The 224,946-nt window shown below is 62.0% G+C and carries 210 protein-coding genes and 2 riboswitches (1 of these 212 only partly in view); of the genes, 119 read left to right on the forward strand and 91 right to left on the reverse strand.

Translation table 11 applies throughout. The features are described 5' to 3' along the window. Positions 1-84: IS3 family transposase (locus ACP7EG_RS13930; protein WP_426087111.1), on the forward strand; the 84-nt coding region annotated here is incomplete at its 5' end. Positions 85-162: 78 nt separating this feature from the next. On the opposite strand, the gene ACP7EG_RS13935 is transcribed toward ACP7EG_RS13930, so the two are convergent. Continuing rightward, a complete protein-coding gene (locus tag ACP7EG_RS13935) occupies positions 163-1,218 on the reverse strand; it encodes a sulfate ABC transporter substrate-binding protein (RefSeq protein WP_426088069.1) in 1,056 nt (351 codons plus the stop codon). Positions 1,219-1,520: 302 nt separating this feature from the next. On the opposite strand from ACP7EG_RS13935, the gene ACP7EG_RS13940 reads away from it, so the two are divergent. Next, entirely contained in the window at positions 1,521-2,051 is a 531-nt protein-coding gene (locus ACP7EG_RS13940; protein WP_426088070.1) for a GNAT family N-acetyltransferase, read from the forward strand. Positions 2,052-2,113: 62 nt separating this feature from the next. Here ACP7EG_RS13940 and ACP7EG_RS13945 read toward each other — a convergent pair whose 3' ends face one another. Further along, entirely contained in the window at positions 2,114-2,926 is an 813-nt protein-coding gene (locus ACP7EG_RS13945) for a class II glutamine amidotransferase (RefSeq protein WP_426088071.1), read from the reverse strand. Positions 2,927-3,158: 232 nt separating this feature from the next. Between ACP7EG_RS13945 and ACP7EG_RS13950 the strand changes: the two genes are divergently transcribed. From ACP7EG_RS13950 to ACP7EG_RS13960, 3 genes are all read left to right on the forward strand, one after another. Next, positions 3,159-3,995, forward strand: coding sequence for an EAL domain-containing protein (locus ACP7EG_RS13950; protein ID WP_426088072.1), 837 nt, complete (start codon positions 3,159-3,161; stop codon positions 3,993-3,995). A 99-nt stretch (positions 3,996-4,094) separates the two neighbouring features. Further along, positions 4,095-4,844, forward strand: coding sequence for a YcbK family protein (locus tag ACP7EG_RS13955; RefSeq protein WP_426088073.1), 750 nt, complete (start codon positions 4,095-4,097; stop codon positions 4,842-4,844). 121 nt (positions 4,845-4,965) lie between these two features. Further along, positions 4,966-5,847: a LysR family transcriptional regulator gene (locus ACP7EG_RS13960; RefSeq protein ID WP_096235021.1), complete on the forward strand. Its 882-nt coding sequence runs from the start codon at positions 4,966-4,968 to the stop codon at positions 5,845-5,847. Here the strand turns inward: ACP7EG_RS13960 and ACP7EG_RS13965 are convergent. Then, on the reverse strand, positions 5,823-6,290 hold the full coding sequence (locus ACP7EG_RS13965) for a PACE efflux transporter (RefSeq protein ID WP_426088074.1): 468 nt from the start codon (positions 6,288-6,290) through the stop codon (positions 5,823-5,825). The two genes, ACP7EG_RS13960 and ACP7EG_RS13965, sit on opposite strands and share 25 nt — an antisense overlap. Before the next feature lie 194 nt (positions 6,291-6,484). Here ACP7EG_RS13965 and ACP7EG_RS13970 point away from each other — a divergent pair, with 194 nt between their 5' ends. Both ACP7EG_RS13970 and ACP7EG_RS13975 read left to right on the forward strand, forming a co-directional pair. Further along, a complete protein-coding gene (locus ACP7EG_RS13970) occupies positions 6,485-6,943 on the forward strand; it encodes a hypothetical protein (protein WP_426088075.1) in 459 nt (152 codons plus the stop codon). A 117-nt stretch (positions 6,944-7,060) separates the two neighbouring features. Continuing rightward, complete coding sequence (locus ACP7EG_RS13975; protein ID WP_426088076.1) at positions 7,061-9,232, forward strand: putative bifunctional diguanylate cyclase/phosphodiesterase; 2,172 nt, start codon at positions 7,061-7,063, stop codon at positions 9,230-9,232. Here the strand turns inward: ACP7EG_RS13975 and ACP7EG_RS13980 are convergent. The 13 genes from ACP7EG_RS13980 to flgB all read right to left on the reverse strand — a co-directional run bounded on the left by ACP7EG_RS13980 (position 9,217) and on the right by flgB (position 20,334). Next, entirely contained in the window at positions 9,217-10,317 is a 1,101-nt protein-coding gene (locus ACP7EG_RS13980) for a glycosyltransferase family 9 protein (RefSeq protein ID WP_426088077.1), read from the reverse strand. The two genes, ACP7EG_RS13975 and ACP7EG_RS13980, sit on opposite strands and share 16 nt — an antisense overlap. A 148-nt stretch (positions 10,318-10,465) precedes the next feature. Then, a complete protein-coding gene (locus ACP7EG_RS13985; RefSeq protein WP_426088078.1) occupies positions 10,466-11,509 on the reverse strand; it encodes a hypothetical protein in 1,044 nt (347 codons plus the stop codon). 5 nt (positions 11,510-11,514) lie between these two features. After that, positions 11,515-12,426, reverse strand: coding sequence for a flagellar hook-associated protein FlgL (flgL, locus tag ACP7EG_RS13990; RefSeq protein WP_426088079.1), 912 nt, complete (start codon positions 12,424-12,426; stop codon positions 11,515-11,517). Between the two features lie 10 nt (positions 12,427-12,436). Then, the gene (gene flgK, locus ACP7EG_RS13995; protein WP_426088080.1) at positions 12,437-13,807 is read right to left on the reverse strand and encodes a flagellar hook-associated protein FlgK; all 1,371 of its coding nucleotides are present in this window, start codon (positions 13,805-13,807) and stop codon (positions 12,437-12,439) included. 81 nt (positions 13,808-13,888) lie between these two features. After that, positions 13,889-14,281 carry a rod-binding protein gene (locus ACP7EG_RS14000; RefSeq protein WP_426088081.1) on the reverse strand — a complete coding sequence of 131 codons (393 nt, stop codon included), beginning with the start codon at positions 14,279-14,281 and terminating at the stop codon, positions 13,889-13,891. Further along, positions 14,281-15,393 (reverse strand): flagellar basal body P-ring protein FlgI, encoded by a 1,113-nt coding sequence (locus ACP7EG_RS14005; RefSeq protein WP_289948699.1) that lies wholly within the window; start codon positions 15,391-15,393, stop codon positions 14,281-14,283. Before ACP7EG_RS14005 ends, ACP7EG_RS14000 begins: the two co-directional genes overlap by 1 nt. Positions 15,394-15,402: 9 nt before the next feature. Beyond that, positions 15,403-16,077 carry a flagellar basal body L-ring protein FlgH gene (gene flgH / locus ACP7EG_RS14010; RefSeq protein ID WP_242428450.1) on the reverse strand — a complete coding sequence of 225 codons (675 nt, stop codon included), beginning with the start codon at positions 16,075-16,077 and terminating at the stop codon, positions 15,403-15,405. Then, positions 16,077-16,865, reverse strand: coding sequence for a flagellar basal-body rod protein FlgG (gene flgG, locus ACP7EG_RS14015; protein WP_426088082.1), 789 nt, complete (start codon positions 16,863-16,865; stop codon positions 16,077-16,079). The genes flgH and flgG overlap by 1 nt, the downstream gene beginning before the upstream one ends. A gap of 32 nt (positions 16,866-16,897) precedes the next feature. Then, the gene (gene flgF / locus ACP7EG_RS14020) at positions 16,898-17,626 is read right to left on the reverse strand and encodes a flagellar basal-body rod protein FlgF (RefSeq protein ID WP_426088083.1); all 729 of its coding nucleotides are present in this window, start codon (positions 17,624-17,626) and stop codon (positions 16,898-16,900) included. 26 nt (positions 17,627-17,652) lie between these two features. Then, positions 17,653-18,831 carry a flagellar hook protein FlgE gene (locus ACP7EG_RS14025; RefSeq protein WP_426088084.1) on the reverse strand — a complete coding sequence of 393 codons (1,179 nt, stop codon included), beginning with the start codon at positions 18,829-18,831 and terminating at the stop codon, positions 17,653-17,655. 58 nt (positions 18,832-18,889) lie between these two features. Then, entirely contained in the window at positions 18,890-19,543 is a 654-nt protein-coding gene (locus ACP7EG_RS14030; RefSeq protein WP_426088085.1) for a flagellar hook capping FlgD N-terminal domain-containing protein, read from the reverse strand. Between the two features lie 3 nt (positions 19,544-19,546). Next, entirely contained in the window at positions 19,547-19,963 is a 417-nt protein-coding gene (flgC, locus tag ACP7EG_RS14035) for a flagellar basal body rod protein FlgC (protein WP_071077840.1), read from the reverse strand. Between the two features lie 8 nt (positions 19,964-19,971). Next, the gene (flgB, locus tag ACP7EG_RS14040; protein WP_034758109.1) at positions 19,972-20,334 is read right to left on the reverse strand and encodes a flagellar basal body rod protein FlgB; all 363 of its coding nucleotides are present in this window, start codon (positions 20,332-20,334) and stop codon (positions 19,972-19,974) included. Positions 20,335-20,657: 323 nt separating this feature from the next. Between flgB and flgA the strand changes: the two genes are divergently transcribed. After that, complete coding sequence (flgA, locus tag ACP7EG_RS14045; protein WP_426088086.1) at positions 20,658-21,236, forward strand: flagellar basal body P-ring formation chaperone FlgA; 579 nt, start codon at positions 20,658-20,660, stop codon at positions 21,234-21,236. A 6-nt stretch (positions 21,237-21,242) separates the two neighbouring features. Here flgA and ACP7EG_RS14050 read toward each other — a convergent pair whose 3' ends face one another. From ACP7EG_RS14050 to ACP7EG_RS14130, 17 genes are all read right to left on the reverse strand, one after another. Beyond that, complete coding sequence (locus ACP7EG_RS14050) at positions 21,243-21,995, reverse strand: glycoside hydrolase family 73 protein (RefSeq protein ID WP_426088087.1); 753 nt, start codon at positions 21,993-21,995, stop codon at positions 21,243-21,245. Further along, positions 21,982-22,422: a flagellar export chaperone FlgN gene (flgN, locus tag ACP7EG_RS14055; RefSeq protein WP_426088088.1), complete on the reverse strand. Its 441-nt coding sequence runs from the start codon at positions 22,420-22,422 to the stop codon at positions 21,982-21,984. Before flgN ends, ACP7EG_RS14050 begins: the two co-directional genes overlap by 14 nt. Then, positions 22,419-22,709 carry a flagellar biosynthesis anti-sigma factor FlgM gene (gene flgM, locus ACP7EG_RS14060; RefSeq protein ID WP_071077837.1) on the reverse strand — a complete coding sequence of 97 codons (291 nt, stop codon included), beginning with the start codon at positions 22,707-22,709 and terminating at the stop codon, positions 22,419-22,421. The genes flgN and flgM overlap by 4 nt, the downstream gene beginning before the upstream one ends. Before the next feature lie 16 nt (positions 22,710-22,725). Continuing rightward, complete coding sequence (locus ACP7EG_RS14065) at positions 22,726-23,730, reverse strand: flagellar motor protein MotB (RefSeq protein ID WP_242428449.1); 1,005 nt, start codon at positions 23,728-23,730, stop codon at positions 22,726-22,728. Continuing rightward, positions 23,714-24,628 (reverse strand): flagellar motor stator protein MotA, encoded by a 915-nt coding sequence (gene motA / locus ACP7EG_RS14070; RefSeq protein ID WP_096235033.1) that lies wholly within the window; start codon positions 24,626-24,628, stop codon positions 23,714-23,716. The genes ACP7EG_RS14065 and motA overlap by 17 nt, the downstream gene beginning before the upstream one ends. Before the next feature lie 80 nt (positions 24,629-24,708). Then, a complete protein-coding gene (locus ACP7EG_RS14075; RefSeq protein ID WP_141168783.1) occupies positions 24,709-25,452 on the reverse strand; it encodes a FliA/WhiG family RNA polymerase sigma factor in 744 nt (247 codons plus the stop codon). A 33-nt stretch (positions 25,453-25,485) separates the two neighbouring features. Beyond that, positions 25,486-25,962, reverse strand: a complete 477-nt coding sequence (locus ACP7EG_RS14080; protein WP_426088089.1) for a flagellar basal body-associated FliL family protein — start codon at positions 25,960-25,962, stop codon at positions 25,486-25,488. Then, positions 25,962-27,137 carry a flagellar hook-length control protein FliK gene (locus ACP7EG_RS14085; RefSeq protein WP_426088090.1) on the reverse strand — a complete coding sequence of 392 codons (1,176 nt, stop codon included), beginning with the start codon at positions 27,135-27,137 and terminating at the stop codon, positions 25,962-25,964. Before ACP7EG_RS14085 ends, ACP7EG_RS14080 begins: the two co-directional genes overlap by 1 nt. Further along, on the reverse strand, positions 27,134-27,442 hold the full coding sequence (locus ACP7EG_RS14090; RefSeq protein ID WP_332858828.1) for a hypothetical protein: 309 nt from the start codon (positions 27,440-27,442) through the stop codon (positions 27,134-27,136). Before ACP7EG_RS14090 ends, ACP7EG_RS14085 begins: the two co-directional genes overlap by 4 nt. Then, positions 27,435-27,821, reverse strand: a complete 387-nt coding sequence (gene fliS, locus ACP7EG_RS14095) for a flagellar export chaperone FliS (protein ID WP_071077833.1) — start codon at positions 27,819-27,821, stop codon at positions 27,435-27,437. Before fliS ends, ACP7EG_RS14090 begins: the two co-directional genes overlap by 8 nt. Positions 27,822-27,893: 72 nt before the next feature. After that, positions 27,894-29,309: a flagellar filament capping protein FliD gene (gene fliD, locus ACP7EG_RS14100; RefSeq protein ID WP_426088091.1), complete on the reverse strand. Its 1,416-nt coding sequence runs from the start codon at positions 29,307-29,309 to the stop codon at positions 27,894-27,896. An 86-nt stretch (positions 29,310-29,395) separates the two neighbouring features. Next, positions 29,396-29,833, reverse strand: coding sequence for a flagellar export protein FliJ (gene fliJ / locus ACP7EG_RS14105; protein ID WP_096235040.1), 438 nt, complete (start codon positions 29,831-29,833; stop codon positions 29,396-29,398). An 8-nt stretch (positions 29,834-29,841) separates the two neighbouring features. After that, positions 29,842-31,152: a flagellar protein export ATPase FliI gene (gene fliI / locus ACP7EG_RS14110; protein WP_096235041.1), complete on the reverse strand. Its 1,311-nt coding sequence runs from the start codon at positions 31,150-31,152 to the stop codon at positions 29,842-29,844. Then, positions 31,149-31,838: a flagellar assembly protein FliH gene (gene fliH, locus ACP7EG_RS14115; protein WP_034787861.1), complete on the reverse strand. Its 690-nt coding sequence runs from the start codon at positions 31,836-31,838 to the stop codon at positions 31,149-31,151. Before fliH ends, fliI begins: the two co-directional genes overlap by 4 nt. Then, positions 31,835-32,875, reverse strand: a complete 1,041-nt coding sequence (locus ACP7EG_RS14120; RefSeq protein WP_035818015.1) for a flagellar motor switch protein FliG — start codon at positions 32,873-32,875, stop codon at positions 31,835-31,837. The genes fliH and ACP7EG_RS14120 overlap by 4 nt, the downstream gene beginning before the upstream one ends. After that, a complete protein-coding gene (gene fliF, locus ACP7EG_RS14125) occupies positions 32,853-34,586 on the reverse strand; it encodes a flagellar basal-body MS-ring/collar protein FliF (protein WP_426088092.1) in 1,734 nt (577 codons plus the stop codon). The genes ACP7EG_RS14120 and fliF overlap by 23 nt, the downstream gene beginning before the upstream one ends. A gap of 60 nt (positions 34,587-34,646) precedes the next feature. Beyond that, on the reverse strand, positions 34,647-34,985 hold the full coding sequence (locus ACP7EG_RS14130) for a flagellar hook-basal body complex protein FliE (RefSeq protein WP_426088093.1): 339 nt from the start codon (positions 34,983-34,985) through the stop codon (positions 34,647-34,649). 551 nt (positions 34,986-35,536) lie between these two features. Here ACP7EG_RS14130 and ACP7EG_RS14135 point away from each other — a divergent pair. Genes ACP7EG_RS14135 through ACP7EG_RS14165 form a run of 7 tightly spaced genes read left to right on the forward strand, consistent with a single transcriptional unit; the run spans position 35,537 to position 41,848 of the window. Beyond that, the gene (locus tag ACP7EG_RS14135; RefSeq protein WP_426088094.1) at positions 35,537-36,412 is read left to right on the forward strand and encodes a FliM/FliN family flagellar motor switch protein; all 876 of its coding nucleotides are present in this window, start codon (positions 35,537-35,539) and stop codon (positions 36,410-36,412) included. A 1-nt stretch (position 36,413) separates the two neighbouring features. After that, a complete protein-coding gene (locus tag ACP7EG_RS14140) occupies positions 36,414-36,779 on the forward strand; it encodes a FliM/FliN family flagellar motor switch protein (protein WP_071077826.1) in 366 nt (121 codons plus the stop codon). Next, the gene (fliP, locus tag ACP7EG_RS14145) at positions 36,776-37,546 is read left to right on the forward strand and encodes a flagellar type III secretion system pore protein FliP (protein WP_426088095.1); all 771 of its coding nucleotides are present in this window, start codon (positions 36,776-36,778) and stop codon (positions 37,544-37,546) included. The genes ACP7EG_RS14140 and fliP overlap by 4 nt, the downstream gene beginning before the upstream one ends. Positions 37,547-37,549: 3 nt before the next feature. Beyond that, entirely contained in the window at positions 37,550-37,822 is a 273-nt protein-coding gene (locus ACP7EG_RS14150) for a flagellar biosynthetic protein FliQ (RefSeq protein WP_034757874.1), read from the forward strand. Positions 37,823-37,834: 12 nt separating this feature from the next. Next, positions 37,835-38,635: a flagellar biosynthetic protein FliR gene (locus tag ACP7EG_RS14155; protein WP_426088096.1), complete on the forward strand. Its 801-nt coding sequence runs from the start codon at positions 37,835-37,837 to the stop codon at positions 38,633-38,635. Then, positions 38,625-39,764: an EscU/YscU/HrcU family type III secretion system export apparatus switch protein gene (locus tag ACP7EG_RS14160; RefSeq protein WP_426088097.1), complete on the forward strand. Its 1,140-nt coding sequence runs from the start codon at positions 38,625-38,627 to the stop codon at positions 39,762-39,764. The genes ACP7EG_RS14155 and ACP7EG_RS14160 overlap by 11 nt, the downstream gene beginning before the upstream one ends. Next, entirely contained in the window at positions 39,761-41,848 is a 2,088-nt protein-coding gene (locus tag ACP7EG_RS14165; protein ID WP_426088098.1) for a flagellar biosynthesis protein FlhA, read from the forward strand. The genes ACP7EG_RS14160 and ACP7EG_RS14165 overlap by 4 nt, the downstream gene beginning before the upstream one ends. An 81-nt stretch (positions 41,849-41,929) precedes the next feature. On the opposite strand, the gene ACP7EG_RS14170 is transcribed toward ACP7EG_RS14165, so the two are convergent. From ACP7EG_RS14170 to ACP7EG_RS14180, 3 genes are all read right to left on the reverse strand, one after another. Beyond that, positions 41,930-43,030 (reverse strand): hypothetical protein, encoded by a 1,101-nt coding sequence (locus ACP7EG_RS14170; RefSeq protein ID WP_426088099.1) that lies wholly within the window; start codon positions 43,028-43,030, stop codon positions 41,930-41,932. 98 nt (positions 43,031-43,128) lie between these two features. Beyond that, a complete protein-coding gene (locus ACP7EG_RS14175; RefSeq protein ID WP_426088100.1) occupies positions 43,129-44,271 on the reverse strand; it encodes a flagellin in 1,143 nt (380 codons plus the stop codon). 106 nt (positions 44,272-44,377) lie between these two features. Then, the gene (locus ACP7EG_RS14180; protein ID WP_426088101.1) at positions 44,378-47,284 is read right to left on the reverse strand and encodes a tetratricopeptide repeat protein; all 2,907 of its coding nucleotides are present in this window, start codon (positions 47,282-47,284) and stop codon (positions 44,378-44,380) included. 642 nt (positions 47,285-47,926) lie between these two features. On the opposite strand from ACP7EG_RS14180, the gene ACP7EG_RS14185 reads away from it, so the two are divergent. From ACP7EG_RS14185 to ACP7EG_RS14200, 4 genes are read left to right on the forward strand one after another with little or no spacing between them, the layout of a single operon-like run. After that, complete coding sequence (locus ACP7EG_RS14185) at positions 47,927-48,526, forward strand: formyltransferase family protein (protein ID WP_426088102.1); 600 nt, start codon at positions 47,927-47,929, stop codon at positions 48,524-48,526. Next, complete coding sequence (locus ACP7EG_RS14190; protein WP_426088103.1) at positions 48,523-49,497, forward strand: hypothetical protein; 975 nt, start codon at positions 48,523-48,525, stop codon at positions 49,495-49,497. The genes ACP7EG_RS14185 and ACP7EG_RS14190 overlap by 4 nt, the downstream gene beginning before the upstream one ends. After that, the gene (locus ACP7EG_RS14195) at positions 49,497-50,450 is read left to right on the forward strand and encodes a hypothetical protein (protein WP_426088104.1); all 954 of its coding nucleotides are present in this window, start codon (positions 49,497-49,499) and stop codon (positions 50,448-50,450) included. The genes ACP7EG_RS14190 and ACP7EG_RS14195 overlap by 1 nt, the downstream gene beginning before the upstream one ends. 42 nt (positions 50,451-50,492) lie before the next feature. After that, positions 50,493-51,260 (forward strand): class I SAM-dependent methyltransferase, encoded by a 768-nt coding sequence (locus ACP7EG_RS14200; protein WP_426088105.1) that lies wholly within the window; start codon positions 50,493-50,495, stop codon positions 51,258-51,260. Between the two features lie 110 nt (positions 51,261-51,370). Here the strand turns inward: ACP7EG_RS14200 and ACP7EG_RS14205 are convergent, their stop codons facing one another. The 5 genes from ACP7EG_RS14205 to ACP7EG_RS14225 form a co-directional block, all read right to left on the reverse strand. After that, positions 51,371-52,489: a class I SAM-dependent methyltransferase gene (locus ACP7EG_RS14205; RefSeq protein WP_426088106.1), complete on the reverse strand. Its 1,119-nt coding sequence runs from the start codon at positions 52,487-52,489 to the stop codon at positions 51,371-51,373. A 65-nt stretch (positions 52,490-52,554) separates the two neighbouring features. Then, the gene (locus tag ACP7EG_RS14210) at positions 52,555-53,259 is read right to left on the reverse strand and encodes a WbqC family protein (protein WP_426088107.1); all 705 of its coding nucleotides are present in this window, start codon (positions 53,257-53,259) and stop codon (positions 52,555-52,557) included. After that, complete coding sequence (locus ACP7EG_RS14215) at positions 53,256-54,407, reverse strand: DegT/DnrJ/EryC1/StrS family aminotransferase (protein ID WP_426088108.1); 1,152 nt, start codon at positions 54,405-54,407, stop codon at positions 53,256-53,258. The genes ACP7EG_RS14210 and ACP7EG_RS14215 overlap by 4 nt, the downstream gene beginning before the upstream one ends. Positions 54,408-54,643: 236 nt before the next feature. Further along, the gene (locus tag ACP7EG_RS14220; RefSeq protein WP_426088109.1) at positions 54,644-57,301 is read right to left on the reverse strand and encodes a tetratricopeptide repeat protein; all 2,658 of its coding nucleotides are present in this window, start codon (positions 57,299-57,301) and stop codon (positions 54,644-54,646) included. Positions 57,302-57,454: 153 nt separating this feature from the next. Beyond that, positions 57,455-59,131, reverse strand: coding sequence for an electron transfer flavoprotein-ubiquinone oxidoreductase (locus tag ACP7EG_RS14225; RefSeq protein ID WP_426088110.1), 1,677 nt, complete (start codon positions 59,129-59,131; stop codon positions 57,455-57,457). Between the two features lie 251 nt (positions 59,132-59,382). On the opposite strand from ACP7EG_RS14225, the gene ACP7EG_RS14230 reads away from it, so the two are divergent. Beyond that, positions 59,383-60,159, forward strand: coding sequence for an SDR family oxidoreductase (locus tag ACP7EG_RS14230; RefSeq protein ID WP_034752351.1), 777 nt, complete (start codon positions 59,383-59,385; stop codon positions 60,157-60,159). An 8-nt stretch (positions 60,160-60,167) separates the two neighbouring features. Here the strand turns inward: ACP7EG_RS14230 and ACP7EG_RS14235 are convergent, their stop codons facing one another. After that, a complete protein-coding gene (locus ACP7EG_RS14235) occupies positions 60,168-60,734 on the reverse strand; it encodes a LuxR C-terminal-related transcriptional regulator (protein WP_099759549.1) in 567 nt (188 codons plus the stop codon). A gap of 147 nt (positions 60,735-60,881) precedes the next feature. Between ACP7EG_RS14235 and ACP7EG_RS14240 the strand changes: the two genes are divergently transcribed. Continuing rightward, positions 60,882-61,583 (forward strand): CoA transferase subunit A, encoded by a 702-nt coding sequence (locus ACP7EG_RS14240; RefSeq protein WP_101480844.1) that lies wholly within the window; start codon positions 60,882-60,884, stop codon positions 61,581-61,583. 20 nt (positions 61,584-61,603) lie between these two features. Continuing rightward, positions 61,604-62,254, forward strand: coding sequence for a CoA transferase subunit B (locus ACP7EG_RS14245; RefSeq protein WP_426088111.1), 651 nt, complete (start codon positions 61,604-61,606; stop codon positions 62,252-62,254). A 58-nt stretch (positions 62,255-62,312) separates the two neighbouring features. Here ACP7EG_RS14245 and ACP7EG_RS14250 read toward each other — a convergent pair whose 3' ends face one another. Together ACP7EG_RS14250 and ACP7EG_RS14255 are read right to left on the reverse strand one after the other, a co-directional pair. Then, complete coding sequence (locus ACP7EG_RS14250) at positions 62,313-62,723, reverse strand: DoxX family protein (RefSeq protein ID WP_426088112.1); 411 nt, start codon at positions 62,721-62,723, stop codon at positions 62,313-62,315. 236 nt (positions 62,724-62,959) lie between these two features. Continuing rightward, complete coding sequence (locus tag ACP7EG_RS14255; protein ID WP_426088113.1) at positions 62,960-64,261, reverse strand: dicarboxylate/amino acid:cation symporter; 1,302 nt, start codon at positions 64,259-64,261, stop codon at positions 62,960-62,962. Positions 64,262-64,512: 251 nt separating this feature from the next. Between ACP7EG_RS14255 and ACP7EG_RS14260 the strand changes: the two genes are divergently transcribed. The 3 genes from ACP7EG_RS14260 to ACP7EG_RS14270 are packed head-to-tail and all read left to right on the forward strand — an operon-like array spanning position 64,513 to position 68,076. Next, a complete protein-coding gene (locus tag ACP7EG_RS14260; RefSeq protein WP_071077799.1) occupies positions 64,513-65,394 on the forward strand; it encodes an alpha/beta fold hydrolase in 882 nt (293 codons plus the stop codon). A 46-nt stretch (positions 65,395-65,440) separates the two neighbouring features. Continuing rightward, positions 65,441-65,791: a RidA family protein gene (locus ACP7EG_RS14265; RefSeq protein ID WP_096235068.1), complete on the forward strand. Its 351-nt coding sequence runs from the start codon at positions 65,441-65,443 to the stop codon at positions 65,789-65,791. Between the two features lie 32 nt (positions 65,792-65,823). Continuing rightward, complete coding sequence (locus ACP7EG_RS14270; RefSeq protein ID WP_426088114.1) at positions 65,824-68,076, forward strand: RelA/SpoT family protein; 2,253 nt, start codon at positions 65,824-65,826, stop codon at positions 68,074-68,076. A gap of 61 nt (positions 68,077-68,137) precedes the next feature. On the opposite strand, the gene ACP7EG_RS14275 is transcribed toward ACP7EG_RS14270, so the two are convergent. The 3 genes from ACP7EG_RS14275 to ACP7EG_RS14285 form a co-directional block, all read right to left on the reverse strand. Then, positions 68,138-69,088, reverse strand: a complete 951-nt coding sequence (locus tag ACP7EG_RS14275; RefSeq protein ID WP_426088115.1) for a cation diffusion facilitator family transporter — start codon at positions 69,086-69,088, stop codon at positions 68,138-68,140. Positions 69,089-69,205: 117 nt separating this feature from the next. After that, complete coding sequence (locus ACP7EG_RS14280) at positions 69,206-70,081, reverse strand: pirin family protein (RefSeq protein ID WP_426088116.1); 876 nt, start codon at positions 70,079-70,081, stop codon at positions 69,206-69,208. A 57-nt stretch (positions 70,082-70,138) separates the two neighbouring features. Next, positions 70,139-70,738, reverse strand: coding sequence for an FMN-dependent NADH-azoreductase (locus ACP7EG_RS14285; protein ID WP_070311835.1), 600 nt, complete (start codon positions 70,736-70,738; stop codon positions 70,139-70,141). 112 nt (positions 70,739-70,850) lie between these two features. On the opposite strand from ACP7EG_RS14285, the gene ACP7EG_RS14290 reads away from it, so the two are divergent. After that, positions 70,851-71,756, forward strand: a complete 906-nt coding sequence (locus ACP7EG_RS14290) for a LysR family transcriptional regulator (RefSeq protein ID WP_289948606.1) — start codon at positions 70,851-70,853, stop codon at positions 71,754-71,756. A 17-nt stretch (positions 71,757-71,773) separates the two neighbouring features. Here ACP7EG_RS14290 and asd read toward each other — a convergent pair whose 3' ends face one another. After that, positions 71,774-72,622 carry an archaetidylserine decarboxylase gene (asd, locus tag ACP7EG_RS14295; RefSeq protein WP_426088117.1) on the reverse strand — a complete coding sequence of 283 codons (849 nt, stop codon included), beginning with the start codon at positions 72,620-72,622 and terminating at the stop codon, positions 71,774-71,776. Positions 72,623-72,996: 374 nt separating this feature from the next. Here asd and ACP7EG_RS14300 point away from each other — a divergent pair, with 374 nt between their 5' ends. From ACP7EG_RS14300 to ACP7EG_RS14320, 5 genes are all read left to right on the forward strand, one after another. Beyond that, entirely contained in the window at positions 72,997-75,084 is a 2,088-nt protein-coding gene (locus tag ACP7EG_RS14300) for a TonB-dependent receptor plug domain-containing protein (protein ID WP_426088118.1), read from the forward strand. A gap of 117 nt (positions 75,085-75,201) precedes the next feature. Next, positions 75,202-76,440, forward strand: coding sequence for a DEAD/DEAH box helicase (locus ACP7EG_RS14305; RefSeq protein WP_426088119.1), 1,239 nt, complete (start codon positions 75,202-75,204; stop codon positions 76,438-76,440). 66 nt (positions 76,441-76,506) lie between these two features. Continuing rightward, positions 76,507-77,124, forward strand: a complete 618-nt coding sequence (locus ACP7EG_RS14310; RefSeq protein WP_426088120.1) for an LON peptidase substrate-binding domain-containing protein — start codon at positions 76,507-76,509, stop codon at positions 77,122-77,124. A 277-nt stretch (positions 77,125-77,401) separates the two neighbouring features. Further along, entirely contained in the window at positions 77,402-78,145 is a 744-nt protein-coding gene (locus ACP7EG_RS14315; protein WP_096235078.1) for a DNA-binding protein, read from the forward strand. A 216-nt stretch (positions 78,146-78,361) separates the two neighbouring features. Further along, positions 78,362-79,309 carry a cupin-like domain-containing protein gene (locus ACP7EG_RS14320; protein WP_426088121.1) on the forward strand — a complete coding sequence of 316 codons (948 nt, stop codon included), beginning with the start codon at positions 78,362-78,364 and terminating at the stop codon, positions 79,307-79,309. Positions 79,310-79,444: 135 nt separating this feature from the next. Here ACP7EG_RS14320 and ACP7EG_RS14325 read toward each other — a convergent pair whose 3' ends face one another. Continuing rightward, positions 79,445-80,356 (reverse strand): DMT family transporter, encoded by a 912-nt coding sequence (locus ACP7EG_RS14325; protein WP_426088122.1) that lies wholly within the window; start codon positions 80,354-80,356, stop codon positions 79,445-79,447. A gap of 51 nt (positions 80,357-80,407) precedes the next feature. Between ACP7EG_RS14325 and ACP7EG_RS14330 the strand changes: the two genes are divergently transcribed. Together ACP7EG_RS14330 and ACP7EG_RS14335 are read left to right on the forward strand one after the other, a co-directional pair. Continuing rightward, complete coding sequence (locus tag ACP7EG_RS14330) at positions 80,408-80,965, forward strand: helix-turn-helix domain-containing protein (protein WP_426088123.1); 558 nt, start codon at positions 80,408-80,410, stop codon at positions 80,963-80,965. A 15-nt stretch (positions 80,966-80,980) separates the two neighbouring features. Next, positions 80,981-81,892, forward strand: coding sequence for an ADP-ribosylglycohydrolase family protein (locus ACP7EG_RS14335; protein ID WP_426088124.1), 912 nt, complete (start codon positions 80,981-80,983; stop codon positions 81,890-81,892). Here the strand turns inward: ACP7EG_RS14335 and ACP7EG_RS14340 are convergent. The 4 genes from ACP7EG_RS14340 to trpS form a co-directional block, all read right to left on the reverse strand. After that, positions 81,889-82,620 (reverse strand): class I SAM-dependent methyltransferase, encoded by a 732-nt coding sequence (locus ACP7EG_RS14340; RefSeq protein WP_426088125.1) that lies wholly within the window; start codon positions 82,618-82,620, stop codon positions 81,889-81,891. The two genes, ACP7EG_RS14335 and ACP7EG_RS14340, sit on opposite strands and share 4 nt — an antisense overlap. Continuing rightward, positions 82,617-83,858 carry a voltage-gated chloride channel family protein gene (locus ACP7EG_RS14345; RefSeq protein ID WP_426088126.1) on the reverse strand — a complete coding sequence of 414 codons (1,242 nt, stop codon included), beginning with the start codon at positions 83,856-83,858 and terminating at the stop codon, positions 82,617-82,619. The genes ACP7EG_RS14340 and ACP7EG_RS14345 overlap by 4 nt, the downstream gene beginning before the upstream one ends. 39 nt (positions 83,859-83,897) lie before the next feature. Further along, positions 83,898-85,487, reverse strand: coding sequence for a pyridoxal-dependent decarboxylase (locus ACP7EG_RS14350; RefSeq protein WP_426088127.1), 1,590 nt, complete (start codon positions 85,485-85,487; stop codon positions 83,898-83,900). A gap of 163 nt (positions 85,488-85,650) precedes the next feature. After that, positions 85,651-86,727: a tryptophan--tRNA ligase gene (gene trpS, locus ACP7EG_RS14355; RefSeq protein WP_426088128.1), complete on the reverse strand. Its 1,077-nt coding sequence runs from the start codon at positions 86,725-86,727 to the stop codon at positions 85,651-85,653. Between the two features lie 296 nt (positions 86,728-87,023). Here trpS and ACP7EG_RS14360 point away from each other — a divergent pair, with 296 nt between their 5' ends. After that, positions 87,024-88,970 carry a CocE/NonD family hydrolase gene (locus ACP7EG_RS14360; protein WP_426088129.1) on the forward strand — a complete coding sequence of 649 codons (1,947 nt, stop codon included), beginning with the start codon at positions 87,024-87,026 and terminating at the stop codon, positions 88,968-88,970. Here the strand turns inward: ACP7EG_RS14360 and ACP7EG_RS14365 are convergent. From ACP7EG_RS14365 to ACP7EG_RS14380, 4 genes are all read right to left on the reverse strand, one after another. Next, a complete protein-coding gene (locus ACP7EG_RS14365; RefSeq protein ID WP_426088130.1) occupies positions 88,967-89,824 on the reverse strand; it encodes an EamA family transporter in 858 nt (285 codons plus the stop codon). The genes ACP7EG_RS14360 and ACP7EG_RS14365 overlap by 4 nt on opposite strands. Positions 89,825-89,831: 7 nt before the next feature. Next, positions 89,832-90,653 carry a substrate-binding periplasmic protein gene (locus ACP7EG_RS14370; protein ID WP_426088131.1) on the reverse strand — a complete coding sequence of 274 codons (822 nt, stop codon included), beginning with the start codon at positions 90,651-90,653 and terminating at the stop codon, positions 89,832-89,834. 100 nt (positions 90,654-90,753) lie between these two features. Further along, positions 90,754-92,037, reverse strand: coding sequence for a TCR/Tet family MFS transporter (locus tag ACP7EG_RS14375; RefSeq protein WP_426088132.1), 1,284 nt, complete (start codon positions 92,035-92,037; stop codon positions 90,754-90,756). A 119-nt stretch (positions 92,038-92,156) separates the two neighbouring features. After that, complete coding sequence (locus tag ACP7EG_RS14380; RefSeq protein WP_426088133.1) at positions 92,157-92,807, reverse strand: HD domain-containing protein; 651 nt, start codon at positions 92,805-92,807, stop codon at positions 92,157-92,159. Positions 92,808-93,138: 331 nt separating this feature from the next. Here ACP7EG_RS14380 and ACP7EG_RS14385 point away from each other — a divergent pair, with 331 nt between their 5' ends. The 3 genes from ACP7EG_RS14385 to ACP7EG_RS14395 all read left to right on the forward strand — a co-directional run bounded on the left by ACP7EG_RS14385 (position 93,139) and on the right by ACP7EG_RS14395 (position 97,193). Then, positions 93,139-93,630 (forward strand): chemotaxis protein CheW, encoded by a 492-nt coding sequence (locus ACP7EG_RS14385; protein ID WP_101480865.1) that lies wholly within the window; start codon positions 93,139-93,141, stop codon positions 93,628-93,630. Positions 93,631-93,845: 215 nt separating this feature from the next. Beyond that, the gene (locus ACP7EG_RS14390) at positions 93,846-95,474 is read left to right on the forward strand and encodes a methyl-accepting chemotaxis protein (RefSeq protein WP_426088134.1); all 1,629 of its coding nucleotides are present in this window, start codon (positions 93,846-93,848) and stop codon (positions 95,472-95,474) included. Between the two features lie 81 nt (positions 95,475-95,555). Beyond that, positions 95,556-97,193, forward strand: a complete 1,638-nt coding sequence (locus ACP7EG_RS14395; protein ID WP_426088135.1) for a methyl-accepting chemotaxis protein — start codon at positions 95,556-95,558, stop codon at positions 97,191-97,193. A 53-nt stretch (positions 97,194-97,246) separates the two neighbouring features. Here the strand turns inward: ACP7EG_RS14395 and ACP7EG_RS14400 are convergent, their stop codons facing one another. Genes ACP7EG_RS14400 through mgtA form a run of 3 tightly spaced genes read right to left on the reverse strand, consistent with a single transcriptional unit; the run spans position 97,247 to position 100,818 of the window. Beyond that, entirely contained in the window at positions 97,247-97,774 is a 528-nt protein-coding gene (locus ACP7EG_RS14400) for a ribonuclease HI family protein (protein ID WP_426088136.1), read from the reverse strand. Beyond that, positions 97,756-98,097, reverse strand: a complete 342-nt coding sequence (locus ACP7EG_RS14405) for a hypothetical protein (RefSeq protein WP_426088137.1) — start codon at positions 98,095-98,097, stop codon at positions 97,756-97,758. The genes ACP7EG_RS14400 and ACP7EG_RS14405 overlap by 19 nt, the downstream gene beginning before the upstream one ends. A 36-nt stretch (positions 98,098-98,133) precedes the next feature. Further along, the gene (gene mgtA, locus ACP7EG_RS14410) at positions 98,134-100,818 is read right to left on the reverse strand and encodes a magnesium-translocating P-type ATPase (protein ID WP_426088138.1); all 2,685 of its coding nucleotides are present in this window, start codon (positions 100,816-100,818) and stop codon (positions 98,134-98,136) included. A 511-nt stretch (positions 100,819-101,329) separates the two neighbouring features. On the opposite strand from mgtA, the gene ACP7EG_RS14415 reads away from it, so the two are divergent. From ACP7EG_RS14415 to ACP7EG_RS14435, 5 genes are all read left to right on the forward strand, one after another. Continuing rightward, positions 101,330-101,671 carry a hypothetical protein gene (locus tag ACP7EG_RS14415; protein WP_426088139.1) on the forward strand — a complete coding sequence of 114 codons (342 nt, stop codon included), beginning with the start codon at positions 101,330-101,332 and terminating at the stop codon, positions 101,669-101,671. 235 nt (positions 101,672-101,906) lie between these two features. After that, positions 101,907-102,353 (forward strand): GFA family protein, encoded by a 447-nt coding sequence (locus ACP7EG_RS14420; protein WP_426088140.1) that lies wholly within the window; start codon positions 101,907-101,909, stop codon positions 102,351-102,353. A gap of 137 nt (positions 102,354-102,490) precedes the next feature. Continuing rightward, positions 102,491-102,796 (forward strand): hypothetical protein, encoded by a 306-nt coding sequence (locus ACP7EG_RS14425; protein ID WP_426088141.1) that lies wholly within the window; start codon positions 102,491-102,493, stop codon positions 102,794-102,796. Between the two features lie 83 nt (positions 102,797-102,879). Further along, entirely contained in the window at positions 102,880-103,215 is a 336-nt protein-coding gene (locus ACP7EG_RS14430) for a hypothetical protein (RefSeq protein ID WP_426088142.1), read from the forward strand. Positions 103,216-103,277: 62 nt separating this feature from the next. Continuing rightward, positions 103,278-103,670, forward strand: a complete 393-nt coding sequence (locus ACP7EG_RS14435) for a hypothetical protein (protein WP_426088143.1) — start codon at positions 103,278-103,280, stop codon at positions 103,668-103,670. Positions 103,671-103,834: 164 nt separating this feature from the next. Here ACP7EG_RS14435 and ACP7EG_RS14440 read toward each other — a convergent pair whose 3' ends face one another. Then, positions 103,835-104,443 carry a TetR/AcrR family transcriptional regulator gene (locus ACP7EG_RS14440; RefSeq protein WP_426088144.1) on the reverse strand — a complete coding sequence of 203 codons (609 nt, stop codon included), beginning with the start codon at positions 104,441-104,443 and terminating at the stop codon, positions 103,835-103,837. A gap of 25 nt (positions 104,444-104,468) precedes the next feature. Next, a complete protein-coding gene (locus ACP7EG_RS14445) occupies positions 104,469-105,686 on the reverse strand; it encodes a Bcr/CflA family efflux MFS transporter (RefSeq protein WP_426088145.1) in 1,218 nt (405 codons plus the stop codon). Between the two features lie 146 nt (positions 105,687-105,832). Here ACP7EG_RS14445 and ACP7EG_RS14450 point away from each other — a divergent pair, with 146 nt between their 5' ends. Beyond that, the gene (locus ACP7EG_RS14450; RefSeq protein ID WP_426088146.1) at positions 105,833-106,000 is read left to right on the forward strand and encodes a hypothetical protein; all 168 of its coding nucleotides are present in this window, start codon (positions 105,833-105,835) and stop codon (positions 105,998-106,000) included. 168 nt (positions 106,001-106,168) lie between these two features. Here the strand turns inward: ACP7EG_RS14450 and gcvP are convergent, their stop codons facing one another. The 3 genes from gcvP to gcvT form a co-directional block, all read right to left on the reverse strand. Next, positions 106,169-109,075, reverse strand: a complete 2,907-nt coding sequence (gcvP, locus tag ACP7EG_RS14455) for an aminomethyl-transferring glycine dehydrogenase (RefSeq protein WP_426088147.1) — start codon at positions 109,073-109,075, stop codon at positions 106,169-106,171. Between the two features lie 112 nt (positions 109,076-109,187). Then, on the reverse strand, positions 109,188-109,568 hold the full coding sequence (gene gcvH, locus ACP7EG_RS14460; protein ID WP_071077771.1) for a glycine cleavage system protein GcvH: 381 nt from the start codon (positions 109,566-109,568) through the stop codon (positions 109,188-109,190). Between the two features lie 80 nt (positions 109,569-109,648). Beyond that, positions 109,649-110,770: a glycine cleavage system aminomethyltransferase GcvT gene (gene gcvT, locus ACP7EG_RS14465; RefSeq protein ID WP_282409269.1), complete on the reverse strand. Its 1,122-nt coding sequence runs from the start codon at positions 110,768-110,770 to the stop codon at positions 109,649-109,651. 80 nt (positions 110,771-110,850) lie between these two features. Continuing rightward, positions 110,851-110,956: riboswitch (glycine riboswitch) on the reverse strand. Positions 110,957-110,983: 27 nt separating this feature from the next. Beyond that, positions 110,984-111,070, reverse strand: a riboswitch (glycine riboswitch). Between the two features lie 169 nt (positions 111,071-111,239). Here gcvT and ACP7EG_RS14470 point away from each other — a divergent pair. From ACP7EG_RS14470 to def, 7 genes are all read left to right on the forward strand, one after another. Further along, positions 111,240-111,812, forward strand: coding sequence for an ATP-dependent Clp protease proteolytic subunit (locus ACP7EG_RS14470; protein WP_426088148.1), 573 nt, complete (start codon positions 111,240-111,242; stop codon positions 111,810-111,812). Positions 111,813-111,960: 148 nt separating this feature from the next. Next, complete coding sequence (locus ACP7EG_RS14475) at positions 111,961-112,596, forward strand: phosphatase PAP2 family protein (RefSeq protein WP_426088149.1); 636 nt, start codon at positions 111,961-111,963, stop codon at positions 112,594-112,596. Positions 112,597-112,777: 181 nt separating this feature from the next. Then, entirely contained in the window at positions 112,778-116,305 is a 3,528-nt protein-coding gene (gene smc / locus ACP7EG_RS14480; protein WP_426088150.1) for a chromosome segregation protein SMC, read from the forward strand. Further along, positions 116,302-117,468, forward strand: a complete 1,167-nt coding sequence (locus tag ACP7EG_RS14485; protein WP_426088151.1) for a cell division protein ZipA C-terminal FtsZ-binding domain-containing protein — start codon at positions 116,302-116,304, stop codon at positions 117,466-117,468. Before smc ends, ACP7EG_RS14485 begins: the two co-directional genes overlap by 4 nt. Positions 117,469-117,482: 14 nt before the next feature. Then, entirely contained in the window at positions 117,483-119,834 is a 2,352-nt protein-coding gene (gene ligA, locus ACP7EG_RS14490) for an NAD-dependent DNA ligase LigA (RefSeq protein WP_426088152.1), read from the forward strand. A gap of 24 nt (positions 119,835-119,858) precedes the next feature. Beyond that, positions 119,859-120,752 (forward strand): UTP--glucose-1-phosphate uridylyltransferase GalU, encoded by an 894-nt coding sequence (gene galU / locus ACP7EG_RS14495; RefSeq protein WP_426088153.1) that lies wholly within the window; start codon positions 119,859-119,861, stop codon positions 120,750-120,752. Continuing rightward, entirely contained in the window at positions 120,749-121,285 is a 537-nt protein-coding gene (gene def, locus ACP7EG_RS14500) for a peptide deformylase (protein ID WP_426088154.1), read from the forward strand. Before galU ends, def begins: the two co-directional genes overlap by 4 nt. A 178-nt stretch (positions 121,286-121,463) precedes the next feature. Here def and ACP7EG_RS14505 read toward each other — a convergent pair whose 3' ends face one another. The 4 genes from ACP7EG_RS14505 to map form a co-directional block, all read right to left on the reverse strand. Continuing rightward, positions 121,464-122,228 carry a flagellar brake protein gene (locus ACP7EG_RS14505; protein ID WP_426088155.1) on the reverse strand — a complete coding sequence of 255 codons (765 nt, stop codon included), beginning with the start codon at positions 122,226-122,228 and terminating at the stop codon, positions 121,464-121,466. Positions 122,229-122,356: 128 nt separating this feature from the next. Then, positions 122,357-123,106 (reverse strand): pseudouridine synthase, encoded by a 750-nt coding sequence (locus tag ACP7EG_RS14510; protein ID WP_096235107.1) that lies wholly within the window; start codon positions 123,104-123,106, stop codon positions 122,357-122,359. A 41-nt stretch (positions 123,107-123,147) separates the two neighbouring features. Further along, positions 123,148-125,715: a [protein-PII] uridylyltransferase gene (locus tag ACP7EG_RS14515; RefSeq protein ID WP_426088156.1), complete on the reverse strand. Its 2,568-nt coding sequence runs from the start codon at positions 125,713-125,715 to the stop codon at positions 123,148-123,150. A gap of 36 nt (positions 125,716-125,751) precedes the next feature. Further along, positions 125,752-126,564, reverse strand: coding sequence for a type I methionyl aminopeptidase (map, locus tag ACP7EG_RS14520; protein WP_096238442.1), 813 nt, complete (start codon positions 126,562-126,564; stop codon positions 125,752-125,754). Between the two features lie 390 nt (positions 126,565-126,954). On the opposite strand from map, the gene rpsB reads away from it, so the two are divergent. The 17 genes from rpsB (at position 126,955) to ACP7EG_RS14605 (ending at position 143,956) form a co-directional block, all read left to right on the forward strand. Next, positions 126,955-127,707: a 30S ribosomal protein S2 gene (rpsB, locus tag ACP7EG_RS14525; RefSeq protein WP_071077760.1), complete on the forward strand. Its 753-nt coding sequence runs from the start codon at positions 126,955-126,957 to the stop codon at positions 127,705-127,707. A 158-nt stretch (positions 127,708-127,865) separates the two neighbouring features. After that, a complete protein-coding gene (tsf, locus tag ACP7EG_RS14530) occupies positions 127,866-128,777 on the forward strand; it encodes a translation elongation factor Ts (protein WP_010397617.1) in 912 nt (303 codons plus the stop codon). A 147-nt stretch (positions 128,778-128,924) separates the two neighbouring features. Beyond that, the gene (gene pyrH / locus ACP7EG_RS14535; protein ID WP_071077758.1) at positions 128,925-129,641 is read left to right on the forward strand and encodes a UMP kinase; all 717 of its coding nucleotides are present in this window, start codon (positions 128,925-128,927) and stop codon (positions 129,639-129,641) included. A gap of 178 nt (positions 129,642-129,819) precedes the next feature. Beyond that, positions 129,820-130,380 carry a ribosome recycling factor gene (frr, locus tag ACP7EG_RS14540; protein ID WP_071077757.1) on the forward strand — a complete coding sequence of 187 codons (561 nt, stop codon included), beginning with the start codon at positions 129,820-129,822 and terminating at the stop codon, positions 130,378-130,380. A 99-nt stretch (positions 130,381-130,479) separates the two neighbouring features. Continuing rightward, on the forward strand, positions 130,480-131,247 hold the full coding sequence (gene uppS / locus ACP7EG_RS14545) for a polyprenyl diphosphate synthase (protein ID WP_096235111.1): 768 nt from the start codon (positions 130,480-130,482) through the stop codon (positions 131,245-131,247). Next, the gene (locus ACP7EG_RS14550; RefSeq protein WP_426088157.1) at positions 131,247-132,080 is read left to right on the forward strand and encodes a phosphatidate cytidylyltransferase; all 834 of its coding nucleotides are present in this window, start codon (positions 131,247-131,249) and stop codon (positions 132,078-132,080) included. The genes uppS and ACP7EG_RS14550 overlap by 1 nt, the downstream gene beginning before the upstream one ends. A gap of 8 nt (positions 132,081-132,088) precedes the next feature. Further along, entirely contained in the window at positions 132,089-133,273 is a 1,185-nt protein-coding gene (gene ispC, locus ACP7EG_RS14555) for a 1-deoxy-D-xylulose-5-phosphate reductoisomerase (protein ID WP_426088158.1), read from the forward strand. Continuing rightward, positions 133,270-134,631 carry an RIP metalloprotease RseP gene (rseP, locus tag ACP7EG_RS14560; protein WP_426088159.1) on the forward strand — a complete coding sequence of 454 codons (1,362 nt, stop codon included), beginning with the start codon at positions 133,270-133,272 and terminating at the stop codon, positions 134,629-134,631. The genes ispC and rseP overlap by 4 nt, the downstream gene beginning before the upstream one ends. A gap of 83 nt (positions 134,632-134,714) precedes the next feature. Beyond that, the gene (gene bamA / locus ACP7EG_RS14565; RefSeq protein ID WP_426088160.1) at positions 134,715-137,051 is read left to right on the forward strand and encodes an outer membrane protein assembly factor BamA; all 2,337 of its coding nucleotides are present in this window, start codon (positions 134,715-134,717) and stop codon (positions 137,049-137,051) included. Positions 137,052-137,102: 51 nt separating this feature from the next. Further along, positions 137,103-137,621 (forward strand): OmpH family outer membrane protein, encoded by a 519-nt coding sequence (locus tag ACP7EG_RS14570; protein ID WP_071077751.1) that lies wholly within the window; start codon positions 137,103-137,105, stop codon positions 137,619-137,621. 149 nt (positions 137,622-137,770) lie between these two features. After that, a complete protein-coding gene (lpxD, locus tag ACP7EG_RS14575) occupies positions 137,771-138,826 on the forward strand; it encodes a UDP-3-O-(3-hydroxymyristoyl)glucosamine N-acyltransferase (RefSeq protein WP_426088161.1) in 1,056 nt (351 codons plus the stop codon). After that, on the forward strand, positions 138,823-139,317 hold the full coding sequence (fabZ, locus tag ACP7EG_RS14580; RefSeq protein WP_071077748.1) for a 3-hydroxyacyl-ACP dehydratase FabZ: 495 nt from the start codon (positions 138,823-138,825) through the stop codon (positions 139,315-139,317). Before lpxD ends, fabZ begins: the two co-directional genes overlap by 4 nt. 1 nt (position 139,318) lies before the next feature. Next, a complete protein-coding gene (lpxA, locus tag ACP7EG_RS14585; protein WP_096235117.1) occupies positions 139,319-140,110 on the forward strand; it encodes an acyl-ACP--UDP-N-acetylglucosamine O-acyltransferase in 792 nt (263 codons plus the stop codon). Continuing rightward, positions 140,094-141,278: a lipid-A-disaccharide synthase gene (gene lpxB / locus ACP7EG_RS14590; protein WP_426088162.1), complete on the forward strand. Its 1,185-nt coding sequence runs from the start codon at positions 140,094-140,096 to the stop codon at positions 141,276-141,278. Before lpxA ends, lpxB begins: the two co-directional genes overlap by 17 nt. Positions 141,279-141,321: 43 nt before the next feature. Continuing rightward, complete coding sequence (rnhB, locus tag ACP7EG_RS14595) at positions 141,322-141,960, forward strand: ribonuclease HII (RefSeq protein ID WP_099379858.1); 639 nt, start codon at positions 141,322-141,324, stop codon at positions 141,958-141,960. Beyond that, complete coding sequence (locus ACP7EG_RS14600) at positions 141,957-142,742, forward strand: TrmH family RNA methyltransferase (RefSeq protein ID WP_426088163.1); 786 nt, start codon at positions 141,957-141,959, stop codon at positions 142,740-142,742. Before rnhB ends, ACP7EG_RS14600 begins: the two co-directional genes overlap by 4 nt. Before the next feature lie 11 nt (positions 142,743-142,753). Further along, a complete protein-coding gene (locus ACP7EG_RS14605) occupies positions 142,754-143,956 on the forward strand; it encodes an aminotransferase class V-fold PLP-dependent enzyme (RefSeq protein ID WP_426088164.1) in 1,203 nt (400 codons plus the stop codon). A 34-nt stretch (positions 143,957-143,990) separates the two neighbouring features. Here ACP7EG_RS14605 and ppsR read toward each other — a convergent pair whose 3' ends face one another. Next, positions 143,991-144,839, reverse strand: a complete 849-nt coding sequence (gene ppsR, locus ACP7EG_RS14610; RefSeq protein ID WP_116744182.1) for a posphoenolpyruvate synthetase regulatory kinase/phosphorylase PpsR — start codon at positions 144,837-144,839, stop codon at positions 143,991-143,993. A gap of 152 nt (positions 144,840-144,991) precedes the next feature. Between ppsR and ppsA the strand changes: the two genes are divergently transcribed. The 5 genes from ppsA to ACP7EG_RS14635 all read left to right on the forward strand — a co-directional run bounded on the left by ppsA (position 144,992) and on the right by ACP7EG_RS14635 (position 150,538). Beyond that, entirely contained in the window at positions 144,992-147,424 is a 2,433-nt protein-coding gene (ppsA, locus tag ACP7EG_RS14615; RefSeq protein ID WP_282409251.1) for a phosphoenolpyruvate synthase, read from the forward strand. Positions 147,425-147,565: 141 nt separating this feature from the next. Further along, a complete protein-coding gene (locus tag ACP7EG_RS14620; RefSeq protein ID WP_071077742.1) occupies positions 147,566-148,063 on the forward strand; it encodes a Dps family protein in 498 nt (165 codons plus the stop codon). 177 nt (positions 148,064-148,240) lie between these two features. Further along, positions 148,241-148,657 carry an NfeD family protein gene (locus tag ACP7EG_RS14625; protein WP_096235122.1) on the forward strand — a complete coding sequence of 139 codons (417 nt, stop codon included), beginning with the start codon at positions 148,241-148,243 and terminating at the stop codon, positions 148,655-148,657. Between the two features lie 15 nt (positions 148,658-148,672). Further along, entirely contained in the window at positions 148,673-149,617 is a 945-nt protein-coding gene (locus ACP7EG_RS14630) for an SPFH domain-containing protein (protein WP_096235123.1), read from the forward strand. 612 nt (positions 149,618-150,229) lie between these two features. Then, a complete protein-coding gene (locus ACP7EG_RS14635) occupies positions 150,230-150,538 on the forward strand; it encodes an H-NS family nucleoid-associated regulatory protein (RefSeq protein WP_071077739.1) in 309 nt (102 codons plus the stop codon). 318 nt (positions 150,539-150,856) lie between these two features. On the opposite strand, the gene smpB is transcribed toward ACP7EG_RS14635, so the two are convergent. Beyond that, positions 150,857-151,306, reverse strand: a complete 450-nt coding sequence (gene smpB, locus ACP7EG_RS14640) for an SsrA-binding protein SmpB (RefSeq protein ID WP_034752217.1) — start codon at positions 151,304-151,306, stop codon at positions 150,857-150,859. A 93-nt stretch (positions 151,307-151,399) separates the two neighbouring features. Here smpB and ACP7EG_RS14645 point away from each other — a divergent pair, with 93 nt between their 5' ends. The 4 genes from ACP7EG_RS14645 to guaA all read left to right on the forward strand — a co-directional run bounded on the left by ACP7EG_RS14645 (position 151,400) and on the right by guaA (position 155,390). Next, positions 151,400-151,831, forward strand: a complete 432-nt coding sequence (locus tag ACP7EG_RS14645; RefSeq protein WP_071077738.1) for a type II toxin-antitoxin system RatA family toxin — start codon at positions 151,400-151,402, stop codon at positions 151,829-151,831. Next, entirely contained in the window at positions 151,824-152,120 is a 297-nt protein-coding gene (locus tag ACP7EG_RS14650) for an RnfH family protein (RefSeq protein WP_426088165.1), read from the forward strand. The genes ACP7EG_RS14645 and ACP7EG_RS14650 overlap by 8 nt, the downstream gene beginning before the upstream one ends. A gap of 132 nt (positions 152,121-152,252) precedes the next feature. Further along, positions 152,253-153,713, forward strand: coding sequence for an IMP dehydrogenase (guaB, locus tag ACP7EG_RS14655; RefSeq protein WP_071077665.1), 1,461 nt, complete (start codon positions 152,253-152,255; stop codon positions 153,711-153,713). 66 nt (positions 153,714-153,779) lie between these two features. After that, positions 153,780-155,390 (forward strand): glutamine-hydrolyzing GMP synthase, encoded by a 1,611-nt coding sequence (guaA, locus tag ACP7EG_RS14660; RefSeq protein ID WP_426088166.1) that lies wholly within the window; start codon positions 153,780-153,782, stop codon positions 155,388-155,390. Between the two features lie 92 nt (positions 155,391-155,482). Here the strand turns inward: guaA and ACP7EG_RS14665 are convergent, their stop codons facing one another. Continuing rightward, positions 155,483-155,767 carry a transposase gene (locus ACP7EG_RS14665; RefSeq protein ID WP_426088495.1) on the reverse strand — a complete coding sequence of 95 codons (285 nt, stop codon included), beginning with the start codon at positions 155,765-155,767 and terminating at the stop codon, positions 155,483-155,485. Positions 155,768-155,900: 133 nt separating this feature from the next. Between ACP7EG_RS14665 and ACP7EG_RS14670 the strand changes: the two genes are divergently transcribed. The 3 genes from ACP7EG_RS14670 to ACP7EG_RS14680 all read left to right on the forward strand — a co-directional run bounded on the left by ACP7EG_RS14670 (position 155,901) and on the right by ACP7EG_RS14680 (position 160,536). After that, entirely contained in the window at positions 155,901-156,329 is a 429-nt protein-coding gene (locus tag ACP7EG_RS14670; RefSeq protein ID WP_426088167.1) for a VOC family protein, read from the forward strand. A 512-nt stretch (positions 156,330-156,841) separates the two neighbouring features. After that, positions 156,842-158,416, forward strand: a complete 1,575-nt coding sequence (locus ACP7EG_RS14675) for a phage tail sheath family protein (protein ID WP_426088168.1) — start codon at positions 156,842-156,844, stop codon at positions 158,414-158,416. Positions 158,417-158,439: 23 nt separating this feature from the next. Further along, a complete protein-coding gene (locus ACP7EG_RS14680; protein ID WP_426088496.1) occupies positions 158,440-160,536 on the forward strand; it encodes an AAA family ATPase in 2,097 nt (698 codons plus the stop codon). Between the two features lie 62 nt (positions 160,537-160,598). Here ACP7EG_RS14680 and ACP7EG_RS14685 read toward each other — a convergent pair whose 3' ends face one another. Both ACP7EG_RS14685 and ACP7EG_RS14690 read right to left on the reverse strand, forming a co-directional pair. Beyond that, entirely contained in the window at positions 160,599-161,135 is a 537-nt protein-coding gene (locus ACP7EG_RS14685; RefSeq protein ID WP_426088169.1) for an ankyrin repeat domain-containing protein, read from the reverse strand. 39 nt (positions 161,136-161,174) lie between these two features. Then, positions 161,175-162,374 carry a YbfB/YjiJ family MFS transporter gene (locus ACP7EG_RS14690; protein WP_426088170.1) on the reverse strand — a complete coding sequence of 400 codons (1,200 nt, stop codon included), beginning with the start codon at positions 162,372-162,374 and terminating at the stop codon, positions 161,175-161,177. Between the two features lie 315 nt (positions 162,375-162,689). On the opposite strand from ACP7EG_RS14690, the gene ACP7EG_RS14695 reads away from it, so the two are divergent. The 10 genes from ACP7EG_RS14695 to ACP7EG_RS14740 all read left to right on the forward strand — a co-directional run bounded on the left by ACP7EG_RS14695 (position 162,690) and on the right by ACP7EG_RS14740 (position 168,709). Then, positions 162,690-163,364 carry a CsgG/HfaB family protein gene (locus ACP7EG_RS14695; protein ID WP_096235165.1) on the forward strand — a complete coding sequence of 225 codons (675 nt, stop codon included), beginning with the start codon at positions 162,690-162,692 and terminating at the stop codon, positions 163,362-163,364. An 8-nt stretch (positions 163,365-163,372) separates the two neighbouring features. Continuing rightward, positions 163,373-163,741 carry a DUF4810 domain-containing protein gene (locus ACP7EG_RS14700; protein WP_425269243.1) on the forward strand — a complete coding sequence of 123 codons (369 nt, stop codon included), beginning with the start codon at positions 163,373-163,375 and terminating at the stop codon, positions 163,739-163,741. Beyond that, positions 163,738-164,400: a DUF799 domain-containing protein gene (locus ACP7EG_RS14705; protein ID WP_046684982.1), complete on the forward strand. Its 663-nt coding sequence runs from the start codon at positions 163,738-163,740 to the stop codon at positions 164,398-164,400. The genes ACP7EG_RS14700 and ACP7EG_RS14705 overlap by 4 nt, the downstream gene beginning before the upstream one ends. 173 nt (positions 164,401-164,573) lie before the next feature. Next, a complete protein-coding gene (locus tag ACP7EG_RS14710) occupies positions 164,574-165,020 on the forward strand; it encodes a hypothetical protein (RefSeq protein ID WP_426088171.1) in 447 nt (148 codons plus the stop codon). A 180-nt stretch (positions 165,021-165,200) separates the two neighbouring features. Beyond that, positions 165,201-165,347, forward strand: a complete 147-nt coding sequence (locus ACP7EG_RS14715; protein ID WP_426088172.1) for a hypothetical protein — start codon at positions 165,201-165,203, stop codon at positions 165,345-165,347. A 96-nt stretch (positions 165,348-165,443) separates the two neighbouring features. Continuing rightward, positions 165,444-165,854: a hypothetical protein gene (locus tag ACP7EG_RS14720; protein ID WP_426088173.1), complete on the forward strand. Its 411-nt coding sequence runs from the start codon at positions 165,444-165,446 to the stop codon at positions 165,852-165,854. Between the two features lie 2 nt (positions 165,855-165,856). Further along, a complete protein-coding gene (locus ACP7EG_RS14725) occupies positions 165,857-166,195 on the forward strand; it encodes a hypothetical protein (RefSeq protein ID WP_426088174.1) in 339 nt (112 codons plus the stop codon). Between the two features lie 2 nt (positions 166,196-166,197). Then, positions 166,198-166,608, forward strand: coding sequence for a hypothetical protein (locus ACP7EG_RS14730; protein ID WP_426088175.1), 411 nt, complete (start codon positions 166,198-166,200; stop codon positions 166,606-166,608). A 125-nt stretch (positions 166,609-166,733) separates the two neighbouring features. Next, positions 166,734-167,396: a response regulator gene (locus ACP7EG_RS14735; protein ID WP_426088176.1), complete on the forward strand. Its 663-nt coding sequence runs from the start codon at positions 166,734-166,736 to the stop codon at positions 167,394-167,396. Continuing rightward, positions 167,396-168,709: an ATP-binding protein gene (locus ACP7EG_RS14740; RefSeq protein WP_426088177.1), complete on the forward strand. Its 1,314-nt coding sequence runs from the start codon at positions 167,396-167,398 to the stop codon at positions 168,707-168,709. The genes ACP7EG_RS14735 and ACP7EG_RS14740 overlap by 1 nt, the downstream gene beginning before the upstream one ends. A 56-nt stretch (positions 168,710-168,765) precedes the next feature. Here the strand turns inward: ACP7EG_RS14740 and ACP7EG_RS14745 are convergent, their stop codons facing one another. Together ACP7EG_RS14745 and ACP7EG_RS14750 are read right to left on the reverse strand one after the other, a co-directional pair. Beyond that, entirely contained in the window at positions 168,766-169,404 is a 639-nt protein-coding gene (locus tag ACP7EG_RS14745; protein WP_426088178.1) for an NAD(P)H-dependent oxidoreductase, read from the reverse strand. Between the two features lie 107 nt (positions 169,405-169,511). Beyond that, positions 169,512-170,516 carry an aldo/keto reductase gene (locus tag ACP7EG_RS14750; RefSeq protein ID WP_426088179.1) on the reverse strand — a complete coding sequence of 335 codons (1,005 nt, stop codon included), beginning with the start codon at positions 170,514-170,516 and terminating at the stop codon, positions 169,512-169,514. Positions 170,517-170,633: 117 nt separating this feature from the next. Between ACP7EG_RS14750 and ACP7EG_RS14755 the strand changes: the two genes are divergently transcribed. Further along, positions 170,634-171,521 (forward strand): LysR family transcriptional regulator, encoded by an 888-nt coding sequence (locus tag ACP7EG_RS14755; protein ID WP_426088180.1) that lies wholly within the window; start codon positions 170,634-170,636, stop codon positions 171,519-171,521. Here the strand turns inward: ACP7EG_RS14755 and ACP7EG_RS14760 are convergent, their stop codons facing one another. Both ACP7EG_RS14760 and ACP7EG_RS14765 read right to left on the reverse strand, forming a co-directional pair. After that, positions 171,522-172,607, reverse strand: coding sequence for an ATP-binding protein (locus tag ACP7EG_RS14760; RefSeq protein WP_426088181.1), 1,086 nt, complete (start codon positions 172,605-172,607; stop codon positions 171,522-171,524). Then, entirely contained in the window at positions 172,607-173,353 is a 747-nt protein-coding gene (locus ACP7EG_RS14765) for a response regulator (RefSeq protein ID WP_426088182.1), read from the reverse strand. Before ACP7EG_RS14765 ends, ACP7EG_RS14760 begins: the two co-directional genes overlap by 1 nt. A 132-nt stretch (positions 173,354-173,485) precedes the next feature. On the opposite strand from ACP7EG_RS14765, the gene ACP7EG_RS14770 reads away from it, so the two are divergent. From ACP7EG_RS14770 to ACP7EG_RS14820, 11 genes are all read left to right on the forward strand, one after another. Then, entirely contained in the window at positions 173,486-174,643 is a 1,158-nt protein-coding gene (locus ACP7EG_RS14770; RefSeq protein ID WP_426088183.1) for an efflux RND transporter periplasmic adaptor subunit, read from the forward strand. A 33-nt stretch (positions 174,644-174,676) separates the two neighbouring features. Continuing rightward, complete coding sequence (locus ACP7EG_RS14775; protein ID WP_426088184.1) at positions 174,677-177,823, forward strand: multidrug efflux RND transporter permease subunit; 3,147 nt, start codon at positions 174,677-174,679, stop codon at positions 177,821-177,823. Beyond that, a complete protein-coding gene (locus tag ACP7EG_RS14780) occupies positions 177,823-179,187 on the forward strand; it encodes an efflux transporter outer membrane subunit (protein WP_426088185.1) in 1,365 nt (454 codons plus the stop codon). The genes ACP7EG_RS14775 and ACP7EG_RS14780 overlap by 1 nt, the downstream gene beginning before the upstream one ends. A 167-nt stretch (positions 179,188-179,354) precedes the next feature. Then, positions 179,355-182,114 (forward strand): DUF4962 domain-containing protein, encoded by a 2,760-nt coding sequence (locus tag ACP7EG_RS14785; RefSeq protein WP_426088186.1) that lies wholly within the window; start codon positions 179,355-179,357, stop codon positions 182,112-182,114. A 133-nt stretch (positions 182,115-182,247) separates the two neighbouring features. Continuing rightward, a complete protein-coding gene (locus ACP7EG_RS14790; RefSeq protein WP_426088187.1) occupies positions 182,248-183,528 on the forward strand; it encodes an arsenic transporter in 1,281 nt (426 codons plus the stop codon). 59 nt (positions 183,529-183,587) lie between these two features. Then, positions 183,588-184,172 (forward strand): TetR/AcrR family transcriptional regulator, encoded by a 585-nt coding sequence (locus ACP7EG_RS14795; RefSeq protein ID WP_426088188.1) that lies wholly within the window; start codon positions 183,588-183,590, stop codon positions 184,170-184,172. Between the two features lie 76 nt (positions 184,173-184,248). Next, complete coding sequence (locus tag ACP7EG_RS14800) at positions 184,249-185,349, forward strand: alkene reductase (RefSeq protein ID WP_426088189.1); 1,101 nt, start codon at positions 184,249-184,251, stop codon at positions 185,347-185,349. Positions 185,350-185,380: 31 nt separating this feature from the next. Beyond that, positions 185,381-185,764 carry a nuclear transport factor 2 family protein gene (locus ACP7EG_RS14805; protein WP_426088190.1) on the forward strand — a complete coding sequence of 128 codons (384 nt, stop codon included), beginning with the start codon at positions 185,381-185,383 and terminating at the stop codon, positions 185,762-185,764. Between the two features lie 58 nt (positions 185,765-185,822). After that, entirely contained in the window at positions 185,823-186,452 is a 630-nt protein-coding gene (locus ACP7EG_RS14810; RefSeq protein WP_426088191.1) for an NAD-dependent dehydratase, read from the forward strand. 47 nt (positions 186,453-186,499) lie between these two features. Continuing rightward, positions 186,500-186,949 (forward strand): GNAT family N-acetyltransferase, encoded by a 450-nt coding sequence (locus ACP7EG_RS14815; RefSeq protein WP_426088192.1) that lies wholly within the window; start codon positions 186,500-186,502, stop codon positions 186,947-186,949. 163 nt (positions 186,950-187,112) lie between these two features. Then, positions 187,113-188,402 carry a glycosyltransferase gene (locus ACP7EG_RS14820; RefSeq protein ID WP_426088193.1) on the forward strand — a complete coding sequence of 430 codons (1,290 nt, stop codon included), beginning with the start codon at positions 187,113-187,115 and terminating at the stop codon, positions 188,400-188,402. Here the strand turns inward: ACP7EG_RS14820 and ACP7EG_RS14825 are convergent. The 3 genes from ACP7EG_RS14825 to ACP7EG_RS14835 form a co-directional block, all read right to left on the reverse strand. Continuing rightward, positions 188,399-189,340, reverse strand: coding sequence for a DUF2145 domain-containing protein (locus tag ACP7EG_RS14825; protein ID WP_426088194.1), 942 nt, complete (start codon positions 189,338-189,340; stop codon positions 188,399-188,401). The two genes, ACP7EG_RS14820 and ACP7EG_RS14825, sit on opposite strands and share 4 nt — an antisense overlap. An 8-nt stretch (positions 189,341-189,348) precedes the next feature. Then, the gene (locus tag ACP7EG_RS14830; RefSeq protein ID WP_099764075.1) at positions 189,349-189,780 is read right to left on the reverse strand and encodes a hypothetical protein; all 432 of its coding nucleotides are present in this window, start codon (positions 189,778-189,780) and stop codon (positions 189,349-189,351) included. 92 nt (positions 189,781-189,872) lie between these two features. After that, positions 189,873-190,706, reverse strand: a complete 834-nt coding sequence (locus tag ACP7EG_RS14835; protein ID WP_426088195.1) for an HDOD domain-containing protein — start codon at positions 190,704-190,706, stop codon at positions 189,873-189,875. A 269-nt stretch (positions 190,707-190,975) separates the two neighbouring features. On the opposite strand from ACP7EG_RS14835, the gene ACP7EG_RS14840 reads away from it, so the two are divergent. After that, a complete protein-coding gene (locus ACP7EG_RS14840) occupies positions 190,976-191,461 on the forward strand; it encodes a (R)-mandelonitrile lyase (RefSeq protein ID WP_426088196.1) in 486 nt (161 codons plus the stop codon). Between the two features lie 39 nt (positions 191,462-191,500). Here ACP7EG_RS14840 and ACP7EG_RS14845 read toward each other — a convergent pair whose 3' ends face one another. Continuing rightward, on the reverse strand, positions 191,501-192,607 hold the full coding sequence (locus ACP7EG_RS14845; protein WP_426088197.1) for an acyl-CoA dehydrogenase: 1,107 nt from the start codon (positions 192,605-192,607) through the stop codon (positions 191,501-191,503). A 180-nt stretch (positions 192,608-192,787) separates the two neighbouring features. Between ACP7EG_RS14845 and ACP7EG_RS14850 the strand changes: the two genes are divergently transcribed. Next, the gene (locus tag ACP7EG_RS14850) at positions 192,788-193,234 is read left to right on the forward strand and encodes a PaaI family thioesterase (RefSeq protein ID WP_426088198.1); all 447 of its coding nucleotides are present in this window, start codon (positions 192,788-192,790) and stop codon (positions 193,232-193,234) included. 22 nt (positions 193,235-193,256) lie between these two features. Here ACP7EG_RS14850 and gstA read toward each other — a convergent pair whose 3' ends face one another. Both gstA and ACP7EG_RS14860 read right to left on the reverse strand, forming a co-directional pair. Beyond that, positions 193,257-193,871 carry a glutathione transferase GstA gene (gene gstA / locus ACP7EG_RS14855; RefSeq protein ID WP_426088199.1) on the reverse strand — a complete coding sequence of 205 codons (615 nt, stop codon included), beginning with the start codon at positions 193,869-193,871 and terminating at the stop codon, positions 193,257-193,259. Between the two features lie 108 nt (positions 193,872-193,979). Beyond that, positions 193,980-194,876: a LysR family transcriptional regulator gene (locus ACP7EG_RS14860; RefSeq protein WP_426088200.1), complete on the reverse strand. Its 897-nt coding sequence runs from the start codon at positions 194,874-194,876 to the stop codon at positions 193,980-193,982. Between the two features lie 94 nt (positions 194,877-194,970). Between ACP7EG_RS14860 and ACP7EG_RS14865 the strand changes: the two genes are divergently transcribed. After that, on the forward strand, positions 194,971-196,365 hold the full coding sequence (locus ACP7EG_RS14865; RefSeq protein WP_426088201.1) for an MFS transporter: 1,395 nt from the start codon (positions 194,971-194,973) through the stop codon (positions 196,363-196,365). Here the strand turns inward: ACP7EG_RS14865 and ACP7EG_RS14870 are convergent. Continuing rightward, positions 196,345-197,205, reverse strand: coding sequence for a LysR substrate-binding domain-containing protein (locus ACP7EG_RS14870; RefSeq protein WP_426088202.1), 861 nt, complete (start codon positions 197,203-197,205; stop codon positions 196,345-196,347). The two genes, ACP7EG_RS14865 and ACP7EG_RS14870, sit on opposite strands and share 21 nt — an antisense overlap. Before the next feature lie 117 nt (positions 197,206-197,322). Here ACP7EG_RS14870 and ACP7EG_RS14875 point away from each other — a divergent pair, with 117 nt between their 5' ends. The 6 genes from ACP7EG_RS14875 to ACP7EG_RS14900 all read left to right on the forward strand — a co-directional run bounded on the left by ACP7EG_RS14875 (position 197,323) and on the right by ACP7EG_RS14900 (position 203,809). Continuing rightward, on the forward strand, positions 197,323-198,858 hold the full coding sequence (locus tag ACP7EG_RS14875; protein WP_426088203.1) for an MFS transporter: 1,536 nt from the start codon (positions 197,323-197,325) through the stop codon (positions 198,856-198,858). A gap of 47 nt (positions 198,859-198,905) precedes the next feature. Further along, entirely contained in the window at positions 198,906-199,700 is a 795-nt protein-coding gene (locus ACP7EG_RS14880) for a TOTE conflict system archaeo-eukaryotic primase domain-containing protein (protein ID WP_426088204.1), read from the forward strand. A gap of 174 nt (positions 199,701-199,874) precedes the next feature. Then, a complete protein-coding gene (locus ACP7EG_RS14885) occupies positions 199,875-200,387 on the forward strand; it encodes a DUF1579 domain-containing protein (RefSeq protein WP_426088205.1) in 513 nt (170 codons plus the stop codon). 227 nt (positions 200,388-200,614) lie between these two features. Next, on the forward strand, positions 200,615-201,922 hold the full coding sequence (locus tag ACP7EG_RS14890; RefSeq protein WP_426088206.1) for an FAD-binding oxidoreductase: 1,308 nt from the start codon (positions 200,615-200,617) through the stop codon (positions 201,920-201,922). Positions 201,923-202,251: 329 nt separating this feature from the next. After that, the gene (locus ACP7EG_RS14895) at positions 202,252-203,199 is read left to right on the forward strand and encodes an alpha/beta hydrolase (RefSeq protein WP_426088207.1); all 948 of its coding nucleotides are present in this window, start codon (positions 202,252-202,254) and stop codon (positions 203,197-203,199) included. A gap of 103 nt (positions 203,200-203,302) precedes the next feature. Then, positions 203,303-203,809, forward strand: a complete 507-nt coding sequence (locus tag ACP7EG_RS14900) for a GNAT family N-acetyltransferase (RefSeq protein ID WP_426088208.1) — start codon at positions 203,303-203,305, stop codon at positions 203,807-203,809. 117 nt (positions 203,810-203,926) lie between these two features. Here the strand turns inward: ACP7EG_RS14900 and ACP7EG_RS14905 are convergent, their stop codons facing one another. Beyond that, complete coding sequence (locus tag ACP7EG_RS14905) at positions 203,927-204,280, reverse strand: YybH family protein (RefSeq protein WP_426088209.1); 354 nt, start codon at positions 204,278-204,280, stop codon at positions 203,927-203,929. Between the two features lie 108 nt (positions 204,281-204,388). Next, on the reverse strand, positions 204,389-205,285 hold the full coding sequence (locus ACP7EG_RS14910) for an AraC family transcriptional regulator (protein ID WP_426088210.1): 897 nt from the start codon (positions 205,283-205,285) through the stop codon (positions 204,389-204,391). A gap of 135 nt (positions 205,286-205,420) precedes the next feature. On the opposite strand from ACP7EG_RS14910, the gene ACP7EG_RS14915 reads away from it, so the two are divergent. The 3 genes from ACP7EG_RS14915 (at position 205,421) to ACP7EG_RS14925 (ending at position 207,662) form a co-directional block, all read left to right on the forward strand. Continuing rightward, the gene (locus ACP7EG_RS14915) at positions 205,421-206,164 is read left to right on the forward strand and encodes an SDR family NAD(P)-dependent oxidoreductase (protein ID WP_426088211.1); all 744 of its coding nucleotides are present in this window, start codon (positions 205,421-205,423) and stop codon (positions 206,162-206,164) included. 86 nt (positions 206,165-206,250) lie between these two features. Next, complete coding sequence (locus tag ACP7EG_RS14920; protein ID WP_426088212.1) at positions 206,251-206,664, forward strand: VOC family protein; 414 nt, start codon at positions 206,251-206,253, stop codon at positions 206,662-206,664. A gap of 11 nt (positions 206,665-206,675) precedes the next feature. Next, entirely contained in the window at positions 206,676-207,662 is a 987-nt protein-coding gene (locus tag ACP7EG_RS14925; protein ID WP_426088213.1) for a saccharopine dehydrogenase family protein, read from the forward strand. Between the two features lie 26 nt (positions 207,663-207,688). Here ACP7EG_RS14925 and ACP7EG_RS14930 read toward each other — a convergent pair whose 3' ends face one another. After that, a complete protein-coding gene (locus ACP7EG_RS14930) occupies positions 207,689-208,750 on the reverse strand; it encodes an NAD(P)H-dependent flavin oxidoreductase (protein WP_426088214.1) in 1,062 nt (353 codons plus the stop codon). 87 nt (positions 208,751-208,837) lie between these two features. On the opposite strand from ACP7EG_RS14930, the gene ACP7EG_RS14935 reads away from it, so the two are divergent. Both ACP7EG_RS14935 and ACP7EG_RS14940 read left to right on the forward strand, forming a co-directional pair. Then, complete coding sequence (locus ACP7EG_RS14935; RefSeq protein ID WP_426088497.1) at positions 208,838-209,713, forward strand: LysR family transcriptional regulator; 876 nt, start codon at positions 208,838-208,840, stop codon at positions 209,711-209,713. Beyond that, positions 209,710-210,840: a YbfB/YjiJ family MFS transporter gene (locus ACP7EG_RS14940; RefSeq protein WP_426088215.1), complete on the forward strand. Its 1,131-nt coding sequence runs from the start codon at positions 209,710-209,712 to the stop codon at positions 210,838-210,840. The genes ACP7EG_RS14935 and ACP7EG_RS14940 overlap by 4 nt, the downstream gene beginning before the upstream one ends. A gap of 3 nt (positions 210,841-210,843) precedes the next feature. On the opposite strand, the gene ACP7EG_RS14945 is transcribed toward ACP7EG_RS14940, so the two are convergent. From ACP7EG_RS14945 to ACP7EG_RS14955, 3 genes are read right to left on the reverse strand one after another with little or no spacing between them, the layout of a single operon-like run. Next, positions 210,844-211,887 carry a serine hydrolase domain-containing protein gene (locus tag ACP7EG_RS14945; RefSeq protein ID WP_426088216.1) on the reverse strand — a complete coding sequence of 348 codons (1,044 nt, stop codon included), beginning with the start codon at positions 211,885-211,887 and terminating at the stop codon, positions 210,844-210,846. Continuing rightward, complete coding sequence (locus tag ACP7EG_RS14950) at positions 211,878-212,678, reverse strand: alpha/beta fold hydrolase (RefSeq protein WP_426088217.1); 801 nt, start codon at positions 212,676-212,678, stop codon at positions 211,878-211,880. The genes ACP7EG_RS14945 and ACP7EG_RS14950 overlap by 10 nt, the downstream gene beginning before the upstream one ends. Beyond that, entirely contained in the window at positions 212,675-213,691 is a 1,017-nt protein-coding gene (locus tag ACP7EG_RS14955; RefSeq protein ID WP_426088218.1) for a M14 family zinc carboxypeptidase, read from the reverse strand. Before ACP7EG_RS14955 ends, ACP7EG_RS14950 begins: the two co-directional genes overlap by 4 nt. A 209-nt stretch (positions 213,692-213,900) precedes the next feature. Between ACP7EG_RS14955 and ACP7EG_RS14960 the strand changes: the two genes are divergently transcribed. From ACP7EG_RS14960 to ACP7EG_RS14975, 4 genes are all read left to right on the forward strand, one after another. Next, on the forward strand, positions 213,901-214,641 hold the full coding sequence (locus ACP7EG_RS14960) for a hypothetical protein (protein ID WP_426088219.1): 741 nt from the start codon (positions 213,901-213,903) through the stop codon (positions 214,639-214,641). Next, positions 214,638-215,213, forward strand: coding sequence for an RNA polymerase sigma factor (locus tag ACP7EG_RS14965; protein WP_211549226.1), 576 nt, complete (start codon positions 214,638-214,640; stop codon positions 215,211-215,213). The genes ACP7EG_RS14960 and ACP7EG_RS14965 overlap by 4 nt, the downstream gene beginning before the upstream one ends. Positions 215,214-215,221: 8 nt before the next feature. Beyond that, positions 215,222-216,196, forward strand: coding sequence for a FecR family protein (locus tag ACP7EG_RS14970; RefSeq protein WP_426088220.1), 975 nt, complete (start codon positions 215,222-215,224; stop codon positions 216,194-216,196). Between the two features lie 155 nt (positions 216,197-216,351). Continuing rightward, a protein-coding gene (locus tag ACP7EG_RS14975; protein ID WP_426088221.1) for a filamentous haemagglutinin family protein crosses the window boundary here: on the forward strand, positions 216,352-224,946 show its 5' portion. 4,038 nt of this gene lie beyond the right edge of the window; the window shows 8,595 of its 12,633 coding nt (coding positions 1-8,595); it begins with the start codon at positions 216,352-216,354; its stop codon lies beyond the right edge, outside the window.

Genomic DNA, 224,946 nt, shown 5'->3' on the forward strand with positions numbered 1-224,946 from the left:
CACTACTATAATCACGACCGCATCAAGCTCAAGCTAAAAGGGCTGAGTCCCGTGCAATACAGAACTCAGCCCTGGGCAACCTAGCAAACTAAACCGTCCAACTATCTGGGGTCAGTTCACAAGTCCCGGTTGTTGCTTGATTGTTGCTTGATGCAGATCAGATTACTTCTGATAAATCTTGTCGAATTCACCGCCATCGTCAAAATGTTTCTTTTGCGCCTGTTTCCAGCCGCCAAACACGTCATCGATGGTAAACAGGCTGATCGGCTTGAAGCTGGCCGCATACTTCTTCGCGACTGCGGCCGAACGGGGACGCAGGTAGTGCTTGGCGACCAGTTCCTGGCCCGGCTCCGAGTACAGGTATTGCAGGTAGGCCGTGGCTTCCTTGCGCACGCCGCGGCGGTCGACCACCTTGTCGACGACGGCCACCGGCGACTCGGCCAGGATGGAGATGCTTGGATACACCACTTCGAAGTTGTCGCCGAATTCGGCGCGCACCAGTTGCACTTCATTTTCAAACGTCACCAGCACGTCGCCGATTTCACGCTGGGTAAACGTGGTGGTGGCGCCGCGGCCGCCACCGTCGAGCACGGGCACGTTCTTGAACAGTTTGGTCACCAGTTCGCGCGCCTGCGCTTCGCTGCCGCCTTTTTTCACGGCATAGCCCCAGGCTGCCAGATACGTGTAGCGGCCGTTGCCCGAGGTTTTCGGGTTCGGCACGATGACCTTGATGCCGGGCTTGGCCAGGTCGTCCCAATCCTTGATGTGTTTCGGGTTGCCTTTGCGCACCAGATACACCATGGTGGAATAGAACGGCGCCGCATTGTTCGGGAATTTCTTGGCCCAGTCGGCCACGACCAGGCCGCGGTCGACGAGGATATCGATGTCATTCGCCTGGTTCATGGTCACGACGGACGCTTCCAGGCCATCGGCAACGGAGCGCGCCTGCTTGCTGGAACCGCCGTGCGATTGCTTGATGGTAATGGTTTCGCCCGTTTTGGCTTTCCAATCAGCAATAAACGCGGGATTCACATCCTTGAACAATTCGCGCATCACGTCGTACGAGGCGTTCAGCAAGACCACGGGTTCGGCGGCGCTGGCGGCCATCGGCAGGCTCATGGCGGCAGCGGAAGCGGCCAGGGCGCTGGCCAGGAACCAGCGGCGCGAGCGTTGGGTGAGCGTCGCTGCGGTGGTCGATACGGCGTTGGAATGGGTCATGTTGAACTCTTGTTGTGAGAATAGACAGTCATAGTCTAAAATTCCGGCCGGAAAAGAAACGAATTTTTCGTAATATGCTTAGATCCGATTCCCGTTTGCGCTAAAAAACAGATATCGATTTCTGGAAACATTCGTGGGCAAGATGCGCATCAGCACTTAGTCTGCAGGCATTGCGTCATAGGCAAAACCGTCCTGTGGCGTGGCGCGAAAAAACCCGATCGCGCTGCTTGGTGTATAGTCGAATCGCGCGATACAGGGGTAAAACCGTCTGCATCGGCAACTGGAATATTTTGTGAGCGTACATGAGTCTTGAAATTCGTATTGCAACATCGACCGACGCTTTCGAGGCGTGCAACGTATTACGACGCTCCATCGTCGAATGCTGCAGCCTCGATCATCGGGACGATCCGGCCATCCTGGAAGCCTGGCTGGGCAATAAAACACCGCAGATGGTGGCGTGCTGGTTTGCGTCGCCTACCAATTTTTCGCTGGTCGCAGTCGAGCAGGGCGCCGTCGTCGGCGTCGGCTTGCTGACGCGCGCCGGCAAGCTGGCCCTGTGCTACCTGCTGCCCGAGGTGCAAGGCCAGGGGGGCGGCAAGGCCCTGGTGGAACAGCTGGAAGCGCAGGCGCGCGAGTGGGGCATCAAGGCCCTGCAACTGCACAGCACGGCCAGCAGCCAGACTTTTTTCCTCAAGCAGGGGTATCTCGAGGCGGGCAATGTGCGTTCGCCGTATGGGGTGGAAACGATCTTTTGCTGGAAACAGATTGATCCCGCAGGCATCTCCAGCGGCGACCCCAAGCGCAAGCGCTTTTGCAACTGCAATTCGGCCTGACGGCTATACCGCACTTCAGCCCGCCCATCCGGCGGCGGGCCATTTCCTCCTGAATAATTCCCTCAGTAACTGATCTGGATATACACGCCTTGCGGCGCCGCATCGTCTGCCAGCAGCAAGGTGCCGCCCGTAAACAGTTTCAGTTCGCCGGGCGCGAACGCCAGCCAGTCCTCGTTTTGCGTCAGCGGATGCGTGGCGATGACGGCGATGCGGTCGTCCAGGTGGTTGTGCTGGCGAAAGTCGATGCTGCGCTCGCAGTCGATCAGTTGCGCCACGGAAAACGGGTATTCGCGTATCACATAGTGCAAATGCGTGGAACAGTGGGCAAACAGCAGCTCGCCGTCCGACAGGATGAAATTGAAGCTGCCGTGCGCGGCAATCTCGCGCGCCACGTCGCCGATGGCGGCGCGCAAGGCGGTGCGCGCGGGTTCACCTGCGGGAAACTGCGTGCGCAAGCGGGCCAGCAGGTGGCAGAAGGCCTGTTCGCTGTCCGTGTCGCCGCTGGCACGGTAGCAGGCATTGGCGGGCGCGCGCCACGTCTTCAAGTCGCCATTGTGGGCGAAGGACCAGGTCTTGCCCCACAGTTCGCGGGCGAACGGGTGGGTGTTTTCCGGCGCGATGCGGCCCTGCGTGGCCTTGCGGATGTGCGCGACGATGTTCTTCGCCTTCACGGGATGCTGCTGCACGGTGGCGGCCAGCGGCGAATCGATGGCCGCCAGGTGGTCCGTCAGCAGAGTGCAGCCACTACTGGAATGATAGGCGATGCCCCAGCCGTCGCGGTGCTCGTCCGTGCGTCCGCCCCGTTCGACAAAACCGGCAAAGGAAAATCCCAGCGCGGCCGGCTTGCTGCTGTTCATTGCGAGTAACTGGCACATGGCGGCCCTTCCTGATGGTATCGGTACACGCCCACAGTAAAGGCCGGGGCAGGGTGCTGGAACGAATGTTTCCGACTATCGTTATGCGCTGGCTGTCGCATCCCTTATGTGCTGGGCGCATATCAAATGGCGAAACCATTCGTTCTCCTTTGCTTGGCGCTGCCTTACTCTGCACACTTTGGCGCCGTCTTCCCCATGAGGGCAGCCGGCGCAGCCCGATGAAGGAGCACGTATGCCATTTCCCGTCCTGAAAAATTACCTGGCCCGCCTGTCGCACCAAACCCAGGCCGGCACCAGCGTCTGGCTCGACGGGGAGGGCAGGGCGCTGGGGCGCTTTTTCAATTGCACCATGACCAGCGCCTTCCAGCCGTTGCGCGAACTGGACAGCGGCAAGCTGGTGGCGTTCGAGGGGCTGGCGCGCAGCGTGTCGAAGGCGGATGAGGGCTTGTCGCTGTGGCGTTTGCTCGATCACGCGGCCAGCGACGACGAATCCGTGGAGCTGGACCGGTTGTGCCGCATGCTGCACGCCATCAATTTCTTTCGCCAGGGCGAAGCGGAGCAGTCCGACCTGTACCTGAACGTGCATGACCGCCTGCTGAGCGCCGTCAGCAGCAATCACGGCCACGCCTTCCAGCGCATCCTCGACGCGCTGGGCTTGCCCATCGAGCGCATCGTGCTGCAATTGCCGACAGTGACGCCGAACCAGGGCTGGCTGCTCAACTACGTGGCCGACAATTACCGGCGCAACGGTTTCCGCCTGGCCATCAACGTGGCCAGCGTGCAGGAGGCAACAGGCATGCTGGAGCGTTTGCACCCGCATGCGTTCAAGCTCGACGCGGGCAACCTCAGCGACGAGCAAGCCGTCGCCAGCTTTGTCACTGTGTGCCATGCGGCGAAAATTCGCGTCATCTTCAAGCGCCTCGACACGCCGGCCGCGCTGGCCGCGCTGCAGCGCGTCGCCGCCGCCACGGGCTTGCCCATCGTCGCCCAGGGCTATTTATTGGATAAACCGTTGACGGCGCTGGCGCAGGCAAATCAGGGCGTCACGTCCTGTGCGGCGGCCGCCTAGCGTGTCCAATGCTGAAATGAGGGCGACACGATAGGCATTGAGGGTTTTTCTTCGCTGCACAATACGCTATAGTATTCCCATCGTTAAATTGGACTGACTATGGCATCGCGCAGAAACTTTCTACACCACGGTATGGGCCTGGCCGCGCTGGGCCTGGTAGCCACCCCGCTCATCGGCTGCGCCTCGCGCACGGCCGCTCCCGCCGCAGCTTCGGCCAGCGCCAAGCCGCGCGCGCCGCGCACGGGCGTGCCGCCCCAGCCGACGCAACTGGCCAGCGTCGACCGTTCGATCACGTCGCAATCGCGCCAGATCATCACCGAGATGGAACCGCCTCCCGACATCTTCGATGCGCAGGCGCTGGACCTGGAATTCTGGCTCAAGCCGCGCACCCTGGAAGTGGTGCGCCCGGCCAGCAATGAAAAGGCCAGGCTGCTGTACTGGAAAGATGGCGAAGTCATCGATTCGGCCTACCAGGAACTGTGCCACTTGCTGCGCGACGTGAACGGCAAGAAGACGGCGCCCATCGACCCGAAACTGCTGGAAACCCTGTGGGGCACGCAGGCGTTCGTGGCACGCTACGGCATCGAGCAGCCGCTGGAGATCCTGTCGGGCTACCGCACGGCCGAATCGAACAGCCGCCTGCGCGAAGCGGGCGTGCCGGCCGCGCGCCAGTCGCTGCACATCTCGGGCCGCGCCGCCGACATCCGCGTGGCGAATCTGAACGCGGAAGTGCTCGGTTCGCTGGTGCGCAGCTTCAAGCAGGGCGGCGTGGGCTTTTATTACCGCTCCGGCCCGCGTGGCGGATGGATTCATGCGGATACGGGATTGCAGCGCGTCTGGAAGGGCTAAACGCCCACGCCAGGCAAGCGCCATATAACCGCCGCGGTAGGGTAGTGGATGAGGCACGTTGACTTCGGTCATTGCCGATTTGACCGCTGGCGCGTCAAAAAGTGCCATCCTTTTTCACTCCATGAAACTCTCCAGCCATAACATCGAACTGTTCCTGGCCGTTGTCGACGGCGGCTCGTTCTCGGCCGCCGCGCGCGCCTTGCGCCGGGCGCCGTCGGCCGTCAGCATGGCGATGGCCAACATCGAGGCAGAACTGGGCATCGCCCTGTTCGACCGGGGGGCGCGCGAAGCCGTGCCCACGCCGGCCGCACTGGCGCTGCTGCCCCATGCGCGCCTGATCGCCGAACAGCTGAAGCAGTTGCACCTGCACGTGCAGGAATTGTCGCAGGGTCTGGAAAGCCGCATTTCGCTGGGCATCGCGGCCGAGCTCGACCATGCACCTTTCCTGGCCGCCGTGCGCGCGCTGTCGCAGCGCCATCCGCTGCTCGACATCGAGGTGCTGACGGCGCCGCAGGACGATGTGCTCGACATGCTGCACCGGGGCCGCATCAGCGCCTGCATGGCCTTCGCAGGCGGGCGCATCAATCACGAGGAACAGTTCCAGCTGGTGGGCAGCGATGCCTTGCTGGCGATTATTTCCACCCAGCATCCGCCCGACGTGGCGGGACGGCCCCTGTATATCGAGGAATTGGTAAATTTGCGCCAGATCATCGTGGCCAGCCGCGAACTCGACCTGGCCGATGCGCGCCCCGTGGTGGGCTTGTCTTACTGGCGCACGGACAGCTTGCCGATGGCGCTGTCCATGGTGGAGGCGGGACTGGGGTGGGGCAACTTTGCCGCCTCGGCCATCGCTCATTCACTGGCGGCGGGGCGGGTGCGCCGCGTGGCGTTCAAGAATACGGGCAATGGCCTGGTCGTGCCCATCCACCTGGTGTGGATGAAGGACCGGCCGCTGGGCATGGCGGCGCGGTCCTTTCTTCAGTTGCTCAACGACGCTGCCTGAACGTTGCTGGGCTCTTCCTTCGGCTGCTGCGCCGACAGCGGCACGCCGAACAGGCCGTCGAAGAAGTAATTGAAGATGAAGCTGTAGCACGGGATGATCAGCATCAGGGCGAAGTCCAGCACGAAGGCTTGCCACAGGCTGATATCGAGCCACCAGGCGATCAGCGGGATCAGGTAGATCACCAGCGTGATCTGGAAGCCGATCGCGTGCAGGATGCGGCGCCAGACGGTGCGCGTGCGCGACACTTGCCGGATTTCCCAGTATTCGAAGGCCGTGTTGTAGAGCAGGTTCCAGATCACGGCGATGGTAGTGATCATGATTGCCAGCGGGCCCGTACTGGTGGGCGACTCGCCCGAAAGCAGGGTCAGCCAGGCCGTGGAAATGGCCATGCCGATGATTTCAAAGGCGGTGACGTAGACGATTTTGCGTTTGATGCCTTGCATGTAAAGCCTGTAAAGAAGAGATGGCGCGTATTTTAAGTCAGGTATGCTGATGTTAAAAGTTGATAGCTATCAGTTTTTCTGATGAATATGCGCCAGCAATACCATGCTGGCCATGAACGGTGGATAATGGCGGCTGGCGGGCAACCGCTCCCGCGCACCACCGCAGAACATCACCGCAGAAAAGGTCAACGAGCATGCAAGGCGCAGCAGACAGCAACATCCCCGACATTCCCGACACGGCGGCCAGCCCGGATGAACGTCCCCGTTTTCGCCCCGTTCCGTGGCAGCACCTGGAAACGCCGTACGATGTGGAAGTATGGATCGAGGAACATAACCGCAGCATGCAGGACAATATCCGCGCCACGGAAACGGGCGTAGGCATCTGCTTTACCCTCGCCGAAGGGGGCGATATCTATATGCAGACCAGCGCCGACGGCGCCGTCGTGCTCGACGTGACGCCGGACGCGGCCTGGGTCGCGCCCCTCATCAGTGCTGCGACGGGTTGCGAGGCGCCGGACTCGTCACTGTGGATCTTGCCTGACGACAAGCTGATCCAGCTGATCGTGGGTCTGTCCAGCCTGGTAGCCAGCACCTTGCTGGTGGTGGGCCATGATTTCGGCTTGCGCCGGCGCAGTATGCGGCAGGGCCGCTGATCGGCCTTGTGGCAGAAACGTTATCTGTGGCAGGCATCGCTCGACACTGCGCGTGGTGCGTGCTAGTCTCGTTACTGCACCCACCTGGTAGCCAGGGCGGCCGTGCAAAGGACAGCCATGGATACACCACCGCAAGCGGTACCTGCTCCGGATTGCTCCCCGCCCTGCCACGACGGCATGCCGCAGCATGCCGCGCCCCTGCTTGACGATGGCGTTTTCAGCCCGGAACGGGTGAAAGCTGAACGCGAACAAGCCTATTTCAACGATTTATACCTGCTGGCCCCCGTCGCCTATTTCGTGCTCGGTCTCGATGGCGTCATCGTGCAGATGAACCTGGTGGCGGCCGAATTGTTCGGCCTGCCGCGGGAACGACCGGGCCACGTGCTGTTCCGTTCCTATATCCACGATGCCTTTCGTCACGATTACGAGCAGTTCGTGCAGCGCGTGCTCAATAGCAGCGAGCCCGAGCGCATACAGCTGCAGGTGCAGTTGCCGTCCCGTCCCGGCGCGCGCGAGGCCGGCTTGCCCGTCAGCCTGCTGGGCAGCGCCGATCCGAACGGCCAGGCGCTGCGCCTGGTGCTGGAGCAGGCCGAGGGCAAGCTGGCGGCGCTTGAACGCAGCGAAGAGCGCTTCCGGCGCATCGTGCACAGTGCCGAGGAGGGCATCTGGGAAATCGATGCGCAGGCGCTGACCAGCTTTGTCAATCCGAAGATGGCGCACATGCTGGGCTACCAGATCGAGGAGATGCTGGGCCAGCCGCTGGCGGCCTTCATGGATGACGAGGGACGCGCCATCCTGGAGCGCAACATTGCGCGGCGCCAGGATGGCATTACCGAACGCCATGAATTCAAGTTCCTGCGGCGTGACGGCAGCACCTTGTGGGCCACCCTGGCCACCAACCCCATCTTCGACTCCGGCGGCGCCTACCTGGGTGCGCTGGCGCTGGTCAGCGACATCACGGCGCAGCGCGCAGCGTCCGAACGCATCTGGCGGCAAGCCAATTACGATCAGCTGACGGGCTTGCCGAACCGCCACATGTTTCTCGACCGGCTGCAGCACGAGGCGCACCACGCCAGGCGCGAAGGCGCTTGCCTGGCCCTGCTGTTCATCGACCTCGATCATTTCAAGCAGGTAAATGACCGCCTGGGCCACGAGAAGGGCGACATGCTGCTGCGCCAGGCGGCGCGGCGCATCAGCGAACGCGTGCGCGCCACCGATACGGTAGCGCGCCTGGGCGGCGACGAGTTCACCGTCATCCTGGCCGGCGTGGGGCAGCTGGGCGGCATCGAGCGCGTGCTGCAGGAACTGACGGCGGCGCTGGCCCTGCCTTTCTTGCTCGATGGCGATACCGCGCAAGTGTCCGCCAGCGTGGGCGTGGCGCTGTATCCGGCTGACGGCGAGGCGCCGGACAGCTTGCTGCGGCATGCCGATCAGGCCATGTATGCGGCCAAGAGCGCGGGGCGCAACGGTTACAGCTATTTCACGCCGGCCGTGCAGCAGGCGGCCGAATTGCGCCGCAACACGGTGCGCGAGATGCGCCTGGCGCTGGCACAGGACCAGTTCGAAGTGCATTACCAGCCCATCATCCGCCTGTGCGATGGCGTCGTCGAGCGGGCCGAGGCGCTGCTGCGCTGGCGCCATCCGCTGCGTGGCCTGCTGCTGCCCGCCGATTTCATCGCCTTTGCCGAGGCGAACGGTCTGATCATCGATATCGGCGAGTGGGTGTTTCGCCAGGTGGTGCGCCAGGCACGGCAGTGGCAAGACGAGCATGGCAGCGCGTTCCAGATCAGCATCAACAAGTCGGCCGTGGAATTTCGTTGCGACGCCGCGCTGTACCAGGACTGGGGCGGGCACCTGGCGCGCCAGGGCCTGGCGCCGGGCGCCATCGTCATCGAAACCACAGAAGCGGTGCTACTCGACGAGGCCTGCCAGGTGGTCGACCGGCTGCGCCAGTTCCGCGCCATGGGCCTGGCGCTGGCGCTCGGCGATTTCGGTAGCGGCCAGGTATCGCTCGCGTGCCTGAAAACAGCCGATATCGACATTCTCAAGATCGACCGTTCGCTGGTGGGCGAACTGGGACGCGATGATGCCGGGCTGGGTCTGTGCGAGGCGCTCATTGCACTGGCGCAGCGGCTGGGGGTGAAAGTCGTGGCCGAAGGCGTGGAGACGGCGTCGCAGCGCGACCTGCTGCGCGCCGCCGGCTGCGATTATGCGCAGGGGTATTTCTTTTCCCGCGCGTTGCCGGCAGGGCAGATGGACCGCCTGCTGGCGGCTCAGCCGGCTGCCTGAACGGTCGCCTGCGCCTGCCCGCCGCCTTGCATCAGCTGTTCCACGGCAGCCAGGGTCTCGGCGGCGCTGACCTTGGCCAAGGTCAGGCCCGGTGCCAGGATCACGCGATAATGGCGGCTGGCCGGATAAAACCAGCGGTAGTTATCGGTGCGGATGTAGTAGCCGACGATTTTCTTGTCATACGCCGAGGCGATGTGGATCACCGAGGTGTCGGGCGAGAGTACCAGTTCGCAGCGGCGTATCAGGGCCGCCAGCGCCAGGATGTGGCCGGTGGGTGGCGCGGCCATCACGTTGGCATGGCCGGCACCGTCCACGATCTCGGCGGCGCGCGCCTCGGTGCCCGGTACGGCGATCACCAGCAGCGCATGGCGTGGATAGCGGGCCGCCAGGGCGGCGCAGCAGCGCTGGGCGTCGGCCACGCTGACCGTGCGTTGCGCATTGCTGCCCTGGAAATTGAGGCAGAACAAGCCTTCATAGGTGCGCAGCAGGGTGTCGCAGGCGGGGTCGACCTGTGCTGCATGCGCATCCACGCCGAACAGTTCATAGCGCAGGTCGATGTCGCGCAAGCCAAAGGCCTCGAACGTGGCAAAAAAGCTGTGCAGGATGTGGCGGCTGCGGTCACAGGGTACGGTATGGTCGAACATGCCCAGATTAGCTGTCGAAGTGCCATATTTGGGAATGGCAAAGCCCGTCAAATAGCGCGCACCCAGCCATTTTATGCGCAACAGCAAGGGAATCGAAAAGCGGTTGTAGGGGTTGAAGATGACGTCGTAGCGGCGCCGGCGCAGCTCGGCGATGCTGGTGCGCAAGTCGCGCAGCAGCGGCTGCTTGTCCCAGATGAGGATGTCGCTGACATGCGGATTATCGGCGATGATGTCGCGGTTGGCGCTGCTGGCTGCCACGTCGATCTGCCAGTGCGGATAGTTCTTTTTCAGTTCGCGCAGCAGGGCCGAGGTGACGATCATGTCGCCGATTTTGTCGTTGCGCAAAATCAAGACCTTGCGCACGCGGGAGATATCGAGCGGCTGCTTGTCGGATTTGCCCAGCAGGGCGTAACTGATCAGCCGGGCGGCAGTTTTTATCAAGGGAACTCCGGAAGTGGATGACGGGATGCACTGGCATACTGGCGAATCAGCAAGTGACAGCAGCATCTTACGGATTTCCACCGTCCTGAGCTAGGGGGCGTGCCGCATTATTGCTGCGCGCGCCAAGGCAGCGCACGCGGGGGAGAGCTTACTTCAGGCCCAGCAGGGCGACGACGCGCTCGCGGCTGATGCCGACCAGCGCCGAGCTGATGGCCAGCAGCGATTCATAGCCGGGCTGGCTGGCCTTTTGCGTGAAGTTTTCCGCCAGGGTATCCATGCTGACGCTCTCTTGCACCGGCTGCGCCTTGGCCACCCGTCCCGTCGCTTGTGCCAGTGCCAGGCTGACGGAGCTGCGCGCCGCCTGCAACTGCGCCAGCGCCTGCACCACTTGCTGCAAGGTGGCGCGCAAGGCTTCCACGTCGCCGGTATGCCATTCTTCCGGGGTGATGGCGGCCGGTTCCGCATCCGTGCGCACGCGGCTCATCTGGCCGGTCGGATAGCGGATGCCGTTGCCGCGCACGGACAGGCTGTCGCGCACGTTGGCCCAGGCCGCTTCTGACGTGCTGAACACCAGCTCGCCATTCTCGCCCAGCTTGACGCCGATGCCTGACGGCATGAGTGCGCGGTCGAAGCGGGACACGATTTCGCTCTCGCTCAGACCAGGTTCGATATTCACCGAGCGCAAGGCCTGGTTCGCGCCGCCGACGGAAAACGCCAGCACTTCCTGCGGACCTTCCTGCAGGCTGGCCATGGTCAGGCCGCGGATGCTGAACTGCTGCTGTGCCGACTGCGGGCTGGTATAGCCGAGCTGCGCGTCGAGCGAGCCAGCCGAGGCGCTGGCGCGCTGACGCCAGGTATTGCTGAACTGGCGCACGCGCGCTTCCACTTGCCCCTCGCGGCCCTGGCGCGCGGCCAGCTTGGCCGCCAGCTCGCTTTTCAGCGCTTGCAGCTGGCTGCTGCTGCGTTCCAGGTAATCGAGCGTTTGCTGCGCGTTGGAAATTTCTCCCTGCAACTGGTGATCCCAGTTGTTCAGGCCGTGCTTCAGGCTTGCCGTCGAACTCCTCGCCGCCGGCGCCTCGCTGCGCGTGCTGGCGCTGCCATTGATGGTCGCGGACGCGTCATCAACGACGCGGGCTGTGCCGGCGCCTTTGGCATTGATGCCGGAAGAAGAGGAGGTCTGAACGATTTGCATGATGGTCAGAGAAGATCAAACAGGGAAATGGTACCCACCTTGGCATAGGCCTTGTACGTGGCCTGCAACGCCGTCTGGTAGCCGTTCAGGTCAATGGCGGCCGCGCCCATGTCGGTCTTCTTCAGATCTGACAAGGCCATGTCGTTCGACAGCGAGACGTTGCTCAGATTGCCGGACAGCGTGGAGAGGATGTTTTGTGCGCCGCCGAAGATGGCAATCTTGCCTGAAAGCAATTCCATGCCATCATCGGTGCCATCGAGCGCGGTGACTACCACGCCGCGCACGGCCGGATCGCTGGGGCTGAGGCCGGGCTTGCCCAGCGTGTCGATGGCCTGGTCGATCTTGTTCAGCCATACTTGCAGCTTGTCCACATCGACGTTGGCCGTCTGCGTCACGCCATTGCCCACCACCACGGTCTGCGTGTCGGTATTGCCGATGTAGGTGTAGCGCGAACCTGCAGTTGCCGCCGCATCGTATTTGATTGCGGGCTGGTCGGTAGCGGTGCCGGAAAACATGTAGCGCCCTTCCTGGTCCTTCAGGTTGGCCGTGTACAGTACGCTATCGCGCATGGCGATCAGCGATTGCGTCATCGCCTTCAGGTCGTCCGGCGCATTGCTGCCGTCCGCGGCCCATACCAGCAGGTCGCGCGCCTGGCCCATGTCGGTGACCATGCTCGACAGGTAGTTTTCGTTTTTCAGCAGGCGCACTTTCACCGTCGCGATATTGTCCTGGTACTGGGTCACCATGGCTTGCTCGCGCGTCAGGCGCGAAATGCGCACATTGCCGATCGGATCGTCCGATGGCAGCTGGATGCGCAAGCCCGAGGACATCTGCTGGGTCAGGTAATTGATGCGTTCCTGATTTTGCTGAAGAGAAATATTAATCAGCGTTTGGTACTGGCTGCTGGCGACACGCATGCTCTTCTCCTTAACCCATCATTTGCAAAGTGGCATCAAACAAGGTATTCGCCACGGAAATGACTTTCATGTTTGCCTGGTACATATTCTGGAATTCGACCAGGTTCATCGCTTCCTCGTCCTTGTTCACGCCGCTGGTGGATTTCCAGTCGTCGACGGCTTGTGCGCGCACGGTGTTGGATGTCTTCAGCAGGGCCTGGTTCTGCTGACTGTAGATGCCCAGCTTGCCGACCAGCTGCGTGTCGGCATCGCTCATCAGGACATTCCCCACCCAGCTGACGCTGATCGGTTGATTCTTGATGTCGATTAATTTCTGCAAGTTGCCGCTATCGCCAGCGGCGCCCGTCAGCGACAGGGCCAGGTCCTTCGCGTTGAAGCCGGGAGTAATGCCCAGCTTGCCATTTGCGTAGACCAGCAGGGGGGTGCCGTTATTGCCAGGAGGCGGTGCCATGGTCGTGCCCAGGGCCAGCTGCGTGTTGACCTTGCTGGTTAACTGGGTGGCCATGTCTTGCAGCGACTGCTGCAGCGGTTTCAGGGTATTTTGTTCGAAGTCGCCCAGGCCACCCATCTGGCCGCCGATGGCGACCGGATCGAGGGTGTACGACGATTTGGCGAAATCAAGGGTCAGGGTTTGGTCGCCCGTGTTCGTCATGTTGCTGCTGAGGGTAGCGGCCAGGCTGCCGATGACCAGCGGCTGGCCCGATTTCAGTGCGACATTGCGCGAGCCGTCCGGCTGGTCAAGCACGTCGATGCCCATTTGCGCGGCCAGGCCATCGATCAGCTGGTCGCGCGCATCCATCAACGACGACACATTCGTGCCCGAGGCGGCGGAGGTGCTGATGCGCTGGTTCAGCACGGCGATGTTGGCCAGGGCGGTATTGGCTTGCGGCACGATCGCCGACCGTTGCTGCTGCACCGACAGCAACTGGTTGCCCATGACGGTGCTGATGCTGTTGAAGCGTTGCGCCATGGCGTCGGCCGAGGTGACGATCTGCTGGCGCAGCGGCGTGGACGTCGGGTCGACGGCGGCCGCGTTCAGGGACTTGAAGAAACCGTCGATGCCGTTGCTGATGCTGGAGGCGTCGTCACCCATCACGCGCTCGAGCTGCGTCAGGTAAGGCTGGGTCTGCGCACGGGCGCCCTGGTCGGACGCGGCGCGCCACATTTGCTGGCTTTTATAAGCATCGGCAAAGCGCAGCAGGGCCGACACTTCCACGCCATTGCCGGCCGAGCGCACGCCCACGCCGGCGCCAAGCGAGGACAACAACACGCCCTGGCGGGTATAGCCCGCCGTTTGCAGGTTGGCGATGTTCTGGCTGGCCGCATTCAGTGCGGCCTGGGCGGCGATGCTGCCTGACAATGCATTGCTGATGATGCTCATTGGGCAATTTTCTTTCGTGAAGAGTGTGGCGCGTGCGGGTGGGCAGGCAGTGAATCGTTACTACCTTGTACAGGCGACGTTTCAGGCAGGTTTATTAAGCGGCGCTGCAATATTGTCGGTCTTGACAGTGCTTTTGGCCGAAACGGGCGCGCTGGCCGCCGGCAGCAGCTGGCGCAGGATGGCGTCGGCGATGCCGAAGGCACGCTGGCCGGCCATTTTGTCGGCCACCAGGTTGTCGGCCATTTCCAGCATGTCGCTGTTGATGGGGTCCTTGAAGACGCTGTCTTCACCCGCCATCTCGCGCGTGCCCGAACGCATCTGGCGCAGCATGTGCGAGATGAAGAAGGCTTCGAACTTGACGGCCGCCTCGGTGGCCTTGGCCGCGTAGCGGGGATCGGCCGGCGTGGCCGCGGCGGGGGTCTTGTCATTGAGCGCCGAGGGCAGGGCGCTGCTGCTGTCGTTTACATTAAGCATCAAATCACCACCAGTTCGCCTTCGATGGCCCCGGCCTGATCGAGGGCTTGTAAAATTGCCATGATGTCATCGGGCGAGGCGCCCAGGCTGTTGACCACGTCGATGATGGACTGCAGCTTGGCGCCGGCCGGCCATTTGAACATATTGCCGTTGCCCTGGTCGACGGAGACCTTCGATTGCGGCGTGACGGTGGTCTGGCCGCGGCCGAACGGCGCCGGCTGGCTGACGTTGGAGCTTTCGGAAATGACCACTTTCAGCGAGCCGTGCGTGACGGCGGCCGCCTTCACGCGCAAGCCTTCGGCGATGACCACGGTGCCGGTGCGCGAATTGAAGACCACTTTCGGCGTGTCGACGCCCACATCGACGGTCAGCGCTTCCAGCTTGGCCATGAAAGCCACGCGCTGGGTCGGGTTTTCCGGCGCCAGCACGTCCACGCTGGTGGCGTCGCGCGTGGTGGCGACGGCGCCGAAGCGGCGGTTTACGGCTTCGACGATATTGATGGCTGTCTCGAAATGCGGGTGGCGCAAGTTCAGGGTGACGGAAGGCTTGGTGGAAAAGTCGCTGAGAATCTCGCGCTCGATGTTGGCGCCGTTGGGAATGCGGCCCGAGGTGGGCGTGTTGACGGTGACGGACGAGCCGCTCTTGCCGGTGGCGTTCAAGCCGCCGACGACCACGTTGCCTTGCGCCAGCGCATACGTTTCATTGTCGGCCGCGCGCAGTTGCGTCAGCAGCAAGGTGCCGCCGCGCAAGCTTTTCGCATCGCCCAGGGACGAGACGGTGACGTCGATAGCCTGGCCACGGCGGTATCCAGGTGGAAACACGGCGCTGACCATGACGGTGGCGACGTTCTTGCTTTTCGCTTCGGCGCCATCGGGCATCTTCACACCGAACTGCTTGAGCATGTTGACCACGGATTGGCTGGAAAACTTCACCTGGGTGGTGTCGCCGCTGCCGTTCAGGCCGACGACGAGGCCGTAGCCGACCAGCGGGTTGTCGCGCACGCCCTCGATGCTGACCAGGTTGCGCAGCACTTGCGCGGCGCTGGCGGGCAGGGACAAGCCGGAGAGCACGGCCAGCATGGCTGCCAGGGGCAGGGCGGAACGAAATTTCATGAGGTCACCTTAAAACGGCATCCATGGGCCGACGAAGAAGCGCGTCAGCCAGCCTGGAGTATTAGCTTCGGCCAGAGTGCCCTGGCCGGAATAGGCGATCTGTGCATTGGCGATGCGCAAGGACGATACCTGGTTGTTGGAATCGATGTCGGCCGCGCGCAGGTAGCCGCGCAGGCGCACGAACTCTTCGCCCTGGTTCAGGGTCAGCGTTTTCTCGCCCTGCACGCGCAGCAAGCCGTTCGGCAGCACTTCCTGCACGATCACGGTGATGGCGCCGGACAGCGCATTTTGCTGCGTGCTGGTCGAGTCGCCGGCGAAGTTGCGGTCGGCGGAGAGATCAATGCCCGTCTTGGGCAGGGTCTTGCCGAGGACGTTGGCCGCCTTCACGCCGACGGACGAACCCTTGTTGAACGAGGTGCCCGCCTTCTTGCTGGCCTGCGTGGTCTCCTGCAGGGCTACCGTGACGACGTCGCCCACGCGGAAGGCGCGGCTGTCCGAGATCAGGTCCAGGCCCGCATCGGGATTGAACACGCCGCCGCCCACGCCGCCGCGCGCCGCGCTGCGCGGCGCCACGGGCAACGGCGTGTCGGAAAAGCTGGGCGCCACCGGTGCCGCCGGCTGGCTGGCGCAACCGGCCATCAACACCAGCAGCAGGGCCGCCGTGGCTTTCATGGCGACTGTCATCAGCGTGCCGCTTGCGCCAGGTATTGCAGCATATTGTCGGCGGCCGACAGCACCTTGGTGTTCATTTCATAGGTACGCTGGGCAGCGATCATGTCGACCATCTCTTCGACCACCTGCACGTTCGAGCCTTCCAGCGCGAACTGCTTCAGCTTGCCCAGTGCGCCTTCGCCGGGACGGCCTTCCGTCGGCGTGCCGCTCGATGCCGTTTCCTGGAACAGGTTTTCACCGAGTGCCAGCAAGCCCGTCGGGTTGATGAAGCTGGACAGGTTCAGCTGGCCCAGCTGGGTGCCGTTGACATTGCCCGGTACGGTGGCCGTGACCATGCCGTTTTCGCCGATGGTGATCGCCGTGGCATTGTTCGGCACGGTGATCTGCGGCACCAGGGGCAAGCCCTGGGCGTTGACCATCACGCCATTTTCATTCAGGCTCAACTGGCCGGCGCGCGTGTAGGCCGCTTCGCCGTTCGGGCGCAGCACTTGCAAAAAGCCGTTGCCGGTGATGGCGACGTCAAATTCGCGGCTGGTCGTTTGCAGGCTGCCGGTGGTAAACACCTTTTGCGTGCCCACCATATGGGTACCGTTACCCAGCTGTACACCCGATGGCGAGAGGGTATTGTCGGCGCGCTGCGTGCCCGGCTGCTGCTCGACCTGATAAAACAGGTCTTCGAAGACGACGCGGTCGCGCTTGAAGCCGACGGTGTTGACGTTGGCCAGGTTATTCGCGATGGCTTGCAGTTTGGCATCTTGTGCCTGCACGCCGGTCTTGCTGATCCACATTGCTGGATTCATGGTTTACTCCTAGTAATAGATTGGCGTTGGGCTTATGCGCCCAGCAGGCGGTTGCCTGATTCCGTCATGGAATCGCTGGCCTTGAATACTTTCATTTGCATCTCGAAACTGCGGTTCAGGCTCATGGTGGCGACCATTTCCTCGACGGCCGAGACGTTGCTGCCTTCCAGGTGGCGGTCGCGCAGGCGCACCGTCGGATCGGCTTGCAAGTCTTCGCCGCTGCGTGCCACGATCAGGCCAGCCTCGTTCTTGGTCAGCTCGCCCGCTTCGGCATTGACCAGCTTGAGCTTGTCGACGGTCTGCATCTGCGCGGTACCCGGCACCTGGATGGAGATCGTGCCGTCGGCGCCGATCGACAGGCTGGTGTGCTCGGGAATCGTGATGGGACCGCCTTCGCCCAGCACGGGCCGGCCGTTCAGGGTCAGCGCGCCCGTTTCATCGAGATCCATGGCGCCGGCGCGCGTGTAGGCTTCGCCGTTTTGCCACTGTACCGCGAGAAAACCGTTGCCCGTGATGGCCACGTCGAGATCGCGTCCCGTTTCCTTGATGGCGCCCGTGCGCGTGCCGATGGCGCTCGACTGCGTCTGCGTCATGTGGCGGTCGTCGTAGCCATAGCCGTTTTGCAACGGCTGGGCAGTGGACACTTCCAGGTTGGCGCGAAAGCCGCCCGTCTCGATATTGGCCAGGTTGTTGGCGTGTACCTGCTGTGCCCGCAGGGCACGGTCGGCCCCGCTCATGGCGGTATAAATCAGCGCATCCATTGCTCTTTACCTTTGCGTCTCGTGGATTACAGCGCTTGCATCAGCGATTGCAGCATAGCGTTCTCGGTCGAGATGACCTTCGAGTTCGCCTGGTAATTGCGCTGCGACGTCATCAGGCCCACCAGTTCGGAGGTGATGTCGACGTTCGACTGTTCCAGCGAGCTCGTCACCAGTTTGCCGGCCATGCCGACGCCCGGACGGTCATACATGGCGGTGCCGGACGTGGTCGAGGCGACCCAGCTGGTATCGTTGACGGCTGTCAAGGCGCCTTCGTCGGGGAAGGTGGCCAGGGCGATCACGCCGATGCTTTGCTTCTGGCCGTTCGTGTATTTCGCCACGACGGAGCCGTCAGTGGCCAGTTCCACGCCCGTGTAGGTGCCCGAGGCATAGCCGTCGGCGCGGTCGGTCGAGGTGGTCGATTCGCCGGCGAACTGGGTGGTGCCCGTGTAGTCGATGGCAACCGACATCGGTGCTGCGCCAGGCGGCGTCGGCAGGACCGGCGTGGCAGACGTACCCGTCACCAGCTTGCCGTTCGTGTCAAAGGTCATGCTCGTCACCGGCGTCACATCGACGTTATCGAAGGTGTAATGCACATCCACGCCCGCCGCCGTCTTGACGAAGTACTGGCCCAGCGAGTGTTTGGCGCCCAGCGAATCATAGAGGATCGAGGACTTGCCGCTGTTGTAGCTCAGCTCGCTAGTCTTGCTGAAGGGCACGGTCTTGATGGTCCATTCGGACGACATGTTGGCGGCATACGCCAGCTTGGTCGACGCCACGGCGGGAATCTGGCCCGTTGGAATCAGCATGTCGCCCATGGTGCCCAGAGCGGTGCTGCCCTTGACGGCGGCATAGCCCTGTACCAGGCGGCCGTTCGCATCGATCAGTTTGCCTTCATTGCTGGCCGAAAAGATGCCGACGCGGCTGTAGCTCATGGTGTTTTGCGCGTCGCGCGAGACGAAGTAGCCGCGGCCGTCAATGGCCGCGTCGAGCGCGCGGCCCGTGTTCAGCACGCCGCCGTTGAGCGACATGCTTTGCGTCAGCGAGCCGATTTCCGTGCCCGTGGCGCGCGAACCGGCGTACATGGCCGAAAAGTTGGCGCGGCTGCTCTTGAAACCGTAGGTGCCGGCGTTGGCGATATTGTTACTGGTGCTGTTCAACTGTTGGTTGATGGACTGGATACCGGACAGGGCGATGTCGAAACTCATGTTGACTTCCTTTAGTGAAGGACGAGATTAGTGTTCAGGAAACGAAGGGGCGAGCGGATCAGACCGTCTTACCGTTGAAGCCGGTGATCGCGCCAGGGTTGACTTCGCCCAGGTTCGACACGCTCAGGATCATGCTGCCGCCGGACGACAGGCGCACGCTGTTGAGCTTGCCTGCGATGTCGACCGATGGCTTTTCGGTGCCGTTGGTGGTGACTGCCATGCTATAGGTGCCAGCAGGCAAGCCCAGCGCAACGGGGTCGATGGTGAAGGGAACGGTACCGGCCGACTTGGCGCCCAGTTCGATCTTGTATTCCTTGTCGTCAAGGCCTTTCAGGGTCACGGTGGTCTTGGTGGTGCCGGCGGCCAGCGCGATGCTGCCGCTGACCTTGCTGGTGTCGAGCTGCACCGTTTCGCTGTTGACCATCACTTCGGAGCCCACTTGCGCGCCCAGGGCCAGCACTTGCATCGATTGCAGCACGCTGGCATTGGCGCTGGTCAGCGCGGACAGGTTTTGCATCGCTTCCGTTTGCGCCTGCTGCGTCAATTGATTGACGAACTGGCTCGGATCGGTGGGCGCGAGGGGATCCTGGTTCTTGATCTGCGCGACCAGCAATTTGGTGAACATATCCTGGGTGGCATTGGTTTGCGACTTGACGGCATTGCTGCCGCTGTTGCTGCCACTGGTGTTATTTGTAAAGAGATTGGTTTCCATGGATTATGCTTCACCTAATTTGAGGAGCGATTGCTGCATCGACTTGATGCGGCCCAGAACTTCGACATTCGTTTCAAAGGCGCGTGAAGCCGACATCATGTCGGTCATCTCGGCGACCTGGTTGACGTTGGGGTAGAACACCATGCCATCGGCATTGGCCATCGGGTGGCCCGGTTCATACACCTTGCGCAGCGGCTCATCGCTTTCCACCACGTCGAGCACTTGAACGCGTCCGCCGGCGCCGCTGGCACCGGAACCATCCATCACGGCCGCAAACACGGGCTTGCGTGCGCGGTAGGTTTCGCCTTCGGAACCGGCAACGGAATCGGCATTGGCCAGATTGCTGGCGATGGTATTGAGGCGCACGGTCTGCGCCGCCATCGCCGAACCGGCGATCTTGGAAATATCCTGGAAGCTCATGCTGATCCTTATTGTCCGGAAATGGCCTTGGACAGACCCTTCAGTTTCATGTTGACGAAAGTCAGGCTGGTCTGGAAGTCGGTGGCATTTTGCGAGAACGCCGCCTGCTCGACGCCGATTTCGACGGTATTGCCGTCGCGGCTGGGGTGGTAAGGCACGCGGTACAGGGCGCTGGCATCGTCATCGGTCGACAGCAAGCCCGCTTCGTTGTCCTGCAACTGCTGCAGGGCGCTGCCGAAATCCATGTCCATGGCCTGGAAGCCGGGCGTATTTTCATTGGCAATATTGGCCGCCAGCACGCGGGTACGGTCGGCGCGTAGCGCGAGTGCATCGGCATGCACGCCCAGCGCATCCTTGAAATTAATCCCCATGGTCATCCTTTGTATTGAATTCGATCGTGCTTTTTGCGGTTCGGGCTAGAAAATAGGTGGTGCAGAGGTAAAATCCCAGCCTGGTCATGTTGACGCATGGTAAGGTCATGCCGCTTCAGTATCTTTGATTAAGGTTAGCAATGATTCATTTCAACAGCATTACGATGATCCGAAACAAGGTGCCACGTCCTCATATACTGCTTCCTGGCCTATTTTTACTGACCAGCCTATATAGTAGTGCAGGTCGCGCAGAATTGCCAGCCGACAATATATTTTCGCGTGTGGAACAGTTGGCGCGAGAGCAATTAGCGCAGCAGGCAGGCATGGCAGGATTGCTGGAACCGCAGTTTCAAGTGGCCGTGGTGAAAAGCACGCGCCCCATGCCCGCTTGCGCGGCGCCTGTCACGCTGGAAACGGCGGACAGCCGTTCGGCGCAGCGCATGCGCTTTGTGGCAGTGTGTCCTGGAAGCAACGGTTGGCGTTATGAAATGTTGGCGCGCGGTAGCATCACGGCCCAGGTGGCCGTCACCAGCGCAGCCGTCATGGCGAATACGCCGTTGCAGGCGGCCGACGTGACGCTGGCGCGGCGCGATGTGACGATGGTGCCGGATAGTATTTCCTCCTTGCCCGGCGCCATCGGCCTGTCGAGCCGGCGCAGCTTGCGTGCCGGTGAAGTGCTGCGCCAGGGGCAGCTGGCCGCACCCATGCTGATCAAGCGGGGCAGTGCGGTGAGTATCGTGGCGCGCAAGGAGCAGGTGGAAGTGAGCATGGCCGGCGAAGCGCTCGACCCGGGCGCGCTGGGAGAGGTGATCCGCGTGCGCAATGCCACCAGCGGCACGGTGATACGTGCCAGGGTGGTCGATGCGGGCGTGGTGGAACCGGCAGAAAATGCCGGCCGTTAAGGAAGGTCAGTCTGCGGCGGCCGTGCGCTGCAAGCGTGTCGCCAGCTGCGTCAGCTTGGTGGCGTAGTTGGGGTCGGTGGCATAGCCGCCGCGCGCCAGACCTTGCGCAAAGGCGCCCGCGTCGGCACCCGTATTCAGGGCGGCGCGGTAGCGTGGATTGTCGAGCAACACTTGTGCATAGTCGCGGAAGGCGCTGGCCTGGTCCGGATAGCTGCGGAAACGCTCGGTTTTCTTCAGCGCCGCGCCGCTGCCGGCCGCGTATTCGGTGGTGACATTGCTGGCCACGTCGCCTTGCCATTTGCCGCCGGCCTTGATGCCGAACAAGTTATTCGTGTCCGTACCCGTGGCCTGGCGCAACGGACGCTGGCCCCAGCCCGATTCCAGCGCGGCGTGGGCGGCGACAATTTCCGGCGCCACGCCCAGGCGCGCGCCCGTTTCTTCCGTCCATGGCTTGATCGAGGCGAGGAACTGCTGCTGCACTTCGCCGATCTCGCCGCCCTGGTTGATGCTGCCCAGCACATTCACGGGCTGGCTCTGCTCCAGGTAGGCGCGTCCTTGCGGGCTCAGACTGGTGGCGTTGCCGCCGCCCTGTTCGATGAAGCGGGCCACTTCGCCCTGCACCTGTTGGAACACGCTGCTGAAGTTGCCGCCGGCGCCGGTGGCGTCGGTGGCACGCATATTGCTCTGCACGGCGGATGTAGCCGACGTCGATGGCGTCGCCGCTGTGGCGCGGGGTGTGGCGAAATCAGCCTGGCGCATATGTATCTTCCTCGCCATGCAGCACGCGCTGCATGATGCTGTACTGCTCTGTTAATAAATCACTGTTGCGGGCATTCAGGCGCTTGCATTCCAGTACCATCTGCTCCAGCACGACCCAGTCGCGTTCGGCGGTGGCGCGCGCGTCTTCTTGCAACAACGCAAACAATTGCGGCATATCGCCTTGCGGGCCCAGCAGGGCAGTGACCAGGCTGACGCGCTGGCGGCGGCGCGCATCGAGGGGCTCGACGGCGGCGATGACCTGGTCGGCCAGTGCCGTCAGCCGGGTGCTCTGGTGGTGCAAGGTGGCCTGGAACTGCTCTTCCAGCAAGGTTTGCAAGGCGGCGTAGCCGACGCTGTCGTCCGTCATGCCTTGCAGCACGCGGCGCACGGCTTCCTGACGCGTGATGCCCTTGCGCGCTGCGGTCACGATTCACCGCCGTGGAAACGCTGGATCAGGCCTGCCAGTTTCGCTGGATCGAATGGCAATTCGCCCTTGGCCAGTGCATCGCGCAGCATGGCCACGCGCTCGTGGTCGATCTCGGGCATGGCGCGCAGGGCGGCCATGGCCGGTTGCAGCACGGCCGATTGCAGTTCCGCCCCGGCCGACGAGCCACCCATGGCGCCGGCGGCGCCCGCGTTCTCGGCGATCGCCTCGGCCGGCGCGATGGCGCTGCTGCGTACGGCAGCACCGGTATTGCCGGAGGAGATTTTCATACGTTGTCCCTTGCCCTTAATTTGCATGCTCATCGCGCTCCTTCTTTGCGGGCAGGCCCAGTTTGTCGCGCAGGCGCTGCAAGGTTCCCGAGTCCGGTTCACCCACTTGCAGCTCTTCGCCTTGCGCCTTTTGCCCGGCCATGCCGAACATGGCGGCGATGCTGTCGGCCTGGCCACGCGTCAATATTAACAGTTCGATGCGCCGGTTGATGCCGGCGCTGGCATTTTTCACGTCCAGCGGCGCGCGGTCGGCCATGCCCACCACCTGCAGCACGCTGTCCGGACTCATGCTGCCGATCAACAATTGCGCGCGTGCCGACATGGCGCGGTTGGCCGACAGGGTCCAGTTCGAATAGCCTTCATAGCCGTTATTGGCGTATTGCAGCGAGTCGGTGTGGCCGACGATCAGCATCTGGTTGTCCATCTGCGCGAAGACGGGGCCCATCTGGCGCAGCAGCTTGCGGAAACGGTCGGTCGGCACGGCGCTGCCACGCACGAACATGCCTTGTTTGTCCGTATCGTGCAGCATGACGCGCAAGCCGTACGGCGTAATCACCGATTGCAGATTGCTCTTCAATCCCGCTTCGTCGCTGAGTTTGTCGAGCGCGCGCGACAGCGACAGCAGGTCTTCCGGCGACTGGTAGCTGACCTTGGTCTGGTTTTGCGGCGCCGCGCCGGCCTTGCCGTCTTGCGTCTGCTTGCCTTCCGTGCGCGTGTCGCCCGAGCCCTTGCGGGGCATGGGGAAGCGCTCGATCAGGCTGCCGCGCGGACCGCCACTCTGTTCCGGCATGACGCCCTGGCCTTCGCCCTGGCGGCTGCTGGCCGACGCGTCCATCATGATTTCCTTCATCGCCTGCTGCTCGCGCGCAGCCATCAGCCACAGCACGAGGAAGAGCGACAGCAGGGCCAGGCAAAAGTCGGCGAACGCTACTTTCCAGGCGCCGCCATGGGCGTCGTCGTCATGCTTGCGACCGGCACGCTTGATGATGGCCTGTTCATGTTTCTCATGCGGCTTTAGCACGGCGGCCTCCCCGGCCTTGGCCCTGCTCTTGTTCGGCGCCGCCACCTTCGAGCGCATTGATCCAGCTTTCCAGCTGGGCGAAGCTCGGCTTGATGTTCAGTTGCACCAGGCGGCGGCCAGCATCGATGGCCAGCAGGGGCGGCTTGCCCGCCACGTGCGTGACCAGCACCACTTTCACGCATTCCATGGTCGAGCCTTCTTCGCCCACCAGCTGTTTCATCATGTTGCACATCGGATCGAGCACGCCGTAGCAAAAGAAGATGCCGATGAAGGTACCGACCATGGCGGCGCCCACTTTTTCCGAAATTTCCGCCGCATCGGCGCCGTCGGCCACGGAATTCATGGCCATCACGATACCCAGAACGGCCGCCAGAATACCGAAACCGGGCATGGCTTCGGCGATTTTGTGCAGGGACTTCGACGGTTGCAGCAGCTCGTCGTGGATGGCTTCGAGTTCCTGTTCCAGCACGCCTTCGAGCTCATGCGCGTTGATTTTGCCCATTGCCATCAAACGGAAGTTGTCGACGATGAAGGCCAGCAGCTTTGGCTCTTCCAGCACCAGCGGATAGCGCTGGAACAGGGCGCTTTCGCGCGGCGCCTCGACGTGCGCGTCGAGCGCCTTCAGGCCGCCGGCGGCCGTTTGCAGCAGTTCATACATCAGCAGCAGCAACTGGCGCTGGAATTCCGAACCTTGCTTCTTGTGCGTGACGATCTTGCGCATCTGGTGCAGCATTTCCCCGAGGACATGCTTGGGGTTGCCCAGCACCAGGGCGCCGACGGCGGCGCCGATGATGATGATCAACTCGACCGGTTGCCAGATCGCGTGGACGGTGCCGCCCATCAGGGCGAAGCCTCCGAATACACACCCCATCACGATTAAGATACCGATAATTACCATGTCAACTGCCTTTCTGCGTCATTGTGCTACATCAATTTGATGGGTCTTGCTGAAACTGTTGCCAAACTACTGCTTCACTTTTATGTGTCTTGCAGCATGGCTTTCATCTTGCCCAGTGCCGTCTTGTTCAGCTGGCAGACGCGGGCGTCGCTCAGGTCCAGCACGGCGGCAATTTCTTTATAGCTCAGTTCGAATTCGTAATACATCTGGATCACGCGCTGCTCGCGCTCGTCGAGCGTACGCAGTGCCTGTTCCAGGCTGCGCCGCACCATCAATTGCTCTTCCGGGCTCGGTGCGCTGTCGGCCTGCCCCAGGCTTTCCTGCAGCACTTCGTCGAAACTGACGATCAGCTCGGCGTTTTCCGCCAGCTGGTATTCCTGGAAGGCTTCCGGCGTCAGCTTCAGAGCGGCCATGATTTCCGCTTCCAGCGGCTCGCGCCCCAGGCGCCGGGTCAGGGCGCGCACGCTGTCGCGCAAGCGATGGCTTTCCTGGCGCACGGCGCGCGGGCGCCAGTCCTGGCGCCGCAGCTCATCGAGGATGGCGCCACGGATGCGCAGGCTGGCATAGCTGCCGAAAGACTGGTCCGGCACGCCGTAGCGGCGCAGCGCCTCCAGCAAACCCATCAGGCCGATCTGTTCCATGTCGTCGCGGTCGATGGCGCCCGACACCTGCGAGTTGAGCTGGCGCACGATGCGTTTCACCAAAGGGGCGTACGCCACCAGATGTTGTTGCTCTTCAGCAACGCTGAGCACGGCCGCGCAAGCGCTGGCGGCGGCGTATTCGCCGGCGCCATACGCTTCCTGGTATTGCTCTGCATAGGCCACGGGGTCTCCCACTAGGTCGGCTGGCGTGTTGGCTTATTCAATGATCAGCTTGCCGACCATGACTTCGGTGTAGGGTTTTTCCATCTGTTCGCGTTCATAGCTGACATTGAAGGCCTTGTTGATCTGTTCGGCAAATTGCTCCACCGTCATGGACTGTGCCTTGTCCACCGGAAAGCTCGACAAGGTACTCACGGCGATCGAGCGCATCAGTGGCAAGTGATCCTTGGTCAGCTTTTCCTTTTCCTCGGTGGTGGCGATCACCAGGTCGGCCGACAGGTAATGCGTATCGCTGTCGCCGGGGCTGCGGCGCAGCATCACGATGACCTTGTCCAGGGTGATGAACTTGCGCGCCTTCTTGCCCGTGGCGGGCGGTGGCGGGGCTTTTGCGTCGGCAACCTCGGCATGGCCGGCGACCGGCTTGGCCAGGTACCACATGGCGCCGCCAGCCGCACCGGCGGCCAGCACGGCCACGGCGACAAAGCCGCCGATCAGTTTCATTTTCATATTCATCAGGCGTTTTCTCGCTCGTGCATGGCGTAAGTGGTGCTGGAAGAAGTGCCGGACGGCGTGCCGTCGGACAGGGCGCGTCCCGGCTCGGCGTCGTCGTTCTGGCGGCCGGGCTGACGCTGGCCACGTGCATCGCCCTCGGCAAACGCCTGGGCGGCAGGGCTGCGCGGGGTGGCGCTGATATTCACGGACACGTCGGTGTACTGGCGCTGCGCCAGGTCGCTGCGCATGTTTTCGCCGATGCCTTGCAACTGGCGCAACACTTCCGAGTTCGACGCCGTGACGTTCACTTGCAGCGCGCCGGCCGTGTGGCGGATGGAAATTTCAATGCGGCCCAGCATGGGCGGATCGAGGCGGATCGTCGCGTGTTCGCTGTTGCGGCCAATCTGTGTCTGCAGGCGTTCGCCCAGTGCTTCGCGCAACGGTTCCTGCCATTGCTGGGCAGGGCCGTTGAGTTTGATCGTCTCGGCGCCAGGTGCTGTAGCGACGCCATTATTCACGCCGGCGGCTGGGCCCGGGCTGACGGGCGTCGCCGCAACGAGGCCGCGCTCGCCATCTTGCTTTGTCGCGGCTGCAGGCGTGGCCACTGCCGGCACCGCATCGAAACCGGCGGCTGGCAGCGCGGTTTTGCTGCCGGCCGAAGAGGCTGGCGTTGGCTGGGCTGCCGCGACCGGCTCGCCCAGATCGCGTGCTGGCGCCATCCTGGCGGTCTGCACATTGAAAGCAAGGGCATCGGGATGCAGGCGGCTGTTCAGGTCCAGGGTCTGCTGTGCATTGCCTTGCTGCGTAGCCGCTACGCCATCGTTCGCCTTGGCTGCTGCAGCGGCAGCGTCGGCTTGCGGCGAGACGGGGAGCATGGGCGCCATCAGCGGCGGCGTCATGGCGGGCAGGCCCGCGTCCTGCGTTGTCGCAGCCTGAGTGATGTCGGCGGGCAAGTCGGTGCCGGTGGCGGGGGCGCCATCCTCCGTCAGGTCTGCGGCAAGGTCTTGCGCCAAGGCGGTATCGCTGGCGACCGTTCCCTGCGCTGGCGCGGGCAGGGAGAACAGCATGTTGCGCGCGGTGCCACTCTCGGGCGCGCCCTTGCTCACGGACGCGTTAACGCCCGCATTAACGCCCGCATCGGCGCTCCTGGACGACGTGGTCGCACTGCTCGGTGTTGTGTTGATGCTCATTTTCATGCTGGATTCTCATCTTGATACATGGCATTTTCAATCGCATACGCGACCCAGCCTTCTTGTTTCGAATGTATCTCGCCCAACTGCATGCCCAGGCGATGCTTTTCGTCGGAACACGCCTGGTATGCCTGCGCATGCGCCTTGCGCAAAGCGAGCAGGGCGGCTTTTTCACGTTCGCTCAATATGCCCAGGCTGGCAAGGTGCTGCGCCAGTTTTCTGTCGAGTACTTCCAGCGCGTCCCAGTTCTGGCTGGCGGTGGCCGCCAGCACTTCGCGGGTCAGCTGGAGCGACAAGGGGCTGCTATCCATTCTTGGCCTGGACGCCGAGCCAGCCTTGTTTGATCGTCGTCAACAGCGTGGTCACCTCGTCGATCAGGGTCGGATCGAGCGTGATGCCGGCCGAATACAGGCGGCCGGTGCAGTACTCGTACAGACGGCCCAGATTGGCGACGACTTCGCCGCCATTCTCGAAATCGAGCGAGCTCGACAGTCCGTTGATGATTTCCGTACATTTGTTCAGGCTGATGGCCTTTTGTTCATAGCGCTTGCCGACGATATGTCCGCGCGCGCGCGCCAGTTCTTCCAGCAAGCCGTCTGTGAGCAGCAAGACCAGTTCGACCGGCGTGGCGCGCGACGTCTGCGCATCCAGGTTGACGGCGTGGTAATTACTGTATGCATCGTGATTCATTATTTTTTCTCACTGTAAAAGCCGGGTGCGGCTGGAAGGCCGGCGCCGCCGTCATGCAGACGGCGCCGGCCTCTATTTAGTTTTGTCGCTGCTGAACAGGGCATCGAACATATCGGTCGTTTGCGCCATGCGTGCCTGCAAGGATTGCAGTTGGGTGAACTGCGCCTTGTAGCGGTTGTACATCGCCGTGTAGTCGGCCTCGAACTTGGTCTGACGTTCACCCAGCGATTTTTGCAGCTTGGCCACCGATGTCTCGCGCTGCGACAGCTGGCCATTGCTCGAGGTCCAGGTTTCGATGAACTTGTCGAGCTTGCCGGCAATGCCGCTGGGCGCGCTGGCGGAATTGTTGCCGATTGCCTTGTCCAGGCCGCCCGGATTCGTCTTCAGCGCTGCCGCCAGCTTGGTGGCATCGAGGGCCAGCGTGCCGTTGCGCTGAGCGGTGATGCCAAAATTGGCGAGGGCGCCCGTCGCCGTTTCGCGCAGGGTGCGCACCAGCTGGTCACGCAGCACGCGCACGCCGCTGTCGGTGGAAAATACGCCAGCAGCCTTGGCCGATGCCGGATCTCCCGGGTCGGTCAAGCCGTCCAGCACGGCCTTGAGCTTGTTGTAGGCAGTAACAAAGCTTTGCGCATTGGTCGTCGTGGCGGACGAATCGAGCGCCACGGTCAGGGTCATGGGCGCGTCGCCGCTGGCCTGTGCCTTGGTGAAGGTCATCTTCACGCCATCGATGTTGCTGAAGGTATTTGACGATTGCTTGACGCGGTTGCTGGTGTCGAGCGGATCGGCTGGCTTGCCGCCGACCCAGATGACGGCATCCTGGGCAGCGACCAGTTGCTTGGGCGCGACATCGAGCGCATCTTTCAGCGCGCCCGGGTCCATCGCGCTCGTATCGAGCGACAGCGCGCCTTCCTCGCCGCTGACATTCGACGTCAGCACCAGCTGGGCGATACCGCCGATGGTGATGACGGACGCCGTCACGCGCGAGTTGTTTTTCGGTTCCGCATTGATGGCGGCGGCGATATCCTTGGCTGACAGGGTAGCGCCGTCGGCATCCGTATTGGCCTTGCTCAAGTCCACCGTGAAATCGGTATTGTTGGCCAGCTTGATTTTCAGCGTGCCTTTGTCTGCAGCCGGCATGGCCATGTTGCCCAGCCCGCCCAGCGAAACCTGGTTGTTTGTGGCGACCTTTTCCACGAATAGCGAATACGTGCCGGCGGCAGCCGATTCCGACGCCGTGGCGCTACCCAGAGCCGTATTGCTGAAGGTGGCACCTTGCACGAGCATGGTCTTGCCACTCGTCAGGCTCAGCAAGCTGGAGCTGAAGGAGGTCAAGGCCATTTTCAGGTTCACCAAACCACCCGAAGTGGCCGTGGCGGCCTTGGTCTGGGCAGTGATGCGCGCCTGCAGATCGGCCGTGTATTTGTCGGTCAATGCCTGGGCCGACGCCGTCGGGTCGTAGGTATTCGAAGCGGAAGTGGAAAAAGCCATGTCAAACTCCTAAAATTAGCATGCAGGATATACCCAATGACAAGGCGACCAAATATTCACGTTTCTGAAATTATTTCTGTAAAACATCATTTTACCTGCCCGCGGAACCAGAACTGCGTCGCCAGCTCATCTTGTCGCTTGGCGTCAACGCGCTGTTGCTCGTTTGCAACATGTTTCTGCTTTTGCGTCAGCACCTGGTCGAGTACCTCGCGTTTAGCCCAGGCCGTATTCAGGGCGCGCTGCGAGACAGCCATGTTGGCCTCGTGCAGGTGCAAATCGGTACGGTGCTGGTCGGCCATCTGCATGACGGCCTGCTTGAAGTTGCCGCAATTGACGGACAGGGCCAGGGGCAGGGCGCCGCTGGGGCCGCTATCCGTGTACAGGCCCGTCAGGCGCTCCAGGTTTTTCTGGTAGCGTTCGCGCACGGCCGTCTGCGCCGCCATGTCACTTTGCAGGCGTTCCACTTCCGTGCTGCGCAGGCCGACCAGGGTGGTCAGGTTGCGGATGGTATGCGCGTCGCTCACATATGCTCCTAGGCCATGATCTGTTCAAGTTGGGTGATGCACGGCCCCATCGGCGCTTCTTCCTTGGTGCCCTGGCACAGGAAGGCTTCGATGGGGGCGTGCAGCTGGACCGCGCGGTCGGTGATCGGGTCGGCGCCGGGCACGTAGGCGCCCAGCGGGATCAGGTCGCGCACGCGCGCATGGCGCGCCATCGACGCTTTCAGCGCGCGCGCCGCCTGCATGTGCTCGGGCGTGATCACCTGCGCCATGCAGCGGCTGATCGAGGCGGCGATGTCGATGGCGGGGTAGTGGCCCCGCTCGGCCAGTTCGCGCGTGAGCACGATGTGGCCGTCAAGAATCGCGCGCGCCGTGTCGACCACCGGGTCTTGCTGGTCGTCGCCTTCGGCCAGCACCGTGTAGATGGCGCTCATGCTGCCGTCAGGGTGGGCGCCGTTGCCGGCGCTCTCCACCAGTTGCGGCAGGTTCGAAAAGACGGAAGGCGGATAGCCGCGCGTGGCGGGCGGCTCGCCCAGGGCCAGCGCCACTTCGCGCAAGGCCATGGCATAGCGCGTCAGCGAGTCGACCAGCAGCAGCACGTGCTTGCCCTGGTCGCGGTAATGCGCGGCAATCGAATGGCACAGCTCAGTGGCCATGATGCGCATCAACGGCGATTCGTCGGCCGGCGCGATCACCAGCACGGCTTTCTTCAAGCCTTCGGCGCCGAGCGACTTTTCGACGAATTCGCGTACTTCGCGGCCCCGTTCGCCGATCAGGCCGACGACGACGACATCGGCCACCGTCTGGCGCGTGATCAGGCCCAGCAGCACGCTCTTGCCCACGCCGGAACCGGCCATCAGGCCCACGCGCTGTCCCTTGCCCAGGGTCAGCATGCTGTTAATCGCCCGCACGCCCACGTCCAGCGGTTCGATCACGGGCTGTTTCTTCAGGGGATTGATTTTCGGCGGCGTCACTTCCAGTATGTGTTCGCCACCGAGGCGGCCCAGGTCATCGATCGGCTCGCCCAGGCCATTCACCATGCGGCCCAGCCACGAAGGGCCGATCTGCAGGCTGGCCTTGTCGGGCAGGGGCAGTACGCGCGCGCCCGTGGTCAGTCCTGTCGCCTTCTTGAAGGGCATCAGGTAGGAGAGTTTTTCGCGAAAGCCGACGACTTGCGCATCGAGCCACTCGCCGCTCACAGTTTCAATTTGACAACGCTGGCCCGTGTGCAGGCGGCAGCCGGCGCTTTCCAGCAGCAGGCCGGACGCGCCGACCAGGCGGCCGGTGGGTGTCGCGACCGGGATATCGCCGATCTCGAAGCTGCGCAGCGTGTCGGCGATCATGCAGGCGCGCCCTGGTCTGCATGTTCGGCGGCCAGCGCCAGATGGCTGCTGACCTGTTCCATGCAGGCCGACAGGCGCTGGTGACAGCCCGCGTCGACTTCATTGTCGCCCGCCTTGATGCGGCATTCGCCCGCGTCGAGGCGCGCGTCGGCGATCAGGTTCCAGCGCTTGGCGCGCTTCGGATCGAGTTCGCTGATGCGTTTGAGTTCTTCCGGATTGAGGAAGACGTCGATTTCTTCGCGCGTGGGCGGCATCGAGGCCAGGGTCTCGTCGACCAGTGCCAGCAATTGCACCGGCTGCAGCGCCAGTTCCGCGCGGATCACCTGGCGCGCCACCTTGGCCACCAGGTCGACCACTTCCTTGCGCTGCGCTTCGCGGTAATCGGCGCGCACTTTTTTCAGGTCGCGCAAGATGGCGTCGACGGGACGCGCCAGGCGGTCCAGCGCCACCAGGGTTTCATTGCGGCCTTCTTCGCGGCCCTGCGCCATGCCATCGTTGCGTCCGGTGTCGTAGCCGTCCTGCTGGCCTTGCACCAGGCCCACTTCGTAGCCATCGCGCTGGCCCTGCTCGAAACCTTCCGAGACGGACGCCTGCCACTGGCCATCCGTATCCTCGTTGGAGGCACGCTGGCCGGCGGCGATGAATTGCGACAGGGGCGGGAAACGATACGAGCGGAAGTGTTTCATTCGATCACCGCTTCAGCAAACAATTGCACTTCGATCTCGCCCGCATCGGCGAGGCCCTTGACGGTGGCCATGATTTCCTGGCGCGTCTGTTCAATACGCGAGAGTGGCACGGGGCCGGAACGGCGCATCATGTCTTCGAAGCTCTGTGCCTGACGGCGCGGCATGGTTTTCAGCACGGCGTCGCGGATCGATGGTTCCGCGCCCTTCAGGGCGATGGCCCATTGTTCCATCGGCACGTCTTCCAGGATGCGCGTGAGCGTGACATCGCTCTGCGTGGCCAGGATCAGGAAGTCGTACATGCTCAGTTCGATTTCCGAGACCACGTCCGGGTCGTGCGCGCGCAGCAGTTCGACCAGCGCGGCGCGGTTGCCCGGCATGCGGTTGAGGATCTCGGCGGCCTGGCGGATGCCTTCCACGCTGGTGCTTTGCGTGTCGAGCGTGCCCAGGCAGCGGCCCACCAGTTCATCGAGCTCGACCAGCAGGTCGCGGTCGATCTCGTCCAGGCGCGCCAGGTTCAGCAAGACCAGGTCGCGGCCTTCGACGGGCAGGGCGTCGAGGATCTGGCCGGCCAGCGCGGGCGGCAAAAAGGCCAGGAACACGGCTTGCATCTGCACGTGCTCGTTGACGATGTATTCGGCCAGCCATTTTGGCGAGGCCCACTGCAGGCGCGCCATTTTCGGACGGATGGCGTCGCCATAAATGTTGTTCAGCACGCTATTTGCGATATCGCTGCCCAGCGCCATGTCCAGCGAGCGCTTCAGGTAGCTGCGCGAGGCGCCGTGCACGCCGCTTTGCTGGCGGTAGTCGTCGAAGAAGGTCTGCATGGCCGTTTTCACGGATTCGACCTTGATGCCGCTCATGCGCGACATCACTTGCGTGACTTCCAGCAATTCTTCGCGCGACAGGCAGCGCAGCACGTTGGCTGCCTGTTCTTCGCCTATGCTCAGCAGTACGATGGCGGCCTGCTCCACGGGATTCAGGCTGACGCTTTCGTACTCGGCGCCGTCGGAGGGATTATTGTTGTTGAGTTCGGCCATTTTTCTGCATCCATTGTTTGACGACTTCGGCGACACGCTCGGGTTCTTTTTCAGCCAGCACTTTCAGGTGATCGACCATCACGTCGACCGCTGAGCCTGGTGGCGGCAAATTATAGTTTTCCAGCAGCGGCACGACCGGCATGCTGCCAGTGCCGGTCGCTTCACCTTCGAGCGCCAGCGGGCTGCCATTCACGCCCAGGGCAGGCGCGCCATCGGCGGCCACGCCATTCGCGCTGGCGGCGCTGCTGCCGCCCAGTGCCAGGGCAGGATCGAGCTGTTTCAGTGCCGGCGGCGCCAGGCGCGTGGTCAGCAAACGCATCAGTGGACGCAGGATCAGGAAGTAGCCGAGCACGGCGCCCAGGGCGTACAGCAGCCAGCTGCTGAAATCGACGACGGTATCGCGCTCTTCCCACCATTGCGCCACGGGCGGCTTGGCAGGGAAGGCCAGTGCAGTCAGGCTCAGGCTGTCGCCGCGCTGGGCGTTGATGCCCAGGCCGCTGTTGAGCATTTTTTCAATATTGCCCAGTTCGGCAGGGGTCCAGCCGGTTTTCGGATTCGGCGCGGCGGCGCTGTTGAGCACGACGGCCACGCTGAGTTTTTCCAGGCGGCCACGGCTGCGCTTGATCTGCGTGATGCTGCGGTCATACGCGTACTGGCGCGTGGTGGCGTTCTTGCGCGCAGTGCCGTCATCGGCCGCTCTCGGTGCGCCATTGGCCGGTGCGGCGCCTGCGGCGTCGGCCGGTGCCGGCACGGCGGCGGCCGGTGGGCGGTTCGACAGGCTGCCGGGGACGCCGGCCACGGTGCGGTTGCGTTCCTGCTCTTCGCGCATCGCTTCGCTCGTCACTTTCGGGGCTTCGCCGTATTTTTCCAGCGTTTCGTCCACACGGTCGTTGTTCACGGCGGCCGTCACGCTGAGCTTGAAGTTGTCTTCGCCGATAACGGGGCCAAGCAGGCCCGTGACGTTGCGGCGGATTTCATCCTGGAAACGTTTCGCGCCTTCATTGCCAGCGGCCGAGGCGTCGAAGCCGTCCGTCAGGTCGACGTGCGAGGACAGCAGGTTGCCGCCCTGGTCGACCAGGCTCACGCGCGTAGGTGCCAGGCTGGCGACGCTGCCGGCCACCATGTTGATGACGGCGGCGATCTGTTCCGGCGCCAGGGTGCGGCCCGGTTTCAGTGCCACCACCACGGAGGCGGACGATTTGTCGCCGTCGCTGGCGACAAACGAGGTCGACTTGGCAATCGACAGATGGACGCGTGCCGAAGCGATCGCGTCCATCGTCATGATGCTTTGCGCCAACTCGCCTTCCAGGCCGCGGCGGAAGCGCACGTCCTGCACGAATTGCGATACGCCCAGCGGGTCATTCTTGTCCATCAGTTCCAGGCCGGCCGGCAGCTGTGCCGTCACGCCCTTCGAGGCCAGCAGCATGCGCACCTTGCCCAGCATGGCGTCGGGCACCAGCACCTGGCCGCTGTCCGGATGCAAGCGGTAGGGAATGTGCTCGGCGTCCAGCGTGGCCATCATGTCCGTCACGGCCACTTTTTCGCGCGCGCCAAACACCGGCTTGTAGTTGGCCTGGTCGCGCCAGGCATACATGGTCACCATGGCGGTGATGCCGATGGCCAGCACGACGATGGGAACCAGGTTTTTCAGCAGGGCGGGCGGGATGGCGGGCTGGGCACCAAGGCGCCAGCGCGCAAATGCGGACTTCATGGGGGTAATCACTTGGGGTAACTTTCGCTGGGAGGCTGGGCGTGGATCAGGGCGTGAAGATTACAGAGGCAACTTGATGAGCTCATCGACGGCGCCCATGACCTTGTTGCGCACTTGCATCAACATGGAGAAGGACAGGCTGGCTTCCTGGCTGGCCAGCATGGCGCCGACCATATCGTCACTCTTGCCGCTGTCGACGTCGCTCATTTTCTGCGCCGCCATGCGGTCGTCGCCATTCACCTTGCCGATGGCGTCTTTCATGCTTTGCGCGAAGGAAAAGCCGGATGGTTCCGGCGCGCCGAACTGGGCGGCGGGCGCGATGCTGGCGCCCAGGGCGTGCGCGTCATTGCTCAGTGCTGCCAGATCGGCCTTGATCAGACCTGCGAGTTCGTTGCTCATCTTGCCCTCTACTTTCAATATACGGTGACGTATCAATCAGAATTACTGGTGTTGCCAATCCGGCAGTAGTGCATGTAAGTGCCATCCAGCCCGGCCCGATCCGCAGGGCCCATCAGTTTTATCAGTTGCCACACCATCCGCTCAAGCAGACTCAAACAAACTCAGTAAACCCACGCCGATATGATTTACATGACCATGATAACTAATGTTTATCTGATAAAAGTTTCTGCTGGTGGCAATAAGAAGGACTGAAAACTGCCATAAAAACCGGAATCAGGTAAGCGGAATGGCGCACTGCAAATCACTATTTTGTCACTATAAGCTTACCTCGCGGCAACTATAAAGTAAAGAGAGGATTGGCTCAAGGAATATTGATACATGGCAATATTTAGCTTTTTCATGTATTGTTCAGCACCGTAATCATCTAGCATGCGATACGATGCGCAATCGTTTGCTTGCACACCTGTCGGCAAAGCCAAGATGATGCTGTATTTAATTTCGGGCGATCCGTATAATTTGTTCTGCCACCGCAATACCGACATGACCACTACATGACAATCATTACCAAGACAGATCAAACTGTGCGCCATCAAGTCCTCGATTCCTGTCTGCTTGGACGTCCTGTCCATTTGCTGCATGTATTCGGCGCCCAGCTGCGCGACGACCTGGCTGCGGCCCTGCGCCAACCGATGAGCCGTCGTTACTGGGGTAATTTCCAGATTGACGCCGTGACGTTGTCGCGCGCGGAAAACGAGGACAGCGTGAATCGCTGGCTGAGTTTTTCCACGCCGGCCGGTCAGACGGGCTTTACGCTCGAACGGCAGATACTCTTGAGCGTGCTGAACTATCGTTACGGTAGTGCCGGCGCCAAGGGCGTGCTGCCCGATCCGGCGCAGGTGCGCGTGACGGCCACGGAAGAGCGCCTCGCTGTGGTGCTGGGACAACAGTTGGTGAACAGCTTGTTTACCCGCATCCACAAGAATCTGCAAAGCGTGGGCAAAAGCAGCGACATCGACACCAGTGCCGAGGTCGCCGTGCAGTCGGGCGTGCAGCCGTCGCGCGGCAGCTGGATCGTCAGCGTGGCGCTCAGCGATGTCGGGGCGGGTCAGAGCGGCCACTTCTGGTTTTCGCTGGACAAGCGTCTGATGGCCGACGTGCTGCGCGGCTTGCTGCCCGAGCGCGCGCAGGCGAAAAAGGCGCTGCGCAGCGTGCGCCCGCTCGCTTCGCGCCTGCAAGTGACCCTGGAAGGCCGGCTCGTCAGCAAGCAGGTGCAGCTGGGCGCCTTGTTCGACTTGCGCGTGGGCGACGTGATTCCCGTCAGCCTGAGCCGCACCGACGTCATGCTCGACGAATCCCGTTTATTTACAGCGGCTGTTTCCGAACACAAGGGCAAGCTCTGTTTAACCTCATTTGAAGATGTCGAATAATATGAATATCACCGATACCAACCAGAGCGAAACCCTGCTGGAAGACCTGGGCGATGACATGATCATCGACCAGGGCGACATGTCCGACGTGGCCAGCACCCGCGCGCGGCGCGACATTCCGCAGATGATGCGCAAGATTCCCGTCACCCTGACGCTGGAAGTGGGCTCGGCCCGTATTTCGCTGGAAGAACTGATGGCCATCGGCCCGGAAAGCGTGATTGAACTCGACATGCTGGCCGGCGAACCGCTGGTGATCAAGGTCAACGGCACGCCGATCGGCCGTGCCGAAGTGGTGGTGGCCGGCGAGAACTATGGCCTGAAAGTCATCGACCTCGACGGCCTCAATCTCGACCTGATGACAGCATGAAGCTGGCGGTACCCGGTTTGAGCCGGCGCCGCGGCGCGCTGGCTGCCGCGCTGGCTGTCCCCATTCTGATGCTGTGCTGCAGCGCCGCCGGGGCGCAGGATTTGTTGTCCGGCGTGGTGCCGGGCGCGAAGACCGACCTGTCGGTGAAGATGCAGATCCTCGTCGTCATGACCCTGCTCGGGCTGTTGCCCGTGATGGTCATGATGATGACCAGCTTTACCCGCTTCGTCATCGTGCTGTCCCTGCTGCGCCAGGCCCTGGGCCTGCAGCAGGGTTTGCCCAACCGTATCGTCACGGGCATCGCCCTGATTCTCACCCTGCTGGTCATGCGCCCCATCGGCGACCAGGTGTGGAAAGACGCGTTCGTACCCTACGACCGCGACCAGATCGGCATGCAGGAAGCGCTGAAGATCGCCGAAGTGCCGATTTCGCGCTTCATGCTGGCGCAGACCAGCAAGGCTGCGCTGGCGCAGATCGCGCACCTGGCCGGCGAGCCGTCGAGCATGCGCCCGCAAGACCACAGTTTCACGGTCAAGCTGGCCGCGTTTGTGTTGTCCGAACTCAAGACGGCGTTCCAGATCGGCTGCATGCTGTTCATACCGTTCCTCATCATCGACCTGGTGGTGGCGTCCGTGCTGATGGCGATGGGCATGATGATGCTCTCGCCGCTGGTCATTTCGCTGCCGTTCAAGCTGCTGCTGTTCGTACTGGTCGACGGCTGGACCCTGACCGTCAACACCCTCGTTACCAGCATACAGGGCTATTGATCGATGTTTACCCCTGAAGTCGCCGTCGACCTGATCATCGAAGCGTTGCATGTCGTCATGCTGCTGGTGGTGATCCTGGTCGTGCCAGGTTTGCTCATGGGCTTGCTGGTCGCGCTGGTGCAGGCGGCCACCTCGATCAATGAACAGACCATGAGTTTCCTGCCGCGCCTGCTGGTCACCCTGTTGGCGCTGATCCTGGCCGGACGCTGGATGGCCGGTTACCTGATGGATTATTGCGTGTCCATTTTTCAGCGCGCGGCCACCCTGGTCGGATAGCGCCGCGCGCCCATGGATCAGATTTTCAATCAGGTGCTGCCGTTTCTGCTGGCCGTGTGGTGGCCGTTCTGCCGCATCCTGGCCATGCTCAGCGCCTCGCCCGTGATCGGCGACGGCGTCGTGCCCGTCACCGTGCGCATCCTGCTGTCGCTGGTGCTGGCGATCCTCATGCTGCCCGTGATGCAGGCCTCGGGCATCTCGCAGGACTTGTTGAAAATCGATCCGTTTTCCCTGTACGCCATCGTCGCCACCCTGGAGCAGGCCGTCATCGGCTTCGTCCTGGGCCTGGCCTTCCACTTCGCCATGTCGGTGATGTCGGTGCTCGGCTACCTGGTGTCGAGCCAGGTGGGCTTTTCCATGGCCGTCATGAACGATCCGCTGAACGGCACTTCGTCGGACGTCATCACGGGTCTGCTCACCATCATGTGCATGATCGTGTTTTTTGCCATCGACGGCCATCTGGTGCTGACGGGCGTGATCGGCGCCAGTTTCAAGGCCTGGCCGGTGGGGCAGGGCTATGCCCCGCTGCTGCTGCAGACGGTGGCGTATAACGTGGCGTGGATCTTCGCCGCCGCCATGCTGCTGGCCTTGCCCATCGTTTTTTCCACCATGGTGGTGCAGCTGGGCTTCGGCTTCCTGAACCGCGTGGCGCCGTCGCTGAACCTGTTTTCGCTGGGTTTTTCCATGATCACCGTGTTCGGCCTGCTGATGCTGGCGCAGATCGTGCGCTTTATTCCCGAGCACTACATCGGCATGACGAATCGCGTGCTCGATATGATCGCCGAACAGATGCGGGTGGCCCATGGCGGATAACAGCAGCGGCGACAAGACCGAAAAGGCGTCACAGCAAAAGCTGAAGAAGTCGCGCCAGGAAGGGCAGGTTGTGCGTTCGCGCGACCTGTCGACGGCGCTGGGCATCCTGATCAGCATGAAGCTGTTCGTGTTTCTGCTGCCTTCTTATCTGGATACCTTCCGCGGACTGTTCGCCATGGCTTTCATGCCGCTCGACAGCAAGGGCGCGCTCGACAATGCCATGTCGATGGCGTTTACTACCTCGGTGGGCTTGCTGATCAAGATGATCGTGCCGCTGTTTTGCGTGCCCCTGTTTGTCGTGCTCGGCTCCCTGATTCCCGGCGGCTGGGTCATCAGCGGCAAGAACTGGATGCCGAAGATGGAGCGCCTGAGCCCGGCCAAGAATCTGGGCCGCCTGGTGTCGCCCAAGCATGGCTTTGAATTCGGCCTGTCCATCGCCAAGGCCGCCGTGCTGGGCATGGTGATCGTGCATGTCTGCCGTTCCAGCCTGGTGCAGTACGTGGACTTGCAACACCGGCCGCTGCAGCAAGCCATGCTCGATGGCTCGGCGCTGATGCTCGACGGCTTGATGGCCCTCATTTCCGTCTTCATCCTGTTTGCCATCATCGACGTGCCGGCGCAGGCCTTCTTTTTTGCCCGCGACCAGCGCATGAGCAAGCAGGACGTCAAGGAAGAGCATAAAAGCAGCGAAGGCCGGCCCGAAGTGCGCCAGCGCATCCGCCAGTTGCAGCAGCAGATCGGCCGGCGCAGCGTGCGCAAGACCGTGCCCGACGCCGACGTGGTGATCGTCAACCCCGAGCATTACGCCGTTGCATTGAAGTATGACCAGGACCGTGCCGAGGCGCCGTTTGTCGTTGCCAAGGGCGTCGACGAGATGGCGCTGTATATCCGGCAAGTGGCGAAGGAGCACCATATTGAAACGCTGGAGTTGCCGCCGCTGGCGCGCGCCATCTACAACACCAGCCAGGTACAGCAGCAGATTCCCGTGCAGTTGTACCAGGCCGTGTCGCAGGTGCTCAACTACATACTGCAACTGAAAGCATTCCGGGCTGGGCAGCGTGCTGCCCAGCCCGTATTACCCACCGAGATGGCCGTGCCATCTCATTTGAGCGAGGTAGTCCCTTCATGAATTTCCTGAACCGAGTGGTTGCCGAAATGCGCCGCCACAAGTTCGCCACGCCGCTGTTCCTGCTGGTGATCCTGGCGATGATCATCCTGCCGCTGCCGCCGGTGCTGCTCGATATCTTGTTCACTTTCAATATTGTGCTGGCCCTGATCGTCATCCTGGTCAGCGTGTCGGCCAAGCGACCGCTCGATTTCTCCGTCTTCCCGACGGTGATCCTGGCCACCACCATGCTCAGGCTGACGTTGAACGTGGCGTCGACGCGCGTGGTGTTGCTGCACGGCCATACGGGCGCGGACGCGGCCGGTAAGGTGATCGAGGCCTTCGGTAACGTCGTGATCGGTGGTAACTTCGTCGTCGGTATCGTGGTCTTCGTGATCTTGATGATCATCAACTTCGCCGTCGTCACCAAGGGGGCCGAGCGCATCTCGGGAGTGTCCGCGCGCTTTACCCTCGATGCCTTGCCGGGCAAGCAGATGGCTATCGATGCCGACCTGAACGCCGGCCTGATCAACCAGGAAAAAGCCCAGCTGCGCCGCAAGGACGTGGCCGCTGAAGCGGATTTCTATGGCGCCATGGACGGCGCGTCGAAGTTCGTGCGCGGCGATGCCGTCGCCAGTATTTTGATCCTGATCATCAACATGGTCGGCGGCGTGGCCATCGGCTCGCTGATGCACGACCTGTCGTTCGGCGATGCTTTCCGTCAATACGCACTGCTGACCATTGGTGATGGCCTGGTGGCGCAGATCCCGGCGCTGCTGCTGTCGGCCGCGGCTGCCATCCTAGTGACCCGTATCAGCGATTCGGGCGACTTCGAACAGCAAGTGGCGGGTCAGGTGCTGACGTCGCCAACGGTGATTTTCAGCGCGTCCGGCATGATGGTGGCGCTGGCCTTGATTCCTGGCATGCCGTGGTTCATGTTCATGACCTTTGCCGGCGTGCTGGCCTTCGTCGCCTGGCGCCTGACCAAGCGCGTGAAGGGGCCCGATACGGCCGGCATGGCGGCCATCGAGGCGGCCTTGCGCGAGGACAAGCCTGCCGAGATGGAGTGGCAGCAACTGCCTGCCGTGCAACCGCTGATGGTGATGCTCGGCTATAAACTGGTGGGCATGGTGGATAAGACACAAGGCGAACCCTTGACCAAGCGCGTCAAGGGCGTGCGCCAGAGCCTGTCCGAATCGATGGGCTTGCTGCTGCCGAACATCGGCGTGCGCGACGACCTGGCCCTGAAGCCGTCGCAGTACACCATCGTGCTGTCGGGCACCGTGGTGGCGCAGGCGGAAGTGCAGGCCGACCGCCTGATGGCGATCCCGTCGCCGAACGTGTATGGCCAGCTCGATGGCATTCCCGGCATCGAACCGGCCTACGGCATGCCCGTCACCTGGATCGAACCCGGTGAGAAGGCGCATGCGCTGGGCCTGGGCTACCAGGTCATCGAGGCGCCCAGCGTGATCGCCACGCACTTGTCGAAGATGGTGCGTGAATACTTGCCGGAACTGTTCCGCCACGAAGATGTCTCGAACATGATGGAGCGCCTGACGGCCCTGTCGCCCAAGCTGGCCGGCGCGCTGGACAAGGCCCTCACGCACACGCAGCTGCTGCGCGTGTTCCGTGTCTTGCTGGCGGAAAACGTGTCACTGAAGGATATCGTGCCCATCGCCACCACCTTGCTCGACAGTTCGGAAACCACCAAGGATCCGATCCTGCTGGCGGCCGAAGTGCGCTGCGCGCTGCGGCGCCAGATCGTCAGCGGCCTGTTTGGCCAGAAGATGGAAATGCAGGCGTTTAACCTGGGCGGCGAGCTGGAAAACATGCTGCTCGGTTCGCTGAACCAGGCGCGCCAGTCGGGCAAGGTGACCCTGGATAATTACCCGATCGACCCGCACCTGCTGTCGCAGCTGCAGGTGAACATGCCGGTGGCGCGCGAGCAGATGAAGCAGCAAGCCACGCCGCCGCTGCTGCTGGTGTTGCCGCAGATCCGTCCGCTGCTGGCCCGCTATGCGCGCCTGTTCGCGCCGGGCCTGCATGTGCTGTCGTATAACGAAATCCCGGAAAACCGCGAAGTGAGCATCATCGGCACGGTGGGGTAAATTGCAGGAACGATAAAAAAACGGCGCTGCGGGCGCCGTTTTTTTATGTTGTATCAATCTTGCCGTATCAATTCTGTTGCTTCAATCCTGCTCGTCGATGGGTGGCAGCAGCTCGTGCTCCTGGCCGTCGGCCAGCAGCAGCAGGGTGCGGCCTTGCGCCGCTTCTTCCTCATCGCCATAGTCGTAACCGAGCGGTGCCGCCACTTCCTTCGAGACGATGATGGGCTCCTCTTCGGCTTCGGCGGCGTGTGCTGCGGGCGCTTCGGGATCGGCTGCCACTTCCGCTTCCGGCTGCGTCAGCAGCAGCGCCACTTCGGCCATGGCGCGGAACAGGGGCAGCGACAGCGAGGCGGCGCCCGCCTGCATCGGGTAATTGCCATGCACGCGCTGCGCGTGCAACTGGCGGTTCAGGCGGCAGCGCAGCACGCGCAGGCCCGCGCGCCGCACGGCGGCGGCAATCTCGGGCAGGGCCAGGCGCAAGTGGCGCAGCGCGGCTTCCTCGTCGGCCGCCAGTTCCAGCAGCACGCCGTCGCCGGATGGTTCCATCTGGATCACCACCCGGCCGATGCCGGCAATCAGCAGTTCGACGCGCAGCGCCACCTTGCCGCGCCGCCTCGGTGTTGCCTCTTCGTCTTCGTCGCTGGCCAGTACGCGCAGCAGCAGGCGTTGGCCGCCCCAGCCATACACGGCAAAGCGCCACGCTTCGCTGTCGACCGTCAACGGTGGACGGGCGCCTTCGCGCAGCAGGGCCGGTTGCTGCTCGGCCATGAACAGGTTGCCCGGCACATGCTGGCCGCGGGCCTGTTCCTGCAGGGCGGCGTATTGCTCGCCATACGTCTTGACCATCACGCGCCACGAGGCGGCCAGCTGCGCCGCGTCGGGCGGTAGCCAGACCAGCTGGCGCGTGAAGAACAGTTGATTGACCTGCATGGCGCTGCTGTCGCGCGGCATGGCGCCACCCGTGCCATCGGCATTCGGTTTGATCAGGGATGCCAGGCTATCCTGGCCTTTTTGCGCCAGTTGCGCGGGCGGGGTGCCGGCGTCGGGCGCCGGCGCCATGTAGGGCCCGATGGGCACCAGCGGCTGCACCACGCCCGGTGTCATCGGCGTAGCAGGGCTGACGTCGAAGCGCTGGGTAATCAGGGGCAGGGGATTGCCTGCGGACACACGCTCTATCGCCATTGCTGCTCCTCCCGCATGGGATGAATAAAAAAAAGCCAACTGCTTGCGCAGTTGGCTCTGGTCGGCCTGACCTGAGCCAGGTCAGGACGCGCTTACTATTATTGCAGCAGGGACATGACCATCGAGGACATGCTATTGCTTTGTTTCAGCATGGCGGTACCAGCTTGCAGCAGCATTTGCGAAGCGGTCATGTTCGAGCTTTCGGTCGCGAAGTCGGTGTCCATGATGCGGCCGGTCGCTGCCTGGGTGTTGGTGCTGATGTTGGCCAGGTTGGTGGCGACGTGGTCCAGGCGGTTACCTGCCGCACCCAGTGCCGAGCGTACCGAACCCACTGCATCGATGGCTGCTTGCAGCTTGTCGATGGTTTTCGATGCACCACCAGCGGCGGTAAGTTCCGCGCCGCCACCAGCGATAGGTGCGCCGAACGAGTTGTATTCACCGCTGGCACTGGCCAATGCCGAGTGCATGGCGGTCAATTGGCCGGACAGGTCCAGACCCATGGTTTCCGAGGTCGACGAACCAATCTGGAAGTTCAATGCGGCAGCCATTTTGCCGTCGACCGACGAAGCAGCAGCAGCAGCGGAGTAGCTTGCCGTCGTGGTTTTTGCCAGTTGGGCGGCTGCATCGGTTGCTTTTGCTGCGATCAGTGCGGTTTCTGCCAGGGCCAGAGCGGAAACGGTAGCTGGAGTCGACGTTGCATTTGCTGCCAATGCCGAGTTGTAGCTGGTGTTGGCCGAACCCAGTGCGGTAGTCGAGGCAGTAGCTGCGGTAGCTGCGGAAGCGGCGGCGGTAACAGCGTTAGTTTGTTGAGCGGCAGTTGCCTTGGTCGTCAACAGTTTTGCGCCACCGAACGAGGTGTTGCCCAGAACATTGCTCAATTCAGCTGTCAGCGTATCGAATTCTGCTTGCATCGCGGTTTTGTCAGCATCGGTTGCTGAAGCGTCCGCGCCTTGCGTTGCCAGATCTTTCATGCGAACCAAGATGTTGACTGTTTCGTTCAATGCGCCGTCGGCGGTCTGGATCATCGAAGTGGCGTTCTGGGTGTTGCGCATTGCCATTGCCATGCCGCTGGTTTGTGCTTTCAGGCGGGTTGCAATTTGCAGGCCTGCAGCGTCATCCATTGCCGAGTTGATACGGAAACCGGTGCTCAGACGTGTCATCGACGTCGACAGCGAGTTTTGTGTCTTGGAGATCGAATTTTGTGCGGACAAGGCCGCTGCATTGGTGTGAAGGCTCAGCATGAAGGTGCTCCAGTTAGGTGGTTACGGTGCGGAGCAGCAGTATTTGCGCTCTCCCTAGTACAAGACGACCGTTGCTCTGGATAAATTAAATGCTTATGAGAATTTTTTAAATTATTTTCAATATGCTGGTAATTTCCGGCCGCGCAAGCAGCAAGGCGTCGCGTTTTTCTTGTGCCATGGTGTAGCCTGGATTGCGCGCCAATGCCATGTCATAGCTTTCTACTGCCTTTGCCACAAGCCCCAGTGCTTCCTGTGCGCTGCCTAGGTTGTAGTAGGCCTCGGGAAAATCGGCATTGAGTGCCAGCGCGTTCATATAGAAGTCGATGGCGCGCGCGTGCTGCCCCATGCCTTGCCAAGCATTTCCCAGATTATTTTGCGTCTGGGCATCATCCGGCGCCAGTGCTACTGCCGTTTGTAAGGTGTCGAGCGCGTCCTTGCCCTGTACTTGCAGTGCTGTGCCCAGCACGCTCCAGGCAAAACCAGAATCCGGATAGCGTGCCACCAGTGCGTGCGCGGCCGCTTCCAGCTCTACATGCTGGCCAGCCTGATACAGTGCGACGATGTGATTGGCCTCATCCTGTGTGGGATTGCAGGCGCTGGCGGCGATGCCTGCCTGGATCTGCAGGAGCAGCGCTTGCAATTCGGCATTGCTGCCGCCATGCGCGATAGCTGTTGTCATGATGTCCAATGCCTGCTGTGCCTTTCCGGCATGCAGCAAACACTTGGCGTAGGAGATGCAAAACTGGTTTTCTTTCCGTGCGGCATCATGCGCGGCAGAAAGATAGGGCAAAGCTTCTTCCTGAAAGCCCAGTTGCATTGCCAGCAAGCCCATGTTGTGATTGGCGATAGCGTGCTGCGGCTGGCTGTGAATGATGGCCAGATACAGCGTTTCCGCTTCAGCGTAGCGGCTTGATTGATGGTGCTCTATGGCCAGCAACAAGGCCGCGTCCACATTGACATCGTGCAGCGACTGCAGGCTGCTGGCGCGCTGGTGCAACGAGCTGTTGGCCGGCTCGGCATCGAACGAGGCGGGTGGCTGGCCGGCACACAAGCGCTTCCACATGCTGCGTAAGGCATCGTCGAGCCCCGCCGCGATCAGTGCCGGCTGCCCGGAGGGCGCATTGTTCATGCGCTTGCGCATGCTGGCGCGCAGCGTCGCCAGCGCTGCAGTATTGCATGCGATGGCCATGCCTTTCTGCAAGAAATCGTCTTCGTTTGCGGCGATAAATTCAGTCAAGCCCACCTGTTCGAGGATGGTTGCGCCTACCCTGCTGGGCAAGGTCAGTCCAGTCATGGTCAGTGTTGGCACCCCCATCCACAGCGCATGGAAGGTAGTGGTGCCGCCCGCGTAGGGCGAGGTGTCCAAGCAGACATCAACCAGGCTGTGCAAGGCCAGATAATCGCGCGTATTGGTATGGGGATAAAAACTCAGACGCTCCGCGTTAATACCTTCCTTGACAAACGCGGCGCGTAAGCCGTTGCTAATTTGCTCACTAGGCATGCCGGCAAGGACCATTTTTGCCTCTGGCAAGGCCCGCAGCAATTTTGACCAGCGCACGATGACAGCGTCGCTTAGTTTGTTTGGGCGGTTGAAACTGCCAAAGGTGATATGGCCATTCAAGCTGGCCGGCGCTACGCTGATGGGCGGTGCGTCTGGCGATGGCATGAACGGTGCCGTGGCCGGCAGCCGCAGCATTTTTTCCGTAAATTGATCGTCAAGCAAACCTGGAGGGGAAAAGAAGCGGTCCGTGAGGTAATAATCCATCGCTTCCAGGCCGGTCGTCAATGGGTAACCTATCCACGTGGCCTGCAATGGCGCCGGTTTGCGCGCAAATGCCAGCAAACGGTTGTAGCCAGTGTGGCCGGACAGGTCGATCAGAATGTCGATGCCATCATCCATGATCTTCTGCGCCAACTGACTGTCCGACAGCTGCTGCACATCATGCCAATCGCGCACCAGGGTACGTAGCTGTACGGTCACCGCGTCGTCAAGGAGGTTGTTGCAATAAATGAGCAGTTCCAGTCCATTGGCATGCACCAGGTGCTCTAGTACTGGAGCAATGAAGTTGGCCACCGCATGATTGTTCAGGTCGCCGGAGACGAAGCCGATGCGCAAGCGGCGCTCGGGATCGCGCGCCTTGTCATGGCTGGGCCAGCTGCCGCGCAGAGGTGTTTCAAATTGCTTGGCGAATAGCCGATGTTCATCAAATAGAGATACTGTATCTAGCTGTGCACTATGACTCAGCGAGAATAACAGGTTGCTATGCATGTCAGCCCAGTCAGGATTTATCTTCAGTGCGCGCCGGCACATTTCTACCGATTCTTCCAGGTGCCCCAGTTTGCTCAGGATTGCGCTGAGGTTGATATGCGCCAGATGAAACCCTGGGTCGAGCCTGATTGTCTCAACGAAGCTCTTCAGCGCTTCCTCGGGGCGCCCCATTCGCATCATGCAGGTTCCCACATTGAAATGGGCAAACTGGAAGTATGGAGCGGTGACCAAGGCATGCTGGAAGCTCTCTAGGGCCGCGTCCAGTTGGCCCTGGGTCTGCAGCACGGAACCGATATTGTTGTGTGCTATGGCGCTGTCTGGCATGCGTGCGAGCATCTGTCGATAGGCATCGAGCGCCTTGTCCAGCTGTCCCGTGGCCTGGAAGGACAAGCCTAGGCTGTTGTATGCCGATGTATTGCCCGCATCATGCTGCAAGGCCTCTTGGTACATTTGGATCGCCTGTTCATGACGCTGGGTTGCCGCAAGTAATTCAGCATAATCGCACAGGAGGGCAGAAGTTGGGGCCAGCTCGATGGCACGGACAAATGCTGCCGCAGCATCCTCGTAATGATTTAAAACAAACAAATTTTTGGCTAATTTGTAATGTAGCGCTGCATCATCTGGAGATGCGGCAAGTGCTGCACGATAGTTGTCATTCTCCGCCTGTGTCCTTGCTTGTTGTTGGGAAGGATCTGGTTTTGCGGATGTGGAGAGTGGCAAAGTTGATGGGGCAGCTGCGCGCATGGATGGGTGGTCTGAAAGGTGTTTGCAAGCAAGGATTTTAACTGCAATTAGTGCTTTATGGAAAGATCGCACTTGCAGGGTCGTCGCTGTTTACGACTAGCGTCGCATGCGAGAAACCTTCTATGTGTTTCACATAGAATTGTGCCTGCCAGTGTGAATCGCTGATGTTGCGCGTCGATCAATGTATTTTTGGCAAATTTTATCCGCATAGACGATTTTCTACGGTGTAGCTTGACAACCTTGTCGGTCAGTGTGTGGTTAGCCGACGATAGACGTTTCACTGTATTTTCATAATTTCAAGTATAGCTGCAATATCGCCGCCGTGAGACTGGGCGATATTGGCGGTCTTACCCGAGTGGTTTTACATTGGGCATTGGACGGGGAAATTATCGCCACGGCCGACCTTGACGACAGTGCGGCAGATGGGTTCTACTGCATGGAAATGGGCTTGGCATGTCTCTCGCTTGAGCGTTCGGGGGGAGCGGCCACTACGGCTTGACAGCGCGCTCGCCCTGCGTAGGCCGTGGATGGCCACCTGGTGGGGGGAGAAGCCAGGGTATTCTGGTAATCATGCTTCGGTATAAGTGATTCTTGTAGGCATCCATTGGGGATGACTAAGTTGACAGGCAAAGGACGGTATGCATGTCCAGTAAATTCAATGTTGTTGTTTGTGCCTCTGGTGGAGGTGGCAATTTTCAGTCGCTTATTGATGCTAGCCTTGCATTGGGTATCGACATCGTATTATTAATTGTGGATCGCGAATGTGGTGCCATTGCGCGAGCCGTTGCGCATGGCATACCGTATGTTCATGTGGGTGCAGCGCAAGATGATGTGAAATTTGCAGCGAACTTCAATAGTGCAATTCCATACAACACACAGTTGATTATTTTGGCGGGATTTATGCCAATAATTCCGAAGTCAATCTGTGAAAAATGGACCGGAAAATTGATCAATACACATCCGTCACTGCTGCCAAAATATGGTGGAAAAGGCATGTATGGCGTGAAGGTGCAGGAGGCCGTTATGGCTGGCCATGAAAAATTGGCTGGTTGTACTGTGCATTACGTAAATGAGGTCATTGATGGCGGTGCCATTATTTTGCAGAAGACCATAACTATCAAGGATGGTGAGACCCCGTGGGAACTTGGCGGGAGAGTTTTTAGGGCGGAAAATTACTTGCTAGTCGAAGCCGTTGCATTAATTAAATTATCTGCCGAGAAAAGAGAGAAATGCGGAACATGACTTTAAAGTGGGATAAGCTCGGCCTGGTTTTCGACCCTGCCCAGTTACATAGTCGCCCTGACTGGATGGTAGACTTCGCGCAAGCCCCTAACGTGCTTATTTTTGAAGAATATGTTCGGGTTTTTTTTTGCTGCAGGCCAGCGCCCGATGTAAATAAACAGTTCGTCAGTTATTGTGCTTTCGTTGATTTAGATAGAAATAATTTGAAGAGAATTATCAATATTGCAAAAAACCCCCTGCTTGCGCTGGGTGGATTGGGTTCATTCGATGAATTTGGTACTTACCCAGTATCAGTGATGCGCGATGGGGGCGATATCGTGGCTATTTATGGTGGATGGAGTCGTTGTGAGTCCGTGCCTTTCAATATTTCGCTGGGAATGGCGAGAAGCAAGGATGATGGGGTGTCTTTCGAGAAGTATGGTGCGGGACCTGTTTTGTCGCATTCCTCTGATGAGCCGTTTACCGTAACGTCGCCAAAGCTACGCCGTTATGGCGATACATGGTATCTGGCTTATACTGCTGGGCGAAAATGGATCCGGGCCAGCGACGGAACGCCCGAAATCATCTATAAATTGCGGATGGCGACATCGATAGATGGAATTTGCTGGACCAAGATGAATTGTGACCTGATCGATAGCAAACTTGGCGCCGATGAGGCGCAGGCCTGCCCTGACATTATCTATGCTAATGGTCGCTATCACATGTTTTATTGCTACCGACATGGCCTTGACTTCCGTAATAATAAGGAGAGGTCGTATCGTATTGGCTACGCCAGTTCATCAGACTTGAAGAATTGGGAAAGAGATGATGAGAGAGTTGATCTCGATATATCAGAAGATGGGTGGGATTCCGAGATGGTTGCATATCCGACCGTATTCGAACTTGATGGTGAAACTTATATGTTGTATGCCGGTAACGGCGTAGGAAAGACAGGTTTTGGTTTGGCGAAATTGCAGGGGGAGTTACGTTAATGAAATGGGAAAAGCTAGGGAAAATATTTGATCCCACGCAACATGCCTTGGCCGAGGAATGTACTATTTTCGCCAAATCACCGCAAGCGATTGTGTTTGACGATTTTGTGCGCATTTATTACTCATCGCAAAAGAAAACCGATAACGGAAAATATGTCAGTTGTCCCCAGTACGTTGATTTTAACAAGGGATTCGATCGGATTCTGGGTTTGTCAAAGGCACAGGTAATCGCTCTGGGTGAACTGGGCGAGTTTGACGAACATGGTATCTTTCCATTCAATGTCATGCGTCACGGGCAGAAAATACTTGCCTATACCTCTGGCTGGAGCCGGCGAACTTCGGTATCCATTGACATGGCGATTGGCTTGGCGACGAGTAGCGATGGGGGTGTTTCCTTTGTCAAGCATGGTGCAGGTGGCCCCATAATGTCTGCAACGCATAACGAGCCATTTTTGGTGGGAGATCCGTTTGTCCATCATATCGAGGGACAATTTCATATGTGGTATATTTTTGGCAGAGAGTGGCGTCGCCCTCAATCGGGCGGCGTCCCCGAGCGCTTCTACAAGATAGCGCACGCGTCGTCTTCTGATGGCATAGAGTGGCAGAGGGATGGCAGGGAAATTATTCCTGCATCTCTGGAGCACGAATGCCAGGCCTTGCCCACGGTGTTTTTCCACGATGGAAAATATCATATGTATTTTTGCTATCGTGATGCATTTGACTTTCGCACCAATACGGAAAACGCTTATCGGCTTGGATATGCATGGTCCCAGGACATGTCCACGTGGGCGCGCGATGATGCGAGTGCAGGCATTGATACGAGCGTTGGGGAGTGGGATGCTGACATGATGTGCTATCCGCATGTGTTTGAGTGTGGTGGCGATATGTTTATGTTGTACAACGGCAATGAATTCGGGAAATTTGGTTTTGGAATCGCCAGGCTTGTCTCTTGATGAAAACCTGGCTGTGCAGCGGGTTGAAAGGTCGCAGTAATAATGGATATCGCATTGGATGTAAATATGAAAAATAGCAGAGATTTTGATAGAGAAATTATTGATAATGCTGGCCGAAATTATTTTTACGGCTTTGATTATGATGTCATGCATCCCTTTATGTTGCGTTCGTTTCAGCCCTTTTTTCGGCCGGGTAGTCTGCTTGAGTTAGGCAGTTACAAAGGTGAATTTACACGACGCTTCATGGACATTTTTGATGATGTTAGCTGCGTCGAGGCATCAGAGGTCGCGATCGCGGAAGCCAGGGCCAAATTGGGGGGCATGGTCTCCTATTTCCATGCGCCATTTGAAACGGTGGAATTGCCAAAACGTTATGATAATATCATCCTGACCCATGTCCTTGAACATCTTGATGATCCCATTACAGTCCTCAAGCGCATTAACGACGAATGGCTGATGGAGGAGGGGCGTTTGTTTCTTGCCTGCCCGAATGCCAATGCGCCATCGCGTCAGATCGCAGTGAAGATGGGCTTGATTTCGCACAATGCTGCGGTGACGCCTGCCGAGGAAGCGCATGGACATCGCTGCACCTATTCGCTCGATACCTTGGAGCGTGACGCGGTCGCTGCCGGATTGAAGGTATTGCACCGTTCGGGGGTGTTTTTCAAGGCATTGGCGAATTTCCAATGGGACAAGCTGTTGCAGACCGATATCGTTACGCCAGAATATATGGAGGGATGTTACAAGTTGGGGCAGCAGTACCCGGATTTGTGTTCGAGCATTTTCCTCGTGTGCGAGGCGGGTAACTAAAAAAGCGCTACTTGATTGATGCCTCAAACAGGCTATGGCGGCGATGTCTTGCATGCTGTCTTGTGGCCTTGCCTGCTTCTACTTGGCAAGGCCAGCGGTATGCAAGATGCTTATGCCAGCGTAGTAATTAGCTGTATGAACAGCGCACTGCCCATGACAAAGGCGGTGCCTATACAGGCATGGTGCTCGCGCAAGAATTCATCACCCGCACGTTGGGGCCCGTCGCCATAGGGCCAAATATAATCGTCAATGATGATCCATCCACCGGCGTTTACAAAGTGACACCATGATTGTATGTCGGCCTTGACAGCTTCGTAACTGTGATTTCCATCAATATGTAACAGTGCAATATTGCCTTTATATATGGTGGTTCCAAATGAAGCTGTATATATAGCTTGCCGTGATTGATAGTGCAGCGCGCCTTCGGTTGATGGCATGCGCAGGTAGTTAATATGCTGCTGATTGTAGGGCAGCAGGTTCATTTCAAAGATCTCCAGTGCCTGTTCCGCATCCAGTTGCGCCGAAACGCGATCTACCAATCCTTTTTCATCATGCTGTATCAAGTGTTGGTTTGACCAAGGGTCGACACACAGCAGCTTGCCTATGCAATAGCAGAGCGCCAAGCGTGCCAGCAAAAAGGCCGACTTTCCCCACCAACTGCCTATTTCGACGATATCGCCGATAGTGCTCCGGCGAGCAATCTCACACAAGGCGAACATCTTTTCGTTGTCACACATGCCAGGGATGGTATCGGCATGGCGGAAAAGCGCAGCAAGCTCAATTTCTGACATGCAGGGCCGTGGCACATCGCGGCTGGCAAGGGGCAACGGAGTTTCCAGCCATGCATTGGCATGCTGGCGTGCGCTTGCATACCCGCTGAGTTCGATTTTGACCGGTGATTCATTGGCCAGCCTTACGCCGGGGGCGAGCTGTGCTAGTACGTGGTTCAGGTGATCCCATACAACGGGGTTCGACGTGTAGATTTCATTGATGCCATGCAGTGCGATAGCCGAGTGAAGTGCCTGATCAAAGTCGTTATCGGTAACATAGGGCAACGTGAGCCAGGCGGGATAATGTGCGCGTGACGGGTCATGTGCAAGCGAGGAGGCGCCAATGACTGGCCGATTTTCGCGCTGACACTTTTGCAGATAGTCGAGCGCGCGCGGCGTGCCAGCCGGAAAGATCAGCAATTGATTGCCGGAGTTTTGATGAGTATATTGCTGCGTCATGTTTTTCTTTCTGACTTGATTGCTTTGCGAAACGTATGCTGTACCAATACGACCATAGGTCACCACTATGCAGGATTAACTTCAAGCTGAGTGTGGATTGCAAGTCGCAGCGCTTCAGGGGAGTTGAACATCAGTACATCAATAATGGATAGCCATGGCACAAATTCATCGTCGAATTGGCGGTAGGGCACCAGCAGGGACTGGATGAATTCCAGCTCGATGCCTTGTTCCAGAAAAGCTGTGCGCTGGTACAGTTGTTGGCCGCCAATGGCATTCAGGTAGTGATCCGCAGCATTTGCACGGCATAAGGCCAACACCTTTTCCTGGCTCCGCAGTTCGTGATCAATGGCGATATCAGAAGAGCGCTTGAACGGTGTCGTAATCCCGAGGTACTGGCAGCACTGTGTCAGGCTGTGGAGCAAAAATTCAAATAGATTTGGGGCAGGGTAGCGCAGTATCGTTTCCAGCAATGGCATGACTATCTGCAAGTTGGGGGCGCGCCGATATGCTTCCTTGAATTGATTCAGTAATTTCTCTGCATCAAAATGGGGCGAAAGCTCGCGTTCGTTGATATGCAGATGGTCGGAGGCATTCTTCAAGGGCAGGCTAAATGTGGCATCGCTACCGTTGAGTAGCATGCGATTGCGATTGATCCAGCCTTTTTTGGTGTACTTGATATTGTCGTAGATAATGAACAGGTCCGCCGCAGCAATCAGCTGAAAGTAGCCGACGTAGGGCAAAAAATAAGGCTGCATGATGGCAACTCTCATACGCTATGCAGCAGCGCCGTTGGCGCCCCATGTTGTGCGATCAGCTCGCTGATGGTGTCGATTTGCGCATCTTCCAGCATGGGATATAGTGGAAGGCAAATAACTTGTTCGGCTGCGACGCGGGCGGCTGGCAGATTTGATGGTGCTGCAGATGGCATACCCCGATACATGGGAAAATCGCTAATGAGTGGATAGAAATAGCGGCGCGCGTAAATATTGCTTTCGCGCAATTTCATGAAAAGCTGATCACGGCTCAATGGGAAATCTGGCCTGACAAGTATCGGGAAATAGGCATGGTTTGTGATTACGTTTGGCGCGGGAGAGATGCAGTCTATTCCCCGAACATGTGCCAGATTTCGGCGATAACGGGCGTCAATTTCCTTGCGCAGTGCGAGGCTTGCATCGATGCTCTTGAGTTGTAACAGGCCGAAGGCGGCATTGATTTCGCTCATTTTCCCATTAATGCCCGGTGCGACTACGGTAGTTTCATCGACAAAGCCAAAATTTTTCAAATGGTCGATACGCTGCTTGGATTTTGCATCTGGTGAGATGATCGCACCACCCTCGAAGGTATTGAATACCTTGGTGGCATGAAAGCTCAGCACGGACAGATCCCCTTCATTGAGGATGCTGCCACCCGCTTGCTTTACGCCGAAGGCGTGGGCCGCGTCATAGATGACTTTCAGGCCATAATTATCCGCAATTTTCTGAATGCGTTCGACGTCGCAAGGATGGCCGTAGCAATGCACGGGCATGATTGCCGTTGTTTGCGGCGTAATAGCCGCTTCTATTTTGGCTGGATCGAGATTGAATGTCTTTGGGTCGATATCGACAAAGACCGGTTTGATGCCATTCCATAGCAACGAGTGGGCCGTAGCGACGAAAGAATACGGTGTCGTGATGACTTCGCCCGTGATCCGTAGCGACTGCAAGGCTGTAATCAAGGCCAGGGTACCGTTGGTAAACAGGCTGATATGTTTGACTCCCAAATAGTCGCACAGAGCCTGTTCCAGTTGCTGGTGGAAGGGCCCGCCATTTGTCAGGATCTTGTTTTCCCAGATTTGTTCGAGATAGGGAAGAAAGTCTGCAAGTGCGGGTAGCACTGGCTGCGTAACGTACACCGGTTTGGCATTGAAGTCAGGATGCATGGAAGTTCCTCGTCGCAGCAGATATATGATCGGGAGCGTTGTCTGATGTATTTATGGAAGAAAAACCTGCACTTTCAGTGAGACGGATTGTAACTTCCGGATGTAGCTGCGAAATTTTTTTGCGTGGAATTTTCATTTGTCGTCATTGCTCGATCTGCTTAGATAGGGCCATGCAATGTTGCTGGGTAATGCACATCACCGTGGCCTTCTCGTATTCACGATCGTAATGGTTTGTCCTATTCTTGCGAAATTCGACCGGTTGTTACATCGAAAGTTGCTGGCGCAAGTCCGGCACACCAGCGCTGCCACATGCTACGCAGTGCATTCTCCAGTCCCGAGGAGATGACTGTGGGCTGACCGTTCGCGGCATTTTTCATTCGATCGCGCAATTGCATGCGTAGCTCTGCTAGTCGATCGACATCGCGGCTGAGTAAAATACCTTTTTCCAGGAATTCAGCCTCTCCACGTGCGATGAAGTCACTGAGGCCAGCATGGGATAATATCGAGGCACTGACGTACCCGGGCAGGGTCGGTCCTAGCATCGTCAAGGTTGGTACGCCCATCCATAGTGCGTGGAAGCCCGTGGTGCCGCTGGTGTACGGGTAGGTGTCGAGGCAAATGTCAACCATTCGATGCAGATCAAGGTAATCGTGGATATTTGTATGGGCATAAAAGCTCAAGCGCTCCGACACGATGCCTTCGTCGTTAAACCATGAGCGAAACATATTGCTGGCATGATCATTTGGCATGCCAGCAAGTAACATCTTTGCGTGGGGTACGGCTCGCAACAATTTTGACCAGCGGGAGATGACTTCACGGCTCAATTTGCCAGCCCGGTTGAAACTGCCAAATGTAATGTAGCCATTTTCAATTGCTGGCACAGGGCTTACTGCGGGAGCTTCAGGCGAAGGAAGGAAAACTGCGCTGGCGGGCAGGCGGGCGAGCTTCTCGGTAAATTGATCATCGAGTTCGCCGGGGGGGCAATAATACCGATCAGTCAGGAGGTAATCCATCGCCTGCAAGCCAGTCGTGCCTGGGTAGCCGATCCAAGTTACTTGCAACGGCGCCGGCTTGCGCGCGAACGTCGGCAGGCGGTTGAAGCCGGTGTGGCCGGACAGGTCGATCAGGATGTCGATGGCGTCGCTGGTGACCAGTTGCGCCAGCTCGGCATGGGTCAGCCTCTCTACCTGGCGCCAGATGTTTGCCAGGCCGTGCAGATGCCGGCTGACGTGGTCATCGTGAAAGCTGTTGGCGTAAATCACGATTTCCAGGCGCGGCGATTGAGTCAGTTGCTCGAGGATGGGCGTGATGAAATTTGCCACCGCGTGGTTGTACAGGTCAGCTGAAACAAAACCGATACGCAGCGTGCGTTCGGGATCACGTACATTGGTATGCTGCAGCCAGGAGGCGCGCAACGGCGCCTCGAAATGGTCGGCATATTTCAGGTGTTCGGCAAACAGGGTGGCCGCGTCGATGTCCTGGCTATGCGTCAGGTAGAACAGCAGGTTGCTGTGCAATTCATCCCAGTCCGGGTGGATCTTCAGTGCTTTGCGGCAATGCACGATGGCTTGGTCGATACGGCCCAGGCGATTCAATGCGGCACTGATATTGACATACGCCCGGCGGTGATGCGGATCGAGTTTGACCACGGTTTCAAAACTGGTGACGGCTTCGCTCAGGCGGCCCATCTCCATCAGGCAAGTGCCCAGGTTGACATGCGCGGCGGTCGATTTTGGCCCCAGCTTCACGGCGCGCCGGCAGCTTTCCAGCGCGGCTTCGCGCTGTCCCATATCGTTCAGGGCGGCGGCGATATTGCTGTGGGTGACAGGATTGTCCGGTGCCAGCAGGGCAACTTGCCGGAAGGACGCCAGCGCCGCCTCCAGTTGGCCGTCTTCCTGCAGGGCCATGCCGAGGTTGTTGAGGGCATCGATATTATTGGGTTCCAACAGTAGCACCGCCTGGTAGATGGCGATGGCCGGCTCCTTGCGCCGGGTTTCACGCAACAGGTCGGCGTAATGCAGCATGGGTGCGGCGAGCGAGGCGTCGAGCGCGATTGATTGCCGGTACGCGCTCTCGGCGTCGGCCGTTGCGCCGAGCGCATGCAAGCTGCGCCCCAGGCCATGGTAGTGTGCCGCGTTTGCCGTCGGCAGCGCCGTGGCGCTGCGATAGCTGGCCGCCGCCTGCGCATTGCGATCCAGCCGGAACAGCACATTGCCCATGCCGCCATGCGCCATGGCGTTTTCAGGATCCATTTCCAGCGCTGCCGCATAACTTTGCAGTGCCGCATCCGGCCGGTTCAGGGCGACGTGCACGTCACCCAGTTTGCGATGAATGTCGGCTGCGCCCGGTTCCAGTGTCAGCGCCTGGCGATAGCTCGACTGCGCCGACTGAAATTGTTGCTGCGCCACCAAGACATCGCCCTTGCCACGATGCGCCATGGCCAGCGCGGGATCGATCTCCAGCGCGCCGCCATAGCATTCCGCGGCTTCCTTCAGATGCCCTTGCGCTTGCAGCACGTCGCCCAGGCGGCTGAGCGCTTCGGCAAAGGCTGGCGCCAGTTCCAGGGCGCGAATGAAATACGGCATGGCCAGGTCGGGATGGCCGCCGTCCAGATGGGCATTGCCCAGGTGCAGATGGGCTTCGGCGTCGTCGGGTGCCAGTTCCACCGTCTTCTGCAGGGCCGGCAAGGCGTCCTTGCCCTGCAGCCGCAAGGCCATGCCCAGCACGCTCCAGGCCAGCGCCGACATGGGGTAGGCGTCCACCATGGCGCGTGTCGCCTCCTCCATCTGGACCTGCTCACCGCTTTCATACAGGCGAACGATGTGATCGATTTCCTGTTGACTCGGCTGTTGAACGTCGCTCGGCGGCGATGTTGCGGGATCGGTAGCGTGCATGAGAGGAGGGGAGAGTGTATGCCACCTTCAATTGTAACGGTTGGCAGTGCTTTATAGAAACATCTTCTTCAGAAAGTTCAGTTTGAAAAAAATGGCGTGGACATCTTGCGACGTCCACGCCATTCTACATACCAGCTTGCCAGGAATCGGCATTTACATATTCGGATAATTCGGTCCGCCGCCGCCTTCCGGCGTCACCCACACGATGTTTTGCGTCGGGTCCTTGATATCGCAGGTCTTGCAGTGCACGCAGTTTTGCGCATTGATCTGCAGGCGCTCGGCGCCGTCGTCATTCTTCACGAACTCGTACACGCCGGCAGGACAGTAGCGCGCTTCCGGACCCGCATACATGGCCAGGTTGACGTCGACGGGCACGCTGGCGTTCTTCAACGTCAGGTGGATCGGCTGGTCTTCCGCGTGGTTGGTGTTCGAGATGAACACGGACGACATCTTGTCGAAGGTCAGCTTGCCATCGGGTTTCGGATACACGATCTTTTTCGACTGGGCCGCAGGCTTCAGGCACTCGTGGTCGCCATGCGTGTGGTGCAGGGTCCATGGCGCCTTGCCACGGAAGAGGAGCTGGTCGACGGCCGTCATCACGCTGCCCAGGTACAGGCCTTTCGACAGCCAAGGCTTGACGTTGCGCGCCACGTGCAGCTCTTCATGCAGCCAGGATTGTTCAAACGCGACAGGGTAGCTGGACAGTTCGTCGTGCTGGCGCTGTTCGCCCAGCGCGCCGAAGGCCGCGTCCGCCGCCAGCATGCCGCTCTTGATGGCCGCGTGGCTGCCCTTGATGCGGCTCATGTTCAAAAAGCCCGCATCGCAGCCGATCAGCGCGCCGCCGGCAAACACCAGTTTCGGCAACGATTGCAGGCCGCCGGCCGTGATCGCGCGCGCGCCGTACGAAATGCGCTTGCCGCCTTCGAAGAACTTGCGGATTTCCGGATGCGTTTTATAACGCTGGAATTCCTCGTAGGGCGACAGGTACGGGTTTTCGTAGTTCAGGCCCACCACATAACCGACCATCACCTGGTTGTTTTCCAGGTGGTACAGGAAGGAGCCGCCGTAGGTTTTCGCGTCCAGTGGCCAGCCCGTCGAATGGATCACCAGGCCCGGCTTGTGCTGCGCCGGGTCGATTTCCCACAACTCCTTGATGCCGATGCCGTACGATTGCGGATCCTTGCCGGCGTTCAAGTCATACTTGGCCATCAATTGCTTGCCCAGGTGGCCGCGCGCGCCTTCTGCGAACAGGGTGTACTTGGCGTGCAACTCCATGCCCTGCTGGAAGTCGGGACCCGGTTCGCCATCGCGCTTGACACCCATATTGCCGGTCGCCACGCCTTTCACGGAACCGTCGTCGTTGTAGAGGATTTCCGCAGCAGGGAAGCCGGGGAAGATTTCCACGCCCAGGTTTTCCGCCTGCTGGCCCATCCAGCGCACCACATTGCCCAGCGAGACGATGTAGTTGCCGTGGTTTTCAAAGCAGGCCGGCACGGCGAAGTTCGGCGTTTTATACGCTTTGGTTTCCGTCAGGAACAGGATGCGGTCTTCCGTCACTGCCGTGTTCAGGGGCGCGCCCAGTTCTTTCCAGTTCGGAATCAGTTCGCTCAACGCTTTCGGGTCCATGATGGCGCCGGACAGGATATGCGCGCCCAGTTCGCCGCCTTTTTCCAGCACGCAGACGGACACTTCCTGGCTCTTTTCAGCGGCCAGCTGCTTCAGGCGGATGGCCGCCGCCAAGCCTGCGGGGCCACCGCCGACGATCACCACGTCATACTCCATGGTGTCGCGCGGTCCGTACTGTTCAACTAAGTTATTAGGCTGTGTCATGGTCTCGATTGTTAGTCACTAAATGGGTGGGTGAGGAATCTTCGGATAAATTTAAGCACGAGTGTGCTTGTTTTTGGCGAGGATTGCAACTTTGGCGCCATTTTGCGTGACATTGCCCCTCGCCGCAATCTAAATCCAGCCATTTTGTGTAATGATGGCGTTTACCTTTGCTCAAGTGTGACGCAGGGTATTTTGCCCCTGTGCCCTTGGCACGGTGTAAAGTGTTATCTAAAACAAAACAGGAGTAGCTCGTGGGCATAGAAGTCAATTTCGAGGGCAAGATTGCCCTGATTACCGGCGCATCGAGCGGCCTCGGCGCGCGTTTTGCGAAAGTGCTGGCCCAGGCGGGCGCACAGGTCGTGCTGGCGTCGCGCCGCACCGAACGCCTGAAGGAGTTGCGCGCCGAAATCGAAGCCGATGGCGGCGCCGCGCACGTGGTGTCGCTCGATGTGACCGACTTCGCCAGCATCAAGTCGGCCATCGCGCATGCGGAAACGGAAGCGGGCCCCATCGATATCCTCGTCAACAATTCCGGTGTCTCCACCACGCAACGCCTGGTCGACGTCACGCCCGAGGATTACTCGTTCGTGATGGACACCAACCTGCGCGGCTCGTTCTTCGTGGCCCAGCAGACGGCCAAGCGCATGATCGCGCGCGCCAAGGGCGACCCGAAGAAACAGCACCGCATCATCAATATCGCCTCGATGGCGGGCTTGCAGGTGCTGCCGCAGATCGGCGTGTATTGCATGAGCAAGGCGGGCATGGTGCACATGACGCGCGCCATGGCCGTGGAGTGGGGCAAGTATGGTATCAACACCAACGCCATCTGCCCCGGCTACATTTCCACCGAGATCAATGAAGATTACTTTGCCACCGAGCAGGGCAAGAAGCTGATCGAGATGCTGCCGAACAAGCGCCCGGGCAAGCCGGAAGACCTGGACGGCCTGCTGCTGTTGCTGGCGGGCGAGGATTCGCACTTTATCAACGGCGCGATCATTTCCGCAGACGGTGGAATGAGTACCTTCTAGGCCGCCAGCTAGCGCTGCAGCTGCAGTCCCACCAGCTTGTGCACCAGTTCGGATGAGGTCGCGGCGGCGAATTTGCGCATCAGCTTGGCGCGGTGCATTTCCACCGTGCGGGGGCTGAGGTCGATCTGGCGGGCGATGACCTTGCTGGTCTTGCCTTCCACCAGCAGGGCGGCGATTTCGCGCTCGCGCGGGGTCAGCTGGGCCGTCACGGGGCGTTTCTCGCTGACATCCTCGAACGTCCAGATGCCCGCTCCCAGTGGCTGGCCCGGCAGCATGGCGTGGCCCGTCACATGGCACCAGAACAATTCACCATTACTGCGGCGCATGATGCGCTCGTCCGAATAGCGGCCCTTGGTGTTCATGATGGGGATGATGCGGTCACCCGTGCGCAGGAATTCGTCGTGCGTGGGGTAGAGTACTTCGAAGGACTGGTCGTCGAGCTGGGCGCGCGCATAGCCGAACATGGATGCCAGCGCTTCGTTGCAGCTGCGCATGATACGGTTTTCCGACATGCACATGCCCACGGGTGCGTGCAGGAAGATGCTTTCATAATCGATGGCTGACGCGGCGTTCATCTGATACGTATCACTCTCACAGGGGGATTGCTGGCACGGCGCCGGTAGTTCTACGGTATTGTACTTTCCACTCGCGTATTTTATGCTGAGTCGCTGCCTGAGTCATGGACTCAAGACCAAAGCTTAACAAAAGATAGAGGGACACTCATGAATAAAGTTTATCCTGACGCCGCCTCGGCGCTGGCCGGTATCGTCCAAGATGGCCAGACCATCGCCGTTGGCGGCTTTGGCCTGTGCGGCATTCCCGAAGCCCTGATCGCTGCCTTGCGCGATTCGGGCGTGACGGGCCTGACGGCCATTTCCAACAACGCCGGCGTGGACGGCTTCGGCCTGGGCCAGCTGCTGACCACGCGCCAGATCAAGAAAATGATCGCCTCCTATGTGGGCGAAAACAAGGAGTTCGCGCGCCAGTACCTGGCCGGCGAACTGGAACTGGAATTCACGCCGCAAGGTACCCTGGCCGAGAAACTGCGCGCCGGCGGCGCCGGCATTCCCGCCTTCTTCACCAAGACGGGCGTGGGCACCATCGTTGCCGACGGCAAGGAACTGCGCGAATTCGACGGCGAACAATACGTGATGGAACGCAGCCTGGTGGCCGACGTATCGTTGGTGAAAGCCTACATGGCCGACCGCGCCGGCAATTTGGTTTACCGCAAGACAGCGCGCAATTTCAACCCGAACGTGGCCATGGCCGGCAAGATCACCATCGTCGAAGTGGAAAAACTGGTCGAAGTGGGCGAGATCGACCCGGACCAGGTGCACACCCCCAGCATCTTCGTGCACCGCATCGTGGTCAACGCGAACCCGGAAAAACGCATCGAGCAGCGCACCGTGCGCACTGAAGCATAAAAAAGAATACGGAGATTATTATGGCTTGGACACGTGACGAAATGGCCGCGCGCGCGGCAAAGGAATTGCAGGATGGCTTTTATGTGAACCTGGGCATCGGCTTGCCGACCCTGGTGGCCAACTATGTGCCGGAGAATATGGAAGTATTCCTGCAGTCGGAAAACGGCTTATTGGGCATCGGCCCGTTTCCCACCGATGCGGAAGTTGATGCCGACCTGATTAACGCCGGCAAGCAGACGGTGACGGCCTTGCCCGGTGCCGCCTATTTCAGCTCGGCTGACTCGTTCGGCATGATCCGCGGCGGCAAGATCAACCTGGCCATCCTGGGCGCCATGCAAGTGTCGGAAAAGGGTGACCTGGCGAACTGGATGATTCCAGGCAAGATGGTCAAGGGCATGGGCGGCGCCATGGACCTCGTCGCCGGCGTCAAGCGCGTCGTCGTGCTGATGGAGCACGTGGCCACGGCCAAGGATGGCACGACGTCGCATAAATTGCTGAAACAGTGCGACTTGCCGCTGACGGGCGTGGGCGTGGTGGACGTCATCATCAGCGACCTGGGCGTCATCGACGTGACGGAAAATGGCCTGAAGCTGGTGGAACTGGCGCCGGGCGTGACCAAGGAGCAGGTGCAGGCGGCCACGGGCGCTGAGCTGGACGTTTCGGCCGTGTAAGCGGAATACAAGCGGATCGTCGTATTGAAGCAGGGCGGACAGCGATGTCCGCCTTTTTTTATGCGCCCGCCTTGCCGCGCAAGCCGTCCAGGCTGTAGGCGCCGGCACCCGCTGCCGCGAAATACAGGAAGCTGAAGCAGTACATCACGGCCATTTCGCCGCCGTTCAGGATAGGCAGGAAGCCGGCTGGCGCATGCGCCATGAAATAGGCGGCCGCCATCTGGCCCGACAGGATGAAGGCGACGGGGCGCGTGAACAGGCCCACCAGCAGCAAGCTGCCGCCGACCAGTTCGATGACGCCGGCCGCACCCATCACGGACAGCAGTTGCAAGCCGTCGAACATGGCCACGTGCGGCGCGCCGAACAGCTTGGCCGTGCCGTGTTGCAGGAAGAGAAAGCCGAGGATGATGCGCAGCAGGCCCAGCAAGCGTGGAGACCAGGTGGCGTAGAGGGCGGGTGTGAGGGACATGACGTACTCCATTCAAAAAGGTGGATGGTTCGGTGTCAGGCTTGCATTAACGCAATGTCATTATGCGCGAGCCTGGCTGCGAACAGGTGACAGCACTGTAATGCTTTTTGATTCATTGATCATCATGATAAATATTGATGCATGATTTACTGTTTGTTGATGATGCGATCAAACTTGCGCGCAATGCAAAAAGCCCCGCGGATCGCTCCGCGGGGCTTTTCCAGTGAATGAGGCGCTTACTTGACGATATTCACGGCCGGTGCAACGTAGGCATCGTCGATGGGGTGGGTGGGATGGGCCAGCTCGCTATGCAGCTTGTCCATGTCCAGTTCTTTTTCCCATTTCGACACGACGATGGTGGCCACGCCATTGCCGATGAAGTTGGTCAGCGCGCGGCATTCGCTCATGAAGCGGTCGATGCCCAAGATCAGCGCCATGCCGGCCACGGGAATCGTCGGCACCACAGCCAGGGTGGCGGCCAGGGTGATGAAGCCGGCGCCCGTGATGCCGGACGCACCTTTCGAGGTCAGCATCGCCACGCCGAGGATGGTCAGTTCCTGCCAGATGGTCAGTTCCGTGTTGGTCGCTTGTGCCACGAACAGGGCCGCCATGGTCATGTAGATGTTGGTGCCGTCCAGGTTGAACGAGTAGCCGGTAGGCACGACCAGGCCGACCACCGGTTTCGAGCAGCCCAGGCGCTCGAGTTTTTTCATCAGGGCCGGCAGGGCCGATTCCGACGAGCTGGTACCCAGCACGATCAGCAGTTCTTCCTTGATGTACAGCAAGAAGCGGCCGATGGAGAAGCCCGTGTACTTGGCGATGGCGCCCAGCACGACGAAGATGAACAGGAAGCAGGTCAGGTAGAACGAACCCATCAGTTTAGCCAGCGGGATCAGCGAAGCCAGGCCGTATTTGCCGATGGTGAAGGCCATCGCGCCGAATGCGCCGATGGGAGCGACTTTCATGATGATGTTGACCATGCCGAAGATGGCATGCGACAGCTCGTCGATCAGCTTGGTGACCGGACGGCCGCGCTCGCCCAGCAGGGACAGCGAGAAGCCGAACAGGATGGCGATCAGCAGCACTTGCAGGATGTCGCCCTTGGCGAAGGCGTCGACGAAGGTCTTCGGGATGATGTTCATCAGGAAGTCCACCGTCGTCAAGCCTTCGGCGTGCGTGTATTGCGCGATCGACTTGGCGTCCAGGTGGGCGGGATCGGCGTTGAAGCCGGCGCCCGGTTTGAGGATATTGGCAACCAGCAAACCGATGGCCAGCGCGAAGGTGGAGACCACTTCAAAGTACAGCAGCGCCTTGCCGCCTACGCGGCCGATTTTCTTCACGTCCTGCATGCCGGCAATGCCGGAGACCACGGTACAGAAGATCACCGGGGCGATGATCATCTTGATCAGTTTGATAAACCCGTCGCCCAGCGGTTTCATGTCGACGGCGTTCGATGGGTAGAACACCCCCAGCAGCACGCCTGCCACGATGGCGAACAGCACCTGTACATACAGGATTTTATAGAATGGTTTTTTCACGAGTGGTCTCCTCTTGCGGGTTGATGCTGCGATCATCCGCCCATTGCCGGGCCGCCTCAATTGTGGATAACCGCAGATATGCATTTTCGCTATATCGGGTATTGCGGCTTGGCTGGCCTGTTGCGGCGCAGCATTTCAGGCGTGCGCTTGGAGCATTGCCCGCGCTGCGCTACACTGCCGTAGCGTCGCGCGCGGGACACCCCTTGGCAGGCAGAAAGCGGTGCTCTTTTTATATCAAATAAGGAAATCGCATGATCGAAGCCAGCATCAAGTCAGTGCAATGCATCTCGCCCGCAGGCTTGCATACCATGTCATACAAGGAGTGGGGTGCGCCCGACAATCCGAACGTGCTCGTCTGCGCCCATGGCGTGACGCGCGTGGCGGACGACTTCGACAACCTGGCGCGCGCCATGGCCAGCGATTACCGCGTCATCTGCCCCGATGTGGTGGGACGCGGGCGTTCGGGCTGGCTGGCCAATCCGCAGTTCTACCGCGTACCGCAATATGTGAGCGACATGGTGACCCTGCTGGCGCGCGTGCTGGCTAACGGCGAACGCCAGACGGTGGACTGGTTTGGCACCTCGATGGGCGGCTTGATCGGCCTGGGCCTGGCATCGTTGCCGGACAGCCCGATCAGCAAGCTGGTGCTGAACGATATCGGCCCGACCCTGGCGCCGGAAGCCTTGCAGCGCATCGGCGACTACATCGGCCAGGACTTGCGTTTTGAGACGTTCGAGCAGGGCGCCAGGTTTGTGCGCGACGTGTCCGCCAGCTTCGGCCCGCACACGGACGCGGAATGGCATAAACTGGCGGTGGACGTATTGCGTCAGGATAAGGATGGCCATTGGCGCCGTCACTATGATATGGGCCTGGCCATGCCGTTCCGTTCGGCCACACCGGAATCGGCGGCCAGCGACGAAGCCATGCTGTGGGCCGCGTATGATGCCGTGCGCTGCCCCACCTTGCTGGTGCGCGGGTCGGAATCCGATTTGCTGTCGCACGCGACGGCGCAGATCATGCTGGGCCGGGGCCCGAAGGCGCAGCTGGTGGAAATCGCCGGCGTGGGCCATGCGCCCACCTTCGTGCACGACGATCAGATCGCCATCGCGCGCAAGTTTTTGCTGGGCAAGTAATAATCAGTAACGCTGTACAGATTTTGAAACAACCGAAAGAAGAAGCATGGAAATTACACGACTGCACGTAGGCAAACGCCTCTCCGAAGTAGCCATACACAACAACACCATCTACCTGGCTGGCCAGATCGCCGAAGACACGACGCAAGATATCGTCGGCCAGACGCGCGAAGTGCTCGGCCATGTCGACCGTTTGCTGGCGGAAGCGGGCAGCGACAAGACCTGCATCCTGTCGTGCCAGATATACATCGCCGACATGAAAGACTTCGATGGCATGAATGAAGTATGGGATGACTGGGTCGCGTCAAGCCACACTCCGCCGCGCGCCACCGTAGAGGCGAAGCTGGCCAATCCGGCATGCCTGGTTGAAATCGTCGTCATCGCTGCAGAGCGCTAAGTTATTCAGTTATTTAGTTTATAAGGCATTACATGGTTTCCATCTCGGCCCCGAATAGCGTCACCTCGGAACAACTGGTAGAGGGCTTGAGTGCGCCGGACAGCGCGCGCGTGCTGGACGCGTTCGCGTATGCCACCGAAGCGTATGGCGACAAGCAGACCTTTGCCGGCCGTTCAGCGCTGGAATTCGCCATCGGCGTGGCCACCACCCTGGCTTTCCTGCGCAGCGATGCGGAAACGCGCATTGCCGGCCTGATGTTCGAGCTGACCCTGCTGGAGCCGGATACGGCGGCCGATATCGAGCCGCGCTTCGGCAAGCAGGTGTGCGACCTGGCGACAGGCGTGCGCCAGCTGATCCGTTTGCGCGCGCTGACCCAGGCGCAGCACGGCAGCGCTGCCGGTCGCGGCAAGAATGCGGCGCAGCAAGCCGTGGCCCAGGTGGAAACTTTGCGCAAGATGCTGCTGGCGATGGCGTCCGACATGCGCGTCGTGCTGGTACGCCTGGCCGCTTGCGTGACGACCTTGCGCTATTTCGCCGAATTAAAGCTGTTCAACGAAATGACGCGTGAATACGGTAAGGAAACGCTGGATTTGTACGCGCCGCTGGCCAACCGCCTCGGTATCTGGCAGCTGAAGTGGGAACTGGAAGATTTATCGTTCCGCTTCATCGAACCGGAAGCATATAAACGCATTGCCAAGATGCTGGAAGAAAAGCGCATGATGCGCGAGGGCTTTGTTTCCTCTGCGATTCTGCGCCTGCAGACGGAACTGGCTTCGGCCGGTATTCAGGCGGAAGTATTTGGCCGCCCGAAACACATTTACAGCATCTGGAACAAGATGCGCGGCAAGGAACTCGATTTCACGGCCCTGTACGATGTGCGCGCTTTCCGCGTGATCGTTTCCGACGTGAAAACTTGCTACACGGTGCTGGGCGTGGTCCACAATATCTGGACCCCCATCCCGAAAGAATTCGACGATTACATTTCGCGGCCGAAACCGAATGGGTATCAGTCGCTGCACACGGTGGTGACGGCCGAGGATGGCCGCCCGCTGGAAGTGCAAATCCGCACCAATGAAATGCACAGCTTTGCCGAATACGGCGTGGCCGCGCACTGGCGCTACAAGGAAGAGGGCGGCTCGAACTTTGCTGGCCAGAAATACGACGAAAAGATCGCCTGGCTGCGCCAGTTGCTGGCGTGGAAGACGGAAGTGGCCGACGCCGTCGTGGGCCAGGAAGAAATCCAGCGCGAATGGGTGGAAAAGCTCAAATCGGCCACGCTGGACGACCGCATCTTCGTCATGACGCCGCAGGCGCGGGTGCTGGAATTGCCCGTGGGCGCCACGCCCGTCGATTTTGCCTATCACCTGCACACGGACGTGGGCCACCGCTGCCGTGGCGCCAAGGTCGACGGCATCATGGTGCCCCTGAATACGCAATTAAAGAACGGTCAGACCTGCGAAATCATCACGGCCAAGGGCGCGCCGGGCACGGCCGGTCCATCGCGCGATTGGCTGGGCGCCGGCTACGCCGTCAGCACGCGCACGCGTTCCAAAATTCGTGCCTGGTTCCACGCCATCGACATGCAGGAAACCCTGGCCCACGGCCGCGCGCTGGTGGAAAAATCCTTGCAGCGCGAAGGCAAGACGGCCGTCAACCTGGAGGCGCTGGCGCAAAAGCTGGGCTTTGCAAAAGTCGACGAGCTGTTCCTGTCGGTGGGCAAGGATGAATTCAGTCTGCGCCACGTGGAGCAGGCGCTGCACGACAATGGCGAAGTGGTGGTGCCGGAAGACGCCGTGCTGGTGGGAAAAAGCCGCGCTTCCAGCGTGGAGCAGGGCGCCAAGTCGGGCGTGCTGGTGGTGGGCACCGAGGGCTTGATGACGGTGCTGGCCAAGTGCTGCAAACCGGCGCCGCCGGACAGCATCGTCGGCTTCGTCACGCGCGGCAAGGGTGTCTCCATCCACCGCGCCACCTGCAAGAATTTCGAGGAAATGCGCGCCAAGGCGCCCGAACGGGTGATCTTCACGGAATGGGGCAGCACGGGCGGGCACGACACGGTATATCCGGTCGACGTCTTCATTCTCGCCGGCGACCGCCAGGGCTTGCTGCGCGACATTTCCGAAATCTTTTCGCGAGAGAAAATCAACGTCATCGGCGTCAATACCCAAAGCGCCAAGGGCCAGGCCCGCATGACCTTTACGGCCGAGATCAGCTCGACGGCGCAGTTGTTGAAGGCGTTGAATGTCATTAAAGACGTGAGCGGGGTGCTGGAAGCAAGACGCAGTTAATCTTGTTCCACCCAAGAGCAGAGGCCGGGGTCAGACCCTCAGGGTCTGACCCCGGTCCTTGCTAGTGGGTTTTGTCACCCTGATGCAAGCCGGCCATCGCCGCCGTCTCCGGCTGCAAAGTAATATGGTCGATGCCATGCTTCGCCAACAGCATCTTCTTGATCGCGCGCAAGACGTTTGACCAATGGTCGAGGTGCTCGATTTCCACGTGGCCGATCAGGGCCGGCTGGCCCGGTGACATGTCCCACACGTGCAGATCGTGCACGGCGATCACGCCGTCCACTTGCTCCACGTCGGTGCCCACGGCGATGTAGTCGATGTGCATGGGCACGCCTTCCATCAGGAAGTGGTAGGACTCTTTCAATACCCCGAAGGTCGATTTCAAAATCAACAGCGATACCAGCACGGACAATAGCGGGTCGATCTGCATCCAGCCCGTGAAGTAAATCACGGCGCCGGCGATGATGGCGGCAACCGAACCGAGCAAATCGCCCATCACGTGCACGAGGGCGGCGCGCGTGTTGACGCTTTGCTTGTCTTTCGACAATACCCACGCCACCACCACGTTGATCGCCAGGCCGATGAAGGCGACGACGAAGACCATGCCGCCCTTCACAGGTTGCGGGGCGGAAAAGCGTAGCGCGGCTTCATAGCAGATCCAGCCCACCACGCACAGCATGGCCAGGCCGTTGACGAAGGCGGCCAGCGCCTCGGCGCGGCCGAAGCCGAACGAGTGTCGCGGCGACGGCGGGCGGCGCGCGATCAGTTGTGCCAGCAGGGCCAGGCCCAGCGCGGCCGCATCCGTGACCATGTGGCCCGCGTCGGAAATCAGGGCCAGCGAATTGGACATAAAGCCGGCTACTACCTCGATGCCGGCAAATGACAGGGTCAGCCCCAGCGCCCACGCGAGGATGCTCTGGCTGCGCCCCTCGAACGAGTGGGTGTGCTGGGCGTCGCCCTTCAGGTGGGCGTGCAAATGGGTGGCGTCGTGTTCGGTGTGCGTCGGCTGCATGGAATGCTTTGTGGAATGAGGTTGGCGTCAGTGTAATTGAAAAGCAACAACATGGGCGGCACGTAAAAAAACCTGCAGGCCCGGAGGCGCTGCAGGTTTTTCCTGAAGCAGACTATGTTACTGCGTTGCCGTCTCGCCAAACTTGCCTTCGCGGAAGTCCTGCACGGCCTGGAACACTTCCGCCTGGGTATTCATGACAAACGGGCCATACTGCGCGATGGGCTCGTTCAAGGGCTGGCCGGCGACGAGGATCACGCGGCCGCCTTGCGGTGCTTCAATACGTACGCCGTCGCTGCCCGGCGTGTTGGCGAAGATGGCCATGCGCAGGGCGGGCACGGCCTTGCCGTCCACCTGCACTTCGCCACGGAAAGTGTAGATGAAAGCGTTATGGCCTGGCGGCAATGGCTGCTCGAAGCTGCTGCCGGCCGGCAAGTCGATGTCGAGATACAGCGGTTCTGTCAGCTCGCGCTGCACGGCGCCCGTCACGCCATGGCTCTCGCCGGCGATCACTTGCACGGCCACGCCGTCGTCCGTCGTGTAGCGGGGGATTTCGGCGCTGGTGAAATCGCGGTACCACGGCGTGCGCATCTTGTCGCGCGCGGGCAGGTTCAGCCACAGCTGAAAGCCTTCCATCACGCCTTCTTCCTGTTCCGGCATTTCCGAGTGGATCACGCCGCTGCCGGCCGTCATCCATTGCACGCCGCCCGAAGTCAGCAAGCCTTCGTGGCCCGCGCTGTCCTTGTGGCGCATGCGCCCAGTGATCATGTACGACACCGTTTCGAAACCCCGGTGCGGATGCTCGGGAAAGCCGGCGATATAGTCGTTCGGCTTGTCGCTGGCAAAGTTGTCGAGCATCAAAAACGGGTCGAGGCGGCGCTGCAACTGCTGCGTCAGCACGCGGTTGATCTTCACGCCGGCCCCATCCATGACGGCCTGGCCGGCGATCACGCGCTCGACGGCGCGTGGCTTGTTGACGCTGGTGATGTCGCTCATTGCTTTCTCCTCTAGGCCAGGACGGCGCCAGTGCGCCGCCCCTTTCACTGCTGGGGATTACACCAGGATCGCGTTGATCTCGGCGTCCGCTTGCGCTTGCGCCTTGGCCACGGCTTCCGGGCCCATGCCCATGCCTTCCGAATACACGTATTGCACGTCCGTCAGGCCCAGGAAACCGAACATGGTGTTCAGGTAAGGCACCTGGCTATCGTTGGCGCTATCGCGGTGCAAGCCGCCGCGGGACAGGCCCACGTAGACTTTCTTGCCGGTCAAGAGGCCCACGGGGCCGTTTTCCGTGTACTTGAAGGTGACGTTGGCGCGGGCAATCGCGTCGAACCAGCTTTTCAGTTGCACGGTGATGCCGAAGTTGTACATCGGTGCGCCGATGACGATCACGTCCGCCGCTTGCACTTGCGCAATCAGCGCGTCGTCCAGGGCGATGCGGGCTGCTTGCTCCGGCGTGCGCTTGTCGGCTGGCGTGAACAGCGCTTGCAGGGTCGGCTCGTCGAGCACGGGGTGCGGTTGGGCAGCCAGGTCGCGGCGCGCCAGGGTGGCGCCAGGGTTGGCGGCTTGCACGCGGGCAACGATGGCGTCAGCCAGACGGGTCGAGGCGGAACCGGTGCTGCGGGCGCTGGAATTGATTTGCAGGATGTTCATCTTGTTTCTCCGTGTGAGGTGTCTTGCGATGGATGAACTATAGCAATTCCAAAATTGATGCGGAAGGCGTTAAAATGGATAACATTAATCCACTCATGCAACAATCAAAAATATGGATATCGATCCCGGAGATTTGCTGCTGTTCGCGCGCGTCGTCGAGTGCGGCAGTTTTTCGCGTGCCGCCCAGCGCGTGGACTTGCCCAAGTCGACCCTGTCGCGCCGCATCTCGCTGCTGGAAGCGAAGTTGGGTGAACGGCTGCTGCTGCGCACCACGCGCAAGCTGGCGCTGACGGAGTTCGGCGCCAGCCTGCTCGAACATGCGCGCAAGGTGGTGGAAGAAACGGAAGCGGCCGGCGCGCTGGCGCAGCACCGCCAGGCGGGGCCCAGCGGTTTGCTGCGCATTTCCATGCCGGCCGACTTCGGCGACGCGCTGATGCGCCAGGTGCTGGCCGAGTTCGTGCGCCGCTACCCGGCCATTTCGCTGGAGCTGGACTTGTCGGCGCGCCGCGTGGATTTGCTGGAAGAAAATTTTGACCTAGCTATCCGCATGGGCAACTTGCCCGACGATGCCAGCCTGGCCGCGCGCCGCGTGGCCTTCAGCACCCTGGCCCTGTATGCCTCGCCGCAATACACGAGCGTGCACGGCTTGCCCGAGCATCCCGACGATTTATACGGCCATGATCTGCTCAGCTTGCCGCGCGCCGTGCATGGTCTCGTGCACTGGACTTTGATCCGTGGCAAGACGACGTGGGAGCGCGATTTACCCGTGCGCCTGCTGGCCAATTCGCCGGAATTGCTGGTGCGCATGGCCTGCACGGGCGTGGGCATCGCGGCCAGCACGGATCGCTTTGCCAAGACCTATGTGGAGACGGGGGAACTGGTGCGCGTGTTGCCGGAGTGGAGTTTCCCGCTGGTCACGGGCTGGGCCGTGTTTCCTGGTCGGCGATTGATGCCGGCCAAGACGCGCGCTTTTCTCGACCTGATGGAGGAAATGTATCAAACGGACGCGCCCGTGTAGGCGCGCATTCCGCTCGCTTACTTGGGCACGTTGCCCATGACTTCGCCGAGCTGCACGGGGCCGGCTGGTTGCCAGCCGGCATTGAAATCGACTGTGCCTTGCGGGAACAGCATGACGACGGTGGAGCCGAGCAGGAAGCGGCCCAGCTCTTCGCCCTGTTTCAGCACCACATTGTCGTTCGCATAGCTCCAGTCGCGCACCTGGCCCGTGCGGGGCGGGTTGACGACGCCGTGCCAGACGGTGGCCATGCTGCCGACGATGGTGGCGCCGACCAGGGTCATGACGAAGGGGCCGTTGGCCGTGTCGAACACGCACACGACGCGCTCGTTGCGGGCGAACAGGCCGGGAATGCCGCGCGCCGTCGTCGGGTTGACGGAGAACAATTCACCAGGAACATAAATCATGCGCGTCAAGCGACCATCGCACGGCATGTGGATGCGGTGGTAGTCGCGCGGGCTCAGGTACAGATTGGCGAAGCTGCCATGCTCGAACTGCGCCGCCAGGGCCGCATCGCCGCCCACCAGGGCCGTGGTGCTGAAGTTGTGGCCCTTGGCCTGGAAGATCTGGTCCTTGTCGATGCTGCCGAACTGGCTGATGCGGCCATCGACGGGGCAGACGTAGTCGGCCTGCGCCAGCGGACGGGCATCGGGGCGCAGCGCGCGCGTGAAAAAGTCGTTGAAGCTCGTGTAGTGCGTGATGTCCGGGTCCAGCGCCTCATCCATGTTGACGTTGTAGCGGCCGACGAACCAGCGGATCAAACGCGTGGTCATGGCGCCGCCCTTCGCGCCGGCGATGCGGCCGGCAAAGTTGGTCAACGCTCCTTTTGGAAGCAGATATTGAGGCAGGACGGCAAGACGGTCAGACACGATGGGAAGCCTTTGACGGGGTGATCGGAATAATGGCGAAAACGCATTATAGCGGCGATGTGGCGCGCAATGATAATGCCGTATGCAAGGGTGCGTATCGCAGGCTGCCGCCGAATTTAATTTGCCATAGTAAATATTTTCAGGAAACTGTGTCACTCGGAAAAAATTGCAGCACAATACAGCGGCCTGTTTTTTAGCTTTTAGCCATTTTTATTCAGCCAACTTTTTTTAGCCAGGTCATGATGCCGCGCCGTTGCCTTCGCCTAACCGTCCTTTGTTCTGCCGTTTTACTTGCCTGGAATGCCCAGGCCCAGCAATCCGAAACGCCCGCTACTGAAGCTGCCGCCGCCGCGCCGCTGAAGGCCGAAAAGCCCATGCAAACCGTCGAAGTGAAGGGTGGCGGCTATGATCCGCGTCGCGACGATACGGCCAGCAAGATGGTCGTGGGCAGCGAGGAAATCCTCAAGTATGGCGACACGAATGTCACCGACGTGCTCAAGCGCTTGCCCGGCATTACCGTGTCCGGCGCGGCCGGGCGCTCGGGCGGCGAAATCCGCATGCGTGGCCTGGGTAGCGGCTACACGCAGATTTTGCTCAATGGCGAGCGGGCGCCCGCCGGTTTTTCGCTCGATACCCTGTCGCCCGACGTCATTGAGCGCATCGAAATTTTGCATGCGGCCAGTGCCGAGTACAGCACCCAGTCGATCGCCGGCACCATCAACGTGGTGCTGAAAAAGGCCGTGAAAACGGCGCAGCGCGACGTCAAGCTGGGCGTGGGCGGTGGGCGCGATGCCTTTTCCAGCAACGGTAACTTGCAACTGTCGGACAAGGACGGCATTTTCTCGTACTCGCTGGCCGCGTCGTTCTACCGCTACGATTACCACTACGAGAATCCGCAGGACAGGCCGGCGCTGGACCTGGGCTATCTGCCCGATGGCCAGCAAAATCTGCTGCGGCGTATCACCGGCACGGGCGATGGCCGTTCGGAGGGCATCAACCTGTCGCCCCGGCTGAACTGGGCATTCGCGGACGGCGATAACCTGACGGCGCAATTTTTTCTCAATGGCGGACGCAGCGATAACCGCAGCCATAACCGGACCGACACGCTGCTGGGCTTGCGTCCCGACTACGACACGAATGACGGTACTTCCGGCAACCATTACGTTTTCGGCCGCACGGACCTGACGTGGGTGCGCAAGCTCGACGGTGGCGCCAAGCTGGAACTGGGCCTGCGCGCCAGCGCCACCAGCAATACGGCCGATAGCCATCCGCTCGGCTATATCGATGGCGTGGGGCTGGTGCTGGACCGCAACGTGCGTGTCGAGGCGACCTACAGCAGCTTGTCGTCCACCGGCAAGTATTCCACACCCTGGATGCCGGGCCATGCACTGTCCATGGGCTGGGATGGCACCCTCAGCCGACGCGAGGAAGAGCGCCTCCAGCGTGAACAGGCCTTGCCGGGCGGCCGCCCGCCCGCCGATAGCGATGAGCATTTCGATGCCGATATCAAGCTCCTGGCCTTGTATGCACAGGATGAATGGGATATCACGCCGCGCTGGTCCATGTATGCGGGCGTGCGCTGGGAAGGCATCGACACGCGCAGCGCCGGCGATACCTTTGAGGCCGTGCAGCAGCGCAGCAGCGTGTGGAGCCCGCTGCTGCAAACCCTGTGGAAACTGCCCGACACCAAGGGTGACCAGGTCCGTCTGGCCCTGACGCGCACCTACAAGTCGCCTTCCACGTCGAACCTGATTCCGCGCCGCAGTATTGCGACAAATAATAGCCAGACCGAGCCTGACCGTGTAGGCAATCCGAACTTGAAGCCGGAGCTGGCGCTGGGCATCGATGCCTCGTACGAACATTACTGGGCCGACAGCGCCTTGCTCAGTGCGCGCGCCTCGGCCCGCCGCATCGACGGCTATACGCGCCAGGGACTGCTGTTCATCGATGATCGCTGGGTGTCCACGCCCATCAATGATGGCCGCGCGAATACTCAGACACTGGAACTGGAAGCGAAGTTCCCCTTGCGCGCCGTGCTGGCCGCGCCCGTGCCCGTGCTCGACGTGCGCGCCAGCATCAGCCGCAACTGGTCGCAGGTGGAGCGGGTGCCGGGACCAGACAACCGGCTCGACCAGCAAACGCCCCTCAGCGGCAACTTTGGCCTCGACTACAAGACGCCCGATGGCGTCTTGAGCACGGGGGGCAGCTTCAATTTCCGCACGGGTGGTCCCGTGCGCATCACCGAGCGCCAGAGCGCGTACACGTCGCCGCGGCGCGACCTTGACCTGTATGCCGTATGGAAGTTCGATGCGAAGAACCAGCTGCGCGTGGCTGTGTCGAACCTGCTGGCGCAAGATTTCGAAAGTAACACCAGCTACACGGACGCCAGCGGCACCGTCGCCCGCAATGGCATTTCCACCAGTTCGCCGCAGGCGCGCGCGACGATGGAAATGAAGTTCTGATGGCGATGTTTTCATGCTGAAAACTGCGGCCGGCATGCCCGCTGGCCTATAATCTCGGCAATCGCGCGCACGGCTGGTCCGTGCGCCACCTTTTCATTTGCCAAGATTGCTTTCTCCATGACGTTTTCCTCCCTCGGCCTGATCGATCCCCTGGTCCGCAAACTCGATGAGCTCGGCTATGCCAAGCCCACCCCCGTGCAGGCGCAAGCGATTCCCTTTGTCCTGGCCGGGCGCGACCTGATGGCCGCCGCCCAGACGGGCACGGGCAAGACGGCCGGCTTTGCCGTGCCCTTGCTGCAGCGCCTGACTTTGGAAGGCGTGGTGGCGCCCCAGTGCGTACGCGTGCTGGTGCTGGTGCCGACGCGCGAACTGGCCGAGCAAGTCTATGCCAGCTTCCGCAGCTATGGCGGCAACTTGCCGCTGCGCAGCTTTGTCGCGTATGGCGGCGTGCCCATCGAGCCGCAGATCAGCAAATTGCGCAAGGGCCTCGACGTGCTGGTGGCCACGCCGGGCCGCTTGCTGGACTTGCAGACGCAGGGCGCCGTCAAGTTCGAGCAGGTGCAAACCTTGGTGCTGGACGAGGCGGACCGCATGCTGGACCTGGGCTTCGAGCGCGAGCTCGATATATTGCTGATGACGATGCCCAAGCAACGCCAGACCCTGCTGTTCTCGGCCACGTTCTCGGACGCCATCCGCGCCATGGCGAAAACCATGCTGAAGGACCCCGTCTCGGTGGAAGTGAGCGCGCGTAACAGCACGGTCAAGGCCGTGAAGCAATCGGTCATCGTGTGCGACAAGAAACGCAAGCCGGAACTGTTTTTGCACTTGCTGAAGAAAAAGCGCTGGGGCCAGGTATTGGTCTTCGTCAAGACGCGCAAGGGCGTTGAGCTATTGGTGAATACCTTGCTGGAGCAGGGCGTGCGCGCTGACTCGATTCATGGCGACAAGACGCAGCCGAACCGTCTGCGCGCGCTGGCCCGTTTTAAATCTGCCGAGGTGCAGGTGCTGGTGGCCACCGACGTGGCGGCACGCGGCCTGGACATCGATCAATTGCCCGTCGTCGTCAATTTCGACTTGCCGACGGTCGCCGAAGACTATATCCACCGCATCGGCCGCACGGGCCGCGCGGGTGCTTCGGGCGAGGCCATTTCCCTCGTCTGCGCCGACGAGGTGGAATTGCTGTCGGCCGTGGAAGCGCTGACGCGGCAAACCCTCAAGCGCAACGAGGAGCCCGGTTTCGAAGCCGAACATCGCGTGCCGGGTACGTCCGCCGGCGGCACCATCCAGAAAAAGGCCGTCAAGGTGCTGGCACCGAAGGCGGCCGAGCGGGCCAAGAAAAGGCGCTTTTACAAATAATCGGCGCTGTCAGGCTGACAAGGCAAGCGCGCAGCACGGATATGCCATTCGTGCCATCATGCGCCTATGACCTCGATACCTTTGTTCCCGCTCAATACGGTGCTGTATCCCGATGGCTATCTGCCCCTGCAGATCTTCGAGGTACGCTACCTGGACATGATACGCAAGTGCATCATGGGCGAGCAGCCGTTTGGCGTGGTGCAGTTGCTGGACGGCGCGGAAGTACGCAAGCCGGGTCAACAGGAAACTCTGGCGCCCGTGGGTACCCTGGCGCGCGTCATCGACTGGGCCGCGCCCCTGTCGGGTTTGCTGCAAATCAAATGCATGGGCATGCAGCGCTTTCATATCGTCTCCAGCGAGCAGCTGAAGCACGGCTTGTGGATGGCGCAGATCGACACCTTGCCGCCTGATAAAACCATTCTTATTCCGCAAGAGCAGCAGAACGTGGCCGACGCGCTCGGCGCCCTGATCCGTACCTTGCAGGAGCAAAAGATCCCGCCTGAACAAATGCCCCTGCAGCCGCCATACCGCCTCGATGAGTGCGGCTGGGTGGCGAACCGCTGGTGCGAGCTGCTGTCCCTGAGTCCCATGCAAAAGCAATTGCTGCTAAGCCAGGATAATCCCGTGCTGCGCCTGGAACTGGTGCAGGACATGCTGACGGAAAATGGCCTGCTCGAAGAGTAACACCTATCAAAACCTACTGCGCGTCGCGATTTGCGGCCTCCGATGCTCACTGCCTCGGCGGCCCCGTGCATCCGCACAGCTCCGCCTCTCAGCCACAACTCGCATCCGCTCGCTACGGTTTTGTTAGGTGTCCTAAACACCGCATGCCGCATTTTTTCTCACACTTCCGTTGTGCAATTGCAATTTCTATTGAGAAATACTTTACGCTTTGCCGCTGCTGGCATAAGATAATGCCCTTGGGCAAGATTGCCCTGAGCAACATTCAAGAGCACACGACATGGCAAAAGTAAGCGCGGAACAGATCAATGCGGCAATGGACGCGATGGCGGGCGAAGGCCAGGCCATCACGGTGCGCGCCTTGCGCGAACGACTGGGCAACGGCGCCTGCCTGGGCACCATCAGCAAGCTGCTGCTGCGCCGCAAGGCGGGTGCGCAGCGCCAGATCGCTGCCGCCGCCGAATTGTCGCCCGTGCTGCAGCAAGCCATCCTCGATTATGTAGGACAGGAATTGAGCGCCAGCCACAGCGCGCATGAAGCCGAGATGAATGACAATCAGCAGGAATTGATGGACCTGGCCAGCGAGAACGAGCGCCAGCAAGAGTTGCTCGACCTGCAGGCGGGTGAGCTGGAAACCTTGCGCGATGAACTCGAACGCGAGCGGCAAGTGGCGAATCAAGCCCGCACGGACCTGGCCAAGGCACAGCTGCGCCTGGAAGGATTGCCGCGCCTGGAAGAGGCGGCCGAGCAGGCGCGCATGGACCTGGCCAAGGCGCAATTCAAGCTCGAAGGCATTCCACGCCTGGAAGAGGCTGCCGAAGCGGCGCGCGCCGAATTGATCCAGGCTCAGTTGAAGCTGGAAAGCCTGACGCGCGTGGAAACGGAACTGGCGGCCGCGCGCCTGGAACTGGAAGCGGAACGCGAAGAGCTGGGCGAAACGCGCGCCGAGCTGGACGAAGAGCGCACCCTGCGCATCAAGGCGCAGCAGTTCATCGTCGATCCCATCTTCAAGACGCCTGTCTGAGGACACCTGACCAAACCTGCTGCGCGTCGCGCTTTGCGGCCTGCGATGCTCACCGCACCTCAGTGCGGTTGCGCTTCTCGGCCACCTCTACCTTCCGCTCGCGACGGTTTTGTCAGGTGTCGATGCGTGGGGGGAATAGGTCATGCTGGCCTTGCTGGCTTAGAATGGCGCACTGTCGCGCCATGCCGCGCGACGCCCTGATCGCAAAGAAGGTTTATGTCCGTAGAAAAAGAAGTGCCGCCCGAGCTTGCGGCCACCCCCATCGCGCCGCGCGCCTTGCCGCCCAGGCCACCAGCAGAATGCAGTTCGCCCGAAGCGGCACTCGCGCGCAAGCAGGCGCGCGAAGACAAGGATGCGCAGGTGCGCGGCGTCATTTCCATCGACGCCATGCGCGCAGCCATCAAGCAGGTGGCGCGTAATTTGCCGGCCATCAGCGAGGTGCCGCGCCTGTCCATGCTGGACGCTGCCGCCTTCCGCGCGCGCGCCGCGCTGGGCCTGCCCTTCCTGATGCGCGGGCTGGTGCAGCGCTGGCCCTTGTCCACCCTGGCTCCCGACGTCTTGCGCCAGCAGTTCAGCCACGTGCCCGTGCGCGCGCGGGTGGGCGACTACATCAACACGGCGTTTGCAGCCGACCGCGCCATGCAGGATATGTCGATGGGGCAATACCTGGACCTGGTGGCAGAGGGCAAGTACGCGCTGCCGCCGTATCTGGGCAACCTGGAATTGCGCGAATTGAACCGCCTGTGCCACTGGCCCACGTATTTCGACAAGATGGGCCCGCCACGCTTCTGGGTGGGGCCGGCCGGCACGGTGACACCCTTGCATTGCGATTACGACGACAATATCTTTGCCCAGGTGTGGGGCCGCAAGCGCATCTTCCTGTCGCCGCCACACCACGATGCCTTTCTGTACCCCAACGAAGCGAACGCCATCCTGTTCGGCTCGCCGTTCGACCCGGAAGCGCCCGACTTCGAGCGTTTCCCCCTGGCGCGCCACGCCAGCATGATCGAATGCATCGTCGAGCCGGGCGACATGCTGTACGTGCCCGCCGGCTGGTACCACCAGGTGCGCGCGCTGACGTTTTCGCTATCCTCGAACCGCTGGGCCAGGGCCGTGCCGCTGGCGCTGCATGGGGATATGGCGCTGCGGCGGGCCGAGGCTTAGAACGCCTATCAAAACCTACTGCGCGTCGTAATTTGCGGTCTGCGATGCTCACTGACTCGGCGTCCCCGTACCTTCGTACAGTTGCGCTTCTCAACCACAACTTCCTTCCGCTCGCTACGGTTTTGTTAGGCGTTGTTAATCTGATGGCGCGATGGCCTTGCCATCGGCACGCAGGCGCTTCGGTCGCCACTCGCTGAGGATGCCCGCGCAAATGATCAATATCCCCCCAACGATGGCCAGCGCGGGCAGGCGTTCGCCGGCGATGCGCCCGATCACCCCCGCCCACACGGGCTCGCCCGCGTAGATCAAGGTAGCCTTGGTGGCGGAAATGCGCTTTTGCGCCCAGTTCATCACATATTGGATCAGTGCGCTGGCGCAGCCCAGGGCCAGCACGCTGAGGATGAACGTCTGGCTCAGGGCTGGCGGCGCTTCGCCCATGACGGGCATCAGCAGCAGGGCGATCAGGGACGCCGTGGCCAGTTGCACGATGGTCACGCGCAGGATGTTCAGTTGCGGCGAGACGCGGCTGATCAAAATAATTTCCAGCGCGATCGCGATGGCGCCCACGGCCGTCATCAGCTCGCCTTTGCCCAAGCCCATGCTCAAGCCATCCGTTCCCGTGAGCAACAGCAAGCCGACGAAAGCCAGCACCACGGCCGCCCAGACGGCGGCGCGGGGCCGCTGCTTGAAGACCAGCCATTGCACCAGCGGCACGATGGGCACATAGAAGGCCGTGATAAAGGCCGATTTACTGCTCGTGATATGCATCAGGCCATAGGTTTGCAGTGCATAGCCACCAAAGATGCTCACGCCGATGGCCATTCCTGTCAGCAATTCGGCCTTCGTCAACTGGCGCAGCTGGCCCCGGCAAACGAGGGCGCCGATGCTGGCGGCCACGGCAAAGCGGGCAGCGACAAAGGCCAGCGGGCCGCTGACCGTCACGGCATGCTGCACGACAAGAAAAGTGCCGCCCCAGATGAAGGTGATGGCGATCAGGGCCAGTTCGGGCAGGCCGAGAGCGGGCGGGGGACTTGCGTGTGTTTTCATGGGAGGCTATGCTATGAGCAAAATATTTCCCATCATAATAGGAGCAATATATTGCGCAGTCAAGCCGAGGCCGGTGGCGTGCTGGCACACCTGGCCGCAAATCTGCGGCGCTTGCGCCTGGTCGCCGGCCTCAGCCAGGAAGAGCTGGCGCGCCTGTCTGGCCTCAGCCGGCGCATGGTCAATGGCGTCGAGGCGGGCAGCACCAACATCAGCCTGGCCAACCTCGACCACGTGGCCGCCGCGTTGAAAGTAGCCTTTGTCGACCTGGTGCGGCCGCCGCAGCAGCCGCACGACAGCCTGCGCGTGCTGATGTGGCAAAGTGCATCGCAAGCGAGCCAGGCCGTGCTGCTGGGCGCGGCGCCCGCCAGCCGCCAGGTGGAACTGTGGTCGTGGACCCTGGCGCCGGGCGAGCGCTATGATGCGCAAGCCGACCCGGCCGGCTTCAGCGAAATGCTCTACGTGCTGGAGGGGGAATTACAGCTGGTGTTGGCGGCGGAAACCAGGCGGCTGGCCATGGGCGACTTTTTCGTTTTCAGCAGCGCGCAAGCGTATGCCTATGTCAATGCGGGTGCATCCACTTTGCGCTTTACGCGCAATGTGGCCAGCTAAGAGTCAATGGAAACTATGAATACGTCAACTTTGCACAACCGTTATCTGGGCGCCATGCTGGCGCTGGCCTGTGGCGATGCCATCGGCACGACCGTGGAGTTTTCTCCGCGCGGCAGCTTCGCGCCCGTGACGGACATGACTGGCGGTGGGCCATTCGGCTTGCGGCCGGGACAATGGACGGACGATACTTCAATGGCGCTGTGCCTGGCCGAAAGCCTGGTCCAGAAAGGGGCGTTTGATCCGGCGGACCAGATGGTGCGGTATCTGAACTGGTGGCAATGGGGCTATCTGAGCTCCACCGGCACCTGCTTCGATATCGGTGGCACGGTAAGAAGCGCGCTGGCCAGTTTCCAGGAAACGGGCAACCCCTGGAGCGGTTCCACGGCGCCTGACACGGCGGGCAATGGTTCGCTCATGCGCCTGGCCCCGGTCGTGCTGTTTGCTTATCCTGATGCCGAGGCAGCCGTGGCCTATGCCGCCGATAGTTCCCGCACCACCCATGCGGCACCCGAGGCGGTCGAAAGCTGCCAGTTGTTCGCCGCCTTGCTGTGCAGCGCGCTGGCGGGCACGCCGAAAGAAGAGCTGATCGCGAGTATCGCGTACCGGCCTGCCGAACCCAGGCTGGTGGAGCTGGCTAGCGGTAACTTCATCGCCAAAACGGAGCAGCAGATACGCGGCACGGGTTATTGCGTGGAGTCGCTGGAAGCGGCGCTCTGGTGTTTCTTCAATACCGGCTCACTGGAAGAGGCCGTGTTACGCGCCGTCAATCTGGGCGAAGATGCCGATACGACCGGCGCCATCGTCGGCCAGCTTGCCGGCGCGTATTATGGCGCCCAGGCGATTCCGCCGGCGTGGCTGAACACCCTGGCCATGCGCGGCGATATCGAAGAGCTGGCGGGTAAATTGTTTGAACGGCCCCGGGACTAGCGCAGGCTGCACCCCACCAGCAACAGCATCGGCCGTTCCCGCTCTTCCGCCAGGGCCGGCTGCTGCGCCACCTGTTCGTCTGTCGGCCCCCATTCTTCCACGTGTTCCAACTGGAAACCGGCGTGTATCAATGCGTTCAAGGTCGTGCCGAGGGTGCGGTGCTGCTTGATCACGCCCGGCGCCAGCCAGTCCGACACGCGCGGGCCTTGCTGCTGGTAACTGTCGATGGGCCAGCGCTTGCCGCCTTGCGCATCGGCCAGCCAGCCGGGCTGGCGCGGCGCCATGAAGATCGGGTGCTCGATGGAAAACACCAGCTTGCCGCCTGGCTTTAAACTCTGGCGAATGGCGGCCAGCAGGGTGGTGTAGCCTTCGATGTAGTGGAACGCCAGCGAGCTGTAGACGAGGTCGTAGCTGGCCGGCGGCAAGGCCAGTTGTTCCAGGTCCAGCCGGGCATACTGGAGCGCCGCGTGCGTCCCCGTGGCGTTCGCCTGCGCCAGCATCTTTTCCGACACGTCCACGCCCAGCACCCGTGTCGCACCGGCTTGCGCTGCCCAGCGGCAGAACCAGCCATAGCCGCAGCCCAGATCGAGTACCTGCTTGCCTTGCACATCCGGCAGCATGGCGCGCAGGGCCGGCCATTCGGGGGCACTGTCGAGGCCGCCAATCGAGCGCGGCAGCTGGCTGTAGGCCGTGAAGAAGGCGTCGTTGTCGTAGATATTCTGTGTCATGTGTCAAGATCCTTGGCAGGATGGCGCTTGGCATGCCCGCCCCGTTGCGCCCGGTAAATGCCTGCGTGGCCTGAAAACAGGTAGGCCACGACGCAGGCGATGGCCGCGTACACGCCGATCTCTGCGCCGAACAGCTCCATCGCCATCAGGGTCGAGGCGATCGGCGTGTTGGCCGCGCCCGCAAACACGGCGACGAAGCCGATGGCGGCCAGCAAGGCGACGGGCTGGTGCAGCAGCGGCCCCAGCGCATTGCCTAGGGTGGAGCCGATGAAGAACAGGGGCGTGACTTCACCGCCCTTGAAGCCCGTGCCCAGCGAGACGATGGTAAACGCCATCTTGCCGAGGAAATCCCAGGCGGGCAGTGGTTCCTTCAGCGCGTCGACGATGGTGGGGATGCCCAGGCCGATGTAGCGATCCGTGCCCAGCAGCCACACGGCCAGCGCGACGACGAGACCGCCTATCAGCGGGCGCAGCGGGGCATAGCTGATCCAGCGTTTCATCAAGGCACTTAAACCATGTGTGGCTTGCGCGAATATTTTGCCGGTCATGCCGAACAGCACGCCCGCGATCACCATGCCAGACAAAGTCCAGGCGGAAAGGGCGGGGATCAAAGGCACGGCGTAATGCGTATGCTGGACGCCCCACAACAGGCCCACCTGGTCGGCGATGACGGCGGCAGCCAGGCAGGGCAGCATGGCTTCATAGCGCAGGCGGCCGATGGCCAGCACTTCCAGGCCGAAGAGGGCGCCTGCCAGCGGCGTGCCGAAGACGGAGGCAAAGCCGGCGCTGATGCCGGCCATCAGGATGATGCGCCGGTCTTCGTTGTTCAGGCGAAACATGCGGGTCAGCTGGTCGGCCAGCGCGCCGCCCATCTGCACGGCCGTGCCTTCGCGCCCGACCGAGGCGCCGAACAGATGCGAGAGGACGGTGCCGCCCAGCACCAGCGGCGCCATGCGCAAGGGGATGATTTTTTTCGGGTCGTGGATTTCATCGATGAGCAGATTCGCGCCACCCTCGACACTGCTGCCATAGCGCAAATACAGCCAGCCGACGGCAAAGCCCGCCACGGGCAGCAGCCAGATCAGCCAGGCGTGCGCCAGGCGCGTGCGCGTGGCCCAGTCGAGGGCGAACAGGAAACCGGCCGAGGCCGACCCCGCCAGCGCGGCCACGATGCTCGCGAGCAGCAGCCATTTCAACAGATGCCGTAACAGGTCGGTGAGGGCGCTCAGGCGGTGCATCGGGCATCCAGTCAGGGCTGATGGGTGGGTGGGGATTCCTTACAGGCCCAGTTCCGCCACCAGCGCCTGGCCGATGGCGCGCTGTTCGGCCAGTATGGCGCGCAAGTGGTGGGGGCGTGTCTTGACATTCGTCATGACCACGCGCAGTACATTGGTCGGGCCGGGGTAGCGCGTCGATTCGAGCACGGTGCGCGAGACAAAGCTGTGGCCTTGCGCCTTTTGCCGGTTTTGCAGCTTGGCGGTCAAGTTGTTCAGCTGCTGGTTCAGTTCTGTCGCCGCGTCCACCTGGCCGCTGGCCAGCAAGGCCTCCATGCGCTGGCGCAAGTGCGCGGGCACGTAGCGGTAGGTCAGAATGAAGGTATCGGAACGCGTGACGAGTTCGAAATCCTGCTGGTCGGCCAGTAACTGCTGCAACTGGCCGGACAGGGTGGCCGCCTGCTGCAGCAGGGTCGTGTAGCCTGACACGCCCAGCACCTTGAACGAAGTCCACAGTTTCAAGGCGTCGAAGCGGCGCGAGCCTTCCAGCGAGGTCTGGCCCAGGTCGCCCGAGTTGTCGCGCAAGATGTAATTGGCGTTGTGCTTCAGCAGGTTCAGGCTGGCGCTGTCCTTGAACAGCACCATGCTTTGTGCCATCGGCACCCACAGCAGCTTATGCCCGTCGATGACGACGGAGTCGGCTTTGGCGATGCCGTCGTACAGGGCGCGGTACTGTTCGGCGATCAAGAGCGCGCCGCCCCAGGCGGCATCCACGTGGAACCAGATGTTTTCCCGTGCCGCAATCGCCGCCATGGCAGCCAGCGGGTCGATGGCGCCCGTTTCCGTCGTGCCTGCGATGCCGATCATGGCGACGACCTTGATCTTGCGCAATTTCAGATCGGCAATGGTCGCTTCCAGCGCGGCGACATCGATGCGGTTGTCGCGGTCGACGGCCACCAGGTGCAGGGCGTTTTCGCCGAGACCCAGGGTCGCCAGCGCCTTTTTCACGGAATAATGGCTGCGGGCCGAACCGATCACGGCCAGCCCCGCATGGCCAGAATCCTGCATGGCGGCAAACAGGCCCCGCTTGCGCGTGCCGGGCAATTGCTGCTCCAGCGCCACGGCCAGCGCCGTCAGGTTGCCCATGGTGCCGCCATTGACGACATTACCCAGCGCGCCGCTGGTGGCGGCCATCGCCTGCGTGTAGACGGCGTCGGGCTGCTGGTACACCTGGCGGTGCAGCCAGCCGAGGATCTGCTTTTCGATCAGCGTCGAGACGTACGCCGTCTCGATCTTCACCTGGTTCTGGTTCAGGGTGGCCGTAAACGTTTCGGCCAGCACGCTGATCCAGGGCAGGGCCTGCGTCATGTGGCCGATGTATTGCGGGTGGTTCAGCTGGGCCGTATTGGCCAGCACGGTGGTATCGAGTTCTTGCAGAAACTCCGCCACGGGCATGCCGTGCGCGGGCAGGCAAGTGTCGGACAGTTGCGTCAGCAGTTCCGCGTACGGCGTGTGTGGATAGGCCGTGTCGCGCTCGGCCGCCAGCCAGCCGCCCAGCATGCGCAGGGCCTGCTGCAGGGGCGCGGGCGAGCGTTGTAGCGCATCGATGGAAAAATGCTGTTGCAGCAGCTGTTCGATAGCGGAGTCGGTCATTAGCTATGTTTCAATATATGGTGACCCTAAGACAAGTGCCTGGGTCGGACCCTCAGGGTCCGACCCCAGACTCTGCTGTTGGGTTAGGCAAAAAAAGGCCCGGCGGAGACGGGATTCTACCCGACTCCGGCAGGGCGCATCAATTTGCTATTGGCTGTGGTAATTAGAAGTAATTCAGGCCCAGCGCCGACTTGACTTCATCGGCCGTGCGGGCCGCCACTTCGCGTGCCTTGAAGGTGCCTTCTTTCAACATCTGGATGACTTGACCCTTGTCCTTGGCGAACTCTTCGCGGCGGGCGCGGATCGGCGCCAGCATTTCCTGCAAGACCAGGTCCAGGCGCTTCTTGACGATGCTGTCGCCCAGGCCGCCGCGCACATAATGGGCTTTCATTTCGGCCAGTGCCGCTTTTTCCGGGTCGAACGCGTCCAGGTAGGTAAACGCGATGTTGCCTTCCAGGTGGCCCGGGTCTTCCACGCGCAGGTGCAGCGGGTCCGTATAGACTTTTTTCACGGCGGCCGTGATTTCAGCCGAGGTCGCGCCCAGGTTGATGGTGTTGCCCAGCGACTTGCTCATCTTCGCCTTGCCATCGATGCCGGGCAGGCGGCCGATGTCGGGCACCAGCGCCTTGCATTCCATCAGCACTTCGCGGTTGTACATGCGGTTGAAGCGGCGCACGATTTCATTCGTTTGCTCGATCATGGGGATCTGGTCTTCGCCCACAGGCACCACGCCGGCCTTGAAGGCCGTGATGTCGGCAGCCTGGCTGGCCGGGTAGGTCAAAAAGCCCGCTGGAATGTCGCGCTCGAAGCCGCGCAAGCGGATTTCTTCCTTGACAGTGGGGTTGCGCTCGAGGCGCGCCACGGTGACGATGTTCAGATAGTAAAAGGTCAGCTCGGCCAGTTCCGGGATTTGCGACTGGATGAAGACCGTGGTTTTCGTCGGGTCGATGCCGACGGCCAGGTAATCGAGCGCCACTTCGACGACATTGCGGTGCACCTTGTCGATGTCATCCATATTGTCCGTCAGCGCCTGCGCGTCGGCCAGCATGATGAATTGTTTGTAGCTGTTCTGGTAGCGGACGCGGTCGCGCAGGCTACCCACGTAGTGGCCCAGGTGCAAGGGACCGGTCGGGCGGTCGCCCGTCAGGATCACGGATTGCGAAGCGATGGCGGCAGCCGACAGCGGTGCTGTCGGGGCGTTGTCGGTGTCGGGGGTATCTGGGGTGTTAGGCAAGCTCATCAAGTTTCCTTTTGAGCCGCCTGCATCGGGGATGATCCAGGCTGAGCCTGTTACGCCACCGATCGAGGCGGCGTGGATCAAATTCACATCACTATAGAGTGGCCGCGCGAAAGTGAGCGGGACCACCAATTCAAGCAGGCGTGTTGTGACGGGATAAATTTCATGGCGTTATGGTTGCAGTTCGTGCGCGTTCTGTCAAGTTGCGCCCCGATTTATCTGCGGCACGCCGTGTGTGTGATGTATGTCAATCTTGCTTTCCGGGTACTATTGCCGACATGAATTTTTCGGAGAAGCGTATGCCTGTCGTAGCCCCCATTCGCCTGAGCAGCCTGGCCTTGCTGCTCAGCACCTTGTTCAGCGCCCCCGTGCTGGCGCAAACGCCGCCGATGACGCCCGATATCGGCGCCAGGCTGGTGATGCCCGACGTCAATGATTACGTCAAGCGCGTGGTGATGATCCCCATGCGCGACGGCGTCAAGCTGTACACGGTGATCGTCGTGCCGAAGGGCGCACAGCGCGCTCCCATCATGCTCACGCGCACGCCCTACAATGCGGCCCGCCGCGCCCAGCGCGCGGCCAGCCCCAGCATGCTGGCCACCTTGCCGCAGGGCGACGATACCCTGGTGGAAAATGGCTACATCCGCGTCTTCCAGGACGTACGCGGCAAGTATGGTTCCGAAGGCGATTACGTCATGACGCGCCCCGTGCGCGGCCCGCTGAACCATACCAAGGTCGATAACGTCACGGATGCGTGGGACACCATAGCCTGGCTCGTGAAAAACGTGCCGGAAACGAATGGCAAGGTGGGCATGCTGGGTTCCTCGTACGAGGGCCATACGGTGCTGATGGCCCTGGTCGACCCGCATCCGGCGCTGAAGGTGGCCATTCCCATGAGCGCCATGGTCGATGGCTGGCGCGGCGATGACTGGTTCCATAACGGCGCCTTCCGCATGCCCAGCTTGTCGTACATCGCGGGGCAGACGAGCGTGCGCGGCGGCGGCGAATCGCCGGCGCTGGGTATCTACGACGACTACGACGCGTATCTGCGCATCGGCTCGGCCGGTGACTACGCGAAAAAGTTCGGCATCGACAAGCTGACCTACACGAAAAAGCTGTTTGAACACCCGGCCTACGACAGTTATTGGCAGGAACAGGCGCTCGACAAGATCCTCGCCAAGCGCCCGCTGATCGTGCCCACCATGCACGTGGTGGGGCAGTGGGACCAGGAAGATATCTATGGCCCCTACGCCAGCTACACGGCGATGGAAGGGCGAGACAAGCGCAACAACCTCAATTACCTGGCCATCGGCCCGTGGCGCCACAGCGGTGTCAACTATGACGGTTCCAGCCTGGGCGCCCTGAAGTTTGACGGTGATACGGCGCGCCAGTTCCGCGAAAAAGTCATGCAGCCATTCCTCAATCAATACCTGAGGGATGGCGCGCCGGACGCGAACACGGCGCCCGTGGTGTCGTACCAGAGCGGCACGAACCAATGGCAGCGCCTGCAACAGTGGCCGCTGGCTTGCGAGACCTGCGACACGAAATTGACGCCGATTTACCTGCAGGATGGCTACAAGCTGGGCTTTGCGGCGCCATCGGGCGCTGCTGCGGATGCGGCTGAAGGTGCCTTCGACGAATACGTGGCCGATCCCGCCAAGCCCGTGCCTTTCGTGCCCCGTCCCGTACGCCTGAGCGATGGCGACGTGTGGAAGCCATGGCTGGTCAGCGACCAGCGCGGTTATGCGGACCGCACGGACGTGCTCAGCTACGTTTCCGCACCGTTGAAGGAAGCAGTGCGCATCGCCGGCGCGCCGATGGTGAACCTGTTTGCCGCTACCAGCGGCACGGATGCCGACTGGGTGGTGAAACTGATCGACGTGTATCCGGACGAAGTGCCGTCGCAGCCGGCCATGGGTGGGTATCAATTGGGCGTGGCGATGGACATCTTCCGCGGGCGTTACCGCGACAGCTTCGAGCACCCGACGGCCATTCCTGCGGGCAAGGTCGAGCGCTACCGCTTCGCCTTGCCGAACGCGAACCACGTCTTCCTGCCTGGTCACCGCATTGCCGTGCAAGTACAGTCGAGCTGGTTCCCCCTGTACGACCGCAATCCGCAAACCTTCGTGCCGAACATCTTCCTGGCCCAGCCAGGCGATTATAAAAAGGCGACGCAACGCGTGTACCACGCGGCAGGGGCGGCCAGCGCCATCGAGTTGCCGATAGCGCCGCTCGACGCGCGCTAGCCCATGCGCATGAGAATGGCACCCGCCGCGATCAGGCCGATGGCCAGGTAGCGGCGGGGGCTGATTTTTTCGCGCAGGAACAGGGCGGCAATGGCGATGGCGAACAGAATCGATGTTTCGCGCAGGGCCGCGATGGCCGCCACGGGCGCCTGCGTCATGGCCCACAGGGCCAGGCCGTACGAGGCCAGGGTACCGAAGCCGCCCAGGGCGGCCAGATGCCATTGCGTTTGCGCATACGCCAGCAGGTCGGCGCGGCGGTGCAGCACCGTCCACAGCAGCAGTCCGGTTCCGTTCAGCACAAAAATCCACATCGTGTAGGCGGCCGGCGCGCCCGACAGGCGCACGCCGATGCCGTCGATCAGGGTATAGCTGGCGATAACGCAGGCGTTGCCCAGCGCAAAGGCGGTGGCGCGTCCCGTGCTTTTCGTGATGCCGGCCGTGGCGGGCAGGCGCGCCGCAAAATACAGGCCGAAGATGCCCGCGCAGATGCAGGCCACGGCACCCATCTGCATGCCAGACAGGCGTTCGCCGATCAGCGGCCAGCTGGCCAGCGCCACGAGCAGCGGTGCGCTGCCGCGCATCAAGGGGTAGGCATGGCTCATGTCGCCCGCCTTGTAGGCGGCCGCCAGCAGCGAGTAATACGCGAGCTGCGCCACGGCCGAGGCGGCCAGGTAGGGCCAGCTGGCGGGGGCGGGCGCGTGAATAAAGGGCAAGACGGCCAGCGAAATCAGGGCCGCGCCGACGGACACCAGCACGGTCGTGAGGAAAGTATCCTTGCCCGACTTGACGATGGCATTCCAGCTGGCGTGCAGCAGGGCGGCAAACAGGACGACGGCGACGACCAGACCGGACATGGGGGCCTTAGCGCGGGCGTATGCTGAGCGAGAGCAGTTCCTGGCGGTGATGACGCTGGAAGGCGTCCATCACGGTGCCCGAGCGGCCCGCCTTGTCAAGTAAATCGCGCAAGGTGGCCTGGTCTTCCGCCGTCAGCGACTTGCGTGACAGGTAGACGCCGCTCATGCCCCACGGCAATTCCGGCAGCGCTTCCAGGCGCAGGCGGTCTGCCAGGCCGTACACGCGCGCATCGTTTTGCGCCACGCCGGCGAGGATGGTGGGCGCCATGATGGTGGCATCGATGAAGCCGCTTTGCATCAAACGCGCCACGGACAGCGCATCGACTTCGTAGAACAGGCGTCCCTGGCTGCTCAGCTCCTTCGCCAGCGCCTGGTACGGTGCGCCATAGTCGTAGCCGCGCACCAGCGCCACGCGCAATTCGCGCCGCTCGATCAGTTCCTGCATGGTGTTGATGGGCGTGCGCGCGCCTTGCAGCGAGATCAGCAGGGGGCGGCTGCCCAGCATGGGGATGAACAGGCCATGCTGGTCGCGCCGCAGCGTGCTGCTGGCCGGGATCAGCAAGTCTGCCTTGCCCGCCTCGAACATCGCTTCCAGGCGCGCGCGCGGCACGGCCGTGAAAATGAAATTGCAGCCCAGCTTGGCGCCCATGCTGCGCAGCAAGTCGGGATAGATGCCGCTGATGCTGGCGCCATTGACTACCACGCTGGCGCCGATGGCCGAGACGGGTACCTGGATGTCGCGCGAGCATTGCGCGCCTGCCAGCGATGGCAGCGCCAGCGCCAGCAGGGCTACGGTTCGGCGCCAGGCGCTGGAATAAAAGTCAGTCATACCCATCCTTGCTTGCCATCGAATCGCGGGCGTCGGCAACGCCCGCTTGATTATCCCATTCTCGCCTATTTATTTCCCAAATGCAATATTATCTTGCCGACTACTTTGTGGTGGAAACCGCAAGTCTGGCCTGGCGTTGTGCCTTGAAGTAGCGCCAGGCCACCACGATGCCCAGGGTTTGCATGATGGCGCACAGATAGAAGGTGCTGCCGATGCGCCAGTCTTGTGGCGGCAAGTGGCTCACTTCACCGAGGATCATGCTGCCGAGCAAAGGCATGATGATGATGCCCAGGCTGCTGATCGATTGCAGGGAGCCCATCAGTTCTCCCTGTTCGCTGGCGGCCGATGCCTTCGAGATGATGCCTTGCAGGGCCGGTCCGGCGGCAAAGGCCAGCAGGTTGCACAGGATCAGCGCATACATCATCCAGCCTTGCGTCGCCAGGCCGTACAGCAAATAGGTGAGGGCGCCCGAGGCCATGCCCAGCAAGGACAGGCGCACTTCGCCGAAGCGCTTGATGAGGATGCCCAGCAAGCCCGCCTGCACCACGGCCGCGCACAGGCCCACGCAGAACAGGGCGATGCCGTTCTGGCGCGGCGTCCAGTCAAAGCGGAAATGGGTATATAGCACCCAGGTGGTGTTGAGCATCATTTGCGCAAACGTCATCAGGCCGAAGGCCAGCACCAGGCCGCGGATGTCCACGCGGCGCACCAGTTTCAGCAGGGCGGCAAACGGATTGATGCGCGCCCAGGTAAATGGCGCGCGGGGGCCGGGCTGCAGCGATTCGGGCACGCAGAAATAGCCGTAGACGAAATTGGCCGCCGACAGGCCCGCCGCCACGTAAAACGGCAGGTGCAGATTGATCTCGCCCAGCAGGCCGCCCAGCATGGGGCCGCAAATGAAGCCCAGGCCAAAGGCGGCGCCGATCTTGCCGAAGCTCTTGGCGCGGTTGTCGTGCGTGGAAATGTCGGAAGCGTAGGCGGACGCGACCGACATGCTGGCCGACGAGACGCCGCCGATGATGCGGCCGATGAACAGGCAGGCCAGGTTGGGCGCCCAGCCTGTGGCGAGAAAATTGATGCCCATGCCGGCCATCGAGTACAGCAGCACGGGACGGCGTCCCACGCGGTCGCTGATGGCGCCCAGCATGGGCATGAAGATGAACTGCAGCAAGCCGAAGACGGCCGCCATGATGCCGTACCAGAACGCCTGCGCTTCCTTGCCGTTGACAAAGTCGCCGATCAGAATGGGCAGCACGGGCACCACCAGGCCGATGCCCAGCATGTCGATGAAGACGCAGACGAGGATGAAATTGAGGTTGCCGGCGCGCGCGGGCGCGGCGGGGGAGGACGGGGAATGGCTGTCGTGGCTGGTTTTATCGGACATGCATGCTTTCGGCGCGTTGGCAAAGCGCCGGCGCGTGACAGGTTTTTGGCGACGCGCGGCGCGATAGCTGAGGCTTGCATTATAGACAGCATGGGCCATGCTGGCTATCGCCACCAATGTTATGCGCTCATTCCCCATTCGTCAGCAAAGGCGGCGCGAAAATCCGTCAGCACGGCCAGCCGCTGTTCGGCCAGTGCGCGGCCCGCCGCCGTCTGCATCTTGCCGGGCAGCTTGTCGAGCTTGGTGACGATGTGGTCGAGCGCGTAGGCCTTGTCGTCGAGTACGCGATGCTGCGCCAGCGGGTCCGCACCATGCGCCAGCGCGCTATCCATACGCGCCGCCGTATAGAACAGGCGCGCCAGTCCCACGGCACCCAGCGCGTCGATGCGGTCGGCATCCTGCACGATTTGCGCTTCGATGGTGTGCGGCGGCAGATTGGCGGAAAAGCTGTGCGTCTCGATGGCGTGGGCCACGCCAGCCAGTTTTTCTGCCGGGAAATCCAGCTCCGCCAGCTGGCGGCAAGCCAGCGCGGCTGCCTGGCGCGAGGCCAGGTGACGCTCGGGGTGGTTTTTCGGCAAGTTGACCAGGTCGTGCAGATAACAGGCGGCCATCACGGTGAGGGCGTCGGCCTGCGCATGGTCTTGCAGCAGGACGCTGGCATTGCGCCAGACGCGCTGCAGGTGGTTGATGTCGTGGGCGCTGTCGTCGCCCAGGCCGGCCGTGGCCAGTGCCAGCAGGCGTGGTTGCCATTGAGAAAGCAAAGAATGCATGGTTCAAGGTCGTAAAAAGCAGGGGCCGCCAGTGTGGCATAAAACGCCGCCATATGTGGTCGGGGCGTGGTGCCCCGGCGTGCCGCATTTGCCACATAAGTATATTTTGGAAAAGCATCGGCCCGGCGATCGCTCTTTTTTAGTGCATGTAAAATTTACATGGGGTAACATTGCCGCACGGAAATTAGAAACATAAGCTAATTGCTAGAAAGTATTTTCAAAAAACATACAAGTGGCAGCCATTCATTGCATTGTGGATGGCTCGTCACGTCCAGGCCCGCGTACAGCGTGTCCTGGCCTGCGCCCCAGGCGAGTTAACGAAAGGATTATCATGAACACCATTTCCAGCGACACTGGCGCAACCGTTGCCAAGGCTGCCGAATACCTGGCCTTTACCCTGGGCCAGGAAGAGTATGGCATCGACATCCAGAAAGTCAGCGAAATCCGCAGCTATGAAACGCCGACCCGCATCGCCAACGCGCCCGAGTTCGTCAAAGGCGTGGTCAACCTGCGCGGCATCATCGTGCCGATCGTCGACATGCGCATCAAGTTCAACCTGGGTACGCCCAGCTATGACCAGTTCACCGTCGTCATCATCCTCAATATCGGCAATCGCGTGGTCGGTATGGTCGTGGACCGCGTCTCCGACGTCACCACCTTGCTGCCGGAACAGATCAAGCCGGCGCCGGACATGGGCCGCTCGATCAACACGGAATACGTGATCGGCCTGGGCACTATCGACGAGCGCATGCTGATCCTGGTCGATATCGACCAGCTGATGTCCAGCGCCGACATGGGCTTGATCGAGAAACTGGCGGCGTAATGCCGCAGTGAAGAGAATTTCCCTGCATATTGTCAAAAACTATTGACATTAAGTATTGCATATCGTTTCTGCAGGGAGCACGCTAGCGCATTTTACTGGCGCACGGTTCAACTGAACCGTGCGCCAGTTTACTTGGCGGGACAGATTTGGTGGCGTCCGCCATGCTGTCCCTGGCGCTGGCTGCAGGGCCTCTTCTGGATATTAGGATAGTTCACATGAATTTGTTAAGAAACGTCAGCATCGGGGTACGTCTGGGATCGGGTTTCGCCGTCATTTTGCTGTTTTCCATGATCATCACCGGCATCAGTGTCTGGCGTCTGCATGACGTGGCCAGCGCCACGCGCACGATGATGGAAGAACCGCTGGCCAAGGAACGCTATATTTCCGACTGGTATACGCGCATCGACAGTGCCGTGCGGCGCACGATCGCCATCGCCCGCAGCAGCGACACCTCGCTGAGCGGCTATTTTGCCGAAGAGTCGAAAGTGTCGAGCGCCAGCTCGGCTGTCCTGCAAAAGAAGATCGCGGCGCTGCTCAAGGACCCGCAAGAACAGGCCATGTTCGCCAGTTTGCTGGAATTGCGCGAAGTGTATGTCGGCTCGCGCGACCAGGTCTACAAGCTCAAGGGCGAGTCCCAGGCCGAGGCCGCCAATGAAGTGTTTGAAAAAACCTTCGTGCCCGCCGCAGCCAAGTACCAGAAGATGGTCTACGGCTTGCTGGAACACCAACGCGCCACCATCGACGCCACCGCGCGCAAGATCGATGACATCGCCAGCACCAGCCGCAACTTGCTGTTATTGCTGTCGACGCTGGCGCTGGCGTTTGGCGTCGTGTGCGCCTGGCTGTTGACGATGGGCATCGTGCGTCCGCTGCGCACGGCCGTGGACATCGCCCGCAAGGTGGCCGATGGCGACTTGACGGCGCAGATCGACGCCAGCGCCAAGGATGAAACGGGGCAACTGTTGCTGGCGCTGAAGGATATGAACACCAGTCTGCTCAACATCGTGGGCGAAGTGCGCAGCGGCACGGACAGCATCGCGACGTCCTCGACGCAAATTGCCGCCGGCAACCAGGACTTGTCTAGCCGCACGGAAGAGCAGGCCGGTTCGCTGGAAGAAACAGCGTCTTCGATGGAAGAGCTGACGTCGACCGTGAAACAGAATGCGGACAATGCGCGCCAGGCGAACCAGTTGGCGGCGTCGGCCGCGCAAGTGGCCGTCAAGGGGGGCGAAGTGGTGGCGCAAGTGGTGGGCACCATGCAATCGATCAATGCCTCGTCGAACAAGATCGTCGACATCATTTCCGTCATCGATGGTATTGCCTTCCAGACGAACATTTTGGCCCTGAACGCGGCCGTGGAAGCGGCCAGGGCCGGCGAGCAGGGCCGCGGCTTTGCCGTGGTGGCGTCCGAAGTGCGCAACCTGGCGCAGCGCTCGGCATCGGCGGCAAAAGAGATCAAGACCCTGATCGGCGCGTCGGTGGAACAAGTCAACGCGGGCAGCATGCTGGTGGCGCAAGCCGGTTCGACCATGAACGATATCGTCGACAGCGTGCAGCGCGTAAGCGACATCATCACGGAAATCACGGCGGCCAGCAGCGAGCAAAGCGTGGGCATCGACGAGATCAACCGCGCCATCGGCCAGATGGACGCCGTGACGCAACAAAATGCTGCCCTGGTGGAAGAGTCGGCTGCGGCCGCCGAATCCATGCAGCACCAGGCGCACAACCTGGCGCAAGTGGTCAGCGTGTTCAAGCTCAATGGCCAGCAGGCCAAGGTGAGTGGCGCGAGCACGCTGAAGCAGCCGGCAGCGCCGCAAACCGCCCTGCGCCTCGGCGCACGCTGAATGCCGCTGCGGCTGCCCCGTGCAGCCGCAGCCTTCTGCTCCCTTTTATATAGTCTGGTTCCGCTTTTTTAGGATATTCACATGAATTTGTTAAGAAACGTCAGTATTGGTGTGCGTCTCGGCCTGGGTTTTGCCGTCATTTTGCTGTTTTCCATGGTCATTACCGGCATCAGCGTCTGGCGTTTGCACGACGTGGCCACCGCCACGCGCACCATGATGGAGCAGCCGCTGGCGAAGGAACGCTATATTTCCGACTGGTACAGCAAGATCGACAGCGGCATCCGCCGCACCACGGCCATCGTGCGCAGCGCCGACACCTCGCTGGGGCCGTATTTTGCGGAAGAAGCGAAACAGTCGTCCGTCGTCTCGAGTGAACTGCAAAAGAAAATCGAAGCCCTGATTTCCGGACCGCAAGAAACGGAACTGTTCCGCCAGGTCAGCGAAATGCGCAAGGTGTATCTGGATTCCCGTGAGCAAGTATCGAAGCTGAAGGCGGCCGGCCAGACGGAAGAAGCGGAGAAGGCCTTCCAGGCTGTCTTCGTGCCCGGCTCGACCAAATACCAGAAAGTCATCATGAACATGCTGGAACACCAGCGCGCCAGCATCGACGCCACCGCGCGCGAGATCGATGCCGTCGCCAAGACCAGCCGCAACCTGCTGCTGGCGCTGGCCGCGCTGGCACTGGGCTTTGGCGTCGTCTGTGCCTGGGTCTTGACGATGGGCATCGTGCGCCCCCTGCGCACGGCCGTGGACATCGCCCGCAAGGTGGCCGATGGCGACTTGACGGCGCAGATCGACGCCAGCGCCAAGGATGAGACGGGGCAATTGCTGCAAGCGCTGAAGGACATGAACACCAGCCTGCTCAATATCGTCGGCGAAGTGCGCAGCGGTACGGACAGCATCGCGACGTCCTCGACGCAAATTGCCGCCGGCAACCAGGACCTGTCTTCCCGTACGGAAGAGCAAGCGGGTTCGCTGGAAGAAACGGCGTCTTCGATGGAAGAGTTGACCAGCACCGTGAAACAGAATGCGGACAATGCGCGCCAGGCGAATCAATTGGCGGCGTCGGCCGCGCAAGTGGCCGTCAAGGGTGGCGAAGTGGTGGCGCAAGTGGTGGGCACCATGGAATCGATCAATGCCTCGTCGAACAAGATCGTCGACATCATTTCCGTCATCGATGGCATCGCCTTCCAGACGAATATCCTGGCTCTGAATGCGGCCGTGGAAGCGGCGCGCGCAGGCGAGCAGGGCCGCGGCTTTGCCGTCGTGGCCTCGGAAGTGCGCAACCTGGCGCAGCGTTCGGCTTCGGCTGCGAAAGAGATCAAGACCCTGATCGGCGCGTCCGTGGAGCAAGTCAACGCGGGCAGCATGCTGGTGGCGCAAGCCGGCTCGACCATGAACGACATCGTCGACAGCGTGCAGCGCGTGAGCGACATCATCACGGAAATCACGGCGGCCAGCAGCGAGCAAAGCGTGGGCATCGACGAGATCAACCGTGCCATCGGTCAGATGGATGCCGTGACGCAACAAAATGCGGCCCTGGTGGAAGAGTCGGCGGCGGCTGCCGAATCCATGCAGCACCAGGCGCACAACCTGGCGCAAGTGGTCAGCGTGTTTAAATTGAATGGCCAGCAGGCCACGGTCAGTGGTTTGAAGGGTGTAAAACGTCCGGCAAGCAAGGAAGCCAAGGCTAGCTTGCAGATCGGCCGCGCCGCTTAAGTTGCTTACCCCGTAACGGCTGGGGTCGTACCCTGAGGGTACGACCCCGGTATTTAAGCCTCTGGGGTGAAGCCGGCGATCGCCAGCTGCGACAGCCGGTCCGCCTCGCCATTCCTGTGGCGCGGTAGCCAGCGCAAGCTCACATCATTGAATTGTTCCAGCAGGGCCACTACGGTGGCCCTGTGCGTTTCCAGCCCCTTGGCGCCGACAGGCGTCGTTCCCAGCACATCATTGATCACTACCTGGCTGTCGCCGAACAGCAGCAGTTGCTCGGGCGGCGGGCACACGGCCTGCGCCGCCTGCAGCACGGCGATCAGGGCCGCATATTCCGCGTCGCTGCTGCTGCCATAACCGGCCGCCTGACTCACTTCGATGCGCTCGCCCTCCGGCCCCAGCAGCAGGGCGCCTATGCCCAGCTTGCCCGGGTTCGGATGGGCGGAACCATCGAACCAGCCGCGCCAGGCTTGCGGGCCGCCGTGGTCCTGGCGACTGAGCACCAGCTGCGCGCGGCGCGCCTGCATCTTTGCTTCCTTGCGCAGTTTCCGTGCCTCTGCTTCCGCCGTCATGGCTGGAGGAACCATGTGTCGATCAGGCTGCCTATCCAGCAGGCCACCAGCACGCTTACGGCCACGGTCATGGCGGGACCGTCGTTGGCGGACAGCGCATCGACTTTTTCCACGATCAGCTGCACGTCGAGGGGCAGGGCGCCACTGTCGATCTGTGCCATAACTTGGTCCAAACGTGCCATGATCTGGCGCAATACCATCACCAGGGCGACCAGGGCAGGCACGAGGAAGAGGCAGCCGCGGGCCTTGCGGTGCAAGACAAAATGCCCGCTGCCGGGAAACACCAGCGCCGACAGCAGCAGGGCGAGATTACGCTTGGAAAGAGGGGAACCGCTCATGCGTGCCTTTGTGAGGAGAAAGAGCGGTCCATCATACTATTGCCAGCCGAATTTGCGCAGGTACACGCGTTTCATGAACGTCGTCAGCACGGTGTAGCAGACGAGGATGCCCAGCAGCCAAGGGAAGTAGCCCAGTGGCAGGGCTTGCAGCTTGAAGTAGGTTGCCAGCGGTCCCATCGGCAGGAACACGCCCACGGCCATGATGAGGGTCGTGGCCACCAGCAGGGGTACGGAGGCGATGCTGTCGATGAAGGGCAACTTGGGCGTGCGGATCAGGTGCACGATCAGGGTTTGCGTCAGCAAGCCCACGACGAACCAGCCGGACTGGAACAGGGTCTGCTGTTCTGGCGTATTCGCGCCAAATACATGCCACATCAAGATAAAGGTGCTGATGTCGAAGATCGAGCTGATGGGACCGAAGAACACCATGAAGCGGCCGATGTCGCGCGGGTTCCAGCTCAGCGGCTTCTGGATCAGTTCGGCGTCGACGTTATCGAACGGGATGGCGATCTGCGACACGTCATACAGCAGGTTTTGCACCAGCAAGTGCAGCGGCAGCATGGGTAAAAACGGCAGGAAGGCGCTGGCTACCAGCACGGAAAACACATTGCCGAAGTTCGAGCTGGCCGTCATGCGGATGTATTTGAGCATGTTGCTGAAGGTGCGCCGGCCTTCCAGCACGCCTTCTTCCAGCACCATCAGGCTCTTTTCCAGCAGGATGATGTCGGCCGCTTCCTTGGCGATATCGACGGCCGAATCGACGGAAATGCCGATGTCGGCTGCGCGCAGGGCGGGCGCGTCGTTGATGCCGTCGCCCATGAAGCCGACGATATGACCATTGCCGCGCAGGGCGCGCACCAGGCGCTCCTTGTGCAGTGGGCTGAGCTTGGCAAACACGGTATTCTCTTCAGCCGCGCGGGCCAGGGTGGCGTCGTCCATCTCGTCCAGTTGCGGGCCTTGCAGCACGCCATGCACGGCCAGGCCCACTTCGCGGCAAATCTTCGCCGTCACCAGGTGGTTGTCGCCCGTCAAAACTTTCACGGTGACGCCATGTTCCGCCAGCGCGCGCAGGGCGGGCGCCGTCGATTCCTTCGGAGGATCAAGAAACGCCACATAGCCGATCAGGGTCAGCGCCGTTTCATCGGCCACGCCGTACACGGTTTTATGCGGCGGCACTTCCTTGACGGCCACGGCCACCACTCTTAGCCCTTCCGCATTCAGGCCGTGCGTGGTATCGAGCACCTTCGCCAGCAGGGAGGCGTCGAGCGGCACGTCCACGCCATTCAGGCGCAAATGGCTGCAGGCGGCAAGGATTTCCTCGACGGCGCCCTTGCAGATCAGCTCATGGTGGTCATTCTTTTCGGAAACGACGACGGACATGCGGCGGCGCACGAAATCGAAGGGGATTTCATCGACTTTCACGTAATCGCGCGCCAGTTGCATTTCCGTTTGCAATTCCACATGGTCGAGCACGGCGCGGTCCAGCAGGTTTTTCAAGCCCGTCTGGTAGTGGCTGTTCAAGTAAGCGAACTGCAGCACTTCATCGGAGGGCTGGCCAAATACGTCCGTGTGGCGCTCGAGCACGATCTTGTCCTGCGTCAAGGTGCCTGTCTTGTCCGTGCACAACACGTCCATGGCGCCGAAGTTCTGGATGGCATCCAGGCGTTTCACGACGACTTTCTTTTTCGACAGTTTCACGGCACCCTTGGCCAGGGTACTGGTGACGATCATGGGCAGCATTTCCGGCGTCAGGCCCACGGCGACAGAGAGGGCGAACAGGAATGCTTCCATCCAGTCGCCCTTGGTCCAGCCGTTGATCAGGAACACCAGCGGCGCCATCACGAGGGCGAAGCGAATCAGCAGCCAGCTGACGCTATTCACGCCCGCCTCAAACGCCGTCGGCGTGCGCTCGGTGGCCGTCACGCGCGTGGCGATGGTGCCGAAATACGTGCGGTTGCCGGTCGCCAGGACCAGCGCGGTGGCCGCACCCGAGATCACGTTCGTGCCCATGAACAGCAGATTGGCCAGCTCCATCGGGTCTTTGCCATGGGCATCGGCGAGTTCCGCCATCTTTTCCACCGGCAAGGATTCGCCCGTCATGGCGGCCTGGCTGACGAACAGGTCTTTCGCGGACAGCAAACGGCAATCGGCGGGGATCATGTCGCCGGCCGACAGCACGATGATGTCGCCCTGCACCAGCTGGCGGATGGGCAGCTCGATCTGCTGGCCATTGCGCAGCACGGTGGCGGTATTGCTGACCATGGCTTTCAGGCGCTCGGCGGCGCGGTTCGAGCGGCCTTCCTGCACGAAGCGCAGCAGCGTCGACAAAATCACCATGGTGCCGATGACGATGGTGGCCTTCGGGTCTTCCGTCAGGTAGGAAACAATCGCCAGCACGGTGAGCAGCAGGTTGAACGGATTCTTGTAGCACAGCCACAGGTGCTGGTACCAGGCCAGCGGTTTTTCATGCTCGACTTCATTCGGACCCGTTTGCGCGCCGATGACTTGCGCCTCGGCATCGCGCAAGCCTTCCAGGCGCGTATGCAGGCGGTTCAGGGCGCTGTCCAGCTCTTCGTGGGCGGCGGCCAGCAGCTGGCGCGCCAGATGGTCGGGCACGGGGCGGGCCGTGCTGTTTTCCAGCGGCATGGCGCGGCGGCGGAAATGGCCGGCCGTATGGCGCTTGCGCAGGAATGATTCGAATAAGCGGGTGAAGAGATTCATGGCTCTTCCTTTCACGGCGAGGTGTTGACGGGCGGCGCAGCCGCAGGCAAGACTTGCGTGCCGCCAAGACACAATAGTGCTGGCTGGCAATCCGGGTCAGTAGCCGGTCGCGATCGGAAAGAGGGGGCGAGGCGCGCAGCCAGACTGGCTGCGAGAGACACCGCACCTTGCTCAGCAAGGCACGGAGGAAAGGAAGTTCCGCGTTGCTTGCTGTTTAGCTGCCGAGGCAATCACCGATACAAGATCGGCTACTGTCACTAGAACAAGTACCCACGTGGGACTCCGTAAATGAATAATGGGGGCATCTTATGCACGCGCTTCAAGGGTGTCAACTGAAGAAGTCTTAGGTTTCCAAAGTGTAATGTGGGTGTGGGCTTTGTTTTGGCCGGACGCGGCCATTCGCGTTGCTGTGACAATGTGTGATCCTTTCTGCTTGGCAATCCGTTATGCTCGGGTACGCTGATGGGCTGGAAATAGCCATGGTGAACACGATGCAAATACAGAAAAACACATGTCTATGGAATTCATCGTTGGGGCAGTCATAGCGGGACTTGTTGTCATGTTCTTTGCCGGCAAGCACTTTTCAAAAAAACTGCCCAAAGAAACACATTTCGAATGTGCCCGTTGCGGGACGCTTGCACGCCATACCGATCGCACCATCGACGCCTGGCGCAACAACAAAACCACATTCTTCTGCCAGTCCTGTCATCTCAAATGGGTACGTGCCAGGGCGCCACGCGAGCGTGAGCGTAGCGCTTCTCCTGCCGGTTCCAGATCTGGATGCCTTGGCGTTGTTGTGCTGTTTGCCGTCGTTCCGCTGGCTGGCTTGCTACTGGTGCACGCGTATGCCTGACCCATTTTTGGCGTGGTGTGCCTTGCCAAAAACCTCTGGTTCCCAGCCAGCTTCCACGATGTTGCTGCTCAGTACGTCTGGAAACCGGAGGATGACTGTTTTACGGCGACGGTATTGGCCAGTCTGGGCTGGCAGGATATTTATTTAAGGGTCTACGTACCTGAGTTTTTCGACACCATAGGGCGAGACCTGCCAACGACGGCAAGCGGCCAGAAGCCGTCATTGAAAGGAAAAAATGGAAAACACGGATGGAAAGTTACGAGGCTCATGCCATTGTGGAGCTGTAAGATTTCAAGTTCAACTTACCGACGGACTCAAGACAGCACGGCGCTGCAACTGCTCCTATTGCCGCATGCGCGGCGCGATCGCGGTTTCTGCAGCGCTTCAGGATATAGAGATTACTTCTGGCGAGGAATTGCTCACGCTCTATCAGTTCCACACCATGCAAGCGAAGCACTATTTCTGCTCAAAATGCGGGATATACACACATCACCAACGCCGGTCAAAACCCGATCAATTCGGGATCAATGTGGCCTGCCTGGAAGGAATTAGTCCGTTTGACTTTGAAGAGGTACCAGTAAACGAAGGACGCCTCCATCCAAAAGACGAAAGTGCTGCAGGCGGGCCTGACATCGCTGGGTACCTGCGCTTTTTTCCTAATACCGGCCATCAAAGAGCTTGATCATTGAGCGACCTCAATAATCTCTTCGAGGCGAAACCTGCTGACGACGGCAACCGGCCAAAAGCGGACCAAGTCAATTGAAATAAGGAGGTGGTGTGTCAGTCGCAGATGAGTTTTGCAAGGCACTGGATAGGGGGATGGCCGAACTCAGCGATGATGAGTGGTCTGTCACGAAGATCAGAGAGCGCGCGCTTATTTGCGTGGCCCCAAACGACGCATTCGGTAGCATTTCCGGGGTTTTGAATTTAGCAGGCAAGCAGTCAGACGAATATGCTTTCGTATCCTGCTGTTGGTTTGCGATGGATTTGGTGAGACTCAGTGATACGACCGAGCCTCCATCGGGTGTGGCGGAAGTGTTGATTTCGCTGCAACCAGCAGCAAAGAAATTTGGAACTGCTAACGAGTTAAAAAATATTGCTAACTGGTATCGGCTGACAATTTGAAGCAACGTCAATAGGCCACTACCGGCCAGTAGCGGACAGAGTCACGCAAGGCACCGCTCATTTTTCTCTAACTCAATACTTTCATGTCCAACCAATCGCTAATCGCTTGGATTGAATCCTGTTTGAAACGTGTCCAGGCACAGCAAGATACCGCACTGGCTTTAGCCGACTCGATTAGAGGGAACGGCAAAGCATTAGAGGCGATGCCATACGCCTTGATAAAAGAAATAGAGGGCATGGCCATGGACCTGGATATCGCTCAGTGGCACGATGAAGATGGATTCGTTCCTGAGCTAGGTCTCATTCTTTTGCGAGTCGAAGATTGGCTGGCGAAACTGCCCGTGACGTGTGATCTCACAGCAGCTATCGACCAGAAGCCAACATTCAAAAAACCGGCAGTCAACAAGCTACCCGCATGAGACCAAACTTCAACGATATAGCAGGACTATGGGAACGAGATGGATCGCTTCGAGACGTCTACGTGCAGAATACTGAAGCTATCCACTGGGATCGCTTTGACCGCCTACTCAACCAATACGAATGCACGTACAGCTTTGATGGGGCTGCGCTCCCATTTCCGGGATCGCGCAACGTTTTGGCGAATCGTGAAGGTTCACATTTGTTGTCGATTCTGTTGGATGGCCCGGTTGTAATCTGCTGTCATTTCTTCGTCTCCGAGCAGTTAGAACTCGATATCTCACCGAAGGAAGTTGCTGGGTCCTTGCAGCATGAGCAGGTCCTGTCATTCGTTGAAAACCTGGCTGAGGCTCTAGAACTTCCTGTGGACATCACCCCTGAAAATTGCGAGAAAAACCCGTTTCTAACGTATGTATCCCAGGCTAAATCGTGGCATATACCCGGTGATCCGCAATAGTGGCCAACGTCCGCAATGGGGCGAAAACGGAACTTCGCAGGCGAAAAATCCGCCAGCAAGCCGTACCACATTTGAAGGTGGCAAAGCGGTGCTTCCGAAGAGCCGATAGCGGCTTGTGTCAGGCATGTTTGTCGGTTCGTAGTGTGGCTATAAGCCATGCCGCATCAGGCCGGTTGCACCGCCATCGCCAGCGAATCGGACAGGATTTGCCACAAGGCCGCATGGCGTTGCTGCAGGGCGGCGCCGCCCGCGTAGATCAGTTCCACATGCAGGCTGTCGACGATGCCCAGGTAGGCTTGCGCATACAGGTCGATGCGCTGCGGCGCCAAGGTGGGCGCGAATCGGCCCAGGCTGGCCATGTAGTGTTGCTGCAACTGTGCCAGCAAGGCTTCGTATCCTGTGCCGACTTCGATGCGCAGGGTGGCGGGCGGCAGGTAGGCCGTGCGTAGCAAGAAGCGCAAATGGGCCGAATCGGCGTAGCGCTGGGCCATGCTGTCGCAGTACAGGGCGCCGGCCAGCTGGCCGCCGGGTGCCGCCAGCGCCGCTTCGTCGGCGAAGCAGGCATCCATGAAGGCTTGCTCTTCGGCCAGCGCGTCGGCAAACACGTCCAGAAACAGGGCGTCTTTGCCGGTGAAGTGGGAGTACAGCGAAGCCTTGCGCATGCCGGCCTGTTCGGCAATGTCGCTGAGGGACGAGGCATCGTAGCCATGTTCCGAAAAGTGCACGACGGCGACGGCGCAGATGTTATCGGCCGAGGCCGAGCGTTTCTTCATATGAGGGTAGTGGTTGGGTGAAGCGTCAGTGCGCGCCCAGACTGCTGGCATGGACCGGATGGACGCGCGCAGTGGCCAGGGTCAGCCATGATACCAGCAGGCCGGCCACCGTCAAGAACAGCAGCCAGGGCAATGGCCCCCATTCGGACAGGCTGGCCGCCAGCGGCGTGGCCAGCGACGACAAGGTCATCTGGATGGCGCCCAGCAATGCCGCCGTGGAGCCGAGCGCACGCTGTTGCGAACCCATGGCCATGGCCATCAGCGCCGCTTCCGCGATGCCCAGGCCAAACAGGGCCACGAACATGCCGGGCACGACGGCGACGATGCCGAAGCCCGCCCAGGCGCCCAGCAAGGCCAGCACGGCGCCGCCCAGCATGGCGGCGCTGCCCGCCACGCAGAGGCGCGCCACGCCGTGTTGTTCCACCAGGCGGCCGCTGGCCATCGCGCCCAACAGCACGGCCACGCCCGTGGCGCCAAACACCAGGCCGAAACTGCCGGCGGACAAGCCGAAATCGCGCTGGTACACGAGCGACGCCCCACCGATGTAGGCAAACAGGAAAAAGAAAGTGGCGGACAGGGCCAGCGCGGGCAGCAGGAATGCACGGTCCAGCGCGATGCGCGTATACGTGCGGTGCAGGCCGCGCGGCGAGACGCGGCGGGCGTGTGGTAGCGTTTCCGGCAAGAACAGCGCGCTATTGAGCAGGGTCAAGGCGCCCAGCGCGGCCAGGGCCAGCATCACGGCGCGCCAGCCGTAATGCGCATCGAGCAAGCCGCCCACGGCCGGCGCCAGCACGGGCGCCAGGCCCACGATGGTCATCAACAGGGCAAACAGCTGCGCCGCTTTGACCCCATCGGCCACGTCGCGCACCATGCTCATCACCACGACCAGGGTCAGCGCCGCGCCCAGGCCCTGCAGCAAACGCGCCAGCAGCAGGGTGGCCAGCTGGTCCGCCTGCGATGCCCACACGGCCGCCACGATGTAGACGGCGATGCCGGCCAAGAGCGGACGGCGCCGGCCCAGCATGTCCGTCAGGGGCCCGCACAGCAACTGCCCTGCGCCCAGGGCCAGCAGGAAGACGGTCAGGCTCAGCTGTACATTCGCATACGAGGTGTGCAGCTCGCGCGCCATGGCGGGCATCGAGGCCAGGTACATGTCGATGCCTGCCGGACCGAGCACGGCCACCAGGGCCAGGGAGGCCGCCAGCCCAAGACTGGCGGCGGGGAGAGTGGTTTGCTGCTGCATTGCGATTCCTTCATGTCATCAAAAAAACGGGGCATGGACGCCGCCGTGTTTTTTATTGTACACTTACTGCCTACCGGTAGGTAGCTTGTTCAATCAATGAAAAGGATGAGAGCAATGAAGAAAGAAACAATGACGGGAGAGACGGCATGATGGAAGTGGGAATCTCGCTCAGCGGCGTGGCGGTCGCCTTGCTGTTTGCCGCCTGGAGCTCGCACCGCACCCGCTGCGAGCGGCGCGATGTCATGTTGCTGACGATACTGGGCACCGTGCTGGGCTTGCCGGGCGCGGTCTTGCTGGCGTTGCCGGTTGCGTAGGTCGGATTAGCGGAGCGTAATCCGACAACATTGTTGGCGAGGCCGGTGGTGGTGTCGGATTACGCGCTCACGCGCTAATCCGACCTACCCTTGCGGGCATGAAAAAAGGCAGGCCGTCTGGCCTGCCTTCCTGTCGCTGGCACGCCCGCCTAAGCGGGCGCTTGGCGTTTACTCTTCTTCGTAAGAGCTGATCGGGGCGCAGCCGCAGAACAGGTTGCGGTCGCCGTAGACGTTGTCGGCGCGGCCGACCGGTGGCCAGTATTTGCGCTGGCGCAGGGAAGCGACGGGGTAGGCCGCGATTTCACGGCTGTACTTGCGTTCCCAGTTGTCCGACATCAACACCTGCGCCGTGTGCGGCGCATGCTTCAACGGGTTGTCGTCGTGGTCGAACTCACCGCTGGCGACCTTGGCAATTTCCGCGCGGATGGCGATCATGGCGTCGATGAAGCGGTCGATTTCCACTTTCGATTCGCTTTCAGTCGGCTCGATCATCAAGGTGCCCGGTACGGGGAAGCTCATGGTCGGCGCATGGAAACCGAAGTCCATCAAACGCTTGGCCACGTCTTCGTTGCTGATGCCGGTGGCGTCCGTGATCGGGCGCAGGTCCAGGATGCACTCGTGCGCGACCAGGCCGTCGTGGCCCGAGTACAGCACGGGGTAGTGCGGCGCCAGGCGGCGCGCGATGTAGTTCGCTGCCAGAATCGCCGTCTCGGTCGCTGCCGTCAAGCCTTCCGCGCCCATCATGGCGATATACATCCACGAAATCGGCAAGATGCTGGCCGAGCCGAATGGTGCGGCGCTGACGGCGCCTATCCCTGCATCGGCGGCGTCGCGCCGGTAGCCCGTAGAACGCTGGTTCGGCAGGAACTTCGCCAGGTGGGCGCCCACGCCGATCGGGCCGACGCCTGGTCCGCCACCGCCGTGTGGGATGCAGAAGGTTTTGTGCAGGTTCAGGTGCGAGACGTCGCCGCCAAACGAGCCGGGAGCGGCCACGCCGACCAGCGCGTTCATGTTGGCGCCGTCGATGTAGACCTGGCCGCCGTGCGAGTGGATGATCTCGCACAGTTCCTGGATGCCTTCTTCAAACACGCCGTGGGTGGACGGGTAGGTGACCATCACGCAAGCCAGGTTGGCGCTGTGCTTTTCCGCTTTCGCTTTCAGGTCGGCCAGGTCGACGTTGCCGTTGGCGTCGCAGCTGGTGACGACCACCTGCATGCCGACCATGTTGGCCGATGCTGGGTTGGTGCCGTGCGCCGACGACGGGATCAGGCAGATGTTGCGGTGGCCTTCACCGCGCGATTCGTGATACGCCTTGATCACCAGCAGACCCGCGTATTCGCCCTGCGAACCGGCGTTCGGCTGCAGCGAGACGGCCGCGTAGCCTGTCAGCGCGCACAGCATCTCTTCCAGCTGCGCGATCATTTCGCGGTAGCCCACCGTTTGCGCATCGGGCGCGAACGGGTGGATGTTGGAGAATTCCGGCCAGGTGACGGGAATCATTTCGGACGTCGCGTTCAGCTTCATGGTGCACGAACCGAGCGGGATCATGGTGCGGTCCAGCGCCAGGTCCTTGTCGGCCAGGCTGCGCAGGTAGCGCAGCATTTCGTGTTCCGAATGGTAGCTGTTGAAGACGGGGTGGGTCAGGTAGGCGCTGGTCCGGCTCAGTTGTGCCGGCAGCGCGCTGCTCACATTCGCTTCAACGGCGTCCAGGTCAGGCGCGGCAGGCGCGTTGGCCAGGCCGTGCGCGAAGACCTTCCACAGCAGCGCGATATCGTCGCGCGTGGTGGTTTCGTCCAAGGACACGCCGACATGGGTGGCGTCGATCTTGCGCAGGTTGACGCCGTGGTGTATGGCCGTCGCGTGCAGTTGCGCCGCATCGGCGACGTTGACGGTCAATGTGTCGAAGTAGCTCGCATTGACGACGCCATAGCCGAGCGTCTTCAGGTTGGCGGCCAGCACGCCCGTAAAACGGTGCACGCGCTGGGCGATCTGCAGCAGGCCGGCGGGGCCGTGGTAGACGGCGTACATCGAGGCCATCACGGCCAGCAGCACTTGCGCCGTGCAGATGTTCGAGGTGGCTTTCTCGCGGCGGATATGCTGTTCGCGCGTTTGCAGGGCCAGGCGGTACGCCTTGTTGCCTTGCGCATCGACGGTCACGCCCACCAGGCGGCCCGACATATTGCGTTTGAATTCATCGCGCGTGGACAGGTAGCCCGCGTGCGGGCCGCCGAAACCGAGCGGTACGCCGAAGCGCTGGCTGTTGCCGACGACGACGTCGGCGCCCCATTCGCCAGGTGGCGTGAGCATGGTCAGGGCCAGCAGGTCGGCAGCGACAATGACCATTGCGCCATTCGCATGCAGTTTTTCCACACCAGCGCGGTAGTCGCGCACGACACCGTTCACGCCAGGGTATTGCAGCAGCACGCCGAAGCAGGCGTCCAGCGCTTCGATTTCCGCCGGATCGAAGGTGCGCACCTCGATGCCGATCGGCTGGGCGCGCGTCTGCACCACTTCCAGCGTTTGCGGCAGCACGTCATTGGCCACATACAGCACGTTCGATTTCGACTTGCCCACGCGCTGGATCAGTGTCATCGCTTCGGCGGCGGCCGTGCCTTCGTCCAGCATCGATGCGTTCGAGATGCCCATGCCGGTCAAATCCGTGATCACTTGCTGGAAGTTCAAAATCGCTTCCAGGCGGCCTTGCGAAATCTCCGGCTGGTAAGGCGTGTACGCCGTGTACCAGGCCGGGTTTTCAAAGATGTTGCGCAGCACGACGCCAGGCGTAAACGTGTTGTAGTAGCCCTGGCCGATCAGGGATTTGAGCACCTGGTTCTTGCCGGCGATGGCTTTCAGGCGCGACAGGGCTTCCTGTTCCGGCATCGGCTGCGAATACGCGCCCAATGGCAGGGCGCCCTTGTTGCGGATGTTGGCCGGTACCAGGGCGTCGATCAGCGCGGCGCGCGATGGATAGCCGAGGGTCGCCAGCATGGCTTGCTGTTCGGTGGCGGAAGGGCCGATGTGGCGGGCGATGAAGGCATCGCGTGCTTCGAGTTGGGTCAGGCTGGTGCGGGTCATGATATAGAGGCCAAAAAAGACTGAAAAACCGGGAGGCGGCGCGCGGGCGCTGCTGTAATTTATTGCAACCAAAGCAAACGGGCCGCAAACGCGGCCCGTGAGTCAAACGCGATTACGCACTGGTGGTGGCGCCATAGGCGGCGGCGTCGAGCAAGCCGTCCAGGGCCGACACGTCGGCTGGCTTGATCTTGAACAGCCAGTTGGCGTAGGCGTCGGCGTTGATCGACTCAGGCGAGTTGACCACGTCGTCGTTGACGGCCACGACTTCGCCAGCGATCGGCGCGTAGATGTCGCTCGCGGCCTTGACCGATTCCACCACGGCGGCATCGTCGCCGGCGCCATAGGTGTTGCCCACGCTTGGCAGTTCGACGAAGACGATGTCGCCCAGGGCATCCTGCGCGTACTCGGTGATGCCGACGGTGACGGTGCCGTCGCCTTCAAGGCGTACCCATTCGTGGGAGGCGGTGTACTTCAGGTCTGCAGGAATGTTCATGTGTGGCTCCAGATGGTAAGTGTTCGTTATTGATTATGTTTATTCGGTCTTGCGGGCGGTGGCTCTCTATCGCTAATCGCTTACGCAACCAGGATTTTACCGTTACGCACGAAAGGCAGCTTGACGACGGAGGCGGCCAGTTGCTTGCCGCGGATTTCCACGTGCACGCTGTCGCCCACGTTCACGCCGTTGGGCACGCGCGCCAGGGCGATCGCTTCCTGCATGGTGGGGCTGAAGGTGCCGCTGGTGATTTCGCCCGTGGCGTCGCTGCCGGCGATGATGACTTTTTGATGGGCGCGCAGCACGCCGCCTTTTTCGCGCAGGATCAGGCCGACGAATTGCGCGTTCTGGCCTTTGGCCAGCAGGGCGGCCTTGCCGATGAAATCACGCTCGCTGACCAGGTCGATGGTCCACGCCAGGCCCGCGTCGAGCGGGTTGACGCTTTCGTCCATGTCCTGGCCGTACAGGTTCATGCCCGCTTCCAGGCGCAGGGTGTCGCGCGCACCGAGGCCGGCCGGCTTGACGCCGGCGGCGATCAGGGCGTTCCACAGCGCTTCCACCTGGGTCGCCGATACGCCGATTTCAAAGCCGTCTTCGCCCGTGTAGCCGGTGCGCGCCAGCATGACTTCGCCGAACGCGGTGTCCTTGATGATGACGACGTTGAACGGTTTGATGGCTTCGGACGCGGCTTGCGTTTCCGGCAGCACTTGCCATACCTTGGCGCGCGCGTTCGGGCCTTGCACGGCCACCAGGGCCATCGGATCGTTGGCATTGCGGCGTTCGGTAATCGTCAGGCCGCTGTTGGTGGCTGTATTTTGCTGCTGCATCCAGGCCACGTCTTTTTCCGCCGTGCCCGCGTTGACGACGAGGCGGAACCAGTTTTCATTGAAGAAGTAGACGATCAGGTCATCGATGACGGTACCTTCGGCATTCAGCATGCACGAGTACAGCGCCTTGCCCGACACTTGCAGCTTGTCGACGTTATTGGCCAGCAAACCGCGCAAAAAGGCGCGCACGTTCGGGCCTTCGATATCGACCACGCACATATGCGACACGTCGAACATGCCGGCGTCGCCGCGCACGGCGTTGTGTTCTTCGATTTGCGAGCCGTAGTTGACGGGCATGTCCCAGCCGCCGAAATCGACCATGCGGGCGCCGAGGGCACGGTGGGCGTTGTTGAGTGGGGTCGCTTTGAGCGTCATGGATTCCTCGGGACGAAGGTAAAGGGGGAAGTTAACAGAACACAGAATATCGAGAGCCAAAACGGCACTCCATCGTGATCACTGACCCCCCTGTCCTTTGTACCTGAGAGATTACGGGGGCTTGCCCCGTGCGCCCCTTCGGTGGGCCGCCGGCAATAGCCGCGGCCGCTCTCCAGAGTTGAGCTAAAGATGTCGCCAAAGCAACAGCTTCAGTCCGCCTGATCGGTCCTTTTGCCTGAGAGTTTTTGGGTAGTGCCCCTTCGGCGGCAACGCTGGGTTGCCCTCTCCCGATCAAGTGTGAGGAATATATGTCAGCAGGGGTATTCTGTCAATCTGTAAAGACGTTGCCAAATTGTCGCAAAACCCCCGATTTACGGGGCTGGGCAGGGGCCTGATCCACTGCAAAAGGGCGCCCGGCCGCGTGGGAATGGACTATGATGAAAGCTCGGCTTTCTTGCGGGTGGCTGCCATGAACACTACACAAAGCGAGACACAAAACAACACCGAGCAGCACGGTTACTTTACCCTCTCTGGCGACGTCAACAGTGACATGGTGCGGCGCGTCTTCAACGCCGTGGCCGACATCACGGAAGACAAGCTCACCGCCGCGCATATCCTGATCCAGTCCAACGGCGGCTATGTCAGCGATGGCATTTGTCTGTACAACTTTCTCAGCAAGTTGCCGTTTGACATCATTACTTACAACGCAGGCGCCGTGGCGTCCATCGCCGTCACCCTGTTTCTGTCGGGGCGGCATCGCCATGCCAGCGACACGGCCCGCTTCATGGTGCACAAGTCGCATGCGACCGCTTCGCCCGGTTCGCGCCCCGATGCGCTCAGCATCATCGTCGAGGGCTTGCGCGCCGACGACATGCGTACCGAGCGCATCCTGCGCGGCCAGGTCAACCTGACGGACGAGCAATGGCAGGTGCATGCGTATTCCGACCTGCACCTGACGGCCGACCAGGCGCTGGAAGTGGGCATGATCGAATCGATCCGCGACTTCGCGCCGCCCAGGGGCAAGCGCCTGACGAATATTTGACGCGTGCCTGGTACTTGCCGAGTGGATAGTTTTCGCAGGGGAATTTTGTAATGGAATGTAATTCTTTGCTGCAGTACAGCAAAAGCCGCGCGGAACAGGGCCGAGTCGTGGCATAGTGCACGCTGATCATGAAATAAGCGCAGGCACGATGACTTGGTGGAATGGAATTTCTTTTGCGGCCGATATGTCCGTGATGGGGCCGGCTGGCGTGGCGATTGCCCTGTGGCTGCTCGTCTCGCGCCAGTGGCGCCTGGTGCTCAGCTGGAGCCTGTGGTACGGCGGTGGCCTGGCCCTCGTGGTGCTGTCGAAGCTGGCCTTCATGAGCTGGGGTGTGGGCAGCAGCGCGCTCGATTTTACGGGCTTCAGCGGCCACGCCATGCGCGCCGGCGCCGTGTTTCCCGTGCTGATGTATGTGCTGCTGCAGCGGGCCGAACCGCGCTGGCGCCATGCCGGCGTCCTGATCGGTGTGGCGTTTGCCGTGCTGGTGGCCATTTCGCGTATCGTCGTGCATGCGCACAGCGTGTCGGAAGCCGTCAGCGGCTGCGTGCTGGGCCTGGCGCTGGCGCTGGGCTTCATGTGGAATGCCCGCGGCGCCGTCAATTTTGCCGTCAGCCATGCGCTGGCGCTGGCCAGCCTGGTGCTGATGGTGGCGCTGAGCTTCAAGGCCGAGCCCATGCCGACCGAGCAGTGGCTGCAAAAACTGGCCATGGTGCTGTCCGGCCATGATCGCGTTTTCTCCCGTGAAGACTGGAAACTGGCGCAGGATGGACGTCCAGCCCCTTAATATGGTGCCGGCCGGCACTTGATGCCGCTGTTTTTTGGCCAGAAAAGCATCAGGAACTGGTATGATGAACCACTTTTTTGCGGTGAGTGGCCAGACTGCCGTCGCCATGGTGCATCTGAACTGAATATGAACCGGGTTCGCCGATCTCAACCGCCAGCATAGGCCAGGAACTCTAAAACACGTGCGTCTCTCTTCCATCAAGTTGTCGGGATTTAAGTCTTTCGTCGATCCCACCAATTTCCAGGTGCCAGGCCAGCTCGTGGGCGTGGTTGGGCCGAATGGCTGCGGCAAGTCGAACATCATCGATGCCGTGCGCTGGGTGCTGGGCGAATCGAAAGCGTCGGAATTGCGCGGCGAATCGATGCAGGACGTCATCTTCAACGGCTCCACGCACCGCAAGCCCGCCGGGCGCGCTTCCGTGGAACTGGTGTTCGACAACAACGATGGCAAAGCCTCCGGCCAGTGGGGTCAGTACGCCGAGATCGCCGTCAAGCGCACCTTGACGCGCGACGGCACGTCCACCTATTACATCAATGGCCAGCCCGTGCGCCGGCGCGACATCCAGGATATTTTCCTTGGTACCGGCCTCGGTCCGCGCGCCTACGCCATCATCGGCCAGGGCATGATTTCGCGCATCATCGAATCGCGCCCCGAGGAATTGCGCGTCTTCCTGGAAGAAGCGGCGGGCGTGTCGAAATACAAGGAACGCCGCCGCGAGACGGAAAACCGCTTGCAGGACACGCGCGAAAATCTGTTGCGCGTGGAAGACATCTTGCGCGAACTCAATGCCAACCTGGAAAAGCTGGAAGCGCAGGCGGCCGTGGCCACGCGTTTCCACGCCTTGCAGGCGGACCAGGAAGAAAAGCAGAAATTGCTGTGGCTGTTGCGCAAGAACGAGGCGCAAAACGAGCAGACGCGCTATTTCCGCGAAGTGGAACAGGCGCAGACGGACCTGGAAGAACAGACGGCCAAGCTGCGCAACGTCGAGCTGACCCTGGAACAGATGCGCCAGGCACACTTTGCCGTGGGCGACCGCCTGCATACGGCGCAAGGCCATCTGTACCAGACGAATGCGGAAATCGGCAGCCTGGAAGCGCAGATCAAGTTCGTCATCGAATCGCGCGCGCGCCTGCAGGCCCAGCTGGCGACCCTGACGGCCCAGCGCGACCAGTGGAGCAGCCAGGGCAGCGAATACCAGGAACAGATCGAAGAGGCGGAATTTCATCTCGAAGAGCTGGCTGCCAAGGTCGAGCAATCGCAAATGATGGCCGAGCAGAAGGGCGAGCAATTGCCCGAACTGGACGCCGCCTGGCGCGCCGCGCAAAACAAGAGCACGGAATCACGCGCGCGCATCATGCAGGCGCAGCAGCAGCTGGAACTGGAATCGGCGCACCAGCGCAACGCCTCCAACATCCTGGCCAGCCTGTTGACGCGCCGCGAGCGCCTGCAACAGGAAAAGAACAGCCTCAGTTTGCCCGACAGCAGCCACCTGGAAAACCTGAAACTGCAGCTGGAAGAAAAGCAGCAGACGCTGGAAGAGCAGGGTTTCTACCTGGAAGAAGCATTGGAGCAGCAGCCCAAGCTGGAGCAGGAGCGCGCTGAAGCCCAGGCGCAAGTGAATGCCGAGACGGCCGCGAATGCCCAGCTGGAAGCGCGTCTTTCCGCTTTGAAACAATTGCAGGAACGGGTGCAAACCCAGGGCAAGGTCCAGCCGTGGCTGAAAAAGCACGAGCTCGATACCTTGCCGCGCCTGTGGCAAAAGCTGCAGATCGAAGCGGGTTGGGAAGCGGCCATGGAATCGATCTTGCGCGAGCGCACGTCGGCCCTGCAACTGTCGAATATCGACTGGGCCAAGGCATTCTTTGCCGATGCGCCACCGGCCAAGCTGGCCCTGTACGCGCCGTCCACCGTGGCGCCGCTGCCGATGCCGGACGTGGCGGGACTGAAACCGTTCCTGAACTTGCTGAAACTTAATGATCCGGGCTTGCGCGGCTTGCTGCAGGACTGGCTGTACAACGCCTACGCCGTGGAAGACGCGGCCGAGGCGCTGGCCGAGCGGGCGAAATTGCCGCCGGGCGGCTACTTCGTCACGCGGCTTGGTCACGTGGTCACGGCCACTAGCGTGCGCTTTTATGCGGCCGATTCGGAGCAGGAAGGCATGCTGGGCCGCCAGCAGGAAATCGAGAATATCGGCAAACAATTGCGCGCCCAGCAATTGCTGGCCGAAGAGGCGCGCGCCCGTTCCGTGCGGGCCGACGCGGCCGTCGCCACCCTGACGCGCAACTTGTCCGAGTTGCGCTTGCGCATACAGCAACTGACGTCGTCCGTGCATACTCTGCAACTCGACGTGGTCAAATTGTCGGAAGTCGAAGCGCGTTTCAACCAGCGCAGCACGCAGATCGGTGCGGATCTGGCGGAAATCGCCGCGCAGGAAGCGGAACAGATGCAGACCAAGCTGGAATCGGAAGAAAAATTCGAACAGCTGGACATGGAACTGGGCAACTTGCAGGAAGCGCACGAAGACGGCCATACGGACTTTTTGCAGAAGGAACAGCGCCTGGCCGAGGCGCGCGAAGCCTTGCGCGACCTGGAGCGGGCTGCCAAGGATACGGAATACGCGGAAAAAGCCCACCGCGCGAAGATCGAGGAATTGCGCCGCAACATCGCCACGGCCAGCACGCAGGCGCAGCAAGTGACGGCCAGCCTGCAGGCGGGTGAACTCGAACTGGCGAATCTGGAAAGCGGCGCAGCGGCCGACGGCTTGCAGGACTTGCTCGAGCGCCGCACCACGCAGGAGCGCGCGCTGGCGGATGCGCGCCATGAACTGGACCAGATCACGCAGCAGCTGCGCCTGTCCGAAGATGCGCGCACGCAATCGGAGCGCAGCCTGCAGCCGCAGCGCGACAAGATCATGGAAATGCAGCTCAAGGAACAGGCCGCGCGCCTGAACCAGGAGCAATTCGCCCAGCAATTGCTGGAATCCGGTGCCGATGAGGCCGCCTTGACGGAAAAATTGCACCCGGACATGCGTCCCTCGTACCTGCAGGGCGAAGTCACGCGCCTGACGAACGCGATCACGTCCCTGGGCGCCGTCAACCTGGCCGCGCTGGACGAGCTGGCGCAGGCGTCCGAGCGCAAGAACTTCCTCGACGCCCAGAATGCCGACCTGACGGAAGCGATCAATACGCTGCAAGATGCGATTCACAAGATCGACAAGGAAACGCGCGACTTGCTGCAAGACACGTTCGACAAGGTCAACCACCACTTTTCCGAGCTGTTCCCCATCCTGTTTGGCGGGGGGCAGGCCAGGCTGACCATGACGGGCGACGAGATTCTCGATTCCGGTGTACAAGTCATGGCGCAGCCTCCCGGCAAGAAAAATGCCACCATCCACCTGTTATCGGGTGGAGAGAAGGCGCTGACCGCGACCGCATTGGTGTTTTCCATGTTCCGCCTGAATCCGGCGCCGTTCTGCCTGCTCGACGAAGTCGATGCACCGCTGGACGATTCGAACACGGAACGCTTCTGCCGCATGGTCAAGCGCATGTCCGACCAGACCCAATTCCTTTTCATTTCGCATAACAAGATTGCGATGGAAATGGCCCATCAATTGATCGGTGTGACGATGCAGGAGCAGGGCGTATCGCGCATCGTGGCGGTGGACATGGAGTCCGCCGCAAATTTTGCAACCGAGGCACAAGCAGCATGACAGACTTACAAATTACCTTGTTCGGCGCCGGCGGCGTCTTTATCGTCGGTGTTTTCTCGTACAACAAATGGCAGGAATACAAGGCCAAGAAAAGCGTGGAACGGGCCTTTTCCACCGACCACGACGACGTGCTGATGCGCGAGGGCGACGCTCCCGTGGCGGATGTCCAGGAGCCCGTCTTGCGCCAGGAACCGCGCTTTGACGCCGCGCCAGCCGCCAAGGCCGAACCGTCGTTCGGCGCACCGCCAGCCGCGCCCGTGTCCGATGCCCCCGTACATGTGGAGCCGTCGCTGGGGGATGCACCTGCCGAGCCAGTACCTGCACCAGCCGCCGAGCCCGTGCAAGAAGTCAGCGCCGCCAGCGAACAGGCGACCAGCCTGGTCGACCCGCTGATCGATTGCCTGCTGCCTTTGTCGCTGGAAGCGCCCGTGCGCGGCGACAAGATCCTGCCCGTGCTGCAAACCCTGCGCCTGGTGGGCAACAAGCCCGTGCATTTCATCGGCTTGCACGTGAATGGCGACTGGGAACCGATCACGCATGGCGGTGTCTATACCAAGATGCAGGGCGGCGTGCAGCTGGCCAGCCGCAGCACGGCCTTGAATGAACTGGAATACTCGGAACTGGTCACGCGCCTGCGCGGCGTGGCCGACGAGATCGGCGCCGAGCCGGAAGTACCCGACATGATGGAAGTGATGGCCGAAGCGCGCAATCTGCACCGCTTCGTCGCCGGTCACGATGCCCAGCTGGGCGTCAACCTGCACACGAACGGCGCGCCGTGGGCCATTTCCACCTTGCTGTTTGCGCTGGAAAAGCAGGGCTTCGACGTGCGTCCGGATGGCCGCTTCGTCATGCCCGATGGCGACGGCAGCCATCTGTTTTCGCTGTCGACGAATGTCACCCTGGCCGAGGAAACCACGCCCCGATTGACCTTGTTGCTGGACGTGCCCTGCGTGGCGCCCGCGCGCGACGGTTTTGGCGCCATGGTTGCCTGTGCCAAGGCACTGGTGGGCCGCCTCGACGCCACTATCGTCGACGATTACAACCAGGCCCTGTCCGACGCGGCGCTGGCCGAGATCGCCGGCCAGGTGCAAGAGTTTTACCAGGAAATGGACGCGGCCGACATTCCGGCAGGTTCCACCCGCGCCCTGCGTTTATTTAGCTGAAGAATCCCGCAATAATGACTGATCTGACCAACCAGGACGCCACTGCTCGCGTCCTGGCACTCACTGCCGAGCTCAATCGGCATCTGCACGCCTACCACGTGCTCGACAATCCCACCATTCCCGACGCCGAGTACGACAAGCTGTTTGTCGAACTGCAGGCGCTGGAAGCGGCCCATCCCGAACTGCGAGCACCGGATTCGCCCACCTTGCGCGTGGGCGCGGCGCCGCTGCCGCAATTCGAGCAAGTCACGCACACGGTGCCGATGTTGTCGCTAAACAATGGTTTCACCGATGACGATATCGTCAACTTCGACCGCCGCGTGCGCGAAGGCCTGGATCTTGACGCTGCGCAAGTCGACTATGCGGCCGAGGTGAAATTCGACGGCCTGGCCATCAACCTGCGCTATGAAAACGGTTTGTTCGTGCAGGCGGCCACGCGCGGCGATGGCGCCACGGGCGAAGACGTGACGGCGAATATCCGCACCATTTCCGGCATCCCCTTGCGCCTGCATGGCGAGAATGTACCGGCGCTGCTGGACGTGCGTGGCGAAGTCATGATGTTCAAGGCCGATTTTGCCCGTTTGAACCAGCGTCAGCGCGACGCGGGGCAGAAGGAATTCGCCAACCCGCGCAATGCGGCGGCCGGCAGCCTGCGCCAGCTCGATTCGCGCATCACGGCGCAGCGCAAGCTGCGATTCTATGCGTATGGCATCGGCGCCCTCGATGGCGCCGCCATGCCTGTGTCGCATTCGGCCCTGCTGGACTGGTACGAGATCCTGGGCATACCCGTGTCGAAGGAGCGCAGTGTGGTGCAGGGCGCGCAGGGCTTGCTGGCCTACTACGCCGATATGGGCGCGCGCCGCCCCGCCTTGCCGTATGAAATCGACGGCGTGGTCTACAAGGTGAACGCGACGCAAGACCAGCAGGAGCTGGGCTTTGTCTCGCGCGCCCCCCGTTTTGCCTTGGCGCACAAGTTCCCCGCCGAAGAGGCGCTGACGGTGGTGCTGGGCATCGATATCCAGGTGGGCCGCACGGGCGCCATGACACCCGTGGCGCGCCTGGCGCCCGTGTCCGTGGGCGGCGTGACGGTGACGAATGCCACCTTGCACAATGAAGACGAGGTGCTGCGCAAGGATGTGCGCGTGGGCGATACCGTCGTCGTGCGCCGCGCCGGCGATGTGATCCCGGAAGTGCTGTCCGTGGTGCTGGAGAAGCGCCCCGAACCGGCGCCGCTGCCGTTCAAGATGCTGGAGCGCTGTCCTGTCTGCGATTCCCACGTGGTGCGCGAAGAGGGCGAGGCCATCGCCCGCTGCTCGGGTGGCCTGTTCTGTTCGGCCCAGCGCAAGGAAGCGTTCCGTCACTTTGCCGGGCGGCGCATGATGGATATCGAAGGCCTGGGGGAACGTTATATCGATACCCTGGTCGAACTGGAATACGTGCATGGGCTGGCTGACCTGTACAGCCTGACCCTGGATAAATTGCTGGAAATGAAAGTGCGCGCCGACGAGCGCGATGGTTCGACGCCAGAAACAGTGCAACAAGGCAAGATTCCCACCAAATGGGCGGAAAACTTGCTGGCCGGCATAGAAGCAAGTAAGCGGCCGCCGCTCGAACGTTTCCTGTTTGCGCTGGGCATTCGCCACGTGGGCGAATCGACGGCCAAGACCCTGGCCGAGTGGCTGGGCAGCCTGGCGTATGTGCGCAAAGCGCCGGCGGCTTTGCTGCGCGTGCTGCCCGACATTGGCGGCACTGTGGCCGTGTCCATCGCCGATTTCTTTGCCGAAGAAAAGAACCAGCAGGCGCTGCAGGCATTGCTGGACGCTGGCGTCACGCCGCAGGGTGAACACGCGCCCAGCGCCAAGCTGCGCACGCAGCTGGAGCAAACGACGTTGCTGGCAGCCATCGGCATCCCCAAGCTGACGGAACCGCGCAGCAAGCAGCTGGTGGAGCGGGGCGTGACCCTGGCCAGCCTGGCCGCGCAAGGGGCCAGCTTCCACGCGGGCTTGCCCGCCGCCGTGGCCGAAGCGCTGGCGCAATGGCTGGCCGACGAGAACAATGTCAAGCTGCTCGGTCAACTGGACGCCCTGCGCAATGAATTACTGTCACAATTGCCTGAAATGTCAGCCGCTGGCGGCAAGCTGGACGGCAAGACTTTCGTCCTGACGGGCACCTTGCCCAATATGAGTCGCGACGAGGCGGCGGAGCTGATCGAGGCGGCTGGTGGCAAGGTCAGCGGTTCCGTGTCGAAGAAGACAGGCTATGTCGTGGCCGGTTCTGACGCCGGCAGCAAGCTGGCCAAGGCCCAGGAACTGGGTGTGGCCATACTCGACGAGGCCGCTCTGCTGGCCTTGCTCGCGCAAGACTAATCATTCACATATTACAGAAGACCCATGAAAAAAATCAGAAAAGCAGTTTTTCCCGTTGCCGGCCTGGGCAGTCGTTTCTTGCCTGCAACCAAGGCGCAACCGAAGGAAATGTTACCGATCGTCGACAAGCCATTGATCCAGTACGCAGTGGAAGAAGCGGTGGCGGCGGGCATCACGGAAATGATCTTCATCACGGGCCGCAACAAGCGCGCCATCGAAGACCATTTCGATACGGCCTATGAGCTCGAGTCGGAGCTGGAAGCGGCCGGCAAGCGCCTGTTGCTCGACATGGTGCAAAACGTCATTCCCAAGCACATCAATTGCATTTACATACGCCAGTCGGCGCCGCTGGGCCTGGGGCATGCCGTGCTGTGCGCCCGTCCCGTGATCGGCGACGAGCCGTTTGCCGTCTTGCTGGCCGACGATTTCATGGACGTGGAAGAGGGCGTGCGCCCCGTGCTGGCGCAGATGACCGATGTCTTCCAATATGAAAATTGCTCGCTGCTGGCGGTGCAGGATGTGCCGCGCGCGGAAACCAGGCAGTACGGTATCGTGTCGGCAAAGAATTATCAGCCCGACCTGGAACTGGTTTCGGCCATCGTGGAAAAGCCTGCGCCCGAAGAGGCGCCATCGACCCTGGCCGTGGTGGGCCGTTATGTGCTGACCAGCCGTATCTTTAACCACCTGGAAAATATCGGCACGGGCGCCGGCGGCGAAATCCAGTTGACGGACGGCATTGCCGCTCTGATGCGCGAAGAGCGTGTGCTGGCTTACCGCTATCAGGGGCAGCGTTATGATTGCGGCTCCAAGCTCGGTTATTTGAAGGCAATGACGGCGATGGGCTTGAAGCATCCGGAAACGGGTGCCGCTTTCCGCACTTACCTGCAACAACTGCAATCGACACTGGAAGCAAAATGACGGTACGCGCGATTCTGAAGATGGGCGATCCGCGCCTGCTGCGCATGGCCGAGCCCGTGCGCGAATTCGATACGCCCGAATTGCATGCGCTGATCACCGATATGTTCGATACCATGCATGCGGCCAATGGCGCAGGCCTGGCGGCGCCGCAGATCGGCGTCAACCTGCAGCTGGTGATCTACGGCTTCAAGCAGAATCTGCGCTATCCCGATGCGCCGCAAGTGCCGGAAACCGTGTTGATCAACCCGGTGCTGACGCCGTTGACGGAGCGCAAGGAAGAGGGCTTCGAGGGCTGCCTGTCGGTGCCTGGTTTGCGCGGCAGCGTGCCGCGCTGGAGTGAGCTGCACTATGAAGGCGTGGACCAGTTCGGCCAGCCCATCAGCCGCGATTGCGACGGCTTCCATGCGCGCGTGGTACAGCATGAAGTGGACCACTTGCATGGCATTTTGTATCCGATGCGTATCGTTGATTTTACGCAATTCGGTTACACGGAAGTCATGTTTCCCGATCTGGATCCGAACGACGACGATTGATCGGCGCCTGAGAAAACGCCCATGGCTGCGTTGCATTGCCTCGCCGTACTATTCGTACTGTCTTCGGCAATGCGCCTTGCCCTGAACGTTTTTCAGGCGCCTCGTGATTGTGACTATCAAACATAAAAATGGCCGCGCAGCATGAGCTGGGCGGCCATTTTTTATACGTGAAGCAAATCTAGCGCACCTTGCGGTTGCTGCCCAGGTGATCCAGCAGCGCTTTCAATTCATCCTGCATGGCATCCGTCAAGTTCAGGAAGCGGCAGCCGATCTGCACTTGCTCGCCCAGCAGGAAGGAGCGGAAGGTCCGCGAGAGGCGGATTTCCAGGTCGGCGATCATGACCTTGTCCGGCCCCAGTTCCAGGCGTACGCGCGACAGCTTGCGCCCCACGTACAGGCCGACCGTATCGCGCGGATGGGCACGCATGCCGATGCCGCCGGCCGAGAAATCATACAGCTGCAATTCATACGGTCGGCCTTCCAGCACAAAGGCGGCCAGATAGTACACGCCCAGCGGCGTTTCCAGACGCGCCGACTCGCGCCGTTCCAGCACCAGGCAATGGCTGGGGAAGTTCGTCAGGTAGACGTTCGGCCGCTCGGGATACGCCTCCCATTCGCCATTGATGGTAAATTGCAGCTTGGCGTTTTGCACCCACGATACAAACGTGGCGCCGCCTTCGGGCAGGGTGGTCCCCTCATTGAGTTCCAGCACGAATTGCGGCAAGTCGTCGTCGACGGACAATATGCGCGCCATGATGACGTCTTCGCCGCCTGTCGGGTAGATGGAAATGGCGTCGCCGTTATCAGCCAGGCTGCACAGGGTTTCACCGATATCCCACGGATCGCTCATATGGTGCGGCTTGGTGCCTGGCTCCATCGGCTCGGCCACATCGGCCAGGCTGGGCGCGCCTTTGCGCAGGGGATTGGGGATGGGATCGTTCACGACAGCGTATCTCTTTTGTTCTAATGGGGAATAGTGTATAGGTTCAAGGCAATATTTGCTAACTAAATCACAATAATTGCCTTTATTTCACTATTTTTGTTGCCTGCTGGATATAGATCCCGGCACGCTTAAAATTGTTCGTCCGCGCTCAGGTAACGCCATTGGCCCGTCGGCAAGTCGCCCAGCTTGACCTTGCCGATGCGCACGCGTTTCAGGCCCAGCACTTTCAGTCCCACGGCTTCGCACATGCGGCGGATCTGGCGTTTCTTGCCTTCGCGCAGGGTAAAGCTCAGCTGGTCTTCATTTTGCCAGCGCACCTTGGCCGGCAGCAGCGGCTTGCCGTCGAGCCACAGGCCGTGGTTGAGCTTTTTCAGCTCGCTGTCGGGCAGGACGTCGCCCTTGGTGTAGCTCACGCGCACCAGGTATTCCTTGTCGATATCGGTATCGTGGCCGATCAGCTGCTTGGCCACGCGCCCATCCTGCGTCAGGACCAGCAAGCCGACGGAATCGATGTCCAGGCGCCCGGCGGCCACCAGGCTGCGCAGCTGGGTCGGGTGGAACTGTTCCGGGCTGCGGTCTTCCGCCCAGCGGTTCTCGGCCTTGATCAGGGCCACGGCGGGCGTGTAGCCATCCTCGGCCTGGCCGCTGACATAGCCCATCGGCTTGTTGATCAGCACGGTGACGCGCTTGGACTGTTCGGCTGCCGCCTGGCGTTCCACGGTGACTTTCTGGCTGGGATAGACCTTGCTGCCCAGCTCGGATACCACCTTGCCATCTACGCGGACCCAGCCGCGCGCGATCCATTCATCGGCTTCGCGGCGGGAGGACAGGCCCAGTTCGGACATGCGTTTGGACAAGCGTAATAATTCTTCGGTCATGTTGTTTCAGTTTCAGTAAGGGTAGGCGCTGCGCGCAAGGTTTACACCTTCAGCGCATCGAGTAAATCGGTTTCCAGCAATATCTGGTTGCGGGCATTGTTGAGCGCGGGGCCGTCGACGAGGAAGACGTCTTCGACCCGCTCGCCCAGGGTCATGATCTTGGCCGTGTGCAGGTTGATGCGGTACTTGGTCAGCACATTGGCGATTGCATACAGCAGGCCCGTGCGGTCGTTGGCGGCCACCGACAGCAGGTAGTACTGGCCCTTTTCATCGGGCCGCAAGTCCACCGTCGGCTGGAAGGGGAAGGTGCGCGACAGGCGCGACAACCGTCCCTTGCCCGGCGGCGGCAGCGGCGTTTGCGACTGCAGCAGTTCGCCCAGCTCATGCTCGATCAGGCTGATGATGTCGCGGTAGCTCTTGGCGAAGTTCTGCTCCGTGACGAGGAAGGTGTCGAGCGCATAGCCATTCCTCGTCGTGTGGATCTTCGCGTCGAGGATGCTGAAATTCTTGCGGTCGAAATAGCTGCAGATGCGCGCGAACAGGTCAGGCTGGTCGGGAATGTACACGGCCACCTGCAAGCCTTCGCCGATGGGCGCCAGCCGACATTTTACCACTGGCAACTTGCTGTCGAGTTTGTCATACAGCGAGCGCGTCTGCCAGGCGATGTCGGAGGCGTCGTGGCGCAGGAAATACGCCACATCGAGCTGCTGCCACAGTTTCAGGTGGGCATCGGGCGGCAAGCCGTACAGGCGCAGGGTGGCCAGCGCTTCCTGCTGGCGGTTCTTCAGTTCGCGGTCGGCCGTGTGCGGCTCGCCGCCCAGCACGCGCAGGGTGATCTTGTACAGGTCTTCCAGCAGCTTGCCCTTCCACGCGTTCCACACTTTCGGGCTGGTGCCGCGGATGTCGGCCACCGTCAGCAGGTACAGGCCCGTCAGGTGGCGCTCGTCCTTGACCACTTTCGCGAACGCGGCGATGACGTCGGGGTCGGACAGGTCCTGCTTTTGCGCCACTTGCGACATGGTCAGGTGATTTTCCACCAAGAAAGCGACCAGTTCCGTGTCCTCTGCCGACATGCCGTGCTCCTGGCAGAACTGGGTGGCGTCGGCCACGCCCAGCTTGGAATGGTCGCCGCCGCGGCCCTTGGCAATGTCGTGGAACAGGGCCGCCACGTACAGCAGCCAGGACTGCGAGAAATCGGCCATCAGCTGGCTGCAGTACGGGTATTCGTGCGCGTGTTCGCTCATCGTGAAGCGGCGCATGTTGCGCACCACCATCAAAATGTGCTGGTCGACCGTGTACACGTGGAACAGGTCGTGCTGCATCTGGCCCACGATGCGGCGGAAATTCGGCAGGTAGCGTCCCAGGATGCTCATCTCGTTCATGCGCCGCAGCGCATGGATGATGCCCACGGGTGCTTTCATGATGCGCAGGAACAGGGCCCGATTGACGGGATCCTGGCGGAAGGCGGCGTCGATCTTGAAGCGCGCGTGCCACAGGGCCCGCGTGGCGCGCGAGGTCATGCCCTTCAGGGCCGGGCGCTCCGTCATCAGCACGAAGATTTCCAGCATGGCCGACGGGTATTGTTCGAACGTATCGTCGGCGCTGATGTCGATCAGGCTGTTGACTTCATTGAAGCGTTCGTTGATGGGTACGGCCACATCGTCTTGCGGGAACAGCCGTGCCTCGATGTTTTGCAGCAAAATCGTGTTGAGCTGGGTCACCGTCTTGGCGGCCCAGTAATAGCGTTGCATCAGGTATTCGCTGGCGCGGCGCATGTGCGGCCCGCTGCCCGTGGCTTGCAAGCCCAGCGATTCAGCGATCGCCGTCTGCACGTCGAATACCAGGCGGTCTTCGCGCCGTCCCGCATGCAGGTGCAGGCGCACGCGGATATCCTTGAAGGCGCGCTCCTTTTCCATCAGCTGGCGCGCTTCCGTCAGGGTGATCAGGCCGCCTGTGGCCAGGGTGCGCCAGGAATTGGCCAGGCCGGCCGCCTTGGCCACCCACAAAATCACCTGCAAGTCGCGCAGGCCGCCCGGGCTTTCCTTGCAATTCGGTTCCAGGCTGAAGGCCGTGTCTTCGTACTTGGCATGCCGCTGGCGCATTTCCGCCGTTTTCGCCTGGAAAAACGCCTGCGGGTCCATGGCTGCCGCGTAGCGCTGCTGCAGTTGCGCGAACAGGTCCGCGTTGCCGCACACGAGGCGCGCTTCGAGCAGGCTGGTTTGCACGGTGATGTCGGCCTTCGATTCGACCATGCATTCCTCGACCGTGCGGATGCTGTGGCCGATTTCCAGGCCCAGGTCCCACAGCAGCTGCACCAGTTCCTCGAGCTTTTCCTGCGTCGTCGCGTCCGGCGATTGCTGCAGCAGGATCAGCAGGTCGACGTCGGAATATGGAAACAGTTCCCCGCGGCCGTAGCCGCCCACGCCCACCAGGGCCGTGCCGGGCGGCAAACCCGCTTCCTGCCAGGCGCGCGCCAGCACGCCATCGACGCTGTGGCGCAGGCTGCGCAGCAGTTTTTCAGGCTTGCCGTCGGCCTGGAAGGCCGCAATGACGACCTGGCGGTCGGCTTTCAGTTGCTGTTTCAGCTGTTCCCGAATCTGCTTTTTCATCTGGGCCCTGGGGTGGCGGTGCGTGGGATGGAAGAATCAGGCTTTGTTCAGGATCAAGGCGGGCGGTGGCGGCATGCCGGGCGAGACGGTCAGCACTTCATAGCCCGTTTCCGTCACCAGCACCGTGTGTTCCCATTGCGCCGACAGGCTGCGGTCCTTGGTTTTGATGGTCCAGCCATCGTTCATTTCGCGGATCTCGCGGCGGCCCGAGTTGATCATCGGTTCGACGGTGAAGATCATGCCCGCTTCCAGGCGTTCCAGGGTGCCTGGTTTGCCGTAATGCAACACTTGCGGCTCTTCATGGAAGACCTTGCCGATGCCGTGGCCGCAGAATTCGCGCACCACGCTGTAGCCGGCTTTTTCCGCATGTTGCTGGATGGCGTGGCCGATATCGCCCAGGTGGGCGCCCGGTTTGATCTGGTCGATTCCCAGCCACATGCATTCATAGGTGATTTCCGACAGGCGCTTGGCCAGGATGGTGGGCGTGCCAACCAAGAACATGCGGCTGTTGTCGCCGTGGTAGCCATCCTTGATGACGGTGATGTCGAGGTTGACGGAGTCGCCGCTCTTGAGGACCTTGTCGCCGGGAATGCCATGGCAGATGACGTCGTTGACGGAGGTGCAGATGGCCTTCGGGTAAGGCGTGTAGCCTGGCGGGCAGTAGTTCAGCGGGGCAGGGATGGTGCCTTGCACGTTGACCATGTATTCATGGCACAGGCGGTCCAGTTCGCCGGTCGTGACGCCGACCTTGACGAAGGGTGTGATGTAATCGAGTACTTCGGCGCCGAGCTTGCCGGCAACGCGCATGCCTTCGATGTCGGCGGCGCTATTGATACGGATGGTGGACATGGTGTGATTCGCAATCTGCAAGATGTTCGGGTGAAAAGCACAGACGAACCTCAGCGTAGGAGGAAACGTCTGCAAATATGTCGAAATTATAAACGAGGCGCCCTGCATCCGCCGCCTCCATCCTATGGCAGGCAGGCGATTTTTGCGGGAAAGGCCATGGCGGATACGCCTTGCACCAGTGTGGTGCAAGGCTTGCCGTCGCTGCGCGCGCGATTTGCGTCGTGGACTTGATGGAATGGGCATTTCGGTGTAGAATCCCGGGTTGCTTGAATTCTCTTTTGAGCAATGCAGTAAAACAGTGTCTTTAATTTATATAAACACGCGAATCCGGTCGACAAGGGTGCCTGTATGGTGACTGATCGGATTCCAGACCCAACCCTGGAGTTAATAATGTCCGTAACAATGCGCGAAATGCTGGAAGCCGGTGTCCACTTTGGTCACCAAACCCGTTTTTGGAATCCAAAAATGGCACCGTTCATCTTCGGCCATCGCAACAAGATCCACATCATCAACCTGGAAAAAACCATGGCGATGTACCAGGACGCAATGAAGCACGTGCGTCAACTGGCTGCAAACCGTGGCACCATCCTGATGGTTGGCACCAAGCGTCAAGCTCGCGAAATCATCGCTGCTGAAGCACAACGCGCTGGCGTGCCTTTCGTTGATCAACGTTGGTTGGGCGGCATGCTGACCAACTTCAAAACGATCAAAACCTCGATCAAGCGTCTGAAAGACATGGAAGTCATGGTTGAAGACGGTTCGATCGAGAAGCTGTCGAAAAAAGAAGCGCTGATGTTCTCCCGCGAAATGATCAAGCTGCAAAAATCGATCGGCGGCATCAAGGACATGGGCGGCATTCCTGACGCAATCTTCGTCGTCGACGTCGGCTACCACAAAGGTGCGATCACCGAAGCAGCTAAACTGGGTATCCCGGTCATCGGCGTTGTCGATACCAACCACTCCCCAGAAGGCGTGAACTTCGTGATCCCAGGTAACGATGACTCCTCGAAAGCCATCATGTTGTACGCTCGCGGTGTTGCTGATGCAATCATCGAAGGCCGTGCAGCTGCCGGTAACGAAGTTGTTGAAATGGTTAAAGCAGCCGCTGGCGACGAATTCGTCGAAGTGAACGAACAGGCTTAATGGCCAGGCTATCGCGAGATAGCCGTTTGTAAGCACAGCAGTAAGGGAAAAGGGGTGGCAGCAGCTCCCCCTTTTTTTTAACAAAAAAACGATAGTGACCGCTGGCGAGGCAGATCTGCCCGGCCGCGACTGTCGACTCACCGAATCAGGAGAAACACATGGCAGCGATTACAGCAGCGATGGTAGGCGAATTGCGCGGCAAAACCGACGCACCAATGATGGAATGCAAAAAAGCACTGACCGAAGCCGAAGGCGACATGGCGCGTGCGGAAGAGATCCTGCGCGTCAAACTGGGCGGCAAGGCATCGAAAGCATCGGCACGCATCACCGCTGAAGGCGTCGTGGCAACCTACATCGCCAATGGCGTAGGCGCCCTGGTCGAAGTGAACTCGGAAACCGACTTCGTTGCGAAAAACGACGATTTCCTGGCGCTGGCCAACAACGCTGCCCGTCTGGTAGCAGAGCACAACCCGGCTGACGTCGCTGCCCTGCTGGCCCTGCCACTCGATGGCAAGACCCTGGACGAAGTGCGCGCTGCCCTGATCGGCAAAATCGGCGAAAACATGACCATCCGCCGCTTCCAGCGTTTCGAAACCAGCAACAAGCTGGCGTCGTACCTGCACGGTGCGCGCATTGGCGTGATCGTCGAATTCGACGGCGCCGATGAGCAAGTCGGCAAAGACGTGGCCATGCACATCGCTGCCATGAAGCCAGTGTCGCTGTCGTCGAACGAAGTTCCTGCGGAACTGATCGAAAAAGAGCGTTCGGTTGCCCAACTGAAAGCCGAAGAAGACGCAGTCAAAGCGGCCGCCGAAGGCAAGCCAGCGCAATCGCCGGAAATCCTGGCCAAGCGCCTGGAAGGTTCCGTACAGAAGTTCCTGAAAGAAGTATCGCTGCTGAACCAGGCTTTCGTGAAAAACGACAAGCTGTCGGTTGAGCAAATGCTGAAGGCGGCTAACACCAGCGTCAAAGGTTTTGCCATGTACGTGGTAGGCGAAGGCATCGAGAAGAAGCAAGACGACTTCGCAGCAGAAGTCGCAGCACAGATGGCTGCCTCCCAGGGAGCGTAAGTAAAGCGGGCCGAGAGGCCCGTTTTTTTGGCCCGCCCGCACCCGTCGTGCCGGGCGGCGGCATGGGCAGCCCCGCGCGCCTATCCGGCGCTGCAAGGCGCTGCGCCATGTCATACTCGAATAACCTCATTTATGGAGCCCCAGCTCATGTCAAAACCAGCCTACAAGCGCGTCCTCCTCAAGTTGTCCGGCGAAGCCCTGATGGGCGATGATCCCTACGGCATCAACCGCGCCACGATCGAGCGCATGGTGGCCGATGTGGCCGAGGTGGCGAAATTGGGTGTGGAACTGGCAATCGTGATTGGCGGCGGCAATATCTTCCGTGGCGTCGCGCCTGGCGCGCAAGGCATGGACCGTGCCACCGCCGACTACATGGGCATGCTTGCCACCGTGATGAATGCACTGGCCCTGGCCGATGCCATGCGTCATGTCGGCATCGTCGCACGCGTCATGTCGGCCATCGGCATCGAGCAAGTTGTCGAGCCGTACGTCCGTCCGAAAGCCCTGCAATACCTGGAAGAAGGCAAAGTGGTGGTCTTCGCCGCCGGTACCGGCAATCCGTTCTTCACCACCGACACGGCAGCCGCCCTGCGCGGTTCCGAGATCAGTGCCGAGATCGTCCTGAAGGCCACCAAGGTCGACGGCGTCTATACGGCCGATCCGAAGAAGGATCCGAATGCCACCCTGTTCCACACGATTACGTTCGACGACGCCATCGCCAAGCACCTGCAAGTGATGGATGCCACCGCATTCGCCCTGTGCCGCGACCAGAAACTGCCAATCAAGGTGTTTTCGATCACCAAGCCAGGCGCGCTGATGCGCGTCATCATGGGCGAGGATGAGGGCACGCTGGTTCACGTATAAGGGAAGCGGAGCGCCGAGAAACCGTCCATGGCTGCGTTGCAGCGCCTCGCCGTACATTCGTACTGTCTTCGGCGCTGCGCCTTGCCCTGAACGGTTTTCGGCACTCCCGACTGCGCGAACATTTACACTGCAGTGAATAATTGTAATACCCATTTATTATCAAGATATAGGAGGGCGTATGTCCTTAGCTGACGTTAAAAAGAACACCCAGGAACGCATGACGAAGTCGCTGGAAACACTGCGGGCCGACCTGGCCAAAGTGCGTACCGGCCGCGCCCATACGGGTATCCTGGACCACGTGATGGTCGATTACTACGGCTCGCCGACGGCGCTGACCCAGGTGGCCAACGTGACGCTGATCGACGCGCGCACCATCGGTGTGCAGCCGTACGAAAAGAAGATGGCCTCGACCGTTGAAAAAGCCATCCGCGACGCCGACCTGGGCTTGAACCCATCGGCACAGGGCGACATGATCCGCGTCCCGACGCCGCCGCTGACGGAAGAGCGCCGCAAGGAAATGGTCAAGCTGGTCAAGACCGAAGCGGAAGACGCGAAGATTGCCGTGCGTAACATTCGCCGCGATGCGAACGAGTCGCTGAAGAAACTGGTCAAGGAAAAAGCCTGCTCCGAGGACGATGAGCGCCGCTCGTCGGAAGAAGTGCAGAAACTGACGGACAAGTTTATTGCCGACATCGACAAGATGGTGGTCGACAAAGAAAAAGAAGTGCTGACGGTCTAGTTTTCAGTCCTTTTGACGCTGCCCGGGAAAGCATGGCTTTTCCGGGCAGTGCTATTTGGCGCATAATAGTTATCTTTTATTTTTGGTATTCGTGTTTTCATGATCTATTCGAGTTCGACAACGGCAGTACCTGAGGTGGGCACTGTGCCGCGCCATGTGGCAATCATTATGGATGGCAATGGCCGCTGGGCAACCAAACGCTTCCTGCCGCGCGTGGCTGGCCACGTCAAGGGCGCTGACGCCGTGCGCGGCGTCGTCGAGACCTGCCTCGAACGGGGCGTCGAATATCTGACCCTGTTTGCCTTCAGTTCGGAAAACTGGCGCCGCCCGGAAGAAGAGGTGTCGATGCTGATGCGCCTGTTCGTCACCATGCTGGAACGCGAAGTGGTCAAGATGCATGCCAACGACATCCGCCTGAAAGTGGTGGGCGACCTGTCGCGCTTCAACGAGCAGCTGCAAACCCTGATCGCCAATGCCGAGCGCAAGACGGCGCGCAATACGCGCCTGACGGTGACGATCTGTGCCAATTATGGCGGGCGCTGGGACATCATGCAGGCAGTTAACAAAATGACGGCCGAGGCCACCACCAACGGCCAGCCTGCCGGGCAGGCTTACACGGAAGAGCAATTGGCGCCGCACCTGGCCATGGCCTATGCGCCCGAGCCTGACCTGTTCATCCGCACGGGCGGCGAGCAGCGCATTTCCAATTTCCTGCTGTGGCAACTGGCGTACACTGAGCTGTTTTTCACCGAGACTTTCTGGCCCGACTTCAATGACGAGTGCCTCGACGCGGCAATCGCGTCTTACCAGCAGCGCGAACGGCGCTTTGGCCGTACCAGCGCGCAATTAACTGAAAAGACAAACTGATGCTGAAAACACGGATAATCACCGCCCTGGTCCTCTTGGCGGTCTTGCTGCCGGTTCTGTATCTGAATTATTTCCCCGCCTTCGCCGTGATCGCCACGGCGTTCTTCGGCGCCGCGGTCTGGGAAAGCTTCCGCATTTTCAAAAATCGCCAGGCGCTCCTGATTGCCGCCGTCTGGACTGCCGCCTTCGCGTATACGTTTTTTGTCGGTAACGGCATGGCGCAGCTCAATTTCTGGTTCGCCCTGTGCGTGGCCATCTGGCTGATCCGCTTCGTGCCCTCGCTGGCGACGGGCTTGCCGCCCACCGAAGGCCTGGGCAATACCTTGCTCAGCCTGGTGTATCCGGTGACCATCGTCGGCTGCTTCGTCGCCATCATCGCCTTGTTCCTGCATAGCCCCCTGTACCTGCTGTCCGTCATGGCCCTGGTGTGGATCGCCGATATCGGCGCCTACTTCTCGGGCAAGGCATTCGGCAAGCGCAAGCTGGCACCCAGCATTTCCCCAGGAAAATCATGGGAAGGCGCCATCGGCGGCGGGATCGCCGTGCTGCTCATCGCTGCCATCACCATCGTCGCCGCGCCATCGCTGCCGGTGCTGCAAGACACCTTCGCCGTGCAGCTGCAATTGCGCCGCGGCTGGCTGGTGGCCTTGCTGGTGCTGCTGCTGGTCGTCGCGGCCAGCATCGTCGGCGACCTGTTTGAATCCCAATTGAAGCGCCGCGCCGGCATCAAGGACAGCAGCAACCTGCTGCCTGGCCATGGCGGTGTACTCGACCGTATCGACGCACTGATCCCGGTCCTGCCATTTGCCGCCCTCGTGGCCAGCTGGCTTTAAGGAAACTCATGCAATACATCACCATCCTTGGCGCGACCGGTTCGATCGGCGTGTCCACCCTGGACGTGCTCGCGCGTCATCCCGAGCAATACAGCGTGTATGCGCTGAGCGCGCATAGCCGCGTAGCCGAACTGGCCGCGCAGTGCCTGCAGTTCCGTCCGCAGCGCGCCGTCGTCGGTACGGCAGACGCCGCCCTTGAACTGACGCGTTTGCTGCGCGGGCAGGGCGTCGCTACGCAGGTCGAGTACGGCGTGGAAGCCCTGTGCGCCATCGCCAGCGCACCGCAGGTGACGGGTGTGATGGCGGCCATCGTCGGCGCGGCCGGTCTGGCGCCCACCCTGGCGGCGGCACGCGCCGGCAAGAAAGTATTGTTGGCCAATAAAGAGGCGCTGGTCATGTCCGGCCAGCTGTTCATCGATGCCGTGCACGATAACGGTGCCGTGCTGCTGCCCATCGACAGCGAGCATAACGCCATCTTTCAATGTCTGCCGCACGCGCATGGCCGCGCGCCAGGCGCCGCGGGTGTGGCGAAAATCGTGCTGACGGCTTCCGGCGGCCCCTTCCTCACGCGCGACGTCGAGACGCTCGACGCGGTCACGCCGGACCAGGCGTGCAAGCATCCGACCTGGGCCATGGGACGCAAGATTTCCGTCGATTCGGCCACCATGATGAACAAGGGTCTGGAAGTGATCGAAGCGCACTGGCTGTTCGGCGCACCGGCCGAGCAGATCGAGGTGCTGATCCATCCGCAAAGCGTGATCCATTCGATGGTGTCGTATATCGACGGTTCCGTGCTGGCCCAGCTGGGCAACCCGGACATGCGCACGCCGATCGCGCATGCGCTGGCCTATCCGCAGCGTATCAACTCTGGCGTGGCGCAGCTGGACCTGGCGCAAGTGGCCACCCTGCAATTCGAACGTCCCGATTTCCGCCGTTTCCCCTGCCTGGCGCTGGCGTTCGACGCCCTGCGCGCGGGCGGTACGGCGCCGGCCCTGCTGAACGCGGCCAATGAAGTGGCCGTGCAAGCCTTCCTCGACGAGCAGATCGGCTTCCGCCAGATCGACAGAGTCATCGCGCACGTGATCGAGACGGTACCGCATGGCGCCGCCTCGAGCATCGAGGCCGTGATGGAGCAGGACCGCCTGGCCAGAGCTGCCGCGCACGCGTATATCGCCCAAAGGCTGGCTGCATGACGCTCATTACCACCTTGCTGGCTTTTATCGTCGCGCTCGGTTCACTGATTACCCTGCACGAGCTGGGCCACTATCTGGTGGCGCGCTGGTGCGGCGTGAAAGTGCTGCGCTTCTCGATCGGCATGGGAAAAGTGGTGTATTCGCGCAAGTTTGGCAAGGACCAGACGGAATGGGCGATTTCCGCGTTGCCGCTGGGCGGCTATGTGAGCATGCTCGACAGCCGCGCGCAAGACCTCAGCGACTTGCCGGAAAGCGAATTGCGCCGCGAATTCACGCGCCAGAGCGTGTGGCGCCGTATCGCCATCGTGGCCGCCGGCCCGCTGGCCAATTTCCTCGTCGCCATCGTACTGTACGCGGGCCTGTTCATGCATGGCATCGAAGAGCCGTCGAGCAAGCTCGGTCCCGTGGCCGAGCAAACGGCCGCCTACGCGGCCGGCTTGCGCAGCGGCGATACGGTTGAAACGGTGAATGGCAAGGCCGTGGCCAGCTGGTCCGAGCTGCGCTGGGAACTGATCCAGGCCACCCTCGACAAGCAGCCGGCGCGCATCGAAGTGCACCGTCCCGACCGTGGCCAGCAGGAAGCGACCTTGCCGACGGCCAGCCTGACGGAGACGGACCTGGAAGGCGACGTGCTGGGCAAGCTGGGCCTGACCCTGGCCCGTTCCGCGCCGACCCTGATGGAAATCATGCCCGGTGGCGCCGCCGCGCGCGCCGGCCTGCAGAAAAACGACCAGATCCTGGCCATCGACGAGCAGCCCGTGCACGACGTGGCGGCCGTCATCGCCACCCTGAGCCAGGCGCCGGGCCGGACCTTGCAATTGCAACTCCTGCGCCAGGGCCAGGACCTGACCTTGCCCATTACGCCGGAGGCCGTGCCGGGTGCGGGGGCAGAGGGAGCTGTAACAGTTGGTAAGATCCAGGCAAAGCTGGGGCAGGTGCCGGATATGATCAGCGTGGCCTCCGGACCGTTCTCTGCCGTGGGCAAGGCGTCCACCAAGGTCTGGGACACCAGTGTCATGAGCCTGAAAATGCTGGGTAAGATGGTTACCGGCCAGGTCTCGCTGAAGAATGTGACGGGACCCATTACCATCGCCGATTACGCGGGCCAGACGGCGCGCACCGGCCTGGTAAGCTACCTGAGCTTCATCGCCTTCATCAGTATCAGTCTGGGCGTGATGAATTTGCTACCCATTCCTGTTCTGGATGGCGGGCATTTGCTGTATTATTCGCTGGAAGTTTTGACCGGACGCCCCTTGCCGGAGCGCGTAGGCGAGATTGCCCAGCGCCTGGGGATCGGTTTGTTGCTGACCTTGATGGTGCTTGCCGTCTTTAATGACGTGTTGCGATTGCTGAATTAGGGCGGTGGTTGATGCCATTGCGTGAGTCGCACAAGCAATCTTTTGTGTATGTTGTCCATTGATTTACCCATTGAATAACCCCAATGAAATTACATTCTGCTCGTTTTGCCTTGCCTTCCTTTCGTCGCAGCCTGATCGGCGCCGCCGTCATGGCCTTCTGTGCCGGCCATGCGCTGGCCGTCCAGCCATTTACTGTCAAGGACATCCGGGTCGAAGGGATCCAGCGTACTGAAGCGGGTACTGTTTTCAGCTACCTGCCGGTGCGCGTCGGCGAAACGTTCTCCGACGAGAAGAGTATCGCCGCCATCAAAGCCCTGTACGCGACGGGGTTTTTCAAGGACGTGCGCCTGGAAGTCGATGGCGACGTGCTGGTGGTGCTGGTCGAGGAGCGCCCGGCCATCGCTGCCGTGGAATTCACGGGCACCAAGGAATTTGAAAAAGATGTGCTGGTCAAGGCATTGAAGGAAATCGGCGTCGGCGAAGCGAAAATTTTCGACAAGGCATCGGTCGACCGCGCGGAGCAGGAGCTCAAGCGCCAGTATCTGTCGCATGGCCTGTACGGCGTGAAGATCACCACCACCGTCACGCCGATCGAGCGCAACCGCGTCAACGTGGTGTTCGCCGTCGACGAGGGCGACGTGGCCCGCATCAAGCAGATCAACATCGTCGGCAACAAGGCCTTCACGGACAAGGAACTGCGCGAACAGCTGGCCCTGAACACGGGCGGCTGGTTCAGCTGGTACACCAAGGCCGACCAGTATTCAAAGACCAAGCTGACGGGCGACATCGAGTCGCTGAAGTCCTACTACCTGGACCGTGGCTATATCGAGATGCAGGTCGACTCCACGCAAGTGTCGATCACGCCCGATAAAAAAGACATTTACCTGACGATCAATATCACCGAAGGTGAAAAGTACAAGATCGCCGGCACCAAGTTCGAAGGCGAGATGTTCGGCCGCGAAGAAGAGCTGAAATCCCTGAACCTGATGCGCGAAGGCGAGATTTACTCGGGCGCGCGCCTGACGGCCACGAACAAGCGCATCCAGGACCGCCTGGCCACGTTCGGCTATGCCTTTGCCAACGTCAATGCCAATCCGGAAATCAACCGCGACAAGCATGAAGTGGGTTTTACTTTCTTCATCGATCCGGGCAAGCGCGTGTACGTGCGCCACATGAATATTGCCGGCAACACCACCACGCGCGATGAAGTCATCCGCCGCGAATTCCGCCAGTTCGAATCGTCCTGGTACGACAGCAACAAGATCAAACTGTCGCGCGACCGGGTCGACCGCCTCGGCTACTTCAAGGACGTGACCATCGACACGCCGGAAGCGCAGGGCACGACCGACCAGGTCGACGTCAACGTGACGGTGGTGGAAAAACCAACGGGTAACTTCCTGATCGGCGGCGCCTTCTCGCAATCGGAAAAATTCACCCTGTCGGCATCGATTTCGCAGGCCAACTTCGCCGGTAGCGGCAACACGGTCGGCATTGAACTCAATACCAGCCATTACAGCCGCACCATCGCGTTTTCGCAAACCAATCCGTACTTCACGGACGATGGCATTTCGCGCAGCTTTGAAGTTTACCTGCGTACGACGGAACCGCCGGCGCTGAACATCGGCAGCTACAAGATCAAGCAAACCGGTGGTCGCGTCAGTTTCGGCGTGCCATTCTCGGAAGTCGACACCGTCTTCTTCGGCATCGGCGCCGAGCGCTCGCGCATCGAAACCGACATCACCAGCCCGGTCCGCTTCAAGCAGTACGTGAAAGACAATGGTGGCCCGTCCGACGGTATCGGTTCGGCTACCACCAATTCCATCCCGTTGACGGCGGCATGGCAGCGCGACAGCCGCGACAGCGCCCTGACGCCATCGATCGGTCGCTACCAGCGCGTCAACCTGGAGGCTGACCTGATCGGCGACCAGAAGTACTTCCGTGCCATCTATGAACACCAGTATTTCCGTCCGCTGTTCAGCAAGGTCACCCTGGCGCTGAAAGGCGAGCTCGATTACGGCCACGGCATTGGCAATCACGTGTATCCGGTCTTCAAGAACTTCTACGGTGGCGGCATCGGTTCGGTGCGCGGCTACCTGAGTTCCTCGCTGGGCGCGGTCGAACCGAGCACCAACGATGCACTGGGCGGCGCTTCGCGCCTGATCGCTAACGCCGAGCTGCAGATGCCATTCCCCGGTTCGGGCAATGACCGCAGCTTGCGCTGGTTCGGTTTCCTTGACGGCGGCCAGGTCTACCAGGAAGGCGAAAAAATGCGGATCTCGCAATTGCGCTATTCTGCTGGCTTGGGCATCAGCTGGATTTCACCGGTGGGCCCGCTCAAGCTGAGCTATGCCAAACCGCTGAACGCCAAGCCGACGGACCGCCTGGAGCGCTTCCAGTTCCAGATGGGCACCGGTTTTTAACCGGCCATCTGAACCGGGGCGACAGCTTTTACCTTTTGACCATGGAGTATCATGAACACCGCATCCGCTACCCTGCCCAAGTCCCTTGCCGTGATCGCATTGTGCTGGAGTTCGCTGTTGCCGGTGCAGGCGCAGGCTCAGGAGTCGAAGATCGCCTGGATCAGCAGCGAACGTATTTATAACGAATCGAGGCTGGCCAAAGCGGCCAGCGCCAAGCTGGCCGAAGAGTTCCGCTCGCGCGAAAAAGCCGTGCAGGAACTGGGCAGCCGCTTCAAGGTGGCCAACGAAGCCCTGGAAAAGGACATGCCCACCCTGAGCGAGGCCGAGCGCGCCAAGCGCCAGCGCGAGTTCTTCGAGCTGGACAAGGAGCTGCAACGCCGCCAGCGCGAATTTCGCGAAGACCTGAGCCAGCGCACGAACGAAGAGCGCAGCGCCATCGCGGAAAAAGCCAACACCATCATCCAGCAGATGGCGCATATCGAAGGATATGACATCGTGCTGCAGGAAGCCCTGTGGGCCAGCCCGCGCATCGACATTACCGACAAGGTCTTGAAGGCGCTGGACAAGTAATAGTAACGGTTTCAAGCCTGACAGTGCCGTAGCGAGCGGATGTGAGTTGTGGTTGAGAAGCGGAGCTGTGCTAAAGCACAGTGAGCATCGGAGACCGCAAATCGCGCCGCGCAGTAGGCATAGTCAGGCGTTTTTATAAGGGTATATCGATGGGCACTCGACTAGGAGAATTGGTCGAACGCTTCGGTGGTCAATTGGCGGGCGATCCCAACCTGGAAGTCACAGGGATCGCGCCGCTGGCCGACGCCGGCGCTTCGCACATCAGCTTTCTCAGCAATAGCAAATTTCGCGCGCAGGCCGCCCAGAGCGGCGCTGCGGCGCTGATACTCACGCCGGCCGACGATGCGCTGATCGGTGCCGGGTACGCCGGCGCGCGCATCGTCACACCGAATCCCTATGTGTATTTCGCGCGCGCGGCGCAGTATTTCGCCGCCCTGCATGAGATCAAGGCGCCAATCGGCATCCATCCGGGCGCCTTTGTCGATGCCAGCGCGCAGGTCGATGCCAGCGCCTCTATCGGCGTGCACGCGGTGATCGAGGCCGGCGCCATCGTCGGTGCCGGCTGCGTCATCGGCCCCGGCTGCGTGGTGGGGCGCGACGCCGTCATCGGCGCGGGCACGCAATTGCTCGCCAACGTAACCTTTCATGCGCGTTGCGTGATCGGCCAGCGCGGCATCATCCATTCCGGCGCCGTGATCGGCACCGACGGATTCGGCTTCGCCAACGAAGGTGGCGTGTACATCAAGATTCCGCAGACGGGCAGGGTGGTGATCGGTGACGATGTCGATATCGGCGCCAATACCACCATCGACCGTGGCGCACTGGCCGACACCATCATCGAAGATGGCGTCAAGCTCGATAACCAGATCCAGATCGGCCACAACTGCCATATCGGCGCACACACGGCCATGGCCGGCTGCGTCGGCGTAGCCGGCAGCGCCATCATCGGCAAGTACTGCACCTTTGGCGGCGCCGCCATGGTGCTCGGTCATTTGACGATCGCCGACCGCGTCCATGTCGGCTCGGGCAGCATGGTTTCGCGCTCGATCGCGGAACCGGGTCAGTACACGGGTTTTTATCCGCTGGCCAAGAATGCCGACTGGGAAAAGAGCGCCGCCATCGTGCGCAACCTGTCAAGCATGCGCGAGAAGATCCGCACGCTTGAAAAAACAATTAAAACACTGACCACGCAAGACGAAAAATGACTACTGAAAAAAAGACCCTCGACATCCTGGCCATCAAATCGCTGCTGCCGCACCGCTATCCGCTGCTGCTGGTTGACCGCGTGCTAGACTGGGAAGCGAACAAAACCATCACCGCCATCAAGAACGTGACGGTCAACGAAGAGTTCTTCCAGGGCCATTTCCCGCACAAGCCGGTCATGCCTGGCGTGCTGATGATCGAAGCGCTGGCGCAAACGGCGGCCTTGCTGTCGTTCCTGTCGATGGGCGTCAAGCCCGACGAAAATTCGGTGGTGTACTTTGTCGGCATCGACAATGCGCGTTTCAAGCGTCCTGTCGAACCGGGCGACCAGCTGAAGATGGATGTGGAAATCCTGCGCGTCTCGCGCGGCATCTGGAAATACAAGGCAGTCGGCTCGGTCGACGGCAAGGTCGCGCTGGAAGCGGAATTGATGTGCACCATCCGTAGCGCGCAGGATGCGAGCCAGTCTGCGAGCCAGCCAGCGGGGCAGTGATATGGCGGCCATCCACTCTACGGCAGTCATCGATCCGAAGGCTGAGCTCGACAGCTCGGTCGAGGTGGGTCCGTACACCATCATCGGTCCGCACGTGCGCATCGGTGCTGGCACCAAAGTTGGCCCGCACGTGGTCATCGACGGCCACACGACGATCGGCAGCGACAACCATCTGTTCCAGTTTTCTTCCATCGGCGCGCAGCCGCAGGATAAAAAATGGGCGGGCGAGGCGACGCGCCTGGAAATCGGCGACCGCAACACCATCCGCGAATTCTGCACCTTCAACACGGGCACCGTGCAAGGTGGCGGCGTGACGCGCCTGGGCAATGACAACTGGATCTCGGCGTATGTGCACCTAGCGCACGACTGCCTGGTGGGCAACAACACGATTTTCTCGAACAATGCCCAACTGGCGGGCCACGTGGAGATCGGCGACTGGGTCATCATGAGCGGCTTCGCCAATGTGCACCAGTTCTGCAAGATCGGCGCGCACGCCTTTGTCGGCATGAGCACCAGCCTGACGCAGGACGTGCCGCCGTTTGTCCTGTTGAATGGCAATCCGGCACAGGCGCATGGCGTCAATATCGAGGGCTTGAAACGCCGCGGCTTTACGCGCGAGCAGATCAACGGCATCCGCGCCGCGTATAAACTCATCTACCGCTCAGGACTGACCCTGGAAGAATCCAAGGCAGCCCTGTTCGAAGAAGAGCAGGCCTCGTCGCCCGAGGTGGCGCAACACATTCGCGCCATGCGCGAATTCCTTGGCGTGGCGTCGCGTGGCATCGTCCGCTGACCATTCCAGCGGCCTGCCGGTCGCCAACGTCGCCATCGTCGCCGGCGAGGTGTCGGGCGACCTGCTGGCCAGCCGGCTGCTGTCTGGCCTCGTGCCGCAGCTGCCCGGCACGCGCTTCCACGGCATCGGCGGCGAGCATATGGCCAAACAGGGTTTTGTTTCCGACTGGCCGCTCGACAAGCTGACCGTGCGCGGCCTGTTCGAGATCATTCCCCGCTACCGCGAAATCAAGGGCATCCAGAACGCGCTGCGCGATCAGCTGCTGGCGGAGCGTCCCGCCGTCTTCATCGGCGCCGACTATCCCGGCTTCAACCTGGGACTGGAACAGCAACTGAAGGAAGGCGGCATCCCCACCGTGCACTACATCGGGCCGCAGATTTGGGCCTGGCGCGGTGGACGCATCAAGAAAATCATCAAGGCTGTCTCGCACATGCTGGTGATCTTCCCCTTCGAGGAAGAGATCTATCGCAAGGCGGGCGTGCCCGTCACCTATGTCGGCCATCCGCTGGCCGAGATGATTCCCCTGCAGCCCGACGAAGCGGCCGCGCGCCGCGCCCTGGGCTTGCCCGAGGACGCCAACGTGGTGACCCTGATGCCGGGCAGCCGCATGGGCGAACTCAAATACAATGCGGTGGCGTTCGTGGCCGCCTGCAAGCTGCTGCTGGCGCGCGACCGCTCCTTGCGTTTCGTCGCACCCATGGCCGGCGAGAAACAGCGCCAGTATTTCCTGCAATTGATAGCAGAAGCTGGCTTGCAGGACGTCGAGATACTGCTCACCGATGGCGGCTCGCACACGGCCATCTGCGCCGCCGATGCGGTATTGGTGGCATCTGGCACGGCATCGCTGGAAGTGGCGCTGTACAAGAAGCCCATGGTCATCGCCTACAAGATGATGCGCGCCTCGTGGGAAATCATGCGCCACATGGGCTACCAGCCGTGGATTGGGCTGCCAAACATCCTGGCGCGCGATTACCTGGTGCCCGAGCTGCTGCAAAACGCGGCCAGCCCCGAGGCCTTGGCCGAGTCCATGTGGCAGCAGTTGAGCGACGTGCCGGGCCGTTTGCGCCTGGTGCAGCGCTTCACGGACATGCACCACAGCCTGCTGCGCGACAGCGCGCGCGAGAGCGCCAACGCCGTCATGCAAGTCATCGCCGCCAACCGCAAGTAACTCCGATCACCGCTTCAAGCGCATTACCAACCAAAGATTCAACGTGAAAAATATCTATCCCGGCCTGTTTGACGACTTGCCATTCTCGCTCGATGAAATCATCTGCGGCGTCGACGAGGCAGGCCGCGGTCCGCTGGCCGGCCCCGTGTTCGCCGCCGCCGTGATCCTCGACCCGAACCAGCCGATCGACGGCTTGCGCGACTCGAAAAAGCTCAGCGAGGCCAAACGCGACTTGCTTGCGCCGCAGATCAAGGCCAAGGCCCTGGCCTGGGCCATCGCCGAAGCGTCGGAAGAGGAAATCGACCGCCTGAACATTTTGCAGGCGTCGATGCTGGCCATGCGCCGCGCCGTCGAGGCGTTGGCTACCGTGCCGACCCTGGCCCTGATCGACGGCAACCGCTGCCCCGTGATGCCGATACGCGGCATGGCCATCATCGGCGGCGACGACAAGGTCGATTCGATTTCCGCCGCCTCGATCCTGGCCAAGACGGCGCGCGACGCGGCCCTGGTGCACCTGCACGCGGCCTATCCCGAGTACTGCTTCGACCAGCACAAGGGCTATGGCACCAAGCTGCACCTGGAGCGCCTGCACCTGCACGGCGCTTCGCCCGTACACCGCCGCTCGTTCGCGCCCGTGCGCAACGTGATCGCCCTGTTCGGTGGCCAAGAGGTGGTGGCATGAAGACGATTACCTCGCGCGACAATGCGCAATACAAGGAGCTGCTGAAACTGGCGGGCAGTTCGCAGGCGCGCCGCAAGTCCGGCCGCACCTTGCTCGATGGCGTGCACCTGTGCCAGTCGTACCTGCAGCTGCGCGGCATGCCGGAGCAGTGCATCGTCAGCGAAAGCGCCTTGCGCAATCCGGAAGTGATGGAGATCGTCGGCCAGCTGGAAAGCCAGCGCGCGCACGTACTGGGCTTGCCCGATGCGCTGTATCACGCGGTGAGCCAGGTCGAACACGGCGTGGGCGTGATGTTCCTCATCGAGACGCCGGATCGGGCCGTCACGCAGCCTCTGAGCGTGTCGGCCGTGCTGCTCGATAACCTGCAGGACCCGGGCAATGTGGGTTCGATCCTGCGCAGCGCCGCCGCTGCCGGCATCACGCAGGTGTACTGCAGCGCGGGCACGGCCTTCTGCTGGTCGCCAAAGGTGCTGCGCGCGGCGATGGGCGCGCACTTCGTGCTCGACGTCTTTGAAAATGTCGATCTGGCGGCACTGGTCGCCGACGCGAAGGTGGCGACACTCGCCACCAGCGGCTATGCCACCCAGCGATTGTACGACGTCGACTTGCGCCAACCCGTCGCCTGGCTGTTCGGCCATGAAGGGCAGGGCGTGGCCGACGACCTGCTGTCGATGGCGACGCACCAGGTGGTCATTCCCCATCTGGGCCAGATCGAATCGCTGAACGTGGCCGCCTGCGCCGCCGTCTGCTTCTTCGAGCAGCTGCGCCAGGGCCAGGCCTGAACAGGGTCGCCATGTCTTTCCCTGTGCTTGCCGACGGTGCCGCACGTGACGAGGCCTGGTGGCGCCAGGTCGCCGCGTTGTATCCCGCGCCGCCGGACGCGATCGTCAATCTTGAACATGGCTATTTCGGCGCCATGGCCGCGCCCGTGCAAGCGGCCTTCGAGCAGGCCGTGCGCTACACAAATGAGCAGCTGAGTCCCTTCGTGCGCGGCGAATTCACGCGCACGCATGTGGATATTGTGCGCCAGCGCGTCGCCGCGCTGATCCACGCCGAGCCGCACGAAATCCTGCTGACGCGCAGCGGCACCGAGTCCATGCAGGTGCTGATCACGCAATACCATGGCCTGGCGCCCGGCGATACCGTGTTGTGGAGTAATCTCGATTATCCGGCCACGCGCACGGCCATGCGCTGGCTGGCGCAGCGCCGTGGCGTCACCAGCACGCAAGTCACATTGAGCTTGCCCATCAGCGATGACGAGATCATCGCCCGATACGCGCAAGCCATGCGCCAGGCCGTCAGGCCGAAATTGTTGCTGCTGTCGCAGGTGACGCCTGCGAATGGCCAGCAGTTGCCGCTGCGCGCGTTGATTGCGCTGGCGCGCGAACACGGTATCGATGTCGTGCTCGATAGTGCCCATGCCTTGGGGCAGGTGGCGCTCGACGTGCGGGCGATGGATGTCGATTTTGCCGGTTTTAATTTACATAAATGGCTGGGTGCTCCGCCGGGGCTGGGTTTTGTGTATATCCGCGCCGCGCAGCTGCACAAGATCGAGCCGCATTTCGGCGACGATGATTATCCATTGGACGATATCCGCTGTCGTCTGCACATGGGCATGCCGCCGATCAGCGCCATCCTGGCCGCGCCCGCCGCGCTGGACTTTCATGAACGCCTGGGCGGCACGCCAGCCAAGACGGCACGCCTGGCCTGGCTGAGGGATTACTGGGTCAGCCGCGCCGCGCAACTGCCTGGCGTACGCCTGCTGTCGCCGCTCGATGCGCTGCGCGGCACGGCGCTGGTGGCGTTTGCCGTCGATGGCATGGACGCACGCGCGCTGCAACAGGCCTTGCTGCAGCGTTTTGGCGTCTTTACCGTGCAGCGCAATATCGGCGACATGGACGTCGTGCGCGCCACGGTGGCCGTCACCACCACCACCGCTGAACTGGATCAACTGGTCGCCGCGCTGACGGTGCTGTCCAGCGAGGCGAATACCTGACAAAACCGACGCGCAGCAGGTTTGGTCAGGCGTTCTAGTAATCGCGGCGGTTCGGCTTGATCTCCTGCAGGATCGTGGTGGAAATTTCTTCGATCGACTTGGTGGTCGAGGAGAGCCAGCGGATACCTTCGCGTTTCATCATTTTTTCTGCCTCGTTGACCTCGTAACGGCAATTTTCGATGGCCGCATACTTGCTTCCAGCGCGTCTTTCGTTGCGTATTTCCGACAAACGTTCGGGCGTAATGCTTAATCCGAAAATTTTATTCTTAAATTCCAGCAGGGCGGAAGGCAGCTTGTCGCGCTCGAAATCGTCGGGAATCAGCGGATAATTGGCCGCCTTGATACCGTATTGCATGGCCAGGTACAGGCTGGTCGGGGTCTTGCCAGAGCGCGAAACACCCACCAGAATGACATCGGCCGAGGACAGGTTCTTGTGCGACTGTCCATCGTCGTGCGCCAGCGAATAGTTGATCGCCTCGATGCGATTTTTGTATTCTTCGCTGTCGACGATATTGTGCGAGCGCCCGATGGTGTGGGTCGACATCACGCCCAGTTCCTGCTCCAGCGGGGCGACAAAGGTCTGGATCAGGTCCATGTGCATGCCGCTGGACTTGCGGATCACGGCCGACAGGTCGTTCTTCACCAGGGTGGAGAAAATGATCGGGCGCTGGCCATCGCTGACGAAGGCTTCGTTGATCTTGCGCGCCGCCTCGTAGGCCTTGTCCATGGTATCGATGAAGGGCAGGCGGATCTGGCGGAAACGCAGATCGAACTGCGTCAGCACCGAGTGGCCGAAGGTCTCGGCGGTGATGCCGGTACCGTCGGAAACGAAGAAGACGGTGCGGGCCGCGGAGGGCAGGGGGGGGCGTGGATCTTGTGTCATGGGTTTTCGATCAAGATTGTGCGTCGTCAATTTGCGCCGCACAAGGTAAAATGGCTGCAACGGTAATGATTGTGCTGCACGACGCCAAGAATAACAAGAAGACTGTCCGTGCACCGCGCGTAAAGATTTCTATCATCAGTAAGGGTGTCATTATGACCAACGCAGTATCGCAACAGCAGGAAGACAAGGACGCGGTGTATGTTGCCTCGTTCGAGCATTTGCGCATGACGGATGTCGAATCCGTCGGCGGCAAGAACGCCTCCCTGGGCGAAATGATCAGCCAGCTGGCGGAAGCCGGCGTGCGCGTGCCCGGTGGCTTTGCCACCACGGCGCAGGCATTCCGCGATTTCCTGTCGTATAGCGCCAACGGCGGCTTGCCGCTGGCCGAACGCATCGCCCAGCGCCTCGTCGGGCTGAACATCGATGACGTGCGCTCGCTGGCGCAAGCCGGCGCCGAGATCCGTCAATGGATCGTGGAAACGCCATTCCAGCCACGCCTGGCTGCCGAAATCGACCAGTTCTACGCCAAGCTGGTGGCCGATTCCGATACCGAAATGTCGTTTGCCGTGCGCTCCTCCGCCACGGCGGAAGACTTGCCGGACGCGTCGTTTGCTGGTCAGCAAGAAACCTTCCTGAACGTGGTCGGCATCGACAACGTGCTCGACGCCATGAAACAGGTGTTCGCCTCCCTGTACAACGACCGCGCCATCTCGTATCGCGTGCACAAGGGCTTTACGCATGCGGAAGTCGCCTTGTCGGCCGGCGTGCAGCGCATGGTGCGTTCCGACCTGGGCGCGGCCGGCGTGATGTTCACCATCGACACGGAGTCGGGCTTCAAGGACGTGGTCTTCGTCACCTCCAGCTATGGCCTGGGCGAAACCGTGGTACAGGGCGCCGTCAATCCCGACGAATTCTATGTGCACAAGCCGATGCTGGAAAAAGGCAAGTCGCCTGTGATCCGCCGTAATATCGGCTCCAAGCTGCTGAAAATGGAATTCACGAACGAAGCGAAAGCTGGCCGTTCCGTGAAAACCGTCGACGTGCCCGTCGAAATGCGCAACCGCTACTCGCTGAACGACAGCGAAGTGGTGGAGCTGGCAAAGTACGCCGTCATCATCGAGAACCACTACGGCCGTCCGATGGACATCGAGTGGGGCAAGGATGGCCGCGACGGCAAGCTGTACATCCTGCAAGCGCGTCCTGAAACCGTCAAGTCGCAGCAAAAGGCGACCGACGTGCAGGAACGCTTCAAGCTGAAGAGCACCGGTACCGTGCTGACGTCGGGCCGCGCCATCGGCCAGAAGATTGGCGCCGGCCCCGTGCGCGTGATTCACGACCCGGCCGACATGGAACGCGTGCAGCCAGGCGACGTGCTCGTTGCCGACATGACGGACCCGAACTGGGAACCGGTCATGAAGCGCGCTGCGGCCATCGTCACCAACCGTGGCGGTCGTACTTGCCACGCAGCAATTATTGCGCGTGAACTCGGTGTGCCGGCTGTCGTCGGCTGCGGCAACGCCACCGACGTGCTGAAAGACGGCACCTTCGTCACCGTGGTGTGCTCCGAAGGCGATGAGGGCAAGATCTACGATGGCTTGCTGGAAACGGAAGTGTCGGAAGTGTCGCGCGGCGAATTGCCGAAGCTCGACACCAAGATCATGCTCAACGTGGGCAATCCGCAACTGGCGTTCGACTTCCAGTCCGTGCCGAATGCCGGCGTGGGCCTGGCGCGCCTGGAATTCATCATCAATAACAATATTGGTGTGCACCCGCGCGCGATCCTGGAATACCCGAACATCGATGCCGACCTGAAAAAGGCCGTGGAATCGGTGGCGCGCGGTCATGCTTCGCCGAAAGCGTTTTATATCGACAAGCTGGCCGAGGGCATCGCCACCATCGCTGCTGCATTCTGGCCGAAAAAAGTCATCGTGCGCCTGTCCGACTTCAAGTCGAACGAGTACAAGAAGCTGATCGGCGGTTCGCGCTATGAGCCGGACGAGGAAAACCCGATGCTGGGCTTCCGCGGCGCGGCGCGCTACCTGTCGGCCGACTTCTCCGAAGCGTTCAACATGGAATGCGAAGCGATGAAGCGCGTGCGCAATGACATGGGCCTGACGAACGTGGAAATCATGGTGCCATTCGTGCGCACCCTGGGCCAGGCCGAGAAAGTCATCGACCTGCTGGCGAAAAATGGCCTGAAGCGCGGCGAAAACGACTTGCGCGTCATCATGATGTGCGAAGTGCCATCGAACGCCATCCTGGCCGACCAGTTCCTCGACCATTTCGACGGCTTCTCGATCGGTTCGAACGACCTGACCCAGCTGACCCTGGGCCTGGACCGCGATTCCGGCATGGAATTGCTGGCCGCCGACTTCGACGAACGCGATCCAGCCGTCAAAGCCCTGCTGTCGCTGGCCATCAAGGCTTGCCTGGCGCGCGGCAAGTACATCGGCATCTGCGGCCAGGGTCCTTCGGATCACCCTGACTTCGCTGTCTGGCTGATGGAGCAGGGCATCGAATCGATGTCCCTGAATCCCGACTCGGTGATCGACACCTGGCAAAAGCTCGCTGCGCTGAAAGCGTAAGCGTCTGCCCTCTGAAAACCCGCTGCCGCTCACCTGGCAGCGGGTTTTTTTACGCCTGCCATGCGGCGCACGGCAGTATTCGATGGGCTTGCGCCAGATCAGCTAAAATGATTCCACCAATACATTGAAACGGGAGTTCTCATGGCAAGCAAGAAACCGAGCAAAGTTGCAAAGATCGACATCGGCATTTCCGAGGCGGACCGCGCGAAGATCGCGGAAGGCCTGTCCGGCCTGCTGGCCGACAGCTATACCCTGTACCTGATGACGCATAATTTTCATTGGAACGTCAAGGGACCGATGTTCAACACCCTGCACCAGATGTTCATGACGCAATACACGGAGCAGTGGGGCGCGCTGGACCTGATCGCCGAGCGCATCCGCGCCCTAGGCTATCCGGCGCCGGGTACCTACAAGGAATTCGTCAAGCTGGCCTCGATCAAGGAAATCGACGGCGTGCCGCCGGCGCTGGACATGGTCAGCCATCTGGTGGCGGCGCAGGAAGCGACCGCGCGCACGGCGCGCCGCTTGTTCCCGCTGCTGGAAAAAGCCAATGACCAGCCGACGGCCGACCTGATCACGCAACGTCTCGATTTGCATGAAAAGACGGCGTGGATGCTGCGCAGCCTGCTCGAGGAATAAAAGCCTGGCCGGTGGCGCTAATTCGCCCCCGGCTATTGACGCCATCAGGAATTGCGTTAGACTGTTTGCATATAGGTGTTTGGCAAGAAGAATATCAGGCAGCATTGCGCATTAAACCCCGTCGCTTATATAGGCTGCGGGGTTTTTTATTTTTGGAATCGCAAGAGTGGAGGCATCATGGCTGAATGGGTAGGCTGGTTCGTGGCAGCTGGCGCGGTATTGATCCTGGAACTGTTTACGGGCACGTTTTATTTGCTGATGATCGCCATCGGTATCGGTGCTGGAGGACTGGTGGCGCTGGCGGGCGGCAATGGCAGCTGGCAGGCCATGACAGCCGCCATCGTCGGCGTAGCGGCCACGCTGTTATTGCGGCGCAGCCGTTTTGGCAGGGCGGGGCGGCGCGATGCGGCACAGGATCCGAATGTGAACCTGGATATCGGCCAAAGCGTGGCGGTCGCGCATTGGGTCGATGGCGCGGCGCGCGTCATGTATCGCGGCGCCTTGTGGGATGTGGAACTGATTCCCGGCAGCGATACGCAGGCCGGTCATTACACCATACGTGCCGTGCGTGGCAGCCGTTTGATTGTTGGATAACCTGGAGAGTAGATTATGGAAGTAAGCATCGGAAGCATGTCGCTGATCTTGTTATTGCTGGCATTGGTATTTGTCTTCAAGACGGTCAATGTGGTGCCGCAGCAGCATGCCTGGGTGGTGGAGCGCCTGGGCAAGTTCCACGCGGTATTGGGCCCTGGCCTGAATATTGTCGTGCCTTTCGTCGACCGCATCGCTTACAAGCACGTGCTCAAGGAAATTCCACTCGACGTGCCGCCGCAGGTATGCATTACGCGTGACAATACGCAATTGCAGGTCGATGGCATTCTGTATTTTCAGATTACCGATGCCATGCGTGCTTCGTATGGCTCGTCGAATTATATTGCTGCCATTACGCAGTTGGCACAAACGACCTTGCGTTCGGTGATCGGTAAAATGGAACTCGACAAGACATTTGAAGAGCGCGACCATATTAATACGGCCATCGTGAATGCGATCGATGAATCGGCGGCGAATTGGGGTGTCAAGGTATTGCGTTATGAAATCAAGGATTTGACGCCGCCCAAGGAGATCCTGCATGCGATGCAGGCGCAGATTACGGCCGAGCGCGAAAAGCGCGCACTGATTGCCGCTTCGGAGGGGCGCAAGCAGGAGCAGATCAATATTGCCAGCGGTGAGCGCGAAGCGAACATTGCCCGCTCGGAAGGCGAGAAGCAGGCATCGATCAACCGCGCCGAAGGCCAGGCTACGGCCATCGTCGCGCTGGCGCAAGCCAGTGCCGAAGCGCTGCGCCAGGTGGGCGCCGCCATCCGCGAGCCGGGCGGTGAAGACGCCGTCAACCTGAAAGTGGCTGAACAGTATGTGGGCGCGTTCGCGCAATTGGCGAAAACGAATAACTCGATTATCGTGCCGGCCAATCTGGGTGATATCAGTGGCTTGATCGCCACGGCGATGCAGGTGGTGAAAACGCAGAAGCCGAAAGGCAGCGTGACTATGCCATGATTACCTGATTACCTGACTTGCTGGGTGAGTAGCAAGCTTGTAGCAAGGTTTTTTCAATACTGCCCGCTGTCTAGCGGGCAGTTTGCATTTGTGTCGCCTGTAATATGTGGCGGCAGGGCTGGAGTATCGGCGGCTGAATGAATTACGTTGAAAATATTTTCTTCATGCTATGCTGTGCGCACTTTCAGAATTATGTGTTGTCATGCGGCGTTTATTTCTTTGGTTGGCGTAATCTCTGCCACGCAGGATGCCGGGTAGCGTTTGCAGGCGATGCACGATTGGCGATAGTATTGGGTCCGTGTATATTTTGAATTGCAATTTATAATTACTATAAATTGCAATGAAACAGAAAGTACTGCAAAATAAATACAGCCGATGGCGCTGTATTGAATCGCAGCCGCACAAAGCAATGGCGCTTGCGCAGACAGTCCATGCGCGATGCCCGCTCCCCGTGATTGGAGGCTTGCAGTGCTTGAAAACCCGGGAAGTAGGGGTTTTGGTAAAAGAATTGTAAAAAACCACCAAATCTCAAGAAAAAACACCTCAGTCGCGTTACAATTGGATAGAATTTAACTGTTCAGTTATATTTTTCAACTCACACAAGGAAATATCATGGATCTGTCGAACTTATCCCTGTCCGAGCTGCGCACCTTGCAGGACGACATCAAGAAGCAAATGAAGAAACGCGAACAGGATGACCTGTCCAAAGCGCGCGAGCAAATCCTGGCGATTGCCCAGAGCGTCGGCGTTTCCGTAAAAGACCTGGTTGGTACAGGGATTCGCGCTAAAACGGGCACGGTTGCTGTTCGCTATCGCAATCCGGATGATGCGACGCAGCAATGGACTGGCCGTGGCCGTCAACCGAAATGGGTCAAAGAGTGGACCGATTCGGGTAAGTCGCGCGATCTGCTGAAGGTGTAATCCTGAAGGTTTAAAAACCGTTCATTCGGATGCTTGTCCTGTGGAGTGGTACAGGTGTAGTACAAGGCAGCTTGCAAGCATCCGGAACTTTGTTGATTCTCTCTCGTTGGCCAGCTCGGTCAAGCTGATTTACCTCGGCTTATCTCCATGGTATTTTTATCAATGCCAGTCTTTTTTCCCGCCTTATCTCATTCCCTCCCTGTTTTAATCCTGCCACGCCGCGCTTTTTTTCCGTTTGTTGTAGATAGTGGCAAAATAAAACCCGGCATATAGCCGGGCTTGTTGATACGCTCGCAGCACGCTGCGCGTGGTGCCGGATCAGCGGCGGTGCGACTTCATCGCCGCCTGCACTTCGCGCGCGCCATCGCGGTCGCGCTCGGCTGCCCGCTTGTCGTGCTGTTTCTTGCCCTTGGCCAGGCCGATTTCGCATTTCACGCGGCCGCCCTTGTAATGCAGGTTGAGCGGCACCAGCGTATAGCCGGAGCGTTCCACCTTGCCGATCAGTTTATCCATTTCCGTACGGTGCAGCAGCAGCTTGCGCGTGCGTACGGCTTCCGGGTGGATATGGGTGGAGGCGGTCGGCAGGGCGCTGATATGCGCGCCGAACAGGAAGAGCTCATCGCCGCGGACGACGACGTAGGCTTCCTTGATTTGTACGCGGGCGTCGCGGATGGCTTTGACTTCCCAGCCTTCCAGCACGATGCCGGCTTCGTAGCGATCCTCGATAAAGTAGTCGTGGAAGGCTTTTCTGTTGTCTGCTATGGTCATGAGATGGTAAATGTGCGCGGGTCGGTTAAACTACTGTCTCGCGCAAGCGCGATCAAATCAAATGTATCCAACATCATAGCAAATGGTTCTTCAATGGCAGTAGTACATAAATCAGTTTTTCTCGGCTATAGCGCCGAACAAATGTTCGCGCTGGTGGCGGCGGTGGAGGATTATCCCAAATTCCTGCCCTGGTGCGGTGCGGTCGAGGTTCGCGAGCGGGGCGAGAACACGGTTGTCGCCAGCGTGGGCATACATTACCACGGCGTGCGCCAAAGCTTCACCACGTCCAACGAGAACGTGCCGCCAACCTCCATCAAGATGAAGCTGGTGGACGGTCCTTTCAAGACCCTCGATGGCGTGTGGACCTTCAAGGCCCTGCGTGAAGATGCCTGCAAAATCGAACTGGACCTGCACTACGAGTTTTCCAGCCGCGTGCTCGAACAGATCATCGGCCCCGTCTTCGGCATGATCGCCAACAGCATGGTCGACTCCTTCTGCAAGCGCGCGGAGACTGTATATGGCTGAGGCTACCATCGAGGTGCAAGTTTGCTACGCCTTGCCCGATAGCAGCTTCCTGCGTTCCCTGAACGTGCCTGCAGGCACCACCATCGAGCAGGCGGTGGCGCAGAGCGGCTTGCTGCAGGCTGTCCCTGGCATCGACCTGGCCATCAATATGGTGGGTATCCATGGCAAGAGAAAGCCGCTCGATGCCGTATTGCACCAGCATGACCGGGTGGAAGTGTATCGCCCCTTGCAGGCGGACCCGAAAGAGGCGCGCCGACGGCGTGCCAGCGGCAAGCCTGCGAAGGGTTGAGCGGGCAGGGCGGCGGCGTGACCGCTGTCTGGCGAGCGCGATCTTTTGCTATGTTCAAATATCTTTTCTATGCTGCAAGGACGGAGGGCGCTTTTTTCTGTATAATCTGCTTTTGCGCCAATAGGAAATGCTATGCGTCTACTTCAAAAAGCACTCACATTCGATGACGTGCTGCTCGTCCCAGCCTACTCCAACGTTCTGCCCGCCGATACGTCCCTCAAAACTCGCCTGACCCGCAATATCACCCTGAATATTCCCTTGCTGTCCGCAGCCATGGATACGGTGACGGAAGCCCGTCTGGCGATCGCGATGGCCCAGGAAGGCGGCATCGGTATCATCCACAAGAATTTGAATCCGAAGGACCAGGCACGTGAAGTGGCCCGTGTAAAACGTTTCGAAGCTGGCGTGCTGCGCGATCCGATCACGATTCCGCCGGACATGAAAATCCGCGACGTGATCGCGCTGACGGAACAATACGGCATCAGCGGTTTCCCTGTCGTCAAGGGCAAGGAAGTGGTCGGTATCATTACCAACCGCGATTTGCGCTTTGAAAAGGAACTCGACGCGGAAGCCTCCGCCAAGATGACCCCGCGCGAAAAACTCGTCGTCGTCAATGAAGATGCCGACACGGCCGAAGCCAAGCGCCTGATGAACAAGCACCGCCTCGAGCGCGTGCTGGTGGTCAACGACGCGTTTGAGCTGCGTGGCCTGATCACCGTCAAGGATATCCAGAAGTCGACTTCCCACCCGTTCGCGTCGAAAGACAGCCAGGGCAAGCTGCTGGTCGGCGCTGCCGTCGGCGTCGGTGCCAAGGATGAAGAACGCATCGACCTGCTGGTCGCCGCTGGCGTCGACGTGCTGGTGGTCGACACGGCCCACGGCCACTCGCAAGGCATCCTGGACCGCGTACGCTGGATCAAGACCAAGTACCCGCAAGTGGAAGTGATTGGCGGCAATATCGCTACCGCCGCCGCCGCCAAGGCGCTGGTGGAGTACGGCGCCGATGCTGTCAAGGTCGGCATCGGTCCTGGCTCGATCTGCACCACGCGTATCGTCGCTGGTGTGGGCGTGCCGCAAATCACGGCCATCTCGAACGTCGCCGAAGCACTCGAAGGCACGGGCGTGCCATGTATCGCCGACGGCGGTATCCGCTTCTCGGGCGATATCTCGAAAGCGCTGGCCGCTGGCGCCTCGACCGTCATGATGGGTTCCATGTTTGCCGGTACGGAAGAAGCGCCAGGCGAAGTGATCCTGTATCAGGGCCGCAGCTACAAGTCGTACCGCGGCATGGGCTCGCTGGGCGCGATGTCCGATGGTTCGGCTGACCGTTATTTCCAGGACGCCACCATGAAGGCCGACAAGTTCGTGCCTGAAGGTATCGAAGGCCGCGTGGCCTACAAAGGCAGCGTGCTGGCGATCATCTTCCAGCTGGTGGGTGGCGTGCGTCAATCGATGGGTTACTGCGGTTGCGCCACCATCGACGAACTGCGCGAGAAAGCGGAATTCGTGGAAATCACCTCGGCCGGCATGCGCGAGTCGCATGTCCATGATGTGCAGATCACGAAAGAAGCACCTAACTACCGTTCAGAGTAATTAGCGACAGACCAGACCGGCGCCTAGTGCGCCGGTTTTGTAATGACCTCAGATAAAGTCCCCATCATGCATTCTAAAATCCTCATTCTCGATTTCGGTTCCCAAGTCACCCAGTTGATCGCCCGCCGCGTGCGCGATTCCGGCGTGTTTTCCGAAGTCTTCCCGTATGACGTCAGCGACGAATTCGTGCGCAACTATGGCGCCGCCGGCGTGATCCTGTCGGGCAGCCACAATTCCACGCTGGACGGCGATTCGCCGCGCGCGCCGCAAGCCGTGTTCGAGCTGGGCGTACCCGTGCTGGGCATCTGCTACGGCATGCAAACCATGGCGGCCCAGCTGGGCGGCAAGGTGGAAAACGGCCTGGTACGCGAATTCGGCTACGCTGAAGTGCGCGCCCGCAGCCACACCAAGTTGCTCAACGGTATTGCCGACTTCGTCACCGACGAAGGCCACGGCATGCTGAAAGTGTGGATGAGCCACGGCGACAAAGTGCTGGAAATGCCGCCAGGCTTCAAGCTGATGGGCAACACCCCGAGCTGCCCGATCGCCGCCATGGCCGACGAAGAGCGCCAGTTCTACGGCGTGCAATTCCACCCGGAAGTGACGCACACGGTGCAGGGCAAGGCCATGATCGGCCGTTTCGTGCATGAAATCTGCGGCTGCAAATCGGACTGGAACATGCCCGACTACATCAGCGAAGCGGTAGAAAAAATCCGTGCGCAAGTCGGTACGGATGACGTCATCCTGGGCCTGTCCGGCGGTGTCGATTCGTCCGTGGCCGCTGCCCTGATCCACCGCGCCATCGGCGACCAGCTGACCTGCGTCTTCGTCGACCACGGCCTGCTGCGCCTGGACGAAGGCAAGATGGTGATGGACATGTTCGCCAAGAACCTGGGCGTGAAAGTCATCCGCGTCGATGCGGAAGAGCAGTTCATGGGCCACCTGGCCGGCGTCAACGACCCCGAGCAAAAGCGCAAGATCATTGGCCGCGAATTCGTCGAAGTCTTCCAGGTCGAATCGGGCAAGCTGGTCAACGCCAAATGGCTGGCGCAAGGCACGATTTACCCGGACGTGATCGAATCGGCGGGCAAAGGCAAGAAGGGCCAGACCATCAAGAGCCACCACAACGTGGGCGGCTTGCCGGACACCATGAAGCTCAAGTTGCTGGAACCCTTGCGCGAACTGTTCAAGGACGAAGTGCGCAAACTGGGCGTGGCCCTGGGCTTGCCGCATGACATGGTCTACCGCCACCCGTTCCCGGGCCCGGGCCTGGGCGTGCGCATCCTCGGCGAAGTCAAGAAAGACTACGCCGACCTGCTGCGCCGGGCCGACGCCATCTTCATCGAAGAACTGCGCAACACGCCGTACGAGCCGGTAGTGGTTCCTGGCTTCGATCAGGACAGCGTGCCGACCAACTGGTACGAAGCAACCAGCCAGGCCTTCGCCGTCTTCCTGCCCGTCAAATCGGTGGGCGTGATGGGCGATGGCCGTACCTATGAATACGTGGTTGCTCTGCGCGCCGTGCAGACGCAAGACTTCATGACGGCCCACTGGGCGCACCTGCCGCACAGCCTGCTGGGCAAGGTATCGAACCGCATCATCAATGAAGTACGCGGCATCAACCGCGTCGTCTACGATATCTCGGGCAAGCCGCCGGCGACGATCGAGTGGGAATAATCTTCCATCCGGCGGCCTCTGGCACAGCCGGATAGATGGATGAGACCAAGCCCCTGATTTATCAGGGGCTTTTTCTTTTTCGGGATACCTGGTCAGGCAAGCCCTGGTAACGCCGGGCAGGTTCTTTTAATGGCACCCCAGATGGTATCGCTGCTGTTGGTATACCTTGCAACAAGCTTGTGGCGCCGATTGAAATGCTGGGTATATACGTCATTCAGTTGGCGCATGCCCTGCGACAGATTTGCCTCGACCGTTTCAACGAGCAGATGATAATGATTGCTCATCTGGCAGAAACTATGCACGACAAAATGGTACCGTTCACACGTCAGCGCCAACACTCCTTGGCAGGCAATGGGGTCAGTATCATCCCGGTAAATTGTGCCACGCCGGTCTCCGCGCCTCCGTGGAAAAGGGCGGTATAATTATTTTACAACGTTGGCAAACGACGCTTGGCGTTTATTCAGAATGGTGCGAAGTACCGACAGTCCCGTTTTCGCGGAAGCAACAATCATGGAAATAAATCGACTTCATCGCGGCCGCCTGCTTGACCACATACAGCTTGTGGTACGCGATCTTAAGGCAAGCGAAAATTTTTACAAGGCGGTCATGTCCGTGTTGGATATACCTGTTTTCAGCACCGAAAGCGATTACTTCGTGGCCGATGAACTTGTCGTATCCTCCTCAAACAGCGTGACAGCTTCGGGCAAGTTGACTGGGCGGCATCATCTAGCTTTTCAAGCGAAAGATCGCGCGACGGTTGATGCCTTCTACAACGCTGCGTTGGCGCACGGAGGGTACGACAATGGCCCACCAGGCGTGCGGGCCTACCATCCTGGATATTACGCTGCCTTCGTACTCGACCCCGATGGGAATAATATTGAGGCCGTTTACCAAGGAGTAGCAAAGCGCAGCGCGCCGTCAGTTACCCTTGATTTCTAAACTTTTTTCGCCATGCCCGTTGCGGAGAAGTGTACGACAAACCGGCAATAACGGATTTTCCAGGTGAGGGTATTTTGAGAGGTATCGGTAACTGAATGGTTTGGAACGCACCGAAAAATCAATGGCTTAGCGACTTCATTGAGCATAGAGTGAGTTTTCCGCGGAAACTCTGCATGTCGGAATGACTGAATAAGTTAGAGCCCTGTTTTTACGGGGCTTTTTTATGCGGCCCGCCGCCCTGCAGAAGTACGTTGAACGCGAACAAGCGCCGAGGGCATTTGCTCGACGCTATTTTTACGCAAGGTCTTTTTCGGCTGCGGAGACAGCAGTATTTTTTAATTTATTAAAAAACAAAATTTCATATTAAAATTCCTGCTTGGTCGCCAAGTTGGCACCAACTTGGCTTGTTCACAAATCACTGACACGGCGATTCTTGCCGCTGTTTATCGTATGTTGACATTCAGCTTGCGGCCGCCGCGACAGCCTTCAAGCCCAGTACCGGACAGGGAGCGATGATGCAATTGAAGACCCCCGGCGTGTATATCGTCGAGCAGGATGCATTTCCCAATACGGTCATCGAGGTGCCCACGGCGATACCGGTGTTTCTCGGCTACACCGAGAAGGCTGCCGACGGAGCTGTTGCCAAGGCCGGCATTCCCACCCGTATCGGCTCGCTGGTGGACTATGTGCGTATCTTCGGCGGGCCACCGGTGCCGAGTTTTTCGCTGGCCCCCGGCACCGACCAGAAGACCTTCACCGCCGCATTGGCGCAGCGGTTTTTCCTTTACCACGGTGTGAAGCTATACTTCTTGAACTGCGGCGGACCGGCCTACGTGATATCGGTGGGAACCTTTGCCAGCGTCCAGGCGAATGGCATCCAAGCCTCGGATTTTATGCCGGAGCCTGATCCCGCCGGCGTCAGGGAAGCACCGTTCGATGTCTTGAAAAAAGTGCTGGATGTGACGCTGATCGTGGCGCCGGACAGCGTCTTGCTCGCTAGCGCGGACGATTGCTACCAGTTCTGGCAGGCGGCGCTCCAGCATTGCGGCAGCATGCGGAGCCGCATGGCGCTGATCGACATCCATGGCGGCGGCACGCAGCGTAGCTATGACCCGGACGGTGATGTTATTTCCGGCAAGATGGATGGCTTGCGCGAGAAAATCGGCAGCAATTTCCTCAACTACGGCGCGGCCTATTATCCGTGGCTCAATTTTGATGTGGTCGACGAAGGCAGCATCACCTACGACAGCCTGCAAGACGCAGGGCTGGCGGTGCTGGCTGACGCTCTCAAGGCCGAACTGGCGGCGATGAAGCCGCAACCCTCCGCGCAGATGCAAGGCAATATGAACACCCTGTATGCCGCCATCCAACATCGGCTGCCGGTCGACGCCGTTCCGTTGCCAGCCGGCACGCAAAGCCGCACGGCGGAGATTGCGCGCTGTCATGACCAGCTTCGGCAGGTGAGTCCCCTGTACCAGCGCGTGGTGGCCGACATGCTGACGCTGGCCAACCAGTTGCCGCCGGCCTGCGCCATGGCTGGCGTGTACGCGCGGACGGATGAAAGTGCTGGCGTGTGGATGGCGCCGGCCAACACCAGCATCATGGGGGCGCTCTCGCCGATGGTGGAGATCTCGCATGACGACCAGGAGGATTTGAACATGCCGCTCGACGGGCGGGCGGTCAACGCGATCCGCACCCTTCCCACGCGTGGCCTGGTGGTGTGGGGCGCGCGCACGCTCGATGGCAACAGCGATGACTGGCGCTACGTCAACGTGCGCCGCACGCTGATCATGCTGGAGCAATCGATCAAGAACGCGATGCTCGCCTATGTCTTCGCGCCCAACGTGGCCACGACCTGGGTGGCGGTGCAGAACATGATCTCCAACTTCCTGACCAGCCAGTGGCAGAGCGGGGCGCTGGCCGGCGCCAAGGCGCAGGATGCGTTCAGCGTGCAGATCGGTCTGGGCAGCAGCATGAGCGGCGACGATATCCTGAACGGTTATATGCGCGTGTCGATACGCGTGGCATTGCTTCATCCGGCCGAATTCATCGTGCTGACATTCCAGCAGCAACAGCAGGTTTCCTGATCGCTTATCGAGGAGTTATTGTGATGGCAGGTGAAGCGCAAGACCCAGGCATATGGCCGCTGGGTGGCAAGACCGGCCTGGTGTCGATGACGGTCACGTTGAACGGGCATGCCATGCCGGATGACTATGCAGTCGAAAGCATACACGTCACGCGCGAGATCAATCGCCTGGGCACGGCACGCATCGTGCTCGCCGACGGCGATCTGTCCACGGGGGGATTCGAGCTCAGTACGGCAGACACGCTGCTGCCCGGCGTGACGGTGGAGGTCGCAATAGGCTACCACCCGAACATCAGCACCGTCTTCAAGGGCATCATCGTCAAGCACGGCATGCGGATAGGCAGACAGGGCGGCTCGCAGCTGGTGCTGAGCTGCGCCGAGGTCGCCATCGGAGCGCCGGAGCAAGCCGACAACAGCTGCGTACTGCTAGTCGCCTATGGCGAGTCGATCCTCGCGTTCCATGCCGAGACGGATGCGCGCAACGGTGTGCGCGGTACGGTGAGTTTTCCGGGCAATGCGCTGGCGGTACCGGGCAAGACTCTCGAACTGGCCGGACTGGGTGGGCGCTTCGACGGCGACGTGTATATCGCCCGTGTGGAGCACACGCTGGAACAAGGTAACTGGATGACCGAGGTCACTTTCGGCTTGCCGCCACGCTGCTTCGCCAGTGACAGCGCGCAGGTGCATGCCCCGGCCGCACCGGGCTTCATGCATACGAACACGTTGGCCATGTCGAAGGACGGCGTGGCCCTGTGCGGCAAGACCCGGCTGTCCCTCGGCGCCGACGAGGACATCGAGATCACGGCCGCCAAGGCCCTGGAGGCCGAGCTGGCCTGGCTGGATGCCGTCATCGCGGCGTCGATGGCGCAGTATTTCCAGCGCGCCGACGCTCCTCGCATGCCGGAGCCGCCCACCTTGCCGGCGCACGCGCCGTATGCCTTGGCGTTGCGCAAATGGGGGCTCAGTGCCGAGGAGCGGCTGGTGCTGATTCTCGCGCTGGCGCCGCATGTGCGTCCGCAGGCGCTGGACAGCTTCCTGATTCGCAACGCCAGCCTGGATTTGCCGTTCAGCGAGTTCGGCGGGCAGGGCGGCAGCCACCGGGGCTTCTGGCCGACCGCCGAGACCGCGTCATTTCTGCTGGCCGGGGACCGGCTGGCGGCACGCATGGCCACGCATCGCCTGTTCGGCGCTGGCGCGCCGCTGCGCAGGCTTGGCTTGCTGGCATGGGACGAGTGGCCAGCCGACGGCGCTGCTCCCCGGACCCTGCTCGGTCATCCGCTGCAACTGGGACGCGAGGCGCTGTCGTTGCTGGTCACCGGCGAGTCTTGCCAGCCCGACTACGACGGCGGCTTGCCGGCCCGGCGCCTCAGTACTACCTTGGACTGGGACCAGCTGGTGCTGGCGCCGCAGCTGCAGGATAAGGTGGACGAAATCCGCGCCTGGATCGAACACCGCGACACGCTGCTGCGCGGCTGGGGGCTGGAACGGCGCATCAAGCCGGGCTTTCGCAGCCTGTTTTATGGCCCGCCCGGCACCGGCAAGTCGCTCACCGCTGCGTTGCTGGGCAAGCAGAGCGGCTTGCCGGTGTACCGCATCGACCTGTCGATGCTGGTGTCGACATACGCCGGCGAAACGGAGAAAAACCTGGCGCGCGTGTTTGAGCAGGCCGGGCAGCAAGACTGGATCTTGTTCTTCGACGCGGCCGATGCACTGTTCGGCAAGCGCGGCGCCAACGAGGACGTGGCCCGCCTGTTGCAGCGGATCGAGGATTTTCCCGGCGTGGCCATTCTGGCGAGTAATCTCAAGGTCAATATTGCCGAGGCCTGCGCGGGGCGCTTCCAGTCGATGCTGCATTTCCCGATGCCCGGCCGCACCGAGCGCCTGCGGCTATGGCAGGGCGCCTTCGCGCCGCCATGCCGGCTGGCGCCGGACTGTGCGCTCGATGCGCTGGCCGATGAATTTGAACTGAGCGGCGGCGCCATCATCAACGTGCTGCGCCACGCGGCGTTGGCTTGCCTGCGTCGCGGCAGCGAGGAAATCGGCATGGACGACGTACGCCAGGGCGTGCGGCGCGAGCTGCGCCAGGACGCTTGCCTTCCCCTTGCGGAGAAACGATGTTAAGGCAGAGCGTTTCCTGAACTCTCCAATGGCAGTCGCAAAACTGCCGGCGATACATGCATCGACTACGCTGTCGTCTGCCCCAGGCTGACCAGGCGAGCCAGCGTCTCCTGTGCGTTCATTGACTTGGCCAACGAAACGGCAGTCATGCCGCGGCTGTCCACGGCATCGATGCGCGCGCCGTGTTGCAGCAGCAGGTCGAAGATGGCCAGGCGGTTGAACATGGCGGCCATCATCAACGGTGTCTTGCCGTCCGGGCTGGCGCCTTCCACGCTGGCGCCGTGCCGCAGCAGCAGTTCGGCGATCTCCAGGTAGCCCTTGTAGGCCACGCCGGCCAGCGGCGTCTGGCCCTGGTCGTTGGGCACGTTGGCGTCGGCGCCCGCTTCGAGCAGCAGGCGCGACGTTTCCAGGTGGCCGAGGTAGCTGGCCAGCATGATCAGGCTGTCGCCTTTTTCGTTGCGGAAGTTGACGGGTACGCCTTGCGCGAGCATGGCGCCCAGTTGCTGCGTGTCGCCTTCGCGCACCAGGGCAAACAGGCCCTGGATGAATTCCAGCGTTTCGGCATCCATCGTTGCCGGGATTTTTCGTGCATCGGTGTTCATCGTGATCTTTCCGCGAAGGTTGGCCATGCCAGCAGTCTACTATGCGGCCGGCGCCAGCGCCTTTTGCCGCGCGGCCAATGCGGCGCCGATGAAGAGGGCGATGGCCGAGGCGATCAAGCCCCGCTCCAGTCCTGCCGGGCCGTCGGCGATCCAGCCGACCGCGATGGGGCCGACGATCTGGCCTAGGGCGAACACCGTCGTGTAGGCCGTTATGCCGGCCGTCCACGATTGCTGCGGCAGATTATGCCGCACCAGGGCCGTCGTCGAGGCCACCACCGACAGGAACACGGCGCCGAAGACCAGGCCGGAGAGGAACACGACGGGCACGTAGCTGGTCAGTGCGGGCAGGATGCTCACCACGCCCAGCACGCCATTTAATATCGCCAGCGATTCGCCGCCCTTGTAGCGGTCGAGCATGCGCGCCCAGATGCGCGACGACGCCACCACCGCCAGCCCCAGCAGGGTGTAGAACACGGTGATGCGCGCGGGGGGCATGCCTTGCTGCTTGAGCAGGGCGATGACGAAGGTCATGTAGCCGATATAGCCGACGCCAAACATGAAGTAGCCGGCCAGGCTGGGGGCGAAATCGCGCCAGGCGAAGCGCCGTGGCGTGTCGAGGGCGCGCGGCGCTTCGCCGATGGCTTTCGCCGGCAGGGCCATGATGGCGGTGGCGAGCAGGCAGGCGATGCCCAGTGCCAGCCAGGGCCATTGCCAGGCATGCGCGGCGCCGTGCTCCTGTGCGGCGGCCAGCGCCGCCGGCACCAGCAGGGCCGACAGCGCAATGCCGAAGCCCGTGCCGCCGTAGTACAGGCCGATGTAGAAGCCGGCGCGCTGGCTGTGCATGGAACCGAGCCGCGCTGCCAGCACGCCGCCGGCGATGAAAATGAAGGCGCTGGCGACGCCCGCGCACACGCGCTGCAGGAACAGGGTGGTCGTATCGCTGACGAGGCCCGACATCAGCATGAAGACGCTGGCCAGCACGCAGCCAGCGATCAGCAAGCGCCACACGCCCAGGCGGCGCATCAGGGCCGGCGTGGCCAGGGCGCCCAGGAAATAGCCGAGCGCATTGAAGGTGTTCATGGCCCCGGCCAGCAGGTACGACCAGCCCAGGTCGGCGCGCATGGGCGGCAGCAGCAAGCCATACGAAAAGCGCGACAGGCCCAACGCAATGGCGGCGCCCAGCGAGAGCGCCAGCGCCGTGGCCAGCGGATGGGCCGGGGAATGATCGTGTGTCGGCATGGCCTGGTGACCCATCTATGTGAAAACGTGCAGTGGAGTTGGCGCCGGGGCGGGGCAGGCCGGCGGGCGAGGTCTGTGAGGGACAGTGGCATAGGGCGCTGACGACACGCTTTTTTACTACTAAGTTAATGAATCTGAACTGGGAAGTCAAGCAGGGCCACACCTGTGTATGGCGGGCAATAGTGCAATCCTTGCCATCGTTACTTTTGGAGAGAATTATAAGACATGCAATCCCATATAATTGCAATTAGGAAATTAACTTGCCTAAATTCAATTTTGCAGGTTGCTCCTGTTCCTCCATATCTTAAGGGCACTATGAACAAGAATAAACCCGGCGCGTTGTTGATTGCAACGCTGATTGGCGCGGCCTTGGCTGGCTGCGCTTCCGAATCCTCGCAAGCCCTGGCTGTCCCCACGGTTGCCAGCGCAGCCCGTCCCTACGTTGGTCCACGCACCCTAATCGCTGTCGGCAAATTCGACAACCGCTCGAACTTCATGCGCGGCATCTTTTCCGATGGCGTCGACCGCCTGGGCAGCCAGTCGAAAACGATCCTGATTGCGCACCTGCAGACGTCCAACCGTTTCAACGTGCTCGACCGCGACAACATGGCCGAGCTCAAGCAAGAAGCGGAATTCAAGAAGCAGGGCCAGAACATCAAGGGCGCGGACTTCGTCGTGACCGGCGACGTGACCGAATTCGGCCGCAAGGAAGTGGGCGACAAACAGTTGTTCGGCATCATGGGCCGCGGCAAGACGCAAGTGGCATATGCCAAGGTCACCTTGAACGTCGTCAACATCGCCACCTCGGAAGTCGTGTACTCGGCTGGCGGCGCCGGCGAATACAGCTTGTCGAACCGCGAAGTGCTGGGCTTTGGCGGCACTGCCAGCTATGACGCCACCCTCAACGGCAAGGTGCTGGACTTGGCCATGCGTGAAGCGGTCGAGCGCCTGGTCGCCGGCGTCGAAGCGGGCGCATTGCGCAAACAATAAGGTATCCCATGAAAACAATGATGAACAAGGGCGCAGCCCTGCTGGCCATGCTCGCCTGTGCCGCCCTGACCGGTTGCGCCACGCAGTCGAAAACCCTGTACCAATGGGAAGGCTACCAGCCGCAAGTGTACGAATACCTGAAAGGCGAAAGTCCGGAGCAGCAGATCGCTGCCATGGAAAAAGACCTGCAAGTGATCGCTGCGAAGGGCAACCATGCGCCGCCGGGCTACCACGCCCACCTGGGCATGCTGTACTCGATCGCGGGCAAACCGGAGCAGGTCGCCGCGCAATTCGAAGACGAGAAAAAACTCTTCCCCGAATCGACGCCGTACATGGACTTCCTGTTGGGTAAATTGAAAAAAGGCGAGAAATTATGATGTCGCGCATGTTGAAAATGGCCTTGTGCCTGGGTCCCGCCATCTTCATGGTCGGTTGCGCCACCAAGCAGGCCGCGTATGACTATACGGCCTTCAAGGCGGCCAAGCCCCGTTCCATCGTGGTCTTGCCGCCGTTGAACAACTCGCCCGAAGTCAATGCCGGCAACAGCGTCTACGCGCAAGTGACTTATCCGCTGGCCGAAGCGGGCTATTACGTGCTGCCGGTGGCCGTGGTCGGTGAAACCTTCAAGCAGAACGGCTTGACGAATGCCGCCGATATCCACGGTGTCGATGCGAAAAAGCTCAACGAGATCTTTGGCGCCGATGCGGGCCTGTATGTGACGATTTCCAAGTACGGCACCACGTATGCCGTGATCGACAGCGTGACCGTGGTGTCGGTCGATGCCAAGCTGGTCGACCTGAAGACGGGCGCCTTGCTGTGGCAGGGCGCGGCCAGCGCTTCGAGCAACGAAGGCAATAACAGCGGTGGTGGCGGCCTGATCGGCGCCCTGGTGACGGCGGCGGTCAAGCAGATCATCAACACCAGCACCGATGCCAGCCATCCTATCGCCGGCACGGCGAATGCGCGCTTGCTGTCGGCCGGCGTGCCGAACGGCTTGCTGTACGGCCCCCGTTCGGAACGCTACCTGGCGCAGTAATCTTCCAGTAAGCTGCCGCGTAGGCCCTGCATCCGACAGGGCCTGTTGCGGGCTGTGCCAGGCGAGCGCCGCCGCATCGTTTGCAGTGATGACCAGCGCCAGAGGAAATCGCGGACTCGTCGTCCGGCGCTGTTTTTCTTGAGTCCGGCCAGATCCAGAGCAGGGAGCAAACGATGGTTACGCAAATTAACATCAGCAACAACGTGGAATCGGACGAAATGCGAGGCAAGACCGCGCTGGTGTTCCTGAAACCGCAGAACCCGCAGAGCAATTACCAGATTCCTGCCTGGCAAGTATTGACGGGTGTGCCTGGCCCCATCGAAGCGTTCGTCTACAACCATCAAATCCCGCTCGACGTGTACAGCCATGGCGCCGGCGATAACATGAAGATGACGCCGGAGCGCCAGTCACAGCAACCGCAGGCCAGTCTGACGCCGCAGCCGGGCGGCGCGATCACCAAGATCAATCCCTACCTCCAGTTCGACAGCGACTGGTACGTCAACGCCAGGCCCGTCGTGACCATGCAGCCTTCCGATGTGCATGCGGCCACGACGCAATCCGTGGTGCCGGCCACGGCCACCGAAGGGGACGTGACCTTGAACCGCAACCAGGATCTGTAAGACGTCGACTGCGGCACCAGCTACAGCGCGGACCCTGGCGCTGCTCACACGTCGACGGCCAGGTCGTCGAAGTCGGCCAGGGTGCCGCCCTTGGCGATCAGCTGTTCGAAACTTTGCCGGCGGCGCAGGTCGATATCGGTATTGCTGACGGATGGTGCGCAGTCGGAGCCCCTGTCAACCGTGGCTTTTCACTGCGTGGCCCTGGCCGACACCGTGTATGCGCCAGCAGGTGACGCATGGGAAGAAAAGGACGATGCGGCCATCGAAGCCGAGTTCGACCTGGGCATGCGCGCGCTGATCGTGGGGGCGCTTGCCATGCGGGCTTGACCGCGCGCCACACTTGGGTGATGGAAGCGCGAACCCAGTTATCGGCTGGAACTCCGGAATAGCTGAGGGAAGATAAGGACTTGAACAAGGAATGTGATGGAAAATCCTGCCGATTTTGACGTGTGGGGCAGTATTCATGCAGGCATGATGAAAAGCGCCGCAATCTGGACGGCACGGATGCATGCGATCAGTCCCGTTGCGGCATACATGACCGTGCGAGAGGCTTTGCAGGAGCATGGCCATGTGCAGATCGCCGTGCATTGTGGATGGGAAGAGATTGCCCGCTTGCTGCAGGACTTGCCCGCCTTCGTGCAGCCCGGCTCGTGCATCGTCAGCCAGTCCACGTACTTGCCCGCGAAATGCGCCGGCTACTGTGTCAAGCACGGTCTGCATTACGTGCGGCAAACCTGTCCCGTTTGTGACGGGGACCACATCAGCCATGTCATCAATGGCAAGCTCCATGCTGCGCCACGACTGGCGGAATTGCGGGCCGCCCTGGAGGAATGAGCATGCGGGACTGTTTTGCCGCCAGGGCCAGCTTGCGCAGGATACCGAAAAGCCCGCCGGGCAAGCCTGGAACGCTGATCGATGGCGGCGGCCTGTACTTGGGCACAGGCTTTCATTCGCATGCCGATGGCACGCTGACGGCCGTACAGTATGAGGGCGGGGTGGCCATGGGGGCATATATTCCGCCATGCTTTGTGATGCCACCCCATGGCTTCAGTATCGATATCTCCGGCTACACGGAAGACGATGTGGATGGCTACGAGCCGGGCGAACTGCAAAACAACCAGGGTCTCGCGTATGCGTGGGAGCGGCAAAGTTGCATGGACTGCCAGGGGAGTTGAATATGGATGACAGATTGCAAATAACGGCTGCGGCGCTGCGCAAGATGGCCTCTGCGCAGGCGGCTGACTGCCTGATCATGCGATATCCAGTGGATTCGCCCGATTATTGGGAGGTGTTTCAGGTGCTGCCGCATGTGTCGTGGAAGCGGGCGGATCAGATTCGCCTGGCGCAGCAGTATCTGCAGAAAATGCCCTTTGCCAGCGCAAAGCCATATGAAATTTTTGCCGCGCTCATGGCTTTCGATGCCTTGATCGGCGTTTTGCACGCACAGCTTCCTGTTCAGGAGAGCAAGCGCGATCTGCTGCTTTATTATCTGCAACCCGTGCTGGAGGCATCTGCCAGGACGGATGCGCATCGCGAGCGTCTGCGGCTGTTTCTGGCTGACGTCAATTCTCCGCAGGAGGCTGCTTAGGCATACAGGAACATTGGCAACCCTTGCCACTTGGCGCGGATGGCCGCGGTAGCGGAGCCAGTGCCAAGTCGGCTTGCGCCAGCCAAGGTAAGATGTCGCTATTTTGTGCGATTGTGAGGGCCCGGGTGCGCGTGTTGCTGGTGGAAGACGATCCGATGATCGGGGAAAGCCTGGTCGAGGGCTTGCGCGGTGAGTGCTATGCCGTGGACTGGGTGCGCGATGGCCACGATGCGGAGCTGGCGCTGGCCGGCTTCGGCTACGACCTGATGCTGCTGGACCTGGGCTTGCCGGGCAAAGAGGGCATGGACGTGCTGCGCGCCACGCGTGCGCGGGGCGCCGAGTTGCCCGTGCTGATCATCACGGCGCGCGACGGCACGCCGGCCCGCGTGGCAGGGCTCGACAGCGGCGCCGACGATTACCTGGTGAAACCGTTTGACCTCGATGAATTGCTGGCGCGCATACGCGCGCTGCTGCGCCGCAGGGTCAGCCGTTCGCGCTCCGTCATCGAGCATGGCGCGCTGACCCTGGACCTGGCCAGCCACGACGTCACGTTCGAGGGGGAGCTGGTCAAGCTGGCGCCGCGCGAGTTTTCCGTGCTGCGCGCCTTGCTCGACCATCCGGGCAAGGTGGTGTCGAAACGGCAACTGAGCGAAAAACTGTACGGCTGGGATAGCGAAGTGGAAAGCAATACCGTCGACGTGTACGTGTACCAGTTGCGCAAGAAATTCGGCGCGGACTGCATCCAGACCGTGCGCGGTGTGGGCTACAAGATGCGGGCAGCATCTTGATGACGATTCGCCGCCAATTGCTGCTCGGTCTGCTGGCGGCCACCTTGCTGTGCGTGCTCGGTGCCGGCATTTCGCTGTTCCGCTCGCTCCTGGAAGAAGCCAATGAGCTGGCCGATTTGCAGCTGCGCCAGCTGGCCGTGGCCTTGCCCGACGAGTTTGAGCCGCAGACGGGCTCGCCGGTCGCGCAAGAGCCGGAAGAAGCGTTCGTGCTGCAGGCGTGGGACGAGGATGGGCAGCCCTTGCCCATCTTGCCGGACCAAGCGGCACTGCCGCGCTATGCGCTGGCCGGCTTTGCCGATGTCACGTTGCGCGGTGAAGACTGGCGCCTGTACGGCGAGACGCGGCGCGGCCGCTACGTGCAGGTGGCGCAGGCGCAGGCTGTGCGCGACCAGCTGGCCTGGCAAATGACCATGCGCGCCGGCGCGCCCCTGCTGGTGTTCGCGCTGATCCTGGCGCTGCTGATCGTCGCCGTCGTGGGCCGCGCGCTGGCACCGCTGCACCGGCTGGCCGAATCCGTGGCGGGCCGTTCGCCCGACGCACTGACGCCGCTGGCAGCGGACGACATGCCGCCCGAGTTGCGGCCCGTGGCGCTGGCGCTGAATGGCTTGATGCGGCAGTTCGAGGCGGCGCTGACGGCGCAGCGCACCTTTGTCGCCGATGCCGCGCATGAATTGCGTTCGCCGCTGACGGCATTGAAACTGCAGCTGCAGGTGGCCGAGCGGGCCGGCAGCGAGGATGAACGCCGCGTGGCGCTGGCGCGGCTGCATGAACGGCTGGACCGCAGCACGCACCTGGTGCGGCAATTGCTCAGCCTGGCGCGCCATGAAACGGCGCTGACGGCCAGCCAGCTGCAAACTGTTGATCTGGGAGAATTGCTGGAAGCGGCCGTGGCCGACCACAGCGCGCTGGCCGACAGCCGCGCGATCGACCTGGGCGTGGTGGAAACCCTGCCGGCCCCGGCCCCGGTGCTGGTGCAGGCCGATCCCGACGGCTTGCAAGTGTTGCTGAATAACCTGATCGATAACGCCTTGCGCTACACGCAGCAGGGCGGCAGGGTCGATTTGCAGGCGGCGCTGGAAGACGGCCGGCCCCTGCTGCGCGTATCCGACAACGGCCCCGGCGTGCCGCAGCAGCACCATGCGCGCCTGTTCGACCGCTTCTTCCGCCCCGACGGCAACGACGCCTGGGGCTGCGGCCTGGGCCTGTCCATCGTGCGCCACATCGCCGAGCACCACCAGGCCGATATCGCGCTGGCCGACGGCGAGGCGGGGCGGGGCCTGCAAGTGACGGTGCGCTTCCCGCAGCCCGCCTGAATGCAAAAAAGCGGCTGCCGTCGCCGGCAGCCGCTTTTCAGTCACGGGCGAAGCGCTTACGCCAGCTCGGTGATGAATTGCTCGCGTGCAGGGCGCACTTTTTTCAGGTCCACCAGCCAGTCACCTGCGTCGGCGCGGTAGCCGAGCGGCAACATGACGACGGAACGCAAGCCTTTTTCGCGCAAGCCCAGGATTTCATCGACCTTGGCCGGGTCAAAGCCTTCCATCGGCGTCGAATCGACTTTTTCCTGCGCTGCGGCGATCAGGGCCGTGCCCACGCCGATATACGCCTGGCGCGCCGCGTGCTGGTAGTTGGTTTCCGCGTCGCGCTGCGGATACGTGGCCAGGATTTGCTGGCGGTACGCTTCCCAGCCTTCATTCTTGAAGCCGCGCACGGTGTTGACCAGGTCAAAGCGCGCGTTGATGCGTTCTACCGTGTAATTGTCCCAGGCGGCAAACACCAGCAAATGCGAGGCGTCCGTCACTTGCGACTGGTTCCATGCGTGCGGCTTGATCTGCTCGCGCAGGGCCGGATTCGTCACGACGAACACTTCATACGGGTGCAGCCCGCTGGAGCTGGCCGTCAGGCGCACGGCTTCCAGGATGCGCTCGACCTTGTCTTGCGGTACCGTTTTCGTTGGGTCCATTTTCTTGGTGGCGTAGCGCCATTGCAGTGTTTCGAGCAGTGCGGACATGTAAATCCCTTTCATAATGAATAGTTCAGATTGGAAATGATAGCGGATTCAGGCATTTCAAGTGCAAGGGGGCAAAGAATTGGTATAAAGCACCCAGGCATTCTTGTCTACAGGCCAAGCATGGCAAGCTCCACCGCCGGGTAGCGCGCGCCGTGCACGCTGGCAGCTGCGAAGGCCGCGCCGATGGCAGCCAGCTCGGCGTCGCTCAATTCGATCTGCGCGGCGGCCACGTTCTCTTCCAGGTGCGCCACGCTGCGGGCGCCGGGTATCGGCACGATGTTAGTGCCTTGCGCCAGCAGCCAGGCCAGGGCCAGCTGGGCCGCCGTGGCGCCGCGCGCCGCCGCCAGGCGCTGCAGTTCGGTAACCATGTGCGCATTGGCCGCCATCGCCTGCGGCTGAAAGCGGGGCAGGCTGTGGCGGTAGTCGTCGGGCGCCAGTGCGGCGCCGGAGGTGATCTGGCCCGTCAGGAAGCCCCGGCCCAGCGGGCTGTAGGGCACGAAACCGATACCGAAGGCATGGCAGGCGGGCAGCACGTCCGCTTCCGCGTCGCGGCTCCACAGCGAGTATTCGGACTGCACGGCCGCAATCGGATGCACGGCGTGGGCGCGGCGCAGGGTGGCGGCAGAAACTTCCGACAGCCCCAGGTGGCGCACCTTGCCCGCCCGTACCAGATCGGCCATGGCGCCGACCACATCTTCGATGGGCACGGCGGGGTCAACGCGGTGCTGGTACAGCAAGTCGATGCAATCGATACCCAGCCGGGACAGCGAACCTTCCACTGCCTGGACGATGTGCTCCGGGCGGCTGTCGACGCCCGCCATGCGTTCCACGCCCTGGCCATGGGGCAGGATCTTGAAGCCGAATTTGGTGGCCACGCTGACCTTGACCTTGCCGCGCAGCTGCTTCAGGGCGCGCCCTACCAGTTCCTCGTTGGCGTAGGGTCCGTAGACTTCCGCCGTGTCGATCAGGGTCACGCCCAGTTCCACGGCGCGGTGCAGCACGCGCAGCGAGGTGGCCTCGTCTGCGCCGCCGTAGGCAAAGCTCATGCCCATGCAGCCCAGGCCGATGGGGGCGACGCGCAAGCCGGAATTGCCCAGTGTTCTGTGTTCCATTTTTTACTCCTCGTCCAAAAAAAGATGCAAGGAGTATGGATGAAGCAACAGCATGCGATAAGATGGCTAATCCTGCATGCATTACTGAATATTGCTCATGAGTTTTTTTCCTCAATAATGGCTGACCTGAATGAATTGACGGCCTTTGCCGCCGTTGCCCGCCTGCGCAGCTTTCGCCAGGCCGCCCTCGAACGGGGCGTGTCCGCCTCCGCCCTCAGCCACGCATTGCGCACGCTGGAAGAGCGCCTGGGCGTGCGCCTGCTGAACCGCACCACGCGCAGCGTCACGCCGACCGAGGCGGGGCAGCAGCTATTGGCGCGCCTCACGCCGGCCATGCGCGAAATTGACGATGCCTTGCTGGACCTGAGCGCCTTGCAGGATGTGCCTGCAGGCAAGCTGCGCCTGAACGTGCCCCGTCCGGCCGCGCGGCTGTTGCTGGCGCCCATGCTGGCCGGTTTTGTCGCGCGCTATCCGCGCGTGCAGGTGGACGTGGTCACCGATGACGGCATGATCGATATCGTGCGCGATGGTTTTGATGCGGGCATCCGCTTTGGCGAGCAGGTGGCGGCCGACATGATCGCCGTGCCCGTGGGTGCGCCGCAACCGTTCGTGGTGGTGGCGTCGCCCGCCTACCTGGCGGCGCATGGCGCGCCAGCCACGCCGCGCGACTTGCTGAAGCATGCCTGCATAGTCCGGCGTTTCCCCAGCGGGCGCCAGTATGCGTGGGAGTTCGAGCAGGAGGGGGAAGCCGTCAGCATCGCCGTGGGCGGCCCGCTGGTGTTCGACGACGATGCACTGATGCTGCACGCGGCGCGCGATGGCGCGGGACTGGCGTATGTGTACGCGGCCGATGCGCGCGCCGATATCGCGGCGGGGCGTCTGGCGTGCGTGTTGCAGCGCTGCTTGCCGCCGCCGTCCCGTTACTTCCTGTACTACCCGAGCCGGCGGCAGATGCCACCCGTGCTGCGCGCCTTTGTCGACATGCTGCGCGCGCCAGCGATATAGTCAGCCGGCGGCCGGCGGCACACCGCGCTCGACTGGCCACTTGACGGTAAACACGCTGCCGCCCGCCTTGCCGCGCGTGCAGGCCGCGCTGCCGCCGTGCGCGCGCGCGATGGCTTCGACCACGGCCAGGCCCAAGCCGCTGCCCGCGTGCAGGTCGCCGCCATCGCTGTCGCCGCGGCGAAACGCCTCGAACACGTGTTGCGCCAGTTCCTCTGCAATGCCGGGCCCCGCATCCTCGACGCTGAGGTAATACTGGCCGGCCAGCACGCGGGTACGCACGCGCAGCAGACCCGGATGCGCATAGCGGCGCGCGTTGTCGAGCAGGGCCAGCACGATTTGCCGGATGCGCGCCGCGTCGCAGCAGACGGGATGGTCGGACAGGTGCAATTGCAGGCTAAAACCCGCCGCTTCCATCTCTTGCGCCAGCAGGCGGCGCACTTCCTCGATTTCCAGGGTCAGGTCCGTCCACGCCATGCGCAGCTGCATGTGGCCGCTGTCGGCCAGGCTCAGGGTGCGCAAGTCCTCGACCAGGCGACCCAGGTCCTCGACTTGCGCCAGCAGGCTGGAAAACGGTACTTCCTCGGGCTTGAAGACGCCATCGACGACGCCCTGCAAGGTGCCGCGCAGGATGGTCACGGGCGTGCGCAATTCGTGCGCGATGGCCGCATTCCACGTTTCGCTTTCCTTGGCCGCCCGCTGCAGGCGCTCGGCCATGCTGTTGAAATCATCGACCAGCATGGCCGTCTCGCCCAGGCTGCGGTCACCGGCGAAGGCACGCGCGGACAGGTCGCCATGCGCCACGCGGCGCACGCTGTCCATCACGGAATTGATCGGTTTCAAGATGCGCGCCGCCAGCTTGATGGCGAAAAAGGCCGCCAGCAGCAAGCCGAAGATGGTGATGGCGAAGATCCACAGCCACTCGACGGTGCTGGGCGACCAGTCGTCCGGCTCGGAGAGCATGTCGGGATCGATCTTGAAGGCGACGGCAAAGAAGATCCATGAGCCCATCCAGATGATCAGGATGCTGCTGACCATCAGCACGGACATCGACAGCACGATCTGCCGGTTCAGGCCCGTGAAGCGCATCAGTCGCTTTCCAGCCGGTAGCCCACGCCGCGCAGGCTGGCCGGCATGTTCATCACGCCCGATTCTTCCAGCTTCTTGCGCAGCTTGCTGACGTGGCTGTCCACCGTGCGTTCCATCGAAGTGCTCTCGGGCATGCACGACTCCAGCAATTCCAGGCGGCTGCAGACGCGGCGCGGCGTGCGCGCCAGATGCGCCAGCAGGCGGAACTCCGTCAAGGTCAGGCTCAAGGGCACGGGCGCGCCATCGCGCAGGACGCTGGCCACATACGTTTCCTGGTCGATTTCGATGGGGCCGCAGCGCAGGCGCTGGCCGCCCACCGGGTGGTGGCGCACGCGCGAGCGGCGCAGCACGGCCGCCACGCGGGCCACCACTTCGGCTGGATTGAAGGGCTTGATGATGTAGTCGTCGGCGCCCACGCGCAGGGCCGCCAGTTTATCGGCATCCTGGTCGCGCGCCGTGAGCATGATGACGGGCGTTTCGCCGCGCCGCCGCACTTCCGCCAGTACGCCCCAGCCATCGACTCTGGGCATCTGCACGTCGAGCAGCAGCAGGTCCGGCGCCAGCGCCAGGTGCTGCTGCAGCGCTTCCTGGCCATCGAGCGCGAAAGCCGTGCGGTAGCCGTCGCGCTCGAGGTAACCGGCGAGGATGCGGGCGATTTGCGGTTCATCTTCGGCAATCAGGATGAGGGCGGAAGGCGGCGTGGTGGCAAGGAAGGAGGGCTGGCTGGCGCTGTGATGATAGTTCATATAAATAGTCTAGCATTCTTCGCCATCTCCATCGAATCTCCACATTTCTTTGACGGAATATCCACGCAAGGCTTTTATGCTGCGCGTATCTGTCGACCGGACCGCCGGTTGGGATCTGCCATAGAAAAGACCATGCATCCGAGCCACCTCACCAAGAAAAACATGTTGATCGCCGCGGCACTGCTCAGCCTTGCCGCCTGTTCCAAACCCGCGCCGCAAGAAGGCGCGGCGCCGCCCGCCGCTGTCACGGTGCTCAAGCTGCAAGCGGCGCCCGTCGTCCTCAGCGACGAATTGCCGGGCAGGGTGGCGGCTTTCCGCACGGCCGACATCCGCCCGCAGGTGGGCGGCATCGTGCTGCGCCGCCAGTTCGAACAGGGCGCCGAGGTGCAGGCGGGGCAGAAGCTGTTCCAGCTCAATCCCGCGCCATTCCAGGCGGACGTCGATTCGGCCGCCGCCGCGCTGCAGCATGCGGTGGCCACGGCGAACCGCGCCAGCAGCCAGGCCGACAGGTTAAAGCCGCTGGTGGAAGCGGATGCCATCAGCCGCCAGGCATATGACGATGCCGTGGCCCAGCGCGAGCAAGCCGTGGCCACCGTGGCGCAGGCGCGTGCCAGCCTGGCGCGGCGCCGCCTGGACCTGGCCTTTGCCAGCATCGAGGCGCCGATTGCCGGGCGCATCGGCTCCGAACTGGTGACCGAAGGCGCGCTGGTGGGCCTGGCCGACGTCACGCCGATGGCGCGCATCCAGCAGATCGACAAGGTATATGTCGACGTGCGCCAGCCGGCCGCCGCGCTGGCCGCGCTGCAAGCCTCCGGTAACGGAGGCGCGGACAAGCTGCCCGTGACCATCCTGGGCGCCGACGGCCAGCCGCATCCCGTCACGGGGCGCATCCTGTTCTCCGGCATCAGCGTCGATGCGGGCACGGGCGACGCCGTGATCCGCGTGCTGGTCGACAATCCGCAGCGCCAGCTCTTGCCCGGCATGTTCGTGCGCGCCCGCATTGCGCGCGCCGTGCAAGCCAATGGCGTGCTCGTGCCGCAGCAAGCCGTCTTGCGCAGCAGCGATGGCCAGGCGCAGGCCTGGGTGCTCGACGGCACGCACAAAGCCAGCCTGAAACCGATTACCGTGGGCGACGTGGTCGAGCACCAGTACGTGGTCAACGGCGGCTTGAAGGCGGGCGATACCGTCGTCATCGAAGGCCAGGAACGCTTGCAGCCGGGCGCCATCGCCGCGCCGCAGCCGTGGAAGCCGGCTGTCGTGGCAACGGCGGCTGCCGCCAAGGCCCGTTGATGCACACTTTGAATACAATGAAAGCCTAACGACATGCCTCAATTTTTCATCAACCGCCCCGTCTTTGCGTGGGTGGTGGCGGTCTTCATCGTCCTGTTCGGACTGATCGCCATACCGCAATTGCCGATTGCGCGCTTCCCATCCGTGGCGCCGCCCAGCGTCAGCATCAGCGCCAATTATCCCGGCGCCACGCCGCAAACCATGAACGATTCCGTGGTAGGCCTGATCGAACGCGAACTGTCGGGCGTCAAGCACCTGCTGTATTTCGAGTCGTCCACCGATACCTCGGGTTCGGCCTCGATCACCGTCACCTTCCAGCCCGGTACGAATCCGGAAATGGCGCAGGTGGACGTGCAAAACCGCCTGAAAGCCATCGAGCCACGCCTGCCACAAGCCGTGCGGCAAAATGGCCTGACGGTGGAATCGGCGTCGTCCGGCTTTTTGATGATCGTCAGTTTGATTTCCGAGAAGGGCCAGCATGATGAAGTGGCGCTGGGCGACTACCTGGCGCGCAACGTGACGGAAGAACTGCGCCGCATTCCCGGCGTGGGCAAGGTGCAGCTGTTCGGCTCCGAGCGGGCCATGCGCATCTGGGTCGACCCGGCCAAGCTGGTGTCGTACAACATCGCCATGGGCGAGCTGACGGCCGCCATCGCGCAGCAAAATGCGCAGATCGCTCCGGGCCGCCTCGGCGACTCGCCCGCCGTGCACGGCCAGCGCGTCACCATTCCGCTGACGGTGCAGGGCCAGCTGCAAACGCCGGCCGAATTTGCCGCCATCGTGCTGCGCGCGAATGCGGATGGCTCGAAAGTGACCATCGGCGACGTGGCCAAAGTGTCGCTGGGGGCGCAAAGCTTCAACTTCAGCATCCGCGAAAACGGGCAAGCCGCGTCGGGCGCCGCCATCATGCTGTCGCCGGGCGCCAACGCCGTGCAGACGGCCAGCGCCGTGCGCGCGCGCATGGCCGAACTGGCGCACACCATGCCGGCCGGGATCAAGTATTCGGTGCCGTTCGATACGGCGCCGTTCGTGAAAATCTCGATTGAGAAGGTCATCGTCACGCTGTTGGAGGCGATGGTGCTGGTCTTCCTCGTCATGTATCTGTTCCTGCAAAAGATACGCTACACCCTGATTCCCGCCATCGTCGCGCCGATTGCCCTGATGGGCACTTTTACCGTGATGCTGCTGGCCGGCTATTCCATCAACGTGCTGACCATGTTCGGCATGGTGCTGGCCATCGGCATCATCGTCGATGACGCCATCGTGGTGGTGGAAGCCGTCGAGCGTCTGATGGCCACCGAAGGCTTGTCGCCGAAGGAAGCGACGTCAAAAGCCATGCGCGAAATCACCGGTGCGGTCGTCGGCATCACCCTGGTGCTGACGGCCGTGTTCATCCCGATGGCGCTGGCCAGCGGTTCCGTGGGTGCCATCTACCGCCAGTTCACGCTGGCCATGGCCGTGTCGATTTTGTTCTCGGCGTTTTTGGCCCTGACCCTGACGCCGGCCCTGTGCGCCACCATGTTGAAACCGATTGGCCCGCACGACCACGATAAAAAAGGCTTTTTCCTGTGGTTCGACCGCCAGTTCGAGCGCATGACGGCCCGCTATGAAAAGGGCGTGGTGGCGATGCTGAAACGCGCGGGCCGCTCGATGGTCGTGTATGGCGCCATCGTCGCGGCGCTGGGCGTGGCTTTCATGCAACTGCCGTCGGCCTTCTTGCCGGAAGAAGATCAAGGCTATTTCATCACCTCGATCCAGCTGCCGTCGGACGCCACCATGGAGCGCACGCTCGATGTTGTCAAACTGTACGAGCAGCATGTGGCCACGCGGCCCGGCATCGAGGTGAACCAGTCGATCCTCGGCTTCAGCTTTTCCGGCGCGGGGCCGAACGCGGGCCTGGCGTTTACCATGCTGAAAGACTGGAAAGAGCGCAACGGTGCCACGGCGCAGGAAGAAGTGGCGCTGGCGCAGGAGGCCATGGCGCAGGCGAAGGAGGGCGTGATCATGAGCCTGATGCCGCCCGCCATCGATGAACTGGGCAATTCGTCCGGCTTTTCCATGCGCCTGCAAGACCGCGCCAGCCAGGGCATCGCCGCCCTGCAGGCGGCGCAGAACCAGTTGCTGGGCCTGGCCGCGCAAAGCAGCAAGGTGGCGGGCGTGTATCCGGACGGCTTGCCGCCCGGTGCCAGCGTGCGCCTCGATATCGACCGCACCAAGGCCGAGGCGCTGGGCGTGTCGTTTACAGCGATCGCCGACATGCTGACGGCGGCCATGGGTTCCACCTATGTCAACGATTTTCCGAACGCCGGCCGCATGCAGCAGGTGATCATCCAGGCCGATGCGCCGTCGCGCATGCAGCTGAACGATGTGCTGGCCTTGCGCATCCGCAATAACGCGGGCGGCATGGTGGCCCTGGGTGAACTGGTGCGCCCCGTGTGGAGCGAGTCGCCGCTGCAACTGGTGCGCTACCAGGGCTATCCTGCGGCGCGCATTTCCGGCAGCGCGGCGCCCGGCGTATCGAGCGGCGACGCGATGATGGAAATGGAACGGCTGGTGAAACAGCTGCCAGCCGGCTTCGCGCTGGCGTGGACGGGGCAGTCGCTGCAAGAGAAGGAATCGGCTTCGCAGGCACCGATGCTGATGGCGCTGTCGATGCTGGTGGTCTTCCTCGTGCTGGCGGCCCTGTATGAAAGCTGGTCGATTCCCGTCTCCGTGATGCTGGTGGTGCCGCTGGGATTGCTGGGCGCCGTGCTGGCCGTGATGTTGCGCGGCATGCCCAACGATGTGTTCTTCAAGGTGGGCATGATCACGATCATTGGCCTGTCGGCGAAGAACGCGATTTTGATCGTCGAATATGCGCGCCAGTTGCAGGCGCAGGGCAAGGGATTGGTCGAAGCGACGGTGGAAGCGGCCAGGTTGCGTTTGCGTCCTATCCTGATGACGTCCTTGGCCTTCGCGCTGGGCGTGGTGCCGCTGATGCTGGCCACGGGCGCCAGCGCCGAGACGCAGCATGCGATCGGCACGGGCGTGTTCGGCGGCATGATCACCGCCACCGTGCTGGCCGTGTTTTTCGTGCCCGTGTTCTTTGTCGTGGTGCTGGGCACCGTCGACAAGATGGGCACGTACTTCAACAAACGCAGTAATCGCACCGCCATCAAGGCGGTGGAAGGAGAGTTGTAATGCGTTTGATTTTTATCACGCCCCTGGCCGCGCTGGTCTTGTCGGCCTGTTCATTGACGCCGCCGCTGGTCAAGCCGGCGCCGCCCATTCCCGCCAGCTATGGCGAGGTTTCCGCGCCAAGCAGTGCCGCCGACCTGGGCTGGCGCCAGATGCTGCTCGACGCGCGCCTGCAGCGCCTGGTCGACATCGCCCTGGAAAACAACCGCGACTTGCGCGTTGCCTCTCTCAACGTGGAAGCCGTGCGGGCCCAGTACCAGATCCAGGATGCGGGCCGCTACCCGGCCATCGGCGCGAATGCGGGCGGCGTGCGCCAGCGCGGCGCCGACGCAGTGACGCAAAACCAGTTCAGCGTCGGCATTGCCATGAGCGCGTTCGAGATCGACCTGTTCGGCCGCCTGCGTTCCTTGTCGGACGCCGCGTTTGCGCGCTACCTGGCGACTGAACAGGGCCAGCGCGCCGCGCGCATGGCCTTGATCGGGGCCGTCGCCGATGCCTACCTGGAACAGCGGCTGGCCGAGGAACAGCTGGCGCTGGCGCGGCAAACCCTGCTTGACTGGCGCCAGGCTTTGATCCTGACGCAGCGCCTGCACGGCGCGCAGCAGGGCAGCGGCCTGGACGTGGCGCAAGCGGAAGGGCAGGCGGCCACGGCGGAAGCGGACGTGCAGGCGCGCGCGCGGGCCAGCTTATTGGCGCGCAACAACCTGGAATTGCTGCTGGGTACACCGTTGCCAACGGACTTGCCGGCTGGCCGGCCGCTCGATGGCCAGCCCGTGCTGACACAGCTGCCACCCGGTCTGCCGTCGGACTTGCTGGCGCGCCGTCCCGACATCTTGCAGGCCGAATACGCGCTGGTGGCGGCGAATGCGGAAATCGGCGCCGCCCGCGCCGCCTTCTTCCCCCGTCTGTCGCTGACGGCGTCGCTGGGCCTGGCCAGCCCGGAGCTCGGTGACTTGTTCCGCGGCAGCGCGCGCAGCTGGTCGTTTGCGCCGCAAGTGACGCAACCGCTGTTCCAGGGCGGCCAGTTGCGCGCGGAGCTGCAACTGTCGCGCCTGCGCAAGGACGTGGCCGTGCTGCAATACGAGCAGGCGATCCAGACGGCCTTCCGCGAAGTGCGCGACGGCCTGGCCGGCAGCGCCACGTATGCGCAGCAGATCGATGCGCAAGAACGCGTGGTGGTGGCGGCGCGCCAGCGCCAGCGCCTGTCGCAGCTGCGCTACGACGCGGGGCAGGACAGCCGGCTGGAATTGCTCGACGCGCAGCGCCAGTCGTATGCGGCGCAGCAAGCCCTGCTCGACGCGCGGCGCGACCAGTTCAAGTCGGCCGTGGCCCTGTACAAGGCGCTGGGGGGAGGGCTGGAGGAGTAGGTGAAATCGTCATAGCAATGCATCGGGGCACGTGTATGGAGCATGGAATGATTTCAAAATAACAAGTGTATTGCCGCTTTGATGTTATTATTGAAATAACATCACTATTCCTCTGTATTCGATGCGGGATGGTGTGTTTCCTGGTCCACCATTCAAAAGGAGTCTGCATGCGTCAGCCCCATGTCGCGCTATTGTTATCTGTTTGCATAGGCGCAGCGCACGCTGCGCCCACGATCCTGGCATTCGATGCCGATCACCTGAAGGTGGTGGAAGGCCAGCCTGTGCGCCTGCACTGGGAGGTGAGCGGGGCCGCCACGGTCATGCTGAATGGCGTGCCGGTCAGCGGCAACAGCCAGATCGTCAGGTATGCCGCTGGCGATGCTTCCACGCTGCGCCATACCTTGACGGCCAGCACTCCCGGCGAGCCGGAAACGGCCACGCGTACCATCGAACTGTCTGCCGGGGTGGTGCTGGACAAGGACTATATTCCTGAATCGTACGCGGCCGGCTGCAAACCCGTGCAGGAAGCCGATTTTGTCGTGGAGCATGAGTATGCCCGCATCGAGCCGCGCGACTGTACCTCCGTGAAAGTGCGCAATCCCGTGTTTGTCTGGCCTGATGTTTATGACGTCGCAGAAATGGTCTTGACGGTCAATTTTCCCAGTGGAAAGAGTCCATTGCGCTTTACCACGACGCGCACGTCGCTGATTCTTCCCGAGTTGTTGAACGAAACGGGGCTGTACACGTGGCAGGTGGAGTATCGCCTGCCGGGCGGCCAAAGCAGGTCCGGCGAGGTCCGGCGTTTTCATTTCGACGGCAATGCTGTCGACAACCTGCCCGACCTGCCCACCGCTGCCGAAGTCATGGCCAGGATCGGACAGCGTTTGCATCCACGTCTGATTCCGCTGTCGACGAATGGCCAAGTCATGCAAATGTCGGCCATCCACGCCGCCGTGCAGGCAAGTCCCCTGGCAGCCTCCTACGAAACGTATCTGGCCGAGGCGGAGCAGGTATTGGCCAATGAACTATACGTTATGCCTGCAGATCCCATCATCCTGGAGCCCAGCGCTGTCGAGAACGCAGCGTTCGGGGCGGCGCGGGGAATAGAGCGGCTGGCCGTGGCGGCGCTGGTCAAGGGCGACCAGCGCTATCACGCGCAGGCCATTGCCCGCCTGCTGCAACTGGCCAGCTGGGCGCCGGACGGCGTGAGCGGCGAATGCCAGCAGGATCAGGCCAACATGCAGATCATGGTCGCCCTGGCGCAAGGCTTGGACATGCTTTACTACAATATGACCGGGGCGGACCGCTATGTGCTCATCAATGCGATCAACGCACGGCTCAATCCCTTGATGTACAAGATGGAGGCAGGTTTGCGCGCCAATCCGTATGACTCCCATGTCCTGGCCTCCGCCTACTATGCGGTGCAAACCCTGATGCTGTCGGCTGGCGCCGTCGGGCAGGGACCGCTCGGCGATGTCACGTTTGAACAGGGCGCGCAATATGACAAGGCCTGCGATGCCAACAACAAGCCGCTGGCGCCGTTTGACCGTTTCTCCGCAGCCTGGGAAACGCTGATCACGAGTTCCGGCACCTGGGGCGGCGGCACGGACAGCGCGTTTGGCAACAGCGTCAGTTATGCGTGGTATGCGCTCAACTCCTATGCGCCGGCCATGGCCTCGTATCTGTTGATGGCCAACGTGGATATCAGCCGTATCCCCGCGCTGCGGCAGTTTGGTGACAATTTCCATGCGCACACGGTGCGGGACCGCTCGAGCAAGGTGCGCAGCGCATTCGGCGACGGCAGCAACCGCACGGGATATTATGCATCCTATGCCTGGGACTCCTACCGCCTGTTCGCCCAGGTATCGCAAAATCCCGTCGACGAATGGTATTACCGTGACAATATTGAGCAGACCCAGTCGCTGGCCTTGCCCTTCCAGCATTATTTCCTGACAGCACTCAGGCCGCCCGTTGAACCCGCCGTGCTTCCCGCATTGAAACGCACGTATCTGTTCGAGGATGCGGGCGTGGTTGCCATGCACTCCGATACGGCCGATCCGCAGCGCTCGAGCCTGTTTTTTCGTTCCAGCCGTCTTGGCGCGATCAACCACAGCCATGCGGACAACAATGCTTTTACCTTTGTGTCAAAAGGCAAGAGTATTTTCATTTCCGGCGGCATCTATGAAAATTTTGGCGATTTGCCGGAGCAGCGGGTCAGGCGCGCCACGCGCTACAAGAATGCGCTGACGTTCGATGCGGGGGCAGGGTATAACAACGCCGGCATAGGCCAGGCCGAGTCGACGGCAAACCCCGTTGCGCCAGGCACGCCGCGGTTTTACAGGCAGCCACATGGCAGGCTGATCAATTTTTATGCGGCCGAGACGAGCGACTGGTCGGTTGCCACCGGGGACGCCACGGCCGCTTACCGCAGCCTCGACGAAAATACGTGGGTTTGGACCCCTTTGCTGCAAGGGGCGGTGCGTACTGTCGCCTATAACGCCAAGGCAGGCGTGGCCCTGATTTACGATTGGGCGCAGAGTGCGACCAAGCGCCGCTGGCAGATGAATTACCAGACGCTGGTGGCGCCGGTGGACATCGGGGCGCGTGAATTCAAGGTCAATGCGGGCGATGGCGTCAGCGTCTGCGTCAACTATCACGGATATGACGGAAAGTATGCGGCGCCGGAAAAGATGTCCAAGGTGGCCAGGAACACTCAACTGGAATGGCCGGCAGGCGAACCTGAGCAATATCACACCGCGTACAAGACCAATATACGCAGCAATTCCCTGGCCAGCCTGATCGTCTTGAAGGAAGACTGCAATGCCGTTTCCGTGACGGCCGAGTATTTGTCGCCGACCAAGCTGCTCGTCAAGGTCGATACCAGCTGGTTCATCTTCGATAAAAAGGCGGTGCAGCTATCCGAGTAACTGCAGCGACTGCCTGGTCGGTGAATCATTGCTTTGATTCTATTTGATATTTCCAGTATTATGGAATCATTGTATCCATTCACCGGCCCGGGCGCCATTGCGCGCCTTGCCGCCTTATCCGGAACCTCGCCGCATGCTGACCGCTTTTCTTATCTTTCTCGCCACATTAACCCTGGTCATCTGGCAGCCGCGCGGCCTGGGCATCGGCTGGAGCGCCGTCATCGGTGCTTGTGTCGCCTTGCTGGCCGGCGTCATCCACTGGGGCGACATCCCCGTCGTCTGGCATATCGTGTGGAACGCCACCGGTACCTTCATCGCCGTGATCATCATCAGCCTGCTGCTCGACGCGGCAGGCTTTTTCGAATGGGCCGCCTTGCACGTGGCCCGCTGGGGTGGCGGCAGCGGCAGAAAACTGTTCGTGCTGCTGGTCTTGCTGGGCGCGCTGGTATCCGCCGTGTTCGCCAATGACGGCGCCGCGCTGATCCTGACACCCATCGTCATCGCCATGCTGCGGGCCTTGAAATTTTCCGCCAGGGCCACCCTGGCCTATGTGATGGCGGCCGGTTTTATTGCGGATACGGCCAGCCTGCCGCTGGTGGTGTCGAACCTGGTGAATATCGTCTCGGCCGATTTCTTCAAGATCGGCTTTGCCGAGTACGCTTCCGTGATGGTGCCCGTCAACGTCGTCGCCGTGGCCGCCACCCTGGGCGTCTTGCTGCTTTTTTTCCGCCAGGATATCCCGCGCGATTACGATGCCTCGCAACTGAAGCGCCCGGACGCCGCCATCCGCGACTTGGCCACCTTCCGCGCCGGCTGGCTGGTGCTGGCGCTGCTGCTGGTGGGCTTTTTCTCGCAGGAACACCTGGGCGTGCCCATCAGCCTGATCGCCGCCGTGGGCGCCGCGCTGCTGCTGGGCGTGGCGGGCAAGGGCCACGTGATTTCCACGCGTCATGTGATCCGTCATGCGCCGTGGCACATCGTCGTCTTTTCACTGGGCATGTATCTGGTCGTGTATGGCTTGCGCAATGCAGGCTTGACCGCGTACCTGACGGGCATGCTGAACCACTTTGCCCAGTATGGCGTGTGGGGCGCGGCCATGGGCACGGGCGTGCTGACGGCCTTATTGTCGTCCGTGATGAACAACCTGCCGACGGTGCTGGTGGGCGCGCTGGCCATCGACCCGACGACGGCGCAGGGCGCCGTGCGCGAGGCGATGATTTACGCCAACGTCATCGGCAGTGACCTGGGGCCGAAGATCACGCCGATCGGCAGCCTGGCCACCTTGCTGTGGCTGCATGTACTCGACAGCAAGAACATCCACATTTCCTGGGGATACTATTTCCGCGTCGGCATCGTGCTGACCGTGCCCGTGCTGCTGCTGACCCTGGCGGCGCTGGCGCTGCGCCTGGGGTGATGCCAGAGGCGAAAATCGCTCACTAGACGACCGGTCAGATTTTTTGCTATACTGGCCGCATGAGCAAAAAATCTTCCGCTGACATGCGCCAGCACCTGATCGATATCGCCAAGGCACTGATGGCCGAGAAGGGCTATACGGCCGTGGGCCTGGCGGAACTGGTAGCGGCGGCTGGCGTGCCGAAAGGTTCCTTCTACTATTATTTCAAGTCGAAGGAAGAGTTTGGGCAAGCCTTGCTCGATGACTATTTCAGCAGCTATCTGCAGACGGTCGACGCCTTGCTGGCGAGGCCAGGCAATGCCCGCGAGCGCCTGTTGGCCTATTTTGACTACTGGAGCGCGACGCAGGCCAGCAGCGCGCCGGAAGGCAAGTGCCTGGTGGTCAAGCTGGGTGCCGAAGTGTGCGACTTGTCCGTGGACATGGGCGCCGTGCTGCAGCGAGGAACGGGTGCCATCCTGGACCGCCTGACGCTGTGTGTGGAAGCGGGCCAGCTCGACGGTTCCGTGGCGGCGGCGACGCCGGCGCGCGTGCTGGCGGAGTCCCTTTACCAATTGTGGCTGGGCGCTTCCCTGATGGTCAAAGTCGCCAGGAGCGGCGGGCCGTTCGATGCGGCTATGTCGACCACGCAACGGCTGCTGTCGTAGCCGTTTTTTTTACCTGCAAACTAGACGACCGGTCAGTTATTTTCGGGTTTTTCTCACAGAATATGAAAGCAATACGATGACCGAACAGCATGAAAGCGATTTGTTCTCTCCCGTCAATCTGGGCGCGCTGGCATTGGCCAACCGCATCGTCATGGCGCCGCTCACGCGCAGCCGCATGGGTGACGATGGCGTGCCGCATGCCTTGCACGCCGAGTATTACGCCCAGCGCGCCGGCGCCGGCCTGATCATCAGCGAAGCGACGAATATTTCGCCCCAGGCGCGCGGCTACGCCCTGACGCCGGGGATATGGACGCACGAGCAGGTGGCGGGCTGGAAGCTGGTCACCGATGCCGTGCATGCGGCCGGCGGCAAGATCGTCTGCCAGTTGTGGCATGTGGGGCGGTTTTCGCATGCCAGCCTGCAGCCTGATGGCGCGGCGCCAGTGGCACCTTCCGCCATCCGGGCCGAGGGCAGCACCTACACCGCCAGCGGCATGCTGCCCGTGTCCATGCCGCGCGCGCTGGAAACGCGGGAAATCGCCGGCATCGTCGCGCAGTATGTGCATGCGGCCGAATGCGCGCTGCGCGCCGGCTTCGATGGCGTCGAGGTGCATTCGGCCAATAGCTACCTGCTTGACCAGTTCCTGCGCGACTCGACCAACCGGCGCACGGACTCTTATGGCGGCAGCATCGAAAACCGCGCGCGGCTGACCCTGGAAGTGACGCAAGCCGTGATGACCGTCTGGGGCGCGTCGCGGGTCGGCATCCGCCTGTCTCCCGTCACGCCCGATGCGGGCAACACGCCGCTCGACAGCGACGTGATGGCCACCTATGGCTACCTGATCGAACAGTTGAATCGTCATGGACTGGCCTATCTGCACTTCGTCGAGGGTGCTACGGCCACCTCGCGCGATGTGCCCGATGGCGTTGACCTCGACGCGCTGCGGGCACTGTTCAACGGCCCGTACATCGGCAACAACCATTACGACTTGCCGCTGGCGCAGGCGCGCCGCGCGCAAGGCAAGGTCGATGCGGTGGCGTTTGGCCGTCCCTTCATCGCCAACCCGGACCTCGTGGCGCGCCTGCGCCATGGCGTGGCGCTGACCGTGGCGCCGCGCGAGGCGTATTACGGCGGTGGCGCCAGCGGCTACACCGACTGGCCCGCAAGCCCGTACTGATTTCTTTTTTTACCCACCCAAGGAGCGCAACATGAACAACACCACTTATGTGCAGGATTACCAGGCGATTGTCGCCGTGCTGAATCAATACAATGCGGGCGGCGCGCAGGCCGACAGCAGCATCATGCGCCCGGCGTTCAGCAGCCAGGCCACCATTTTCGGCGTCGATGGCGAAGATAAACTGACGGGCGGGCCCATCGAAGGCCTGTTCGAGATCATCGACAGCGCCTTCCGGCCATCGCCGCAGGCAAAGGCTGCCATCGTGCGCGTCGATATCGTGGGCACGGCGGCCAGCGCGCGCGTCGATACGGACGATATCTCGGGTTTCCGCTTCACCGACTTTTTCAACTTGCTCAAGGTGCAAGGCGAGTGGAGCATCGTCAGCAAGATCTATCACACGCACGCGGGCGCCTGATGCATGGCTTGGGCGCCCGATGCTGTATCGTGAGGTGTCCAGCATGCGGGGAGAGGGAATGAAACTGATACTGATAGGCGCCACGGGCCTGGTGGGTCGTGAAGTGCTGCGCCTGGCGCTGAGTGACGTGCGCGTCACGGCCATCGTCGCGCCGGTGCGCAAGGCCTTGCCGCCCCATGCGAAATTGCATGCGCCCCTCGTTGATTTCGATCAATTGCCGCCCGATGCACCCTGGTGGCAGGCGGACGCCGTCATCTGCACCCTGGGCACGACCATGAAGGTGGCCGGCACGCGGCAGGCGTTCTTGCGCGTGGACCATGACTATCCGCTGGCCGTGGCGCGCCTGGCGCTGGCGGCCGGCACGCGCACGTATGCGCTCAATTCGGCCGCCGGCGCCAACGCCGCTTCGCGCATCTTCTACAACCGCGTCAAGGGCGAGCTGGAACGCGACCTGGAGCAGCTGGGTTTTGCCTCGCTCACGCACGTGCGGCCGGGCCTGATCGGCGGCGAGCGCGACGTGGCGCGCGCGGGCGAGGGCGCCGCCTTGCGCCTGCTGCGCGTGCTGGGGCCCGTGCTGCCGCGCCGCTGGCGCATCAATCCCGCACCGCGCATCGCCAGCGCCTTGCTGGAGGCGGCGCTGGCCGGCGCGCCGGGCGTGCATGTCGTCAGTTCGGAGCAGCTGGCGTGAATGCGCATCGCCTATAATCGGCGTTCATGTTCTTTTGAGTACGGAAAATGCAAACAGTACGTCCTTACGCGGCCGGCGACCGCGACGCCTGCCTGGCCCTCTTCGACGGCAACACGCCGCGCTTTTTCGACCCGTCCGAGCGCGCCGGCTTTGCCGCCTGGCTGGAAGAATCGACGCAGCCGTATCTGGTCATCGAACGTAGCGGACGCATCGTCGCCTGCGGCGGCCATGCGCTGGAGGCGTGTGGCACCGTCGCCAGCCTGTGCTGGGGCATGGTGGCGCAGGACGTGCATGGCCAGGGACTGGGCCGCGCGCTGACGCAGGCGCGCCTGGACGCCATCCGCGCCATGCCGCAGGTGGCCAGGGTCACCATGAATACCAGCCAGCATACGCAGCAGTTTTATGCACGCTTCGGCTTCGAGCCCGTGAAGGTGACGCCGGATGGCTTCGGGCCCGGCATCGACCAGTGGGACATGATGTTGCAACTGCCTGCGTAGCGACCGCAGGCAGGCATGGCGTCAAGCGGCGGTCAAATACTGATTGAAATGCTAACCTTCATCGCTTACCATCGGTGGGTGTTTCAACTAGGAAAGATGCCCATGCGCCCTACGTTCTTGTCTGATTTTGCACCGCACACCTACACCAGGCACGGAGGGCGGCATGGCTGATGACAGCCATCCACCTGCGCCGCTCGTCATCGTCGCCAGCAGCGGCACCGGCGGCGACATACAACCGTTTATCGCACTGGCGCAGGGCTTGCGGCAACGGGGGCGGCGCGTGCTGCTGCTGGTGCCAGGCTGGCAGGAAGCGGCGGCGCTGGCCTCAGGGCTGGCGTATCGCACCTTCGGCACGCAGGAAGAGGGGCAGGCCATGCTGGGCGATCCGGGCCTGTGGGATGAGCGCAAGGGCTGGGGCGTGGTGTGGCGCGGCCTCGTGCCGTACCTGGGCGCCGTGCGCGACGTGGTGCAGGGCTTGCCGGACGGTGAAGAGTGCGTGGTGCTGTGCCACCCCTTCCTCGTGCCGATGGCCGCCCTGGCACGCTCCGTACGCCCTGACTTGCGCATTGTCGCGACCTATCTGGCGCCATCGAACCTGTGCAGCAGCCATGATTTCCTGGCGGCCGGCTCGCTGCGCATTCCCGCCTGGGTGCCGCTGGCATGGCGCCAGGCCCTGTGGCGGCTGCTCCACCGCAGCATGGTCGACCCGGTGCTGCTGCCCGGCCTGAACGGGGCGCGCGCGCAGTACGGGCTGAAGCCCGAAGCGCATTTTTTTGCGCACATGCTGGCCGCGCCGGATGCCTCGCTGGGGCTTTTTCCCGCCTGGTTCTCCGCCCCGCAGGCGGACTGGCCGCCGCATTTCGTGCAAACCGGTTTCCCCGGCGCCGCCCCGCATGGCGCTGTAGCGCTGCCGCCGGAGCTGGAACGCTTTCTTGGCGAGGGCGAGCCGCCCATCGTCTTTACGCCCGGTACCGGGCACCAGCACGCGCAGCGCTATTTCAGCATCGCCCTGGCAGTGTTGCGGCGGCTGGGGCGGCGCGGCCTGTTCCTCACGCCCCATGCGGCGCAGGTGCCGCAACACTTGCCCCCCAGCGTGATGTGGCAGGCGCACGTGCCGTTTGCGGCGCTGTTGCCGCGCGTGGCGGCCGTGGTGCACCACGGCGGCATCGGCACCAGCGCGGACGCCTTCCGCGCTGGCATCCCGCAGCTGATCGTGCCGTTCGCCTACGACCAGTTCGACAATGGCTGGAGGATCAAACGGCTCGGGGTAGGCGATGTCTTGCTGGCCAGGCGCTTGTCGGCCGGGCGCATGCAACGGCAGCTGGCGCGCCTGCTGGCCGCGCCCGAGGTCCAACTGGCTTGCGGCGAGGTGGCCCGCCGGATGGGGCAGGGATTGGAGCCAGCACATTTGCTCGATCAGGTCGAAGCGGCGCTCGCCACCCAGACTGCTTAGGGAATGTTGTGCGGCGTATCGTCGAGGGCGATGACCCGGTCGTTCGCGCCGGGCACACAGCCGTCGGCGATCGCATCCCAGCCCCGGTGCACCACCACCTGCTTGCCGTCGTGGCAGATTTCCACGCGCTCGCTGGCGGGCAGGCGCTGGCGCGCGAACGCTTCCAGGCTGGCCGGCAGGCTTACTGCCAGTTGCATCGTGCCGATGGCCTCGGGTGGGTGGTCGTCCATGTGCACCAGGGGCACGAAGATCGATCCCAGCATCAGCCAGCGCGCGCCCACGTCGACGGCGGCGGGGTTGTAAGGCGCGGCGTGCAGCCAGTCCTGGGCGCGTGCGCGCAAGTCGCCGCCCGCAGCCAGCTCGCCCCAGGCCGAGGCCAGCAATTCCACCACCCACTGATTGCAATTCTGGTATTTCAGGCTGAATGCGTAGGCGTTGGCGCTGTAGCGGCCCGCCAGCAATTGCTGCACGCGCACGGGGTCGAGCAGGGCGCGGCGCAGGGGCGGCACGGTTTCGGCCGGCAGTTTCACGACAGAGATGTAGCCAAGAGATGGGTTTGCCGTGCCCATGGCGAAACCGGCCGTACCCTGGTCGAAGATGCGCGGGCGGCCTTCGTCGCAGGCGTAGTACAGCTGGCGTGCGGACCAGCCATTGTCATTGTCGTGGCGCCAGGCCAGCGCCGCATGTGAATAGCGGATGCCGAAGCGGGCCAGGTCCAGGCCGGAGCGGCTGATCAGGGCCACGCTGCCTTCGCTGGCGGCCAGTTCCTCGCGCACCACGGCGGCAAAGCGCAACAGGCGATCCTGCTCGGTTGCCGTGAGTTCCTGCGCGCGGTCGCAAAAGCGCGACGAGGCGAGCGAAGTACCTGCCTGGGCGGCGCCGGCCACGGCCAGCGCGGCGCAGCCGGCCAGCAGCCGCGCCAGATTGCGCAGGGTCACACCTGGAATCAAAGGCTGACGGGACGCGTGGCCATTTCGCCGTACCAGTCGTCGGCCAGCACGAGGAAGAAGGCGGCGCGCGTGTCGTTGCGCGAGAATTCGATGCCGTAGGCGCGGTTTTGCGCATGCACCACGTCGCCCTGCGCCAGCTGCTGCTTGTCGAGCGCCGCTTGCGGCAAGTCCAGCACCAGCGGCGTTGCCGTGGCGTCGGCTTGCATGGTCAAACGCGTCATGCCGTCGCGGCCCGGCAGGGCGGCCACGTCGATGATGCGGTAAGGGCCATTGGCCACCTTGTTGTCGCGCGAGGAGCTGTTGCTCGAACCGTTGAGCGAATCGGAAATGCTGCCGCTCGACTGGGAGCCGGCGCTGGAGGCCGAGGAAACGAAGCTGTCGGCGTTGGCGTTGCACGCCATGGTCAGAGCTGCGGCCAGGCCGAGCATGCGTAGGGAGATAGTCAAGGCAGTTTTCCAGTGCACATCAATGAAAGCGGGCCGGGTCCATCCCGGCCTGCGCCATGATAGCAGATCGGCTATCAGCTGAGCAGTACCTCGATCAGGCCCTTCGCTTCGGCCGACGGCTGCGTGCGCAGCAGCTGCAGCACGGGATCGTGCTCCAGGTAGGCCTGCAGCGACGCGCTGACGGTGACGCTGGCCTGTGGTAGCGGCGAAGGGACGGGCGCCAGCGCCTTGGCCAGCAGCAGGGTGTCGCGCAAGCCTTCCGGTGGCAGCATGATGGTCGAGCCGGGCAAGGCGTTGACGGCATCGGCCACGGGCAGCGGCACGCCCAGCTGGCGCATCAGCGCGCGGCCGATCACTTCCAGGGCGGACGCCATCTGCGTTTCCAGGTGGGCGTACAGGCCCGGGGTCTTGTCGGCCTGGGCCAGCAAATAAAAGCCGGCCACTTCATGCACGATGCCGGCGAACAGGGCCGTATCGGCATCCGTATGCGTGACGGCGCTTGCCAGCGCATGCGCCAGCGCCGCCACATGCACGGTGTGTGCCCACAACTGGGTGGCGCGGGCGCGCAAGGCTTCGTCGCGGATGCCCGCGTTCAGCTGGCGGATGACGGCCGCCGTCGCCAGTGCATACAGGTTGCGGTGGCCCAGGCGCTCGACGGCGGCGCGCACGCTGGTGATGGCAGGCGTCTGGCCGGACGCGAACATGGCCGAATTGGCCAGCGCCACGGCGCGCGCCGACAAGGTCGGTTCGCACAGCAGCAGGCGGCTGATGTCGGACGAGTGGCAATCGGGATTCGCCAGTTCCTTTTGCAGCAGCAGGGCCGTATTGATGCTGGTGGGAAATGCCAGGGTTTCCGTTTCGGCGCTGGCCAGGAGTTGTGCCAGGCTGCTGAGGGTGTTGACGTGCATGGATAGGGTAGCGAGAAGTAGCAATGCCCCCATATTATCAGGCAATCCGGCCCGCATGGCGCCCGGCTGCCTTTCCTGTGAAACGGGCCGCGCATCGGCCGCGCATTGGCCTATTCATCAGCCCAGCTTATAGGTCCTAGTGGGATTGCGCCGCTAATCAGCACGGGCCAGCGCTGTTAAGCTTGAATTGCGGGGACAGGCGAAGCCGGCTGTCCGGCAGCACGCCCCATTATGGGGGCTAATAATACCGGCAAGAAAGGAAACCAGACATGCATCAATACGCCGCGGCACTCTTGCCGCTTTGCCTGCCCGCCGGGGCCGTTTCTGCCGAGGCCGGCGCCATTTCTGCGCCAGCGGCCGTCACCGTCACGCGCGCCGCCGCCATGCTCACCATCACCGGCGACGCCCGCTATTTCACGGGCGCGGTCGACGTCGACGCCATGTTCCAGCGGCCGTCTCCGGCCCGCGTGGGCGGTGGCATCGTCACCTTTGCGCCCGGCGCCCGCACGGCTTGGCATACGCATCCGCTAGGCCAGACCCTCATCGTCACGCAAGGCCACGGTTGGGTGCAGCACTGGCAGGGCCCGCTGCAAGCGCTGGCCGTGGGCGATGTGGTGTGGATACCGCCCGGCGTCAAGCACTGGCATGGCGCCACTGCCACGTCCGCCATGCAGCATGTCGCCATTGCAGAGGCGCAAGATGGCACGGCGGTCAGCTGGCTGGAACACGTGACGGACGACAGCTATCCGCGCTAGGGCGCTCAATGGCGATGCGGTGCCAGGCGTTCAAGCAGATTACGGCAGCAGCAATGAATGCTGGCTGGCCGTGTGAAAATCACGCCACACGCGGTTGATGGTGCTGTCTTCGCGGGCCGCGTACAGGCCGCAGTACGGATACAAGCCATCGACGGCAGAGCGCGCGGCGGCGACCAGGGCCAGCGAAGCGGCCTGCACGGCCTGCATGGCGTAGTCGTCCAGCACCGCGCCGCCTGCCACCGTTGCCCAGCTGTCGTCCAGCACGGCGTAAAAACGCGCGCGGGCGGCGATAAATGCGTCTTTCTTGTCTTGCAGCATGGTGGCCACGTCCGGCACGTCCAGCAGCGGCAGGCCGGCGCGCGCATGGCGGCGGTGGCGCATGCATTCCTCGGCCAGCTCCATGAAATGCGCTGCCATGCCGGCCATGTTGGCGGCCAGGGTCACGTAGGCCAGTGAATAGAAGGGGTAGCGGTACAGGGGGCCGTCGGCCGTTGCGGCGGTCGCATCGATGGTGAAACCGTGTTCCTTGGCAAGCCATTCTGCGTCGATGCGGTAGCTGTGCGAGGCGCTGGCGCGCATGCCCAGGCTGTTCCAGGACGGCACCAGCTGCACCAGCGCGGCGGGCACGAGGAAGGCGCGGATGCGCGGCTGGCCTTGCGCATCGAGCAGGGGCTGGCCATCGCGCTGCAGCCGGGCGTTCAGGGTGAAGTGGGTCGCCATGGGCGTGCCGCTGGCGTAGTCCCAGCCGCCCGTGATGCGGTAGCCGTCGCCTTCTTCCTCGGCATACCCGGTGGCCGCACCGCTGCCGCCCAGGCAGACGCGCGGCGTGCCGATAATGGCCTGCGCCAGCTCAGGTTCCAGGAACCCCGCGAACCAGCCCGCGCCCGCGCACAGGGTCAGCACCCAGCCCATGCTGCCGTCGACGGCGGCCACGGCCTCTTCCAGGCGCACCACTTGCGGCAAGGGCAGCTCGGCGCCGCCCGCGCTGCGCGGCGCCAGCATGGTCAGCCAGCCGCGCCGGTGCAGCAAGGCCTGCTGGGCCGGATGCAAAAAGCGGGCGGCGTCGGCCGCCGGCGCATGGCGCGCGATGCGGCGCGCGTCGCGCTCGGAAAGGGTAGCAAGGGTGGCGAGGGCAGCGTGCGGCATGGGAAAAGTCCGGCAATGGCGAAGGCGGGCATTTTCGCACAGCGGGGCGTGTACCGGACACTTCGCGGTCTGTGCATCGCAATTGGTGAAAATGACGACAGCTTATGGCCGGTGCCTGCCATAAGCAGGTACAGTCGCATGATCCCTTCCATGCGGCATTTATCCTGAAAGCGTAAAACCATGTCCCGTCTTCCTGCCCCGCACTTCGCCGAGAAAGTCCAAGCCAGTTTTGCGCTGCAGAACGCCATGACCTTGATCCAGGCCAGCCTGCCGATGGTGGCACATGGCAGCACGGAAATCCACGTGCCGCACTGGAGCGGCATCGAGCAGCAACACGGCTTCGTGCACGGCGGCGTGGTGGGCATGATCGCGGACTCGGCCGCTGGCTACGCGGCCATGACCATGGTGCCGGACGGCGCATCCGTGCTGACGGTGGAATACAAGATGAATCTGCTGGCGCCCGCCGATGGCGAGAAACTGATCGCGCGCGGCAAGGTGGTGCGCCCGGGCCGCACCCTGATCGTCACGCAGGCCGAAGTGTTCGCCGTGCGCGATGGCCGGGAAACACTGTGCGCGCTGATGCAGCAGACCATCATGGTGATGCACGGCAAGTCGGAAAAAACCTGAGCCGTGCACCGGGCAACGGTAGTCAAGCCGCCTTGGTCAGTCCTTCCGCTTCCCATGCAGCCTTGACGCTGTCGCGCTGGGCCATTCTGCCCAGAAAAGCCTGCATATTGGCCAGCGCGGACAAGTCCACGCCCACGCGCGGCGCCCAGCCCGTGATGACGAACAGATAGGCGTCGGCCACGGTGAAGGTGTCGCCCGTCAGGTAAGCCTGGCCTTCCAGGCGGCTGTCCACCCATTTGAATTTCTTGCCCAGTTGCTCGATGAACAAGGCTTTGGTGGCGGCGTCGTAGCGGGGATCGAACAGGGGACTGAACGATTTATGCAGCTCGGATGTGATGTAATTCTGCCATTCCAGCACCTTGTAGCGGGCAAAGTTGCCCACCGGCGGCAGCAAATCCTGCCTGCCCGCCTGTTCGGCGATGTACTGGGCGATGACGGGGCCTTCGCTCAAGGTCGTTCCATCGTCGAGGGCCAGCAGCGGCACCTGGCCTTTCGGATTGAGTTCGTAGTAATTGCCGCCTTCCTGCGTCTGGTGCTGGCCCAGGTCGACCTTCACCAGGGTGAACGGCGTGCCCGTTTCGCGCAGGATGATGTGCGGTGCCTGCGAGCAGGCGCCCGGCGAGTAAAAGAGTTTCATGGCGATCCTTGAACAGGTGGGAAAGCAGCCACTATAGTCCTGCGCCGCCGCATGGTAAACGTGTGTTCGTGTGGTCACACTTTCTGCCCGGTGCACGATTGCGCCGGCTCAAACCCGGGGATAGCGCAAGGTGTCGAGCAGCAAGGTAAATGCGGGCGAGGGGTGGCGCCGGCTCGGGTAGTACAGCTTGTAGCCCGCATACGTGGGGCACCAGTCGTCCAGCACGCGGATCAAACGGCCATCGGCCAGGTAGGGCAGGACGATATCTTCGGCCATGCAGGCCACGCCCAGGCCATCGAGCGCCGAATGCAATCGCATGGCCATGTTGTTGTAGATCATTTGCCCTTCCACCCGCACTTTCAGCTCCTGCCCCTCCTTGGCAAATTCCCAGGCATACAGGCCGCCAAGGGTGGGCAGGCGCATGTTGATGCAGTTGTGCGCCATCAAGTCCTGCGGCGTGACGGGCGGCGCCTGGTGGCTGAAATACGCGGGCGCAGCGACGACGGCCATGCGGAAATCGGGACCGATGGGCATGGCGATCATGTCCTTGGCCACTTGCTCGCCTAGGCGCACGCCCGCATCGCAGCGCGCAGCCACGATATCGGTCATGCCGTTGTCGACGACGACTTCGATGTTGATGTCGGGATAATGCGGCAGCAATCGGGCGATGGCCGGCTGCAGTACCGTCAGCGCCGCATGCTCGCCCGCGCTGATGCGGATGTTGCCGGCCGGCTTGTCGCGCCGCTCGCTGAGCAGTGCCAGCTCCGCCTCGATCTCGTCGAAGCGAGGTGCCACCGTGCGCAGCAGCTGTTCGCCAGCTTCCGTGGGCGAGACGCTGCGCGTGGTGCGCACCAGCAAGCGCAAATCGAGCCGTTCTTCCAGCGCGCGCACGGTCTGGCTCAGTGCCGACTGCGACACGCCCAGCTTCGCCGCCGCCTTGGTAAAACTGCCTGCGCGGGCCACTGCCACGAAGGCGAGAATGTCGTTGAAGTTGGTCTGCGCCATGACGGACTGCCTTTCTCATTCATTAGTAATTCTAATAAGTTCATGCGGACTTTAGCATCTATTCATGATAATGCGAAAGTCTTACAGTGGAGGCATGAACAATTTCCCCATCAACGCGGCCACCGCGCCGCAGCACAAGGCGGCCATCCTCGCCATCATCCTCGTCAGTTATGTGATGATCGTGCTCGATACGTCCATCGTGCTGACGGGCTTGCCAAAAATCCACCAGGAGCTGGGCTTTACGGATACGGGCCTGGCCTGGGTGCAAAGCGCGTATACCCTGACGTTTGGCGGCTTGCTGCTGCTGGCCGCGCGTGCCGGCGATGCGTATGGCCGGCGCCGCCTGCTGCAGCTGGGCCTGGCGCTTTTTACCGTGGCGTCGCTGGCCATCGGCCTGGCGCAGTCGCCGGCCATGCTGATCGCCGCGCGCGCCATCCAGGGCGTGGGCGCGGCCATCTTGGCGCCATCGACCCTGGCCTTGCTGCAAACCACGTTTGCGGAGGGGCGCGAACGCACGCGGGCCATCGCCCTGTACAGCGCCGTGGCCGGCATTGCCGCCAGCGTGGGCCTGGTGCTGGGCGGCGTGCTGGCCGAGTGGCTGTCGTGGCGGGTGGGCTTTTTCATCAACCTGCCCATCGGCGCGGCCATGCTGGTGGCGGCGCGCCGCTACCTCGTTGAAAGCGAAATCAGCCGGGGCCACTTCGACGTGGCCGGCGCGGCCAGTTCCACCCTCGGCATGGCGGCCCTCGTGTACGGCTTGATCCGCTCGGCCAGCGCCCGCTGGGGCGACGCGCTGACGCAAGGCACGTTGGCGGCGGGCGTATTGTTGCTGGCCGTATTTATCCTGATCGAACGGCGCGCCGCGCAACCCATCCTGCCGCTGCGTCTCTTTGCCGATGCGCAACGCAATGCCGCATATGGGGCCAGGGTGCTGTTCATGGGGGCCATGATCGGCTTTTTCTTTTTCACCACGCAATTCCTGCAAGTGGTGCTGCGCTATCCGCCATCCTTGACGGGCCTGGCTTTCCTGCCCATGACCCTGGTGAACTTTGGCGTGGCCCTGTGCGTGCCGCGATTGATCCACCGCCTGGGCAATGCGCGCCTGCTGGCCATGGGACTGGGTTTGACCTTGCTGGGCATGGCATGGCTGAGCCGCGTCGATGCCGGCACGGCGTATGGGCTGGGCGTGGCCTTGCCCATGTTGCTGATCGGCGCGGGGCAGGGCATGGCCCTGAGTCCGCTGACGGCCGCTGGCGTGGCCGGCGTGCCAGCGCAGGATGCGGGCGCGGCATCTGGCGTCGTCAACGTGGCGCACCAGCTGGGCAGTTCGCTGGGGCTGGCGACGCTGGTGGCCGTGGCCGGCGTGGGTGCGGACCAGCTGGCGGGCGTGCCGCTGCTGGCGCACCGCGTGACGATGGCCCTGGGCAGCGCGAGCGTGATGCTGGCGCTGGCCTTGCTGCTGGTGTTGTCAGGCCGCCGCCCCGGCTGACCACTCGCGGAGCAATTGCCCGAACGCTTCGGCCGCCGCCGTGCTGCTGGCAGTGCGCCAGACGAGCTGGAACTGGGCAGCGGGCAGGGCGGGCAAGCCATGCTGGCCATCGATGACCAGCATGCCCGGCTCCAGGTCGCCCTGCGGCAGGGCCGTGATGGCCAGCCCGGCCAGTACGGCGGCGCGCAAGCCCTGCTGGCTGGGCGAGGTGAACGCCACGCGCCAGTCGAGGCCGGCGCCGTCGAGGGCGTCGACGCCCACTTGCCGGTGCATGCACGGTGCCGGCGAAAACGCCAGCGGCAGCGGCAGCGCGCCGTCATGGCGGAAATCCTGCGCGGCCGCCCAGACGAAGCGCGTGCGGCGCAGTACGGCCGCGTCATCCTGGTCACCGGCCAGGGCCATGACGACGGCCAGGTCCAGCGCATCGGCGGCGACGAGTTTCTGCAAGTCAAGATAGGTGCCCACCGTCACATCCAGGCGCACGGCGGGAAACAGGTGCGCGAACTGCGCCAGCAGGGCAGGCAGGCGCGCGCCCATGAAATTTTCCGGCACGCCAAAGCGCACGGCGCCGGCGATCGAGGAACGCTGGAAGCGCCGCGACAGCGCATCCTGCGCGGCCAGGATCTGCCGCGCGTGGCGCAGAAAATCCTCGCCATCTTCCGTCAGGCGCAGGCTGCGCGTGGTGCGCAGCAGCAGCGCGGCGCCCGCTTGCTCTTCCAGCCGGCGGATCTGGTGGCTGATGGCGGACTGGCTCAGGTGCAGCCGTTCGGCGGCGCGCGTAAAGCCGCCCGTGTCCGCTACGGCAACCAAGGCGCGCAGCAGGGCGGTATCGAAGTCCATGAAGCTCCCGTGATTCATGATGAAAATGAATGAATTGTACAAAATTTTATCATTTCCCTCATGAGTCGAGGCTTTCTAGAATGCTGGCTCGCAGTGCGCCGTCTCCACGCGCGCTCCATGACTACCGACATCAAGGCTTCGATGCACCTGACTACTTCGCAACAAAATACCCTGACCCTGGCCGCCGTGTGCCTGGCCTCGCTCATGTTTGGCCTGGAAATTTCCAGCGTGCCCGTCATCCTGCCCACCCTGGAAACGGTGCTGCATGGCGACTTCAAGGACTTGCAATGGATCATGAACGCCTACACCCTGGCCTGCACCACCGTGCTGATGGCCACGGGCACCCTGGCCGACCGCTACGGCCGCAAACGCCTGCTGCTCGCCAGCCTGGCGCTGTTCGGCCTCAGTTCGCTGGTGTGCGGCTGGGCCGGCAGCACGGGCGTGCTGATCGCCGCGCGCGCGCTGCAGGGCGCGGCCGGCGGCGCCATGCTGATTTGCCAGGTGGCCGTGCTGTCGCAGCAGTTTCCGTCCGGCGCCGCGCGGGGCCGGGCATTTGGCGCCTGGGGCATCGTGTTTGGCCTGGGCCTGGGCTTCGGCCCCATCATTGGCGCGGCCATCGTCGCGCTATCGAGCTGGCAATGGGTATTTCTCGTGCACGGGCCACTGGCCGTCGTCGCGCTGCTGCTGGCGGGCCTGGGCGTGACGGAATCGCGCGATCCGCAGCGGCGCAAGCTGGACGTGGCCGGCATCGCCACCTTGTCGCTGGCCGTGTTCAGCCTGGCGTGGTGCATCACGCAGGGGCCGGCCCTGGGCTTTTCCGACCCGCGCACCGTGGCCAGCCTGGCCGTGGCGCTGGCTAGCCTGATGCTGTTTGTCGTCATCGAACGGCGCCAGCCTGAACCGATGATCGATTTCAGTGTATTTCGCATCCGCCGTTTCTCGGGCGCGCTGCTCGGTTCGGCGGGCATGAACTGCAGTTTCTGGCCGCTCATGATTTATCTGCCCCTGTACGTGCAGCATGGCCTCGGCTACAGCAGTCTGGGCACGGGCCTGACCCTGCTGGCCTACACCTTGCCCACCTTGCTCATGCCGCCGCTGGCCGAGCGGCTGGCGCTGCGCTACCGGGCCGATGCGGTCATTCCCGCCGGCTTGCTGGCCATCGGCGCAGGCTTTTTGCTGATGCTGTGGGGCAGCCATGCGGACGCTGCCAGCTGGCTGACGATCTTGCCCGGCTGCCTGCTGGCCGGCACGGGCCTCGGGCTGACCAACACGCCCGTCACCAACACGACGACGGCCGCCGTGCCCGGCGAACGGGCCGGCATGGCGTCCAGCATCGACATCAGCGCGCGCATGATCAGCCTGTCGGTGAATATCGCGCTGATGGGCTTTATTCTCGTCGAAGGCATCCAGTCTGCCTTGCGCCAGCATGTGCCTGCCGGGATTGATGCGGCGGCGCTGCGCGCCATGGCGGAACGCTTGTCGGCAGGCAAGGGTGCCGGCGCGCTGCCGGCCGGCGTGGCGAAGCTGGCGCTGGCACAGGGATTCGGCGCCGTGATGCTGTACGGCGGCGTAGCCGCCTGCCTGTTCGCCGTGGCCAGCTGGCTGGTGTTTGGCGCCAGGCGGGAGGGTGCGCTTGGGGCAGGGAGGCTATAATCTGGGCACGTTGACAAGTCTTGCTCAACGTCATTACGAGGCCGCCCATGCATAAACTGATTTCCGAACTCACCCGCCTGTACCTGTTCGAGGAACAGCAGCACTACGTCGATGCCCAGGGCGGCGCGCAGCCTTTGATGCCGGCCGTGCTGGCGCGCCATCTGTCGGGCGAACAGACGGTGGCTGTAGAACTCGTGACCAGTAGCGGCCTGACGCGCGCGCTGGTGCTGGAGTTTGGCGGCAAGGGCGGCGGCGAAGCGCACTGGAGCGCGCTATGCACGATTGCCAATGCCGTGCAGCACGAGCTGGACTTGCCGGCGCCCGCCGTCAGCATCTCGGGCACGGCGTTCCAGTTGTGGCTGTCGCTGGCCACGCCCGTGCCCATCGCCCAGGCGCGCCAGTTCGTGCAGCTCCTGCGCTCGACCTTTTTGCCCGCTTCGACCGACATCCTCGCCGCCGCGCCGCCAGACTACGTGGAACAGGTGGCGCTGCCGCCGTGCTTGCACCTATCGGGCAAGTGGGCCGCCTTCATCCACCCCAGCATGGGCGCCGCCTTCGTCGACGAGCCGGGCCTGGACATGCCGCCGCCGCCAGCCGGCCAGCTGGGCTTCCTGGAAAGCTTGCGCAGCATCAACCCGGCCCAGTTCGCGCAGGCGCTGGCGAAATTGCAGGGGCATGCGGGGCTGGCTGTCGCCGTGCCCGCTCCCGTCGCCGCCGCATTGCCAGTGGCAACGTCCGCCAGTGCGCCGGGCTTGCTGCTGCAGGACGCCACGCTGGAAGACATCGTGCGCTGGCTGCATGCGCGCAATATCGAGCCGACTTTGCGGCACAGGTTGCCGTAACGGGGCGATTGCGGATGTCGGCGGCAGGCGGCCAGTAGCGGACATTTTCAAGGATGTGACAAAGTATGCATTTTTCTTGCTGGCAATTTGCTATTCTCTACGGCCGCGCTGGCCCATGTCGGCAATGCAAAGTCAGGCCGAGCAGCGTCCTATATTAATTCCAGGAAACCATCAATGCACTTGCCCGCCGAGAAAAACGCCCCCCGAGATTTTGATTTCATCATCGGCGATTGGCTGGTGAAACATCGCCGGCTCAATTCCAGATTCACCAATTGCAAGGAATGGACGGAGTTTGACGGGCTCTCTTCGACCGTCAAGACACTGGGTGGCTTTGGAAACCTGGAGGACAACGTTCTCTACTTCCCGGAAGGTAGCTTCCGCGCCCTTGCACTGCGCTCGTTTTGTATGAAATCCGACAGCTGGTCGATCTGGTGGCTCGATGCACGCAATCCGACGACGCTCGATGTCCCTGTTGTTGGAAAATTCTCCAATCACATCGGCGTATTTTTTGCAGATGACCTACTCGATGGCCAAGCAATAAAAGTACGCTTTACCTGGACTGCCACACCTGGGGAAAATCCCCGTTGGGATCAGGCTTTTTCCAAGGACCAAGGAAGAACATGGGAAACGAACTGGATGATGGATTTCGTGCGCGCCACACAGGAAATGGCAGCCATTCAGCCTTGAAGGCTGAGGTTGCCAACGACGGCAAGCAGCCAAGAGCGGACCTGGACTTCAGTAAAGCAAGATAAGACGTAGTGATTGCTTTTGAGAATTACTGAATCACTATTAAAGTTGGATTATGCCGCATGCCATACCCACGCCGTAAATTCATTGCTCATGCCCTCGCTGGCGTAGGCTTGTTGACACTTGGCCCCCGAGTAGCTGCGGCTGCCGATATCCCGATACCAAACGTGACCGGCCTGTACACCGTCAAGGTTGCCCGCGTCGTTGCGCCCACGTCGACTGCGGAAGTGTCAAGGGAGGTGCGGGACTGGCCCGGCAAAGTGGCCGTCGGGGGCGGCCGCTACAGCATGGGTGGGCAGGTTGCTGTCCGGGGCGGCTTGCATCTGGACATGCGTGGCATGAATAAGTTGGTCAGTCTTGATCCGGCAGCGAGGGTCGTGCGGATACAGGCAGGCATGCGCTGGCGTGATCTCCAGGAGATTCTCGACAAGCTCAACCTTGCTGTAAAAACGATGCAAAGCTATGCCAATTTCACGGCAGGGGGAACCGTGTCGGTGAATGGCCACGGGCGGTATGTGGGCAACGGGCCGGTGGGCAACTCGGTGCGGGCACTACAAATGGTCCTTGCGGACGGCGCTATCACGGAGGCGTCCCGTACGTTGAACTACGACCTGTTTCGTGCTGCCATCGGTGGATATGGTGCAGTGGGCGTCATCACCGAAGTCGAACTCGACCTGGCTGAAAATACCAGGATGGAGCGGATCGTGGAGACGGTAGCGCTCGAATCCTACCCTCAATTCTTTGAGCGCTCGGTCAAGGGCAGCCAAAACTGCATCCTCCACAATGCCGACCTGCTGCCGCCGGCCTTCGACGTTCCGGTGGCCGTGTCGTGGCGTACAACCACCAAAAATCTGACAGAGCCAGCAAGGCTGGTCGCGCGCGGCCAGTCATATGCACTGAATCAGAACGTCATCTTTGTCATGACCGAGTTCCCATTGGGTGATCTGCTGCGCCGCAAAGTCCTTCACCCGCTTCTCTTGGCGAAGCCAGCGGTAGTTTGGCGCAATCACGAAGCCAGCCGGGACGTCGCGGAGCTGGAATCCAGGACCCGCGCGATGTCAACTTACGTGCTGCAGGAGTACTTCATTCCGGTGCGACATTTTGTCGCCTTTGCGCGCGCGATGGCAGTGGTCATCGACAAGCACGCTGCGGAGGTGCTCAACGTATCGGTTCGGCACTCCGATGCCGACCCCGTGACGTTGCTGCCATGGGCCAAAGAAGAAGTGTTTTCGTTCGTGGTGTACTACAAGCAGCGAACCTTTGAAGGTGCGCAGCGCCGCGTGGGTGAGTGGACGCGTGAGCTGATTGACACTGCGCTCAAGTTCGGGGGGCGGTATTACCTTCCGTACCAGCTTCACGCGACGAAAGAGCAGTTCGCCCAGGCCTATCCGGAGGCCGATGAGCTGCGCGCCTTGAAGCAGCGCGTCGACCCGCATGGCAACTTTTCGAATGAGCTGTGGGGAAAGTACCTGTAGGCCCCTAAAACGGGCCGCAGGGATTCGAACCGTATCCTCTATACGCTGGCGGGCAATCGGTCGATTGGAGACTGGTGAACGTCCGCTTTGGGGTATTGTGTTGAAAATGTCGAGCGGCAACCATTTCGGGATGGCTCGGACCTCCAAGCGGTCGGTGATCGATCAATAGCGGCGGTTCTGGCCAGTCGAGGCTGACAGGTTTTCTATCTAAACATCAACGTACCCGCGTTTTTCAACACAATAGGCCAGAAGCAGTCAGTCAGATTGAATGGCTTGTCCTGGTTTTGGCATCAAATTTTGTCGGCTCACCATGTCTGGAATGAAATCCTGTGAAATATCTTCTCAGTATTATTGCGGTGCTTGCTTATACGAATGTGCACGCTGCTGCATGGCAGCCTGCCAGCGGACAGCAGCAATTGCCGATCTGGCCTGGAGCGATACCTGACGCGAAATCAGCCGCTGGACCGGAAGACGAGGTGACGTTACGGGAAGATCGGCTCATCGCCGGACGGCCCTGGCTGGAACTGGATAACGTCACGCGGCCTACGATGACAATTTACTCGCCAAAGGGAAGGAATACGGGCGCTGCCGTTATCGTTTTTCCCGGCGGAGGCTATTCGGCGCTGGCCATCGACCTGGAAGGAACGGAAGTTTGTGACTGGCTGACATCGATTGGTGTTACGTGCGTGCTGTTGAAATATCGTGTCCCCGGATCAGGTCCCCACTGGGATAAAATCCGTAATGTCCGTGTCATTCCAAAGACGCATACGGCGTTGCAAGATGCACAGAGAACGTTGGGCCTCGTTCGCCATCATGCCGTTGACTGGAAAATTGACCCGAACAAGATTGGAGTGCTGGGGTTTTCTGCCGGCGGTCACCTGGTCGCGTCAATCAGTACGCATCATCAACGGATATATGCGCCTGTTGACAAGGCAGACGAGGAAAGTTGTCGTCCCGATTTTGCAGTGTCTGTTTATCCTGGCCATATGTCAGTCAACTATAAACATGACCTTTCAAAGTTGAACCCAAGCATTGAAGTTAGCAGTCAAACACCTCCGACCTTCCTGCTTCATGCGCAAGACGATCCGGTAGATCCGGTAGAGTTTTCTCTTCTTTATTATGCGGCCCTGAAGAATGCAAATGTACCCGTGGAGATGCATTTGTTCGCCGAGGGAGGGCACGCGTTTGGACTCCGTCCTACCAAGTTTCCAATCACGCAGTGGCCCACGTTGGTTGAAACGTGGCTGGGTACGATGGGAATGATACCCAAGAAATGACAATGCAACACAGTTGGAAAGACCAACAATTCACCAATTTATCCTTTTCAACCTGGAACGGCAATATTGCAGTGTTATATAGCCAGAATGCGAACCTGAATACATGAAGATTGAAATTCGACGCGCCGAGCTCACGGAACGCCAGATAGTCAGAAACCTGATGGAACTGTATCAGCATGATTTTTCCGAGCTTGACGGCACGGATATGGACGAACATGGTCAATACGGGTATGACGATTTGGACAGCTTTTGGGTGAACCCGACGTGGTCAGCGTATGTCATGAAGGTTGACAGCAAGTGGGCGGGCTTTGTGTTGACAAACGATGAGGTCCAGATCCACGGAAATACGCATGCAATCGTGGAGTTCTTCGTCGTTCGCAAATACCGGGGGCAAGGACTAGGCAGGAAGGCTGCGGAAACCATCATGACGATGTTCCCGGCCAAATGGGAGGTTTGTGTCATTGAAGAAAATCCTGCTGCGCGGAAATTTTGGGAAACACTCATCAATACAGCCTGGCCGGGCAGACATCAGTTGGCCGTTCTGGATAATGAACAATGGCAGGGGCCGGTATTCTCGGTCGATACGCACGTAACAACGCCATCGGATTAAGAGCCTATCCCAGTAGATGAATACATCCTGCTCCGGGCCGGCAAGCCATTCCAGGCAGGAAGCAAACCTGTGCACAGTTTCGCCTTCCAGCAGGTGGTGTTGCTCTATGGTCAAGCCTTATTCGAGATTCGCATCAATGCGGACGATCAGGCCTCCTGTATCCACGGACATATCCAGCAAACCGATTTCGTGTCCAAAATCGCCGGTGAAATCGACACGCACCCGTACCAGGTCGACGCCGATATTTTCCAGCGAGAGGAAACGCGTCACCGTGTGATAAGCGATGAAAAACTGCTCGATATAGGTGCGAATCCCGCTATGCCCATCGAAACAATGCCCAGTCGAGGGGTCGTCGATCACTGCATCTGGTGCGAACAATTTCAACACCGCGTCAACGTCATAAGCATTTGTGGCGGCGATAAAAGCATCGGCGGTCTTGCGTAGCTTGGTTGTATTTCGGACAAGTTTCATTGGTGGCTCCCTTAGTCGGTTGAAAGAGCATGCATCAGCACTAGCATTAGCACTGACACATCAGCAATGCGTCGTGCTGGTCGCAGGCATGGAGGAGGGCATGGCGGATCAGGCACTGCGCGTGTGCGCCAGCATGCGCGCCGCATCTTGCCGTGGTGCCATCCCGAACAGGCGCGCATATTCTCTGCTGAACTGGGTCGCGCTCTCGTAGCCGACATCGTACGCGGCTGCTGCCACGCTGCTGCCCTTGGCCACCATCAGCGTGCGCGCGTGCATCAGGCGGATGCGCTTCTGGTACTGCACCGGGCTTAATGAGGTCGCCGCCTTGAAATGACGGTGAAACGCCGACACGCTCATCGCCGCATTGCCTGCCAAGTCCTCAACACGCATCGGCAAATTGAAATCGCGCCGTATCCACGCGATGGCTGCCGCCAGGCGCGCCATGGCGCTGTCGGGCGTTGCGATTGCACGCAACATGGCGCCATGCGGCCCCTGCAGCACGCGATACAGGATCTCGCGCTCGTAAGCAGGTGCCAGCGCGGCGATATCGTCGGGACGAACCATCAAGCCCAGCATGCGCGTCCAGGCATCGAGCAGTTCCGGCGTGACAGCTGCGACGGAAAAGGCATGGCCACGGTTGTCGGCGCAGCCCGGTGGCAGGTCCGCTATCAGTTCGGCCAGTATGGACGGCACCAGTGTCAAGGCCACGGCCATGTAAGGTTCACCGGCCGCATTAGACCTGATGACGCCTACCGCCGGCAGCTCAACCGACATGACGAAATAGGTCGCCGGATCATAGTCAAACGTCTGTTCTCCGACCGTCATTGACTTGCTGCCCTGCAGGATCAGGTTGATCATCGGCTCGTACACGGTCGCCAGTTCATGCTCGGGAATGGCGCCCTGTACCATCGCCACGCGTGGAATGCCCGTCTCAAGGCGCCCATTCTTGTTTTGGGCGGCAAGCATCCGCAAACGGCCCATCTGCTCGTTGATTTGATTGTCCATGACTCATTGGACCCTAACGCGGTACATCGTGCAAGGCCAAAGCAGAATCAGGCAGGTTTCAGGCAGGATCGGATGTGTCCAGCAACCCCAATGCCGCTACAGTGAACGCCTCACTTTCAATCACTGGAGTTTCACATGAACGTCATCGTCATCACCGGCGGCAGTCGCGGCATCGGCGCCGCCGCCGCCATCGAAGTTGCCAAACTCGGCATGGGCGTCATCCTCACTTACAACACAAATGCCGCCGCAGCGGACAGGGTCGTCGCGACCATCGAAGCGGCTGGCGGCAAAGCCGTTGCGCTGCCACTTGATGTGGGTAACGCTGACAGCTTTGGCGCCTTCAAGGCAGCTGTCATCCAGGCGCTGGAAACGACCTGGAACACCACAAGCTTGCACGGTCTCGTCAACAACGCTGGCTACGGCTTGTTCAATCCAATCGAATTCGTCACTGAGGCGCAGTTTGACGGCTTGATGAACGTGCACTTGAAGGGGCCTTTCTTTCTGACCCAGGCACTGCTGCCGTTGCTGGCAAGCGGTGCGGCCATCGTCAACCTGACCAGCGCGACTACCCGTGTGGCCACTGCCGGCGTAGCGCCCTATGCGGCCTTCAAGGGCGGCCTGGAAGTGCTCTCGCGTTACATGGCCAAGGAGTTCGGCGCACGCGGCATCCGCGTCAACGCGGTCTCGCCAGGTGCAATCCGCACCGAACTCGGTGGCGGCTTGAACGATGAATTCGAAGCCATGCTGGCAGGGCAAACAGCGCTTGGACGCGTTGGCGAACCGGAGGATGTAGGACGTGTCATCGCCACGTTGCTCTCACCTGTAACTGGCTGGGTCAACGCACAAACCGTCGAAGTCGGCGGCGGATACATTATTTAAGCGAACAAAAGGTGCACACTTAAGCAGTGCCAGAGCCAGATGACTTTTACGGAAATTAAACGATCTACACCTGCCAAGGAGCCACCATGCTGGACCACCTGTTTCTCTGCGTCGCCGATGTCCCGGCCTCGATCGCCTTTTACGAGCACGCATTGGCGCCCCTCGGCATTGCTCACGTCCATGACTACAACGGGGCTGACGGCCCGCCCGGCCACCCCGACCTGAAAGGCTTCGGTAGCAACAATCGCATCTACTTCTGGCTGCGTGCTGGGGCCGCCGATGCGCGAGCCGTTCACATCGGCTTCGTGGCCGACAGCACCGCCGCCGTTGATGCCTTTTATGCAGCTTCGCTGCAGGCCGGCGCGACGGATAATGGCCCGCCCGGTGCCCGCCTGCACTACGACCCTCGCTACTACGCGGCCAATATTTTTGACCTTGATGGCTACAGCATCGAAGTCGTCTACAAAAGCTGGCAGCACGCGCAGCCAGCATCCACATAGAAAGCTATCTCATGACTCAGACCATCCTGATATACGGCGCCACCGGCTACACCGGTAAACTCGTCGCCATGCAAGCGCGCGAAACGCATCTGTCGTTCGAGGTCGCCGGCCGCAATGGCCCGCAAGTGACTGCACTGGCCGAGCAACTGGACGTGCCATGCCGCATCTTTGCGCTCGATGACCCAGAAACCATCATTGCCAGCCTGGCCGGCGTCACGGCCGTCCTGAACTGCGCTGGCCCGTTCGCCAGTACTGCGCGGCCACTGATGGAAGCTTGCATCGCTTGCGGTATCCACTATCTCGACATCACAGCCGAATACAAAGTATACGCATTGGCTGAAGCATGCTCCGAACGCGCAGCTGCCGCCGGCGTCATGTTACTGCCCGGTGTAGGCTGGGACGTGGTGCCGAGTGATTGCCTGGCCATGTACCTTGCCGCCAAAGTCGATCAACCCCAGAGCCTGCGCATTGCGCTCCAGGTCGCCAATTCAATGTCGCGCGGCTCGACCACCAGTGTGGGCGAGATCCTCGGAGTTGGATTGCTGGTGCGGGCCGAAGGCATTATCGTGGCCAAGCTCGATGCCGCGCCGGCGCGTTTCGACTTTGGCGCCGGCATGGTGGATAGCGTGCCCCTGTCATTCGGCGACCTGGTCACTGCATGGAAGTCGACCGGGATTCCGAATATCGCCATGTTCGTCAATATAAAAGAGAACGTCATGCCGGAAGGCGTCGCTGCCATGCCTGAAGGCCCGTCGCTGGAAGAACGCGCTGCCAACCGCGCCTGTGCCGTCGCTGAAGTAACCGGCATTGATGGCGCCGTGGTGCGCGCGCGTATTGACACCATCAATGGTTATTCATACACGCCGCTGGCTGCCGTCGAAGCGCTGCGTCTGCTGGCGGCAGGTCAATTCAAGCCTGGTTTCCAGACTCCGGCCACCGTGTTTGGCGCCGGTTTTGCCGTCTCGATTGCCGACACCCGCATTGTTGACATGGTCTGAAGTTCCATGTCAGCGGCATGCTGAAATCAGTGCGCCATTTCCCGCATCAGTGTGGCCACCAGCTGCGCCGCCCCCATTTCCCGCGCCAGCGGCGCGCCCTGGCCGGCCCATTGCGCGGCAAATTCGCTGTTGCCGTGCTGGCTAGCTGCCGCGTTCAATTGTTTTGCGGCATCGTAGGCGATGGGGTAGTCGGCCGGCGGCGGGCTGCCCGGCGCTTCGCCATGCTCGATCAAACGGTTCACCATGCCGCGCGCCAGGCGGCCCGAGAGCACGCTCGTCAGGCGCGTGGCTGCCGCCCGTTCGCTTTGCAGGTTGGCGCGGTAGCCCGCATTGGCCGACGATTCCGGGCACAGCACGAACGCCGTGCCCAGCTGGGCGGCCACGGCGCCCAGGTCCAGCGCGGCGCGGATGCCTGCTCCATCCATGATGCCGCCGGCGGCGATCAGGGGTAGCGTCGTGCGGCCCGCCAGCAGGCGCAGCAGTACTGACGTGCTGTGGCGCTCGTCCGGCGCTTGCGGGTCGAAGACGCCGCGATGCCCGCCTGCCTCCACGCCCTGCGCCACGATGGCGTCGACGCCCGCCTGTTCGATCAGGATCGCCTCGCGCACGCTGGTGGCCGTGGCCATGGTGTAGATGCCGGCCTGGCGCAGGGCGGCGATTTTCTCCGTTGCAGGCAAGCCGAAATGAAAGCTGACGACGGCAGGGCGCTGTTCCAGCAGCAGGGCAAACGCTTCCTCATTACCGAGAAACGTTTGGTAAATCTCATCGAGCTGCGCTGGCACGGCCGCGCCCAGCTCCGCAAACAGGGGCGCCAGGTGCGTCAACCAGGCCGCTTCGCGCCGCGCATCCCTCACTGCCGGCGCATGGCAAAACACATTGATATTGAAGGGCTTGTCCGTCAGCGCGCGCGTGTCGGCGATCATCTGGCGCGCCTGCGCCACCGTGCCGGCGCCGATGCCCAGAGACCCCAGGCCGCCCGCATGCGAGACGGCGGCGGCCAGGCGCGGCGTGGAGACGCCCGCCATCGGCGCCTGGATGATGGGGAATTGCAAGCCGAGGCGGTCGAGGAAGCGCTGGATTGAAGTCATGATGTTTCCTTCATCAAGTTGAGGAGGCTGCATTCGATTCTTATTTTGAGAATATAATAGCACAATCATTCCAAACGAAAGAACATGATGGACATGGAGTCATTGACGATTTTTTGTGCCGTGGCCAGTGAGCTGAGCGTCACGCAGGCCGCAGCGCGGCTGGGCCGCGCACCGTCCAGCGTCACCACGCGCATCCAGCAACTGGAAGCCGATATCGGCGCGCAACTGTTCGTGCGCACCAATAAACGCATGGCCCTGACGGCCGCGGGCGAGCGCTTTCTCGAGTATGCGCAGCGCTTGCTGGCGCTGGCGGAAGAAGCCCGCCACGTCGTCACGGGCGGGCGCGAGGGGGGCACCCTGCGCGTCGGCAGCATGGAAAGCACGGCGGCCAGCCGCCTGCCGGCGTTGCTGGCCGCGTATCACGCCCGCCATCCGGCGACGCGCCTGGCGCTGAGCACGGGGCCGTCGCGCCCCCTGATCGAGCAGGTGCGCACGGGTTTACTCGACTGCGCCTTCGTGGCCTTGCCGCCAGCCTTCGGCGGCGCCGCCGCGCTGGAGGAACTTGGCCTGGCATCGACCGCCGTATGGCGCGAAGAACTGTGCTTGCTGCTGCCGGCCAGCGAAGGGCCGGTGCGCCGCGCCGTGGACGTGCGCACGCGCTCGCTGGCGGCGTTTCCGCAAGGCTGCACCTACCGCGGCATCGCCGAAGAGGTGCTGGGCGTGGCCGGAAGCACGCAGTGGCGGGTGCAGGAAATGACTTCGTATCACACCATGATCGCCTGCGTGGCGGCCGGCGCCTGCGTGACCTTGCTGCCGGCCAGCGTGCTGGCGCTGTCGGACGCGCCTGCCACCCTGAAAACACTGTCGGTTGGGCAAGCCGACACCTTGCTGGTGTGGCGCACCGGGTTCGACGTGCCCGCCTTTCAACACTTGCTGGCGCAACTGGGCGAGGTGGCGCCGTGAGCGCGGCCGGCAGGCTGCGCGCGGCCATCGCTGCGGCGGCCATCCTCGCCATCGGCATGGGCTTCGGCCGCTTCGCCTTCACGGCCATCTACCCGCACATGGTCAAAGAAGGCGTGTTGACCTTACACGACGGCAGCCTGGCCGCCTCGGCCAACTATGCCGGTTATTTGCTGGGCGCCATCCTGGCCATGCGCGCGCGGGCCCACAGCGCGCACCAGCTATGCCTGTGGTCGGTGGCCGGTACGGCGCTGTGCCTGGGCGTGCTGGCCTTGACTATGCCCGTCTGGCTCATCGTGACGGTGCGCGGCGTGGCGGGCGTCTTCAGCGCCCTGGCCATGGTGGCTGCCTCGCTGTGGCTGCTGGAACAGCGCCGGCATGGTCGCGGCGCGCCGCTGCTGTACGCGGGCGTGGGCGCGGGGATTGCCGTGTCGGCCGAATTGCTGGTGCTGGCATCGCAGCTGGGCTGGCACAGCGCCGGCATGTGGCTGTTGCTGTCCGGCGTCACCGTACTGCTGGGGCTGGCGGCCGCGCCTGCCATTGTCGCCAGCGGCCAGGCGACCCTGGATGCGCCGCCGCAATCCACCGCATCGACCTTGGCACCGGTGGCGCCCTGGCCGCTGGTGCTGATCTATGGACTGGCCGGGCTCGGCTATATCGTCACTGCCACCTACTTGCCCGTGCTGGTGGGCACGGCCTTGCCCGAGCTCAATTCCGCCCACGTGTGGGCCGTCTTCGGCCTGGGCGCGGCGCCGTCGTGCTTTCTGTGGCACCGGCTGCACGAGCGCCTGGGCACGCGCCAGGCACTGCGGTTAAATTTGCTGCTGCAGGCGCTGGGCGTGGCCTTGCCCGTGCTGGCGCCCTCGGCCGCCGGCTATCTGCTCAGCGCCATCCTCGTCGGCGGTACGTTTGTCGGCACGGTGACCATCGCCATGCCGGCCGCGCAACGGGCCGCCGTCAAGGCAGGGACGAACATGATGGCCATCATGACGGTGGTGTATGGCGTGGGCCAGATCATCGGCCCCGTGCTGGCCGGCAGCCTGTATGCGCAGTCGCACAGTTTTAATAGCGCGTTATTGGCGGCGGCCGGCGCGCTGCTGCTGGCTATTGCAGTGAGCTTGCGGCTGTAAAACTCAGAGATCGAAGGCGCAGCGCATGAAGTCGCCCCGCAGCGCGTTGATCCTGGTGAAATCGCGCGTGTAGTACAGCTTGTTCGTCAGCAGCACCGCATAGCGGCCGCGCCGGGGGCTGAGCCACATGGCCGTGCCGGTGAAGCCCAGGTGGCACCAGACGTCGTCTTTCGGCAGCGTGCCTGCCGCCGGGTGCCAGAACAGGCCGCGCGATGGAGTCAGCGTGCCCGTCTGCACCGTCAGCGAGGCGCGCACCCAGTCGGCGTCCAGTACATCGCCGTGCAGGCCTGGTGCCAGCATCGCCAGCAGGAAACGCTGCAGGTCAGGTACGTTGGAAAACAGCCCGGAGATGCCGCACACGCCGCCCAGCAGCCGGGTCGAGAAATCATGCGTCACGCCAGCAAGGTGGGCGCCCGCCTGCTCGCAGTATTCGGTTGGTGCGACCAGTTGGTCGTGCCGTGGCGCCAGCGGGCCGTAGCCCGTGGCGGCCATGCCCAGTGGTCGCAAAATGTGCTCTTCAAGCACATGGTCCAGGGGCAGTCCCAGCAGCCGCTCGATGATCAGGCCGAGTATCAGGGCCGCGCGGTCCGTGTAGTCGACAGCCTGGCCCGGTATGCCTTCCAGCGGCTCGCGCAGCACGCCGCGCACGATATCGTCGTACACCTCGCCATAGCTGGCGCGCAGGCGGGCGCGCAGCGGCAAGCCGGCCGTGTGCGTCAGCAGCTGGAAAATCGTGATGGGTGCCAGCGCATAACCCTGGGTGCCGGGCAGCAGGTCGGCAAGGCGGCTGTCCAGGTGCAGGCGATTGCGGCGCACCAGCCAGCCCGTCAGTGACCAGACGCTGATGATCTTGGTCAGTGAAGCGATGTCGAACAAGGTGTCGACCTGCATCGCGGCGCTGTCCGGCTCGGGCGTGAGCCGCCCGGCCGCGCCCGCCACGCCGTGGCCGAGGCTGCCCACGGCCCAGGCCGCACCTGGAAAAATGTGTTCGTGCACGCCGGCCTCTACCAGCGCTGTCAGTTTGTCTGTCAGGTTTGCTATTGGCATATTGATTGTGTTGTGTCTGTCTTGTCATGCTCTGCTGCCACCCCCAGCCAGCGCGCCACCGATTGCGCCACCCACTCCCCCTCGTCCAAGGGCAAGTCGTGGCCGGCGTCGCGGTGGATCAGGCAATCGGCTTGCCAGGCGCGCGCCAGGCGCTGCGAGCAGCGGTGTTCGACCAGTTGGTCTTGCGCGCCGGCCATCACCAGCACGGGCATGGCGGGGCGGCTGTCAGGCGCGCGGTAGCGGGCGGCCGACAGCAGCTGGCGCAGCGCATTGCGCCGGCTCACCGGGTATTCCTGCTGGTAACTGAGCCAGTCGGCCAGCAGCGCCGGGTTGCCGCCCGCATGGCGGCGGCTCGTCAGGCGCAGGATCAGCGCTTCCTGGCTGCGTGCATCGCCCAGCAGCAGCTGGCGCAGCAGGGCGCCGTAGTTTTGCCAGCGCAGGCGCCGGTAAAACGGATTGAACGGCCGCATGCTGGTGTTGAGCAGCACGCAGCGGGCGATTTCCTGCGGGTAGCGACTGGCCCATTCCACGGCCACCATGCCGCCCAAGGACAGGGCCAGCAGGTGGTACGGTGCAGCGATGCCGCGCGCCAGCAAGTCTGCGCGACAGTCTTCCACCATGGCGGCCACGCGGGTGGCGCTGTCCTGCGCGTGGCGTTTGCCATTGCCGGGCAAGTCGGGCGTGACGATATGGGCGCCGGGCAGGGCGCGCGCCAGGCTGGCGGGGAAGGTTCCCCAGTGGCGCTGTTCGCGCATCAGGCCGCGCAATAAAATCCAGGTGGGCGGCGTCATGATTCGTACCATTGCGCCAGGGCGCGCCGGCGCTGCGCCTTGCGCAGCAAGCCTTCCGGCATCCAGCGGCCGTGGCTGCTGGCGGCGCGCATTAGGAAATCGAACCAGACCAGGTGCCGCCGCAGCACGCGCTGCAAGCGGTGCGCGGCCGTGGGGTTGAAGATGCTGACCCGGTTGAACAGCTGGCGCGGGTTTTTCTTGACCCACAGCCACGAGCCCATTTCCAGGGTCAGCGGCAGGAACACGCGCCCGCTGTAGCTGGTGCCGTTCAGGTACAGATAATCCCACAGGTCGCCATGCGTGCGGTATTGCCGGCTTTGCGGCTCGAACACATAGTTGTGGTTGGGGTAGCTCTGGCTGAACAGCTCTTCCAGCGCGCCGATCTCGGCCAGGTGTTCGATCGGCACCTTGGTATGTGCATGGGGAAACCAGATGCGGTCGCGCAAGCCGAAACCGGAATGGCAATCGAGGGCGATGCTGAACTGGCGCGACAGCAGTTCGCGCTCGACGAGGTCGCACACGGCCTGGCTTTCCAGCTCCATCGGCGCGTCTGACGCGCCCCGGTACCAGGGCAGGCGGGCGCTGTAGCGCTGTCCGCCCAGCATGAACGGTACTTTTTCACGCGCGCTCAGCGGCGCGTTGCGCATCAGGTCCACGCCCTGCGGATTGCAGCGCGTGGCTTGCCACATGCCGCCCGGATTAACCAGCGGCATGAACACCAGGCGCATGCTTTCCAGCTGCTGGTGCAGGGTGGCGTCCCAGCGCAGGCGCGCGATCAGGCTTTCCAAAAAGGAGAGCAGCACTTGCGTGCCGATGCGTTCGAGGCCGTGGATGCCGCCGAAAAAGCCCAGCACGGGCACGTCGGGACTCGGATTGCCCATGGCAATCGTGTACACGGGAAATTCGCGCCCATCCATGGCGATGCTGCAGGGCGCGGCCACTTCCAGGTGGCTGCCGCCCTCGTCGATGAGGCGTTTCAGCATGACCAGCTCGGGCAGATTCTTTTCGATCATCAGGCGTCTGAAAGGGAAAGTGACAGCCAGTGTAGCCGAAATAGCTGCCACACCAGACGTCCCGCCTGGCGAAATATATGCATGGCAAGCATGTCACGAAGCCGTCATGTTTGCTGTGTAGGCTATTGCAGTTGACGCAAGAATTGTTACTTGGCAATGCCCCGATTCCACGCAGTTCCACCCTCACACGATAGCGACACGATAGCGATATGACAGGCAGCCCGGCATCCGTGCATGTGCTTGCGCTGGCGGGATACCTGGTACTGCTGGGTTTCCTGACTGCGGTGGGACCCGTGCGAGCGCAGCCGGCCGAGGGCCCCGTGCTGCAGTTCGATATCGCCGCGCAAAACCTCGGCGATGCGCTCGACCTGTACAGCCGCCGCACGGGCATTGCCGTACTGATGGACCAGCGCTACACGCAGCGCCAGTCGGCTGCCGTGCGCGGCGCGTATGCGGCAGGCGCGGCCCTGCAAGCCTTGCTGGAGGGCACTGGGCTGCAATCGCGCCTGTCCGACGCGCAAGCCGTCATCGTGTATGCCGCGGCGAACGCCTCAGCGACTGCAGTGGACTTGCCGCAGGCCGCCGTGGTGGCCGCCGCCGATATTCCCGGCGCCACGCAGGGCGGCAGCGACCATGCGGCCTATGTGAGCCGCCTGCAGCATGTGCTGTTGGGGCTGCTGTGCCGCGCGGCGCAGACGCGTCCCGGCGGCTACCGCCTGGCGCTGCAGCTGTATCTGAACCGCGCCGGCGTGGTGGACCGCGTGCACCTGCTCGACAGCACGGGACTGCGCGCGCGCGACACGGCCATCGCGCGCCTGGTGCTGGGCATGAGAGTGGGCGCGGGACCCTCGCCGTCGATGCCGCAGCCTGTTTCCATCCTGCTGCTGCCGCAAGGGCCGGGCAGCGAAGTCGATTGCGCCCCCAGCGCGCTGGGTAGAAACGCGCCATGAGCATGCCCGACTTGCGCACCAAGCTGAAACGCCACCTCAGTTCGCGCTACGCCGTGCTGCGCTGGCGCCTCGAAAGGGTGGTCGGCTGCAAGCACCATGCGGCCGATGCGCTGCAGGAAACCTGGCTGCGCCTGGAAGCGATGGTGGCGCCTGGCCCCGCCGCCGCGCCCGTCCACAATCCCGACGCCTATCTGCTGCGCATGGCGGCCAATATCGCCACCGATGCCTACCGCCGCGATCGCATCATCGTCACCGAGCGCGAACGCGAAGAGCTGATGCACATGGCCGACGAGGCCGGCGACGACATCAGCGACCCGGCGCGCATCGTCTCGGCGCGGCTCGATGTGCAGGCGCTCGACGTGGCGCTGGCGGGCCTGTCGCCGCGCCGCCGCGCCATCCTGACGGCGGCGCGCATCGATGGCATGCTCAACGCGGACATTGCCGAACGTTTCGGCATTTCCGTGGCGATGGTGAAGAAAGAATTGCAGGCCGCCATGCAACACTGTAAAACGTGCATGGCCGACGCCGATGCCGCCCAGCGCAGCGATGTGTCGGGCCGCCGTAAATATTGATGAATCTGATGACTGCTCCTGACCGCGATCCACGCGACCTTGTTGAACATAACGACACCGCCATCGGCCAGCAAGCCGCTGCCTGGTGGGCGCGCCTGCGTGCCGACGATTTCACGCAGGCCGACGCCGACGCCTTGCGCGCCTGGTGCGCGCGCAGCCCCGAGCATGCGCGCGCCTGGCGCGAACTGCAACAGCTGTGGCAGGCGCTCGATCCCGCCTTGACCCGCGCCGCCGCCGCGCCGCAGCGGGCGAACGTGCTGGCGTTTCCCCTCAGGCCGGGACGGCGTGCCTTTCTCGGCGGCGCGCTGGCGGCCGGCGTGGCCGTGCTGGCCTTGCGCCCGCCGCTGGGCGCCTGGCCGTCGCTGCAGGAGCTGAGCGCCGACTTCCGCACGGGCACGGGCGAGCAGCGGCAAGTGGCCCTGTCGCAGCAGATGTCAGTGCAAATGAATACGCAGACGCGCATCAATGTGCGGGCGCCCGAGTCGATCGAACTGCTGGGCGGCGAAGCGGAAATCCTCGCCAGCGGCGCGCGCCAGCCGGTGACGGTGTTGGCGGGAGCAGGGCGCTTGCTGGCGCAGTCGGCCCGCTTCAATGTGCGCCACACGGACGACGCCGTTTGCGTCACCTGCCTGGCGGGCGCCGTGGAAGTCGTCTGGCAGCAGCGGCGCCAGACCCTCGATGCCGGGCAGCAACTGGTGTACGACGAGCGGGGCGTGCAGGCGGCCACGGCCGCGCAGGCGGGCGAGGCGAGCGCCTGGCGCACGGGCGCGCTGTCGTTTGTCGGCAAGCCGCTATCCCAGGTAGTCGATGAAATCAACCGCTACCGTCCCGGCCGGGTGCTGCTGCGCAATCCCGAGCTGGGCCGGCGCCTGGTGCGCATGCGTTTTTCCATCAGCCAGATGGATGGCGCGCTGGCGATGATACGCGACCTGTACGGCGCGCAAATGACCAGCCTGCCAGGCGGCATCGTGCTGCTCAGCTGATCCCGTGTTTCCCTTTGGCAGGCTTATTTAAAAATATTTAAAAATATTTTTCAAAAACCATTATCCCTTCCGCCATCGAGCTACGTCATGGAGGCATGGACGCCTGCGCCACCGCAAGGCTCCGTTCCCTACTCTCTAGCCAGGAAACCATTGCCATGACCAAGCTTCACACTGCCCAGCGCCCAGTCCCAAACATTGACACGGGCGCGCAGCGGTCCTCCACGCTGGGCAGCCGCTTGCGGCTCACGCCGCTCGCTTACGCACTGACCACCATGCTGATGGCAGGCGCCTTTACCACGCCGGCGCGCGCGCAGCAGGCGTTCAGCGGCGGCTGGTTCGCGGCCAAGGGCGCGGTGCAAAATACGGCGGCCAGCTCGGGCCGCCTGCCGAATGGCCAGCCGCTGCCGCTGGGCAGCCGGCCCGAGGGTCAGCAACAGCAGGCGAACCAGCAGTTGCAGCGTTCGATCAACAACCTGAACCTGGCCGCGCGCGCCATTGCCGCGCAGCAGGCTGCCCAGGCGCAGGCGCGCCAGGCCGCCGCCGGCGCACCTGGCGCACTCGGCGCACCCGATGGTCTCGTGCAAGGCGGCTTGCAGGTCGACACCAACAGCCTGACGGCCGGCTGGCTCAATGCCCAGGCGCCCGTGCAGACAGTGGCAAACGGCAAGACGGCCGTGGTGGTACAGCAGACGGCGGACAAGGCCATCCTGAACTGGGAAACGTTTAACGTGGGCAAGGACACGACCCTGACCTTCCAGCAGCAGAAGGACTGGGCCGTGCTGAACCGGGTCAACGATCCGCAAGCGCGTCCCAGCCAGATCCAGGGCCAGATCAAGGCGGACGGTACGGTGCTGCTGGTCAACCGCAACGGCATCGTGTTTACCGGCACCAGCCAGGTCGACACGCGCAGCCTGGTGGCGGCCGCGGCCCGCATCGGCGACGCGCAATTCAAGAAGGATGGCATCTACAGCCCCGGCACGGCCGGCGCCACGACGTTGACCGATGCGGGCGGCAAGGTGCAGGTGCAGGCGGGGGCGCGCCTGTCCAGCAATGTGCCCAAGGGCAGCACGGAAGGCGGCGGTTACGTGATGCTGTTGGGTAAGGAAGTCCACAATGCGGGCGAAATCAGCACGCCCAAGGGCCAGGCCCTGCTGGCCGCCGGCGACAGCTTCAGCATTAAAAAAGGCGTGGGCACGGATGGCAACCCGCTGTCGACCACGCGCGGCAGCGAAGTCACGCCGCAGTTCGCGGCCGGCAGCACGGCGGGCAAGGTCGTCAACACGGGCCTGATCCAGGCGCGCGAAGGCGATATCACCCTGGCCGGGCGCACGGTGCAGCAGGACGGCGTGCTGCTCGCTTCCACCACAACGGCCACGCGCGGCACTATCCACCTCAATGCCCTGGGCAGCGACGCGGCCGTCACCGTGGGACGTGGCGCCACCACGGCCATCCTGGTCGAGGACGACGGCAAGACGACGGCGCTCGACAGCCAGCGCGACGCCATGCGCGGCCCGGTCGTGACGTCGACGGAAAACATCCTCGCCGTGAACGACCGCCGCGACCAGTCTCGCATCGAGATCGGCAGCGCCGGCTCGGTGGAATTCATGGGCGACTCGGTGACCCTGGCCACAGGCGGCCAGATCGCCGTCAATGCCGCCAGCCGCAGCCTCGTGCGCGATGGTGCCCAGCTCGACGTCTCCGGCGCCGTGGGCGTCAAGGTGGCCATGGCGGCGAACAATGTCGAAATCAATGTGCAGGGCAACGAGCAGCGCGACGCGCCCGTCAACCGCGACGGCAAGGCCTTGATCAACAACAATATCTGGGTGGACCGCCGCAAGCTGGTGTTGGTACCGAAGGGCACGAACGGCTACGACAGCGACCGCTGGTACACGGCGGGCGGCTTGCTGGAAGTGGCCGGCTACCTGGGCACGCAGGGTCACTCCGTCAGCGAGTGGATGGCGCAGGGCGGCACCGTCAGCTTCGGCGGCAAGGATGTCGTCACGCAGGCCGGCTCCGGCATCAACCTGTCGGGCGGCACCCTGGACGTGCAGACGGGCGCGCTGCGCCAGACCTGGCTGAAAGGCGCGGACGGCAAGCTGTACGAGGCGAGCAGCGCGCCCGCCGACTTGGCCTACCTTGGCGTGTACAAGGGTTACGAGGAAGAACACGCGCGCTGGGGCAAGGACGCCAGCGCGTTTTACGCCAATCCCCTGATCGCCGCGCAAAAGCGCCTGGAAAACGGCTACACGGTGGGCCGCGACGCTGGCAAGCTGGTCATCGCCACGGGGTCGGCCGTGCTGGAGGGGGGCATCGCGGGCGAGGTCTTCCAGGGCGAGCGCCAGACGCAGGCGCCGCAGGCCCTGCTCGACGGCTACCAGCAGTCGCAGCTGGCGGCCGCGCAGCGGGGGCAACTGATCGTCGGGCAATATCAGCCCATGTTCGACAAGCGCACGGGCGTGCTGCAGCATGTGCTGTCGGCTGTCATGGACGAGGTGCGCCTGACGCGCGTGCAGGACGGCATCGCCGCCGGCCTCGACGTGGCAGGCGTGCTGGCACCCGAGCGCCAGGGCAAGCTGCTGCTCGATACGACCTTGCTGAATGAACAGCAGCTGGGCGCCATCCGCATCGCCGCGAAAGGATCGATCACCGTCGACAGCGCGCTGCAGGTGGCCGACGGCGGCAATATCACCCTGTTCGCCAAGGACGTGGCCATCAATAGCAGCCTGCGCAGCCATGGCGGCAGCATCATGGCTGGCAACGTGCTGAACCAGATCGGCGCGCTGGGGATGAACGACACCTTGGTCAATCCGGGCGGACCCGCAGGCAAGCTGCTGCTGGCCGATGGCGTGAGCCTGGACACCAGCGGCTTGCTGGCCAATGTGCTGCGCGACCCGCTGGCCGCCGCCGGCTTGCCTTACCTGAACGGCGGCAATGTATCGTTGCGGGCGTATGGCGACGTGCGCATCGGCAGCGGCAGCCTGATCGACGTCAGCTCGGGCGCAGCCATCCTGTCGCAGGCGAAACAGCAGGGCGGCAAGGGCGGCAAAGTGACCCTGGCCAGCTATGGCGCGCAGGCCGATTTGCTGCTGGGCGAAGGCGCGCAAGTGCGCGGCCACGGCGTGACGGGCGGTGGCAAGCTGGAATTGCAGGCGAACAAGATACTGGTCGGCCCAGCCGATACCGCACAGAAAGGCATCCTGCAGCTGGGCGGCGACTTCTTCGACAAGGGTTTTTCCAGCTACAGCCTGCTCGGCAAGCAGGGCTTGACGGTGGCGGACGGCACGCAGGTGGACGTGCGCATGCCCGTGCTGCGCGTGGTGGACAATGAAAAACTGCTCCTGTGGACGCCGGAGCAATACACGGAAAATGCATTGAAGGGCACCTTGACGCAGCGCAAGGGCGCCAGCCTGGCCCTGCAGGTGGGCGATATCCAGTCCGGCGCGGCCGATATGGCCAGCGCCGAACTGCTGGTCGGCAAGAATGCGGTGGTGAATGTCGATGCGGGCCAGGCCATCAAGCTGTCCAGTGTGGGCCAGCTGACGGTGGAAGGACGCTTGAACGCCTGGGGCGGCAAGATCAGCCTCGGTGGCGTGGGCGTCGACGTGAATGTGTCCGAAGCGGTGGAAGCGGCCGGCCATGGCCGTTCCCTGTGGATCGGCGAGAACGCCGTGCTGGACGTGGCGTCGCGCGCAGTGACGGCCACGGACGTGCAAGGCCGGCGCTACGGCAAGGTGGTCGATGGCGGCAGCATCGTCATCGGCGGCGAGATCAACCATGCGCAGGGCAGTACTTCGGCGGCCAGCCTGTTTGTCGTGGTGCGCGATGGTGCGGTGCTCGACGCTTCCGGCGCGCACGCCGTGCTGGACGTGAATGGCGCGGCGGTTGACGTGGCCAGCGCGGGCGGCAGCATCGCGCTGGCGTCGAACAATGGCTTGTATCTCGATGGCCAGTTGCTGGCCAGGGCGGGTGGCGCGGGCGCGGCGGGCGGCACCCTGTCCGTGGCTACGGGCTCGCCCGAATACCGCAAGGAGCTGGCGCAGGCCAGGGTGCTGCAGGGACGCCAGTTGAAGTTGACGCAGCAGCAGGTCGCCAGCGACCTGGCCGCTGATGTGACTGCGCAGGATGGGGAGAAAGTGCTGCAGTATGGCCATGGCCGCCTCTCCGTGGAGCAGGTGGACGCGGGCGGTTTTGCCAACCTGGCCTTGCTTGGCGCCGCCACCTTCGATGGCGACGTGTCGCTGACGCTGCAGCAAAGCTTCCAGCTGTACGGTGCGCCGATGCTGTCGCCTGGCAGCAAGCCTGGCGCGAAGGTCAGCATCGCGGCGCCGTATGTGCGCCTGGCCAGCATCAAGCCCGTTGGCCGCGATTTTTATACGACGCCAGGCAGTGCGGGAGCATCGCCGGTCGCCAGCCAGATCAGCATGGCGGGTGACCTGATCGACGTGCGCGGCCTGGTCAACATTCTGGCCGACGACGTGCGCCTCACCAGTCGCGGCGACCTGCGTTTCCTGCTGTCCCCGCTGGGCTGGGATGGCAATCAAGCGACGACGGTGCTGTCCTCGCCAGGCGACATGACCCTCAGTGCAGCCCAGCTGTATCCGGAAACGGGCGCCGGTGCCGCCGTGCGCGTTGGCTCTGGCTTGGTCGAGGGAAAGTTCGGCTACGATCCTGCGCGCAGCCTGAACATCGCCCGCACGACCGACAGCGTGCCAGCCATGCCGTATTCCGCCTTCGGTTCGCTGGAACTGGAGGCTGCGCATATCGAGCAGGGTGGCGTGGTGCGCGCGCCGCTGGGCCGTCTGGCGATCGGCGCGGCCCGCTATAACAATGACAAGAGCCTGACGGTGAATCTATTGCCTGGTAGCATCACCTCCGTCAGCGGCGCCGGCCTGGTCATGCCGTATGGCGGCACCGTCGATGGACAGGCCTGGAATGTGGATGGCAAGCCGGCCGCCCTCCTGGGCGTGGGCGGCTTCAGTGGGCAGGGCGGCCTGCTACGCGTCGGCGTGGAAATGGCCGGCGTGGCCGTGGACGTACAGCCTGGCGCGCTGCTCGACCTGTCCGGCGGCGGCGAACTGACGGGCGCCGGTTTCATCGCCGGCCGCGGCGGTTCCACTGACGCGCGCACCCATCCGCTGGTGCAGGTGGGCGCGAACGGTGGTTTCGTCTTGCCTGGCCTGGCGACCAACCCTGTGTACGCCATCGTGCCGGGCGTGCAGGCACCGCAGGCGCCTGCGGGTGGCGAAAAGGGGGCTGCCGATGCGGCCGTGGGCCGGCAGGTGACGGTAGGCAATGGCGTGCCGGGCTTGCCCGCCGGCACCTACACCCTGATGCCCTCGACCTATGCCTTGCTGCCGGGCGCCTTCCGCGTGGAACTCAACGGTCTGGCGGGCCAGGGCAGTGCAGGCACCCTGGCGCAGCAGCTGCGCAACGGTTCCTGGGCCGCGCCCGGCACCCTGTCGATTGCCGGCACGGACATCCGCGCGCCGCTGGCCAGCCAGCTGATACTCACGCCGGCCAAGGTCTTGCGCACCTACTCCCAATACAACGAAACAGGCTATGCCGCATTTGCCCTGGCCGATGCGCAGACGCGCGGCATTCCCCGGGCAATGCTGCCGTCCGATGCCAAGACACTCAAGCTGACCCTGGCGCAAGATGGCGGTCTGGACACATTCCAGTTCCGGGGTACCGGCAAGTTCGCCGCAGCCGAAGGCGGCTATGGCGGCACCGTGATGCTGGGATCGAGCAATGTCTCCACTGGCGAGATTGAAATTCTCGCCGATGGCGCGCCGGCCACCAGCGGCGCCGGGCTGGTCAGCGTGCGCGCCTCCAGCCTGAATAATATCGGTGCGGCTCGCATTGTGGTGGGCAACACACCCACGGTGGCATACGGCCAGGGCGGCAATTACGTGAACTTCGGTGTCAACTCCGCGCGTGCCATCTACCTGCGCGCGGGAGCCGTCCTGTCGGCGCCCGAGGTATTCCTGGTGGCCCAGGATCCGGGCAATTATATGCTGGGCGATGGCTTGATCGACATCGCGCCTGGCGCGGGCATCAGCACCCTGGGGCGTGGCAAGGCCGCATATGACGCCAACGACGGCTTCATCTACAAGACCCGCGCGGACATGCACGTGCTGGCCGCCTCGAACGGCTTGCTCAATGTGGCGCCGGTCGGCGGTTCGGCGCGTGGTGGCATCCGCATCGGCGTGTGCGACGACGCTTGCGCCGGCACCAGTACAGCGAGCCTGTACTCGGAAGGCACCTTGCTGCTGTCGACCAATGGCAGTTTCCAGCTGGACGACTCGGCCCGCTACGGTACGCGCAACCTGAGCCTGTCCGTGGGCGCCATCAACATGGGCAGCAGCGAAGCGCTGGCGGCGGCGCAGGCCAACGGCACGCGTTCCAGCGGCCTGGCCCTGAACCAGGGCGTGCTGGACCGCCTGCTGCGCGGCGATACCAGCACGGGCGCACCGGCGCTGCAGGCGCTGATGCTGAGTGCGGCAGACGGCGTCAATTTCTATGGCGACGTGGTGCTCGATACCTACGACAAGACCAGCGGCAAATCGACGCTGGAGCGCCTGGTGCTGACCACGCCGGCCATGTATGGCCAGGGCGATGCCGGCACGGTGGCCACCATCCGCACGGCTAACCTGATCTGGGGCGGCGCGCTGTCGCCAGCAGGCAATATCATTGCGCATGGCGCCGGCACGGGCAGCGGCACCCTGAACCTGGAAGCGGAACGCATCGATTTCGGCTTCGGCCCGTTCACGCAACCGGCCGGCGTCGCCTCGTTCGACCGCCTGGCACTGGGTTTTGGCACCGTCAACCTGAAAGCGTCGGGCCTGGTCACGGCCAACCACAAGGGCAGCCTGTCCGTCTACCAGGCGCAGGGCGCCTTCGAGGCAGGCAAGGGTGTCCAGTACAGCGGCGGCAAGCTGAACATCATCACGCCGCTGTTGACGGGCGACGCCGGTTCCGCGCACAGCTATACGGCGGGCGGCGCGCTGACGGTGGCGGCACCGGCCGGCGCGGCGCCAGCGGCTGCCGTCAAGAACAACGATGGACTGGGCGCCCAGCTGGCCTTGAACGGCGACAGCGTCAGCGTGGCCACGGCCGTGGTGCTGCCGAGCGGTAAGCTGACTCTCAGCGCGCAGCACGACATCAGCCTGGCCGACGGCGCGCGCATCGACATGGCGGGCCGCAAGAGTACCTTCTTCGACGTGGATAAATACAGCTGGGGTGGCGACGTCACCCTGGACAGCCGCGCCGGCGATATCCGTCAGGCTACGGGTGCCGTGATCGACCTGTCGGCCGAGAACAACCGCGCCGGCAGCCTGAAGGCCGTGGCGCTCGATGGCGCGGCCGGCATGGTGGATCTGCAGGGCAAGATCCTCGGCGGCGCCAGCGGCAGCTACGATGCGGGCGGTACCGTGGTGCCCTACAAGAAGGGCAGCGTGGATGTGCGAGCGCAAACGCTGGGCGCGGGCGGTACCCTGGACAGCCAGTTCGCTTCACTGAACACGCGCCTGACGGAAGGCGGCGTGACGGGCGGGCGCAGCTTCCAGCTGAAACAGGGCGACTTGACCATCGGCAATGAACTCAAGGCGGGTGACGTGCAGGTGTCCGTCGACAGCGGCCGCCTGGTCGTCGCCGGCACTATCGACGCCAGTGGCGAGCGCGTGGGCAGCATCCGCCTGGCAGGCAAGCATGGCGTCACATTGGCCGGCAATGCCGTGCTCGATGCGCATGGCACCGTCTTGCGCGTTGACAGCTATGGCAAGATCATCGACAGCCCGAACCGGGCCATGGTGGAACTGAACGCGGGCGAGGGCACATTGGACCTGGCCGGCGGCGCGCAGATCGACCTGCGCCACGGCACGGCGGCCGTGGCCGGCAAGGGCAAGGGCCAGCACGACGGCGCCGCGCGCGGCACGCTGGAATTGAACGCGCCGCGCCTGGGCAGCGGTGGTGCCCGCACGGACGCCGACGCCGCCACCTTTGGCGACGTTGCCATCGCCGCCGGCGGCGGCTTGACGATACGCGGCGCGAAATCGATCGCCGTCAACGCCATGCAGCGCTATGACGACGCGGCCAGCGCCACGGACCTGTCGGCCAGCGGACGGCCGTACCAGGTGATCAACCAGGCATATCTTGACAGCAAGCATGCGGACAGCACGGCCTTCATCGATGCGGCGCTGGCCAACACGAACTTGCGTAACGGCAAACTGGCGGGCTTGACGGCCGCCGCGTATGCCGATGCGCTGCACCTGCGTCCCGGCGTCGATATCGTCAGCAAGACGCCGGATGGCGACCTGGTGGTGCAGGGCGACCTGGACCTGTCAGGCATGCGCTATGCCAGCCTGAATCCGCGCTTTCAAGCGACAAATGTGCGCGGCTCGGGCGAGGTGGGCAGCCTGCTGCTGCGCGCCGGCGGCGACTTGAGCATTTACGGCAGCATCAATGACGGCTTCGCGCCGCCGCCCGCCACCAAGGATGACAAAGGCTGGGTATTGCTGCCGGGCCGCGACATCAACGGCAGCGACGTCATCGTGCCGGGCCAGGGCGTGACCGTCGCCGATGGCACGCTGTTCCCGGGCGGCATCGCGCTCAACTACGATTTGCCCGTCAAGGGTTTCAATCTGGGCGCGAATACGCGCCTGCCCGTGGCCGTGACCCTGGACGAGGCCGTGACCTTGCCGGCTGGCACGGTGCTGGCGGCGGCCGTGCGCGACAGCGCCGGCAATATCATC

It is taken from the genome of Janthinobacterium sp. PSPC1-1 (genome assembly GCF_049897625.1).
Lineage (GTDB): Bacteria > Pseudomonadota > Gammaproteobacteria > Burkholderiales > Burkholderiaceae_D > Janthinobacterium > Janthinobacterium tructae.

What these genes read in the sequence shown, in the direction of transcription:
- ACP7EG_RS13935 (WP_426088069.1), bottom strand. Translation starts at nt 1,218, where the DNA reads ATGACCCATTCCAACGCCGTATCGACCACCGCAGCGACGCTCACCCAA.
- ACP7EG_RS13940 (WP_426088070.1), top strand. Translation starts at nt 1,521, where the DNA reads ATGAGTCTTGAAATTCGTATTGCAACATCGACCGACGCTTTCGAGGCG.
- ACP7EG_RS13945 (WP_426088071.1), bottom strand. Translation starts at nt 2,926, where the DNA reads ATGTGCCAGTTACTCGCAATGAACAGCAGCAAGCCGGCCGCGCTGGGA.
- ACP7EG_RS13950 (WP_426088072.1), top strand. Translation starts at nt 3,159, where the DNA reads ATGCCATTTCCCGTCCTGAAAAATTACCTGGCCCGCCTGTCGCACCAA.
- ACP7EG_RS13955 (WP_426088073.1), top strand. Translation starts at nt 4,095, where the DNA reads ATGGCATCGCGCAGAAACTTTCTACACCACGGTATGGGCCTGGCCGCG.
- ACP7EG_RS13960 (WP_096235021.1), top strand. Translation starts at nt 4,966, where the DNA reads ATGAAACTCTCCAGCCATAACATCGAACTGTTCCTGGCCGTTGTCGAC.
- ACP7EG_RS13965 (WP_426088074.1), bottom strand. Translation starts at nt 6,290, where the DNA reads ATGCAAGGCATCAAACGCAAAATCGTCTACGTCACCGCCTTTGAAATC.
- ACP7EG_RS13970 (WP_426088075.1), top strand. Translation starts at nt 6,485, where the DNA reads ATGCAAGGCGCAGCAGACAGCAACATCCCCGACATTCCCGACACGGCG.
- ACP7EG_RS13975 (WP_426088076.1), top strand. Translation starts at nt 7,061, where the DNA reads ATGGATACACCACCGCAAGCGGTACCTGCTCCGGATTGCTCCCCGCCC.
- ACP7EG_RS13985 (WP_426088078.1), bottom strand. Translation starts at nt 11,509, where the DNA reads ATGCAAATCGTTCAGACCTCCTCTTCTTCCGGCATCAATGCCAAAGGC.
- flgL (WP_426088079.1), bottom strand. Translation starts at nt 12,426, where the DNA reads ATGCGTGTCGCCAGCAGCCAGTACCAAACGCTGATTAATATTTCTCTT.
- flgK (WP_426088080.1), bottom strand. Translation starts at nt 13,807, where the DNA reads ATGAGCATCATCAGCAATGCATTGTCAGGCAGCATCGCCGCCCAGGCC.
- ACP7EG_RS14000 (WP_426088081.1), bottom strand. Translation starts at nt 14,281, where the DNA reads ATGCTTAATGTAAACGACAGCAGCAGCGCCCTGCCCTCGGCGCTCAAT.
- ACP7EG_RS14005 (WP_289948699.1), bottom strand. Translation starts at nt 15,393, where the DNA reads ATGAAATTTCGTTCCGCCCTGCCCCTGGCAGCCATGCTGGCCGTGCTC.
- flgH (WP_242428450.1), bottom strand. Translation starts at nt 16,077, where the DNA reads ATGACAGTCGCCATGAAAGCCACGGCGGCCCTGCTGCTGGTGTTGATG.
- flgG (WP_426088082.1), bottom strand. Translation starts at nt 16,865, where the DNA reads ATGAATCCAGCAATGTGGATCAGCAAGACCGGCGTGCAGGCACAAGAT.
- flgF (WP_426088083.1), bottom strand. Translation starts at nt 17,626, where the DNA reads ATGGATGCGCTGATTTATACCGCCATGAGCGGGGCCGACCGTGCCCTG.
- ACP7EG_RS14025 (WP_426088084.1), bottom strand. Translation starts at nt 18,831, where the DNA reads ATGAGTTTCGACATCGCCCTGTCCGGTATCCAGTCCATCAACCAACAG.
- ACP7EG_RS14030 (WP_426088085.1), bottom strand. Translation starts at nt 19,543, where the DNA reads ATGGAAACCAATCTCTTTACAAATAACACCAGTGGCAGCAACAGCGGC.
- flgC (WP_071077840.1), bottom strand. Translation starts at nt 19,963, where the DNA reads ATGAGCTTCCAGGATATTTCCAAGATCGCCGGTTCGGCGATGGCGGCG.
- flgB (WP_034758109.1), bottom strand. Translation starts at nt 20,334, where the DNA reads ATGGGGATTAATTTCAAGGATGCGCTGGGCGTGCATGCCGATGCACTC.
- flgA (WP_426088086.1), top strand. Translation starts at nt 20,658, where the DNA reads ATGGCAGGATTGCTGGAACCGCAGTTTCAAGTGGCCGTGGTGAAAAGC.
- ACP7EG_RS14050 (WP_426088087.1), bottom strand. Translation starts at nt 21,995, where the DNA reads ATGCGCCAGGCTGATTTCGCCACACCCCGCGCCACAGCGGCGACGCCA.
- flgM (WP_071077837.1), bottom strand. Translation starts at nt 22,709, where the DNA reads ATGAAAATCTCCTCCGGCAATACCGGTGCTGCCGTACGCAGCAGCGCC.
- motA (WP_096235033.1), bottom strand. Translation starts at nt 24,628, where the DNA reads ATGGTAATTATCGGTATCTTAATCGTGATGGGGTGTGTATTCGGAGGC.
- ACP7EG_RS14080 (WP_426088089.1), bottom strand. Translation starts at nt 25,962, where the DNA reads ATGAATATGAAAATGAAACTGATCGGCGGCTTTGTCGCCGTGGCCGTG.
- ACP7EG_RS14085 (WP_426088090.1), bottom strand. Translation starts at nt 27,137, where the DNA reads ATGAAAATGAGCATCAACACAACACCGAGCAGTGCGACCACGTCGTCC.
- ACP7EG_RS14090 (WP_332858828.1), bottom strand. Translation starts at nt 27,442, where the DNA reads ATGGATAGCAGCCCCTTGTCGCTCCAGCTGACCCGCGAAGTGCTGGCG.
- fliS (WP_071077833.1), bottom strand. Translation starts at nt 27,821, where the DNA reads ATGAATCACGATGCATACAGTAATTACCACGCCGTCAACCTGGATGCG.
- fliD (WP_426088091.1), bottom strand. Translation starts at nt 29,309, where the DNA reads ATGGCTTTTTCCACTTCCGCTTCGAATACCTACGACCCGACGGCGTCG.
- fliI (WP_096235041.1), bottom strand. Translation starts at nt 31,152, where the DNA reads ATGATCGCCGACACGCTGCGCAGCTTCGAGATCGGCGATATCCCGGTC.
- fliH (WP_034787861.1), bottom strand. Translation starts at nt 31,838, where the DNA reads ATGAAACACTTCCGCTCGTATCGTTTCCCGCCCCTGTCGCAATTCATC.
- ACP7EG_RS14120 (WP_035818015.1), bottom strand. Translation starts at nt 32,875, where the DNA reads ATGGCCGAACTCAACAACAATAATCCCTCCGACGGCGCCGAGTACGAA.
- fliF (WP_426088092.1), bottom strand. Translation starts at nt 34,586, where the DNA reads ATGAAGTCCGCATTTGCGCGCTGGCGCCTTGGTGCCCAGCCCGCCATC.
- ACP7EG_RS14130 (WP_426088093.1), bottom strand. Translation starts at nt 34,985, where the DNA reads ATGAGCAACGAACTCGCAGGTCTGATCAAGGCCGATCTGGCAGCACTG.
- ACP7EG_RS14135 (WP_426088094.1), top strand. Translation starts at nt 35,537, where the DNA reads ATGACAATCATTACCAAGACAGATCAAACTGTGCGCCATCAAGTCCTC.
- ACP7EG_RS14140 (WP_071077826.1), top strand. Translation starts at nt 36,414, where the DNA reads ATGAATATCACCGATACCAACCAGAGCGAAACCCTGCTGGAAGACCTG.
- fliP (WP_426088095.1), top strand. Translation starts at nt 36,776, where the DNA reads ATGAAGCTGGCGGTACCCGGTTTGAGCCGGCGCCGCGGCGCGCTGGCT.
- ACP7EG_RS14150 (WP_034757874.1), top strand. Translation starts at nt 37,550, where the DNA reads ATGTTTACCCCTGAAGTCGCCGTCGACCTGATCATCGAAGCGTTGCAT.
- ACP7EG_RS14155 (WP_426088096.1), top strand. Translation starts at nt 37,835, where the DNA reads ATGGATCAGATTTTCAATCAGGTGCTGCCGTTTCTGCTGGCCGTGTGG.
- ACP7EG_RS14160 (WP_426088097.1), top strand. Translation starts at nt 38,625, where the DNA reads ATGGCGGATAACAGCAGCGGCGACAAGACCGAAAAGGCGTCACAGCAA.
- ACP7EG_RS14165 (WP_426088098.1), top strand. Translation starts at nt 39,761, where the DNA reads ATGAATTTCCTGAACCGAGTGGTTGCCGAAATGCGCCGCCACAAGTTC.
- ACP7EG_RS14170 (WP_426088099.1), bottom strand. Translation starts at nt 43,030, where the DNA reads ATGGCGATAGAGCGTGTGTCCGCAGGCAATCCCCTGCCCCTGATTACC.
- ACP7EG_RS14175 (WP_426088100.1), bottom strand. Translation starts at nt 44,271, where the DNA reads ATGCTGAGCCTTCACACCAATGCAGCGGCCTTGTCCGCACAAAATTCG.
- ACP7EG_RS14180 (WP_426088101.1), bottom strand. Translation starts at nt 47,284, where the DNA reads ATGCGCGCAGCTGCCCCATCAACTTTGCCACTCTCCACATCCGCAAAA.
- ACP7EG_RS14185 (WP_426088102.1), top strand. Translation starts at nt 47,927, where the DNA reads ATGTCCAGTAAATTCAATGTTGTTGTTTGTGCCTCTGGTGGAGGTGGC.
- ACP7EG_RS14190 (WP_426088103.1), top strand. Translation starts at nt 48,523, where the DNA reads ATGACTTTAAAGTGGGATAAGCTCGGCCTGGTTTTCGACCCTGCCCAG.
- ACP7EG_RS14195 (WP_426088104.1), top strand. Translation starts at nt 49,497, where the DNA reads ATGAAATGGGAAAAGCTAGGGAAAATATTTGATCCCACGCAACATGCC.
- ACP7EG_RS14200 (WP_426088105.1), top strand. Translation starts at nt 50,493, where the DNA reads ATGGATATCGCATTGGATGTAAATATGAAAAATAGCAGAGATTTTGAT.
- ACP7EG_RS14205 (WP_426088106.1), bottom strand. Translation starts at nt 52,489, where the DNA reads ATGACGCAGCAATATACTCATCAAAACTCCGGCAATCAATTGCTGATC.
- ACP7EG_RS14210 (WP_426088107.1), bottom strand. Translation starts at nt 53,259, where the DNA reads ATGAGAGTTGCCATCATGCAGCCTTATTTTTTGCCCTACGTCGGCTAC.
- ACP7EG_RS14215 (WP_426088108.1), bottom strand. Translation starts at nt 54,407, where the DNA reads ATGCATCCTGACTTCAATGCCAAACCGGTGTACGTTACGCAGCCAGTG.
- ACP7EG_RS14220 (WP_426088109.1), bottom strand. Translation starts at nt 57,301, where the DNA reads ATGCACGCTACCGATCCCGCAACATCGCCGCCGAGCGACGTTCAACAG.
- ACP7EG_RS14225 (WP_426088110.1), bottom strand. Translation starts at nt 59,131, where the DNA reads ATGACACAGCCTAATAACTTAGTTGAACAGTACGGACCGCGCGACACC.
- ACP7EG_RS14235 (WP_099759549.1), bottom strand. Translation starts at nt 60,734, where the DNA reads ATGAACGCCGCGTCAGCCATCGATTATGAAAGCATCTTCCTGCACGCA.
- ACP7EG_RS14240 (WP_101480844.1), top strand. Translation starts at nt 60,882, where the DNA reads ATGAATAAAGTTTATCCTGACGCCGCCTCGGCGCTGGCCGGTATCGTC.
- ACP7EG_RS14245 (WP_426088111.1), top strand. Translation starts at nt 61,604, where the DNA reads ATGGCTTGGACACGTGACGAAATGGCCGCGCGCGCGGCAAAGGAATTG.
- ACP7EG_RS14250 (WP_426088112.1), bottom strand. Translation starts at nt 62,723, where the DNA reads ATGTCCCTCACACCCGCCCTCTACGCCACCTGGTCTCCACGCTTGCTG.
- ACP7EG_RS14260 (WP_071077799.1), top strand. Translation starts at nt 64,513, where the DNA reads ATGATCGAAGCCAGCATCAAGTCAGTGCAATGCATCTCGCCCGCAGGC.
- ACP7EG_RS14265 (WP_096235068.1), top strand. Translation starts at nt 65,441, where the DNA reads ATGGAAATTACACGACTGCACGTAGGCAAACGCCTCTCCGAAGTAGCC.
- ACP7EG_RS14270 (WP_426088114.1), top strand. Translation starts at nt 65,824, where the DNA reads ATGGTTTCCATCTCGGCCCCGAATAGCGTCACCTCGGAACAACTGGTA.
- ACP7EG_RS14275 (WP_426088115.1), bottom strand. Translation starts at nt 69,088, where the DNA reads ATGCAGCCGACGCACACCGAACACGACGCCACCCATTTGCACGCCCAC.
- ACP7EG_RS14280 (WP_426088116.1), bottom strand. Translation starts at nt 70,081, where the DNA reads ATGAGCGACATCACCAGCGTCAACAAGCCACGCGCCGTCGAGCGCGTG.
- ACP7EG_RS14285 (WP_070311835.1), bottom strand. Translation starts at nt 70,738, where the DNA reads ATGAACATCCTGCAAATCAATTCCAGCGCCCGCAGCACCGGTTCCGCC.
- ACP7EG_RS14290 (WP_289948606.1), top strand. Translation starts at nt 70,851, where the DNA reads ATGGATATCGATCCCGGAGATTTGCTGCTGTTCGCGCGCGTCGTCGAG.
- ACP7EG_RS14300 (WP_426088118.1), top strand. Translation starts at nt 72,997, where the DNA reads ATGCAAACCGTCGAAGTGAAGGGTGGCGGCTATGATCCGCGTCGCGAC.
- ACP7EG_RS14305 (WP_426088119.1), top strand. Translation starts at nt 75,202, where the DNA reads ATGACGTTTTCCTCCCTCGGCCTGATCGATCCCCTGGTCCGCAAACTC.
- ACP7EG_RS14310 (WP_426088120.1), top strand. Translation starts at nt 76,507, where the DNA reads ATGACCTCGATACCTTTGTTCCCGCTCAATACGGTGCTGTATCCCGAT.
- ACP7EG_RS14315 (WP_096235078.1), top strand. Translation starts at nt 77,402, where the DNA reads ATGGCAAAAGTAAGCGCGGAACAGATCAATGCGGCAATGGACGCGATG.
- ACP7EG_RS14320 (WP_426088121.1), top strand. Translation starts at nt 78,362, where the DNA reads ATGTCCGTAGAAAAAGAAGTGCCGCCCGAGCTTGCGGCCACCCCCATC.
- ACP7EG_RS14325 (WP_426088122.1), bottom strand. Translation starts at nt 80,356, where the DNA reads ATGAAAACACACGCAAGTCCCCCGCCCGCTCTCGGCCTGCCCGAACTG.
- ACP7EG_RS14335 (WP_426088124.1), top strand. Translation starts at nt 80,981, where the DNA reads ATGAATACGTCAACTTTGCACAACCGTTATCTGGGCGCCATGCTGGCG.
- ACP7EG_RS14340 (WP_426088125.1), bottom strand. Translation starts at nt 82,620, where the DNA reads ATGACACAGAATATCTACGACAACGACGCCTTCTTCACGGCCTACAGC.
- ACP7EG_RS14345 (WP_426088126.1), bottom strand. Translation starts at nt 83,858, where the DNA reads ATGCACCGCCTGAGCGCCCTCACCGACCTGTTACGGCATCTGTTGAAA.
- ACP7EG_RS14350 (WP_426088127.1), bottom strand. Translation starts at nt 85,487, where the DNA reads ATGACCGACTCCGCTATCGAACAGCTGCTGCAACAGCATTTTTCCATC.
- trpS (WP_426088128.1), bottom strand. Translation starts at nt 86,727, where the DNA reads ATGAGCTTGCCTAACACCCCAGATACCCCCGACACCGACAACGCCCCG.
- ACP7EG_RS14360 (WP_426088129.1), top strand. Translation starts at nt 87,024, where the DNA reads ATGCCTGTCGTAGCCCCCATTCGCCTGAGCAGCCTGGCCTTGCTGCTC.
- ACP7EG_RS14365 (WP_426088130.1), bottom strand. Translation starts at nt 89,824, where the DNA reads ATGTCCGGTCTGGTCGTCGCCGTCGTCCTGTTTGCCGCCCTGCTGCAC.
- ACP7EG_RS14370 (WP_426088131.1), bottom strand. Translation starts at nt 90,653, where the DNA reads ATGACTGACTTTTATTCCAGCGCCTGGCGCCGAACCGTAGCCCTGCTG.
- ACP7EG_RS14375 (WP_426088132.1), bottom strand. Translation starts at nt 92,037, where the DNA reads ATGTCCGATAAAACCAGCCACGACAGCCATTCCCCGTCCTCCCCCGCC.
- ACP7EG_RS14380 (WP_426088133.1), bottom strand. Translation starts at nt 92,807, where the DNA reads ATGCATTCTTTGCTTTCTCAATGGCAACCACGCCTGCTGGCACTGGCC.
- ACP7EG_RS14385 (WP_101480865.1), top strand. Translation starts at nt 93,139, where the DNA reads ATGAACACCATTTCCAGCGACACTGGCGCAACCGTTGCCAAGGCTGCC.
- ACP7EG_RS14390 (WP_426088134.1), top strand. Translation starts at nt 93,846, where the DNA reads ATGAATTTGTTAAGAAACGTCAGCATCGGGGTACGTCTGGGATCGGGT.
- ACP7EG_RS14395 (WP_426088135.1), top strand. Translation starts at nt 95,556, where the DNA reads ATGAATTTGTTAAGAAACGTCAGTATTGGTGTGCGTCTCGGCCTGGGT.
- ACP7EG_RS14400 (WP_426088136.1), bottom strand. Translation starts at nt 97,774, where the DNA reads ATGGTTCCTCCAGCCATGACGGCGGAAGCAGAGGCACGGAAACTGCGC.
- ACP7EG_RS14405 (WP_426088137.1), bottom strand. Translation starts at nt 98,097, where the DNA reads ATGAGCGGTTCCCCTCTTTCCAAGCGTAATCTCGCCCTGCTGCTGTCG.
- mgtA (WP_426088138.1), bottom strand. Translation starts at nt 100,818, where the DNA reads ATGAATCTCTTCACCCGCTTATTCGAATCATTCCTGCGCAAGCGCCAT.
- ACP7EG_RS14415 (WP_426088139.1), top strand. Translation starts at nt 101,330, where the DNA reads ATGTCTATGGAATTCATCGTTGGGGCAGTCATAGCGGGACTTGTTGTC.
- ACP7EG_RS14420 (WP_426088140.1), top strand. Translation starts at nt 101,907, where the DNA reads ATGGAAAACACGGATGGAAAGTTACGAGGCTCATGCCATTGTGGAGCT.
- ACP7EG_RS14425 (WP_426088141.1), top strand. Translation starts at nt 102,491, where the DNA reads ATGGCCGAACTCAGCGATGATGAGTGGTCTGTCACGAAGATCAGAGAG.
- ACP7EG_RS14430 (WP_426088142.1), top strand. Translation starts at nt 102,880, where the DNA reads ATGTCCAACCAATCGCTAATCGCTTGGATTGAATCCTGTTTGAAACGT.
- ACP7EG_RS14440 (WP_426088144.1), bottom strand. Translation starts at nt 104,443, where the DNA reads ATGAAGAAACGCTCGGCCTCGGCCGATAACATCTGCGCCGTCGCCGTC.
- ACP7EG_RS14445 (WP_426088145.1), bottom strand. Translation starts at nt 105,686, where the DNA reads ATGCAGCAGCAAACCACTCTCCCCGCCGCCAGTCTTGGGCTGGCGGCC.
- ACP7EG_RS14450 (WP_426088146.1), top strand. Translation starts at nt 105,833, where the DNA reads ATGATGGAAGTGGGAATCTCGCTCAGCGGCGTGGCGGTCGCCTTGCTG.
- gcvP (WP_426088147.1), bottom strand. Translation starts at nt 109,075, where the DNA reads ATGACCCGCACCAGCCTGACCCAACTCGAAGCACGCGATGCCTTCATC.
- gcvH (WP_071077771.1), bottom strand. Translation starts at nt 109,568, where the DNA reads ATGAACATTCCTGCAGACCTGAAGTACACCGCCTCCCACGAATGGGTA.
- gcvT (WP_282409269.1), bottom strand. Translation starts at nt 110,770, where the DNA reads ATGACGCTCAAAGCGACCCCACTCAACAACGCCCACCGTGCCCTCGGC.
- ACP7EG_RS14470 (WP_426088148.1), top strand. Translation starts at nt 111,240, where the DNA reads ATGAACACTACACAAAGCGAGACACAAAACAACACCGAGCAGCACGGT.
- ACP7EG_RS14475 (WP_426088149.1), top strand. Translation starts at nt 111,961, where the DNA reads ATGACTTGGTGGAATGGAATTTCTTTTGCGGCCGATATGTCCGTGATG.
- ACP7EG_RS14485 (WP_426088151.1), top strand. Translation starts at nt 116,302, where the DNA reads ATGACAGACTTACAAATTACCTTGTTCGGCGCCGGCGGCGTCTTTATC.
- ligA (WP_426088152.1), top strand. Translation starts at nt 117,483, where the DNA reads ATGACTGATCTGACCAACCAGGACGCCACTGCTCGCGTCCTGGCACTC.
- galU (WP_426088153.1), top strand. Translation starts at nt 119,859, where the DNA reads ATGAAAAAAATCAGAAAAGCAGTTTTTCCCGTTGCCGGCCTGGGCAGT.
- def (WP_426088154.1), top strand. Translation starts at nt 120,749, where the DNA reads ATGACGGTACGCGCGATTCTGAAGATGGGCGATCCGCGCCTGCTGCGC.
- ACP7EG_RS14510 (WP_096235107.1), bottom strand. Translation starts at nt 123,106, where the DNA reads ATGACCGAAGAATTATTACGCTTGTCCAAACGCATGTCCGAACTGGGC.
- ACP7EG_RS14515 (WP_426088156.1), bottom strand. Translation starts at nt 125,715, where the DNA reads ATGAAAAAGCAGATTCGGGAACAGCTGAAACAGCAACTGAAAGCCGAC.
- map (WP_096238442.1), bottom strand. Translation starts at nt 126,564, where the DNA reads ATGTCCACCATCCGTATCAATAGCGCCGCCGACATCGAAGGCATGCGC.
- rpsB (WP_071077760.1), top strand. Translation starts at nt 126,955, where the DNA reads ATGTCCGTAACAATGCGCGAAATGCTGGAAGCCGGTGTCCACTTTGGT.
- tsf (WP_010397617.1), top strand. Translation starts at nt 127,866, where the DNA reads ATGGCAGCGATTACAGCAGCGATGGTAGGCGAATTGCGCGGCAAAACC.
- pyrH (WP_071077758.1), top strand. Translation starts at nt 128,925, where the DNA reads ATGTCAAAACCAGCCTACAAGCGCGTCCTCCTCAAGTTGTCCGGCGAA.
- frr (WP_071077757.1), top strand. Translation starts at nt 129,820, where the DNA reads ATGTCCTTAGCTGACGTTAAAAAGAACACCCAGGAACGCATGACGAAG.
- uppS (WP_096235111.1), top strand. Translation starts at nt 130,480, where the DNA reads ATGATCTATTCGAGTTCGACAACGGCAGTACCTGAGGTGGGCACTGTG.
- ACP7EG_RS14550 (WP_426088157.1), top strand. Translation starts at nt 131,247, where the DNA reads ATGCTGAAAACACGGATAATCACCGCCCTGGTCCTCTTGGCGGTCTTG.
- ispC (WP_426088158.1), top strand. Translation starts at nt 132,089, where the DNA reads ATGCAATACATCACCATCCTTGGCGCGACCGGTTCGATCGGCGTGTCC.
- rseP (WP_426088159.1), top strand. Translation starts at nt 133,270, where the DNA reads ATGACGCTCATTACCACCTTGCTGGCTTTTATCGTCGCGCTCGGTTCA.
- bamA (WP_426088160.1), top strand. Translation starts at nt 134,715, where the DNA reads ATGAAATTACATTCTGCTCGTTTTGCCTTGCCTTCCTTTCGTCGCAGC.
- ACP7EG_RS14570 (WP_071077751.1), top strand. Translation starts at nt 137,103, where the DNA reads ATGAACACCGCATCCGCTACCCTGCCCAAGTCCCTTGCCGTGATCGCA.
- lpxD (WP_426088161.1), top strand. Translation starts at nt 137,771, where the DNA reads ATGGGCACTCGACTAGGAGAATTGGTCGAACGCTTCGGTGGTCAATTG.
- fabZ (WP_071077748.1), top strand. Translation starts at nt 138,823, where the DNA reads ATGACTACTGAAAAAAAGACCCTCGACATCCTGGCCATCAAATCGCTG.
- lpxA (WP_096235117.1), top strand. Translation starts at nt 139,319, where the DNA reads ATGGCGGCCATCCACTCTACGGCAGTCATCGATCCGAAGGCTGAGCTC.
- ACP7EG_RS14600 (WP_426088163.1), top strand. Translation starts at nt 141,957, where the DNA reads ATGAAGACGATTACCTCGCGCGACAATGCGCAATACAAGGAGCTGCTG.
- ACP7EG_RS14605 (WP_426088164.1), top strand. Translation starts at nt 142,754, where the DNA reads ATGTCTTTCCCTGTGCTTGCCGACGGTGCCGCACGTGACGAGGCCTGG.
- ppsR (WP_116744182.1), bottom strand. Translation starts at nt 144,839, where the DNA reads ATGACACAAGATCCACGCCCCCCCCTGCCCTCCGCGGCCCGCACCGTC.
- ppsA (WP_282409251.1), top strand. Translation starts at nt 144,992, where the DNA reads ATGACCAACGCAGTATCGCAACAGCAGGAAGACAAGGACGCGGTGTAT.
- ACP7EG_RS14620 (WP_071077742.1), top strand. Translation starts at nt 147,566, where the DNA reads ATGGCAAGCAAGAAACCGAGCAAAGTTGCAAAGATCGACATCGGCATT.
- ACP7EG_RS14625 (WP_096235122.1), top strand. Translation starts at nt 148,241, where the DNA reads ATGGCTGAATGGGTAGGCTGGTTCGTGGCAGCTGGCGCGGTATTGATC.
- ACP7EG_RS14630 (WP_096235123.1), top strand. Translation starts at nt 148,673, where the DNA reads ATGGAAGTAAGCATCGGAAGCATGTCGCTGATCTTGTTATTGCTGGCA.
- ACP7EG_RS14635 (WP_071077739.1), top strand. Translation starts at nt 150,230, where the DNA reads ATGGATCTGTCGAACTTATCCCTGTCCGAGCTGCGCACCTTGCAGGAC.
- smpB (WP_034752217.1), bottom strand. Translation starts at nt 151,306, where the DNA reads ATGACCATAGCAGACAACAGAAAAGCCTTCCACGACTACTTTATCGAG.
- ACP7EG_RS14645 (WP_071077738.1), top strand. Translation starts at nt 151,400, where the DNA reads ATGGCAGTAGTACATAAATCAGTTTTTCTCGGCTATAGCGCCGAACAA.
- ACP7EG_RS14650 (WP_426088165.1), top strand. Translation starts at nt 151,824, where the DNA reads ATGGCTGAGGCTACCATCGAGGTGCAAGTTTGCTACGCCTTGCCCGAT.
- guaB (WP_071077665.1), top strand. Translation starts at nt 152,253, where the DNA reads ATGCGTCTACTTCAAAAAGCACTCACATTCGATGACGTGCTGCTCGTC.
- guaA (WP_426088166.1), top strand. Translation starts at nt 153,780, where the DNA reads ATGCATTCTAAAATCCTCATTCTCGATTTCGGTTCCCAAGTCACCCAG.
- ACP7EG_RS14670 (WP_426088167.1), top strand. Translation starts at nt 155,901, where the DNA reads ATGGAAATAAATCGACTTCATCGCGGCCGCCTGCTTGACCACATACAG.
- ACP7EG_RS14675 (WP_426088168.1), top strand. Translation starts at nt 156,842, where the DNA reads ATGATGCAATTGAAGACCCCCGGCGTGTATATCGTCGAGCAGGATGCA.
- ACP7EG_RS14680 (WP_426088496.1), top strand. Translation starts at nt 158,440, where the DNA reads ATGGCAGGTGAAGCGCAAGACCCAGGCATATGGCCGCTGGGTGGCAAG.
- ACP7EG_RS14685 (WP_426088169.1), bottom strand. Translation starts at nt 161,135, where the DNA reads ATGAACACCGATGCACGAAAAATCCCGGCAACGATGGATGCCGAAACG.
- ACP7EG_RS14690 (WP_426088170.1), bottom strand. Translation starts at nt 162,374, where the DNA reads ATGCCGACACACGATCATTCCCCGGCCCATCCGCTGGCCACGGCGCTG.
- ACP7EG_RS14695 (WP_096235165.1), top strand. Translation starts at nt 162,690, where the DNA reads ATGAACAAGAATAAACCCGGCGCGTTGTTGATTGCAACGCTGATTGGC.
- ACP7EG_RS14700 (WP_425269243.1), top strand. Translation starts at nt 163,373, where the DNA reads ATGAAAACAATGATGAACAAGGGCGCAGCCCTGCTGGCCATGCTCGCC.
- ACP7EG_RS14705 (WP_046684982.1), top strand. Translation starts at nt 163,738, where the DNA reads ATGATGTCGCGCATGTTGAAAATGGCCTTGTGCCTGGGTCCCGCCATC.
- ACP7EG_RS14710 (WP_426088171.1), top strand. Translation starts at nt 164,574, where the DNA reads ATGGTTACGCAAATTAACATCAGCAACAACGTGGAATCGGACGAAATG.
- ACP7EG_RS14720 (WP_426088173.1), top strand. Translation starts at nt 165,444, where the DNA reads ATGGAAAATCCTGCCGATTTTGACGTGTGGGGCAGTATTCATGCAGGC.
- ACP7EG_RS14725 (WP_426088174.1), top strand. Translation starts at nt 165,857, where the DNA reads ATGCGGGACTGTTTTGCCGCCAGGGCCAGCTTGCGCAGGATACCGAAA.
- ACP7EG_RS14730 (WP_426088175.1), top strand. Translation starts at nt 166,198, where the DNA reads ATGGATGACAGATTGCAAATAACGGCTGCGGCGCTGCGCAAGATGGCC.
- ACP7EG_RS14740 (WP_426088177.1), top strand. Translation starts at nt 167,396, where the DNA reads ATGACGATTCGCCGCCAATTGCTGCTCGGTCTGCTGGCGGCCACCTTG.
- ACP7EG_RS14745 (WP_426088178.1), bottom strand. Translation starts at nt 169,404, where the DNA reads ATGTCCGCACTGCTCGAAACACTGCAATGGCGCTACGCCACCAAGAAA.
- ACP7EG_RS14750 (WP_426088179.1), bottom strand. Translation starts at nt 170,516, where the DNA reads ATGGAACACAGAACACTGGGCAATTCCGGCTTGCGCGTCGCCCCCATC.
- ACP7EG_RS14755 (WP_426088180.1), top strand. Translation starts at nt 170,634, where the DNA reads ATGGCTGACCTGAATGAATTGACGGCCTTTGCCGCCGTTGCCCGCCTG.
- ACP7EG_RS14760 (WP_426088181.1), bottom strand. Translation starts at nt 172,607, where the DNA reads ATGCGCTTCACGGGCCTGAACCGGCAGATCGTGCTGTCGATGTCCGTG.
- ACP7EG_RS14765 (WP_426088182.1), bottom strand. Translation starts at nt 173,353, where the DNA reads ATGAACTATCATCACAGCGCCAGCCAGCCCTCCTTCCTTGCCACCACG.
- ACP7EG_RS14770 (WP_426088183.1), top strand. Translation starts at nt 173,486, where the DNA reads ATGCATCCGAGCCACCTCACCAAGAAAAACATGTTGATCGCCGCGGCA.
- ACP7EG_RS14775 (WP_426088184.1), top strand. Translation starts at nt 174,677, where the DNA reads ATGCCTCAATTTTTCATCAACCGCCCCGTCTTTGCGTGGGTGGTGGCG.
- ACP7EG_RS14780 (WP_426088185.1), top strand. Translation starts at nt 177,823, where the DNA reads ATGCGTTTGATTTTTATCACGCCCCTGGCCGCGCTGGTCTTGTCGGCC.
- ACP7EG_RS14785 (WP_426088186.1), top strand. Translation starts at nt 179,355, where the DNA reads ATGCGTCAGCCCCATGTCGCGCTATTGTTATCTGTTTGCATAGGCGCA.
- ACP7EG_RS14790 (WP_426088187.1), top strand. Translation starts at nt 182,248, where the DNA reads ATGCTGACCGCTTTTCTTATCTTTCTCGCCACATTAACCCTGGTCATC.
- ACP7EG_RS14795 (WP_426088188.1), top strand. Translation starts at nt 183,588, where the DNA reads ATGAGCAAAAAATCTTCCGCTGACATGCGCCAGCACCTGATCGATATC.
- ACP7EG_RS14800 (WP_426088189.1), top strand. Translation starts at nt 184,249, where the DNA reads ATGACCGAACAGCATGAAAGCGATTTGTTCTCTCCCGTCAATCTGGGC.
- ACP7EG_RS14805 (WP_426088190.1), top strand. Translation starts at nt 185,381, where the DNA reads ATGAACAACACCACTTATGTGCAGGATTACCAGGCGATTGTCGCCGTG.
- ACP7EG_RS14810 (WP_426088191.1), top strand. Translation starts at nt 185,823, where the DNA reads ATGAAACTGATACTGATAGGCGCCACGGGCCTGGTGGGTCGTGAAGTG.
- ACP7EG_RS14815 (WP_426088192.1), top strand. Translation starts at nt 186,500, where the DNA reads ATGCAAACAGTACGTCCTTACGCGGCCGGCGACCGCGACGCCTGCCTG.
- ACP7EG_RS14820 (WP_426088193.1), top strand. Translation starts at nt 187,113, where the DNA reads ATGGCTGATGACAGCCATCCACCTGCGCCGCTCGTCATCGTCGCCAGC.
- ACP7EG_RS14830 (WP_099764075.1), bottom strand. Translation starts at nt 189,780, where the DNA reads ATGCTCGGCCTGGCCGCAGCTCTGACCATGGCGTGCAACGCCAACGCC.
- ACP7EG_RS14835 (WP_426088195.1), bottom strand. Translation starts at nt 190,706, where the DNA reads ATGCACGTCAACACCCTCAGCAGCCTGGCACAACTCCTGGCCAGCGCC.
- ACP7EG_RS14840 (WP_426088196.1), top strand. Translation starts at nt 190,976, where the DNA reads ATGCATCAATACGCCGCGGCACTCTTGCCGCTTTGCCTGCCCGCCGGG.
- ACP7EG_RS14845 (WP_426088197.1), bottom strand. Translation starts at nt 192,607, where the DNA reads ATGCCGCACGCTGCCCTCGCCACCCTTGCTACCCTTTCCGAGCGCGAC.
- ACP7EG_RS14850 (WP_426088198.1), top strand. Translation starts at nt 192,788, where the DNA reads ATGTCCCGTCTTCCTGCCCCGCACTTCGCCGAGAAAGTCCAAGCCAGT.
- gstA (WP_426088199.1), bottom strand. Translation starts at nt 193,871, where the DNA reads ATGAAACTCTTTTACTCGCCGGGCGCCTGCTCGCAGGCACCGCACATC.
- ACP7EG_RS14860 (WP_426088200.1), bottom strand. Translation starts at nt 194,876, where the DNA reads ATGGCGCAGACCAACTTCAACGACATTCTCGCCTTCGTGGCAGTGGCC.
- ACP7EG_RS14865 (WP_426088201.1), top strand. Translation starts at nt 194,971, where the DNA reads ATGAACAATTTCCCCATCAACGCGGCCACCGCGCCGCAGCACAAGGCG.
- ACP7EG_RS14870 (WP_426088202.1), bottom strand. Translation starts at nt 197,205, where the DNA reads ATGGACTTCGATACCGCCCTGCTGCGCGCCTTGGTTGCCGTAGCGGAC.
- ACP7EG_RS14875 (WP_426088203.1), top strand. Translation starts at nt 197,323, where the DNA reads ATGACTACCGACATCAAGGCTTCGATGCACCTGACTACTTCGCAACAA.
- ACP7EG_RS14880 (WP_426088204.1), top strand. Translation starts at nt 198,906, where the DNA reads ATGCATAAACTGATTTCCGAACTCACCCGCCTGTACCTGTTCGAGGAA.
- ACP7EG_RS14885 (WP_426088205.1), top strand. Translation starts at nt 199,875, where the DNA reads ATGCACTTGCCCGCCGAGAAAAACGCCCCCCGAGATTTTGATTTCATC.
- ACP7EG_RS14900 (WP_426088208.1), top strand. Translation starts at nt 203,303, where the DNA reads ATGAAGATTGAAATTCGACGCGCCGAGCTCACGGAACGCCAGATAGTC.
- ACP7EG_RS14905 (WP_426088209.1), bottom strand. Translation starts at nt 204,280, where the DNA reads ATGAAACTTGTCCGAAATACAACCAAGCTACGCAAGACCGCCGATGCT.
- ACP7EG_RS14910 (WP_426088210.1), bottom strand. Translation starts at nt 205,285, where the DNA reads ATGGACAATCAAATCAACGAGCAGATGGGCCGTTTGCGGATGCTTGCC.
- ACP7EG_RS14915 (WP_426088211.1), top strand. Translation starts at nt 205,421, where the DNA reads ATGAACGTCATCGTCATCACCGGCGGCAGTCGCGGCATCGGCGCCGCC.
- ACP7EG_RS14920 (WP_426088212.1), top strand. Translation starts at nt 206,251, where the DNA reads ATGCTGGACCACCTGTTTCTCTGCGTCGCCGATGTCCCGGCCTCGATC.
- ACP7EG_RS14925 (WP_426088213.1), top strand. Translation starts at nt 206,676, where the DNA reads ATGACTCAGACCATCCTGATATACGGCGCCACCGGCTACACCGGTAAA.
- ACP7EG_RS14930 (WP_426088214.1), bottom strand. Translation starts at nt 208,750, where the DNA reads ATGACTTCAATCCAGCGCTTCCTCGACCGCCTCGGCTTGCAATTCCCC.
- ACP7EG_RS14935 (WP_426088497.1), top strand. Translation starts at nt 208,838, where the DNA reads ATGGACATGGAGTCATTGACGATTTTTTGTGCCGTGGCCAGTGAGCTG.
- ACP7EG_RS14945 (WP_426088216.1), bottom strand. Translation starts at nt 211,887, where the DNA reads ATGCCAATAGCAAACCTGACAGACAAACTGACAGCGCTGGTAGAGGCC.
- ACP7EG_RS14950 (WP_426088217.1), bottom strand. Translation starts at nt 212,678, where the DNA reads ATGACGCCGCCCACCTGGATTTTATTGCGCGGCCTGATGCGCGAACAG.
- ACP7EG_RS14955 (WP_426088218.1), bottom strand. Translation starts at nt 213,691, where the DNA reads ATGATCGAAAAGAATCTGCCCGAGCTGGTCATGCTGAAACGCCTCATC.
- ACP7EG_RS14960 (WP_426088219.1), top strand. Translation starts at nt 213,901, where the DNA reads ATGACAGGCAGCCCGGCATCCGTGCATGTGCTTGCGCTGGCGGGATAC.
- ACP7EG_RS14965 (WP_211549226.1), top strand. Translation starts at nt 214,638, where the DNA reads ATGAGCATGCCCGACTTGCGCACCAAGCTGAAACGCCACCTCAGTTCG.
- ACP7EG_RS14970 (WP_426088220.1), top strand. Translation starts at nt 215,222, where the DNA reads ATGACTGCTCCTGACCGCGATCCACGCGACCTTGTTGAACATAACGAC.